Genomic DNA, 226,009 nt, shown 5'->3' with positions numbered 1-226,009 from the left:
GGAAGCACCCGTGACCACCTGGACCGACCACACCGCCGACCGTCCCATCTCGCTCACCGCCCCGAGCGGCATCGACCGCGCCGCCCACCACCGGCTCGACGAGGCCTGGCTCGCGGCGGCGTGGAGCCACCCCACGACCCGCGTCTTCGTGGTCTCCGGCGGCCAGGTCCTCATCGACGAGACGGCGGACGGCACCACCGAACTCGTCATGACCCCGTCCTTCGAGGCCCCGCTCACCGAAGCCCACCGCTACTTCCTGGGCACCGACGACGACGGCGTCAGCTACTTCGCCCTCCAGAAGGACGCGCTGCCCGGACGCATGGACCAGTCCGCGCGCCCGGCCGGCCTGCGCGAGGCGGGCCTGCTGCTGTCGCCCCGCGACGCCGGCCTCATGGTGCACGCGGTCGCCCTGGAGAACTGGCAGCGCCTGCACCGCTTCTGCTCCCGCTGCGGCGAACGCACGGTCATCGCGGCGGCCGGGCACATCCGCCGCTGCCCCGCGTGCGGCGCCGAGCACTACCCGCGCACCGATCCCGCCGTGATCATGGCGGTCACGGACGACGACGACCGCATCCTGCTGGGCCGCCAGGTGCACTGGCCCGAGGGCCGCTTCTCCACGCTCGCCGGCTTCGTCGAGCCCGGGGAGTCCATCGAGCAGTCCGTGCGCCGCGAGGTCTTCGAGGAGGCGGGCGTCCTCGTCGGGGAGGTCTCCTACGTGGCCAGCCAGCCCTGGCCCTTCCCCTCCAGCCTGATGCTCGGCTTCATGGCCCGCGCCACCTCGTCCGAGATCGACGTCGACGGCGAGGAGATCCACGAGGCGCGCTGGTTCTCCCGGGACGAGCTGAAGGCCGCCTTCGAGTCCGGCGAGGTCCTGCCCCCCAGCGGCATCTCCATCGCCGCCCGCCTGATCGAGCTCTGGTACGGCAAGCCCCTGACGAGGCCGGGCGGCACCGCGTAGGGCGGGGGCCCCGCGCTTCACGGCCGCGGGCACGGCGAAGCCCCCGTCCGGCGATCCGCGGACGGGGGCTTCGTGGGCTGCGCGTCTGTGCCTCAGACGCCGAGGGCCTGCTTCACCTGGGCGAGGCTCGGGTTCGTCAGCGTCGAACCGTCCGGGAAGAGGACGGTCGGGACCGTCTGGTTCCCGCCGTTCGCCTTCTCGACGAACGCGGCGGACTCCGGGTCCTGCTCGATGTTGATCTCGTTGTACGCGATGCCCTCGCGGTCCAGCTGGCTCTTCAGCCGACGGCAGTAGCCGCACCACGTGGTGCTGTACATCGTCACGGTGCCCGGCATGTCTCTCGCGCTCCTTCGCTGCAGGGGGTGCGTACTCGCACGCAGTGGTAGGAACGTACGCGACGGGTCGGCCATTCCCGCACGCGCGCCCCCATGCCCGTGCCCCCGACCCGGGCCGCGTGCGGGTGCGTACGGGGCTCCGGTGCCGTAGGGCCGGTGCCGCGGAGGAAGCGGGCCGGAAGCCGCGGGCGAAGGCGGTTCCTGAGCGCACGGGGCGGACCGGGAGCCGTAGGAGGGAGCGGGCCGGAAACCACTGGTGAAGGGGCGGGCCGACAGCCGCGGACGCGGGCGGAACGGGAGCCGCGGACGCGGGCGGACCGGCGGGGGACCCGTGTCCGGTGGCCCGTCCTGCCCGGTGGGAAGCGTCGCCTGCCGCATTAGTACGACTGCGAGGGGTCGCCTGTGGACAACCTGCGCACCCGTCCGCGGCGACCTGGCAGCATGGCGGGGTGACAGCAGCAACGCACTCCACCCTCTTCCCGCAGGTCCCGGACACGGCAGACGCGGTGCTCGACGGGCTCGACCCCGAGCAGCGCGCGGTCGCCACCGCCCTGCACGGTCCGGTGTGCGTGCTGGCGGGAGCCGGCACGGGCAAGACGCGGGCGATCACCCACCGCATCGCCTACGGGGTGCGGGCCGGGATACTCCAGCCCTCCAGTGTGCTCGCCGTCACGTTCACCAACCGCGCCGCCGGCGAGATGCGCGGCCGGCTGCGCCAGCTCGGCGCCTCCGGGGTGCAGGCCCGCACGTTCCACTCGGCCGCGCTGCGCCAGTTGCAGTACTTCTGGCCCCGCGCGGTCGGCGGCAGCCTCCCGCGCCTGGTCGACCGCAAGATCCAGCTCGTCGCCGAGGCCGCGGCCGGCTGCCGGGTCCGCCTCGACCGCGGGGAGCTGCGCGACGTCACCGGCGAGATCGAGTGGTCCAAGGTCACCCAGACCGTCCCCGCCGACTACACGGCCGCGGCGGCCAAGGCCGGCCGGGAGGCGCCCCGGGACCCGGCGGAGATCGCCCAGCTCTACGCCGCCTACGAGGACCTCAAGCGCGACCGCGGCGTCATCGACTTCGAGGACGTCCTGCTGCTGACCGTCGGCATCCTCCAGGACCGCCACGACATCGCCGAGGAGGTGCGCGCCCAGTACCAGCACTTCGTCGTCGACGAGTACCAGGACGTCAGCCCCCTGCAGCAGCGTCTGCTGGAGCTGTGGCTCGGCGACCGGGACAGCCTGTGCGTCGTCGGCGACGCCAGCCAGACGATCTACTCGTTCACCGGTGCAACGCCCGACCACCTCCTCGACTTCCGCACGCGCCACCCGGGCGCCACCGTCGTCAAGCTCGTCCGGGACTACCGCTCCACGCCGCAGGTGGTCCGCCTCGCCAACGGCCTGCTCGCCCAGGCCCGCGGCCGTGCCGCCGACCACCGCCTGGAGCTGGTCTCCCAGCGCGAGCCCGGCCCCGAGCCGACCTACACGGAGTACACCGACGAGCCCGCCGAGGCGGAGGGCGCCGCCCGCCGCATCCGCGACCTCATCGCCTCCGGCGTCCCGGCCGCCGAGATCGCCGTCCTGTTCCGCACGAACTCCCAGTCCGAGATCTACGAGCAGGCCCTCGCCGACGCCGGCGTGCCCTACCAGCTGCGCGGCGCCGAGCGCTTCTTCGACCGGCCCGAGGTCCGCAAGGCGGGCATCGCCCTGCGCGGAGCCGCCCGCTTCGGCGGGAACGACTCGCTCCTCGACGGCGCCGTCGACCTGCCCTCCCAGGTGCGCGCCGTGCTGTCGGGCGAGGGCTGGACGACGGAGCCCCCCGCCGGCTCCGGGGCCGTCCGCGAGCGCTGGGAGTCCCTGGCCGCGCTGGTGAACCTCGCGCAGGACTTCGCAGCCGCCAAGCCCGACGCCACCCTCTCCGACCTGGTCGCCGAACTGGACGAGCGGGCCAACGCCCAGCACGCCCCGACCGTCCAGGGCGTCACCCTCGCCTCGCTGCACTCCGCCAAGGGACTCGAGTGGGACGTCGTCTTCCTGGTCGGCGTCGCCGAGGGCATGATGCCGATCACCTACGCGAGGACCGACGAGCAGATAGAGGAGGAGCGCCGCCTGCTGTACGTCGGCGTCACCCGCGCCCGTGAACAGCTCCACGTCTCCTGGGCGCTCTCCCGTTCGCCCGGCGGGCGGCCCAACCGCCGGGCCAGCCGCTTCCTCGACGGTCTGCGGCCCGGCTCCGTCACCACCGCCGGGCGGACGGGCGCCGCCGGATCCGGCGGCGTCGAGCGCGGGTACACGTCGCACTCCGCCGTCGCCCCCAGACGCAGAAGCAGAACGCCCGCCCGGTGCCGGGTCTGCGGCCGCACGCTGACCGACGCCGGCGAGATGAAGCTGATGCGCTGCGAGGACTGCCCCTCCGACATGGACGAGGGCGTCTACGAGCGGCTGCGGGAGTGGCGCGAGACGCAGGCGCGGCGCAGCGGGCAGCCCGCCTTCTGCGTCTTCACCGACAAGACACTCATGGCGATCGCCGAGACCGTGCCGGACGACGAGGGCGAGCTCGCCCGCATCCCCGGCGTCGGAGTGCGCAAGCTTCATCGCTACGGCGCCGATGTACTGGCCATTTGCGCAGGACAGGAGCCTGAGGCGGAAGAGGATGAGGACTGAAACGAACTCGTCGAAAAAATAGTTTGCGCATGCCCCAGCAATCCCCATAGGTTCTAAGCCACGGGAACGGCGGCCTTCTCGAAGGCCCCGGTTCCGTGCTGTACTGAAGGCCCTTCGGGCCGGTTCTCGCACCGGCCCCCGAGACGCCGAGAGGAGGCGATTCCAGTGATCAGCATCAACACCCGCTCCATCAGCACCGTCAAAATGACCGATCGCTCGGTCGTCTCCACGTGCCTGCTCGGCTTCTCGAACCCGGGCACCGGTCTGTCCGGCATCGCTGCCGTCCGTCCGGCGTCCTCCCTGTCTCTCGCGGGCCTGCCCGTGCGTGAGCGGAGCGAGCGACCGACCCAGGCACTGGAAGCAGTAGAGGCACAGGCTCAGGCCTATGCCTTTGCGGCGGCCGGTGCCGGATCCCGCAAGCAGTCCAAGCACCACACGATGTGGGCCTTCCGTGGGCCTGAACCCTGGAGTGATCCAGCCTGATCGGCGATCAGGCCGGCGCCTTCAGGGCCGCGGAACCCCACCCGGGATCCGCGGCCCTTCTGTTTTCCCCGAACGGGGACGGCGGAGCGAAGGGGCCTCGGGACTAGAACGACCCCCGGTACCAGCCGACCCCCGGCCAACAGGCCGGAACGACCAGACGAGGAAGAAACACCGTGCAACTCGAAGCGCACGCCCCGTCCGTACCGCCTTCCGAAACGATCCCCCCGCCCGGCCTCACGGAGGACCCCGCCTTGACCCCGCTCACCGCGCTCACCGCGCTCGACGACGCCATCGAGAACCTCGGCGTACCCGTCCCCTGCCGCTCCTACGACCCGGAGGTCTTCTTCGCCGAGTCGCCGGCCGACGTCGAGTACGCCAAGTCCCTCTGCCGCACCTGCCCGCTGATCGAGGCCTGCCTCGCCGGCGCCAAGGAGCGGCGCGAGCCCTGGGGTGTCTGGGGCGGCGAACTGTTCGTCCAGGGTGTGGTCGTGGCCCGCAAGCGGCCGCGTGGCCGCCCGCGCAAGAACCCGGTCTCGGCATGAACATCACCGGAACCATCGATCGCCCCCTGACGCACGACCCCAAGAAGCAGGCCCCGATGAAGCCGTCCACGAGCGAGCCCGCCGGCTCCGCGATCCCAGACTTCACCATGACCGGCGCGAACGACTCGCGTCAGAACAGGACCCGAGAGATGCAACTCATCCCAGAAGCCCTGGCCCGTGCGCATATGCAGGACCAGCTGCGCCAGGCGGAGCGCGAGCGCCGGGCCGTACGCCTGGTGGCCGCCCGCCGGCTGCAGCGCCGGGCCGAGCGCGCCTCGCTGCGCGCCCGCCGTGCGCTCGCCATGGCCGTCATGCAGTAGGGCAGCAGGACGGCCCGGCAGGGTCAGGAGAACCAAGGCACAGCTCCTCGCGGGGGCCGGTCCCGACGGGCCGGCCCCCGCGGCACGTCCCGTCCCGGCCGACCGGACCCGCGAACCGCCCGGCTCCGTCCCCGACCGGCCGACCGAGCGCGGGCCGGTGGCTCCGGCGCGGGTGGCGAGGGCCAACGGCACCGTCCGGCCGGCTCGCCGGCCGTGCCCTGGGGGACGCAGGCGCCCAGGCGGGAGTCGGCGCGCCGCGTTCCTCAGCCCTCCGCGGCCCTCTCGTCCTCCACGGCCGCCCCGTCCTCGCCGAACGTCCCGTCGTCCTCGGTCGTCCCGTCGGCCCCGGACCTCTGCTGCTCCCCGTCCTCCTCGGGGACGAAGCCCGGCAGCCAGGTCTCGAGCTCGTCGCGCAGGCGCACCGTCGCGCCCAGCTGGCACAGGACGCCTATGGTGCTCAGCGTGACCCGGTGGATCAGCAGGTATGCCGGGGGCAGGTTGAGCTGCTTGCCGAGCTGGTGGGCGGGGGAGCGGGGGTCGGCTATGCGGGCGGCCTGGCCGCGCATCCAACCGCGGGTGAAGGTGAACTCGTCGACCTGGGCCGGTTCGATGATCGGCAGCAGGTAGTCCAGCACCGCGTCGGGGTCCAGGTCCAGGGACTCCTTGACGAAGCCCTCCTCGCACAGCAGGGCGTGGACCGTCTCGGCCTCGCCGTCGAGCGCCATCCGCAGCGAATGGCCGATCGTCGGCGGCAGGCCGCCCGGCAGCCGGTCCACCGTGCCGAAGTCGAGGACGCCGAGCCGCCAGTCGTCCTCGCCGCCGGGGCCGCCGGGCAGCAGACGGAAGTTGCCCGGGTGCGGGTCGGCGTGGAGCAGCCCCGTGCGCGCCGGTCCGGAGAAGAGGAACCGGGCCAGCAGCTGTCCGGCGCGGTTCCGCTGGTCCGGCGTGCCGTCGGTGATCACCTCCGACAGCGGGACCCCGTCGATCCACTCGGTCACCAGCACCTCGTCGCACTGGTGCACCACCTGCGGCACCAGGATGTCGGGGTCGTCCGCGAACTCCTCCGCGTGCGCGCGCTGCGCCCGCGCCTCCAGGCCGTAGTCGAGCTCCTCGGAGACCCGGTCGCGCAACTCCGTGATCAGCGGTTTGACGTCCATGCCGGGGATCAGGGGGCCCAGCAGCCGGGCGAAGCGGCCGAGTTGCGTGAGGTCGGAGAGCAGGGCCTCGCCGGCGCCGGGGTACTGCACCTTGACCGCGACCTCGCGGCCGTCGTGCCAGACGGCGCGGTGCACCTGGCCGATCGAGGCCGCCGCCGAGGGCTTGTCCTCGAACTCCCGGAACAGCTCCCGCCAGTCCTCGCCGAGCCGTTCGGCGAGCACGGAGTGCACCGTGCGGGTCGGCATCGGCGGTGCCGCCTCCTGCAGTCTGGTCAGGGCCGCGCGGTACGGACCGGCGATCTCCTCGGGCAGCGCCGACTCGAAGACGGACAGCGCCTGCCCGAACTTCATGGCTCCGCCCTTCAGCTCGCCGAGGACCTTGAACAGTTGCTCGGCCGTGCGCTGCTGCAGTTCCCGGCCCACGATCTCCGCCGGCCTGCCGCCGATGCGTTTGCCCAGGCCCCATGTAGCCCGTCCCGCGAACCCCAGCGGCAGCGCGGCGAGCTTGGCGGTGCGGGTGACCGCCTTCCGGGGAAGATCAGACATGCGCCCTCCAAGTACCGGACAGCCGTGCCGAGTGCGCCCTGCGGGCCCTCCTCGGCGACGGCCGGTGCCCCGTCATTGTCTCGTGCCGCTCGTCGTCCTCTGAGGTCTGCTCCCTCCTGGTTCTCTCCGCCGCCCCGCACGGGCATGCCGGATGCGCCCACACCGGCCGTGCGTGCCAGTCGAATCCGGGCACGGACGCCTCCCAGCGCGCACCCGTGCTCGACGGCGACAGCCCGTCGAGGAAGGCCAGGGCGTGCCCCGCGGCCAGCCCCGCGACGGCCGTGGCCAGCGTCAGGTCGCAGGCCTGTCCCCGGCGCGGCCGCCCCGAGCGCCACTGGGCGAGCATGCGCGTCCAGGCCGGGTCGCGGTCGGCCCGGCCCCGGTCCAGGCAGCCCGCGCAGGCGGAGTCGCCCGGCAGGACCAGCGGGCCGACGACGCCGGTGCCCTCCACGACCCCGGCGTACAGGTGCGGCGTCCCGGAGGCGACGAGCGGTTCGGCGGTCAGGGGGTCGGGCGCGTGGGCCGCGAGGCCGTCCCGCGGCGCGACGACCACCAGGGACAGGCCGGGGGCCGCGTCGTCGAAGGGCGACCGCGGGCCGTGCTCACGCGGAGGCCGGTCCGGTGCCGCGCGGCGCACCGCCCGGCGCGCGGCCTCCTCCCGGCGCTCGCCGACCGCCTCGGCGGGCAGCCCGCCCGGCGCCACGTCCTCCGGTCCGACCCGGCCGACGTCGACCACGTCGACCCGGCCGACCCCCGCGCCCGCCAGTGCCGACGCCAGCTGCGCGCCGACTCGGCCCGCCCCCCGTACCTGCACGCGCAGGGAGCGCCGGGCGGCCAGCCGGCGCACCCCGTCGCCGGGTGCGGAGGTGACCACGGAGAGCGAGGCGAGGTCGGGGCGCAGCCGGTCCAGGACGGCGGCCTTGGCGCGCAGCGCGTCGGCACCGGGACCGCCGCCCGTGGCGTCGTCCAGCAGTCCCGCTCCGGCCAGCCGCTCCACCAGCCCGTCGACGTGGCCCTCCGGCAGCCCCATGCGGCGCCCCTCCTCCCGCAGCAGGGGCAGGCCGCGCGTGCCGTCGAGCAGCTCCAGGAAGCTGCCCGTGGCCGTGTCCACCGGGCCCAGCACCATCGCGTGCGCGGGTGCCGTCCCGAACTGGACCGTGTTCAGGTCGCGCCAGCCGCGCCGCAGCGCGGGCTTCACCATCGGATGCATCGGCCGAATCCCCCGTGTCCTTCTCCGTGCCCGTCCCGTACGCGCCTTTGCGCACCGGCGGCGCCTCCCGGCCCGCCGGTGACGCCGATGCGCCTGCCGCCAGAATGCCGCGTCCGGTGACGGAGCGTGGAAAGTTGTCCACAGGCGGTGGATATTCTTCGTACTAATTAGGCGCCCGGGGTGCGGATCCGGGCCGAACCGTACCGGAGCCGGGACGTCCGCCGTGTGCAGCGGGTAACGTCGGGGCGTGCCCGCCGACCCACTGCACCGTGCCGGACATACGCCGCGCAGCACGACGAGCCAGCCGCCGAGCGGCTCGGGGCCGAGCGCGATCGAGGTCCGCAGGAGTGCCCGCCGACGCAGAACGGTCTCCGCCTACCGCGAAGGCGACCGCACCATCGTGCTGATCCCCGCCCGGATGTCCGAGGCGGAGGAGCAGCGCTGGGTCGGCGTCATGCTCGACAAGCTGGCCGCGCAGGAGAGCAAGCGGCAGCTCGGCGACGCCGAGCTGGCCGAGCGGGCGGATCGGCTCTCGGTCCAGTACCTGGGCGGCCGGGCCCGGCCCGCCTCGGTCCGCTGGGTCACCAACCAGAACACGCGCTGGGGATCGTGCACCCCCGCGGAGGGCAGCATCCGGCTCTCGCACCGGCTCCAGGGCATGCCCGAGTACGTCGTCGACTACGTCCTGCTGCACGAGCTGGCGCACCTGCTCGTCCCCGGTCACGGGCCGCGCTTCTGGCGGCTGCTGGAGTCCTACCCGCGCACCGAGCGGGCGCGCGGCTACCTCGAAGGGGTGGTGGCCGCCGACCGGCTGCCCCACCTGCCCGCGGCCCGCGACGAGTGACCGCCCGCCCCCGCCCGCACGCGCGCTCCGGCGCGCCGGCGCCCTTCCCTGTCCGCGTTCCCGCCGGTGGGGCCGCCTCCGCGACGCGGAGGCAGTGATTCTGTACCGGGTCTGTACCGACCTCATTCACGTGTTGACTTTGCCGTTAGCCTGGCGCGACGCACTCACATTCGGGATGGGGGACGGTCGGTACGCATGGCCAGGGAATTCCAACGCGGCCACAAGGCCAGAATCAGTGACGTCACCGCGGGCACGGACCTGTACGTAGGAGTGCAGATCTCCGCCCCCGGGCTGACCTTCGACATCAGCTGCTTCGGCCTGGACGCCGACGAACGGCTCTCGGACGACCGGTACTTCGTCTTCTTCAACCAGCCGAAGTCCCCGGAGGAGTCCATCCAGCTCCTCGGTCCCCAGGCGGGCGACACGGAGTCCTTCCGCGTCACGCTCGACAAGGTCCCGGCGCACATCCAGAAGCTGTCGTTCACGGCGACGATCGACGGTGCCGGGCAGATGTCGCAGATCGGCCCCGGATACCTGCGCATCGTCGCGGGCGGCGAGGAAGTGGCCCGGTACTCCTTCGACGGCAGCGAGTTCTCCACCGAGCGCGCCGTCATGCTGGGGGACTTCTACCTGAAGGACGTCTGGCGCTTCGCCGCCGTCGGCCAGGGCTTCGACGGCGGACTCGACGCGCTCCTGAGAAACTTCGGCGGCGAGGTCGCCGAGGAGGAGCCCGCCGGGCCGCCGCAGCCGCAGACCGGCGTCCCGGGCTTCGCCCCGCCCGCGCAGGCCGCGGCGCCGCCCCCGTTCGCCGCCCCCGCCGGACCGCCCGCGGGACAGCCGGCGCCGCCTGACGCGCCGCAGCCCGCCGCCCAGGGCTTCGCACCGCCCCCGGCAGCCACGCCGCCCCCCGCTCCGGAGCCCGCGCCCCCCGTGCACACCGCCCCGACCGTCGTCGCGCCGATGACGCCGCCCGGCGGGACCGTGCCGCCGCCACCCGCACCGGCGGCCCCGTACGGACAGTCGCACCAGACGCCTCCCCCCGGCCAGGCGCCGCCCCCGCCGCCCGGCTACGGCTACCCGCAGGCCCCGGCCCCGCCCCCCGGATACGGCCAGCAGCCCCCGGGCGGCCAGGTCCCGGGGCAGCCCGGCCCGCCCGGCCCCCCCGGAGCGCCGGGCGGAGCCTCGCCGTACGCGGTGCCCCAGGGCGCGCCCCGGACGGGCGCCGGTGTGACCGCGGCGCTGGAGAAGTTCCGCGAGACGCCCACCGGGCAGCGCTGGACGCAGCAGAACACGAAGCTGATGCGCGTGGACCTCGGGATCGGCGACCAGCCGGTGCTGGCCCGCCAGGGCAGCATGGTGCTCTACCAGGGCAAGGTCGACTTCGGCTACAAGGGCGCCGGCTTCACCGGCCGCATCGTCGGCAACGCGACCGGCCAGGAGATGCAGCTGATGCGCTGCACCGGCCGCGGCCAGGTGTTCCTCGCGGACGACGCCTCGATGCTGCACCCCGTGGAACTGCAGGGCGACGCGATCTGCGTGTCCGCCGAGAACGTCCTCGCGTTCGACGAGTCGCTCCAGTACGAGGTGCGCCGCATCGAGGGGCACGGCATCCCCGGCGGCGCCCTGTTCACGATGCAGTTCCAGGGGACCGGCACCATCGTCGTGAAGACGCACGGCGCGCCCGTGGTGCTGCCCGTCACGCCGACGACCTTCGCGGACTGCAACGCCGTCGTGGCCTGGTCCGCCGCGGCCCAGGTGGTCGTCTCCAGCCAGGTCCGCATGCGCCGCAACGCCTACCCCGGGGACACCGGCGAGAGCGTGAACCTGCAGTTCCGGGGAGCGCCCGGCAACTTCATCGTCGTCCAGCCGTACGAGGTCTGAGGGAGCCCGTCATGAACCAGCAGCTCGCGGGCTTCGCCCCGGCACCCGTCTCCGCTCGCATGGAGAACCACGGCGACCACATGCTCAAGGTCGCGATGCAGACCGGGAACGACCTCCTCGCGCGCGTGGGGTCGATGATCGCCTACGAAGGGTTCGTCCAGTACGAGCCGAACCCGCCGGCCGTGCGCCAGATCGCCCGCGACTGGGCCACCGGCGAGGGCGCCCCGCTCATGAAGTGCTCCGGCGACGGCCTGCTCTACCTCGCCGACTACGGGGCGGACGTCGTCGTCATCAACCTCAACGGCGACGCGATCTCCGTCAACGCCACCAACCTGCTCGCCTTCGACGCGCACCTGACCTGGGGCGTCGAGCGCGTCAAGGGACTGGCGAAGTTCGCCGGGCAGGGCCTGTGGAACACGAGGATCTCCGGGGAGGGCTGGGTCGCGCTGACCTCCCGGGGCAAGCCGATCGTCGTCGACTGCGGCGGCGGCGAGGACGAGACGTACGTCGACCCGGACGCGCTCGTGGCCTGGTCGCCGAATCTCAAGGTCAAGGGCAAGCGCAGCTTCAAGGCGCAGTCCCTGATCGGCCGCGGCAGCGGGGAGGCGTACCAGATGGCCTTCTCGGGCCAGGGCATCGTCGTCGTCCAGCCCAGCGAGGACAGCACCGACCGCCTCCGGTTCCGGGGCTGAGGGGGAGCAGCACACCATGCAGAGCCCGATTTTCGCCTACAACGACCAGCAGACCCAGGAGCGCTGGAGCCTGCAGAACCCGCAGATGCTCCGCGTCGCCCTAGAGGGCCACGACGACCTGCTCGCCCGCAAGGGCACCATGGTCGCCTACCAGGGGATGGTGGAGTTCGACGCCGAGTACCAGGGGTCCGGGCGGCAGCGTTCGCGCGCCCGCACCGGGGAGGGCCTCGACCTGATGCGCTGCCACGGGCAGGGCATCGTCTACCTGGCCAACCTCGCCCAGCACGTGCACCTGGTGGACGTCGACCCGGACGGCCTGACCGTGGACAGCGGCTACGTCCTGGCGATGGACTCGTCGCTGCACCACGAGGTCGTCGCCGTGGACAGCCTGTACGGCATCTCCGGCTCCGGGAAGTACCAGCTCAACATCACCGGCCGCGGCCGGGTCGCCCTGATGACCTCGGGCGCGCCCCTGATGATGCAGGTCACACCGGACCGGTACGTTAACTGCGACGCCGACGCGATCGTCGCCTGGTCCACCGGCCTGCGCGTCCAGATGCAGGCGCAGACGCACTCCTCCGGGGTGTGGCGGCGCCGCGGCAACACCGGAGAGGGCTGGGAGCTCAGCTTCATGGGGCAGGGCTACGCGCTCGTCCAGCCCAGCGAGCTGCTGCCGCCGCAGAACGCGGTGATCGGCCAGGGGCTGCGCGCCCAGTACGGCATGGGCCAGCACGGCGCCCACGGCCAGAACCAGGGCAACGTCTGGAGCTGAGCCCCGCGGAAGCGGAAACGGTGTGCCCCGGGAGCGACGCTCCGGGGGCGGATGCCGGGGAGACACGGGTGCGGCCCCATGGAGCCACCGGTGCAGACCCGTGGAGACACGGGCGCAGCCCCCTGGAGACATGTGTGAGGGGCGGCCGCCATAGCGGTCGCCCCTCACGGATTCGCTTACGGATCCGGCGGTCCCGGAGACCTTCAGCGCTCCCGGAGACGCCGGCGGGTCGCCTCCACCAGCCGGACGACCGACCCGTCCGCGACGTCCGCCACCGCGTCGTAGGCGAACCAGCGCAGGTCCAGGGACTCGTCGCTGATGGCCTCCACCGCTCCCGCCGGGGCGAGCGCGGCGTACTGCACGTCCAGGTGCCAGGCGCAGGGCGTGTGGTGGCGGTCCAGGCGCACCGGCCCGCCGGGCAGCAGGGTCAGGCCGGAGATGCCCGACTCCTCCGTGGCCTCGCGCAGCGCCGCCGCCTCCAGCGTGGCGTCCCCGGGCTCGCAGTGGCCGCCCATCTGCAGCCACATCCGCAGCTTCCTGTGCAGCGTCAGCAGCACCCGGCCCCGCTCCGGGTCGACCACCAGGGCGCTCGCCGTGATGTGACCGTCCGCGCAGGACTTCCACATGCCGTCGGGACGGGCCGCCAGGTGGTCCAGGTAGACCTGGCGCAGCTTCTCCTGGTCCTCGGGACTCTCCTGGCCGCTGCCCTCGTGCCGCTCGTAGCCCTTCAGCACGAGGACCGCGTCGTCGTGGAGGCTCACTCGGCGCCGTCGCCCTCGGCGTCGTCCCGGCCGTCCTTGCCGCCCTTGCCGTCCCCGGTGTCCTCCGCGGTGTCCTTCTTCAGGTCCGCCTTCCCGCCGGTGCCGCCCGCCGCCTCACCGAGGATCTTGTCCAGCTCGGAGAAGTCCAGCTGCTCGCGGTGGACGAAGCCGTCCGGGTCGTCCAGGTCGGCGGCCGTCGGCAGCATGTCCGGGTGGGCCCACAGCCCGTCGCGGCCGTCCACGCCGCGCGCGTCGGTGAGCGAGGCCCACAGGCGCGAGGCGTCCCGCAGCCGGCGCGGCCGCAGCTCCAGGCCGATCAGCGTGGCGAAGGTCTGCTCGGCGGGGCCGCCCGAGGCGCGGCGGCGGCGCAGCGTCTCGCGCAGCGCGTCCGCGGACGACAGCCGCGGCTTGGCCGCCGTGTGCACCACGGCGTCCACCCAGCCCTCGACGAGCGCCAGGGCCGTCTCCAGGCGGGCCAGCGCGGCCTTCTGGGCCGGCGTGTCCTCCGGCTGGAACATGCCCTGCTGGAGCGCGTCCTGCAACTGCTCCGGGTTGGACGGGTCGAGCTGGCCGACCACGTCCTCCAGCTTCGCCGTGTCGACCTTGATCCCGCGGGCGTACCCCTCGACCGCGCCGAACAGGTGCGAGCGCAGCCACGGGACGTGCGCGAAGAGGCGCTGGTGGGCGGCCTCGCGCAGCGCCAGGTAGAGCCGCACCTCCTCCTTCGGCACCCCGAGGTCCTTGCCGAAGGTCTCGATGTTGACCGGCAGCAGCGCGGCCCTGCCGGCCGGGCCGAGCGGCAGGCCGATGTCGGTCGAGCCGACGACCTCGCCCGCGAGCACGCCCAGGGCCTGCCCGATCTGTGTGCCGAACATGGCGCCGCCCATCGAGCGCATCATGCCGATCAGCGGGCCCGCCATGGCCTGCATCTCCTCGGGCAGCACGTCGCCCATGGCCGCGCCGACCCGCTCGGCGACCGGGTCGACGAGCTCCTTCCACACCGGCAGGGTCGCCTCGACCCACTCCGCGCGGCTCCAGGCCACCGCGGAGCCCGCGCCCGAGGGCAGGGACGTCGCGTCGTCCAGCCACAGGTCGGCGAGGCGGACGGCCTCCTGGACCGCGGAGCGCTCGGCGGGGCCGACGCTGGCGTCCTTGGTGCCGTCGGGGGTCCCCTGGGAGACCGTCTGGCGGGCGATCTGCTTGGCCATGTCCCAGTTCACCGGGCCGCCCTCGTACGAGAGCATCTGGCCCAGCTGCTGGAAGGCCGCGCCCAGGTCGCCGGGGTTCAGCGAGCCGAACATGGCGGCGAGCGGATTGTCGGCGCCGGAGCCGCCGGGCAGACCGAAGCCGAACGGGTTGGACGGCCCCTGACCAGCACCGCTGCCCTGGTCCTTCTTCTTGCCCTCGTCGCCGTTCTCCGGCTCCTCCGGCGGAAGGCCGAATCCGAATGGGGTGTCACTCACGGGAATCCTCGGCTGGTTAGGGCCGCCGGCTGGTTCCGACGGCGGTGCCCGACATCACCACCCAGCCTAGACACCACAGCCGGATCGGGCCTCAGTGCTTCGCCGAGTCCCGCGCTGCGGCAGGATGGATGTCTCCTGGTACGAACGCGCCGTGCGCGTCCTTACCGAAGACAACCGCTGGAGACACCTGGTGAGTTCCCCCGATCCGCAGGTTCGCGCAGCGCGAAACCGAGCAACCGGCGCGGCCGCGCGCGGGCCCGTCGTCGCGGTCACCGGCGCCGCGTCGGGCGTGGGCGCGCTGCTGACCGAACGGCTCGCCGCCACCGACGAGGTCAAGCAGGTCGTCGCCATCGACGAGCGGCGCGGCGAGTGCGCGGGCGTCGAGTGGCACGTCCTGGACGTGCGGGACCCGGCCATCGCCGACAAGCTGCGCGGCGCCGACGTGGTCGTCCACCTGGCGCTCGACCTCGACCTGGAGACCGACCCGGCCGCCCGCACCGCGTACAACGTGCGCGGCACCCAGACGGTGCTGACCGCCGCGGCGGCCGCCGGGGTGCACCGCGTGGTCCTGTGCACCTCGGCGATGGTCTACGGGGCGCTGCCCGACAACGAGCTGCCCCTGGCGGAGGACGCCGAGCTGCGGGCCACGGCCGAGGCCACCGGCGTCGGCGACCTGCTGGAGATCGAGCGCCTGGCCCGGCGGGCGCCCCGCGCGCACCCCGGCCTCAACGTCACCGTCGTCCGTCCCGCGATCCTCGTCGGCGGCACCGACACCGCGCTGACCAGGTACTTCGAGTCGCCGCGGCTGCTCGTCGTGGCCGGGTCCCGGCCCGCCTGGCAGTTCTGCCACGTGGAGGACCTGTGCACCGCCCTGGAGTACGCCGTGCTGGAGAAGGTCGAGGGCGAGCTGGCCGTCGGCTGCGACGGCTGGCTGGAGCAGGAGGAGGTCGAGGAGCTCACCGGGATCCGCCGCATGGAGCTGCCCTCCGCCGTGGCCCTGGGGGCCGCGGCCCGGCTCCACCGGATCGGCCTGACGCCCTCGCCCGCCGGGGACCTCGCCTACACGATGTACCCCTGGGTGGTCAGCGGCAGCCGGCTGCACGACGCGGGCTGGCGGCCGCAGTGGACCAACGAGGAGGTGCTCGCCGAGCTGCTCGGGGAGGTCGCCGGGCGGCACACCGTCGCGGGGCGCCGCCTCGGCCGCAAGGACGCCACCGCCGCCGGCGCCGCGGGCGCGACGGTCGCCCTCCTCGGCACGGCCGCGCTCGTGCGGCGCGCCCGGAAGGCCAGACGGCGCATCTGACCCGGGTGTCCGGCCGGGAGCCGGACCGGCCGGGGCCGCCGCTTCCGGTGCCAGCGCCGTACGGGGCTGCCTGCCCGGTACCCGGCAGCGGTCCTGTCCGTACCCGGCGGCCGTCCCGTCCGCCCGTCACCTTCCTCGTAGAGGCCGTCGGCGCCCTCCCGCAGGAGTCTTTGGACGGGCACGCGCGCGTGCGGGACGGTGCCGCCCTTCCGTGCCGTCCGGCGGGTGGGGCACGATGGGCGCATGGCACCCACGAACGACCATCCCGGCGAGCAGGCCGCGCACGACCCGGTCAGGCTGCTCGCGATCCGCGAGACCCCCCTCTCCGTGGACGAGGTGTTCCGGGCCGTCGGCGACGACGCCGCCGGGGGCACCGCGCTCTTCGTGGGCACCGTGCGCAACCACGACGGAGGAGCCGACGTGGACGCGCTCGGCTATTCGTGTCACCCCACCGCCGAGGCGGAGCTCCGGCGGGTCGCCGAGAAGGTGGCCGCCGACTACCCTGTGCGCGCCCTGGCCGCCGTCCACCGGATCGGCGACCTGAGGGTGGGCGACCTGGCCGTCGTCGTGGCCGTCTCCTGTCCGCACCGGGGCGAGGCCTTCGAGGCGTGCCGGCGGCTGATCGACGACCTGAAGCACGAGGTGCCCATCTGGAAGCACCAGACGTTCTCGGACGGCACGGAGGAGTGGGTGGGGGCCTGCTGACCCCGGCCGGGAGCCGCCGCCGATCCCGGGCGTGACCGGGCCCGCCGGCACCGGTCGCCGTGCCTCCGCGTACCCCCCGCCTCCGCTTCGCAGTCCCCGAATGCGCCCGGTTGCGTAACCCCGCCCCCACCGCGAGCGTTGTGGGTGCGGATGGTTAATCTGCTGATCACTCAGTTGCGGTCGCTCACGGGGTAGGGAGGTCGGCATGGCGGCACTCGCCTGGTTGCTGATTCCTCTGTTGGCTGCGATAGGCGCGGGGTTGTGGGGCAGTTGGGCCGGTCGGAACCGCAGGCAGATCGGTGACGGACCCGAGCTCGCGGGCTACGCGCGCTTCCGCGAAGCCATGGAGAAGACGCACTCCGGCACGTGACGGAACCCCCGGGACCTCGTACGGACGGCCCCGGGGGTGCACGGACAGGACGGTCCCGTACTGTCGTTCCATGCCACGCCGCACCGCGACGATGCTCGCCTCCACCCTGATGCTGATCGCGCTCCTGTGCGCGGGGGTCTTCATCAACGTGCCGTACTCGGAGATGTCCCCGGGCCCCACGGTGAACACGCTGGGGAAGCACGACGGCGAGCCGGTGCTGCAGATCTCCGGGCACAAGACGTATCCGACCAGCGGGCACCTCAACATGACCACGGTCCGGGTCACGAGCGCCGACTACAACATGAACCTCGTCGAGGCCGTCTACGGCTGGCTGGCCCACGACAACAAGGTCGTCCCGCACGAGACGCTCTACCCCGACGGCAAGACCGAGGAGCAGTCGACCCAGGAGAACGCCGAGGAGTTCAGCCAGTCCCAGGAGAGCGCGAAGGTCGCCGCCCTGAAGCAGCTGGACATCCCCGTGCAGTCCTGGGTGATCGTCTCCACGGTCCTGAAGGACTCCCCGGCCGAGGGGCGGCTGCACGCCGGGGACGTCGTCAAGGCCGTGGACGGCACCGCGGTGAAGGCGCCGGCGGACGTCGCCGAGCTGGTCACGAAGCACGAGCCGGGCGAGAAGGTCACCTTCACGATCGTGCCGGCCGCGGAGCAGGCGAAGGCCGAGAAGGAGAACAGGACGGCGACCGCCACCCGGGAGGTCACCGTCACCACCACGAAGGCCGACGACGACGCGGACCGCGCGATCGTCGGCATCCAGGCCGGCACCGACCACACGTTCCCGTTCACCATCGACATCAAGCTCGCGGACGTCGGCGGCCCCAGCGCCGGCCTGATGTTCGCGCTCGGCATAGTCGACAAACTGACCCCCGAGGACCTCACCGGGGGGAAGTTCGTGGCGGGCACCGGCACCATCGACGACGACGGCGTGGTGGGCCCGATCGGCGGCATCGAGATGAAGACCGTGGGCGCCCGCGCCAAGGGCGCCCAGTACTTCCTGACGCCCGCGGACAACTGCGCGGCGGCCGCCCGCGACGTCCCCGAGGGGCTCACGCTCGTCAAGGTGAAGACCATCGAGGACGCGCTGGGCTCCCTGGCGGACATCCGCTCCGGCCGCACGTCCGACCTGCCGAAGTGCACCAAGGGCTGACGCCCCGGACGGACGCCGGCGGCCCGCCCCGCGCGGCGCACGACACGCCCCGCGCGGCGCACGGCCCGGCCGCCGCCGGGCCCGCCGCCCCGGCTCCGCTACTCCGCGAAGGTCGCCGACAGCGCCTCGGCGAGCCCCGGAACCAGGTCCGAGCCGGTGAGCACCTCGGTCGCCGTGTCCTTCTCGCGCAGCCGCAGCGCCGACTCGCGCCGGCCGTCGCGCAGCACCGCGACGGTCATCCGGACCTCCTGGCGCTCCGGGTGCTCGGCCACCCACTTGGCCAGCCGCTCCTCGTCCAGGTCCTCCGGTACGGATGCCTCGGCGGACGGCGGCAGCATCAGCCGCTCCACGGTCAGGGCGCAGCCTACGACCGCGTCCGGCCAGGCGATGGTGCCGAGGAACTCGTCCAGCGGGGTGCCCGCGGGGAGTTCCTCCTGCTCGATGGGGGTCAGGGCGCCGTCGGCGGCGTCGTCGGACAGGCCCAGGCGCTCGGCGAGCCCGGGCTCCTGCGTGCGCAGCGCCGCGCTGTCGACCAGCGCGAAGAGCCGGGCGGGCTGGTCCCAGCCGAGTCCGGCGACGTACTCGTCGATCTCCAGGACGGCTCGGGTCAGGGGGCCGGCCGCCATGGGCGTACCGGTGGGGGTGTTGGACATGGTCACAATCCTGCCTCGTTCGCCCCCGGAACCGGGAACCGAGTAAAGCATCAGTAAGTTGCATAGGTGTGGCCCGGCATACGCGGGGTCCGACAACCAACAGCGAACTTCGAGGTGCGCACCTTGGCTTTCCAGATGCCGGACCGCGGCGGAGGCCCGACGGGGCCACGGATGAGAGTGGGCCGACCGTCCCGGCGCGTCCGGACTCTGCTCATGACCCTGGGCGTCCTCGCCGTGCTGGCGATGGCGTTCGTGATGTTTGCAGGGTTCTGGACGGACTGGCTCTGGTACCGGTCGGTCGACTACTCGTCCGTGTTCACGACCACCCTGTGGACCAAGATCGGCCTGTTCTTCGTCTTCGGACTGCTGATGGCCGCGGCCGTCGGTGTGAACATCTGGCTGGCCCACCGGCTGCGCCCGCCGCTGAGCGCCATGTCGATGGAGCAGCAGAGCCTCGACCGCTACCGCATGGGTGTGGCGCCGTACAAGAAGTGGATCCTGCTCGGGGTCACGGCCCTCGTCGGGCTGATCGCCGGCGCGTCCGCCGCCGGCCAGTGGCGCACATGGCTGATGTGGGTCAACGGCGTGCCCTTCGGGCAGAAGGACCCGCAGTTCAAGCTCGATGTCGCCTTCTACGCCTTCGACCTGCCCTGGTACCGGTTCCTGCTGGGCTTCGGCTTCGCCGCGGCGGTCCTGTCGCTGATCGCCGCCGCCCTCACGCACTACCTGTACGGCGGGCTGCGCGTCACCAGCCCCGGCGCCCGCGCCACGGCCGCGGCCACCGGGCACCTGTCGGTGCTGCTCGGCCTCTTCGTCGCACTGAAGGCGGTCGCGTACTGGCTCGACCGGTACGGTCTCGCGGTGAAGTCCAGCGACTTCAAGGCGACGGGCAACTGGACGGGCCTGCGCTACGTCGACGCCAACGCCTACCTGCCCGCGAAGACCATCCTCTTCTGCATCGCGGTCATCTGCGCGCTGCTCTTCTTCGCCACCCTGTGGCGGCGCACGTGGCAGCTGCCCGTCATCGGCTTCGGCCTGATGGTCCTCTCCGCGATCCTCATCGGCGGCCTGTACCCGGCCATCGTGCAGAAGTTCCAGGTCCAGCCGAACGAGCAGGCCAAGGAGGCGCCGTACGTCGAGAAGAACCTGGAGGCGACGCGCCAGGCCTACGGCATCGAGGACGCCGAGGTCACCGGCTACTCGGGCGAGCGCGACACGGACGACGTGACGAAGCTGCGCGACGACGTGGAGAAGACCGCGTCCCTGCGCCTGCTCGACCCGAACATCGTCTCGCCCACGTTCCAGCAGCTCCAGCAGATCAGGAACTACTACGGGCTCCCGGCCAACCTGGACGTCGACCGCTACAAGGACAAGGACGGCAACGTCCAGGACACGGTCGTCGGTCTGCGCGAGCTGAACCTCAGCGGCATCCCGAAGAACAACTGGATCAACGACCACTTCCGCTACACGCACGGCTTCGGTGTGATCGCCGCCAAGGGCACCGCCGCCGACGAGGAGGGCCGCCCGGTCTTCACCGAGTCCGACCTGCCCTCCAAGAGCTCCAACGGAGGCGACCTCGGCACGTACGAGCAGCGGGTCTACTACGGCGAGAAGACCACGCAGTACTCGATCGTCGGCGGTCCCCAGAAGGAGATCGACTACTCCGACAACAGCGGTGAGAAGACCACCAGCTACAAGGGCGACAGCGGGGTCGACCTCTCCGGCCCGGTCAACCGGGCCGCGTACGCGGCGGCGTTCGGCGAGCCGCAGATCCTCTACTCCGGAGCGATCGGCGAGGGCTCGAAGATCCTGTACAACCGCACCCCCAAGGAGCGCGTCGAGGCCGTCGCCCCCTGGCTGACGATCGACGGCGACGCCTACCCGGCGGTCGTCGACGGCAAGATCCAGTGGATCGTGGACGCCTACACGACCACGAACGGTTATCCGTACGCCTCCCGCACCACCCTCGGCGACACCACCGCCGACTCGCTGACGGCGGCGGACAACCAGCGCGCGGTGGTGGCCCAGCAGAACCAGGTCAACTACATCCGCAACTCGGTGAAGGCGACCGTCGACGCCTACACCGGCGAGGTCAGGCTCTACCAGTGGGACACCCAGGACCCGGTCCTGAAGACCTGGATGAAGGCCTTCCCCGGCACGGTGGAGCCCAAGAAGGAGATCTCGCAGAACCTCATGGACCACCTGCGGTACCCGCAGGACCTCTTCAAGGTCCAGCGTGAACTGCTCACCCGGTACCACGTGAAGGACGCGGACACGTTCCTCAGCGGCAGCGAGGTCTGGCAGGTCCCGGACGACCCGACCAACCGGTCCGGGGACGCGGTCCCGCCGTACTACCTGAGCATGAAGATGCCCGGGCAGGACACCCAGGCGTTCTCGCTGACGACGACGTTCACTCCGAACGGGCGGGACAACCTGAGCGCGTTCATGTCGGTCAACGCCGAGGCGGGCACGGGCGACTACGGCAAGATCAGCATCCTGAAGCTGCCGACCGGCAAGACCGTCGACGGCCCGAAGCGGGTGCAGAGCCAGTTCAACTCCGAACCGGACATCGCCGAGTCCATCCGGCTGCTGAGAGGAGGCGGCGACTCCGAGGTCGAGTACGGCAACCTGCTGACGGTGCCGCTGGACGGCGGACTGCTGTACGTCGAGCCCGTCTACGTGCGCGGCAGCAACCTCAAGTACCCGCTGCTGAAGAAGGTGCTGGTCACCTACGGGGGCGCCACCGCCTTCGAGAACACCCTCGACGAGGCCCTCAACAAGGTGTTCGGCGCGGAGGGCACGAGCACCGAGCCGCCGGACCCGGGCACCGACGAGGGGCAGGACGGCACGAGTCCGCCGACGTCGAGCGACCCGACGGTCCAGAACGCCCTGGACGACGCGCAGAAGGCGTTCGAGGACGGCCAGCAGGCCCTCAAGGACGGTGACTGGGAGGCGTACGGCAAGGCCCAGAAGGACCTGGAGGACGCGCTGCGGAGGGCCGAGGACGCGCAGTCCGCGGCCGGCGACGGCGGCGACAAGGCCCAGGACTCCGAGAAGGGTTCCGGGGGCGGCTGAGCCGGCCGCGTCCGGGCCACCTGCGAAGGACCCGCCCCGCGTCGTGATACGGTTTCCTTACAACGACGCGGGGTGGAGCAGCTCGGTAGCTCGCTGGGCTCATAACCCAGAGGTCGCAGGTTCAAATCCTGTCCCCGCTACTGAAGAGATCGAAGGGCCCGGATCCTGACAGGGATCCGGGCCCTTCGACGTGTGAGAACACGGGTAGGGGTTGCCTCAAGGGCGGCGAGTTCGCGGATTTGCGTTTGGTGTGTCTCTGTGTGGGCATGTCGACAAAACGCTGAAGTGACCTCACGGGCTGCGGTATACCAGGTGTACCCGGGTTGCAGGTGGTGCGACGATGGACGTTATGGGGGACAAGGCAACTCTGTTCGAGACGGGACGATTTGTACAACCCTCGGGCCGGGACGAAGCGGGCGAGGCTGCCGAAGAGGTGCGTCAGCGGCTGGCCGCCGAGGCCGGTGACGTGGAGGCGATGAGCGTCCTCGGGGCCATGCTGCTGCGCCGCGGCGACCTCGACGGAGCCGAGCCCCAGCTGCGCGCCGCCACCGCCGCCGGCGACCGCGCCGCCGCCAACAACTTGGGAGTCCTCCTCCACCAGCGCGGTTACGCCGAGGAGGCGGCCGGATGGTGGCGGGTCGCCGCCGTCGCCGGTTCCGCGGCCGCCGCGCACGCGCTCGGCCGGCACCACCGCGAGCGCGGCGACGAGCCCGCGGCCGAGTACTGGCTGCGCCAGGCCGCCGAACAGGGCCACGTCCTCGGCGCGTACGCCCTCGCCGACCTGCTGGAGCACCGGGGCGACGACGGGGCGGAGCACTGGCTGCGGTCCGCCGCCGAGCGCGGGCACCGCGAGGCCGCCTACCGGCTCGCGCGCATCCTCGACCGCCGGGCCGCCGGAGAGGGGTCCGGCACGGCGGGCCGTGCGGGCCGCAGGGGCCAGGCCGCCCGGGACGCCGCCGCGGGCGCCCCGTCCGCCGGGGACGGCGCCGACGGCGGCTCCGGCAGGTCCGCCGCCGAAGAGGCCGAGCAGTGGTACCGGCAGGCGGCCGCCCGCGGCCACCGCCGGGCCGCCCTGCACCTCGGGGCGATCCTGGAGAAGCGCGGCCGGCTGAAGGAGGCCGGCCGCTGGTACCTGACGTCCGCCAAGGACGGCGAGCCGCGGGCCGCCTGCGCGCTCGGCTTCCTGCTGCGCGACGCCGGTGACACGGAGAGCGCCGCCGTGTGGTGGCTGCGGGCCGCCCAGGAGGGCGACGGCAACGCCGCGAACGCGCTGGGCGCCCTGCACGCCGAGCGCGGCGAGCACCAGACCGCCGAGCGCTGGTACCGCGCGGCCATGGACGCCGGGGACGACAACGGCGCGTACAACCTCGGGCTGCTCTGCGCCGAGCAGGGCCGCACGACGCAGGCCGAGCAGTGGTACCGGCGGGCCGCGTACGCGGGGCACCGCGAGGCGGCGAACGCGCTGGCCGTCCTGTTGCTGCAGGTCGGCGACGCTGCGGGCGCCGAGCCGTGGTTCTCCAAGGCGGCCGAGGCGGGCAGCGTCGACGCGGCGTTCAATCTCGGGATCCTGTACGCCGGTCGCGGCGAGGACGCGAACGCCCTGCGCTGGTACGAGCGCGCGGCGGCCGCCGGGCACGCCGAGGCCGCGCTCCAGGTGGGCATGGCGCGCCTGCGCGAGGGCGACGAGCCGGCCGCCGAGCGGCACCTGCGGTGCGCGGCCGGCGGCGGCAGCGCGGAGGGCGCGTACCGGCTGGCCACGCTGCTCGACGCCAGACGCCCGCCGCAGCCCGCGCACGAGCTGGGCGAGACCGCGCACGAGAAGACGGAGTGCGAGGAGTGGTACGAGCGGGCGGCGTCCCAGGGGCACCGGCGCGCGCAGGTGCGCGTGGGCATGCTCGCGGCCACGCGCGGCGACGTGGTGGAGGCCGCGCGCTGGTACCGGCGCGCCGCCGAGGCGGGCTCCCGGAACGGCGCCTTCAATCTCGGGCTGCTGCTCGCCCGTGAGGGCAGCGAGCCGGAGGCCGCGCTGTGGTGGACGAAGGCCGCCGACGCGGGCCACGGCCGCGCGGCGCTCCGCCTCGCGCTGGTCTACGCGCGCCGCGGCGAGCTGGCGGAGGGGCAGCGCTGGGCCGACCGCGCGGTCACGCTCGGCTCCCCGGAGGTCGCCGAGCGGGCGGCCCGCCTCCGCGACGCCCTGCGCCAGGAGCTGTCGGCCTGACGGCGCCGGCCGCCGCCGCGGGACGGGCCGGCGGCTGTCGGCGCGGAACGGGCCCGCCGGTCGTCACCGGTGCGGGACGGTCCCATCGGTCGTCACCGGTGCGGAACGGGCCCGCCGGTCGTCACCGGTGCGGGACGGTCCCATCGGTCGTCACCGGTGCGGGACGGACCCGCCGGTCGTCACCGGTGCGGGACGGACCCGCCGGTCGTCACCGGTGCGGGACGGGCCCCCGGCAGTCACCGTCGCGAGGCGGGCCGACCGCCGCCGGAGTCGGTCGCGGGCATGACCTGCGTCATGCCGCGGCGTCACCGATTTGCTCTGGTCCGCACGAGTGACGTAGAGTCGGTCTCACCGACGCGGGGTGGAGCAGCTCGGTAGCTCGCTGGGCTCATAACCCAGAGGTCGCAGGTTCAAATCCTGTCCCCGCTACTGAAGGCCGGAGGCCCGGAACCGATCAGGTTCCGGGCCTCCGGCGTATGCGCGTCCGCATCCGGGGAGCGGGCCGGGAAGAGACCGGCGCCGGACAGCACGACGCCCCGGGTCCGTCGGACACCGGGGCGGGGGACGGGTGCGCCCCGGGAGGGCGCACGCGCCGATTGCGGATACGTGCTGAAGGGCCGGGAGGCGTCAGGCGGCCGAGCAGTTCGGGCAGACGCCGCGGTAGGTGACCTCGACGTCCGACACCGTGAAGCCGAAGCGCTCCGAGGCGGGGAGGTCGGCGAGCGGGTCGCCGCTCGGGTGGACGTCGCGGATCGCGCCGCACCGGGCGCACACCAGGTGGTGGTGCGGGCGGTGCGCGTTCGGGTCGTACCGCTTCGCGCGCTTGTCCGTGGCGACTTCCAGCACCTCGCCGAGCGTCACCAGCTCGCCGAGCGTGTTGTAGACGGTGGCCCGGGAGATCTCCGGCAGCTTGACGACGGCGCGGGCGTGCACCTCGTCGGCCGTCAGATGGACGTGCTCGCCGTCGAGGACCTCGGCCACAACGCGCCGCTGCGCGGTCATCCGCCATCCGCGGTCGCGCAGCCGTTCCAACAGGTCGCTCATGCTCAACAGCCTAACAGCAAGGGGGCGTGATCCCGAACAGGTGTGACTTTGGAAGCTCACTTGACTTAGACATTGTCCATTGTAGGATCTGAAACGGCTTTGGCCAAGGGACAGGATTTGAGAATGACGCAGGAGGCGCACGTGACGCAGGGACCGCTCACGACGGAGGCCGGAGCACCGGTCGCCGACAACCAGAACAGTGAGACCGCGGGTGTCGGCGGCCCGGTCCTGGTCCAGGACCAGCACCTCCTGGAGAAGCTCGCCCACTTCAACCGGGAGCGCATCCCGGAGCGCGTGGTGCACGCCCGCGGCGCCGGCGCCTACGGCACCTTCACGGTGACCGCCGACGTCACGAAGTACACGCGGGCCGCCTTCCTCTCGGAGGTCGGCAAGCAGACCGAGACCTTCCTGCGCTTCTCGACCGTGGCCGGCAACCTCGGCGCCGCCGACGCGGTGCGCGACCCCCGCGGCTTCGCGCTGAAGTTCTACACCGAGGAGGGCAACTACGACCTCGTCGGCAACAACACCCCGGTGTTCTTCATCCGGGACGCCATCAAGTTCCCCGACTTCATCCACACCCAGAAGCGCGACCCGTACACGGGCAGCACGGAGGCGGACAACGTCTGGGACTTCTGGAGCCTGTCGCCCGAGTCGACGCACCAGGTGACCTGGCTGTTCGGTGACCGCGGCATCCCGGCGTCCTACCGCCACATGGACGGCTTCGGCTCCCACACCTACCAGTGGAACAACGAGGCCGGCGAGGTCTTCTGGGTCAAGTACCACTTCAAGACCGACCAGGGCATCAAGTGCCTGACGGCCGAGGAGGCCGAGGTCCTGGCGGGCAAGGACCCCGACTCCCACCAGCGCGACCTGCGCGAGGCGATCGAGCGCGGCGAGTTCCCGTCCTGGACCGTCGGTGTGCAGATCATGCCCGCCGCCGAGGCCGCGAACTACCGCTTCAACCCGTTCGACCTGACCAAGGTGTGGCCGCACGCGGACTACCCGGTCATCGAGATCGGCAAGCTGGAGCTCAACCGCAACCCCGAGAACATCTTCGCCGAGGTCGAGCAGTCGATCTTCTCGCCGGCGCACTTCGTGCCGGGCATCGGCCCGTCCCCGGACAAGATGCTCCAGGGCCGCCTCTTCGCCTACGGCGACGCCCACCGCTACCGCGTCGGCATCAACGCCGACCACCTGCCGGTGAACCGCCCGCACGCGACCGTGGCCCACACCCACGGCCGGGACGGCCACCTGTACGACGGCCGCCACAAGGGCGCGAAGAACTACGAGCCGAACAGCTTCGGCGGCCCCTTCCAGACGGGCCGCCCGCTGTGGCAGGGCATCCCGGTCACCGGCGTCACCGGCGAGACCGTGACCCCGGTGCACGCCGAGGACAACGACTTCGTCCAGGCGGGCAACCTCTACCGGCTGATGACGGAGGAGGAGAAGGAGCGCCTGGTCGGCAACCTGGCCGGTGCCATCTCCCAGGTCTCGCGCGACGACATCGCCGAGCGCGCGATCAACAACTTCCGCCAGGCGGACGCCGACTTCGGCAAGCGGCTGGAGGCCGCGGTCCAGGCCCTGCGCGGCTGACACCAGCACTGGACCGCTTGTCGAGGAGAGCGGGCCGGGACCCCTGCGAAGGGGGCCCGGCCCGCTCTGCCGTCCGGTCCCGGTCCTCCCGGCGCTCCCGTTCCGCGGCGCCTGCCGCCGCGCCGCCCGTCCGGGCGGGGTCAGACGGGTTCGCGCTGCCGCGCCGGGGCCCAGCAGCGGATGATGTCGCGCACCGACACGACCCCGACGGGCTCCTGGCGGTCCAGCACGATCAGATGGCGGAAGCCGCCGTGCGTCATGGCCTGCGCGGCCTCCTCCAGCGTCCAGGACGGCGCGGCGAACACGACGTCGGTCGTGGTGTGGGCGTGGGCCCGTTCGGTGTCCGGGCTCTGGCCCAGGCCGACGGAGTCGAGGATGTCGCGTTCGGTGAGGATGCCGAGCCCGCTGGTGTCGGGGTCGAGCACCACGGCCGCGCCGACCCGGCGCGCGGACATCAGGGCCGCGGCCTGGCGGAGCGTGTGGGCGGGACCGATGGTGAGGACCACCGTGCTCATGGCGTCACGGACGAGCATGGACGGAGCCACCTCCTAAGAATCCGGCTTGCGCCCGGATTCACAAGTTCACAAGTGGGGGATTCTCAGAGTCGCAGCCGGGAGGCGGGTCAACAAGGGGGCGCGTACGGCGGCTTCCGGGCGTGTGAGGGGCATCCGGACGGCCGTGCGCGAAAGGGTGAGCCGTCCCTTGTACGGGACATCCGGACGGCGGTGTGGGAGGGGTGCGCCGTCCCCTGCACGGGCAGGCGCGCGTCCGGTCCGGGACGGGGCCGGACGCGTACGGCGCGGGGCCGCGCGCGGGACGGGGACGGCCGCGGCGTGCGGCGGGTGCCGTCCTTCCGCCCCGTACGGTCCGCCGGGCGGCGGTGCGCCGCCCGGCGCGCGTCAGGACTGCCGCGGCGCTCCGCCCAGGTGGCCGAGGAGTTCGTCGTGGAGGAGGCCGTTGGAGGCGGCCGCGTCGCCGCCGTGCGGGCCGGGCCGGCCGTCGAGGCCGGTGAAGGTACCGCCCGCCTCGGTGACCACGATCGCGTTCGCCGCCATGTCCCACAGCGACAGCTCCGGCTCCGCGCAGAAGTCGACCGAGCCCTCGGCCACCATCATGTACGGCCAGAAGTCGCCGTACGCGCGCGTGCGCCACACCTTCCGCGACAGGTCGAGGAAGCCGTCCAGACGCCCGCGCTCCTCCCAGCCGGTGAGCGAGGAGTACGCGAAGGAGGCGTCCGCCAGGCGCGAGACGCGCGATACCTGGAGCCGGGACGCCGAGGACAGGCTGCGGCCCGTGTAGGCCCCGTGCCCCTTCGCGGCCCACCAGCGGCGGCCGAGGGCGGGCGCGGACACCACGCCGACCACCGGCTGGAAGCCTCCCTCGGCTGCCTCCATGAGCGAGATCAGCGTCGCCCACACGGGGACGCCGCGCACGTAGTTCTTCGTGCCGTCGATCGGGTCGACCACCCAGCGGCGCGGCCCCGTGCCCTCCACGCCGTACTCCTCGCCGAGGATCGCGTCGCGCGGCCGGGCCCGCTGGAGCTGGCCGCGGATCAGCTCCTCGGCGGCCTTGTCGGCCTCGCTCACCGGCGTCATGTCCGGCTTGGTCTCGACCTCGAGGTCGAGGGCCTTGAACCGGTCCATCGTCGCCGCGTCGGCGGCGTCCGCGAGGACGTGGGCCAGGCGCAGGTCATCGAGATAGTCGGGCATGGGGGAACCGTATCCGCCCGGCTCGGTGCGGAGCCACACACCCCGGCACGACGCTCGCCGGACCGCCTCCCGACCGGCCCGTCCCGCCCTTTCACGGGCGGGGCGCGCGCAAAGGGAGGAGGACGTCGCGCGATGGCCGACGCGCGCCCCGGAGCCGCCGAGAACCCTTGACAGCACCCCGGTGCACGTCAACTCTGACCACCCGGAGCCGCTCGCCCCAGGGAGGCCATGATGCCTGCAGCGCGGGAATCCCTCTTGGACGCCGCCTACACGGCGCTCGCACGCCGTCCGTGGTCCGCCGTGCGCATGGTCGACGTGGCCGCGGTGGCGGGGGTCTCCCGGCAGACCCTCTACAACGAGTTCGGCAGCAAGGAGGGGCTCGCCCGCGCCCTCGTCCGCCGCGAGGCGGACGCCTACCTGGCGGGCGTGGAGCGGGCGCTGGCGAGCCACACGGAGCCGCGCGAGCGCCTGGCCGCCGCCGCGGAGTGGACCGTCTCGGCGGCGCGCGGCAACGTCCTGGTGCGGGCGATGCTCACCGGCTGCTGGAGCGACCGGCTGCCCGCGCCCACGCTCAAGGCCGTGCCCTCGTCCTCCGCGGTGCCCGCGCAGCGGCGCGCCGACGGCCCGCTGCCCTCGCCGGGCGACTTCGTGGCGCTGGTGCGGGACCGGGCCGTGGCCGCGCTGACCCCGCCCGGCGGCTCCAAGGCCCAGACGGCCGAGCTGGCCCGGGCGGGAGAGTTCGTGGTGCGCCTCGGCCTGTCCTGCGTGGTGGCTCCCGCGGGCGAGAACGGGACCTCCGCGCTGGTCCGCGACGCGCTGGCGACCGTACGGGCGATGAGCTGAGCGGGGTGCGGCGGGCCCGGCGCCGGCCGTGCCGCCGTGCTCAGTGCGCCGACCCCGACAGCTGGAGCCCGATCACCCCGATGATCACGAACGAGATCGACACGATCTTCAGGGTGGACACCAGGTCGCCGAGGAAGACCATGCCGTAGATCGCCGTGCCCGCCGCGCCGATGCCCGTCCACACCGCGTACGCGGGCCCCACGTCGAGCTTGCGCAGGGACAGGGTCAGCAGGCCGAAGCTGCCGAGGGCGAAGACGGCGAACGCGATCGTCGGCCACAACCGGGTGAAGCCGTGCGACAGCTTCAGGCAGACGGCGAAGCCGGTCTCGAGCAGTCCGGCCACGACCACCAGCAGCCACGCCATGTGAGGTCCCTCCGCTTCAGCACGCCCTGTGACCGCGTCGTCCGGCCCCGGTCCGGATCGGTGCGGTCATACATTCACCGGGGTACGACGGGCGCAAACAAGCCCGAGGTCATCGGGGCGGAGCCGGTCAGTCCCCCTCGCGCCGCTCCCGCGTCGCCAGCAGCCGGCGCAGCGAGTACAGCCGCGCCGGGTCGGCGTGCCCCTCCTCCACCCACGCGTCGAGCGCGCAGTCGGGCTCGTCGTGGCTGCAGGCCCGCGGGCAGTTCTCGGTGCCCGGCTCCAGGTCCGGGAAGGCGTGGATGACGCGCGCCGGGTCGACGTGGTGCAGGCCGAAGGAGCGCACGCCCGGAGTGTCGACGACCCAGCCCTCGCCCTTGCCCAGCGGCAGCGCGAGCGCGGACGTCGTGGTGTGCCGGCCGCGGCCCGTCACCGCGTTCACGTGCCCGGTCGTGCGCCGCCGCTCCTCCGGGACCAGCGCGTTGACCAGCGTCGTCTTGCCGACGCCCGAGTGTCCGACGAAGGCCGTGATCCTGCCGTCCAGGTGCTCGCGCACCCGGTCCGCCGCGTCGCCGTCCGCCAGCTCCTCGCGGCTGGTGACCACGTACGGGATGTCCAGCGCGCCGTACAGCTCCAGGATCTTCTCCGGCGGGGCCAGGTCCGACTTGGTCAGCACCAGCAGCGGCTCCAGGCCCCCGTCGAACGCCGCGACCAGGCAGCGGTCGATCAGCCGGGGCCGGGGCTCGGGGTCCGCGAGGGCGGTCACGATCGCCAGCTGGTCGGCGTTGGCGACCACCACGCGCTCGTAGGGGTCGTCGTCGTCCGCCGTGCGCCGCAGCACCGAGGTGCGCTCGGCGATGCGGACGATGCGGGCCAGGGTGTCCTTGCGGCCGGACAGGTCGCCGACGAGGGCCACCCGGTCGCCCACCACGGCGGCCTTGCGGCCCAGCTCGCGGGCCTTCATGGCCATGATCACCCGGTCGTCGACCAGGCAGGTCAGGCGGCCCCGGTCGACGGTGAGGACCATGCCCTCCGCCGCGTCCTCGTGCTTGGGCCGGATGTGCGTGCGCGGGCGGTTGCCCTTGCGGTTCGGACGGACCCGGACGTCGTCCTCGTCGGTGTGCTTGCCGTAGCGGCGCATGGCGTCGTCGTCCCTACCTACGCCCCGAGCATCCCGGTCCACAGCTCGGGGAAGTCCGGCAGGGTCTTCGCCGTCGTCGCCACGTTCTCGATCTCCACGCCCTCGGTCACGAGGCCGAGGATCGCGCCCGCGGTGGCCATCCGGTGGTCCTCGTACGTGTGGAAGATCCCGCCGTGCAGCCGGCGCGGGCGGATGTGCAGGCCGTCGGCGGTCTCGGTGACGTCGCCGCCGAGCTCGTTGATCTCCTTGGTGAGGGCGGCCAGCCGGTCCGTCTCGTGCAGCCGCAGATGGGCCACGCCGCGCAGGGTCGAGGGCGAGTCGGCCAGGGCCGCGACCGCCGCGACGCCCGGCGTCAGCTCGCCGACCTCGCCGAGGTCCACGTCGATGCCGTGGACCGCGCCCGAACCGGTGAACGACAGGCCCTGGTCGGTCAGTTCGCAGGAGCCGCCCATCTCGGTGAAGATCTCGCGCAGTCTGTCACCCGGCTGGGTGGTGCGCTCGGGCCAGTCGGGGATGACGACCTTGCCGCCGGTCACCAGGGCCGCCGCCAGGAACGGCTGGGCGTTGGACAGGTCGGGCTCCACCGTCAGGTCGCGGCCGAGCAGGGCGCCGGGCGTGACCCGCCAGACGTTCGGCTCGCCGCCCGACTCCGGGGTGTCCACCTGGGCGCCGATGACGCGCAGCATGTCGACGGTCATCCGGATGTGCGGCATCGACGGCAGCGTGGAGCCGGTGTGCCGCACCTCGACGCCCTGGTTGAAGCGCGGTCCGGACAGCAGCAGCGCCGAGACGAACTGCGACGAGGAGGAGGCGTCGATCTCCACGGCGCCGCCCTCCAGGGCGCCGCCGCCGTGCACGGTCAGCGGGAGCGTGCCGCGGCCCTCGTCCTCGATGCGGGCGCCGAGGACGCGCAGCGCGTCGATGACGCCGTGCAGCGGCCGCTCGTGCGAACGGGGGTCGCCGTCGAAGCGGACGGGGCCGTCGGCGAGGGCGGCGACCGGGGGCAGGAAGCGCATCACCGTGCCCGCGTTGCCGACGTCGACCGTGGCGGGGCCGCGCAGGCCCGCGGGGATGACCCGCCACGCCTCGCCGGAGCCGTCGGGGCCGACGCCCTCCTCGATGCCGACGCCCATGGCGCGCAGGGCGCCGGCCATCAGCAGGGTGTCGCGGGAGCGCAGCGGGCGGCGCAGCCAGCCGGGCTCGGCGGCCAGGGCGGCCAGGACCAGGGCGCGGTTGGTGACCGACTTGGACCCGGGCACGTGGACCGTCGCGTCGACGGCTCCGCTCGCGTGCGGGGCGGGCCAGAGGGCGGTGTGTGCGGGGTTCACGGTCATGCCCCTCACTTTAGTGGTTGACGAGGGGCGCGGATCTTGATCAAAAGTGGCGAAATCGCAGCGAAACACGGACCTGGTATGTGCCGTGCATATATGCACCAGGCATTCCGGACACACCGTCGCGAGCCCGGCGAGCGGGAGCGGCCGGCCGCGGGCCGTCCCGGGGCGACAAGTGGCGGACCGCACACGGCGACGGGCCGCCGGGTGGCGCGGACCGCGGCCGTCCGCCGTCGGACGGCGTACGCCGGCGCCGCCGCGTGCCGCCGGGAGGCGTACTCCACCGCCGCCGTCAGCCACCGGACGGCCTACGCCAGGGCGGTCACCCACCACTGGACGGCGCCCGGGACGGTGATCGTCCGACGCCGGAGGGCGCACGAGAGGGTGACCGCCCGGCCTCGGACGGCGTCCGGGGCCGGGGGCCGCCCGCCACCGTACGGGCCCGCCGCACCCGTCCCGGCGGGCGCCGTCCTACACCTCCAGCAGCCAGCGGCCACCGCCTATCAGCGCGCACAGGGAGACCGCGTGGAACAGGAACAGCCACAGGCCCGCCGGGACGTGCGTGAGGCGGGAGAGCTGGTCGGCGTCCGAGTCCCCGGCGCCACCGCGCCGCCGTTTGGCCTGCAGTTCGAAGGCCGGCCGCACCCCGCCCAGCAGCAGGAACCACACCACCGCGTACGCGAACGCCGCCTGCACCTGCGGTCCCGCGAGCCACGACACCAGCAGGAAGGTGCCGCCGGCGAGGAACACCGTCAGCACTCCGTACGCGTTGCGGATCATCACCAGCATCGCCAGGAGCAGGGCGGTCGCCAGCCACAGCAGGGCCGTGATGTGACCCGCGCCCAGCAGCGCCGCGCCGCCGAGCCCCAGCAGCGGGGGAGCGGTGTAGCCGGCCGCGGCGGTGAGGATCATGCCGAGACCGGTGGGCCTGCCCCGGCTGACGGTCAGCCCGCTGGTGTCGGAGTGCAGCCGTATGCCGCTGAGGCTGCGGCCGGTGAGCAGCGCGACCAGGCCGTGGCCGCCCTCGTGGGCGATGGTGATCGCGTTGCGCGACACCCGCCAGACGCCGTGCGGCAGGACCACGGCGAGCGCGGCGACCGCCGTGGCGACGACCACCCAGGTGTCCGGGTCCGGCTGGCTGCCGAAGACCTCGTCCCACAGGGTCGCCAGGGAGGTCGATGCGGTGCTGTCCATGGGGGTGGGGGCTCCTCGGGTTCGCGTTCGGGGGAGGCCCCGGCGGCGCCTCGTCGCCGGGGGGCGGTGGCCCGGGGACGGGCGGGCCTGGCAGTGTGGCACGTATGTGCGGACGGTTTGCTGCGAGTCGGGGACCCGAGGATCTCGCGGAAGTCTTCGGGATCGAAAAGCTGGAGCCGGAGGAGACCTGGGCCCCCGACTACAACGTGGCACCGACCAAAGAGGTCCACGTCGTCCTCGACCGCCCCCTGAAAGACGCGGACGACCCCCGTCCGGTTCGCCAGCTGCGGAAACTCAGGTGGGGCCTGGTGCCGGCCTGGTCCAAGACCCCCGAGGGCGCCGCCCGGATGATCAACGCGCGCGCCGAGACCGTCCACGAGAAGCCCTCCTACCGGCGGGCCTTCGCCGCCCGGCGCTGCATCGTCCCCGCCGACGGCTACTACGAGTGGGTCACCGGGGCCGCCGAGCGCGAACTGGAGGTCGAGGGGAGGCGGAAGCGGCCGCGCAAGCAGCCCTACTTCGTGCTGCCCGCCGACGGGTCGGTCTTCGCCATGGCCGGCCTGTACGAGTTCTGGCGGGACCGGACGCTGCCCGACGACCACCCGCAGGCCTGGTGGGTGACCTGCTCGGTCGTCACCACCGAGGCCGAGACCTCGCCGCTGGCGGTCGCGCCCGCCGAGGGGCCGCGCTCGCTCGCCGACATCCACCCCCGGATGCCGCTGATGCTCACCCCCGACCGCTGGGACGCCTGGCTCGACCCCCGCCGCACCGACACCGACGGGCTGCGCGCGCTGCTCGCGCCGCCGCCCGCCGGGCTGATGCGCGCCTACCCGGTCCCCACGGCGGTCAGCAACGTGCGCAACAACGGCCCGGAGCTGCTGAAGGAGCTCGACGGCCCCGAAGAGGGCACACTCTTCTGACGTGACCCACACCGATCCCGCCGAGAACGCCGCGACCGCCGAGAACGCCGCGACCGCGGCGCGCACCGAGACCGTCGAGACGGACGCGGGCACCGCCCGGATCACCTGGCACCCGGCGCACGGCGCCCCGCGCCTGGTGCTGGCCCTGGGCCACGGCGCGGGCGGCGGCGTCGAAGCCCGTGACCTGCGCGCACTGGCCGCCGCGCTGCCCGCGCACGGTGTGAGCGTCGCCCTGGTCGAACAGCCCTGGCGGGTCGCGGGGAAGAGGGTCGCGCCCGCGCCGGGGACGCTGGACACCGGCTGGCGCGGCGTGTGGCCCGCCCTCGCCGCCGCCGGCCCGCCCGTCGTCGCGGGCGGCCGCAGCGCCGGCGCCCGCGTCGCCTGCCGCACCGCGCGCGAGCTCGGCGCCCGCGCGGTCCTCGCGCTCTCCTTCCCGCTGCACCCGCCGGGCCGCCCGGAGCGGTCCCGCGCCGCCGAACTGCTCGGCACCGGCGCGCCCACGCTGGTCGTCCAGGGCGGCAACGACCCGTTCGGGCGGCCCGAGGAGTTCCCGCAGGGCCCGTACGAGCTGGCCGCGGTGGCGTACGGGGACCACGGGTTCGCGGTGCCCAAGCGCGCGGACGTCACACAGGACGAGGCCGTGACGATGATCACTGACGCGGTGGTGAAGTGGCTCGCGGCACTCGGGTGAGCCCGTAGGACGGCCGGGAATGCGAAGGCGCCGCCTCCTGTTGTGCAGGGCAGAGGTACTGGCAACCCGGTACCGACGTCGTACGGAAGGAAGTCCGCCGCATGGGTTCGACCATCTGCCCGGACCGCCGCAACGCCGCTGACCTGGAGTGGACGGTGCTGCACGCGGCGAGGACCGCCCCGGCGCGGGCGGCGGGCGGAGCACATCGGCAAGCCGCCCCGACCGGAGGTCGTCTATCCTCCGATTCGAGTGGGACCGGTCTCGGTCTCGTCACGTCGTCGGAGGAGGTGGGTCCGGTCGCTGGGACCGACGCAGGGACCGAGAACGGCCGGTCGGAGCAGCCCGAGGGGGCGGAGTCGACCGCGGAGCGCACCGCGCGCTTCGAGCGGGACGCGCTGGAGTACCTCGACCAGATGTATTCGGCCGCGCTGCGCATGACGCGCAACCCCGCCGACGCGGAGGACCTGGTGCAGGAGACGTACGCGAAGGCGTACGCGTCCTTCCACCAGTTCCGCGAGGGCACCAACCTCAAGGCGTGGCTGTACCGCATCCTCACCAACACCTTCATCAACTCGTACCGCAAGAAGCAGCGCGAACCGCAGCGCAGCGCGGCCGAGGAGATCGAGGACTGGCAGCTCGCACGGGCCGAGTCGCACATGTCGACCGGTCTGCGCTCCGCCGAGTCGCAGGCGCTCGACCACCTGCCGGACTCGGACGTGAAGGAAGCGCTCCAGGCGATCCCCGAGGAATTCCGCATCGCCGTCTACCTCGCCGACGTAGAGGGCTTTGCCTACAAGGAGATCGCGGACATCATGGGGACACCCATCGGAACGGTGATGTCCCGGTTGCACCGGGGCCGTCGTCAACTGCGCGGCATGCTCGAGGACTACGCGCGTGACCGCGGGCTGGTTCCGGCCGGCGCCGGAGAGTCGAACGGAACGAAAGGCTCGGGCTCATGAGCTGCGGAGAGCCGCACGAGACGGAGTGCAGTGAGGTCCTGGACCATCTCTACGAGTTCCTGGACCGGGAGATGCCCGACTCCGACTGCACCAAGTTCGAGACGCACTTCGAGGAGTGCTCTCCGTGCCTGGAGAAGTACGGGCTCGAGCAGGCCGTGAAGAAGCTGGTCAAGCGGTGCTGCGGGCAGGACGACGTGCCGACCGACCTGCGGGCCAAGGTCATGGGCCGCATCGAGCTGATCCGCTCCGGGCAGAGCGTGCCCGAGCACGACGTCGCCACGGCCCCCCAGGAGTCCTGACGTCCCGTGGTGCCCGGCCCTGTGCCGGGCGCCACGGCGTTCCTCCGGCCGGACGCCTCACGTCCGCTTCGGCATGACCCCGGCGTCCGCCCCGGCACCACCCCGCTCCCGCCCCGGCGCGCCCACCGGGTCCGCCCGCTCCGGTCCGCCGTCACCCGAACGTGCGAATCACCGTCGGTGCGCCCCCGGTAATCCCCGTATTGCCGCCCGCGTGCCCCGCGCCCCGCAATAGTCTCCGGAAGCCGTACGGGCCCTATCCGGCCCGTGGCGCACGGGCTCGGGGAGGGGGCGCGCATGGGGTCGGTTCCGCCGCGGGCCCTCGGCTGGGTCGCCTGCGCCGTCCTCGGCGCGCTCTGCTGCCTGGCCCCGCTGCCCGGCGCCCGCACGCCCTGGCCGACGGTCGCCCTGTTCACCGTCCTCTACGCCGGCTGTGAGCACATCAGCGTGCCCCACCACCGGCTGCGCGTGCCCCACCACCGGCCGCGGTGGGGCGGCCGCCCCCCGGGCCGCCGGACCGCCACGAGCATGGGCACCTTCTTCCCCGTCCTGCTGGCCGGGGCCTTCCTGCTGCCGCCACCGGCCGCCGCCCTCGTGGCGGTGCCGGGGGCGCTGCTCGCCCGCGTCGAGCACCGGCCGCGCGCGCTGCGCCGGGTGTGGCGGACGGCCCAGCTCGCCCTCGCCACCTGGGCGGCGTCCCGGGCGCACGGGGCCCTCGGCGGCCGGGACGCGGTCGTCGCCCCGGACTTCCCCTACGCGCTGCTGCCCGCCGGGGCCGGCGTGCTCGCCTTCTGCGCCGTGCTGGCCCTGCTGGACGGCGGCATCCTCGCGACCGCCGAGCGCGTCCCGGCGCGCGCGGCCTGGCGCGGGCTGTTCGCGCGCTCGCTCGGCCCCGTCGCCGTCCACGGCCTCGCCGGGCTGATGATGGCCGTGCTGTGGCGCAGCCCGTACGGCCCGCTCGCCGCGCTGCTCGTGCTGCTGCCGATGTGCGTCACCTACTGGATGTCCGCCCAGTACCACCGCGAGCGCGCCGCCCACCAGGCCACCATCCGCGCGCTCGTGCAGGCCGTCGACATCAAGGACGGCTACACGCGCGGGCACAGCGAGCGGGTCGGCCGGGCGTCCGTGATGATCGCCCGGGAGCTGGGCATGGCCGACGAGCGGGCCGAGGCGCTGCGCTTCGCGGGCATCCTGCACGACGTCGGCAAGCTCGGCGTGCCCACCCGGCTGCTGCGCAAGGACGGCCCGCTCACCCCCGAGGAGCGGCGGATCGTGGAGCTGCACCCCGAGTACGGGCACGAGATGGTGCGCGGCATCGGCTTCCTCGACGAGGCGCGGGCGGCGATCCTGCACCACCACGAGCGGCTCGACGGCAGCGGCTACCCGTACGGGCTGAAGGGCCGGCAGATCCCGGAGTTCGCCCGCGTGGTGGCCGTCGCCGACGCCTTCGACGCGATGACCTCCACGCGCTCCTACCGCCGCGCCCGGCCGGTCGCCGCCGCCCTGGAGGAACTGCGGCGGTGTGCGGGCACGCAGTTCGACCCGCCCGTGGTCGACGCGCTGGCGCGGGCGCTGTCCCGGCACGGCTGGCACCCCGCCGTCACCGCCGACGACCCGCGCGGAAACGTGCCGCCGCAGGCGCCCGCGGGGGACCGGCACGCGGAGGCCGGCTCATGACACGGCCGGAGCCGGCCACCGCGCTCGTGCGCGGCTGCGCCGCCGTGCTCGCCGCGGCCGCGCTGGCCCACACCCTCTGGCACGGCGTCGACGGGCGGGGCACCGCGCTCGCCTTCGGCCTGCTGGTCGCGGTCGGCGAACTCGCCCGGTGGAGCGGCGGCGGACGCGAGGCCGCGCCCCTCGGCGCGGCCGGCGCCCTCGCCTACGCGCTCCTCGGCGCGGACGCCGGGCACCCCACGCACCACGGCGCCCCCCAGGTCGTGGCGGTCGTGACCGCCGCCGCGCTCGCCGGCTGCGTCCCGCACGTCTCCTCGGGCCGCGGGCCCTGCGCCGACCATCTGGCCCGGCGCGTGCTGACCACCGCGTTCGCCGCGTTCTGCTTCCAGCCCCTGCACGCGCGCGGCGCGCTGCCGCGGGAGGACGGCCCCTGGTACGCCGTGTTCCTCGTCGCCCTGCTCGCGCTCACCGTGCTGTGCGACGCCCTGCTCGCCGCCGTCCTGGCGCGCGCCCGCACCGGCTGGCCCCTCGGCCCGCTGCTCCGCGACGAGCTGCGGGCCGTGCTCGGCATCGGGTCCGCGGTGTGCGCGACCGGAGCCGTGATGGCCCCGGCCGTCGCCGTGGCCGGGCTGTGGGCCCTGCCCCTGTTCTCCCTGCCGCTGCTCCTCACCCAGCTGGCCTTCCGGCGCTGCACGGCCGTGCGCGCCACCTACCGGCAGACCATCGCCTCCCTCGCGCGGGCCACCGAGATCGCCGGGTACACGCCCGCGGGCCACGCCCACCGCGTGGCCGCGCTCAGCCGGGCCGTCGGACGCGACCTGGGCCTGTCCGAGCCCGAGCTGACCGTCCTGGAGTACGCGGCGCTGATGCACGACATCGGGCAGCTCTCACTGGTCGATCCCGTGCCCGAGGGCGCCACCGCCGCCCTCGATCCGGCGCGGCAGCGGCGGATCGCCCTGCTCGGCGGGGCGGTGGTGCGCCAGACCGGGGTGGACGCCGAGGTCGCCGTGGTGGTGGAGCGGCAGGCCGACCCCTACCGCGAGCAGCCGGTCAGCGCCCGTGTCGTGCGGGCCGTCAACGCCTACGAGGAGAAGGCGCGGGCCGCCGGGCCCGCCGGATCGCTGCGCGCGCTGGAGGAGCTGCGCCTGGCCACCGCCCGCGACTACCAGCCGGAGGTCGTGGAGTCGCTGGCCCGCGTGGTGGCGCGGGGCGGTCTGACCCTGCCCCGGACGGGGTAACCCATGGGTAATGAGCGGCCCCGGGACCGTCCGTGGTTGGATGCGAGGGACAGGACACAAGGGGGCACAGTCCGGCCCGAGGCTGCACGCTCTCCGACGAACTGGCAGGCGGGAATCGTGAGGATCTTCGGCAAGGGACGGCACCGGCCCTCCGCCTCGTGGCGGCAGGCCACGGACCGCGCGTTCACGCTCATCGGCGACGGCCGGTACGAGGACGCGGGAGCCCTGCTCACCCGCGCCGCGGACCTGGAGCCCTGGCTGTCCGAGTCGTGGTTCAACCTCGCCCTGCTGCACAAGTTCCGGCACGACTGGGAGCAGGCGCGCGCCGCGGGCCTGCGCGCCGTCGCCCTGCTCGACCGCGAGACCGGGGCGCCGGACTGGTGGAACGTCGGCATCGCCGCCACCGCCCTGCAGGACTGGCCGCTGGCCCGCCGGGCCTGGCAGGCGTACGGACTGCGGGTGCCCGGCGGGGCGGCCGACTCCGGCGAGCCGGCCGGGATGCACCTGGGCAGCGCGGCCGTGCGGCTGTCGCCCGAGGGCGAGGCCGAGGTCGTCTGGGGCCGGCGCCTCGACCCGGCCCGGGTGGAGGTGCTGTCGATCCCGCTGCCGTCCTCCGGGCGGCGCTGGGGCGAGGTCGTGCTGCACGACGGGGTGCCGCACGGCGAGCGGACGACCGCGGCCGGGCACACCTACCCCGTCTTCGACGAGATCGAGCTGTGGGCCCCCTCGCCCGTGCCGACCTGGGTGGTGCTCCTGGAGGCGGCCACCGAGGAGGACCGGGACGCGCTGGAGAGGCTGGCGGCCGACGCGGGCTTCGCGGCCGAGGACTGGTCCTCCTCCGTACGGCTGCTGTGCCGGCTGTGCTCGGAGTCGCGGATGCCGTCCGACGAGGGCGACGGCGAGCACCTCGACCCGCACGACCACAGCGAGCCGGGACACCCCGGGCCGCTCGGCCACCGCACGGACGGGCAGCTGTGGGTGCCCGAGCGCGAGTGCGGCCTGGCCGCGCCCGCCTCGCTGGTGCGCGGGCTGCTGGACGGCTGGGTCGCGGACAGCCCGGACTCCCGTGACTGGCGGGATCTGGAAGAGGTCTGCTGACCGCTGGTCGTAGGCTGTACCCGCACGATCACCCCCGGTCCGGTTCAGGAAGGCGTACGTCGGTCATGGCGCAGCAGGACACCGATCAGCAGCACGCGGGCGTGCTCCCCGTGGACGACGACGGTTACGTCATCGACACCGAGGACACCGAGAAGCGCGAGGCGGCCTACCGCGAGCGCGGCACCTCGCGGCCCATCACGGTCGTCGGCAACCCCGTGCTGCACAAGGAGACCAGGGACGTCACCGAGTTCGACGACGAGCTGGCGAAGCTCGTCGACGACATGTTCGCCAGCCAGCGCACCGCCGAGGGCGTGGGCCTGGCCGCCAACCAGATCGGCGTCGACCTGAAGGTCTTCGTCTACGACTGCCAGGACGACGAGGGCGTCCGGCACGTGGGCGTGGTCTGCAACCCCAGGCTGGTCGAGCTGCCCGCCGACAGACGCCGGCTGGACGACAGCAACGAGGGCTGCCTGTCCGTGCCGGGCGCGTACGCGTCGCTGGCCCGCCCCGACTACGCCGAGGTCACCGGGCAGGACGAGAAGGGCAACCCGATCAAGGTGCGGGGCACGGGCTACTTCGCGCGCTGCCTCCAGCACGAGACGGACCACCTCTACGGCTCCCTCTACATCGACCGCCTCTCCAAGCGCGAGCGCAAGGACGCGCTGCGGCAGATGGCCGAGAGCGAGCCGCGCTACCCCGTCGTCCCCAACGACTGAGCGCACCCGCGCGGACGGGCCGCAGGCCCCTCACATCTCCACGACGCCCGGCCGGACTCTCCCGGCCGGGCGTCGTTCGTGTGCGCATCAGTCAGTCGATCCTTTGTGCGCATCGACCGGGTCCGAACGATCCGGAAGCAGTCGCGCAAGGGGAAGTAGTCAGCATTGGGGGGTAGTGAGCGATGCAAATCTGTTCCCCAAACAGTCAGTTGTCGTGCTGAATGGGAAGTGCGGGGATACGCACCACGGCGCACGCCCGGCACAGGGAAGGGTGTGACGCCGACAGGCGGCTGAGAGGGGTTGTTCGTGCCAGCTTTCCCATCCGGCACCACATCGACACAGGCGGCGGTCGAAGTCCCACCGGCGCTCTCCCTCCCGGTGATCGAGACCGGGTTTCCCCGTCGACTCCATCCCTACTGGCCACGGCTTCAGGAGAAAACGAGGGCGTGGCTCCTGGAAAAACAGATCATGTCGTCCGGCACCGTGGAGGCATATGCCGACGGATTGTGCTACACCGACCTGATGGCGGGCTACTACATAGGCGCGCCCGACGACGTCCTGCAGGCGATAGCGGACTACAGCGCGTGGTTCTTCGTCTGGGACGACCGCCACGACCGTGACGTGATCCACGGCCGGCCGGCCGCCTGGAGCCGGCTCAGGGACGAGCTGCACGCGGCCCTGGACGCACCGCTTTCCCATCTGCACCACGAGGACCCGCTGGTCGCGGGCTTCTCGGACAGCGTGGCGCGGCTGTACTCCTACCTCGGCGACGACTGGAACGCGCGGTTCGCCCGGCACTTCCACGCGGTGATCGAGGCCTACGACCGCGAGTTCGCGAACCGCACGACCGGCGTCGTGCCGGACGTCGAGGAATACCTCGAACTGCGGCGGCACACCTTCGCGCACTGGATCTGGCTCGACCTCCTGGAACCCAGCGCGGAATGCGAACTGCCGGACCGGGTCCTGAAGGATCCGTCCTATCGGCGGGCCGGTCTGCTCTGCCAGGATTTCGCCGCCTGGTACAACGACCTGTGCTCGCTCCCGAAGGAGATAGCGGGCGACGAATTCCACAATCTCGGCATCAGCCTCGTCCGGCACGAGGGAATGACGCTCGAAGAGGCCGTCACGGACATGCGCGGCCGGATCGGGAAATGCATCACCGAATTCCTGGCCGCCGAGAAAGAGGTGTTACGCCTCGCCGTAGCGCTCGACGACGGAAGCACGGCCGGAGGAAGACTGGGCCGCGCCGTGCGGGCCTGTCTGGGCAACATGCGGAACTGGTTCAGTTCCGTGTACTGGTTCCACCACGAATCCGGCCGGTACCGGGTCGACTCCTGGGACGACCGCTCCACACCCCCGTACGTCAGCGACCAGGCAGGTGAACGATGAGCGTCGAGTCCTCCTCCCGGCCCGTCACGGCGACCGGCACCCCCGCCCCGCGCACCCCCTCGCCGGTGACGGGCGGGCTGCCCGGGCTCGGCCACGGCTGGAAACTGGCGCGAGATCCCCTGGGCTTCCTGTCCGGACTGCGCGACCACGGCGACGTCGTCCGCCTGCGCCTCGGCCCCAAGACGGTGTACGCCGTCACCACGCCCGCTCTCACCGGGGCCCTGCTGACCAGCCCCGACTACATCGTCGGCGGCCCGCTCTGGGAGGCCCTCGAAGGACTCCTCGGCAAGCAGGGCGTCGCCACCAACAACGGGCCCACGCACCGCAGGCAGCGGCGCACCATCCAGCCCGCCTTCCGGCTCGACGCCATACCCGGCTACGCGGCGGTCATGGAGGAGGAGGCGCACGCCCTCGCCGGGCGCTGGCGGCCGGGCGACACGGTCGACTGCACGGCGGAGTCGTTCCGCGTCGCCGTGCGCATCACCGCCCGCTGCCTGCTGCGCGGCGACTTCATGGACGAGCGGGCCGAGCGGCTGAGCGTCGCCCTGGCCACCGTCTTCCGCGGGATGTACCGGCGCATGGTGCTCTCCTGCGGGCCGCTGTACCGGCTGCCGCTGCCCGCCAACCGGCGGTTCGACCGCGCGCTCGCCGATCTGCACCGGCTCGTCGACGAGATCGTCGCCGAGCGCCGGGCCTCGGGGCTGAGGCCGGACGACCTGCTGACGGCCCTGCTGGAGGCGGAGGACGACGACGGGAACCCGATCGGCGAGCAGGAGATCCACGACCAGGTGGTCGCCATCGTCACGCCGGGCAGCGAGACCGTCGCCTCCACCGTCATGTGGATCCTGCACGCGCTCGCCGAGCACCCGGAGCACGGCGAGCGGGTCAGCGAGGAGGTCGAATCGGTCGCGGGGGGCCGGCCGGTGGCATTCGACGACATCGGGAAGCTGACGCACACGAACAACGTCGTCGTCGAGGCGATGCGGGTGCGGCCCGCCGTATGGATCCTCACCCGGCGCGCCACGACCGACACGGAACTGGGCGGGTACCGCATCCCCGCCGGGGCCGACATCGTGTACAGCCCGTACGCGATCCAGCGCGATCCGCGGTCGTACGAGAGGAATCTGGAGTTCGACCCCGACCGATGGCTTCCGGAACGCGCCCAGGACGTTCCGAAATACGCCATGAGCCCCTTCAGCGTGGGAAACCGGAAGTGCCCCAGCGACCACTTCTCGATGGCCCAGTTGTCGCTCATCACCGCGGCGGTGGCGCGGAGATGGCGCTTCGAGCAGGTGCCGCGCTCCGAGGACGTCACGCGGGTCGGCATCACGCTGCGGCCGAAGCGGCTGCTGCTGAGGGCCGTGCCGCGCTAGCGGCCGTCCGGCCCGGCCCGGTGGGCCCGGCTCGACAGTCCGGCCGCCCGGCTCGGCCGTCCCGGGACGGTCCGGGGTCTCAGGCCGCCTGCGGGCCCCGGAACGTGCGGCGGTAGGCGTGCGGGGTCGTGCCCAGGGAGCGGACGAACTGATGGCGCAGCGCGGCCGCGTTGCCGAAGCCGGTGCGGCCCGCGATCGCGTCCATCGTCTCGTCCGTGGCCTCCAGCAGCTGCTGGGCCAGCAGCACCCGCTGGCGCAGGATCCAGCGGTAGGGCGTGGTGCCCGTCTCCTGCTGGAAGCGGCGGGCGAAGGTGCGCGGCGACATGTGCGCCCGCGCCGCGAGCTGCTCGACGGTGACGTCCTCGTCCAGGTGGCGCTCCATCCAGACGAGGACCTCGCCGACGGTGTCGCACTGCGAGCGCGGCAGCGGCCGCTCGATGTACTGGGCCTGGCCGCCGTCGCGGTGCGGCGGCACCACCATGCGGCGCGCGACGGCGTTGGCGACCAGCGGGCCGTGCTCCTTGCGCAGGATGTGCAGGCAGGCGTCGATGCCCGCCGCCGTGCCCGCGGAGGTGATCACCGGGTCCTCGTCCACGTACAGCACGTCCGGCTCGACGACGGCCCGCGGATGGCGGCGGGCCAGTTCGTCCGCGTGGCGCCAGTGCACCGCGCAGCGCCGCCCGTCCAGCAGCCCGGCGGCGCCCAGCACGAAGACGCCCGAGCAGACGCTGAGGATCCGGGTGCCGCGGTCGACGGCCCGGCGCAGCGCGTCGAGCAGCTCCTCGGGGTAGTCGCGGCCCACGTAGGACTCGCCGGCCGGCACGGCGATGAGGTCGGCCGACTCCAGCCGCTCCAGGCCGTGCTCGGTCCGCAGGGTGAAGCCCGCGTGGGTGTTCAGTGTCGGGCCCTCCGCCGAGGCGACCGCGAAGTCGTAGACCGGCAGGCCCTCGTCGCTGCGGTCGAGGCCGAACACCTCGCAGACGACGCCGAGTTCGAAGGGGTGCACGCCGTCCAGCAGGACGGCCGCCACGTTCTTCAGCATGCCGCCAGTGTGCCGCGGAACTGGCAGTAATTCGAGGGCGTACGGCAGTCCTGCCACTGACCTCGGCGGGCGTACGGCGCGACAGTGGACGGCATGGACGCAACCGTGACCGCACTGACCGACACCCTGACCGTTCTCGGAGTCTTCCTGGTCCTGGCCCTGCCCTCGCTGATCGGGCACGTCCACGAGCGCCGCGTCGACCGGCAGCTGCGGGAGGCGGCCCGGAAGGCCCCGGCGGAGACCGCCGCGGCCCCCAGCCCCTCCGGACGGGAGCCCCGGCGGGACCTCCGCCAGGGCCCCCGGCGGGATCAGAAGTCCTCGTCGAAGCCGACCGTCCCCTCCACCGCCACCTGGTACGCCGACACGCGCCGCTCGAAGAAGTTGGTGAGCTCCTGAACCCCCTGCAGCTCCATGAAGGAGAAGGGGTTCTCGGAGCCGTACACCGGAGCGAAGCCCAGGCGCGTCAGGCGCTGGTCGGCCACGCACTCCAGGTACTGCCGCATCGAGTCGGTGTTCATCCCCGGGAGGCCGTCGCCGCACAGGTCGCGGGCGAACTGCAGCTCGGCCTCGACGGCCTCCCGCAGCATGTCCGTGACCTGCCGCTCCAGCGTGTCGTCGAAGAGCTCCGGCTCCTCCTTGCGCACCGTGTCCACCACGTCGAAGGCGAAGGACATGTGCATCGTCTCGTCGCGGAAGACCCAGTTGGTGCCGGTGGCCAGGCCGTGCAGCAGGCCCCGGCTGCGGAACCAGTAGACGTACGCGAAGGCCCCGTAGAAGAACAGCCCCTCGATGCAGGCCGCGAAGCAGACGAGGTTGAGCAGGAAGCGGCGCCGGTCGGCCCTCGTCTCCAGCCGGTCGATCTCCTCCACCGAATCCATCCAGCGGAAGCAGAACTCCGCCTTCTCGCGGATGGACGGGATGTTCTCCACGGCGGCGAACGCGGCGGCCCGGTCGTCCGGGTCGGGCAGGTAGGTGTCCAGGAGCGTCAGGTAGAACTGGACGTGCACGGCCTCCTCGAAGAGCTGGCGGCTCAGGTACAGCCGCGCCTCGGGGGAGTTGATGTGCTTGTAGAGGGTGAGCACTAGGTTGTTCGCCACGATCGAGTCGCCCGTCGCGAAGAAGGCGACGAGGCGGCCGATGAGGTGCTGCTCCTCGGGCGTGAGCCTGGCGAGGTCGGCGACGTCCGAGTGGAGGTCGACCTCCTCCACGGTCCAGGTGTTCTTGATCGCGTCCCGGTAGCGGTCGTAGAAGTCCGGGTAGCGCATGGGGCGCAGGGTCAGCTCGAAGCCCGGGTCGAGCAGGTTCTTCGTGCCGGTCGTGGTGGTGTGCCGGGCGGCGGCGGACGGTGCGGTGGTCATCACTGGCAGGCCTCGCAGGACTCGGGGTTCTCAAGGGAGCAGGCGACGGCGCCGGGGTCGGCGGCCGGCTGCCGGACGGGGTCAGGGGTGCGGCTCTGCGCCTGCGCGGCGCGGGCGATGCGCGTCGCGGGGCGCGAGCGCAGGTAGTACGTCGTCTTCAGGCCCGACTTCCAGGCGTAGGCGTACATCGAGGAGAGCTTGCCGATGGTCGGCGTCTCCAGGAACAGGTTCAGCGACTGCGCCTGGTCCAGGTACGGGGTGCGCGCCGCCGCCAGGTCGATCAGGGCGCGCTGGGGCAGCTCCCACGCCGTGCGGTAGAGCCTGCGCAGGTCCTCGGGGATCCAGGCGAGGCCCTGCACCGAGCCGTTCGCCTCGCGCAGCGCCTCGCGGGTCCGCGCGTCCCACACGCCGAGCCGCTTGAGGTCCTCGACGAGGTAGGAGTTGACCTGGAGGAACTCCCCGGACAGGGTCTCGCGCTTGAAGAGGTTGGAGACCTGCGGCTCGATGCACTCGTAGACGCCGGCGATCGAGGCGATGGTGGCCGTGGGGGCGATGGCCAGCAGCAGCGCGTTGCGCAGGCCGACGGAGGCGACGCGCTCGCGCAGGGCCGCCCAGCGCTCGGGCCAGAACGGTTCGACGCCGTAGTGGTCGGGGTGCAGCACGCCCCGGGCGCTGCGGGTCCTCTCCCAGGCGGGCAGGGGCCCGGCGGCCTCGGCCAGGTCGGCGGAGGCCTCGTAGGCGGCGAGCATCACGCGCTCGGCGATCCGGGTCGACAGGTCCTTGGCCCCGGGGGAGTCGAAGGGCAGCCGCAGCCTGAAGAACACGTCCTGCAGGCCCATCGCGCCGAGGCCGACCGGGCGCCAGCGCGCGTTGGACCGGGCGGCCTCCTCGGTGGGGTAGTAGTTGACGTCGACGACCCGGTCCAGGAAGGTCACGGCCGTGCGGACGGCCGCGTCGAGCCGCTCCCAGTCGAGGCCGCCGGCCGCCGGGTCGACGAACGCGCCCAGGTTGACCGAGCCCAGGTTGCACACGGCCGTCTCCCCGTCGTCCGTGACCTCCAGGATCTCCGTGCAGAGGTTGGAGGAGTGCACGACGTGGCCCGGCTCGGCCGTCTGGTTGGCGGTGCGGTTGGCCGCGTCCTTGAAGGTCATCCAGCCGTTGCCGGTCTGGGCGAGGGTGCGCATCATCCGGCCGTACAGCTCGCGCGCCGGCAGGGTCTTCCTCGCCAGGCCCGCCGCCTCGGCCCGGCGGTAGGCGGCGTCGAACTCCGCGCCCCACAGGTCGGTCAGCTCCGGCACGTCCGAGGGCGAGAACAGCGACCAGGGCTCGTCCCGCTCCACCCGGCGCATGAACTCGTCCGGGATCCAGTGCGCGAGGTTCAGGTTGTGCGTGCGCCGGGCGTCCTCGCCGGTGTTGTCGCGCAGCTCCAGGAACTCCTCGACGTCGGAGTGCCAGGTCTCCAGGTAGATTGCCGCGGCGCCCTTGCGGCGCCCGCCCTGGTTCACGGCGGCGACCGAGGCGTCGAGGGTGTTCAGGAACGGGACGATGCCGTTGGAGTGCCCGTTCGTGCCGCGGATCAACGAGCCCCGGGCGCGGACGCGGCTGTAGGAGATGCCGATGCCGCCCGCGTGCTTCGACAGGCGCGCCACCTGCCGGTAGCGCTCGTAGATCGAGTCCAGCTCGTCCAGCGGGGAGTCCAGCAGGTAGCAGGACGACATCTGCGGGTGGCGGGTGCCGGAGTTGAACAGGGTGGGGGAGGAGGGCAGGTAGTCGAGCCGGCTCATCAGCCCGTACAGGGCGGCCACCTCGTCCGCGGCCACCGCGCCGTCGTCCTTCGCCAGCCCGGCGGCGACGCGCAGCAGGAAGTGCTGCGGGGTCTCCACGACCCGGCGGGTGACGGGGTGCCGCAGCAGGTAGCGGCTGTGCAGGGTGCGCAGCCCGAAGTACCCGAAGCGGTCGTCGGCGCCCTCGGCGAGCGCGGCGTCCACCAGCGCGTCGAGGCGGTCCGCGTGCCGCCGGACGAACGCGGCCGTGCGGTCGGCGATCAGGCCCTCGCGGTGCCCGGCCGCGATCGAGCCGGTGAAGGAGCGCACGCCCTGCGAGGCGGCCTCCTCGGCGATCGAGACCGTCAGCAGGCGGGCGGCCAGCCGCGCGTACGCCGGGTCCTCCGCGATCAGGCCCGCGGCGGCCTCCGTGGCCAGTTCCCGCAGCTCGGCCTCGTCCGCGTGCGCCGACCGGCCGCGCAGCGCGGCGGCGGCGACCCGGCCGGGGTCGGTGTCGGGGAGGTCGGCGGTCAGCCCGGTCAGGGTCCGCAGCAGCGCGGCCCCCGGTCCGTCGGTTCTGTCCTGCGGCGCGGCCGTGGCCGCCGGAGCCGGATCGGCTGGCGCGATGGTCACGTGGTGCTCTCCCTCGCTCGGCACGGGGCCCGGGAGCGGGGTACGGAGCACACGGGCGCGCCTGTGTGCGGGCTGCGAGCACGGCGCGCCGCGTCCACCGGCCCATTCCACGAGGCCCGGACGTCATGGCGCCCGGGCCGGACGGCCGGGCGCACCGTCGGCAGGTACTCGGACTGGACCGGTGCGCACCCGAAAGGACGGGTGCGCACAAGTACACCGTTGCGGGACAGTTCCGGATTCGCACCGGATTCCCCTGCGGCGACAGCGAGCACGAGCATACATGTTGTGGCCCCTGGCGGAAGCACCCCCAGATGTTGTGCCGCGCGTGCCCGTGACCGGCCGTCGGCCACCGGGTGTCAGAGCGTCAGCGCGTAGGTGAGCAGCCGGATGTCGTCCAGGTCCGGGAGCGGGTTCCAGTCGCGCTCCGGGGTGCGGACGAAGCCGAGCCGGGCGTATATCCGGTGGGCGGCGCGCATGGTGCGCTGCGTGGACAGCACCAGCCGCACGCAGCCGGGCGTGGCCCGGGCCCGGTCGACGCAGGCGCGCACCAGGGCCTCGCCCGCGCCGCGGCCCCGCGCGCGGGCCGCCACGGCCGGCATCCGTACCTCCGCCTCGCCGGGCCCGGCGATGTCGGCCAGGGGCCCGCCGGAGGGCACGAAGGTCACCCCGCCGAGGACGCGCCCGTCCGCCACGGCCACCAGCACCTCGGCCGCCGCGGCGCGCCCGGCCGCGTCGCGCAGCTCGTCCAGGTACGCGTCGCTCTCCCCGAAGTCGAGCAGTCCGTCGTCGAGGTACGCCCGCGCGGTGATCTCCCCGACCTCCGCGTACTCCCCGGGCTCCGCCCGCCTGATCACGATGTCCATGCCCCGCAGTGTGCCCGGGGCGACGGCGACGGGCCGCCGGTTTTCCCGGCGGCCCGCAGGACGTGCGCGGGGTCGCCCCCCCGGGGACCGATCAGTGCGACGTCCCCGCCGTCGCCGGCGGCAGCTCCACCTGGACGCCCGGGTCGCCCGCGTCCGCCGTGTAGTCCTCCGGCCGCGTCTCGTCGACGCCGTCGGGCGCCTTGACCGCCCGCAGGACGAAGGTCAGCACCACGGTGACGAGCACGTTCAGCACGAACGCCGTCAGGCCGATGTAGCCGATCTCGCCGATGCCCGGGATCTCGGCCGAGGAGCCGCCGAAGTGCTTCTGGGTGGGCGAGGCCACGCCGTACGCGGCGAGGGTGCCGTAGACCATGCCGACCGCCCAGCCCGCGATCAGCGCCCAGCGGTGGAACCAGCGCGTGAACAGGCCGCCGACCAGCGCCGGGAAGGTCTGCAGGATCCAGATGCCGCCGAGCAGCTGGAAGTTGATCGCGACCGTCTTGTCCATGGTCAGGACGAAGACGAGCGCGCCCACCTTCACCAGCAGCGAGACCAGCTTGGAGACCTTCGTCTCCTGCTCGGGCGTGGCGTCCGGCCTGAGGAAGTCCTTGTAGATGTTGCGGGTGAACAGGTTCGCCGCGGCGATGGACATGATGGCCGCGGGGACCAGCGCGCCGATGCCGATGGCGGCGAACGCCACGCCCGCGAACCAGTCCGGGAACATGTTCTCGAACAGCTGCGGGATGGCGAGCTGGCCGTTGTCCACCTTGACGCCGGCCGCGATCGCCATGAAGCCGAGCATCCCCAGGAGGCCGAGCATCAGCGAGTACAGCGGCAGGATCGTGGTGTTGCGGCGGATCACCTCGCGGCTGCGGCTGGACAGCGTCGCCGTGATCGAGTGCGGGTACATGAACAGCGCCAGCGCCGAGCCGAGGGCCAGGGTCGCGTAGGTCCACTGCCCCGGTTCGTTCGGCGCCAGGGAGCCGCGCGGCGCACCGGTCGCCGGGTTGGTCCGACCGAAGGCCTCGCCCGCCTTGGCGAAGATGTCGTCGAAGCCGCCGAGCTTGATCGGGATGTAGACGATGGCCACCGCGATCACGATGTAGATCAGGGTGTCCTTCACGAAGGCGATCAGCGCGGGGGCCCGCAGCCCGGACGAGTACGTGTACGCGGCCAGCACGCCGAAGGCGATGAGCAGCGGCAGGTCCTTGACGAACCAGTTGGTGTCCTCGCCGCCGCCGACGCCCATCACGTCGAGGACGGCCTGGATGCCGACCAGCTGGAGCGCGATGTAGGGCATGGTGGCGAGCAGGCCCGTCAGGGCGACGGCCAGGGACAGGCCCTTGGAGCCGAAGCGGCCGCGGACGAAGTCGGAGGTGGTGACGTAGCCGTGCTTGTGCGACACCGACCACAGGCGCGGCAGGAAGGTGAAGATCAGCGGGTAGACGAGGATCGTGTAGGGCACCGCGAAGAAGCCCGACGCGCCCGCCGCGTAGATCGCCGCCGGCACGGCCACGAAGGTGTACGCCGTGTAGAGGTCGCCGCCGAGCAGGAACCAGGTCACCCAGGTGCCGAACGACCGGCCGCCCAGGCCCCACTCGTCCAGGCTGTGCTCGTTCTCGGCCCTGCGCCAGCGCGCGGCCAGGAAGCCCATGACCGTGACGGCCAGGAAGAAGAGGATGAAGACGGCGAGTGCGACGCCGTTCACGCCGTCCTTCACCTGTCGGCCCCCCCGTTCTCGCCGGAGCGGGTGCGGGAGCGCCGGTCACGCTGCCACAGCTTGTACGCGACCATGGTCAGCGCGGTGGAGATGAGCACCCACAGCATCTGGTACCAGTAGAAGAACGGGATGCCGATGAGGGTCGGCTCGACCTTCGCGTACGACCCCACCCACAGCATCGCGACGAACGGTGCGACGAGGCAGAGGCCGATGACGACCCGTACGGGGGTCACCACCGCTCCGCTCGCTTCCGGTGCGTCTGACATCGTCGTCTCCGTCCCCTCGTGATCACCTGGTGTAACGCGCAGGAAATTTAGGGGACGTGCTGCACCAGCGGAACCCCCCGTCCGCATATCGGTCCCTCAGCAGCACCGGAAGCCCTGCCGGGGGTCCTTCCGCTGCCGCTCCGCGCGCAGGCGCTCGAACTCCCTGCGCGTGGGGACGGCCGCCCCGGGGTGCCGTGCGCGCAGGTGGGCGCGGTAGCGGTCGTACGCGGACTCGTCCGTGAGCTCGCGCAGGTACCAGCGCACCCAGCGCAGGGCCCTAATCACGCGGGACACTGCCGACGGCATCCCGTGCCCTCCTCTCCGCTTCCCTCTCCTCGCGGGTCGCGACCAGCCCGGCCGGGGCGACGAGCCGCGACTCGGTGTACGGCGCCTCGCTGAGCGTGGACAGGGCGGGACGGCGCACGTGCCGCACGCACACCCGGGCGGCGTCCAGGACCACGACCACGACGAGCAGGGCGAGCACCGCGGAGAGCACGCCGTCGACCGTGGAGTTGGTGACCACGGTGTGCATGTCGGCCATGCTCTTCGCGGGAGGCAGGACCCTCCCCTCCTCGATCGCCGCCCGGTAGACCCGGCGCTGCTCGAAGAAGCCCACGCGCGGATCGGTGGAGAACACCTTCTGCCAGCTCGCGGTGAGGGTCACCGTGACGTCCCAGAGCAGCGGGACCCCGGTCACCCAGGCCCACTTCAGCCGGCCGGACTTCACCAGCAGGGTGGTGCACACGGTCAGGGCCACCGCCGCGAGCAGCTGGTTGGAGATGCCGAAGACCGGGAAGAGCTGGTTGATCCCGCCGAGCGGCTCGTGCACGCCCACCCACAGGAAGTAGCCCCACAGGCCGGTGACCAGCGCGCTGGTGAGGACCAGACCCGGCCTCCAGCTCACGTCCTTGAACGGCCGGTAGGCGTTGCCCAGCATGTCCTGGAGCATGAAGCGGCCCACGCGGGTGCCTGCGTCCAGCGCGGTGAGGATGAACAGCGCCTCGAACATGATCGCGAAGTGGTACCAGAACGCGCGCAGACCGTCCCCCGTGACCTGGGAGAAGATCTCCGAGACGCCGACCGCGAGCGTGGGCGCCCCGCCGGTGCGGGACAGCAGCGAGGCCTCCTCCACGCCGCGCGCGGCGGCGGCCAGCTGCTCCGGCGTGATCGTGTAGCCCCAGCCGCCCACCACCTGGGAGGCGTTCTGCACGGTGTCCCCGATGACACCGGCCGGCGCGTTCATCGCGAAGTACAGGCCGGGGTCGATGACCGAGGCGGCGATCAGGGCCATGACCGCGACCGACGACTCCATCAGCATGGAGCCGTACCCGATCATCCGGACCTGCGTCTCCTTCTGGATCATCTTCGGCGTCGTGCCGGAGGAGATCAGCGCGTGGAAGCCGGACAGGGCCCCGCAGGCGATCGTGATGAAGACGAACGGGAAGAGCGAACCCGCGAAGACCGGCCCGTCCCCGCGGGTCGCGAAGTCCGTGACCGCAGGCATCCGCAGCGTCGGCAGCGTGACGACGACGCCGAGCGCCAGCAGCGCGATGGTGCCGATCTTCAGGAAGGTGGAGAGGTAGTCGCGGGGCGCGAGCAGCATCCACACCGGCAGGACCGAGGCGACGAACCCGTACGCCACCAGCCAGATCACCAGGGTCGAGGGCGCGAGGGTGAAGGCGTCCGCCCACGAGGACTCGGCCACCCGGCGGCCCGCCACCAGCGCGAGCAGCAGCAGCGCCATGCCGATCAGCGAGACCTCCACGACCCGGCCGGGCCGCAGCACCCGCAGCCAGAAGCCCATGAACAGGGCGATCGGGACCGTCATCGCGAGGGAGAAGGTGCCCCACGGCGACTCGGCGAGCGCGTTGACGACGACCAGCGCGAGCACCCCGAGCAGGACGATCATGATGACGAAGGCGGCGAGCAGGGCCGCCGCGCCGCCGAACGGCCCGATCTCCTCCCGCGCCATCTGCCCCAGTGAGCGCCCGTCGCGCCGCGTGGAGAAGAACAGCACCACCATGTCCTGCACGGCGCCCGCGAAGATCACGCCCGCGACGATCCAGAGGGTGCCGGGCAGGTAGCCCATCTGCGCGGCCAGCACGGGGCCGACCAGCGGCCCGGCGCCCGCGATCGCGGCGAAGTGGTGACCGAGCAGCACCCGGCGGTCGGTGGGGTGGAAGTCGATGCCGTTGTCCAGCCGCTCCGCGGGCGTGGCCCGGGTCCCGTCGACCCTGAGCACCCGGTTCGCGACGAACCGGGAGTAGAAGCGGTAGGCGATGGCGTACGAGCCCAGGGCGGCCGCGACCGTCCAGGCGGCCGAGACGTCCTCGCCCCGGGAGAGTGCGAGCACGGACCAGCCCGCGGCGCCGACCAGCGCGACGAGGGTCCAGACGACGATGGTTCGAACGTTCGCGGTGCGCACCGGGCCGTCCTCCCGTCCATGCGATGACGGGAGGACCGTAGAGCAGGAAGGGGAGGGGCGCTACACCGCGCGCGGTGCCGAACTCCCTTGTTCCGCCAAGCGACCGGGCGGGTCCGCCGCAGGGCGGCTCCTCACTCCGCCGGGTGCCGCTCCACCGGCCGCTTGAGCCGGGCCACGAACTTGTACCGGTCCCCCCGGTACACCGACCGCACCCACTCCACCGGCCGTCCCTCGCCGTCCAGCGAGTGGCGGGAGAGCATCAGCATGGGCAGGCCCACGTCGGTGCCGAGCAGGCCCGCCTCGCGCGGCGTGGCCAGCGAGGTCTCGATCGTCTCCTCGGCCTCGGCGAGGCGGACGTCGTACACCTCCGCCAGCGCGGTGTAGAGCGAGGTGTACTTCACCAGCGACCTGCGCAGCGCCGGGAAGCGCTTGGCGGACAGGTGGGTGGTCTCTATCGCCATGGGCTCGCCGTTGGCCATCCGCAGCCGCTCGATGCGCAGCACCCGGCCGCCGGCGGTGATGTCGAGCAGCCCGGCGAGGGTGTCGTCGGCGGTGATGTAGCCGATGTCCAGCAGCTGCGAGGTCGGCTCCAGGCCCTGGGCGCGCATGTCCTCGGTGTACGAGGTGAGCTGCAGCGCCTGGGAGACCTTGGGCTTGGCGACGAACGTGCCCTTGCCCTGGATGCGTTCGAGCCGCCCCTCGACCACCAGCTCCTGCAGGGCCTGGCGCACGGTCGTCCGGGAGGTGTCGAACTCGGCGGCGAGGGTGCGTTCCGGCGGCACCGGCGTCCCCGGCGGCAGCGTCTCCGTCATGTCGAGCAGGTGCTTCTTCAGGCGGTAGTACTTGGGCACGCGTGCGGTGCGGACGGTCGTCCCGCCCTCGTTCTCCGCACTGCTGACGTCGGTGCTCATGCTCCGCCTTCCCGGCTCCGGGTGCCGATGCGACCGGCGCTGGCGTCGGTCACGGCTCACATCGTGGCACGGCTCGCGGTGCGGGTGTCCTCCCGCACGCTCCGTGATCTCCCTGGTCTCCCTATATACCGTCGGGGTCCCTTCTGGTCTAGTCCACCTGGCCGTGGCGGTACCGGACGGACGTACGGCCACGGCCGCCCGTTATGCGGCGAGAGAAGTGAAAGTTCCCTGCGTATGTAGGTCCCGTAACGGACGCCTGTGGCCCACTTGTTGACCCTTGACACCCGTTTAGGTCTAGGCCAAGCTCCCCGTACTGGTCTACACCACTGAGGATCAGACCCGGCCCCACGGGCAGTACTCGGCGTCAGTCACCGCGGAGGGCAGGGGGGTCGCCGGCATCCCTTGAGGAGAATGACGTGAAGCGCAGGCTCATCGCGGCCATCGGTGTCGCTGGCATGGTGTTGACGGTCGCCGCGTGCGGCGGTGACGACGGAGAGGGTACCGGAGCGGGGGCCGACGGCTTCAAGGGGCAGACCCTGACCGTCTGGGCCATGGACGGCTCCACCCCGCCGAACTGGACCAAGGACCTGACGGCCGCCTTCGAGAAGAAGACCGGCGCCAAGCTGAAGTTCGAGACCCAGAAGTGGGAGGGCATCCAGCAGAAGATCACCACCGCCCTCTCCGAGTCCAACCCCCCGGACGTCATCGAGGTCGGCAACACCCAGACCCCCGCGTACGCGGCCACCGGCGGCCTCGCCGACCTGAGCGACCTCAGGAAGGGCGTCGGCAAGGACTGGGCCGAGAACCTCAACGAGTCCGCCGTGTACGAGGGCAAGCAGTACGCGGCCCCCTGGTACTTCGCCAACCGCGTCGTCATCTACAACAAGAAGGTCTGGGCCGACGCCGGCATCAAGGAGACCCCGAAGACCCGCGACGAGTTCTTCGACGCCCTGGAGACCATCGGGAAGAAGACCGACGCCGAGCCCCTGTACCTGCCCGGCCAGAACTGGTACTTCTTCGACGGCCTGACCATCGGCCAGGGTGCCGACCTGGTCAAGAAGGAGGGCGACAAGTACGTCTCCAACCTCGGCGACCCCAAGGTCGCGAAGGCCATGGAGATCTACAAGAAGTACCAGTCCTTCTCGAAGGCCCCCAAGGACAAGGACGAGGCCACCCCGCAGCAGGCCGAGGTCTTCGCCAAGGGGAACGTGGGCGCCTTCATCGGCATGGGCTGGGAGGCCGGCACGGCCATCGCCGCCAACAAGGACATCGAGAAGAACATCGGCTACTTCACCATCCCCGGTGAGACGGCCGGCAAGCCCGAGGGCGTCTTCCTCGGCGGCTCCAACTTCGCGGTGGCCGCGGGCAGCGAGAAGCAGGAGCTCGCCAAGGAGTTCCTGAACCTGGCCCTGTCCGACAAGTTCGAGGGCGCCCTCGCCAAGGAGAACGGCGTCATCCCGAACAAGGAGTCGCTGAACTCGAACCTGGACGGCAACGAGGTCGCCGAGGCCGCCGCCCCGGCCGCGGCGCAGGGCGGCACCACGCCGCTGATCCCGGAGTGGGCCGCCGTGGAGAACACCCCGAACCCGATCAAGACGTACATGACCGCGGTCCTCAACGGGAAGTCGCCGGCCGCCGCGGCCAAGCAGGTCGAGGCCGAGATCAACAAGCGGCTCGCGCAGCAGAACTGAGCACCGCCCGCCGGGGGACGACCGTGACCGTCCGTCCCCCGGCGGTCCGGCGGCCCCACGGCGAATCGGAAGAATAGGCGAGCATGTCAGTGCAGACCGAACGCACGGACACGGCCCCGGCGCCCGTCGTCCGCAAGACCGACCCGGCACCCCCCGGCCCCGCGGCCGGCGGCCCGGCGGGCAGACGCCGCGGCGTCCCCGCCCCCTATCTGCTCCTGCTGCCCGCCCTGCTCGCCACCGTGGTGCTGCTCGGCTGGCCGCTGGTCAAGAACGGCCTGTTGTCGTTCCAGAACCTCAACCCGCGCCAGCTCATCCTCCACCTGACCGAGTGGAACGGCGTCGACAACTACACCGAGGTCCTCGGCAGCTCCGACTTCTGGAAGGTCGTCCAGCGGTCGGTGGTCTTCACCGCCGTCAACGTCGCCCTGATCATGGTGCTCGGCACCCTCGTCGGACTGCTCCTCGCCCGGCTCGGCAAGGGCATGCGGCTGCTGCTGATGCTCGGCCTGGTGCTCGCCTGGGCGATGCCGGTCATCGCCGCGACGACCGTCTACCAGTGGCTGTTCGCCCAGCGCTTCGGCGTGGTGAACTGGATCCTGGACGCGCTCGGCTGGCACGCGATGGCCGACTACAACTGGTTCGGCTCCCAGCTGTCCACGTTCTCGGTGATCACCCTGCTGATCGTCTGGCAGTCCGTCCCGTTCGTGGCGATCAACCTGTACGCGGCCACGACCACCATCCCCAAGGAGCTGTACGAGGCGGCCTCCCTGGACGGCGCCGGCGCCTGGACGGGCTTCACCTCGGTGACCTTCCCGTTCCTGCGGCCGTTCCTGTGGGCCACGACCTTCCTGGAGGTCATCTGGGTCTTCAAGGCCTTCCCGCAGATCTTCGCGATCAACGCGGGCGGCCCCGACCGGCTCACCGAGACCCTGCCGATCTACGCCTTCGTCGAGGGTCCCGGCAACCAGCACTACGGCATGGGCTCGGCGATCTCGTTCCTGACGATCCTCATCCTGCTCGGCCTGACCGCCTACTACCTGCGCACCGTGCTCAAGCAAGAGGAGGACGAGCTGTGAAGCGCTCCCTGATCGGCCGGCTCTGGCCCAACGCGACCGCCGCCGTCCTCTTCGTCGTCTTCGCCTTCCCCGTCTACTGGATGTTCGCCACGGCCCTGAAGCCGACCGGCGACATCGTCACCGAGGACCCGGTCTTCTTCCCGACCGACGTCACCTTCGGCCACTTCGCGAAGGCCGTCGACGCCGACCACTTCTGGACGCTGGTCGGCAACTCGCTGACGGTGACGATCCTGGCGGTGCTCTTCGCCCTGGTCATCGCCCTGCTGGCGTCCTTCGCGCTGGCCCGGATGCGGTTCAGGGGACGACGCGGCTTCCTGCTCACGTTCATGATCGCGCAGATGGCCCCCTGGGAGGTCATGGTCATCGCGATCTACATGATCGTCCGGGACGCGGAGATGCTCGACAGCCTCGTCCCGCTCACCGTCTTCTACATGATCATGGTGCTCCCCTTCACGATCCTGACGCTGCGGGGCTACGTCGCCGCCGTGCCCAAGGAGCTGGAGGAGTCGGCCATGGTGGACGGCTGCACCCGCGGCCAGGCCTTCGTCCGGGTGATCTTCCCGCTGCTCGCGCCCGGCCTGATGGCCACCTCGCTCTTCGGGTTCATCACCGCCTGGAACGAGTTCCCGCTGGTCCTGATCCTCAACAAGGGCGTCGAGAAGCAGACGCTGCCGCTGTGGCTGTCCAGCTTCCAGACGACCTTCGGCGACGACTGGGGCGCCACGATGGCCGCCGCCTCCCTGTTCGCCCTCCCCATCCTGGTCCTCTTCGTCTTCCTGCAGCGCAAGGCCGTCAGCGGACTGACCACCGGCGCCGTGAAGGGATAACGCCATCCGATGACCACCACCGCCTCGCCCGCCGACACCCTGACCCGCGACGCGCTCGCCGTCCTCCAGCCCGGTTTCACCGGCACCACCGCCCCCGACTGGCTGCTGCGCCGGCTGGGCGAGGGCCTCGCCTCGGTCGGCCTGTTCGGCCGCAACATCGCCTCGCCCGAGCAGCTCGCCGCGCTCACCGCCCAGCTGCGCGTGGAGCGCGAGGACGTCCTGGTCGCCATCGACGAGGAGGGCGGCGACGTCACGCGCCTGGAGGTGCGGGCGGGCTCCTCCTACCCGGGCAACCACGCGCTCGGCGCCGTGGACGACACCGCCCTGACCCGCGAGGTGGCCCACGCCCTCGGACGCCGCCTCGCCGAGTGCGGCGTCACGTTCGACTGGGCGCCCTCCGCCGACATCAACTCCGACCCGGCCAACCCGGTCATCGGCGTGCGGTCCTTCGGCGCCGACGCGGACCTGGCCGCCCGGCACACCGCCGCCTACGTCACCGGGCTGCAGTCCGCCGGGGTCGCCGCCTGCACCAAGCACTTCCCCGGCCACGGCGACACCGCGGTCGACTCCCACCACGCGCTGCCCCGCATCGACGCGGACGCCGACGTGCTGCGCTCCCGTGAGCTGGTCCCGTTCCGCGCGGCGATCGAGGCGGGCACGCGCGCGGTCATGAGCGCCCACATCCTGGTCCCGGCCCTCGACCCGGACCGCCCCGCGACCCTGTCCCGCCGCATCCTCACCGGCCTGCTCCGCGAGGAGCTGGGCTACGACGGCCTGATCGTCACCGACGGCATGGAGATGAACGCGATCGCGGGCACCTACGGCATCGAGCGGGGCAGCGTCCTCGCGCTCGCCGCCGGTGCGGACGCGATCTGCGTCGGCGGCGGCCTCGCGGACGAGGCCACCGTCCTGCGGCTGCGGGACGCGCTCGTCGCGGCGGTCCGCTCCGGCGACCTGCCGGAGGAGCGCCTGGCGGACGCGGCGGCCCGGGTGCGGGCCCTGGCGTCCTGGACGGTCTCGGCGCGCTCCGGCGCCGCGGCCGCGCCGGTGGCGGCCTCCGGCGAGGACATCGGGCTGGTCGCCGCGCGCCGCGCGCTCACGGTGACGCGCCCGGAGCAGCCGTACGAGCCCCCGTCCGAGGCCCCGTACGTCGCCGCCCTCACCCCCGTCGCCAACATCGCGGTCGGCGAGGAGACCCCGTGGGGCGTCGGGGCGGAGCTCGGGCGCCTGCTGCCGGGCACGGAGACGGGCGGCTTCTCCGGCGAGGACGCGGGAGCCGCGGCCCTCGCGGCGGCCGGCCGGCGCCGGGTGGTCGCCGTGGTCCGCGACGAGCACCGCCACCCCTGGATGGCCCGGGCCCTGGACACCCTGCTCGCCGCCCGGCCCGACACGGTCGTGGTCGAGATGGGCGTGCCGCAGGCACCGCCCCGCGGCGCGCTGCACATCGCCACCCACGGCGCGGCCCGGGTCTGCGGCCTGGCGGCGGCGGAGGTCATCGCGGGCGGCTGACCCGCGGGACCGCCCCCTGGAACACGGAAGTGCCGGGTTCCCCGCTTCCCGGGGCCCGGCACTTCGCCACGTTCGCCGGCGGGCGCCTGGTGCCGTGACCGGAGAGGTCCACCGGCTCGCGGCGTCCGGCACGGCACTTCCCCTGGCTCCTCGAGCAGGGGACGCCCGCGCCGCGTTGTCGGAGCCATCCGAGCACGTCCCGGTACGAGGGCGGTCCTCCGCCTCGCGACGCACCGCACCGGACGCCGCGAGCCCGCGGCGGACCTTTCCGGTCACGGCACTAGATGCCCTGCCACTCCGGCTTGTTGGCGTAGGTGTGGCGGAAGTAGTCCGCGAGCTTGAGCTTCGAGGCGGCGGCCTCGTCGGCCACGATCGTGGCGTGCGGGTGCAGCTGCAGCGCGGAGGCGGGGCAGATCGCGGCGACGGGGCCCTCCACGGTCGCGGCGACGGCGTCGGCCTTGCCCTCGCCGGTGGCCAGCAGCACCAGGTGGCGTGCCTCCAGGATGGTGCCGATGCCCTGGGTGATCACGTGGTGCGGCACCTGGGAGATGTCGCCGTCGAAGAACCGTGCGTTGTCGATCCGGGTCTGCTCGGTGAGCGTCTTGATGCGGGTGCGCGAGGCCAGCGACGAGCAGGGTTCGTTGAAGCCGATGTGGCCGTCGGTGCCGATGCCCAGCAGCTGCAGGTCCACGCCGCCGGCCGCGGCCAGCGCCCGGTCGTAGGCCTCGCAGGCCGCCTGCACGTCCGTCGCCGTGCCGTCCGGTCCCATGAACGCCTCCAGGCCCAGCCCGAGCGGCTCCAGCACCTCGCGGGCGAGCACGGACCGGTAGGACTCGGGGTGCTCCGGGGGCAGGCCCACGTACTCGTCGAGCTGGGCGATCCGGGCCCGGGAGACGTCCGCCCGGCCCGCGGCCACCTGCGCCGCCAGGGCCCGGTAGACGGGCAGGGGAGTGGAGCCGGTGGCCACACCGAGCAGGGCGGCGGGCTTGCGCCCGAGCAGCTGCGCCATGGCCGTGGCGACGAGCTCGCCGCCCGCCTCGGCGTCCGGGACGATGACAACTTCCACGCTGGGCCTGCCGATCTGGAGGGCGGTCCGAGGGCCCGGACCGGGAACGGACTGGTGGGGGAGACTATGTGGTATAGACCAATCTATCAGAGTGCCTCCCGCCGGGGCAGACCGGTGCGCGCCCGCAGGCGTCCGCGCGGACGGACCGGCGCACACCCCCACGGGCCACCGCGCGCCGGTCGGTACGGACGGCGTGGGAAAAGCGTCCGGCCGCCCGCGGGGTTCATCCGGAAGGCCCCGCACGGGTACCCCCGTCATGGCTAGGCTGCGAAGGAAATGCCGGGGCGCCCGGACGGTTGACCGGCGTGTGCGGTGCCGGGGACCATGGGGGAAGCGCGGCGGGCAAAGGGACAACAACAAACATCCTCCAACGCATGGACAGCGGAGAATGGTCTAGTCCACAATCGTGAGCAGGACGTCGAAGCACAGATCCGCCGAACGACCAGACCTCCGTCTTCCCCGCACAGGAAGGCGGACCGAGGAACCGGGGCTCTCTGCCCTGACTGCGCCGGCTCCTCGTCCATCGGCCGACCGGGACCGCACACCCCACGGCCGTTGTTGCTCCGGGCTGCGGTGCCGGGAGGGTTGAGGGTCCCTCCCAGGCGCCGCGGCCCGCGGGTGCTTCCGGGGCCCTCGGCGCCGCCCCTCCACCCCCTCCGGGCACCATCGATGTCGGGTCCTGCCGGACCCCCCGGGTACGCTCGCACCCGTGCCCTCCATGAACGAACTCGTACGCCAGCACACGGCCCTCGACGCCTCCGACCTCGAATGGCTCCATCTGCTGGTCTCGGAGTGGCAGCTGCTCTCCGACCTGTCCTTCGCCGACCTCGTCCTGTGGGTCCCCACGCGCGACGGCACCCGGTACGTCTCCGTGGCCCAGATGCGCCCCAACACCGGGCCCACCTCGTACCAGGACGACATGGTCGGCCACCTGGTCCCGCGCGGCCGCCGGCCGATGCTCGACGCCGCCCTGGACGAGGGCCGCATCGTGCGCGAGGGCGACCCGGAGTGGCGCGAGGAGGTGCCCGTCCGCGTCGAGTCCATCCCGGTGCGCCGCAACGGCCGGGTCCTCGGCGTCATCGCCCGCAACACCAACCTCCTCACCGTCCGCACCCCGAGCCGCCTCGAACTCACGTACCTGCAGAGCGCCTCCGACCTCGCGCAGATGATCGCGGCGGGCGCCTTCCCCTTCCCCGACCAGCAGGTCGACATGGACGCCTCGCCCCGCGTGGGCGACGGCCTGATCCGGGTCGACGCCGACGGCATCGTCCAGTACGCCTCGCCCAACGCGCTGTCCGCCTACCACCGCCTCGGCCTCGCCGCCGACCTCGTCGGGCACAACCTCGGCGTCACGACCGCCGAACTCGCGCCCTCCCGCGGCCCGGTGGACGAGGCGCTGGCCAAGGTCGCCAGCGGCTGGGCGCCCCGCGAGTTCGAGATCGAGGGCAACGACGGCGTGATCCAGCTGCGCGCCATCCCCCTCAAGCCCAAGGGCGTGCGCATCGGTTCGCTGGTGCTCCTCCGCGACGTCACCGAACTGCGCCGCCGCGAGCGCGAGTTGATCACCAAGGACGCGACCATCCGGGAGATCCACCACCGGGTGAAGAACAACCTGCAGACGGTCGCCGCGCTGCTGCGCCTCCAGGCCCGCCGCATCGAGTCCGAGCGCGGGCGCGAGGCGCTGGAGGAGGCCGTGCGCCGGGTCGGCTCCATCGCGATCGTCCACGAGACGCTGTCCCAGAACCTGGACGAGCGCGTGGAGTTCGACGAGATCGCCGACCGTGTGCTCGCCATGGTCGCCGAGATCTCACCCGGAAAGGTGACGGGCCGTCGCTCCGGCCGCTTCGGCATTCTCGACGCCGAGGTCGCCACCCCGCTGTCCATGGTCCTGACCGAGATCCTGCAGAACGCCCTGGAGCACGGCTTCCGCACCGGCGACACCGGCACCGTCGAGGTCTCGGCGGTCCGCGGCGGCAGCCCCAAGGAGGCCCGCCTGCTGGTCACCGTCCAGGACGACGGCGTCGGCCTGCCCGAGGGCTTCGACCCGCACCGCTCGGGCAACCTGGGCCTGCAGATCGTGCGGACCCTGGTCGAGGGCGAGCTGGGCGGCGCCTTCGACATGGTGCCGGCCCCGGACCGCGGCACCCGGGTCGTCCTGGACATCCCGGTCCGCGCCGAGAAGTAGACCCCTGGGGCGGACCTCCCCGGGGTCGGCCGCCGGCCGGCCGCGCACAGTGACGGGCCCCGTACAGCAAGGAGCCCCGGACCGTCACCGGTCCGGGGCTCACCGTGCTCGTGCTAAGCGCATCGGGGGTACTGCGCGCTGCGGCTCGGGGGCGGGAGTTGCGTACGCGCTGTACGCGCCGCCAAGCTCAGGCTCGCTGTGGGGTGGGTGTCAGGCGGAGGCCTGACGGGCCCGGTTGCGGGCGGCGCGGCGCTTCATGGCGCGGCGCTCGTCCTCGCTGAGGCCACCCCAGACGCCGGAGTCCTGGCCGGACTCGAGCGCCCACTGCAGACACTGCTCGATCACCGGGCAGCGGCGGCAGACGGCCTTGGCTTCCTCGATCTGCAGCAGCGCAGGACCGGTGTTGCCGATGGGGAAGAAGAGCTCGGGGTCTTCCTCGCGGCAAACGGCGTTGTGACGCCAGTCCATGGCTGCTACCTCTCCTTGGTATTACATGCAGATTGCTTGTGAATGTGAACGCTTTCACGAATCCCTCAACAAGTGAAGGGCCGAGCGCCAGGCTTCCTGGCGTGGTCCTGAAGATTGAGGAGGGGTTCGGGCTCTCTGTGGGGCCGATGGTGCGGGCCGTCCCGAGCGCCACGTAGAGACTCGCAAACCTCAGCGACGGATACAACCCCTTCCGGAAAGTTTTTTTTGATTCCTCGGTGTCGAGTAGGTCACAGCCGTACTTCCGTGGGGTGGATCCTGGCCTAAACGTTCGAGTGGAAGGATTTTCTGCGCTTCCGCTCACACAATCACACGCAGTGCACGGCGTACGCCTGTGAACGTCACGCTCGTGCGCAGTCCGAGGTGGTCGCCGTCCATCTGAAGCGGCAGCGGCACCTTCGAATGCAAGGTGAAGTCCGTCAAGTCGTGCAGGGTGACCGCATGCTTGCCGTGGGGTCCGCGCTCGGGGGACGAAGTGAGCAACTGGGTTGCATACCGGGCAACCGCGGCGGTCGACATGCGGCTGAGACCGAGTACGTCGAGCCCGGTATCGAACGAGGCCTTAGGCGACGCGTACACCGGACGATTGCCGAGAAACGTCCAGGGCGAGGTGTTGCAGACTATCGACAGCACCAGATCGGTCACCGGATCCTCACCGGGCCGCTCCAAGGTGATCATTCCGTGTCTGCGGTGCTCCTCGCCGAGGAACTGCCGCACGACCTGGCGCACGTACAGCGCGTGCGTGGAGCGTCTGCCCCGCTCGCGCTGCTGCTCCACTCTGCCGATCACACCGGCGTCGAAGCCGAGGCCGGCGCAGAAGGTGAACCAGCGGGAGGGCACCGACTCGTCCTCGGTGCCCGGGGTGCCGGCGGCCAGGCCGAGGCCCACCGTGCGCTCCCGGCCCTCGCGCAGCGCGTCCAGCAGGGCGCCGGTCGCCTCCACGGGCTGGTTCGGCAGGCCCAGGGCGCGGGCGAAGACGTTGGTGGAACCGCCGGGGACCACGGCGAGGCGGGGCAGGCGGTCGGGGTCGGGGCCGCGGTGCAGCAGGCCGTTGGCCACCTCGTTGACCGTGCCGTCCCCGCCCAGGGCCACGACCAGGTCGATGTCGTCGCTCTCCGCGGCCTGCCGGCCGAGGTCCCGGGCGTGCCCGCGGTACTCGGTGCTGACCGCCTCGAGCTTCATCTCGCTCGCCAGCGCGTGGATCAAGACGTCACGTGTGCGTGCGCTTGTGGTGGTTGCTGCCGGATTGACCACGAGAAGTGCACGCATGCGAAGCAGCGTACCTACCGAGCGGTACCCGGCCCAGACCGCATCGGGGATCAGAGGGGAGCGCGGACGTGGCCTTCGCCACCCGGGGCGACCGCCGGGCGCGGACCGGCGCCACCCGGGGCGGCCGGAGGGCGCGGGCCGAGGGCTACCCTGCAGGGGTGAGCCCTGAGCAGAACCCCACCCCGGAAACCGACGACGAGACCGGCCCGCGCCCCGGCCGGCTGACCGCCGCGGCGGCGCTCACGGGTCTTGAGGGCCTGGTCCTGGCCGTCGCCGGGATCTGGCTGCTGGTGTCGGGACTGGCCGGAGGGTCGGAGGACCGGGAACAGGCCGTCACGGGCGGCGTCACGCTGGTCGTGCTCGCGCTGCTGCCGCTGCTCGCCGCGAGCGGCCTGCTGCGGCGGAAGAGCTGGAGCCGGGGCCCCGCGATCATCACGCAGATCATGGCGCTGCCGGTGGCCTGGACGCTGCTCCAGGCCGACAGCGTCGCCATCCCGGGCGGCATCGTGCTGGCCGTGGTCGCGGTCACCGCACTGGTGCTGCTGGTGAATCCCGCGACGACCCGCGCCCTCGGCATCCGGCGCCCCGGCGAGGAGCAGGGCCCGGAGCACCCGAAGGCCGCCGGCCGCACGTGAGGCGGCCGCGGCGGCGAGCGGGCCGCCGGCGTCTCACTCGTCGACGAGGAGCTTCTCGCGCAGCTGCGCCAGCGTGCGCGCGAGAAGTCTGGAGACGTGCATCTGCGAGATGCCGACCTCCTGGGCGATCTGTGACTGCGTCATGTTCGCGAAGAACCGCAGCAGCAGGATGCGCTTCTCGCGCGGCGCCAGCCCCTCCAGCAGGGGCTTGAGCGACTCGCGGTACTCCACGCCCTCCAGCGCCTCGTCCTCGGCGCCCAGCGTGTCCGCCACGGCCGGGGACTCGTCGTCGGTGTCGGGCACGTCCAGGGACAGCGTGGAGTAGGCGTTCGCCGACTCCAGGCCCTCCAGGACCTCCTCCTCGGAGATCGACAGCTTCTCCGCGAGCTCGTGCACGGTGGGGGAGCGGCCGTGCAGCTGCGAGAGCTCCGCCGTCGCGGTGGTGAGCGCCAGGCGCAGCTCCTGCAGCCGGCGCGGCACGCGCACCGCCCAGCCCTTGTCGCGGAAGTGCCGCTTGATCTCGCCGACCACCGTGGGCGTCGCGTACGTGGAGAACTCCACGCCCCGCTCCGGGTCGAACCGGTCGACCGACTTGATCAGGCCGATGGTGGCGACCTGTGTGAGGTCGTCCAGCGGCTCGCCGCGGTTGCGGAAGCGGCGCGCGAGGTGCTCGACGAGCGGCAGATGCATCTGGACCAGTTGGTTGCGCAGCTTCGCGTACTCGGCGCTGGTCGGCTCCAGGGTGCGCAGCCGGACGAACATCGCCCGGGCCCCGCTGCGGTTCTGGGGGTCGTGCTGTGCGCCGGAGGCGCCCTGCTCGGCATTCCGCTCGTGCTGCTCGCTCATAGTCCCGCCCGTCACCCTTCCCCGAGCTCCCGGCTCCTTCCCCGCCGACGCCGTCGTCCGCGTGGATGGCCTGCCGTGAGCGGGGGAGGCCCCGTCACCTTCCGAGGGCACCGCACCGGACGCCGTCCCGGATGACCTCGGGCGTGTGCCCCGATGGACCCGCCGTCCGTCGTGACGGACGGCGGGCGCCCCGCCGCTCCCGTCGAGCGGCTCCGTCCCGTGCGCCGCGGCCGCCGAGGAGCCCCCCTCGGGATGCGGCCGGGCCTGCTGCTCGGGAATGCCGTCGACACCTTCCGCCGGCCGCGGCGGCCCGCCGCGGCCGCTGTCTTCTCCGGCGGGAAGCTCCCGCGTGTCGCTCTCTTCGTCCCGCACCGGCCCGTCCCCGTTCCTCACGCCGGCCCGGGGCCGGCGCCACGCTGTTTGTAGAGGCTGATCGCGACGGTCCTGTCCTCGGCGACCGAGGAGGACACCTTGCCGGCCAGGGCCGACAGGACGGTCCAGGCGAAGGTGTCCCGCGAGGGGGCGTGACCGTCGGTGGTCGGGGCCGAGACCGTCACTTCGAGCGAATCGTCGACGAGCCGGAAGACGCAGCTGAGCACCGAGCCGGGCACGGCCTGCTGCAGCAGGATCGCGCAGGCCTCGTCCACGGCGATGCGCAGGTCCTCGATCTCGTCGAGGGTGAAGTCCAAACGGGCCGCGAGGCCGGCCGTGGCCGTCCGCAGCACCGACAGGTAGGCACCCGCAGCCGGCAGCCGGACTTCCACGAAGTCCTGGGTCGCGGGCTCGCCTGCGATCTGGGACACCCTCACCTCCAAGGTGGTACAAGCTATCCAGGGGGCCGACGCCCCCAAGGCACGGGTCATTGGTTCAGCGGTGACGCTATCGCGCTGCCAAGCTCCCTGTCCCCGGGACCCCAGCCCCTTGCTGTCACTCATAGTAAACACACGAACACGCACAGTGGCTAGGGGGTCCGCGGGCCCAATTGGGAAGAGCGCGCGCCGGGTTGACGTACCCAGGGGTCAGACCGTCGAACCGCGCCGCCGCGGGGTCACACGAGGACGTGGTCGACGAAGCACCAGCGCCAGTCCTCGCCCGGCTCGAAGGTGCGCATCACCGGGTGCCCCGTCTGCTTGTAGTGCTCCGTCGCGTGCTGCAGCGGCGAGGAGTCGCAGCAGCCGACATGACCGCACTCCAGGCACAGCCGCAGCTGCACCGGATGGGTTCCGGCCTCCTGGCACTCCCGGCAGGTGTCGCTGAGAGGCTCGGGATCGACGGCCGGCAGCGCGTCGGTGTGCGTGCACTGTTTCATGATTGTCAGGTTACGACGGGCGGGCACGAGGAGTCCCGCCCAGAAGGAGGCGGGACCGGACGATGCATGTGATGCCATTGCTGCTGCTGATCGCGGGCAGCGCGGCCGTCGCCGGCGCGGCCCGGCGCACCCCGGTCCCCGCGCCGCTGCTGCTGGTCACGGTGGGCCTGGTCGTCTCGTACGTCCCCGGGGTGCCCGAGTACGCCCTGGACCCCGGGGTGGTGCTGCCGCTGCTGCTCCCCCCGCTGCTGTACACGGCGGCCACCGACAGCTCCTACCTCGACCTGCGCGCCCAGCTGCGCCCCGTGGCGCTGCTGTCGGTCGGGTACGTGCTGTTCGCGACGCTGACCGTCGGGTACGTGGCCCATCTGGTCGTGCCCGGGCTGCCGCTCACCGCGGCGCTGGTGCTGGGCGCGGTGGTGGCGCCGCCCGACGCGGTGGCGGCCACGGCGGTCGCGCGCAGGGTCGGGCTGCCCTCCCGGATCACCACGATCCTCCAGGGCGAGTCCCTGGTGAACGACGCCACCGCGATCACCGCCTACAAGGTGGCCCTCGCCGCCGCGGTCGGCGAGGGCGCGACCTGGGCGGGCGGCGTCGGCGAGTTCCTGGTCGCGGCGGTCGGCGGCGTCGGCGTCGGGCTCGTCCTGATGGTCCCGATCCACTGGCTGCGCACCCGCCTGCGCGAGGCGCTGCTGCAGAACACCCTCTCCCTGCTGATCCCGTTCGTCGCCTACGCGGTGGCCGAGCAGGTGCACGCCTCCGGCGTGCTGGCCGTGGTCGTCGTCGCGCTCTACCTGGGGCACCGCGCCTACGAGGTCGACTTCGCGACCCGGCTGCAGGAGGGGGCGGTGTGGAAGATGGTCGCGTTCGTCCTGGAGTCCGCGGTCTTCGCGCTGATCGGCCTGCAGCTGCCGGTCGTCCTGAGGGGACTCGGGGAGTACGAGGGGCCCCGCGCCGCCTGGTACGCCGTCGTCGTCTTCCTGGCCGTCGTGGCGTCCCGGTTCGCCTGGGTGTATCCGGCCACCTTCCTGCCCCGGTTCTTCTCGGCGCGGATCAGGGAGCGGGAGGACAACCCCACCTGGAAGGCGCCGTTCGTGATCGGCTGGGCCGGGATGCGCGGCGTGGTCTCCCTCGCCATCGCCTTCTCGATCCCGCTGACCCTGCACGGCGGCGAGGGGGCGTTCCCCGAGCGCAACATGGTGCTCTTCCTGACCTTCACGACCGTGATCGGCACGCTCGTCGTGCAGGGGCTCTCCCTGCCCCCGCTGATCCGGCTGCTGAGGCTGCCGGGCCGGGACCCGCAGGCGGAGACGCTCGCGGAGGCCAACGCCCAGGCGCAGGCGTCCCGGGCCGCCGAGAAGCGCCTGGCCGACCTGCTCGACGACGAGCGCAACGCCCTGCCGCCGCCGCTCGCCGACCGGCTGCGCGCGGTCCTGGAGCGGCGCCGCAACGCCGTCTGGGAGCGGCTGGGCGCGGTGAACCCGGTGACCGGCGAGACCGTCGACGACACCTACCGGCGGCTGTCGCGCGAGATGATCGGCGCCGAGCGCGAGGTCTTCGTCCGGCTGCGCAACGGCCGCTACATCGACGACGAGATGCTGCGCACCCTGCTGCGGCGGCTGGACCTGGAGGAGGCGGCGGCCTACCGCGAGACGGCGGTCTGAGGGGTCCCCGCGGGGGCGTCCCCGTCGAAGGGCCGGCCGGTGACGACCGCCGCGAGCACCGTGCCGGGCGGGAACGCGCCCTCCTCGGTCATCGTCAGCAGCCCGTACAGCAGCTTGGCGACGTACAGGCGCTCGACGGGCAGCCCGTGGCGGTCCTCGAAGTCCGCGGCGAACGCCTCCAGCCCGGCGGGGACCCGGGCGTAGCCGCCGAAGTGGAAGCGGTCGTCGAGGGACCACTCGCCCCGGGGGCCGCCGAACGCCTTCCGTTGCAGCGCCCGGACCTCCCCGCCCAGGAAGCCGCCCTTGAGGACCGGGACGCCGACGGCGCGCCGGCCGGGCCCGAGCCCCGCGGCCAGGCCGGCGAGCGTGCCGCCGGTGCCGCAGGCCACCGCGGCCACGTCCGCCCGGTCCCGCAGCTCCTGACCGAGCGCCGTACAGCCGCGCACGGCGGGGGCGTTGCTGCCGCCCTCGGGGACGACGTACGCGTCCTCGGCGCCGGCCGCGCGCAGGAGCGCCGCCAGGGTGTCCGGCTCGGTCTTGCGGCGGTACGCGGCCCGGTCGGCGAAGTGCAGGCGCATGCCGTCGGCCGCGCACCGGGCGAGCGAGGGGTTGAGCGGCCGGGCGGCCAGTTCCTCGCCGCGGACCACACCGACCGTCGGGAGGCCGAGCAGGCGCCCGGCCGCGGCGGTGGCGCGCAGATGGTTGGACCAGGCGCCGCCGAAGGTCAGCAGCGTACGGCCCGCCGCCGCGTCGAGGTTGGGGGCGAGTTTGCGCCACTTGTTGCCCGTCAGCTCCGGGTGGATCAGGTCGTCCCGCTTGAGCAGCAGGCGGACGCCGTGCCGGGCGAAGCGCTCGTCAGGAGCCTCGTGCAACGGCGACGGCAGCCGCGGCCGCAGGGCGGCGGTGGCGGGCGTCTCGGGGGCGTCGGGGCCGGTCACCCGGACATTGTCGGTCATCTGTTCCCACGCCCGCCCGGTCGCCCCGGGGTCACTGCAGGCGTTTGGCGATCCGCTCGCGCAGCGACTTCATGGTGAACCCGCGCGGGTCCACCTTGCCCGGCTGCCACTCCAGGTGGCCGATGACCGAGCGCTCCGTCCAGCCGTGGTGGCGGCAGACCGCGGCCGACGCCCTCACGACGGCGTCCAGCTGCGCCGCAGGCCACGGGTCCTCGCCGTCGCCGAGGTTCTCGCACTCGAAGCCGTAGAAGTGCCGGTTGCCGTCGGTGTTCGCCTCGTTGTCCGGCGGCAGGCCCTTCTCGGCGATCACCGCGCGCAGGACGTCGTCGTCGCCGAGGCCCGCGTGGTTGGCACGGCCGTATCCGACCAGGTGGACCCGGCCGTCCTTGGTGATCACGCCGTGGCACAGCGGGCCGGGGAGCGAGTCGTACCCGTCCCGGCAGAGCGCGACGGTCCGCGCGCTCCCGGAGGTCACCGTGTGGTGGATCATCACGCCGTGGACAGGGCCCCAGGGGCCCTTGTGGTTGCGGTTGTGGGTCTCCCAGTCGCCGACCTCGACGACGGTGAGCCCCTCGGCCTTGAGTCTGGCCAGGAATCTGCTCGCGGACATGGGTGGGGCCACGCCGCCTCCTTGCGGGCCGCGCCGGCCGCCGGACGCGGCCGCCTCGTACCGCAGCCTTTTACCGGGCGCGTGGAAGCTGAAACAAGGCGTGCGCACGGTGGAGGGGAGCCGCCCGCGGACAGTGGTCAGGACCCGCGGCGCGCACCGCCCCGGCCTCGGGCCCGCCGCCGGAAAGTGCCCACAAAATGCCCAGTGCGCCGCGCGTTCATTCCCGCTCATTCGTGTAATGGCGTTGTCACCCTACGTGCTGGAAGTGTTGTCCGCGCAGTTCAATGCACGATCGGGAGGGCATTTCATGTCGGTAGGCGAAGAGATCCGTACGGACGGGGACCGGCCGCAGAAGAGTCTTGGCACATCCGCCGCGCGGAATCTGGCCACGACCACCAAGTCCGTGCCGCAGATGCAGGAGATCAGCTCGCGCTGGCTGCTGCGCATGCTGCCGTGGGTGAACGTGCAGGGCGGGACCTACCGGGTCAACAGGAGGCTCACCTACGCGGTGGGCGACGGCCGCGTCACGTTCGTGAAGACCGGCGACCGTGTCGAGGTGATCCCCGCCGAGCTGGGTGAACTCCCGGCCCTGCGCGGCTTCGAGGACGAGGAGGTGCTCCAGGAACTGGCCGCCCGTTGCGAGCAGCGCGAGTTCGCCCCGGGCGAACTGCTGGCCGCCTTCGGCAGCCAGGCCGACGAGGTGTTCCTGCTCGCGCACGGCAGGGTCGAGAAGGTCGGCACGGGGCCCTACGGCGACGACTCCGTCCTCGGGGTGCTCGCCGACGGCGCGTACTTCGGCGAGCAGGCGGTCCTCGACTCCGAGGCCATCTGGGAGTACTCGGCCCGGGCCGCCACCGCCTGTACGGTGCTGGCTCTGCCCCGGACCCACATCGAGCAGGTCGCGGAGCGCTCCGACGCCCTGCGCGAGCACTTCCAGCACCTGCGCTCGGTGCCGCAGCAGCGCACCAACAAGTACGGCGAGAAGGCGATCGACCTGTCCGCCGGCCACGCCGGCGAGCCGGACATCCCCGGCACGTTCGTCGACTACGAGTCGGCGCCCCGGCAGTACGAGCTGAGCGTCGCCCAGACCGTGCTCCGCGTCCACACCCGCGTGGCCGACCTCTACAACCAGCCCATGAACCAGACGGAACAGCAGTTGCGGCTCACCGTGGAGGCGCTGAAGGAGCGCCAGGAGCACGAGCTGATCAACAACAGCGAGTTCGGGCTGCTCCACAACTGCGAGTACGACCAGCGCATCCAGCCCCACGACGGGGTGCCGGGCCCCGACGACATGGACGAACTGCTCAGCAGGCGGCGCGGGTCCAAGCTGTTCCTCGCCCACCCGCGCGCGATCGCCGCGTTCGGGCGCGAGCTCAACAAGCGCGGACTGGTGCCCGAGACCGTCGACATCAACGGCAACCGCATCCCGACCTGGCGCGGAGTGCCGATCTTCCCGTGCAGCAAGATCCCGGTGAGCGACGCCAGGACCACCTCGATCATCTGCATGCGAACGGGAGAGGCCGACCAGGGGGTCATCGGCCTGCACCAGACGGGCATCCCCGACGAGATCGAGCCCAGCCTCTCCGTCCGCTTCATGGGCATCAGCGAGCAGGCGATCATGTCGTACCTCGTGACGACCTACTACTCGGCCGCCGTACTGGTGCCGGACGCGCTGGGAGTCCTCGAGAACGTCGAGATCGGCCGTTGGTGACGCCCCGCGGGCGCCGGCCCGCCGTGTCCCCTCCGGCCCGGACGGGTAGACCGACCGGGTATGCGCCCAGCGGCAGCGGAAGCGCCACCGTCCGCCGACTCTCCGAGGAACACCATGGGTGAGTTCACGACGACGGAGACGAAGCACGGCCCGGTCCCGGCCGCCCGGAGGCGGGGCCCGGTCGACGGCCGGGCCCCGGCCGGGCCCAGGGACCCGGGCGGGGAACCGGGAACCGACGACGGGAGGAAGCCCACGGAGCGGCCCGCACCGTTCGACGAACAGGAGGCCGAGGGTCTCCTCGAAGCGGCCCGGGCGTCGGTCGACCCCGAGCTGCGCAGGGCCGTGGCGACCCTGCCCGCCCCGCTGCGGCGGATCGCCCGGTACCACTTCGGCTGGGAGCACGCGGACGGCACCCCCGCGGAGGGCAACGCGGGGAAGGCCGTCCGGCCCGCGCTGGTGCTGGCCGCCACGCGGGCGCTCGGCGGGAGCCACGGCGCGGCCGTTCGGGCCGCGGCGGCGGTGGAGCTGATCCACAACTTCACGCTGCTGCACGACGACGTCATGGACCGGGACGCCACCCGCAGACACCGGCCCACCGTGTGGAGCGTGTTCGGCGACGCCGACGCGATCCTCGCGGGGGACGCGCTGCAGGCACTGGCGCAGCAGATGCTCGCCGAGGACCCGCACCCGGAGGCCCGGGCCGCCGCCGCCCGGATCGCCGCCTGCGTCGTCGAACTGTGCGCGGGACAGCAGGTCGACACCGCCATGGAGCGGCGCAGGCCCGACGAGGTCACCCTCGACGAGTGCCTGGACACGGCGGAGGCCAAGACGGGAGCGCTGCTCGGGTGCGCCTGCGCGGTGGGCGCGCTGTACGCGGGGGCGGGCGACGACGACGTCGAGGCGCTGGACGCGTTCGGCCGGGAGGCCGGGCTCGCCTTCCAGCTCATCGACGACGTGATCGGCATCTGGGGCGATCCGCGGCGCACCGGCAAACCGGCCGGGGCCGACCTGATGGTCCGCAAGAAGTCCCTGCCGGTCGTGGCCGCGCTCACCTCCGGCACCGCGGCCGGCGACGAACTGGCCGAGCTGTACGGCGCGCCGTACGCGGAGGGCGACCTGGAGCGGACCGTCCTCGCCGTCGAGCGGGCGGGAGGCCGCGACTGGGCGCAGGTCCAAGCGGCCGACCGCATGGCGCGGGCCCTGCACCACCTGTCCCTGGCGGTGCCGGACCCGGAGGCGGCCGGCGGCCTGCTGGCGCTGGCGGAGTTCGTCACCCGGCGCAGCGCGTAGCGCGCGGCGGTGGCGCCCGGTGGCGGCAGCCGTGCGGACGCGCGGGGCCGCCACCGGGACCGGGAGGCGGCGGCCGCCGTGCCCCGAACGCCGGAGCGTCCGGGGTCGCGTGGTGTCCGACGGCGGCGCGCGATCACGGACTCCGGTCCCGCGGGCCCCGCACACCCCTGGTGTGCGGGGCCCGTCCCCCTGACCGCCGCGCCGGCGCGGGCCGTCCGCGGGCTCGGCTGTCGGGTCCCCGTGTCCCGCCCTACTCTGGGGACATGGGCACTGACAAGCACGTCTGTCCCACCTGCGGCCGGGCCGTCCCGACGGTCGTCACCAGGCGCAAGACCCTGGGCGCGTACGTGCCCGTGTGGGGCCCCGGACCCTGTGGCGACCCCGAGTGCGCGGCCTACGAGACCGACGGCTCGGAGGCGGGCCGGTCCCGGCACGAGGCCGCGCACGGCCGGCACGGGCGCAGCCACCGGCGGATGCCCGGGCGCGGGGACGGCGCGCCGTCCGGAGGCGGGAACGACCGGGGCCGGAGCGCCGGACCGGGCCGCGAGGGCGGGCCGGAGCCCGTCGTGGAGCAGCATCCGGAGGCGCCCGGGGACGGCGGTCCGAAGAAGGCGTGAAGGAAGCTCTGGGCGCATGTCGCGTGAAGCCCCGGCTTCCCGCAGGACTTCGGCCGGGAACGGCCGTCGGAGTGGTGCGGCCCGGGCGGCGGTGCACGCCTGCGACGGCGGCGTGGCCGGGGCGGCGGAGCGCGGCGGGGGCGAGGACGACGGTGGTGCGGCCGGGACGGTGCGGCGGCACGGCCGCGGGGACCGGCCGGGAGGGCGCCCGGCCGGAGCGGACGGGCGGACCACGCACCAGGCCCCCCGGTCGCGCCGTGCGGCGGGGCCGGGGGGCCGGGTGCGGGCGGACGACGCCGCGGACGGCAGGCGCCCGCGGGTCCTCCGGAACAGGGCCGGAAGACCGGTCAGGCCTTCTTGGTCTCCCAGAAGATCTTGTCGATCTGGGCGATGTAGTCCAGGGCCTTCTGGCCCGTGGCCGGGTCCTTCGACGCCTTGGCGGCCGAGAGGGCCTTCAGGGTGTCGTTGACCAGCTGGTGCAGCTCCGGGTACTTCTCGAAGTGCGGAGCCTTGAAGTAGTCGCTCCACAGCACGGAGACGTGGTGCTTGGCCAGCTCGGCGCGCTGCTCCTTGATGATGGTGGCGCGCGTCTGGAAGTGCGGGTCGTCGTTGGCGGCCATCTTCTCCTGCACGGCCTTCACCGACTCCGCCTCGATGCGGGCCTGGGCCGGGTCGTACACGCCGCACGGCAGGTCGCAGTGGGCGCTGACCGTGACCTTGGGGGCAAACAGGCGGGAGAGCATGGGTGCTGTCCTTCCTCGTGATCGTCTTCTCAGGTGGGACATTACTCCGTGGGCGACCTGTTTTCGCGGGTGCCCCCATGGGCTTAGGACAAAAGTCCGGGGTGAGACTGGGACTGGTGGAGGAGAGGACCGGGGAGGTGCCGGTGATGCCGGAGCTGCCGCAGGAGACCGAACGGGGGAGGGCCCTCGTTCCGCTGGGCACGGCCGAGGTGACGGGTCCGTCGATGGTGCCCACGCTGCACCACGGGGACCGGCTCGTCGTGCAGTACGGGGCCCGGGTCAAACCCGGTGACGTGATCGTCCTGCGCCATCCGTTCCAGCAGGACCTGCTGGTCGTCAAGCGGGCCGCCGAGCGGCGCGAGGGCGGCTGGTGGGTGCTGGGGGACAACGCCTACGCGGGCGGCGACAGCACGGACTACGGCACCGTCCCCCAGGACCTGGTGCTGGCCAAGGTGCGGGCCCGTTTCCGCCCGCGCCGGGCCGATCAGCGCTCGCCGCTGGCCGTGCTGCGCTGGGCGCTGTCCGCCGTGCGGCCGGTCCTGTCCGACCGGTCGGCCTCCAGGCGTTTGCGGGCGCGGTAGGCCGCCACGTTGGCGCGGGTGGCGCAGCGGTCCGAGCAGTAGCGCCGGGAGCGGTTGGTGGAGGTGTCCAGGTAGGCGTTGCGGCACGGCGCCGCCTCGCACAGGCCCAGGCGGTCCACGCCGTACTCGGTGAGGTGGAAGGCCAGTCCCATGGCGGCGATGGCGGCGTAGCCCGCGGTCGCGTTGGAGGGGTGGTCCGCCAGGTGCATGTGCCACAGCGGACGGCCGTCGTCGTCGCGGAAGTCGTGCCCGGAGATCTGCGGGCTCACCGGGAACTCCAGGAGGAGGGAGTTCAGCAGGTCCACGGCGAGGGTCTCGTCGTCGGCGTCCGCCGCCTCGAAGACCGCGCGCAGCCGGGCGCGCACCGAGCGGAAGCGCGTCACGTCCGCGTCCGTGGCGCGCCGCGCCGCGGACGAGTTGCCCCCGAAGAGGTCACGGACCGCGTCGACCGAGGTGAGTGAGTCCTTGCCCCGGGCCGGCTCCTCGCTGTTGACGAGACGTACGGCGTAGTCCGAGTAATAGGCCAGTTCCACTTGTAGTCCTTACGAGGGCGCTCTATGGTCGTGCGTGCGGACACGTAACAGATGGCTGTCCATCCAGGGTATTACGCACGACAAAGGGTGAGGGGTGTCATGACGACCACGACCGGGGCCGACTGGCAGGCATGGCAGGAGAGCTGGGACCGCCAGCAGGAGTGGTACATGCCGGACCGCGAGGAGCGCTTCCGGGTGATGCTCGACATGGTGGAGGCGCTGGTGGGCCCGGCCCCGCGCGTCCTGGACCTGGCCTGCGGCACCGGCAGCATCACGGCGCGGCTGCTCGACCGCCTCCCGGGGGCCACGAGCACCGGGGTCGACCTCGACCCCGCGCTGCTGACGATCGCGGAGGGCACCTTCGCGGGCGACGACCGGGTCTCCTTCGTCACCGCGGACCTCACGGACCCCGGCTGGACGTCGGCCCTGCCGTACGACTCCTACGACGCCGTCCTCACCGCGACCGCCCTCCACTGGCTGCACAGCGAACCCCTCGCGGTCCTCTACGGTCGGGTCGCGGAGCTGGTCCGCGACGGCGGTGTGTTCATGAACGCGGACCACATGATCGACGAGTCCACGCCCCGGATCAACGCCGCCGAGCGCGCGCAGCGGCACGCGCGCATGGACGAGGCCAGGAAGGCGGGCGCGCTGGACTGGGCCGACTGGTGGGCGCTGGCCGCGCGCGACCCGCTGCTCGCCGAGCCGACGGCCCGCCGGTTCGAGATCTACGGGGAGCACGCCGACGGGGACACCCCCTCCGCCGACTGGCACGTGCGCGTGCTGCGGGAGAAGGGCTTCGGCGAGGCCCGCACGGTCTGGCGCTCGCCCGCGGACGCGCTGGTCCTCGCGCTCAAGTAGCGGCGCCCGCGAGGGCGGACGAGCAGCGGTGCCCGCGAGGGCGGACGGCGGTACGGCGAAGGGGCGGCACGGACATCCCGTACCGCCCCCTTCCGCGTCCGCACGCCCCGCCGCGCTACAGCACCTTCGACAGGAACGACTGCGTCCGCTCGTGCTGCGGGTTCGTCAGCACCTCGCGGGGGCTGCCGGACTCGACGACCACGCCGCCGTCCATGAAGACCAGGCTGTCGCCGACCTCGCGGGCGAAGCCCATCTCGTGGGTGACGACGACCATCGTCATGCCCGACTCGGCGAGGTCGCGCATGACGTCGAGGACGTCGCCGACCAGCTCCGGGTCGAGGGCCGAGGTCGGCTCGTCGAACAGCATCAGCTTGGGGTCCATCGCGAGCGCGCGGGCGATCGCCACGCGCTGCTGCTGGCCGCCGGAGAGCTGCGAGGGGTAGTTGCCCGCCTTGTCGGCCAGGCCCACGCGCTCCAGGAGCCGGCCCGCGCGCTCCCGTGCCTCGGCCTTGCTCACGCCCTTGACCTGGACCGGTGCCTCCATGACGTTCTCGATCGCCGTCATGTGCGGGAAGAGGTTGAAGCGCTGGAAGACCATGCCGATGTCCCGGCGCTTCAGGGCGACCTCGCTGTCCTTCAGCTCGTACAGCCTGTCGCCCTTCTGGCGGTAGCCGACCAGCTCGCCGTCGACGTAGAGACGTCCGGCGTTGATCTTCTCGAGGTGGTTGATGCACCTCAGGAAGGTGGACTTGCCGGAGCCGGAGGGGCCGATCAGGCAGAACACCTCGCCGGACCTCACCTCCAGGTCGATGCCCTTGAGGACCTCGACGGGACCGAAGGACTTGTGGACGCCCTCGGCCTTGACCATGGCGGTCGGGCCGGTCCCGGCGGGCTCGGTGGTCTCGGCGGTCATGCGGCGGCCCCCTTCCGGTTCGAGAAGGACGTCAGGTTGGCTCTGACCTTCTGCCACGGGGTGGGCGGCAGCTGGCGGCTGGAGCCGCGTGCGTAGTACCGCTCGACGTAGTACTGCCCGACGCTCAGGACCGAGGTGAGGATCAGGTACCAGGCGGCGGCCAGGAAGTACATCTCCACGGGCGCGCCCGAGGTCTGCCCGATGTCCTGGGCGTAGCGGAACAGCTCGTAGAACTGGACCACCGACACCAGCGAGGTCGTCTTGAGCATGTTGATGACCTCGTTGCCCGTCGGGGGCACGATGACGCGCATGGCCTGCGGGATGACGATGCGGCGCAGCGTCTTGGAGTGGCTCATGCCGAGCGCGTGGCTGGCCTCGGTCTGGCCCTCGTCGACCGAGAGCAGGCCGGCGCGGCAGATCTCGGCCATGTACGCGGCCTCGTTCAGGCCCAGGCCCAGCAGCGCCGTCAGCAGCGGCGTCATGAAGCTGGACCAGTAGTCCTTGTAGATCGGGCCGAGGTTGATGTACTCGAAGACCAGGCCCAGGTTGAACCAGACCACGAGCTGCACCAGGACCGGCGTGCCCCGGAAGAACCAGATGTAGAACCAGGCGATGGACGACGTCACCGGGTTCCTCGACAGGCGCATGACCGCCAGCAGGATGCCGCCGACGATGCCGATCAGCATCGACAGGACCGTCAGCAGGAGCGTCTGCCCGACGCCCTTGAGGATGCGGTCGTCGAAGAAGTAGTCGGGGACGGCCTGCCAGTTGATCTTGCCCTGGGCGAAGGCGTAGACGATCGAGGCGAGGACCGCGAGGGCGACGACCGCCGCGACGTACCGCCCGTAGTGCCGGACCGGAACGGCCTTGATGGCCTCCGGTCCGGCGGGCGGTGCGGCGTCCGGCCGGTCCGTCTTGTCTATGTCAACAGTCACGGATGGTGCCTTTCAGCGGCTGGGGGAGGGTCCGCGTGCGGTCACTTGCCGCCGTTGATCGTGGCCTCGTCGACCGCGCCCGCCTCGACGCCCCACTTGGCGATGACCTTGCCGTACGAGCCGTCCTCGATGACCGCGTCGAGCGCGGCCTTCAGGGCGTCCCGCAGCTGGGTGTTGGACTTGGCCACCGCGATGCCGTACGGCGCCGCCTCGACCTGCTCGCCGACCAGCTCGAAGTCCTTGCCGCCGCCCGAGGTCTTCACCGCGTACGCGGCGACCGGGAAGTCGGAGGAGCCGGCGTCGGCACCGCCCGCGCGCAGCCGCGTCTGGGCCTGCTGGTCGTTGTCGAAGGCCTCGATGGAGAGGGTCTCGCCCTTGGGACACTTCTCGGCCTGCTCCTTGGCGAGGTCGTGCGAGACGGTGCCGCGCTGCACCACGACCTTCTTGCCGCACAGGTCGTCCCAGGTCTTGATGGACTGGTCGTCGCCCTTCCTGGTGTAGATCGAGACACCCGCGGTGAAGTAGTCGACGAAGTCGACGCCCTCGCCGACCTTCTTGCCGGTGTCGGAGTCGACGCCCTCCTGGCGGTCCTTGGTGTCCGTCATGGCCGACATGGCGATGTCGTAGCGCTTGGAGCGCAGACCCGTCAGCAGCGTGTCGAAGGTGCCGTTCTCGAACTCGAACCTCACCCCGAGCTGCTTGCCCATCGCGTCCGCGAGGTCGGGGTCGATGCCGACGGTCTTGCCGGACTTGTCCTTGAACTCGACCGGCGCGTACGCGATGTCGGAGCCGACCTTGATGACGCCCGCGTCCCGGATCGCCTGCGGCAGCTTGTCGGCCAGCGGCGCGGAGTCCGCCGCGCTGCCCGAGTCCTTCTTGTCGTTCTTCGTCTGGTCGCCGCATCCGGACAGCAGCAGGGCGCCGGCGACCGCGAGCGCGCCGACCACTGCTGTCCGGGAACGGGTGGCGGTCGTGCGACGGATGAGGCGTGCGGTCATGGTGGATTCCTCCGGCGGATGAACGGAAAGCAGCCGATGGGTCGACGAGAACACACACCATCGGGTGTCGCGACCTCGTGTGTTGACGGCATCTTGCCATTCGGACGGCGCCCCTCAGGGTGCCGGTCATGTCAAAATCGGATAACGGGCGGCCCCCGATCCGCGCGGAGACCGGCCCGCGCGGCCGGATCTTGTGCGGGTACCTCCCGCTCCGGCCGGAAGATCTCCGGCGCATCTCACGATGCGGGCCACGCGTTTCCTCGCGCTCGCGGCGGCCCGGCGTTTCCCGGGGCCTTGTCCGCATATTCGACTATGAGTCATGTCACCGCCGCGCGGCCTTCGCGCCACGGACTCGTCCGGGGCGGCGTCCGTCCGGTAGAAAAGTTCCTTACACCCCTCATCCGGGGCTCAGGGCGCGTGTGCGGCGCGCCCGTCGCGCAGGGACCCGTGCGTACCAGCCAGTCAGGGTCCTGTGCGGTGCCCGCCCACCCCTCACCAGGAGTGGACACCCTCAACCTTTAAGACTTAAGGGGTAAGACAAGTGGCAGCGGAGATCGTCAATCCTCGCAGCGACAGCAGTACGGGCCACGACGGCGAAGCGGAGTCGGCCGAATCCCCCGGGAGCGACGCGCTCACCTTCGACCCGGCGTTCGCCCTGCACCGCGGCGGCAAGATGGCCGTGAAGGCCACGGTGCCGGTCCGGGACAAGGACGACCTGTCCCTGGCGTACACCCCGGGCGTCGCGAAGGTGTGCAGCGCCATCGCGGAGCAGCCCGAACTCGTCCACGACTACACCTGGAAGTCGTCGGTGGTCGCCGTCGTGACCGACGGCACCGCCGTCCTCGGACTCGGCGACATCGGCCCGGAGGCCTCGCTCCCCGTGATGGAGGGCAAGGCGATCCTGTTCAAGCAGTTCGGCGGCGTGGACGCGGTGCCGATCGCGCTGGACTGCACGGGGGTCGACGAGATCGTCGACACCGTGTCCCGGCTCGCGCCCTCCTTCGGCGGCGTCAACCTGGAGGACATCTCGGCGCCGCGCTGCTTCGAGATCGAGCGCCGGCTCCAGGAGCGCCTGGACATCCCGGTCTTCCACGACGACCAGCACGGTACGGCCGTCGTCACGCTGGCGGCCCTGCGCAACGCCGCGCGGCTCACCGGGCGCTCGCTGGGCGACCTGCGGGGCGTGATCTCGGGCGCGGGCGCGGCCGGCGTGGCCATCGCCAAGTTCCTGATCGAGGCCGGGATCGGCGACGTGGCGGTCGCGGACCGCAAGGGCATCGTCTCGGCCGACCGGGAGGACCTGACCCCGGTCAAGCGGGAGCTGGCGTCGATCACGAACAAGGCCGGGCTGACCGGTTCGCTGGAGTCCGCGCTGGCGGGCGCCGACGTCTTCATCGGCGTCTCCGGCGGCACGGTGCCGGAGGCCGCGGTGGCCTCGATGGCCGAGGGCGCGTTCGTCTTCGCCATGGCCAACCCCAACCCCGAGGTGCACCCCGAGGTCGCCCACAAGTACGCGGCCGTGGTCGCCACCGGGCGGTCCGACTTCCCGAACCAGATCAACAACGTCCTGGCCTTCCCCGGCATCTTCGCCGGGGCGCTGCAGGTCCGGGCCTCCCGGATCACGGAGACGATGAAGATCGCGGCGGCCGAGGCGCTGGCCGCGGTCGTCGGCGACGACCTCGCCGCCGACTACGTCATCCCGTCGCCGTTCGACGAGCGCGTGGCCCCCGCGGTCACCGCGGCGGTGGCCGCGGCGGCCCGGGCGGAGGGCGTGGCCCGGCGCTGAGCCGCAGGCCGACGGGTGTCCGCGAGCCGTTCGCGGGCACCCGTCGGCGCCGTGCCGGCGGACGGTGGCGCGGCGGGGCGAGGCGGTCGCACGGTGACGAGGGGTGGATCCACCGGACCGGCCGCCCGGCGCGCGGTGCCGGACGGGCGCGTGTGCGACGTGAACGGGGCTCCCCCGCCGTGTACGGAACGGCGGGGGAGCCCCGCTGTTCCGCAGGTGGCCCGCGTGGTGCGGTGGCGGCACCGCTTGCCCCGAGCCGGAGCCAGGGGTACGGGTCCGGGGGACGCGTGTCACAGCGAGGCGCGGTTCCTTCGGGCCGGACGCGGTCCTAGGGTCGGGGCATGTTCGCTGCCTACGCCGCCCGCATCGACCGTGACCAGCCGCTGAACGGACTGGAGCTGGGGGAGCGTCCCGCCCCCGTGGCCCGCCCGGGCTGGACCACGGTGAACGTCAGAGCCGCTTCCCTGAACCACCACGACCTCTGGTCGCTGCGCGGGGTCGGTCTCTCGCAGGACAGACTGCCGATGATCCTCGGCTGCGACGCCGCCGGGACCGACGAGGACGGCAACGAGGTCGTCCTGCACTCCGTCATCGGGCAGTCCGGCCACGGGGTCGGCCCCCGGGAGCCGCGCTCCATCCTCACCGAGCGGTACCAGGGCACCTTCGCCGAGCAGGTCTCCGTGCCCACCTGGAACGTCCTGCCCAAGCCCCGGGAGCTCTCCTTCGAGGAGGCCGCCTGCCTGCCCACCGCCTGGCTCACCGCGTACCGCATGCTCTTCACCAACGCGGGCGTGCGGCCCGGCGACTCGGTCCTCGTCCAGGGCGCGGGCGGCGGTGTCGCCACGGCGGCGATCGTGCTCGGGAAGGCGGCGGGGCTGCGGGTCTTCGCGACCAGCCGCGACGAGGCCAAGCGCGAGCGCGCCGTCGAACTGGGCGCGGCGGACGCCTTCGAGCCCGGCGCCCGGCTGCCGCAGCGCGTGGACGCCGTCATCGAGACGGTCGGCGCCGCCACCTGGTCGCACTCGGTGAAGTCCCTGCGGCCCGGCGGCACCCTGGTGATCTCGGGTGCCACCAGCGGCGACCGCCCCTCGCACGCCGAGCTGACCCGCATCTTCTTCCTCGAACTCAAGGTGGTCGGTTCCACCATGGGCACCAAGGACGAGCTGGAGGACCTCCTGTCCTTCTGCGCCGCGACCGGCGTACGCCCCGTCGTCGACGAGGTGCTTCCGCTGGACCGCGCCCGCGAGGGCTTCGAGCGGATGGAGTCGGGCGGCCAGTTCGGCAAGATCGTGCTGACGGCTTCGTGACCCGGGCCGGACCGGCTGCCCGATGTCCGGACCGCTGCCCGGCCCGGTGCCCGGTGGTCCGCGCCCCGGTGTGTCCGGTGGTCCGTGGCCGCCGGACACACCCTGCGCGCCGGGCGCCCGCCGTACTCAGTTCCCGGGCGTACGCGGTGTGCGCAGGGCCGCCCCTATGTGGGCCGCCGCCGTCGACAGATGGCGCCGGGCCTCGCGCAGCTGCTCCTCCGACACGCCGTGGTCGCGGGCCGTGTCCCTGATGTCGTCGCGGAAGCGGTCCAGGAGGCGGTCCAGGTCGCGCGCCGGGTCACCGGTCGACTCCTCGTGCGCCCACGAGGGTTCGTAGCCGGCGGGGAAGTCCTCGCGCGTGACCGTGTACTCCGGCTCCGGCGCCGGAGCCGTCCCCTGGCGCCCGAACCCGAAGTCCTTCCCGGCCGCCCTGCCGAAGTCCCCGAACTCCTTGGCCAGTTCGGACAGGCCCTCCCGCAGCCCCGTCGGCCAGTCGCCCCGGGCGAAGTGGTCCTGCACCTGCTCCTGCACGCGCCGGGCGACCCGCTGCAGCTCCTCCTGGGCCTGGGCCCGTGCCCTCTCCTGGGCCTCCTTGGCCTGGCGGCGGGCCCGCTGGGCCTCCTCGCGCGCCCGCCGGCTCTCGTCCTTGGCCCGCCGGGTCTGCTCCTTCCACTCCTGCCTGACCCGGCGCATCTCCTCCTTCGCGGCACGCCAGGAGTCGCTGTCCGCGTACCCCGCGAAGTCCCCGGGGAAGCGCTCGTGCTCGCCCCGCCGTCCCTTGTCGCCGCCGCCCGCCGCGCCGTCGCGCGCCTCGTCCGCCGCCGCCCGCATCTCGCGCCGCAGATCGCCCGCGGCGCCCCGGACGTCGGCCCGGATCTCCGCCGCCAGCTCCGCGACCGACTCGCGGATCTCCAGCTCCAGGTCGGCCAGCTCGCCGCTGCGGTCGGCCAGTTCGGCACGGCCCGCGTCGGTGATCGCGTACACCTTGCGGCCGCCCTCGGAGGTGTGCGTGACCAGGCCCTCCGCCTCCAGCTTGGCGAGGCGGGGGTACACGGTGCCGGCCGAGGGCGCGTACAGCCCCTGGAAGCGCTCCTCCAGGAGCCGGATCACCTCGTAGCCGTGGCGCGGGGCCTCGTCCAGCAGTTTGAGCAGGTACAGCCGCAGGCGGCCGTGGGCGAAGACGGGAGGCATGTCAGAGCCCCTTCTCGTGGGTCGTACCGGGGGGCGGGGTCGTGCTGTCGCCGGGACCGGGGGTCCCGCCGGCCGTGCCCCCCGACGGCGCGTCCCGCGGTGACGGAGCGCCGGTCCCGGTGCCGGGGACGCGCGGTGACGGGGTGTCGGGGCCGGGGACCGGTCCCGGGGCGGTGGACGGGGCCGGCTCGTCCCAGGGGGTGTCCTCGGACGGGGGCCGGCGCAGCAGGGCGATCGACCCGGACACGGTCGTCGCCTTCAGCCGGCCGCTGCCCGCGCCGAGCCTACCGGTGATCCTCTTGGCCCCCCACTGGCCGCTGACCCGCAGGTCCTCGAAGGCGTTGGAGACCGCTCCGCTCGCCGTGTTCACCTCCACCTCCGCGTCCGCCGGGTGCGGCAGCCGGATCGCGATCTCGCCCGAGACGCTGGTCAGGCTCATGTCGGTGGGCCCGTCCGAGGCGTCCAGGTCGAGGATCATCGACCCGCTCACCGAGTCGGCCCGCACGGTGGAACCGGCGCACTCGACGACGGTCAGGTCGCCGGAGACCGAGTGGAAGCGCAGGTCGCCGCCGAGGGCCTGGGCCTCCAGGTTCCCGGAGACGGTGGTGGCGCGTACGGGTCCGGAGAGGCCGACCAGCGTGGTGTCGCCGGTGACGCCCTTCACCTCCGTCCGCCCGGCCGTGCCCGAGACCATCGCCGCGGCGCCGACCACGCCCACCTCCACCGGTATGTGCGCCGGGACCGCCAGCGAGACCGTCGCGCTGCGGTGCCGGCCCTTGCGGTCGAGCCAGCCGAGGAGGTTCCTCCACGGCAGGTCCTCGTACGCCACCGTCAGTGTGCCGTCCTTCCGGGTCACGGTCAGCGGGGGCCCCTCCAGCTCCGTGACCTCCAGACGGGCGGGACCCTCGTCCACTCCGACCACGTTCACCGTGCCGTTGACGATCCGCACGTGGAGGGCCGCCACGGGGTCGTCGAACGTGAGCTTCCCGGGCTCTGCGACGGACCACTCGGACATGGTGCTGACCTCCTCGGCCGGAGCGGGCGCGACGCGCCATATCGCGTCTTGTGTCAAACACGATATATCGCGGACCCGGAAAGTCAAGGGCGGGCGGAAGCGCTGTGGACAGCCACGGGAGACGTCTGCCGGGTGCGCTGGGGAACGGCCTCCGGGTGCGCGGGAAGACGCCTCCGCGCGTACTGAGGGGTGTCCCCAGGTGTGTCCCCCAGGTGTGCTTCGGGGCGGGTCGGGGGGAGCCTGGCCGGATGTGGCGCCTGACCGGATGTGGCGGCGCGGCGGCGCGGTGGCGCACGATCGGACTCGGATACGGGCGAAGCAGGGCGAACTGCCCTAGCGTAGGACCATGCCGACGACCGATGGGAGCCCGTCCCGGGCATCCGGTGCCCTGCTGCTGTGCCGAGCGGAAGCGACGGCCGTCGGCCCCGCCGCCCGGCTCCTGCGCACCCGCGTCCTGCTGCTCCCGGCGGGCCGCGGCTGGAGCCTGCTCGTGCCCGAGGGGCGGCCCCTGCCGTACGACGACGAGCCCGTCGACCGCTTCGTCGGCGGCTGGGCCGTCGCGCTCGCGGTCGCGGTCCCCTGCCCCGTGCTGGCCCTGTGGTGGGACGAGGAGCGCAGCGGGTACACCCTGGCCTCCGGCTTCCGCCGCTCCGTCGGCTACGAGTGGCTGGCGAACGGCACGCCCGTCGGCGAGGACGAGGCCATGCGCACGTTCGCCGCGCGCCTCGGTCTGGACCCGGTCCTCGACATGCAGTCCCTGGACGGACTGACGCGGCCCGACCCCGCGGCCGACGCCCGGGCCCGGCTGCGCGGTCTGCTCGCCGTGCTCACGCGCGTGGGAGTGGCCCTCCCCGCCGGTCTCGCCCCCGGCGTCCCGGCCGACCGGCTGTACGAGTCCGCCCGCGTCCTGCCCCACGCGCTGCCCGCCGACCGGGCCGCCGGACGTGACGCCGGAGCGTCCGCCGGGCGGGGCGCGGCCGACGGGGACGCCGGCGCCGAAGAGGGCGGCACCGAAGCGGGCGGCCGCCCGGCTCCTGCGCGCGGCACCGACCGGGTGCGCGAGGCGGCGCGGGCGGTGGGCGCGGACGACCGCGCCCTGGCCGTCGCCCACCTCGCGGCCGGTGTGCCGGTCACGGTCTGGGGCGTGTGCCGCCGGAGCGCCGGCTGGACCGCCGCGGGCACGCTGCTGCTGGCGCACGGCGCGCTGGGCCTCGCCCGCGTCTCCCGCGCCTCACGGGCGCTCCCCGGCTGACGCGGCGGCCCGCCGGTCCGTTCGCGCTCCCGTCCGTACGTGCGTGCGCACCCGTGCGCGCAGTGGCCCTGCGTACGGTGGCCGTCGCGAGCGCGCCCTCACGCGCGCCCGCGCGTACGGCGGCCCTACTCGTCGTCCTCGTCGTCCAGGCGGGCCAGCCACGTCGCGAGGCGTTCCACCGGCACCTCGAAGTCCGGGTTGAGATCGACGAACGTCCGCAGCTGTTCGGCGAGCCACTCGAAGGTGACCTCCTCCTCGCCGCGCCGCTTCTCCAGTTCCTCGATGCCTCGGTCGGTGAAGTACATACGGCCAGGATATGCGGTGCGCCGGGCGGTCCGGGCCCGTACCCGGACCGCCCGGGGACGCCCCGGCACGGCGGGCCCGGGCCCGGCCGGAGAACGCCCGAGGGCCCGGCCCCCGAGCGTCTCCGCTCGGGGGCCGGGCCCTCGGTCACGCGGTGCCGGCCCGGGGGCCGGAGGCCGGATCAGGCCTCGAACACCTCACGCACCAGCTGCTCCTGCTCGGCCTGGTGCCGCTTCGCCGAGCCCACGGCCGGGGACGACGAGTGCGGGCGCGAGATGCGGCGCAGGCGCTCGCCGTGCGGGACGTCGGCGCCGACCGCCAGGTCCAGGTGGTCGATCAGGTTGAGCGCGATGAACGGCCAGGCACCCTGGTTCGCCGGCTCCTCCTGGGCCCACAGGTACTTCTCCGCGTTCGGGTACTTCGCGATCTCCGCCTGGAGCTCGGCACCCGGCAGCGGGTACAGGCGCTCGATGCGGATGATCGCGGTGTCCGTCACGCCGCGCTTCTGCCGCTCGGCGTCGAGGTCGTAGTAGACCTTGCCGGCGCAGAAGACGACCTTCCTCACCGCGGCCGGGTCCACCGACGCGTCGCCGATGACCGGCCGGAACTGGCCGCTCGTGAACTCCTCCGCCTTCGACGCCGCGGCCTTCAGGCGCAGCATCGACTTCGGGGTGAAGACGACCAGCGGCTTGTGGTGCGGGTTGTGCACCTGCCACCGCAGGAGGTGGAAGTAGTTCGCCGGGGAGGTCGGCATGGCGACGGTCATGTTGTTCTGCGCGCACAGCTGCAGGAACCGCTCCGGGCGGGCCGAGGAGTGGTCCGGGCCCTGGCCCTCGTAGCCGTGCGGGAGCAGCAGGGTCACACCGGAGGTCTGGCCCCACTTCTGCTCGGCGGAGGAGATGAACTCGTCCACCACCGTCTGCGCGCCGTTGACGAAGTCGCCGAACTGCGCCTCCCACATGACGAGCGCGTCGGGGCGGGCCAGCGAGTAGCCGTACTCGAAGCCCATCGCCGCGTACTCGGAGAGCAGCGAGTCGTAGACGTTGTAGCGCGCCTGGTCCTCGGAGAGGTACAGCAGCGGCGTGTAGTCCTCGCCGGTCTCGCGGTCGATCAGCACCGCGTGGCGCTGGCCGAAGGTGCCGCGGCGGGAGTCCTGGCCCGAGAGGCGCACCGGGGTGCCCTCCAGGAGCAGGGAGCCGATCGCGAGGGTCTCGCCCATGCCCCAGTCGATGGTGCCGTCCTCGACCATCGCCGCGCGGCGCTGCAGCTGCGGCAGCAGGCGCGGGTGCACGGTGATGTGGTCGGGGATGTTGACCTGCGACTCGGCGATCCGCTTGACGACCTCGGTGGAGACGGCCGTGCTGACCGCCACCGGGAACTCCGCCTGCGGGTCGGGCGACGCGATCGGGGCCGGGTTCGAGGTGGCCTCGCGGACCTCGGTGAAGACCTTTTCCAGCTGGCCCTGGTAGTCCTGCAGCGCCTGCTCGGCCTCTTCCAGGGTGATGTCGCCCCGGCCGATGAGGGACTCGGTGTAGAGCTTGCGCACCGAGCGCTTCTTGTCGATCAGGTCGTACATCAGCGGCTGGGTGAAGGCCGGGTTGTCCGACTCGTTGTGACCGCGGCGGCGGTAGCAGATGAGGTCGATCACCACGTCCTTGTTGAACGCCTGGCGGAACTCGAAGGCCAGCCGGGCGACGCGGACGACGGCCTCGGGGTCGTCGCCGTTCACGTGGAAGATCGGGGCCTCGATCATGCGGGCCACGTCCGTGGCGTACATGGACGAACGCGAGGACTCGGGGGCCGCGGTGAAGCCGACCTGGTTGTTGATGACGACGTGGACCGTGCCGCCGGTGCGGTAGCCGCGCAGCTGCGACATGTTCAGCGTCTCGGCCACGACGCCCTGGCCGGCGAAGGCCGCGTCGCCGTGGAGGGCGACCGGCAGGACGGTGAAGTCCGTGCCGCCCTTGTTGATGATGTCCTGCTTGGCGCGGGCGACGCCCTCCAGGACCGGGTCGACCGCCTCCAGGTGCGAGGGGTTCGCGGTCAGCGAAACCTTGATCTGCTCGCCGTCGAGGCCGGTGAAGACGCCCTCGGCGCCCAGGTGGTACTTCACGTCGCCGGAGCCGTGCATCGACTTCGGGTCGAGGTTGCCCTCGAACTCGCGGAAGATCTGGGCGTAGGACTTGCCGACGATGTTGGCCAGCACGTTCAGGCGGCCGCGGTGGGCCATGCCGATGACGACCTCGTCCAGGCGCGACTCGGCGGCCGAGTCGAGGACCGCGTCGAGCAGCGGGATGACGGACTCGCCGCCCTCCAGGGAGAAGCGCTTCTGGCCGACGTACTTCGTCTGCAGGAAGGTCTCGAAGGCCTCCGCCGCGTTCAGCCGGCGCAGGATGCGCAGCTGCTCCTCGCGCTCCGGCTTGGAGTGCGGGCGCTCCACGCGGTCCTGGATCCACTTGCGCTGCTTGGGGTCCTGGATGTGCATGTACTCGATGCCGGTGGTGCGGCAGTACGAGTCGCGCAGCACGCCGAGGATGTCGCGCAGCTTCATCATCGACTTGCCGGCGAAGCCGCCGACCGCGAACTCGCGCTCCAGGTCCCACAGGGTGAGCCCGTGCTCGTTGACGTCGAGGTCGGGGTGCTTGCGCTGGCGGTACTCCAGCGGGTCGGTGTCGGCCATGACGTGGCCGCGGACCCGGTAGGAGTGGATCAGCTCGAAGACGCGGGCGGCCTTGGTGACGTCGTCGTCGTGGCTGGCGTCGATGTCCTTGAGCCAGCGGACCGGCTCGTAGGGGATGCGCAGCGACTCGAAGATCTCGTCGAAGAAGCCGTTCTCGCCGAGCAGCAGGTTCGCCACGATGCGCAGGAACTCGCCGGAGGCGGCGCCCTGGATGACCCGGTGGTCGTAGGTCGACGTGAGCGTCATGACCTTGGAGATGCCGAGCTTGTTCAGGGTGTCCTGGGAGGTGCCCTGGAACTCCGCCGGGTAGTCCATGGAGCCGACGCCCATGATGACCGACTGGCCGGGCATCAGGCGGGGCACGGAGTGGACGGTGCCGAGGCCGCCGGGGTTGGTCAGGGAGACCGTCACGCCGGTGAAGTCGTCCATCGTGAGCTTGCCCTCGCGGGCGCGGCGGACGATGTCCTCGTAGGCCTGCCAGAACTCGAAGAAGTTCATGGTCTCGGCCTTCTTGATGGCCGCGACGACCAGCTGGCGGTCACCGTTGGGCTTCACCAGGTCGATGGCCAGGCCGAGGTTGACGTGGGCCGGCTTGACCAGGGTCGGCTTGCCGTCCTTCTCGCCGAACGACCAGTTCATCGACGGCATGGCCTTGATGGCCTGCACCATCGCGTAGCCGATGAGGTGGGTGAAGGAGATCTTCCCGCCCCGGGCCCGCTTGAGGTGGTTGTTGATGACGATGCGGTTGTCGAACAGCAGCTTCACCGGGACCGCGCGCACGGACGTGGCCGTGGGCAGCTCCAGCGAGGCGTTCATGTTCTTGGCGACGGCGGCGCCGGGGCCGCGCAGCGTGACGTACTCCGGGCCCTCGGGCGCCTCGGCGGCCGGGGCGGCCTTCGCGGCGGCCGGCTTCGGGGCGGGCGCCGCGGCGGGCTTCGCCGGAGCGGGCGCCTGGGCCGGGGCCGCGGCGGCGGGCTGGGGGGCCGGGGCGGCCTGCGCAGGCGCTGCGGGGGCGGCGGGAGCGGTCTTGGCCGGCGCGGCCGGAGCCGCGGGGGCGGGCTTCGCCGGGGCGGCGTCCGCGGCCCCCGCGGCCGCGTTGCCCGCCGGGGCCGAGGCGGACCCGCCGCCCGGCTTGTAGTCGGCGAAGAAGTCCCACCAGGCTCGGTCCACGGAGTTCGGATCCTGGAGGTACTGCTGGTAGATCTCGTCGACGAGCCACTCGTTCGGACCGAACGCGGCGGCAGGGTTCTTCCCGGCCTGCTCGTCGTTCGTGGACGCTCCGGCCTGCGCGAGGCTGGGGGAGCTCGAGTTACTGGGGGACTGTGGCGACACGGCGGCAACCGCCCTCTTCCGCTTCACAAGGTGATGGACAGCGGGAATAAAGGCTACGCCTCCGTGGCCGAGAGGTGCAGGCCGGGACGGTCTTCGTCGTGTAAGTCACATCGAAACGCGTGTTTCGCCGCTCGAAATGGCGGGAAACAAGCGAGGTTCCGCATCGGAATGGGTACGTCGATGTGGGACGCCGCCCCGTACGGAGCGGGCCCGGAGGCAATGACACGTGTCCCGCTGGGGCATCACGAGTCGATCTTGTGCTCTGGGTTCGAACCCTACGTCAACATCAGAGCGGTGACTCTCCCGGAAGAGTGATCAGAATCCGGCAACCGCGCTCCGACTCGGCCACGCCGATGCGGCCGCCGTGCAGATCCACCGCCCAGCGGGCGATCGCCAGGCCGAGGCCCGTGCCGCCGTCGCTGCCGGGGCCGTGCGGCGTGCCGACGCTGCCGCGGTTGAACCGCTCGAAGACCCGGTGCCACTCGGACCGCGGTATGCCGGGGCCCTCGTCCAGGACCTCGAGCTCCAGGGAGTCCGGCCGCTCGCCGCGGCGGGCCTTGACCGTCACGCGGCCGTGCGGCGGGCTGTGCTTGACCGCGTTGTCGATCAGGTTGGCGACGACCTGGTGGATGCGCTCGGGGTCGGCGAGGGCCGTCAGCTCCGGCGGCGTCACGTCCAGGTGCAGGTGGACGTCGGTGCGGGTGTGGCGGCCGGAGTCCGAGGCGATGCCCCCGCGCGCCGAGGCGACCATGTTGGCCTCCTTCAGTACGCCGGACAGGTACGGCCAGACCTCGAAGCGGCGCTTCTTCAGCGGGACCACGCCGTTGTCGAGGCGGGAGAGGTCCAGCAGGGTCTCCACCAGGCGGCCCAGGCGCTCGGTCTGCTTCAGGGCGGTGCGCATCGTCTCGGGGTCGGCGGCCGAGACGCCGTCCACGACGTTCTCCAGCACCGCTCTCAGCCCGGCGATGGGGGTGCGCAGCTCGTGCGAGACGTTGGCCACCAGTTCCTTGCGCTGGCGGTCCTGGGCCTCCAGGTCGTCGGCCATGCGGTTGATCGTCTGGGCCAGGTCGCCCAGCTCGTCGCGGCGGTCGGCGCCCTTGACCCGGCGCGTGTAGTCGCCGTGCGAGATCGACCGCGCCACCGTGTTCATCTCGTCCAGCGGCGCGGTCAGCGAGTGCGCCACGAACTGGGTGATCAGCAGCGTGGCGATGATCGAGAAGACCGTGATGAAGCGCAGCTCGGTCTTCGTGCGCACCGCGATCATCAGCAGGCCCGTGGTGATGAAGACCGAGACGACGACCAGGGTGCCGAGCTTGGTCTTGATCGAGAAGGGGCGGACGTCGTCCCAGAGTCCCGCGCTCCTGCGCGTGTCACCGGCACCGCTCATGCACATCAGCCCCTTCGCAGACGACCTTCCCGGGGGAGTCCCGCCGGTCCCGCTCAGGGGGTCGGGGTCTCCAGCGCGTAGCCCACGCCGTGCACCGTGCGGATGCGCTCGGCGCCGATCTTCCGGCGCAGCGCCTTGATGTGGCTGTCCACGGTGCGGGTCCCGGAGGCGTCGGCCCAGTCCCAGACCTCGGCGAGCAGCTGCTCGCGGGAGAGTACCGCGCGCGGCGTGTTCGCGAGGCAGACGAGCAGGTCGAACTCGGTGGGCGTGAGGTGGACGTCCTCGCTGCGCACCCGGACCCGGCGCTGCGCGTGGTCGATCTCCAGTTCGCCCAGGCGCAGGATGCCGCTGCGCGGGGTGGAGGCGGCCAGCGCGGCGCGCTCCACGCGGCGCAGCAGGACGTGCACGCGCGCGGCCAGCTCGCGCATGGAGAACGGCTTGGTCATGTAGTCGTCGGCGCCGACGCCCAGGCCGACCAGCATGTCCGTCTCGTCGTCGCGCGCGGTGAGCATCAGCACCGGCACCGGGCGCTGGGCCTGCACGCGGCGGCAGACCTCCAGGCCGTCGAAGCCGGGCAGCATGATGTCGAGGATCAGCAGGTCGGGCTGCCAGGCCTCGGCGGTGTCGACCGCGGCGGGGCCGTCGCCGGCCGTCTGCACGAGGAAACCCTCGGCGCGCAGCCGGGCGGCGATGGCGTCGACGATCGTCGGATCGTCCTCGACCACCAGTACCCGGCGCTGGGCGCCAGGCGTGGCCGCGGTGCCGTTCTGGGAGGTGTGTGTCTGCTCCATCGCCCGCCCCTGCTGTGTGCTTTCCGGAACCTGTGGGGGTGATTCCATGACTGCGATTGACGCTTGAATGATCCGCGCGCCGGTCAGCAGGGTACGGGCAGTGACCACCGCTCGGCTATCCAGGCACGACCGCGAGGTGGACCACGTCGGGAACGCCCCGGGCAACGGGGATCTCTTCGGTACGGACCTGCTGGAACCCGGCATTCCGCAAGGTTCCTTCGAAAACCGCCGAGGGCTGCGCCGACCACACCGCGAGCACTCCGCCGGGCCTCAACGCCCGGGCGCAGTCGGCGAGTCCGGCCGGCGCGTACAGGCCGTCGTTGCCGTCGGTGACGGTCCAGTCGGGCCCGTTGTCGATGTCCAGGCAGAGCGCGTCGTACGTGGCGGACGTCTCACGGAGGTGCGCGAGCAAATCCGCTTCGACGATCTCCGTGCGCGGGTCCGCGAGCGCCTCGGCGGACAGTGCGGACAGCGGGCCCTCCCGGTGCCAGTCGATCACGGCGCGCTCCCGCTCGACGACGGTGATCCGTCCCCAGCGCGCGTCGGCCGCCGCGTGCGCGAGGGAGAAGCCGACGCCGAGCCCGCCGATCAGGACGTCCGGGCGGTCCCGGCCGTCGAGCGGCCCGAGCGCGCCGAGCGCGGCGTCGACGAGCAGCCGCTCCGAGCGCCCGTCGGAGGTGTCCATCAGGAAGCAGCCGTTGGCGATGATCTGCAGCAGGTCCCCGTGGCGCCGCAGGACGACCTCGCCGTACGGGCCGTCGCGGCGATCGAGGACTACGGGGGTGTCGTAGGCCGATGTCATGCGGGCCATCCTGCACGACGCGCCCGGCGGAGGCGCCGCCCTTCGGTGACCGGCCGTTTCCTGTGATCGCTGTGAGCGAACAGGGCTTGGGGAACAATCAAGGGCTCACGAGCATTGAGTCGGCATAGCTCAACTTGACTGCCGAAGGGGTAATCATGGCTGCTGAGTCCACGGCGTTCACACCGCACACCCTGCCCGTGCTGCCGCTCGACGACGAGGTCGTGCTGCCCGGCATGGTCGTGCCCCTGGACCTCAACGACTCCGACGTACGCGCCGCGGTGGAGGCAGCCCAGGCCGCCGCCCGCTCCACAGGGGGCAGCAAGCCCGCGGTGCTCCTTGTTCCGCGCGTGGACGGCACCTACGGCGGCATCGGCGTGCTGGGCACCGTCGAGCAGGTGGGACGCCTGGCCGACGGCGACCCGGGCGCGCTGATCCGCGGCCGCTCCCGCGTGCGCATCGGCGCCGGCACCACCGGCCCCGGCGCCGCCCTGTGGGTGGAGACCACCCGCGTCGACGAGACCGTTCCCGACCCGCTGCCCGGCCAGGTGGCCGAGCTGGTGAAGGAGTACAAGGCGCTCGCCACCAGCTGGCTGCGCAAGCGCGGCGCCTGGCAGGTCGTGGACCGCGTCCAGGCCATCGACGGCGTCTCCGCGCTCGCCGACAACTCCGGCTACTCGCCGTTCCTGACCACCGCCCAGAAGGTGGAGCTGCTGGAGACCACCGACCCGGTGGCCCGGCTCAGGCTCGCCACCGAGCAGCTGCGCCGCCACCTGGCCGAGCAGGACGTCGCCGAGACCATCGCCAAGGACGTCCAGGAGGGCGTCGACAAGCAGCAGCGCGAGTTCCTGCTGCGGCGCCAGCTGGAGGCCGTCCGCAAGGAGCTGCGCGAGCTCAACGGCGAGTCCGACGCCGACGCCTCCGACGACTACCGCGCCCGCGTCGAGGCCGCCGACCTGCCCGAGAAGGTGCGCGAGGCCGCGCTCAAGGAGGTCGAGAAGCTGGAGCGGGCCTCCGACCAGTCGCCCGAGGGCTCCTGGATCCGCACCTGGCTCGACACCGTCCTCGAACTGCCGTGGAACGAGCGCACCGAGGACGCCTACGACATCCAGGGCGCCAAGGCCGTGCTCGACGCCGAGCACGCGGGCCTGGAGGACGTGAAGGAGCGCATCACCGAGTACCTGGCGGTGCGCAAGCGCCGCTCCGACCGGGGCCTCGGCGTCGTCGGCGGCCGCCGCGGCGGCGCCGTGCTCGCCCTCGTCGGCCCGCCCGGCGTCGGCAAGACCTCGCTCGGCGAGTCCGTCGCCCACGCGATGGGGCGCAAGTTCGTCCGCGTCGCGCTCGGCGGCGTGCGCGACGAGGCGGAGATCCGCGGCCACCGCCGTACGTACGTCGGCGCGCTGCCCGGCCGCATCGTCCGCGCGGTCAAGGAGGCCGGGTCGATGAACCCGGTCGTGCTGCTCGACGAGATCGACAAGGTGGGCTCCGACTTCCGCGGCGACCCCGCGGCGGCCCTCCTGGAGGTCCTGGACCCGGCGCAGAACCACACCTTCCGGGACCACTACCTGGAGGTCGAGCTCGACCTGAGCGACGTGGTGTTCCTGGCGACCGCCAACGTCCTGGAGGCCATCCCCGAGGCGCTCCTCGACCGCATGGAGCTGGTCCGCCTCGACGGCTACACCGAGGACGAGAAGGTCGTCATCGCCCGCGACCACCTGCTCCCGCGCCAGCTGGAGCGGGCGGGCCTGGCCGCGGACGAGGTCACCCTGGAGGAGGACGCGCTGCGCAAGCTGGCGGGCGAGTACACCCGCGAGGCGGGCGTGCGCACCCTGGAGCGCTCCATCGCCCGGCTGCTGCGCAAGGTCGCGGCCCGGCACGAGCTGGGCGAGCAGGAGCTGCCGTTCACGGTCGGCGCGGACGACCTGCGCGGGCTCATCGGGCGGCCGCACCACGTGCCCGAGTCCGCCCAGGACCCGGCCGAGCGCCGTACGGCGGTGCCCGGCGTGGCCACGGGCCTCGCGGTCACCGGCGCGGGCGGCGACGTCCTCTACGTGGAGGCGTCCCTGGCCGATCCGGAGACGGGGGCCGCGGGCCTGACCCTCACCGGCCAGCTCGGCGACGTCATGAAGGAGTCGGCGCAGATCGCGCTGAGCTTCCTGCGCAGCCACGGCGCCGAACTGGAGCTGCCGGTGGGCGACCTGAAGGACCGGGGCGTGCACATCCACTTCCCGGCGGGCGCGGTCCCCAAGGACGGCCCGAGCGCGGGCGTCACCATGACGACCGCCCTGGCGTCGCTGCTGAGCGGCCGCCTCGTCCGCACCGACGTGGCGATGACCGGAGAGGTCTCGCTGACCGGACGGGTGCTGCCGATCGGCGGGGTGAAGCAGAAGCTGCTCGCCGCGCACCGGGCCGGGATCACCACGGTGATCATCCCCAAGCGCAACGAGCCCGACCTGGACGACGTGCCGGCCGAGGTCCTGGAGAAGCTCGACGTCCACGCCGTCACGGACGTCCGCCAGGTGCTCGAACTGGCCCTCGCCCCGGCGGAGGTGCCGGTCCCGGCGGCGGCGTGACGGACGCCGGCGGGACCCGGCGGAGGCCCGGAACCCCCCGTGGGTTCCGGGCCTCCGCCCTGTGCGGACGGGTGCCGTACGCGGCCGGGCCTTCGCCGTGTGCGGGACGGCGGTGTCCGTCGTGCGGGTGGGGGGTGCCCGTCCGGGCGGGGCGTGTCAGCCGTTGGCGAGCGCGTGGACCCGGTCCAGCGGGCCGTTGAACTTGTTGTGGTCGCCGACCGTCGGGCCCGTCGAGGTGTACTGCCACATCGTGTGGGCGCTCCAGCCGGCGGGCAGCGGGCCCGGCGTGGAGGCGTAGCGGGCGATCCAGAGCGGGTTGGCGGAGCCGAAGCCCGCGTAGTTGCCGGTACAGGTGGTCCACCAGTTGGTGGCCGTGTAGACGACCGCGTCGCGGCCGGTCCGGGCCTTGTAGCGGTTCAGGAAGTCACGGATCCAGCTGACCATGGCGCTCTTCGACTTGCCGAAGCAGGTGGCCCCGTAGGGGTTCCACTCGATGTCGAGCACGCCCGGGAGCGTCCTGCCGTCGGCCGACCAGCCGCCGCCGTTGTCCACGAAGTAGTTCGCCTGGGCGGCGCCGGAGGACTTGTCCGGCGTGGCGAAGTGGTACGCGCCGCGCACCATGCCGGCCTTGTACGCGCCGCCGTACTGCTGCTTGTAGTACGGGTTCTTGTAGGAGGTCCCTTCGGTGGCCTTCACGTAGGCCCACTTCACGCCGCTCTTCCACAGCGTGGACCAGGGAACGTTGCCCTGGTGGCTGCTGACGTCCACACCCTCGGTCTGGACCGCGTCGAGGCCGGCCGGGGCGCCGCCGCGGCGGCTTTCGTGGGCCGCCACGCCCATGCCCATGTGGGCGGAGCCGCGCGCGGGGCCGTCGTCCGCGGCGGCGGCGCCGCCCGGCAGACCGAACAGCAGGGACAGCGCCGCGAGCAGGACTCCCACCGCGTACGCGCGCCTTTCCCGAAAGGGGAAGCGGGGGCGGAGGGCCGTTCCGGATCTTTGCACGGACATCTTCGTGCCTCCGAAGATCTCGGTGGTGCTCGGTGGGGGGAGAGGGCCGGCGGCAGCACGCGGCGACAGCGGGGGGACGCCGTCGGTACAACGGTGGCGTGACCATGCCAGGCAGGGCCCTGCTGAAGAAGCTACGCACGTAGAACGCATGAAGGAAGGGGTCCCACGGACCGCCGTTGGTCTAATCCTGCGAAATACTGACGGAGCTGCGGCAACGGCGCCCAGAAGCGGAAACTTTCATGCCCGGGACAGGCCCCGTGGCACCGGACCGGGAGTGCTGACGTGCACGAGGACGCAAACGACGAGGCGCACGGCGTCGCCTCCGGCACGCCGGGAGAGGACGGGCCGGACCGGGAGTTCCTGGCGCTGGAGCGCGAGCTGACGGTCTTCCTGCGCCGGGCGCGGGCCTCGTCGGGCGAGATGGTCCGCGAGGTCCACCCCGACCTGGAGTCCTCCGCCTACGGCCTGCTCGTCCGTCTGGAGGAACGCGGCGGCCAGCGGGCCACCGACCTCGCCGCCTACATCGGCGTGGGCAAGGCGACCATGTCCCGCCAGCTGCGCGCCCTGGAGGAGCTCGGCCTGGTCGCCCGCGAGCCCGACCCCAACGACGGCCGCGCCTGGCTGGTCCACCTCACCGAGGAGGGGCGGGCCCGCTTCCGCCGCGCCCGCGAGGCCCGCCGGGCGCGCTACGTGAGCCGGCTCGCGGGCTGGGACCGCGAGGAGGTCGCCGAACTGGCCCGTCTCCTGCACCAGCTCAACCGGGAGTCGGAGGGCTAGGGCGCGCGCCCGGGCAGAGACCTCACAGCTCCGCGTACACCACCGTCGCGTCGTCGTGCGGCTTGCCCCGGCGCGGGGCGGCCCCCCGCGCGTCGGCGAGTTCCAGCTCCCGCACGCGGTCCACCAGGGCGCGCGGGCCCTTCTCGCGGACCAGGGAGAAGCAGTCCGCCCAGTCGCCCTCGCCGAACCGCTCCACCCAGCGCGCGGCGCCGTCGGTGAGCGCGGTCAGGGTGCGCACCTCCGCCCGGGGCAGGGTCCCGGTCACCGCGCGGGAGGCCACCTCCGGGTCCGCCGCCGCGGTGAAGAAGCCGCCCTCCTTGTTGCGCAGCGCCGCGTCCACGGCCGCCTCCGAGGCCAGGGCGGAGCGGGGCAGCCGGGCGAGCCGGTCGTCGAGCACCGCCGTCACCGCGCCCCCGGGGGACTCGACCAGCAGCGCCGAGTCGGACAGCACCAGATACTCCACCGCCCCCGCCGACCAGCGCGCGACCACGACCGTGGCCTGCGGCGTACGGGGGTGAGAAAGGTCACAGGTGGCGCGGTGCGCGTCGGCCGTCCTGCCGATCGCCAGCGCCAGGACCTGCGCCAGTGTCAGATCTCTCCGCGAAAGGGACAGTTCGTGCAGCGCCCCGCCGAGCCGCGCGGTGAACCAGGGGACGGAATGCAGACATCCGGATGCGCTCGCCGGAGGTGTGACCCCGTCCAGCACGACGAGTGAACCGCCCAGACCGGAGGCGGGGAGTCCGACCGACGCGTAGTCCTCGTTGGGGCGGGCCGGATCGCCGGGTACCGAGATCAGCTCAGTGCGCATCCGGCCAGTCTGCACGAGTCCTCCACGGCGGCCGCGAAAGCCCCGCATCCGTTGCCGGGCGGGCGGGGCCAGCAGGTCAGCCGCCTCTTTTGAGTGAAATGATCTACTCATGCCGGGGGCGGTGGGGCATCCTGCCAAAGCCCGCCGTGAAGGTCCAACCGGCTCCCCGCACGCGGGCGTGGCACAGGCCGGAGGAACTTGCTCGCCAACTCCCGTCCGATGTTCACTCCTTCGGGTGGCGGGCCCGACGATGCGAGAACACTGCCCACCGGCACTGGAAGGGTCGGGAGCCGTACCGGGAGGACGACGCACCAGTTGACGTCACGTCACCCGGGCCCATGGGTACACGAGTCAAGAATGCGAGCACCGGTGCAGATGAAGCGGCCTCGGCGCAAGGGCAGGCAGACGGCCACGACCTCCACGGGGGCCATGGGGCGCACGCCGGACCCCGCGGCCCCGGACCCCGCGGGCACCGGCCGCCCCAAGCACGTGCGCAACCGGCTCATCGTCGCGGTGGCCGTCGCGGCCGCCGCCGTCGCGGGCGCGGGCGCCCCCGCCGTCCTCGCCGCGTCGGAGGACCTCCACGACTCCCAGAACCTGGTGACGCTGGCCGAGCGCACCCAGCAGGCGCTGACCCTCGCCCACTCGCTCGCCGACGAGCGCGACGAGGTCACCTCCTACCTCGCGGCCGGCCGCCCCGACGGCGAGGGCCCCTCCGAGCAGCGCAGCGCCCGCGTCGACCGCCAGGTCGAGGAGTTGCGCACGGACGCCCCCGCCGCGCTCCGCGCCGACCTCGACGACGTCGCGGCCGTCCGCAGGGCCGCCCTCACCGGCAAGAGCGGCGCCCTGGAGACGCACGAGGCGTACTCCGCCGCCATCACCGAGCTGCACCGGCTCGCCGAGGACCTGGCGGAGCGGATGCCGCCCCGGGCCGGCTCCGGCGCGCACGCGCTCGCCGACCTCGACACGGCGGTCCAGCAGGCCGCCGCCGCGCGCGGACTGCTCCTGGCCGCCCTCAGCGTGCCGCGCTCCACCCAGACCGCCGTCGACCCGTTCACCGGCCTGCCCGTCGCGGGCGGCACCGGCTCGGCCGCCGAGACCGAGCGGCGCGACGCGCTCAGCGCCGCCGCCCAGCAGGCCCGCGTCCGCTCCGACGCCGCCGTCGCCGACTTCCGCGACAACGCGCCGAAGACCGCCCTGGCCTCGTACGACTCCACGGTCACCGGCCCCGAGGTGACCACCGCAGAGAAGTACCTCGCCACCCTCACCGACGAGCCGGACCTGTCCGGTGACGACCTCGGCGTGAACGCGGAGAAGGTCGAGGCGGCCCTGTCCGCCCGCGTGGAGCAGATGCGCGGCGTCGAGGCATCCCTGAACGACCGGCGCACCAAGGACCTGGCCCGGCTGCGCGACGACGACGTCACCGCGCTGGAGATCCGCGTCGCCGTCCTCGGCGCGCTCGCCCTCGTGGCCGTCGGTGTGATCACGGCCATGGCGCGCTCGCTGACCCGCCCCCTGTCCGTGCTGCGCCGCGGCTCGGCCCGCCTCGCCGCCGACCCGGCCGCCGAGGAACCGGTGAAGTTCACCGGGCGCAACGACGAGTTCGCCCAGGTCGTCCGCTCCGTCAACGCGCTGCACGCGCACGCCCTCGCGCTCCACGAGCGGCTGGCCACGCTGGAGGGCGACCGCAAGCACCTCGTCGGCCAGCGGCAGACCATGGCCGACGAGCGCGAGCGGCTGCGCGCCGACCTCGCCGAGGCGACGGACCGCCTGGAGCGGCTGCGGACCAGCATCCACGGCACGTTCGTCAGCCTCGCGCTGCGCACCCTCGGCCTGGTCGAGCGGCAGCTCGGCGTCATCGAGGGCCTGGAGGAGCGCGAGCAGGACCCGGACCGGCTCTCCACCCTCTTCAAGCTCGACCACCTCGCCACCGTGATGCGCCGCCACAGCGAGAACCTGCTGGTCCTCGCGGGCGCCGAGCACGGCCAGCAGCACGCCGGGCCCGTCCCGCTCGTCGACGTCGTGCGCGCCGCGGTCAGCGAGATCGAGCGGTACGACCGGGTGCGCATCGCCTCCCTGCCGCCGCACGCGCACGTCGCGGGCTTCGCCGCCGACGACGTCAGCCACCTGGTGGCCGAACTCCTGGAGAACGCCTCCTCCTTCTCCCCGCCCGACATCCCCGTCGAGGTCTCCGGCTGGCTGCTGGAGAGCGGCGAGGTCATGCTCTCCGTACAGGACGAGGGCATCGGCATGACCGCCGAGCGCCTGGAGAAGCTCAACGCCCGGCTCGCTGAGGCCGGTCCCGACGAGCCCTTCGACGAGGAGGGCGGCGAGGGCCTCGGGCTCGGCCTGTACGTGGTGGCGCGGCTCGCGCAGCGGCACGGCGTACGGGTGCAGCTGCGCGAGCAGAAGCAGGGCGGCATCGCGGCGGTCGCCGTACTGCCCGAGTCCGTGCTCGCCGAGGCCCCCGCGGTCCCGGTGCCCACGGCCGCCACGCCCGTCCCCGGCGCCGCCCCCGCGGTGGGCCTGCCCGGCGCGGACGCCGAGGCCAACTCCAACGAGCTGCGCGGCCGCGACGGCCGCGACCCGCTGATCACCGCGGCGGAGGAGGCCGTGCGGGAGGCGTCCGCGGAGGACGCCGCGACCGCGGCCCCGACGCCGGACGCCCCGGACGGGACCCCGGCCGCCGGCGACGACGGCACGGCCGCGCCGGCCGCCGGGCAGCCCGCCACCGGGAACGCGGCCACCGAGGACGCGGCCACCGAGGACGCCGCCTCCTTCACGGAGGAGCCCGCCGACGCCGCGCACGGGGACGCCTCCGCCGAGGACGCCGCCCGTACGGGCGCGGCCGCGGACGAGCCGGGCGCGCACGCCGGCGGGCCGTCCTCCGACGAGGACGAGGACGGCGAGGACGCGGCGCCCGGTCCCGAGACCACCATGGAGCTGCTGGCGCCCGCGCCGCCCGCCGAGGACGGCGCCGCGCCCGCGCCCGCCGGTTCCGTGCCGGCCCCCCGGTCGGAGGAGGCGCCCCGCCCGGGGGAGGCCCCCGCCGCCGCGGAGCCCGCCCGTCCCGGGGAGGCCCCCGAGGTCTCCATCCCGGCGCAGGCCACCGGGGACCCGTACGCCATCGGCCCCGACGCCCACGAGCGGGTCGCCGACGAGGGCGAGGTGCTCACCGACAAGGGGCTGCCCAAGCGGACCCCCAGGATCTCGGGGCCGGCGCCCGCCCGGCGGCCGCGCGCCGGGGGCGTCGACGCCGAGGCCCTGCGCCGCCGCCTCGGCGGGTTCCACCAGGGGGCCAACCAGGGCCGTCGCGACGTCGAGGCAGAGATAGCAGACCAGACGGCGGAGCACGCCGCGCCGGCCGCACCCGGCCGGGCGCAGCCGCCCACCGCCGAATCCGTATCCGCACAGGGGGACCCGGTCGAGGAGGAACGCAGTTGACAGCGCCCAGTACCTACGGACTGAGCAACGAGGCCCGCAACCTGCACTGGCTGCTGACGAACCTCGTCGAGGAGGTGCCGGGCCTGCTGTCGGTCGCGGTGGTCTCCTCCGACGGCCTGTTGCTGCTCTCCTCCGACCCGGGGAGAGTCGCGGAGGCGGGGGCGGAGCAGGGCCGAAGAAGCGGCCCGCGCGGCTCGTCGGCCGACCTGGCCACCATCGTGTCGGGCATCGGCAGCCTCACCGTCGGCGCCGCCAAGCTGATGGACGTCGGCGGCGTCAAGCAGACCATGGTCGCGATGGAGGAGGGCAGCCTCTTCGTCATGTCGATCAGTGACGGCTCGCTGCTCGGCGTGCACGGCTCCGCCGACTGCGACATGAGCGTCGTCGCGTACCACATGGCCCTGTTCGTGGGCCGCGCCGGGCACGTGCTCACCCCCGAGCTCCGCAGCGAGCTGCGCCAGTCGATCGAGGCGAAGTCGATGGAGAGCGCCCAGTGAGCAGTGCGCCCAAGCTTCCCGTGCGCGGCGGTGACCGCAAACCCGCCCGGGTGCGCCCCTACTCCCTGACGGGCGGGCGCACCCGGTTCGGCCACGTCCTGCTCGTGGAGACGTTCGTGGCCGCGCTGGAGGCGCCCGAGGAGCGGCGCGAACTCGCGAACGGGTCGCTGTCGACCCGCGTCATGCCCGAGATGCGGGCCATCGTCGAACTCTGCCGCCGGATGAGGACGGTGGCCGAGATCGCCGCCCTGCTGAAGATGCCGCTCGGCGTGGTCCGCGTGCTCCTCAGCGACCTGGCGGACCAGGGAAAGATCCGTGTGTACGGAACCGGCCACGGCCCCGGCCAGCCGGACCGCGCTCTGCTGGAGAGGGTGCTGAGTGGACTCCGTCGTCTCTGAAGCCACCGCCGTCGCGTTCGGCGAACCGGACGAGGAACTGAAGCCGTGGCAGACGGACCGTTCGCGTGCCCCGATCGCCACGAAGATCGTCGTGGCGGGCGGCTTCGGCGTGGGCAAGACCACGCTGGTCAGCGCGGCCTCGGAGATCCAGCCGCTCCAGACGGAGGCGCTGATGACCCGGGCCAGCGAGGACCACGACGACCTGTCGGCGACGCCCGACAAGCTGACCACCACGGTCGCCATGGACTTCGGGCGCCTCACGCTCGACGACGACCTGGTGCTGTACCTGTTCGGCACGCCCGGACAGCAGCGCTTCTGGTTCATGTGGGACGACCTGGTGCGCGGGGCGATCGGCGCGATCGTGCTGGCCGACACCCGGCGCCTGAGGGACTGCTTCCCGGCACTGGACTACTTCGAGAGCACCGGCCTGCCCTACATCGTGGCGGTCAACCACTTCGAGGGCAGTGAGCGGTTCGAGGTCGAGGACGTGCGGGAGGCCCTGACGGTGCCCCCGCACATACCTGTCATGATCATGGACGCGCGCCGCCGGATCTCGGTGATCGAGACCCTCCTGGCCCTGGTGGGCCACGCGCTCGAAGTCAGCCCCGAGTAGGGAGACAGCTCTCGTATGCGGAAGATACTCGTCGTCGGAGCCGGCCAGTCCGGTCTCCAGCTCGCCCTCGGCCTCCAGTCGCACGGGTACGAGGTCACCCTGATGTCCAACCGGACCGCGGACGAGATCCGGTCCGGCCGCGTCATGTCGACGCAGTGCATGTTCCACACGGCGCTCCAGCACGAACGCGACCTCGGGCTCAACTTCTGGGAGTCCCAGGCGCCGAGGATCGAGGGGCTCGGCGTCTCCGTCGCGGCCCCCGGCTCGCACGACCCGGGCCCGACGCAGCGCGCGATCGACTGGGTGGGCAAGCTGGACGGCTTCGCCCAGTCCGTGGATCAGCGGGTGAAGATGGCCGGCTGGATGGAGACCTTCGCGCAGCGCGGCGGCCAGCTCGTCATCCACGGCGCCGCCGTCTCCGACCTGGACTACTTCTCCCGCACCTACGACCTGGTGCTGGTCTCCGCGGGCAAGGGCGAACTGGTGTCGATGTTCGGCCGCGACGCCTCCCGCTCCCCGTACAGCGAGCCGCAGCGCGCGCTGGCCGTGGCGTACGTGCACGGCCTGGGCCCGCGTCCGGAGCACCCCGACTTCGACGCGGTGCGCTGCAACCTCGTGCCCGGTGTCGGCGAGCTGTTCGTCATGCCCACCTACACCCTGTCCGGACGGGCCGACATCCTCTTCTGGGAGGGCATACCCGGCGGCCCGCTGGACGTCTTCAAGGGCGTCAAGGACCCGGCCGAGCACCTCTCCCTGACCCTCGAGCTCATGGAGCGGTTCACGCCCTGGGAGTACGCGCGCGCCACGAAGGTGGAGCTGACGGACGCGGGCGGCACCCTGGCCGGCCGCTACGCCCCCACCGTCCGCAACCCCGTCGGACGGCTGCCCGGCGGCGGCCTGGTCCTCGGCGTCGCGGACGTGGTCGTGGCCAACGACCCGATCACCGGCCAGGGCTCCAACTCCGCCTCCAAGTGCGCGGCCTCCTACCTCGCCTCGATCCTGGAGCACGGCGACGAGCCGTTCGACGAGGACTGGATGCGGCAGACCTTCGACCGCTACTGGCAGACGGCCCAGCACGTCACCAAGTGGACGAACGCCATGCTCGCCCCGCCGCCGGAGCACGTCCTGAACCTGATCGGCGCCGCCGGCGAGCTCCAGCCGGTCGCGAACCGCTTCGCGAACGGCTTCAACGACCCGGCCGACTTCGAGAACTTCTTCTACGACCCGAAGAAGGCCGAGGGCTACCTGATGGAGGTCTCGGGGGCCGCGGGCGCGTAGCCCCGGTCGGACCCCTCCGTGGCACCCTCGGGGAGCTCCGGCGGCGTGTAGCGCCGCAGGGGCTCCCCGCCCGGGTCCGGGCGCACCGCGCCGAGGACCGGGTTGGCCGCGATCGGGGAGACCTTGACCCGGGCCCCGGGGCGCGGCGCCTGCACCACCCTGCCGTCGCCCAGGTACAGCGCGACGTGCGTGGCTCCGGGGAAGTACACGACGAGGTCGCCGGGGCGCAGCTCGTCCAGGTGCACGCGCTCCAGGGTGTCCCACTGCTCCTGGCTGGTGCGCGGGATCGGCACGCCCGCGCGCTCCCACGCCCGCGAGGTCAGCCCCGAGCAGTCGTACGCCCCGGGCCCCTCGGCGCCCCATTCGTAGGGCTTGCCGATCTGTCCGACGGCGTACTCCAGGGCCTCGGCGCCGGCCCGCGTGGGCGTGCGCGCCGCCTCGCCCAGCGCGCCCGACGCCAGGAACCGCTCCTGCGCCTTCGCCGCCCCGGCCTCCTCCAGCTCGGCCAGTTCCGCGAGCCGCCCGGAGTCCAGCGAGGCGAGCGTCTCCTCCACCTCCCGCAGCCGGGCGCGGACCGTGTCGCGCTCCTTCCTGCGGCGCTCGGTGAGCTCCGCCCGCCTCTCCAGGGCGGCGTGGACGGCCCGGTCCAGGTCCTCGGCCCGCCGCTCACCGGCGGCCAGCCGCTTTACCGCCGCCGCCCGATCCCGCGCCAGCCGGCGGACCACGTGCCCCTGGTCGAGCGCGTGCTGCGGGTCGCGCGCCAGCAGCAGCCGTACGTAGGGGGAGATGCCGCCGCTGTCGCCCTGGTACTGCCGGCGGGCGAGTCGGCCCACCTCCGCGCGGCCGTCCTCCAGGGCCGCACGGGCCTGCGCCAGCCGTCCGCGCAGCCGTGCCGCCGCGACGCGCTGCTCCCGCAGCTCCTCCTCGGTCGCGTTGTACGCCTCGGTGGCCTCCTCGGTCTCCCGGTACAACCGCTGAAGGTCCGTCAGCAGCTCGGCCACGGACCGCCCGCCGGGCTCCGGCGCGGCCGTCGCCGGGGCCGGCGCCAGCAGCGTCGCGGCCGTCGCGGCCGCGCACACCCAGCGCGGCAGCCGTCCTGACATCGCGTCACCTCCCGTACGGCGGCGGCGCCTCCGCCCCGCACGGGAAGCATGGGACGGGTGCCCGGCCCCCGCGCGCCCGGTGGTCGGATCGGCCCAACGAGGTCACCCGTCGGCGGCACGCGGTTTCGACCAGGGCCACCGCGGCCCGCTCCGGCCCCGGCCGCCCTCGGGGTCGTAGGCGTACTTCCACCCGCGGTGCAGCCCGAGCCGGCCGGTGGCCGGCCGGGGCTCCCGGCGGTAGACGAGCACGGTCGGCGGCCCGCCGGCGGCGTCCGGCACCGGGACCCTGTAGGTCTTCGGCGGGTGCCCGGTGAGGCCGACCAGCACGGGCAGGACGCGCCCGTCCAGCGGGCCGCCCTCGAAGGGGGTGTCTTCGCTCTTCACGCGCCCAGTGTCACAGCAGGTGGGCGGCGTCGGCGACCACCGGCAGCACACGGCGGGCGAGCGAGGCGACCGGCCCGTCCGGCGTCTCCAGGGCGAGCGCGGAGCGCACCACGGCGGCGGTCTGCTCGTCGCGCCCGGCCGTCACCGCGAGGCCGGCCACGAAGTGGTCGACGAGCCCGTCGCGCAGCTCGTCCAGCGGCGGGCGCTTGTCCTGGTCGAGCCAGATCAGCGAGGCCGCCTCGACCGCGGTGATCCACATGCGCACGGTCATCAGCAGCCGCGGCCCCGGCTCCTCGACGTCCAGATGCCTCATGATGTGCTCGGCGGCCGCCCGCCGCACCCCGTCCACGATGGCCGTGGTCCGGGAGGTCTCCACCACGCTCCCGCCCTGCAGCAGCGCGCTGAACCCGGCGTCGTGCTCGCCGACGAAGGACAGGTAGCGGTCGAGGGCGCGGCCCAGCCGTTCGATGAGGGGTCCTTGCGGGGGCTCGGCGAAGCACCCCCGCAGCTCGTCCGCGGCGGAGCGCAGGGCCGCCTCGTACAGCTGCTGCTTGCCGCCGGGGAAGTACCGGTACACCAGCGGCCGGGACACCCCGGCGGCCTCCGCCACGTCGTCGAGCGAGACCTCCTCGGGCGCGCGGTGCGCGAAGAGGGTCAGCGCGGATTCGAGGAGCTGGCTGCGCCGCTCCTCGACGCTGAGCCGCCGGTAGGCGCGGGTGGGGGCGTCCGAGGTCATGCGGGCAGCGTAACGGGGGCCGGGAGCACGCCCCCGGCCCCGCCCCGTCCCGAAGACCTCCGGAACCCTGGTGACCAGGCGTTCTACGCCAGCAGACCCGACGAGCGCCACAGGGCGCGGCCGACCCCGCGCAGCACGCCGATGTCGTCGAGGAAGTCGGTCAGCCGCTTCGCCCCGGCCTGCATGATCTCCCGGCGGTGCCCGCTGGCCCTCACCTGCGCCACCGCCGCCCGCCGGTCCAGGCCGACGTTCGTGTAGACCTCGGGGTTGACGAACGCGACGGAGAAGACGCGGGCGAACTCGCCGGAGGTGACCCGGGTGAACTCCTGCGACCAGCGCGGGGCGGTCACCATCTGCCGCCGCAGCTCCTCGCGGGCGTAGCGCACGTGCCGCGCCTCCTCCACCACGTGGATGCGCGTGACCCCGCGGATCAGCGGCTGCACCCGCTCGTCCGGGAAGGTCAGGCGCTGCATCCAGTCCAGCACCTCCTCGCCCAGCAGCGTCGCCGTGAACGAGCCCGGCGTGGTGGAGACCGTCTTGAACACCCGGCCCAGCAGGTGGTGCGCCGGGGTCACCGGATAGTGCGGGGTGCCGCCCCGGCTGATCAGCCGGGCGAACATCTTCGAGTGGCGGCACTCGTCCTCGATCTCGGTGAGGGCGTAGCGCACGTGGGCGCTCGTCGCCGCCTTGTCGTAGATGTGCCGCACCAGCAGCTGCATCAGGATGATCTCGAACCAGATGCCGAGCGAGGCGAGCGCGGCCGCCTCGTGCGCGGAGAGCAGGACGCGCTGCTCCTCGCCCATCCGCCGCCACATCGGGGTGTCGTACAGGGAGACCAGCTCAGGGGGCCAGAACCACTTGCCCTCCTCGAAGGGCGCGTCCCAGTCCAGCTCCTCGTCCGGGTCGAAGGAGTGTCTGGCGGAGGAGGCGAGCAGCCGCTCGGCCACCTGCTCCCGGTCCTTGAGCAGGCCGAGCGCGTCGCGCAGCCCTTCCACCGCGTCGGCGTCCGTCACGGTCGTCATGGCTCTCCCCACCTCGTCGTACGGGCGTCCCGGGGCCGCCGCCCGCGGGTTACCGGCGGTCACCCTTTATGAGACTGCCTGTCAGCAAGGCCGTCAATCCCCTGGACGCGACTTGTCGCCCGGACGCCGCCGCGCAGGAACGGGGGGGCGGCGGCGCACCGCGGGACCGGAACCGGCCGCACTGGGAGGTCCGGGCGCGGTCGCGCTGCGGGTCCGACTCCGGTCACGCTGCGGGTCCGGTCCTGGTCGCACGGTGAGTGCGGACCCGCCCGCACCGCGGGTCCGGTACCGGTCGCACCGCGCGCGGTCGCGGTGCCGTGTCGCGGCCTCAGCGCCGCTCCGCCGCCTCCGAGTCGAGCACCGCCTCCATGACCGCCCTGGCGATCGGGGCCGCGTCCCCGCCGCCGCTGATGTCGCCCCGCTCCGCCGCCGCGTCCTCGACGACGACCGCGACGGCCACCGCCGGCTGCGGCGCGTCCTCGGCCTGCGCCCAGGAGACGAACCAGGCGTACGGCGTGCCGGAGTTGCCGACGCCGTGCTGGGCGGTGCCGGTCTTGCCGCCGACGACCGCCCCCTCGATCGCCGCGTTCCCGCCGGTGCCCTCCCGCACCACGCCCTCCATCAGCTCGCGCAGCCGCGCGGCCGTGGCCGGGGACATGGCCCGGCGCAGGGTCCGCCGCACGGTCGTCGACAAAGGGACGCCGTCCCGGGTGGCCACCCGCTCCACCAGGTACGGCGCGCGTACCATGCCGTCGTCGGCCACCGCCGCCGCGACCATCGCCATCTGCAGCGGCGTCGCCCGGGTGTCGAACTGGCCGATCGCGGACAGCGCGAGCTGCGCGCGGTCCGCCGGGGCGCCGAAGGTGCTCTCGGCGACGGGGAAGGGGACACGGAGCCCGGCGTCGTCGAAGCCGAAGCCGGCCGCCGTCCGCCGCAGCGCGGCCGCGCCCGTGTCGACGCCCAGCTTCGCGAAGACCGTGTTGCACGACCAGGTGAAGGCGTGGCGGAGCGAGGCGTCCGCGCACCCCTCGGTCTCGTTGGTCAGCCGCGTGGAGGTGCCGGGCAGCAGGTAGGGGTCCGGGGCCCCGGTCGGCCGGTCGAGGCCGGCCGCCGCGCCCGCGTCCAGCGCCGCCGCGGCCGTCACCACCTTGAACGTCGAGCCGGGCGGGTACGTCTGCCGCACCGCCCGGTTCAGCATCGGCCGGTCCGCGTCCGCGTTCAGCCGTGCCCAGGCCCGCTCGACGCCCGCGCCCGTGCCCGACAGCCGCGCCGGGTCGTACGACGGGGTGGACACCAGCGCCAGGATCCGCCCGGTCGACGGCTCGATCGCGGCCACCGCGCCCGTGCGGGCGCCGAGCCCCTCGTACGCCGCCCGCTGCGCGGCGGGGTCGAGGGTGGTGACGACGTCGCCGCCGGCCGGCCGGCTCCGCGTCAGGTCGCTCCACAGCGGGAGCGGGGCGAGCGCCGGGTCGGTGCCGGAGAGCACGCCGTCCTCCGCCCGCTCCAGCAGGCTCGTGCCGTACGTCTGCGAGGAGAAGCCGGTGACCGGCGCGTACAGCGGGCCGTCGGTGTACGTGCGCTCGTAGCGGTACCGCTCGCCGGTGTCCCGGGAGCCGGTGACGGGCCGGCCGCCGACGAGGATGTCGCCGCGCGGCAGGCCGTAGCGCGCGATGGCGCCGCGCCGGTCGGCGGGGTTCTCCCCGTACGCGCCGGCCCGCACCACCTGCACGCGGACGGCGTTGGCCAGCAGGGCGACCAGGAGCAGGGCGCACAGGACGCCCGCGCGGCGGATGTGACGGGTCACCGGGCCGGGACCCCGCCGTCCGGCCGTGCCGCCCCGTCCTCCAGGGGCACGGTGCCCGCCGCGGCCAGGACCGGGGCCCCGGCCCCGGTCCTGGCCCCGCTTCCGGGCTCGCGGCGCGCACGGTCGCTGAGCCGGACCAGCAGCGCCACGATGATCCAGTTGGTGACCACCGAGGAGCCGCCCTGCGCCAGGAACGGCATCGCCATGCCGGTCAGCGGGATCAGCCCCGTCACCCCGCCCGCGATCACGAACACCTGCAGGGCGACGATCGAGGACAGGCCCACCGCCAGCAGCCGCCCGAACGGGTCGCGCAGCGCGAGCCCCGTCCGGTAGCCGCAGTGCACCAGCAGCCCGTACAGCAGCAGGATCGCCGCCAGGCCCGCCAGGCCCAGCTCCTCCCCGGCCGTGGCCAGGACGAAGTCCGACTTGACGGCGAAGCCGATGAGGACGGAGTGGCCGAGCCCGAGCCCGGTGCCGAGCATCCCGCCCGCGGCGAACGAGAACAGCGACTGGGCGAGCTGGCCGGCCCCCTGGCCCGCCTCGACGGAGGCGAAGGGGTGCAGCCAGTCCTCGACGCGGCCGTGCACGTGCGGCTCCAGACGGCCCACGGCGACCGCGCCGGCCACCGCGAGCAGCAGCCCCGCAGCGATCCACCCGGTGCGGCCCGTGGCCACGTACAGCAGGACCACGAACAGCCCGAAGAACAGCAGCGACGTGCCGAGGTCGCGCTCCAGGACCAGCACGCCGACGCTCAGCAGCCAGACGGCGACGACCGGCCCGAGGACCCGCCCGGTGGGCAGCCGGAGCGGCCCGAGGCGCCGGCCGGTGCGCGCCAGGGCGTGCCGGCCGGCCGCGAGGTGCCCGGCGAAGAACAGCGCGAGCAGCACCTTGGCGAACTCGCCGGGCTGGATGGAGAACCCGGCGAACCTGATCCAGATGCGGGCGCCGTTCACCGCGGGGAAGAGCACCGGCAGCGCGAGCAGCACCAGCGCGGCCGCGCCGCAGACGTACGCGTGGCGGCGGAGCGTCCGGTGGTCGCGCAGCAGCACCACGGTCGCGACGAACAGGCCGATGCCCAGCGTCGACCAGACCAGCTGCGCGGGCGCGGCGCGGTCGCCCGGGGTCTCCAGGTCGAGCCGGTGGATCAGCACCAGGCCGAGGCCGTTGAGCAGCACGGCGATCGGCAGCAGCAGCGGGTCGGCGTGCGGGGCCCGCAGCCGCACCGCGAGGTGGGCCAGCAGCGCGAGCGCGCCGAGCCCGCCGCCGTAGCCGGCGGCGCCGGGCGGGACCGCGCCGCCGCGGGCCAGGCCCACGGCGCAGTAGCCGCACACGGACAGCAGCACGGCCAGCACGAGGAGGCTGAACTCGACGCCGCGGCGGCGGGGGAGCGGAGCGGGCGCGCCGGACGCCGCGGGCGCGCCGGACGCCGCGGGCGCGCCGGACGCCGCGGGGGCGCCGGACGCCGCGACGGCGCTGGACGTGGCGGGCGCGCCGGACACGGCGGGGACGCCGGACGCCGCGGGGGCGCTGGACGTGGCGGGCGCGGCGGGGGCGTGCGGGTCCGCGGCCGCGGCCGGACCGGGCCGTGCCGTGTCCGGGGCGCGGCAGGCGTCGTGCGTCATGAGCCGTCGCGCGGCCTCAGCACCACCGCGGCGCCCCGCCGGCGGGATCGGCGCGGCCGTCGCGGTCCCGGCCGTCGGCGGCGGTGGCGGAGACGGGGCCGGCGCTCCCGGGGGCGAGGACGAGGTCGCCGCAGGCGGCTGCTATGCCGACGCGTGCGAGAGCGGAACGCTGGGACATGGACTTTCCTCCGTGCTGGGGCAGAGCTCGACCAACCGCCACATTAGGAACGACTCGGGCCCGCCGCCCGTCACACTGCGCCATCGGGAGGGCGGCCCCCAGTGCCCCCGCGGCCCCCGCCGGACGGGTCGCGGGCAGCTCGCGGACGGGCCGCGGACGGGGTACGGACGGGTCATGGAAGGGCCGCGGAAGGGGCGCGGACGGGCCCGCCCCGGGCTACTCGGACAGCTCCTCCAGCAGCCGGGCCGTCGGCAGCCCGGTGCGCAGGTACGCCACGAACAGGGTGTTGTGCAGCGCCCACGGGGAACGGCGGGCCCGGATCAGGCGGATCGCGTCGTCGGGCGCGCGGCCCTCGTCGATCAGCGCGTGGGCGACGACCAGGCCGGAGCGGTTGTAGCCGTGGTAGCAGCGGACCAGGACCCGGCGCCCCGCCTCGCGCGCCTCCCGCGCGGTCCGCGCCAGCCGCATCACGCCCGCCAGCTGCGTCCCGTCCAGCGGCCCGTCCGGGATCGGCCACACATGGTGCTCCACCCCGTCGTCGGGCCCGTGCCCGGGCAGCCGCAGCAGGGTCAGCACGAGGTCGAACTCGTCGCGGACGACGGCGAACTCCAGGCCGCCGGCCGGCGCCGCGTACTCGTGCCCGCCCATCCATAGGCCCGGCACGATCTCGTTCCACGGATGGTCCGGAGCCGGTACGTCGGGTTGCTTCCTGCGGGTCCGCAACGGTGCCTCCCCCAACTCGTCCCAAAGGTAACCGTCTTCTTGCCCCTGGAGCACCCCTCCTGTTCCCATGGTCGTGAGGTGATGGTGCATGAGCGGACTGCGTGTCGTTCCGACCTGGCGCCACGGACGCGAGCGCCTCTACGTGTGCCGCACGGACGGCGCGAACGTCGCCTGGTACGACCGCGCCACCGCTCGTGTCAGCCTGCTCAGCGAGGACCGCCGCCAGGACGTCCTCGACGCCCTCGGCCCCTTCCTGACCGGCCCGGTCACGGTGGGACCGCCCCCCGTCCCGGGCCCCGCCGAACTGGCCCGGCTCACCCTCCACCCCGACGACGACCTCGCGCCCAACCGGCCCGGCGAGGCCCTGCACGTCGCGCTCGACCGCGACCCGGGCCCCGCGCACCGGCTGCGCCCCGACGCCCGCCGCCGCGCCCTCCAGGCGGAGCAGGCGGTGGGCGAGGCGCTGGACCGCCTGGAGGACGCGGGCTGGCACACGGTGCACTCCGTGCCGCTGCCCGGCGGCGACCGCATCCACCACCTGGCGATCGGCCCGGCGGGGCTGTTCGCGGTGCACGCGCTGTACGCCCGCAGGCAGCGCGTCCGCGTCACCGACCCCGTGGTCGCCGTCGGCCGCGGAGCCCCCCTTCCGCTGCTGCGGCGGGTCCGCGCCGACGCCGCCCGGGCCGCGTACGCGCTGACCGCCGAGGTCCGCCCGGTGCTGGCGCCGTACGGGCCCGCCGCCCTGTCGGTGACCGCCCCCCTGCGCGAGGTCCGCGTCCTGCCGGACACGGACCTCACCGGCCTGACCCGCGTGGGCGCCGTCCTCAAGCCGGCGGACGTCGAGGCCCTGCATGCGATGGCCCGCGACCGCCGCACCTGGCTGCGGGTCTGAGCCGGGCCGCGGACCCGAGGACGCCGGAGGACCGGACCGCGGACCCGAGGACGCCGGAGGACCGGCCCCGTACGGACGCCACCTCGTACGAGCGTCACCACGTACGGACGCCGTCCCGTACGGGCCTCAGGCCAGCGGCAGGAAGTACCGGCTCAGCGCCCAGGTGCCCAGCAGGCTCCCCTGCCGGTTGCCGACCACGTCCGAGGTGCGGAAGTGCAGGCCCTGCCAGACCCGGGCGTCGGTCACCTCCCGGTTGAACTCGGCGGCGGTCTCGTAGTGGCGGGTGGTGCCGGTGACGGCGGAGGACATCCGCAGATCGATCTCCCCGCCCGTCAGCCCGGTCAGCACGGCCGTGACCGCGCCGTCGAGGACGTTGTGCCCGCTCATGTACTCCGGGTACGGAGGCGTGTCGAGCATCGGCTGCCAGTCCTGGTCGGGCACGGTGGCCGGATTGCCGTCGGTGTCCGCGAGCCGGACCGCGGTGACCGGCCGCCAGAGGGCGTAGTGCAGCTTCGAGTCCGTCGCCATGACGTACACGTCGGCCCCGACGGTGTTGGCCGCGGCGAACAGCCGGGCGGAGTCCACGATGTCCAGCCCGTGGCGCTCGGCGTAGTCCCGCAGGGACCACTGGAACTGCACGGTCAGGTTGTCGGAGAAGAACCGCGCGGTCTCCGTCTGCCGGGCGTCGCGCCGGGAGCCGTGCTTCGCCCCGTACGCCTTCACCTCCTCGAAGTCCCGGGTGTACCGCTCCGAGTCCAGCGCGGGCGGCGGCCCGGGCCGGAACCGGTCGGGCGACTCCATCAGCATCGGCCGCATCCTCGCCGCCCAGGGGTTGAGGAACGGCGCGTGGTCGGGCGGCGTGGGCCGCCAGACGCCGGGTGCGGGCCGCCGGTCGTACGGCACGTCCGCGCCGCGCCCGTCGTTCTCGCGCAACGCGATGACGTGGTCCGCGGCCCGCCGCCCGAACGCCACGCCCTCGTCCTCGGCCCGCCCGTCCCGGACCTTGCCGAGCGAGGTCCTGAGCGCCGCGTCCACCCGCGCCTTCGAGCCGGGGAAGTACTCCAGCAGCACGCGGTGGGCGGCGGCCGCGGCGGCCGCCTCCGACGAGGCGCCGGCCGGCCCGCGCTCGTCCCACTTGTACGGGGCGTAGCGGCCCTCGATGCCGACGACGGCGTTGTAGACGGCCGCCGAGACGAAGCCCTGCCAGACGAACGGCTCGCCCGACGGGCGCTCGGCGTCCTTGTTGATCACGTCCACCGCCGTGGCGTTCCAGTCGGTGACCACCGCCGGGTCCGCGGTGGGCCGCACGGCGGTGGCGGCCCGGGCGGGGAGAAGGGCGGTGGTGCCGAGAGCGAGCACGGACAGACCGGCGACGACGGCCCGCCGGGCGGCGCCGTGCCGCATCGCCGGTGCTGTGCGCGGTGTCGCGTGCGGTGCTGTCTGCCCCTGTGCCATGAGGTGCCCCCCTTCGACGGGTTCGGTGCCCCTCAGCATGGCGCCGCGAGGCCCCCGGGCGCGGGGCGTGCGCCGGTCGTTCTGGGCGGCGTACCAGGGGTTCTCCCAGGAACGCCGCGCCCCGGACGGTCCTCCGCCTCCCGGCCCCCTCCGTCCGGCCCGGCACGCTCCCGCGCCCCTCCACCCTCCGTTCCGGTGATCGGCACCCTAGGATGTGAAAACGTATAAATAGGGATAATCAGGTCGAAAGGTGACGAACGTGCGATCCATCTGGAACGGCGCCCTCTCCTTCGGCCTGGTCAGCATCCCGGTCAAGGTCTTCAACGCCACCGAGAGCCACACCGTCCACTTCCGCCAGATCCACCTGGAGGACGGCGGCCCCATCCGCCACCGCAAGTTCTGCGAGCTGGAGGAGCGCGAGGTGAAGGCGGCGGAGATCGGCCGGGGCTACCAGGACGCGGACGGCACGGTCATCCCGCTCACGGACGAGGACCTGGCCGTCCTGCCGCTCTCGACCGCCCACACCATGGAGATCGTCTCGTTCGTCCCCGCCGACCGCATCGACCCGCTCCAGCTCGACGCCGCGTACTACCTGTCCGCCAACGGCGTGCTCGCCGCCAAGCCGTACACGCTGCTGCGCGAGGTGCTCAGGCGCGGCGACAAGGTCGCCGTCGCCAAGTTCGCGATGCGCGGCCGGGAGCGGCTGGCCATGCTCCGCGTCGTCGACGACGTGATCGTGCTGCACACCCTGCTGTGGCCGGACGAGATCCGCGCCCCCGAGGGCATCGCCCCCGACGCGCGCGTCACCGTCCGCGACCGTGAGCTCGACCTCGCGAACACCCTGGTCGACGCCCTCGGCGAGGTCGACCTCACCGACCTCCACGACGAGTACCGCGAGGCCGTCGAGGAACTGATCGCAGCGAAGGCCTCCGGCGAGCAGGTCCCTACGGCCCCCACCGAGGACGACTGCGCCGGCCGCCTGCTCGACCTCGTGTCGGCACTGGAGAGCAGCGTCCGGCGGGCACAGGAGGCGAGGGAGGGGGAGCGGCCGGTGCCGGAACCGTCCCGCACGCCCGCGGGGAGGACGGCGGCCTCCGGCACGAAGGCGCCCGCCGACGCCGGGGCGCCCGCCGACGTCGAGGCGCCCGCCGACGTCGGAACGCCTGCCGACGCCGAGGCGGCCTCCGATGCTGAGGCGGCCTCCGATGCTGAGGCGGCCTCTGACGCCGAGACGGCCTCCGGCGCGAAGACGAACGGACCCGCGGCGAAGAAGACGAGCCCGCGCGAGCGAGCGTCCTGAACACGGCCCGCTCCGGCCCAATCCGACCCGACCTGGCCGACCCGGCCGATCCGGCTGATTCTGTCGACGCGGCTGACCCGGCCGACCCGGTCCGCCGGGCACGCGCCCTCATCCCGGACACGCGCTCATCCGGACACGCGCTCATCCCGGATACGCGCTCATCCCAGCCGTACGGGAAGGCAGAGGTGCCCGTGGGAGATGAAGGACTCGACGGGCCGCAGCTCGTCCTCGGCCACCGCGAGCGTGAGACCGGGGAACCTCCCGAAGAGCGCGGACAGCGCCACGGCCGCCTCCAGCCGCGCCAGTGAGGCGCCGAGGCAGTAGTGCACACCGTGCCCGAAGGCGAGATGCTCCTTGTCGCCCCGGGTGACGTCGAAGACGTCGGCGTCGGGCCCGTACTTCTCCGGGTCCTGCCCCGCGGCGGCGTACGCGGCGAGGATGGCCTCGCCCTTGCCGATGGTCACCCCGGCCGGCCCGCCCAGCTCACCGAGGGGCAGGTCCTCCACGGCGTACCGCAGCGGCAGGTTGGCGACGGGCGCCCGCAGCCGCAGCGCCTCCTCGACGACGTCCTCCCACGAGGCGTGCCCGTCCCGTACGAGGGCGAGCTGCCCGGGGTGGGTCAGCAGCGCGTGGACGGCGTTGTCGATGAGGTTGACCGTGGTCTCGTGCCCGGCCCCGATCAGCACGACGAGCGTGTCGACCAGCTCCTCCTCGCTCAGCCGCGCACCGCTTCCGTCGTCGCGCGCGGCGATGAGCGCGGAGGTGAGGTCGTCGCCGGGAGCGGCCCGCTTGGCGGTGACGAGCCCGTCCATCGCGGTGTAGAGCCGGGCGTTGGCGGCGGCGGCCTCCTCGGGCGCGGCGGAGGTGCGGAAGAGCTCGTCCACGATGGCCCGGAACTCGCCCCTCCGCTCCTCGGGCACCCCCAGCAGCTCGCTGACGACCCGGACCGGCAGCGGGGAGCAGTACGCCGCCCGCAGATCGACGACGGCGCCCCCGCGCCCGGCGTCCTCGACGCCGTCGAGCAGTTCCTGGGCGATCCCCTCGATGTGGGGCCGCAGAGCCGCCATACGCCGTGCGGTGAAGGCCTTGGCGACGGGACTCCGCAGCCGCTTGTGCTCACTCCCGTACGCCGTGAGCATGCTGCGCAACGCCACGAAGACGTACAGCGGCCACTCCGGGGTGATCTCCCCGTTGATCCACCGCGTCCAGTGCTGCCGCGGATCCTTGGACACACGCGGATCGACGAGCAGCCGTTTCAGCAGGTCGTGACCGGTGACGGCCCAAGCGGGCACGCCACCGGGAAGCTCGACGCGGGCGAGGGGCCCGCGCGCCCGTATCCGCGCGGCCTCACCGAGGATGTCGCGCCCGGACGGATCGATGACGATGACGTCGTCGACGTCGCCGGTACCGGCGTGGTGACCGTCACCGGCAGAATGGCCGCCGCCGTCATGGTGACCACTGCCGGCAAGGTGACCATCACCGTCATGGTGGCTGTCACCGTCGTGGTGACCGCCGCCGGACCGGCCGTGGCCGGCGTCCCACGTCCCCCGCCGCTCGCACATGATGAGAGCCTTCCGGTTCCGGTGGACGAACCCCGGTACCCCTGCCACGCTACGCCCGGGCCCCCACCCCCGGAAGACGCACCGGCACGCGTCCCGTACCAGCCTGTGAGATGGCCGAATCCCTAGGGATTTCCGGTAAGTTGAACCGTCCACTTCCCGTTAGAATTTCTGTCACCAACGAGGAAGGCGGGTGAGCGGGCATGGCGGTCGGCAGCGTTCCGAGGTGGGTCAGGACACTCGGCCCCGAGGCCCGCGCGCTACCGGCCGGCGAGTGGTGGGACGCGGTCCGCGTACCCCTGCACCACGGCAGGGCCGCCCTCGAACGCCTGGGCGCGAACACCGGAGCGGTGATCGAGGACGGCTATGGCGCGATCCTCTACTGGCTCATCCGCCCGTCCTCGGCCCCCGACTGGCACCTCCCCCCGACCCACCTCCTCGGCCCCGGCTGCCACGTGGCGCTCCCCCCGGCCTACCGCACGTCGGGCCCGGGCCTGTACTGGCGCATCCCGCCCTCAGCCCGTCACAACTGGACGTGCCCGGGAAAGCTGGGAGAGGCGCTGCGGGCGACGCTGCCGTAGCACCCGCCCCACCGCCCCGGCCGAACGGGCGGCGGGACGCACCTCAACGCGCCGCCGCCCCGTCCCCGAGCCGCATCTCGGCCCACACGGTCTTCCCGGACGGCAGGCGGGGCTCGACGCCCCACTACTCGACAAGGGCATCGACGATGAGCAGCCCCCGCCCGTGCTCGCCGCCGTCACCGGGCGATGGCGACGGCACGGGAACGGAAGGCCGTCCTGCTCGGCAGTCCGCGACCTCGATGCGCAGCAGAGCCATCCGGACCGCAGGCTGTGCCAGGTGGAGATGGAGGGTCAACAGAAAGCCGCGCCCAGGCACCCGTCCGTGGGCCACGGCGTTGGCGGCGAACTCACCGACGACGAGCGCGGCGGCGTACGCGGACTCGTCCTCGCCGTCCCACCCCCAGTCGGCGAGTTGTCGCACGGTGAGGAGCCGCGCGAGGCGGGCACCGCGCAGGGTGCCGTCGAACACCCGGCTGAACCGACGGCAGAGCACATCGAGTCGGTGGTCCGGGGCGGAACGAATCTCAGGCGTCATGCCACTCACCGTGTCGCCCCGCTCGTACGCTGACCACGAAGACGGCCGGTACACGGCGTGCTGGTACCGGTACGGCCGGCCACCCGTCAGGGGAGGCGGGCGTGACCGGACGGACGTACGGCACGGGGTGACGACCTGATGACGCACACGGACAGGGACGGGGACAGGAACACGGACGCGAACCGCGACCGACGGCCTCCTCCTCCACCTCCACCGGAGGACGCGGAAGGCTCGGCGGACCTCAACCAGACGGTCGGCAAGCAGTTGAGGGTGCTGCGCGAGCGAGCGGGCTGGACGCAGAGGGAACTGGGCGACCGCCTCGGCTACAGCGAAGACCTGATCGCGTCCCTGGAACGGGGCCGCCGCACCCCGCAGCCCGAGTTCCTCGACGCCGCGGACGAGGCCCTGGCGGCCGACGGCCTCCTGAAGGCGACGAAGGAGGCGGTGACCCGAGCGAAGGCCCGCGCCCGAGTCCGCCACCCGGCTTGGTTCAGGGACTACGCGCGCTTGGAGGCCGGCGCCGTAGAGATCAACTTCTTCAGCATGGTGACGGTGCCGGGCCTGTTGCAGACGGAGGACTACGCCCGGGTCACGTTCACCGTGCGGCAGCCGCTGTGGGCGGAGGAGACCATTGAGGAGCGGCTGGCGGCCAGGATGAGCCGCCAGGAGATCCTCACGAACTGGCCTCCTCCGATCGTCACGGCGGTGATCGACGAGGCGGTCCTCCGCCGCGAGATCGGCGGCCGAAAAGTCCAGCAGGACCAGCTGCGCCACCTGCTGGAGGTCGGCCGGCTCCGCAGCACCACGCTCCAGGTACTGCCTCTGGGATGCGACGAGAACCCCGGTGTGGACGGCCCGTTCGTCCTGCTGACCCCGAAGGGCAAGCCGCAGGTGGCGTACCTGGAGGTGCAGGGCACCAGCCAGCTGATCACTGACGCGGAGGAGGTACGTATTCTGGCGGCGCGCTACGGAGCCATCCGCGGGCAGGCCCTGACCCCACGCGAGTCTCTTGCCCTGATGACCGACCTCATGGGAGAGCGATGAGCACAGAGACAGCGACGACCTCGGGCTCCTCCGAACTCATCTGGTTCAAGAGCAGCTACAGCGGGGGAGAGGGCGGCGAGTGCGTGGAGGTCGCCACGACCCCGTCCACCACCCACGTCCGCGACTCGAAGAAGCCCGGAGCGGCACAACTCACAGTGGCACCAGAGAGCTGGACGGTATTCGTGAGCTTCGCGACCGATTGCTGACAAAGGCCTCTGGAGCACGAAAGAGCCGGGTGGCGGGCCTCAGACCTTGATGACGGTGACGCGTTCGCCGCACAAGGCGGTCAGGTCCTCCGGATCCGAGGTCAGGACGGTCACCGGACCGGGAGCGGCGAGGGCTGTGGCGCTGAGCATGGCGTCGATGGCGTACTTGTGGCCGTGGAGGCCGGCATCGGCGAGGAGGGCGGCGGAGTGGCGGGCGATGGGCTCGGTGACCGGCTCGACGACGAGGCGGGACAGGGTCCACTCCAGGGCGGGACGCTTGATACGGGGGTGCACCACTTCCACCAGGGTGGCGGCGGACGTGATGACCCGCAGGTCGTCGGCACGGGCGAGAGCGAGCCAGGCCGTGACCGCACGATCGCGGAGCACGGCCTTGGCCAGCCCTTCGCTGTCGAGGACGAGGGTGCCGCCGGGCAGGGCAGGAGAGGGGCTCACGCGGCCTCGACCCCGCCCTGGGCCTGCTGACGACGGGCGTCCTGAAGCTGATCACGCAGGGACTGGATCTCCTCATCGGTGACAGGACCGTGTTCGGCCTCGGCGACTTGGATGAGTTCGTTGAGGTTGTCGCGCTCGATCTGCCGTGCCACAGCAGCGGCGACGTAGGCGGACAGGCCCGAGGGGCCACTACGGGCACGAGCGGCTTCAGCGATGTCACGAGGCATCGTGATCGAGTACTTCTGGGTAGGCTCGCTCATGCTCTCCATGCTACCGCTCATGCCACCGTTATCAATGCGGATAGCAGCAAGCTGGACTCTCGCCTACGCGCACGGCTCCGGAGGAGGCTTGCATCTTACCTGTTTGTCCAGTTCAGGGCGCTTCAGGCGGCCTGGTATCGCCATCCGTCCACGAATAGTCCATGAGACTGACATGAGATTGCCCCTGTAGACGCCGCATTGCTTATCGCCCTTCCTCTGGTAGCCACAGGTCGGGGCCGAGACGGCGAAGCCGTTCCCGTCGGTCCTGGTAGCCGGGCATAGTCCGTTCGACTAGCCGCCAAAATTCCGAGCCGTGGTCTCCCCGGCGCAAATGGGCCAGTTCGTGCACAAGTACATAGTCGATCAACGTGGGCGGCAACTGCATCGTGGCCCAGTGCATGTTGAGCCGTCCGTTAAGGGAGCAGGACCCCCACCGATAGCCCAGCGGCCGTACCCGCAGGCCGGTCCACTCCGCCGCGCCCATGCGCGACGCCCAGGGCTGGATACGGCGTTTCAGCCAGGGTTCGCCCACCCCGCAGTACCAGCGAACCAGCTCCCCGGCACCGCCGTCCTCCCCCAGCTCCAGGCGGCCACGGACGAGCCGTACCCGGCTACCCGGCTCGACGATTCGCAGCCGGTAGGATCTGCCGAGGTAGGGAAAACCCTCCCCGGACACATACTCCCGGGCAGGCCTGGTCTCGCCGAGCTCCCGGCGCTCGGCGAGCTTGCCGTACAGCCACGAGCGCTTCGCCTCGATCACTCTGATCAGTTCGCCACGGGAAACCTGTGACGGAGCGACCGCGGTGACCGAGGCGTCGCGCTCGACGGTGAGTCGCACGCTCTTGCGGCGGTCGCTGACGGACACGATGACTTCGAGATCACCGACTCGCAACATCCCGGGCAGACCGTTCACCACACCAGCATGCCAGGATCAGCCTCGGGGTATGCGCCCACGGTTGTGCCTGATTACATCCAGGAGCTTTCCGGCAAGCTGGTCAAGCTGCTCGTAACCACCCAGTGCGCCCTGGTGGAGAAGGCTGAAGATTCCAAGCCGGAAATCTTCCTGATCCATTCGTTTCATCCAGAAATCGCGGCGGTGAATGGTTTGCGTCGCCATCTCGTGGATCTCTCGGGCGGCCTCGGCATAGCGCAGCTCGTGCACATCTTCGACGGAGGTGGCCAGCTCGCTCAGAATCAGTCCGTACAACCTGGTCTCCACCTCGCTGAGGCCGTGCGGGTTCTCCTGTGGATCCTCCGTCATCTCGGTGATCAGGTCCCGAAGGGCAAGTACCTGCTGGTCCCACTCGTCCTTCATCTCGGTGATGATCTGCTCGAGCCGCTCGCTCAGCAGTTGATAGCGCGCCGGGTCCTCACCACGATGCACGGTGATGTGGTGCCGGATGGCGTGTTCCATCTCGCTGGCTTTCGCCCGGGATCCGCCGGTCATCGCCTCGACCCGCTCAGCGAAATTTGATGCGGTCAGCGCGATCGGCGGAAGCTGCTGCTCGATGCCGAGCGAGGTGATGTGCTCATCGATCAACACCCGGATCTTCGCCCCGTACGCGCCTGGGTCGAACTCGCCCGCATCGACTCTGTAGCGTCGTGTCGAGGTCACCTTGATAACCATGAACCGCTTCAGATCCGGCAGGAAGGGCTTCGCCGCCGGATCAGGCAGCACGGTATTGACGGTTCTGGCAAACACGGTCAGCTCGGCGTTGAACCGGTCCCGCTTCTCAGGTTCGACGAGCTCCTGCACACAGCGTTCGATGTCCTCCGGGTCGTGGAACATCAGCCGCAACCGTCGACACTGGGGCTCCAGTTTGTTGATCTCGGTCCGGGCATCCCGCAACGCCTCTGCCACGTCGACGCTGTCGTCGGCGTCGAAATCCTCCGAAGCGAAAATCCGCAGCGCTTCCACCAGGTTCTGTGCCACGCCGCGGTAGTCGACGACCCAACCGCATTCCTTGTGGTCAGCGATGCGGTTGACCCGGGCCACCGCCTGCAGCAGGTCGTGCTCGGCCAGCTTCCGATCCATGTACATCACCTGCTCGATCGGCGCGTCGAACCCGGTGAGCAGCATCGACTTCACGATGATGAAGCCGATGTCGTTGTCTCCGAAGGGCCGGGTGAAACCTTCGATCCGGGCTTTCTGCCCGGCCTCGTTGGTCCACTCGGCATACCGGTGCTCGTCCTCGGCGTCCCCCTTCGAGATCACCGGAACGAAATCCATCCGCTTGAGCAGATCCAGATAAGTGTGTGCCCTCGCCAGCCGAGCCTGAGCGGGGCGCAGTTCCTCGGCTGGCCTGTGCAGCAGATTTTCGGGAAGTTTTTCCACGGCGGCCACGAGCTCATCCCGGGCGGTCATCAGCGCCTCACGGTAACGCAGGGTGGCGTCCCGGTCGTATGCCACCAACTGCGCCTTGAACCCTTCAGCCAGTACCTTGTCCACGTAGTGCCGCAGCATGTGCTTGGCCTTGACGTCGATGAGCTGCTGCGCAGCAGAGACCTGTCCCTTGGTCGCCCAGCGCCGCTGGAGCTGCTCACGCTCCTCCTGACTGAGGTCCTCGAACTCGTCCTCGAAGATCTCGTCTAGGTCCTGCCCGTCCCGGACCGCCGCCTTGATCCTGATCCCCTCGTACAGGATCGGCACGGTGACCCCGTCCCGTTCGGCCTCCCTGAGCCGGTACTTGTCGATGAACGGACCGAACAGCTCGATGCTGGTCTTGCGTTGACCCTTACGCGTCATGATCGGCGTTCCCGTAAAGCCGACCCTGGCCGCGTTCGGCAGCGCCTCACGTAGGTTGGCGCCCAGGGCGGCTGTGTGCGAACGGTGCGCCTCGTCGATCAGCACCAGGATCGACTCGTCGGGGTTGACCTCACTTAGCGCCGTGCGAACGGTCAGGCCCTGCCCCGTGGGTCCGCCGTCCTGGTTCTTCTGAATCATTACGAAGACCACGCCAGGACCGTGCCGACCAAGGAGCGTTCGAGCACGGGCCGCCGACTTCGCCGTGTCCACCTTCTCACCGCTGAGCTGCATGGTGGCGCTGAGCTGGTCCTGCAACTGAGTACGGTCGGTGACGACCACGACCTTGATGTCGGCCAGGTCGTCGAACGAGCGAAGCCGGCGGACCAGGAACGCCATGGTGAGGCTCTTGCCGGAACCCTGGGTGTGCCAGACGATCCCGCCCCGTCGGTCGGCATGCCCGTCCTGGCTGCGGGTCTTGCCGGTCCGCAGCCGGTGGACGGTCTTCTCCACGGCGCGGAACTGCTGGTAGCGCGGCGCCACCTTAACGGTCCTGCCCTCGTCGGTGGTCATGAACGTCACGTAGTCGTGTACGAGCGTCAGCAGCGTAGCCGGGCCGAACACCCCTGCTACCAGGATCTCCTGTCGGCTAAGCTGGTCGGGCGATTTGCCCAACCGGGCACCGAGTTCCTCCTCACGCAACGGGTACGGGTCACGCCACGGCACATAGTGTTCGTAGTCTGCGGTGAACGTGCCGAGCCGGGCGTCCTCGCCGCTGGTTACGACGGTCAGTTGCACCGTGTGGAAGAGCTTCTGGTTTCCCGTACGGATCTCACCCGACACCTGCTCGGCGTACCGGCGAATCTGACCGACCGCTTTGGCCAGGGTGCTGGTCCTGGGCTCCTTGCACTCGACAACGACCAGCGGGATGCCGTTCACGAACAGGACCACATCGGGCACGATCTGTTGGTGCCCGCCGGGAACGTCCACCCGGAACTGATTGACCAGGGTGAACTCGTTGTTCGACGGGTTCCGCCAGTCAATGAAGTGCGCCACCTGGCTCTTGCCGCCGTCCCAGTCGGACCGCCCCTCGACGGGGACCCCGTCGATCAGCAGCTTGGTGGCCAGCTTGTTGGCCTCAAGCAGACCTGGGGCGGAGATCCTGGAGAGGGCGCTGACCAACGAATCGACCTGTGTGTCATCCAGCCACTCCGCCCCATGCGGGTCACAGTTGATCCGGCGCAGCGCGGCCCGCAGCCGGTTCGCGAGCAGCACCTCGTGAAAGTCGCTCCTCCCGGAATCGTGTGGATTCCTCGGGATCACCGCGTCCTGCGGAGCACCCGCCAGATGTTCCCAGCCCATCCCCCGAAGCTGCTCCACAAGAGGACGTTCCACCAACGAATATTCCAACCGGTCCACTTACGCGCCCACCCCCACTCTGTACCCCTGAGGAAAACCGCCTGACACGGCCAGAACCCGCCTCACGCGGATGCCGCTCACGAAACGCGCCTTCGCCCCGTCAACAGGTCCTCCATGACACCTCGCTTGAGCAGTGAAGCCTTGTGCCTCTCCTCCTCGTGATGCCTGATCTCCTGCCTCAGGGCGTCGACGACCGCGACGATCCGGTCCTGTTCACGTGGCTCCGGAATCCGCACGAGCAATCCCTGCACCGACGCCCCGTTGATCTTCACCATGCTCTCGGAAGTCCCCTGAGAAATGGCCTGGATCTGCCGCCTGACGTTCGCACTCCGCAGTGCCAGCTCCAGGAACTTCGCCCGGCAGTCGGGCTTGGGTGTCAGACGCATGATCAAGTCAGGGTAGATGCAGGGTGTACCGACGTCTCGGTAGATACCCGCAAGGCCGACGAGATCCCGCGTGTTCGCGCGGCTCATCAACAGGTCACCTTCGGAGAGCAGCGCGGCCGCGTTCCGTCCGGCCTGCCTGGGAACGTGCTTGAGTTGACGCGGCGAGAATCCCGTAGTGGTGAGACAGCCGAGCCCCAGTGCCTGGACCCCGGTCCACTCGTCGGTCTCCTTCGGGGAGTATCCATTCCTGGGAGAGTGGGCGAGATGACTCCCCAGCCGGCTTTCCACGGCGATCACTTCGGCGAGCAGTTTCTCAACCAGGCCTGCCTGTCGCAGCTTGAGCTTCTCCACGACCCGGCTCTGCCAGAGGATCCGCTCGTCGAGGGTGTCGAGCATCTCTGCGATCCGCTGCTGCTCCCGCAACGCTGGAACGGCGAGCGGACAGCTCAACAGGGCGCCATTGGCAAAGTTGACCTGCGACTCGGCCATACCGGTCGTCCGCTCGTCGAGGTAGCGCTGCGGAGCGGGCAGGGAGAGCAGACCGGCGAGGACCTTCGGGACCACGCGCTTCGGATCCGGACGCAGAAGCACCATCTTGCCGGAGACGATGAGCCGGGCCGGGGACCGGTCGACATGAGCCACCACGCCGACTCGGTGACGCGGTCCGGCCTTGGTCACGACAACGTCCTGGGTCCTGACCTCGAGACCGTGGTTCCCCCAGTACTCGCGGGGTAGCAGCTTGTGCGCTCGTGGTTCCCAGCCGTCCCAGGTCACGGCTGTCGTCTTCAACAGCCCCCACTCGCGATCCCCGTGGATGTTCCGCTCTTCGCAGGTCGGGCTGGGGCCCGAAGCCACATAGCTGACAAGGTCCCGAACCGGACGAACCGCCCAGTCGGACGGAACGCTATGCGTCATAGCCGAGCTCCTTCAGATAGGAGTCCAGGCGGCCGGCGGCGGCCTCACGCCGGGCTTCCAGCCCTCGCAGGGGCATCCCGTACTTGTGGGCCCAGGTGCGGAAGGCCGACGTCATCAGACGGTGGGCGGCGTTGGTGCGGGAGCTGAGGCGGGTCGCGAGCTGGATGCGGAAGACGGTGAGGGTGAGGTCACGGCACTCGTCCGCATTCATGCCCATGGCCGCCATGCGCAGGCGAGGCATGAAGTCGCTCTCCAACGCCTTCGCTGCCCTCCGCGCGGCGGCGACATCGGCCTTGAGCTTCCTCAGCTCGGCGGCTGGCAACTGCGCCTCCGTCGGCTCCTCCTCGTCTTCCTCTTCGCCGTCGCCGGGCTTGGCGGTGGCTGCCCTGTACTGGGCGTTCAGCTCGGCATACCGGGCCTCGGCCTCCTCCAGCTCCGCCAGATAGTCAGGAATGAGCGCCGGGACGACGCGGTGATCGCGGGCCTTGCGTTTCTCGGTGGCGATCTTTTGCTTGTCCCAGTACGAGGCCTCCTCCTCGTCCATCGCGAACACCGACTCGATCGTGGTGATCCAGCCCTCTACGACGCCCTCGAAACCGCGCTGGGCGAGTGTCTTAATGTCGTACTGCGTTTCACCCCACCAGGCCGCCACCACCCCAGCCAGCTCGAACCGGTCCAGGACTCCCAGGGGGAGCAAATCGGTCACGAACGAATCGAGCAGCTCGGCCCTGATTTCCATCACCTTGCGGGAATCGGGCAACTCGACGAGGTGCTTGCTGTGCCGTGCCCACCAGTCGGCGAACGCCTCGTGCAGCCGGGCCTCCGCGGGCTCGGCGAGCGCCGGAAGCCGCTCGGCGGTCCTTTCGGGACCTTCGGGCAGGAAGTCGTAATAGTCGATGTCCCGCTCCGTGAACAGCGCCGCAGGGTCGATGCCGAACACCTGGAAGAGGTCTGTCTTGGCGCTCACTTCGGCCTTGGGGATGCCACCGTGCAGATGCGCGCGGACGTCCTGGGGCTCGGGCGGCGGGCTGTTGTCGACGTAACGCCGGATATTCAGGTTGAAATCGTTCTCCCGCAGTTCGGCGATGTCCACGACGCGGGCGAACCCTGGGATGTTCCGGTACTCGCGATAGGCCGACACGATCTTCTCGGCGTGCTGCGGATCGAGGTTGTTCTGTGCCTTGCCGACGGTGAACTCCCTGTCGGCGTTGATAAACAGCACCTTGCCGTGCCGATCTTCGGGCCGGGGCTCCGTGCCATGCAGGATCAGGATGCAGGCGGGAATTCCAGTACCGTAGAAAAGATTCGGAGCCAGACCGATCACGGCATCCAGTCGGTTGGCCTTGATGATGCCCTGGCGGATCTCCTTCTCTTTGCCGCCGCGGAACAGCACGCCGTGCGGCATGACCGTGGCGCCGATGCCGTCGGGGGCCAGCACGGCGAGGACATGCTGGGCGAACATCAGATCCGCCTTCTTCCCGGTCTCGGGTGCAAAGCCGTAGGCGAACCGCTCGGAATGCTCCATCCCCTCGAGGGAGTAATTCTGCGAGAAAGGGGGATTGGTGAGCACCCGATGGAAGCGCATCAACTCGCCGTCCTCCTTGTGGAGAGGGTTGGCGAGAGTGTCGTCATTCTCCAGGTTCGCGTTAAGCACACCGTGGAGGATCATATTCATCTTGGAGATGGCCCAGGTGCCACCGTTGTACTCCTGACCGGCCAGGGTCAGATCCCGGTGGTCCTGGCCGCGCTCCTCGATGTACTCCTTAGCGTGGATGAGCATGCCGCCCGAGCCCGAGCAGGGGTCGTAGATCCGCATGCCCGGTTCCGGCCTGACCAGCCGGACCATCATTCGGACCACTTCACGCGGAGTGTAGAACTCTCCGCCCTTCTTGCCAGCCGAGTCAGCGAACTCGCCGATCAGGTACTCGTACGCGGCGCCGAGCAGGTCAGGGAACTCGAAGTCGTCATTGCGTAGCCGGTAGCGGTCGAAGTGGTCGATGAGCTGTTGCAGACGCCTGTCGGGGATGGTCGACTGTCCGACCTTCCGCGTGAAGTCAATGTGCTCGAGAACTCCCTCGAGTGCCGCTGAGTTGGCCAGTTCCAGCTCGTTCAACGCCTTGTTGAGCAGGCTGCCCGCACCACCCTTGCGGGAGTTGTCCTTGATATACTGCCAACGCGCCTTCCCGGGCACATAGAAACTCTCACCACGGTAGAAGTTGGGCGCCTCGGCCATCCGGTCGGCTTCTTGTAGAGGCTTCCCCTGCCCCACCCACTTGTCGATCAGCTGTCCGCGCACCACATCAAACTGATCGGAGGCCCGCTTCAGGAATAGCATCCCGAAGATGTACTCCTTGAACTCAGAGGCATCCATCTTGCCGCGAAGGATGTCCGCAGCCCCAAAAAGATGCCGTTCAAGCTGCGGCAACGTGAGCTTTCCCACTCGTGGCCTCTCCCCTTGCTTGATCTTTCACTGCCCACGAAGAGTGTCGCAGGTCAGGCGCGCTGCCCGCAGGCGTGAGGGGGAACCAGTGTTACAGCAGTAGCCGTGGGGGTCAGAAGCGCTCCTACGGACCACGGCCGTGCAGTCGTACCCCTGGACGGGACCGTGGTGGATGGGCACACACGGGGATCTTCGGCGCGCCAGTCGGCGGAGCGGCTTTGGGCTGGAGTTTCAATGACCGAGTCAAGGACGCAGGGCTCTGCGGGGCTTCGTCGAGGGGGTTGTCTGTGCCCCAGCTGACGAAAGCCAGCCACGGCGGTGGGCGCGCCGACCGATTCAGGCGCGCGTGTCTCGCTGCGCCCCCGTCGGCCTCAGCCACGCTGTCAATGCCGTGACGTCGAGTTGAGTCGGGCCGGCTGAGCGGGCGGGGCGGGGGTGAAGACTCGGTTGTCTCGCAGGAGAGCCCACAGTACGTTGGCGCGGCGTCGTGCAAGAGCGACGACGGCTTGGACGTGCTTGCAGCCCTCACCCCGTTTCTTGAGGTAGTACTCCCGATTGGGGCCGTCGTGGATGATGCTGGTCTGCGCGGAGAGGTAGAAGACTCTGCGCAGGCGGCGGCTGTAGCGCTTGGGGCGGTGCAGGTTGCCGGTGCGGTGGCCGGAATCGCGTGGCACGGGGACCAGACCCGCGGCCGAGGCCAGGTGGCCTGCGCCGGGGTAGGCGGGAGGTCAGGTCGCTGGCGGCGACGACGAACTCGGCTCCGATGAAGGGGCCCATGCCGGGCTCGGCCCGAGCTGCTTCGGCGGTACGGCCGTGTCCTTTCAGGTCAACGAGGCTTGGGAGCGGTGAGATCGGTCCTTCCGCGGTAAGCCTCGTACCGCCGGAGTCCGGTGATCGGGAAGTCCTGGACGACGCACGAAACATTCGCCGCTGGTTCCTCAGGTCGTGCCCTATGGTCTTGTGGCCACATCTCTTTGCTGGTGCTATGCGGACATCTTCACTGCAGGGGCACAAGGGGTCTTGTGGAGCTGAAGGTCACGCGCTGGAAGCGGTACGGGCACGATCGTCTGTACGCGAACCTGCCCGACGGAACCGCGGTCGGCTGGGCGGACGTCAGGACGGGGGAGATCACGGTCCTGCGTGCCGAGCACCGTGACGACGTGATCGCCGTGCTGACCCGGCATCTGCAGAACAACCTCGGCCCGGTCCCGTCGGACAGAGCACCCGAGGCCGAGGCGTGTCCGACGCTGCCGCCCCTGACGCCGACCGAGGACCTGGCGGACAATCCCCCAGGGAAGTCCCTGAGCGATCGCCTCGCCGAATCCGGCCCGGGGCTGGTGAAGCGACTCGTCGCACGGCTGCTGCGACGGCCGACGCAGTGGGACTCGTGGCGAAAGGGGTTGGAGGGGGAGCGGCGCGTGGGAGCCGAGCTGAACCGCCTGACACACCAGGGTTGGCGGGTCCTGCACTCCATCCCCCTGGCCAACAACGTGGACATCGATCACCTGCTGATCGGGCCCGGCGGGGTGTTCAGCATCAACACGAAGTACCACGACAGGAGGGCCGTATGGGTCGGCGACGATGCCGTGAGAGTCGACCACGGGAAACCGGCCCCCTACGCACGCAAGAGCCGGGCGGAGGCCAAGCGAGTGGGCAAGGTGCTTGAGCACTACTGCGCCTTCCCCGTGCCGGTGGAACCGGTGCTCGTCTTCGTCGGCGTCACCGAGCTGAAGGTGGTCGCCACACAGCTCAGTGTGCGGGTGTACAAGGAACGCGAAGTCGCGGCACTGGCGCCGCTCTCAGGGGTGCTGACGCCCGAGCAGGTCGAAGAGGTGTACGGCGTCGCCCGCCATGAGCAGGCTTGGCGCCAGGCCTGAGGCTGATGAGTGCTCCTGCCGCAACGTCTCAGAACCCGGCCATGGACTTGTCGAGCACCCCGCTGTAGACGAAGTGCACGAAGCACGTGATGCCGGCCCAGACCAGGAGCGGCAGTAGGGAGCCGCGCAGCACCGACCAGACCGTGATCCATGTCGGCCCCGGAGGCAGCACGTGCGTGAATGGCCGGTGGGCAGGCGGGCCGAGACGGAACAGGGCGCCGGGAGAGCGCAGTCCGCATGTCCGCCTCGGCCCTACTCGCATTGGCGTCATACGCGTATTACGGTGTCCTTATGGCGAAGACTCGGATCAGTATCAGCCTGGAGCAGGACCAGGCCGAACGCATCAAGCGGCACGCGGAGCGGGCGGGCATGGACGTCTCGGCGTACCTGGTGCACGCCGCGACGCGGCAGATGGCCGAGAGCGATGCCATAGAGGAGCAGTTCGCAGAGGTGGATGCGCTCATTGCCCGGGCGGAGCGGGCTGCGGATGCGCTGCCCGCCGAATCCGCTCCGGAACCGGCCACGGAATTGACGGAGCAGGAGCGTCGGGAGGTCGAGGAGGCCCTGGGCCTCGTCCATGGACGGGACCGGCAGGGCCGCCGTCCGGGGCACGCCGCGTGAGCGCACGGGTGCCGGTCTACGACACCGGCATGCTCATCGCGCTCGCCGATCGCAAGGCGAAGGCGGTGGCCCTCCACGAGGGACTGCGCACGGCCCCGCACCGGGCGCTGGTGCTCGGACCGGTCCTCGCCCAGGTGTGGCGTCCCCGGCCGGCGCTCGTGCACGCCCTGTCCGGCGTCCTGAAGGACTGCACGGTTCCCCAGGCCCGTATGTCCGAGCCGCCCGTGCGTGAGACGAAGGCGGGGCGTCCGGAGTGCCTGGCCTGTGCGGCAGGCCCGGATCTGACGGACTGGCGGCGCATCGGCACCGCTTTGGGACAGGCAGTCCTGCCGGCGAAGAAGCGGCCGGACGCCGTGGACGCCTGGGTGGCGCTGGCGGCGGTCCGGCACGGCAGCGCGGTGATCTTCACCACCGACCCGGGGGACATCCACGCCTACCTGACGGTCCTCGCGCCCACGGACGTGCACGTGGTCGCCGTCTGAACAGCTGGCTGCCGCGTGGGTCCGTCCGTTGCGTGCGTGCGGGTCCAGGTCTCGTAGGCGTACCCGGTCTGGACCGTCTTGCCGCTGGCTTGGCACGGCTCGGCGCCTCAGTGGTCGACGAGGCGGTGAAGCAGAGCGGTCGGGTCACTTGCAGGGGGTTCTGGATCTCAGCCATCGAGCGTTCGAAGCTCAGGCTGAGCGCTATTGCCGATCTTGCGAACCAGCCGAATAGGCGACGCCGGGCAGCAGGGCTCAGATAGGAGGGGCGGACCCGTGACCGAAGCGGCGGGTCTCGGGAGCCATCCAGGTGTTGCCTCGGTCCTTAAACCACGCTGACCTGGGGCAACGCTTCAAGATCCCGTCCACGCCTCGTCCACGGGCCCCGGCATACGGCCGCTCCGGGCCGCACATGCCTGCACATACGCGAAGACCCCGTCCTCAGCGTTCTCGCTGATGGCGGGGTCTTTGGGCACCTTCTTCGAGGTGCCCCCGGCAGGATTCGAACCTGCGCACACGGCTCCGGAGGCCGTTGCTCTATCCCCTGAGCTACGGGGGCGTGTCTGCCGTGGTTGCGGCGACGGGTAGAACCCTACCAGCTCTCCGGGGGTGATCATGAACAGGTTTCGGTGGCCGGGGCGACCGCCGTCGCGAGGAACCTGGAGGCGAGTGCGCGGCGACGGGGGAGAGGGGGTTCGAGTCGGCATCGAACCAGCCCGATGCCGGCTTTCGGCGCGGGCTGTCCGTCCCCCGTGACCCTTCCCTCGGCCACCCCGCCCCGGCACCCGAACACCGCTACTCCCACCTGCCCCCTCCCGTACCCCACTCGGGGCGGAAGTGGGGAAAAGCCGGACGCGGTGGCCAACGCGGACCTACTCTCGAGTTGTGTCAGGCACTTCGGGTCGGGTGCTTGTTGTGGACGACAACAAGGTCATCCGGCAGCTGATCAGGGTCAACCTCGAGCTGGAGGGCTTCGAGGTCGTGACCGCCGCCGACGGTGCCGAGTGTCTGGATGTCGTCCATCACGTCCGGCCGGATGTCATCACTCTGGACGTCGTGATGCCTCGGCTCGACGGGCTGCGCACCGCCGCCCGGCTCCGCGCCGACTCCCGTACGCGGCATCTTCCGCTCGCCATCGTCAGCGCGTGCACGCAGAACGAGGTCGAGAACGGTGTCGACGTCGGCGTCGACGCCTTCCTCGCCAAGCCCTTCGAGCCCAACGATCTCGTCCGGCTCGTACGACGATTGATCGAGCGGCGCGATCACGGCGACAGCAACGACAACGGCAGCCACAGAAACAACGGCAGGCACAGCAACGGCAGCCACAGCGGCGCCAGCGGTGGCGGCACCGGCCACGCCAGTCTCGGCGATCACGTCTGAGCCGTCATGACCTGAGTGATCACGGCCGGAGCGATCTCGACCGAACAGGCACAGCCAGGCGGTCGCTGTCAGGGCGTACTCCCGGTTCGATCTTCCCGATCTCCCTGATCTCCTCGGTCTCCTTGATCTCATCGGGCTCCCCAGCCCTTCCAGCCCCCTCGGTCCCCCTTCTCGATCTCCGTCGCTGCTCAGCCGCCCCGACGCGTCCCGGCCCCCCGCCCCGGTGATCTGTGACGAACCCCCCACTCCCTCCCCGTCCACATCCCGGACCGGCGCCCCGACCGGCTCGCCTTCCCACCCCCCTCCTCCCCTACGCTTGGTCCGTGACCCCCGGACAGCTCTCGCGCACCGTCATCGGTGCCGTGCGTCGCGCCGTCGACGTGGGGGAACTGCGCGTGGCCGTGCCCGAGCGCGCCGTCGTCACGCCGCCCGGGGCCGGCGGCCGCGGTGACTACGCCACCACCATCGCGCTGCAGCTCGCCAAGCCCGCCGGGCGGCCGCCGCGGCAGGTCGCCGAGATCCTGCGGCCGTACCTGACCGCCGCCGACGAGGTCGTCGACGTCGAGATCACCGGGCCCGGGTTCCTCAACATCCACCTCGCCCCCGAGGCCGTGGCCGCCGGTCCCGCCGCCCTCGTCGCGGACATCCTCGACCGCCGTCAGGGAGACGTCCCCTACGGCCACGGCGACGCCCTCTCCGGCGAGATCGTCCAGCTCCGCGTCTCCTACGAGGTGCGCGCCGAGGTCGTCGCCGACGCCGTGGCGCGGCTCGTGGCCGCCCAGGGCGGCCGTGCCGAGGTCACCCACAGCAGGCCCGGCGAGCCCGTCACCGTCCGGCCCGTGCCCGCGCCCGAGGACCCCGCCCCGCTCGGGCCCGACGCCGCCCGCTGGGCCCTGCTGTACCCGGCCGCGCACGACCGGCCGCGCATCACCGCCGAGCACCTCGCGCAGCGCGAGAGCAACCCCCTCTTCCGCGTGCGGTACGCCCACGCCCGGGTCCGGGCCCTCCTCCGCAACGCCGCCCACCTCGGCTTCACCGCCGACGCCCACGCCGAGGCCCCTCACCCGACACAGCCCGGCCGCCCGGACCGTGCCGAGGGACCGGCAGGACCCGCCTACCCCCCCGAAGCCGCCCCCCTCCTGGCCGCCCTCGCCGATCACCCCCGCGTCCTCGCCTCCGCCGCCGTCGCCCAGGCCCCCGACCGCGTCGCCCGGCAGCTCGTCGGAATCGCCGACGGGCTGCTCGCGTTCCAGCACACGGTGCTGCCGCGCGGCGGGGAGAAACCCTCGGCCGCCCACCGTGCCCGGCTCGCGCTCGCCGAAGCCGCCGGGGCGGTGCTGGCCGGCGGCCTGTCCCTGCTCGGCATCGACGCCCCCGAACACCTCTGAGGAAGTCCACGCAGACATGAGCCGTTCCGCACACCCCGCCGGGCCCCGTCACGGAGACGTACTGCCGGAGGGGCACTACAGCGCGCCGCCCGCCGACCTCAACGCCCTCGACCCCAAGGTCTGGGCGCAGACGGTCACCCGTACCGAGGACGGCGCCGTCAGCGTCGGCGGGATCGGCGTGCAGAGGCTGGCCGAGGAGTTCGGCACCCCGGCCTACTTCATCGACGAGACCGACTTCCGGGCCCGGGCCCGCGCCTGGCGCGAGGCCTTCGGCGACGACGCCGACGTGTTCTACGCCGGCAAGGCCTTCCTCTCCCGCGCCGTCGTGCGGTGGCTGACGGAGGAGGGGCTCAACCTCGACGTCTGCTCCGGTGGCGAGCTGACCACCGCGCTGTCCGCCGGGATGCCCGCCGAGCGCATCGCCTTCCACGGCAACAACAAGTCCTCCGCCGAGATCACCCAGGCCGTCGAGGCCGGCGTCGGGCGGATCGTGCTCGACTCCTTCCAGGAGATCGTGCGGGTCGCGCACATCGCGCAGGCGCTCGGCAGGCGGCAGCGGGTGCAGATCCGGGTGACGGTCGGCGTCGAGGCGCACACGCACGAGTTCATCGCCACCGCGCACGAGGACCAGAAGTTCGGCATCGCGCTCGCCGACGGGCAGGCCGCCGAGGCCGTGCGCCGGGCCCTGACCCTCGACGGCCTGGAGCTCATCGGCATCCACAGCCACATCGGGTCGCAGATCTTCGACATGGCCGGGTTCGAGGTCGCGGCCCGGCGCGTGGTGAAGCTGCTCGCCGAGATCCGCGACGAGCACGGCGTCGAGCTGCCCGAGATCGACCTCGGCGGCGGCCTCGGCATCGCGTACACCTCGGAGGACGACCCGCGCGAGCCGCACGAGATCGCCAAGGCGCTCGGCGAGATCGTCACGCGCGAGTGCGAGGCGGCCGGGCTGCGCACGCCGCGGCTGTCGGTCGAGCCGGGGCGCGCCATCGTCGGGCCGACGGCCTTCACCCTGTACGAGGTGGGGACCATCAAGCCGCTCGAGGGGCTGCGGACGTACGTCTCCGTCGACGGGGGCATGTCCGACAACATCCGCACCGCGCTCTACGACGCCGAGTACAGCGTCGCGCTGGCCTCGCGCACCTCGGACGCGGAGCCCATGCTGGTGCGGGTCGTGGGCAAGCACTGCGAGAGCGGCGACATCGTCGTGCGCGACGCCTTCCTGCCCTCCGACCTGGCACCGGGCGACCTCATCGCGGTGCCGGCGACCGGTGCGTACTGCCGCTCGATGGCGAGCAACTACAACCACGCCCTGCGTCCACCGGTCGTCGCCGTCCGCGACGGCGAGGCCCGGGTGATCGTCCGCCGGGAGACCGAGGACGACCTGCTGCGCCTCGACGTCGGCTGACGGCCGGGGACGCAGGGGAGGGGCGGCGGAAGATCTTTCGGCTTCCGCCGCCCCGTAAATGAAATAGATGTCTCACGATCCGGACGAAGGGAAGAAACCCCCGTCCGGTGAGTGAGACTGGTCCAACCGTGACTGGTAGAGGGAATCGAGGTCGGATGATGCGTACGCGTCCGCTGAAGGTGGCGCTGCTGGGCTGTGGGGTCGTCGGCTCAGAGGTGGCGCGCATCATGACGACGCACGCCGACGACCTCGCGGCCAGGATCGGGGCGCCCGTCGAGCTGGCGGGCGTCGCGGTGCGGCGGCCCTCCAGGGTGCGCGAGGGCATCGACCCCGAGCTGGTCACCACCGACGCGACCGCGCTGGTCAAACGCGGGGACATCGACGTCGTCGTCGAGGTCATCGGCGGCATCGAGCCCGCCAGGACCCTGATCACCACCGCCTTCGAGCACGGCGCCTCCGTCGTCTCCGCCAACAAGGCGCTGCTCGCCCAGGACGGCGCCGCGCTGCACGCCGTCGCCGAGGAGCAGGGCCGGGACCTGTACTACGAGGCCGCCGTCGCCGGCGCCATCCCGCTGATCCGGCCGCTGCGCGAGTCCCTCGCCGGCGACAAGGTCAACCGCGTCCTGGGCATCGTCAACGGCACGACGAACTTCATCCTCGACAAGATGGACTCCACGGGGGCCGGGTACCAGGAAGCCCTCGACGAGGCCACCGCCCTCGGGTACGCGGAGGCCGACCCGACCGCCGACGTCGAGGGCTTCGACGCCGCCGCCAAGGCCGCGATCCTCGCCGGCATCGCCTTCCACACCCGCGTACGCCTCGACGACGTGTACCGCGAGGGCATGACCGAGGTCACCGCCGCCGACTTCGTCTCGGCGCGCCGGATGGGCTGCACCATCAAGCTGCTCGCGATCTGCGAGCGGGCCGCGGACGGCGCCTCCGTCACCGCGCGCGTGCACCCCGCGATGATCCCGCTCGACCATCCGCTGGCCTCGGTGCGCGGCGCGTACAACGCGGTGTTCGTGGAGGCGGAGGCCGCCGGGCAGCTGATGTTCTACGGGCCCGGCGCCGGCGGCTCCCCGACCGCCTCGGCCGTCCTCGGCGACCTCGTGGCCGTCTGCCGCAACCTCGTCGGCGGCGCCACGGGCCCCGGCGACTCGGCGTACGCGCAGCTGCCCGTGAGCCCCATGGGCGAGGTCGTCACGCGGTACCACATCAGTCTCGACGTGGCCGACAAGCCCGGCGTACTGGCCCAGGTGGCCACCGTCTTCGCCGAGCACGGCGTCTCCATCGACACCGTGCGCCAGCAAGGACGACAAGACGGCAACGGCGAGGCCAGTCTCGTCGTCGTCACCCATCGCGCGTCCGACGCCTCGCTGAGCGGGGTCGTCGAGGCGCTGCGCGGCCTCGACACCGTGCGGGGCGTCGCCAGCATCATGCGGGTTGAAGGAGAGTAGCCAGCAATGACCCACCAGTGGCGCGGAATCATCGAGGAGTACCGGGACCGGCTGCCGGTCTCCGACACCACCCAGGTCGTGACGCTCCGCGAGGGCGGCACGCCGCTCGTGCCCGCGCAGGTCCTCTCCGAGCGCACGGGCTGCGAGGTCCACCTCAAGGTCGAGGGCGCGAACCCGACGGGCTCCTTCAAGGACCGCGGGATGACCATGGCCATCACCCGGGCCAAGGAGGAGGGCGCGAAGGCCGTCATCTGCGCCTCCACCGGCAACACCTCCGCCAGCGCGGCCGCGTACGCGGTGCGCGCGGGGATGGTCTCCGCCGTGCTCGTGCCGCAGGGCAAGATCGCGCTGGGCAAGATGGGCCAGGCGCTGGTGCACGGCGCGAAGATCCTCCAGGTCGACGGCAACTTCGACGACTGCCTCACGCTCGCCCGCGAGCTGTCGGACAACTACCCGGTGGCGCTGGTCAATTCGGTCAACCCGGTCCGCATCGAGGGCCAGAAGACCGCCGCGTTCGAGATCGTGGACATGCTCGGCGACGCGCCCGACATCCACGTCCTGCCGGTGGGCAACGCGGGCAACATCACCGCGTACTGGAAGGGGTACGAGGAGTACGCCGCCGACGGCATCGCCGCGCGGACGCCGCGCATGTGGGGCTTCCAGGCGTCCGGTTCGGCGCCGATCGTGCGCGGCGAGGTCGTCAAGGACCCGTCGACGATCGCGACCGCGATCCGCATCGGCAACCCCGCGTCCTGGCAGTTCGCGCTGGCCGCTCGGGACGGGTCCGGCGGTCTCATCGACGAGGTGACGGACCGTGAGATCCTGCGCGCCTACCGGCTGTTGGCCGCCCAGGAGGGCGTCTTCGTCGAGCCCGCGTCGGCCGCGTCGGTCGCGGGTCTGCTGAAGGCCGCCGAGAACGGCAAGGTCGACCCGGGCCAGAAGATCGTCTGCACGGTCACCGGCAACGGCCTGAAGGACCCCGACTGGGCCGTCGCGGGCGCCCCGCAGCCGGTCACGGTGCCGGTCGACGCCGCCACCGCGGCCGAGCGCCTCGGCCTCGCCTGACGGGGAGGCCGGGAAGCCGCGGAGGGAAACCGACGTCATAGGGGGTGCACAGGGGGCTCCCGACACGCAACGTGCGCCTCCTGTGCGCCCTATGTCGCCACAGAACCTTCCTTCGATAGGCTGTACCGAACCCCCGCGGCGCATATGCCCTGCGGTGCCGCCGTCCGTGCGGCCGCCGGGCGGTCCCGCAGGTGTCGCAAGTCCTCACGTTCCGCAGTTCAAGGAGAGTCATCGAGCGATGGCCGGTCCAGCGTTCCGCGCCGCCGCCGTCCGGGTGCGCGTCCCCGCCACCAGCGCCAACCTCGGCCCGGGCTTCGACGCCCTCGGCCTGTCGCTGGGTCTCTACGACGACGTCGTCGTCCGGGTCGCCGACGCCGGACTGCACATCGACATCGCGGGTGAGGGCAGCGAGACGCTCCCGCGGGACGAGAGCCACCTGCTCGTACGGTCCCTGCGCACCGCCTTCGACCTGCTGGGCGGCCAGCCGCGCGGCCTGGAGATCGTCTGCGCCAACCGCATCCCGCACGGCCGCGGCCTCGGCTCCTCCTCCGCCGCCATCTGCGCCGGCATCGTCGCCGCCCGCGCCGTGACCATAGGCGGCGACAGCCGCCTCGACGACGCGGCCCTGCTGGAGCTCGCCACCGAGATCGAGGGCCACCCCGACAACGTCGCCGCCTGTCTGCTCGGCGGCTTCACGCTGTCCTGGATGGAGGGCGGCGCCGCCCGCGCGATCAGGATGGACCCCGCCGACTCCGTCGTCCCGGTGGTCTTCGTCCCCTCCCGCCCCGTCCTCACCGAGACCGCCCGCGGCCTGCTGCCGCGCACCGTCCCGCACGTCGACGCCGCCGCCAACGCCGGCCGTGCCGCCCTGCTCGTCGAGGCCCTGACCAGGCGCCCCGAGCTGCTGCTTCCGGCCACCGAGGACCGTCTGCACCAGGAGTACCGCGCGCCCGCCATGCCGGAGAGCGCCGCCCTGGTGGAGCGGCTGCGGGCCGACGGGGTGCCCGCGGTGATCTCCGGCGCGGGCCCGACGGTGCTCGCCCTGGCGGAGGAGTCCTCCGCCGACAAGGTCGCCCACCTCGCAGGAGAGGGCTGGGCGGCGAACACGCTGAGTCTCGACGACCGCGGAGCGAGCGTGCTGCCGCTCGCGGCCTGACACGCGGTTGCCGGATTTGGAGAGGGGGAATGTTTGTTGGATCCGGTAGTGTTAATCTCAAGTCCGCACCCGACCTCACCATGGCGCGGTGCTTCGTGTCCCCGTCCGGGACGAACATTCTTCCGGGAGCCTCCCAAGCCGCACTGTGTTTCGCTCTGAGCGGTCTGCCGAGCACGCTCCGGAACCGGCGCGACCGGACCGTCTGACACAGAACACCCAGTGCCACGGTCTCGGGAAGCGCTTCACCAGTTATCTCTCCGCCGCTGTGGCGGACCACCGCCCCGGCAGGGTCCAACACCACAAGGACCACAGCCGGACAGCACAACCGGTCGCCGAGCCAGACAGGCCGACGTCCGCTCCAGGGAAGGACCCTTCGTGAGCGACACCACCGATCTGATGGGCGCACGTGTCGAGGAGACCGCTGCCGCGCCCGCCACGGACGCCTCCGCGCCTGCCACCGGTGCCGGCTCCCGGCGGCGCCGCGGTACCGGCCTCGAGGGCATGGTGCTGGCCGAGCTGCAGCAGGTCGCATCCGGCCTCGGGATCAGGGGCACCGCGCGCATGCGCAAGAGCCAGCTGATCGAGGTCATCAAGGAGGCGCAGGCCGGGGGCGGGGCCCCCGCGAAGAGCGCCGAGACCCCCGCCGAGTCCCGCCCGAAGCGCCGGGCCACCTCGAAGGCCCGTACGGGCGAGGACGCCGCTCCCGCCGCCAGGAAGGCCGACAAGGCCGAGCAGCCCGCGGAGCAGGCCCCGGCCCAGCAGCAGATCGACATCCCCGGTCAGCCCGCCCCCAAGGCCGCCGCGCAGGAGCAGCCGGCCGCCCCCGCCGACGAGGTCCCCGCGGGCGAGCGCCGCCGGCGCCGCGCCACCGCCGAGGCCGGCAGCCCCGAGACGGTCGCCGCCGAGGCCCGTACGGACTCCAGGGCCGAGACCCCGGTGGAGAGCCGGGGCGACTCCGGCGACGGCGGCAACGCCGAGGGCCGTCAGGGCCGCCGCGACCGCCGCGACCGGGGCGACCGGGGTGACCGGGGCGACCGCGAGCGCGGTGGCCGCGACCGCGACCGCCGCGGCAAGGGCGACGACCAGCAGAACCAGGGCGGCAGCCAGCAGCGCGGCCAGCAGAGCGGCGGCCGCCAGGACCGCCAGCAGGACGACTTCGACGAGGACGGCGGCGGGCGCCGCGGGCGTCGCGGGCGCTACCGCGACCGCCGCGGGCGCCGCGGGCGCGACGACATCGCCGAGCCGCAGCTCGCCGAGGACGACGTCCTGATCCCCGTCGCGGGCATCCTCGACATCCTCGACAACTACGCGTTCATCCGGACCTCCGGCTACCTGCCGGGCCCGAACGACGTGTACGTCTCGCTGGCCCAGGTCCGCAAGAACGGCCTGCGCAAGGGCGACCACGTCACCGGCGCGGTCCGCCAGCCCAAGGAGGGCGAGCGCCGCGAGAAGTTCAACGCGCTGGTCCGTCTCGACTCCGTCAACGGCATGGCGCCCGAACACGGCCGCGGCCGCCCGGAGTTCAACAAGCTGACCCCGCTCTACCCGCAGGACCGCCTCCGCCTGGAGACCGACCCGGGCGTGCTGACCACGCGGATCATCGACCTCGTGTCGCCGATCGGCAAGGGCCAGCGCGGTCTGATCGTGGCCCCGCCGAAGACCGGCAAGACCATGATCATGCAGGCGGTCGCCAACGCGATCACGCACAACAACCCCGAGTGCCACCTGATGGTCGTCCTCGTCGACGAGCGTCCGGAAGAGGTCACCGACATGCAGCGGTCGGTCAAGGGCGAGGTCATCTCCTCGACCTTCGACCGCCCGGCCGAGGACCACACCACCGTCGCCGAGCTGGCCATCGAGCGCGCCAAGCGCCTGGTGGAGCTGGGTCACGACGTGGTCGTGCTGCTCGACTCGATCACGCGTCTGGGCCGTGCGTACAACCTCGCGGCCCCGGCCTCCGGCCGCATCCTGTCCGGTGGTGTCGACTCCACGGCCCTGTACCCGCCGAAGCGCTTCTTCGGTGCCGCGCGCAACATCGAGGACGGCGGCTCGCTGACCATCCTCGCCACCGCGCTCGTCGACACCGGGTCCCGCATGGACGAGGTGATCTTCGAGGAGTTCAAGGGCACCGGCAACATGGAGCTCAAGCTCGACCGGAAGCTCGCCGACAAGCGCATCTTCCCGGCCGTCGACGTCGACGCCTCGGGCACGCGCAAGGAGGAGATCCTGCTCAGCGGCGAGGAGCTGGGCATCGTCTGGAAGCTGCGCCGGGTGCTGCACGCGCTCGACCAGCAGCAGGCGATCGAGCTGCTCCTGGACAAGATGAAGCAGACGAAGTCGAACGCCGAGTTCCTGCTGCAGATCCAGAAGACGACGCCGGCGCCGGGCAACGGCGACTGACGTCCGCTCTTCCGCGGTCTTTCGGGCCGCCCCCGTCGCCTGGAGCGACGGGGGCGGCCCTCGTCGTACCGGCGCCCGGCCCACCTGCACAGGGTCGGCCCGGGGCCGGCGCCCGGCCCGGCCGCGCGGGGCGGTCCGGGTACCGGCCCCCGCCCGCCCGCACGGGGCGGCCCGGCGCGCCCGCCCCGCCCGCGTGTACACCGTCCGGGTCACCCGGCCGCGCGAGACCTTTGCCCCACGGGAAGGGGCCGCCCCCTGGTCACGGCGTTACCGTGGAGGAAACGGAAAGCGCAGGTGGACGGCCGAATGGCGGTACACGCCCGGATCATGCGCGCATGCCGGGCCACAGGGCGGACACAAGGTGTTGTGCAACCCTTTTTTCGTTTTCAACGTCTGACGGGACAAGTCCCGACAAGGGGGTCGTACCGGCCCCGCCCCGGAAGCATGGGGGTCCCCCGACCGACCGCGAGCCGAGAACCGAGGAGCACATGCCCGCCGAGACCACGCCGGACACCGGCGGCACGAGCCCCCGCGAGAGCGCCGGGGGGCGCCGTCGCAAGTCCCGGAGCAAGCGCCGCAAGGCCCTCCTCGTCGCCGCGTGGACCGCGGCCGGGGTGGTCGCCCTGGGCGGGACCGGACTCGGCTACCTGTACTTCCACCTCAACGGCAACATCAGGAGCATCGACATCGACCAGGCCCTGGGCGCGGACCGGCCCACCGACGTCGACAACGGCTCGCAGGACGTCCTCGTCCTCGGCTCCGACTCGCGCTCGGGCGGCAACGGCGAGCTCGGCGGCGGCAGCGACGACGGCACCGCCCGCTCGGACACCGCGATGATCGTGCACCTCTACGAGGGCCACAAGAAGGCCAGCGTGGTCTCCATACCCCGCGACACCCTCGTCGACCGGCCCTCCTGCACCGACGCCGACGGCACCACGCACGAGGCGGCGTCGCAGGTCATGTTCAACTCGGCGTACTCCACCGGAGGCGCCGTCTGCGCGGTCAAGACCGTCGAGTCGATGACCGGCATCCGCATGGACCACTACATGGAGATCGACTTCAGCGGCTTCCGGCAGCTCATCGACGACCTCGGGGGCGTGAGGATCACCACCACCGAGGACATCGACGACCCGGACAGCCATCTGGACCTGGAGGCGGGCACCCACACACTCGACGGCGAGCAGGCCCTGGGCCTGGTGCGCACCCGGCACGGCGTGGGCGACGGCAGCGACCTCGGCCGCATCCAGCTCCAGCAGGCGTTCGTGCGGGCCCTCGTCGACCGGGTCGAGCAGCTCGGCGTCCTGACCAGCCCGAAGAAGCTGTACGACCTCGCGGACACCGCGACGAGGACCGTCACCACCGACTCCGGCCTGGCCTCCGTCAAGGACCTGGCGTCGTTCGCGGGCGGCCTGAAGGGCCTCAGCTCCTCGCACATGGACATGGTCACGATGCCGGTCCAGTACGACAGCGCGGACGGCAACCGCGTGCTCGTCGACGAGGACCGCTCCGCCCGGGTGTGGAGCGCGCTCAGGGCGGACAGGTCCATACCGGCGAGCGCCACGGAGGGCACGGCCTCGGGCGACGCCAAGAACGTCGTCAACGAGGGCTGACGCCCCTTCGCGCATGCCGGCGGGCCCCCGGCGCCGCGCACCGGCCGGTCCGCCGCCGCGGGGCCGCTCCGGAACGGCCCGCGCGGGCGTGTGCCGGCCGTCCGCCGGCCGCCCGGGAATATCCGGCTCCGCCCCCCGGTTTTGGGGGATGCGGCCGGTCCTGGCAGACTGGTACGCCGGTCCCGGTTCACGCTCCCGCATCCCGCGGTCTGCGACCCGGTGCCCTCCCGGAACTAGGAGAGACCCTTGAAGCGCGACATCCACCCCGAGTACGTCGAGACGCAGGTCAGCTGCACCTGTGGCGCGTCGTTCACCACCCGCAGCACGATCGAGAGCGGCACCATCCGCGCCGAGGTCTGCTCCGAGTGCCACCCGTTCTACACGGGCAAGCAGAAGATCCTCGACACCGGTGGCCGCGTGGCCCGCTTCGAGGCCCGCTTCGGCAAGGCTGCCGCTGCCAAGAAGTAGCGAGCCACGAGCGCCGGTCCACCACGGCCCCCTTCCAGCACTTCCGGGGGCCTTGGAGGACCGGCGCTTTGCGGTGCAGCCCTGTCAGTCGTACGCAACGTCCCCCGCGCCGGTGGCCGGACCGGGGACATCCCATGGGAGCCGGAGATGTTCGAGGCGGTCGAGGAACTCATCGGCGAGCACGCCGATCTGGAGAAGCAGCTCGCCGATCCCGCCGTGCACGCGGACCAGGCCAACGCGCGCAGGCTCAACAAGCGCTACGCCGAGCTGACCCCGATCGTCGCCGCGTACCGCTCCTGGAAGCAGACCGGCGACGACATCGAGACGGCCCGCGAGCTCGCCGCCGACGACCCGGACTTCGCAGCCGAGGTCAAGGAGCTGGAGAAGCAGCGCGAGGAGCTGACCGAGAAGCTGCGGCTGCTCCTGGTCCCGCGCGACCCCAGCGACGACAAGGACGTGATCCTGGAGATCAAGGCGGGCGCGGGCGGCGACGAGTCGGCCCTGTTCGCCGGCGACCTGCTGCGCATGTACCTGCGCTACGCCGAGCGCGTGGGCTGGAAGACCGAGATCATCGACGCCACCGAGTCCGAGCTGGGCGGCTACAAGGACGTCCAGGTCGCCGTGAAGACCAAGGGCGGCCAGGGCGCCACCGAGCCCGGCCAGGGCGTGTGGGCCCGGCTGAAGTACGAGGGCGGAGTGCACCGCGTGCAGCGCGTGCCCGCCACCGAGTCCCAGGGCCGCATCCACACCTCCGCCGCCGGCGTCCTCGTGACCCCCGAGGCGGAGGAGGTCGACGTCGAGATCAACCCCAACGACCTGCGGATCGACGTCTACCGCTCCTCGGGGCCCGGCGGCCAGTCCGTCAACACCACCGACTCCGCCGTGCGCATCACGCACCTGCCCACGGGCGTCGTCGCCTCCTGCCAGAACGAGAAGAGCCAGCTGCAGAACAAGGAGCAGGCCCTGCGTATCCTGCGCTCCAGGCTGCTGGCCATGGCGCAGGAGGAGGCGGAGAAGGAGGCCGCGGACGCCCGCCGCAGCCAGGTCCGCACCGTCGACCGCTCCGAGAAGATCCGTACGTACAACTTCCCGGAGAACCGCATCTCGGACCACCGCGTCGGCTTCAAGGCGTACAACCTCGACCAGGTCCTGGACGGCGACCTCGACGCCGTGATCCAGGCCTGTGTCGACGCGGACTCGGCCGCGAAGCTCGCCGCCGCCTGACCCGACCACAGCCCGGCCCCGGAGGACCAGCGTGCCGCAACACCACGGAGGGCGACCCACGGCTCCCCGCAGCCTGCTGCTGGCGGAGGTCGCCCAGGCCACCCAGCGCCTCGCGGACGCCGGCGTGCCCTCGCCGCGCAACGACGCGGAGGAGCTGGCCGCCTTCGTCCACGGCGTCAAACGGGGGCAGCTGCACACAGTCAAGGACGCGGACTTCGACGCCCGCTACTGGGAGGTGGTCGCGCGCCGCGAGGCCCGCGAGCCGCTCCAGCACATCACGGGGCGCGCCTTCTTCCGCTACCTGGAGCTCCAGGTCGGGCCCGGCGTCTTCGTGCCGCGTCCGGAGACCGAGTCGGTCGTCGGCTGGGCCATAGACGCCGTGCGCGCCATGGACGTCGTCGAGCCGCTGGTGGTGGACCTGTGCACCGGGTCCGGGGCCATCGCCCTCGCCATCGCGCAGGAGGTGCCGCGCTCGCGCGTGCACGCCGTGGAGCTCTCCGAGGACGCGCTGCGCTGGACCCGCAAGAACGTCGAGGGCTCGCGGGTGGACCTGCGCCAGGGCGACGCCCGCGACGCCTTCCCCGAGCTGGACGGCCAGGTCGACCTGGTCATCTCCAACCCGCCGTACATCCCGCTCACCGAGTGGGAGTACGTCGCCCCCGAGGCCCGTGACCACGACCCCGAGATGGCGTTGTTCTCGGGCGAGGACGGCCTGGACCTGATCCGGGGCCTGGAACGCACCGCGCACCGGCTGCTGCGCCCCGGCGGGGTCGTCGTCGTCGAGCACGCCGACACCCAGGGCGGCCAGGTGCCGTGGATCTTCACCGAGGAGCGGGGCTGGGCCGACGCCGCCGACCACCCCGACCTCAACAACCGGCCGCGGTTCGCGACCGCCCGCAGGGCGACGCCGTGACGGCCGGATCCACCGCCCGCGCCGCCCACGACGCGGATCACGACCACCGCGCGGCCCACGGGCCCCGTGCGCTTGAGGAGGCTTGCTGACATGGCACGGCGCTACGACACCAACGACGCGACCGACCGCACGACCGGTCTGCGCGAGGCCGCGTCCGCCGTCCGCCGCGGCGAGCTGGTGGTGCTGCCCACCGACACCGTGTACGGCATCGGCGCGGACGCCTTCAGCTCCGAGGCCGTCGCCGACCTGCTGGCGGCCAAGGGCCGCGGCCGCAACATGCCCACGCCCGTCCTCATCGGCTCCCCGAACACCCTGCACGGGCTCGTCACGGACTTCTCCGAGATGGCCTGGGAGCTGGTCGACGCGTTCTGGCCGGGCGCCCTCACGCTCGTCGCCCGGCACCAGCCGTCCCTGCAGTGGGACCTCGGCGACACCCGCGGCACCGTCGCCGTGCGCATGCCGCTGCACCCGGTCGCCATCGAGCTGCTCACCGAGTTCGGCCCCATGGCCGTCTCCTCCGCGAACCTGACCGGCCACCCGGCGCCGGAGACCTGCGACGCCGCGCAGGAGATGCTCGGCGACTCCGTCTCCGTCTACCTGGACGGCGGCCCGACCCCCGGCAACGTCCCGTCGTCGATCGTCGACGTGACCGGCAAGGTGCCCGTCCTGCTGCGCGCCGGTGCCCTGTCCGCGGAGGAGCTGCGCAAGGTCGTACCCGACCTCGAGGTGGCCAATTGACAGCCCCTGACGCGGGGCGCGGCATAGGCACGGAGCACACGGAGACCTTCGGGGGACCGGGGGACACCTTCCGCATCCTCCACGTCAGCACCGGCAACGTGTGCCGCTCGCCGATCACCGAGCGGCTGACCCGGCACGCCCTGGCGGACCGGCTCGGCCACGTCGTGCCCGGGGGCTGCGCCGAGGGCGACGCCATCGGCGGGCTGATCGTGGAGAGCGCCGGCACCTGGGGCCACGAGGGCGCGCCCATGGAGGCCAACGCCGAGACCGTCCTCGCCGACTTCGGCGCCGACCCCACCGGCTTCGTGGGCCGCGAGCTGCTCGACGAGCACGTCATCCGTGCGGACCTCGTGCTGACCGCCACCCGCGACCACCGCGCCCAGGTCATCTCGATGGGGCACTCGGCGGGGCTGCGCACCTTCACCCTGAAGGAGTTCACCCGCCTGGTGCGCGCGATAGACCCCGCGACGCTGCCCCCGCTGGACGAGGGCGTCGTCGAGCGCGCCCGCGCCCTGGTGCGCGCCGCGGCGGCGCTGCGCGGCTGGCTGCTGGCCCCGACGGCCGAGGCCGACGAGGTGTACGACCCCTACGGGGCGCCGCTGCCGTTCTTCCGCTCGGTGGGCGACGAGATCAACCAGGCCCTCGACCCGGTGCTGACGGCGCTGACCGGAGTGCCGGCGCGCGCCTGAGGGCGGTACGGGAGGCCCGTGCGGACGGCGACGCCGGGCGCGCACGGGGGCGCGGTCCTACATTGGATTTCAGCGCCCCCCCGCCGAGGTCCGGAGTCCACCATGCCGGTCACACGCACACCCGACACCCTGCTGCCGGCCGACGCGCTCGGCCGGCAGGACCCGGAGCTCGCCGAGGTCCTCCTCGCGGAGCTCGGCCGGCAGTCGACGACGCTCCAGCTCGTCGCCGCCGAGAACTTCACCTCGCCGGCCGTGCTCGCCGCCCTCGGCTCGCCGCTGGTCAACAAGTACGCCGAGGGCTACCCCGGCGCCCGGTACCACGGCGGCTGCGAGATCGTCGACGTGGCCGAGCGGCTGGCCGTGGAGCGCGCCAGGGCCCTTTTCGGGGCCGAACACGCCAACGTCCAGCCCCACTCCGGGTCTTCGGCCGTTCTGGCCGCCTACGCCGCCCTGCTGCGCCCGGGTGACACGGTTCTGGCCATGGGCCTGCCCCACGGCGGTCACCTCACCCACGGATCGCCCGCCAACTTCTCCGGCCGCTGGTTCGACTTCGTCGGCTACGGCGTCGACCCGGACACCGGGCTCGTCGACTACGACGAGGTCCGCTCCCTGGCCCGCACGCACCGCCCCAAGGCCGTCGTGTGCGGCTCCATCTGCTACCCCCGCCACCTGGACTACGCGGCGTTCCGGGAGATCGCCGACGAGGCGGGCGCCTACCTCATCGCCGACGCGGCCCACCCCATCGGCCTGGTCGCCGGGGGAGCGGCGCCCAGCCCCGTCCCGTACGCGGACGTCGTGTGCGCCACCACGCACAAGGTGCTGCGCGGCCCGCGCGGCGGCATGCTGCTGTGCGGCGCCGAGCTGGCCGAGCGCGTCGACCGGGCCGTGTTCCCCTTCACCCAGAGCGGCGCCCAGATGCACACGGTCGCCGCCAAGGCCGTCGCCTTCGGCGAGGCGTCGGGCCCGGCCTTCGCCGCGTACGCCCACCAGGTGGTCGCCAACGCGCGTGTGCTGGCGAAGGCCCTGGCCGACGAGGGCCTCGACGTCGTCACGGGCGGCACGGACACCCATCTGCTGACCGTCGACCCGGCCCCGCTCGGCGTGGACGGCCGCGCCGCCCGCGGCCGGCTGGCCGCCGCCGGGCTGGTCGTCGACGCCTGCGCGCTGCCCCGTCCGGACGAGCGCGGGCTGCGCCTCGGCACGGCGGCGGTGACCACCCAGGGCATGGGGGAGGCGGAGATGACACGGATCGCGGTGCTGCTCGCGGCGGTGCTGCGCGAGGAGCTGCCCGGCCGTGCGGCCCAGGCGGAGGTGCACGGGCTGACGGGGAGATTTCCGCCGTATCCGGGCTAGCCGTGGGGTGGACGCATGGCGTGCACAGCCGTGCGTGCAACCATCGTCGCTACCCGGAAGTCCCCAACCGTATGCGCGCATCGCTAGGGTGTGGGGCTGAGATGGCCAGCGAGACCTGTGGGGAAGCCCGTGCGTGAATACCTCCTGACGCTCTGCATCACGGCCGCGGTGACGTACCTGCTGACCGGGCCGGTACGGAAGTTCGCGATCGTGGCCGGGGCGATGCCGGAGATCCGGGCGCGTGACGTCCACCGGGAACCCACGCCGCGGCTCGGCGGCATCGCCATGTTCTTCGGCCTGTGCGCGGGCCTGCTGGTCGCCGACCACCTGACGAACCTCAACGAGGTCTTCGAGAACTCCAACGAACCGCGCGCGCTGCTCTCCGGCGCCGCGCTGATCTGGCTGATCGGCGTCCTGGACGACAAGTTCGAGATCGACGCCCTGATCAAGCTCGGCGGCCAGATGATCGCCGCGGGCGTGATGGTCATGCAGGGTCTGACGATCCTGTGGCTGCCGGTGCCCGGCATCGGCTCGGTCTCGCTCACCCAGTGGCAGGGCACGCTGCTCACGGTCGCGCTCGTGGTCATCACCATCAACGCCGTGAACTTCGTCGACGGCCTCGACGGCCTCGCCTCCGGCATGGTGTGCATCGCCGCCACGGCGTTCTTCATGTACGCGTACCGCATCTGGTACGGCTACGGGCTGGAGTCCGCCGCCCCCGCCACCCTCTTCGCCGCCATCCTCATGGGCATGTGCCTGGGCTTCCTGCCGCACAACATGCACCCCGCGCGCATCTTCATGGGCGACTCCGGCTCCATGCTCATCGGCCTGGTGCTCGCGGCGGGTGCCATCTCGATCACGGGCCAGGTCGACCCCGACGCGATGAACCTGTTCGCCGGCTCCGAGAAGGCGGCCGTGCACCAGACGGTGCCGGTCTACATCCCGCTGCTGCTGCCGCTGACGATCATCGCGGTGCCCGCGGCCGACCTGGTGCTCGCCATCGTGCGGCGCACCTGGCGGGGCCAGTCGCCGTTCGCCGCCGACCGCGGCCACCTGCACCACCGGCTGCTGGAGATCGGCCACTCGCACAGCCGCGCCGTGCTGATCATGTACTTCTGGTCGGCGCTGATCGCCTTCGGCGCGCTCGCCTACTCGGTGAACTCGGCGTCGATGTGGATCGTGCTCGGCATCATGGCGCTCAGCGCCGTCGGCCTCGTCCTGCTCCTGCTGCCGCGCTTCACCCCGCGCGCGCCGCGCTGGGCCGAGCGGTTCGTCCCGCCCCGGTACCGTCGCCGCCGCCCGCGGGCCGCGGAGGAGGAGACGCGGGAGGGCACCGCGGGCCCGGCGGCCGCGTACGCCGCCCGCGGCGGGGCACCGGCGGAAGCGGAGGACCAGGAGCGCCGTACACCCGTGGCCGCGGGCGTCTCGGGGGCCAACGGCGCCACCGCGATCGGGGCCCGCTCGCGCCTCCTCGACCGGCGGGAAACCGGTTCGTCACGTTGACGCAACGAAAGAATGCCGTGTCTTTGCCGGTCTCCGAGAGCCGCAAACGGCCTCAATACCAGACAAGTCGTCTTCTTGCACGCTCAAGCGCGCGGATTCACTCTCATGTGTGACGGCGGCCACGCTACCGGGTAAAGACTGCATCAAATAGTTTGTGATACGGTTCACGAGAACCCCCCGGACGGAGCCGAAGGGTCGCGGTGCGACGGTCCGTCGGCGTCAGACCACTCTCACCCGGGGACTACGCTCGTCCATGACGACACCCTGCCCCCATGAGTAGCAAGCGGAGTTGCCGCCATGCCGTCCAACGACGTCCGGATCCTTCTCCAGGCCGCTGTGCCCACAGTTGCCGTCGGCGCGATCGCCGCCGCGGTCAGCGGTGCGGTCGCGGGCGGCAAGGGGGCGATCGGAGCTGTCGTCGCGACGGTGGTCGTGATGCTCTTCATGGGCATCGGCCTCATCGTTCTGCAGCGCACCGCCAGGTCGCTCCCGCACCTGTTCCAGGCCATGGGCCTGATGCTCTACGCGGCGCAGATCCTGCTGCTGTTCATCTTCCTGGCCGTGTTCAAGAACACGACGCTGTTCCACCCCCGGGCCTTCGCCTTCACCCTGGTCGCCGGCACTCTCGCCTGGATCGCCGCCCAGACGTGGGCGCACATGAAGTCCAAAATGCTCTACGTCGAACCGGAATCCTCGGAGGGTGGCAAGCCCACGAAGACCGGGTCCTCGTCGTGAAGCGTAGGGGCGGGATAAGGACGTACGGCAGACCCTGCTATCGTCCGGTGCCAACTGCGGCATCGCGGGCGCGGGCATGTGAGCTGACGCCTGCTCTAGCGCGAGGCTCGATGCCCTCCTGCCGCCCCCACATCCGTAACACAAGTCCAGTGCCGAACCGCGGCTGCGCGCCGCGCCGACACAACGAGGTTGCCGTACCTATGCGCCACGCTGAAGGAGCCCGCGGTGAGTGCTGACCCGACGCAGGTGCTCGCCTTCGAGACCGACTGCCACATCTTCGACGGCTGTGGCTTCCCGGCTCCCGGCCTGCACTCGTTCCTGTTCGAGCCCCTCTGGGGCGACGGGGACAGCAACTTGTACTTCAACAAGACGATGCTGCTGGCGCTGCTCGGCTCCGTCATCGTCATCGGCTTCTTCTGGGCCGCCTTCCGCAAGCCGAAGGTCGTTCCCGGCAAGCTGCAGATGGTGGCCGAGGCGGGTTACGACTTCATCCGGCGCGGCGTCGTGTACGAGACGATCGGCAAGAAGGAGGGCGAGAAGTACGTCCCCCTCATCGTCTCGATGTTCTTCTTCATCTGGATGATGAACCTCTGGTCGATCGTCCCGGTCGCCCAGTTCCCGGTGACGTCGATCATCGCCTACCCGGCCGGCCTCGCCGCCATCGTCTACGTGCTGTGGGTCGCCCTGACCTTCAAGCGGCACGGCTTCGTCGGCGCCTTCAAGAACTTCACGGGCTACAACAAGGAGCTCGGTCCGGTCCTGCCGCTGGCCATGCTCATCGAGTTCTTCTCGAACCTGCTGGTCCGCCCCTTCACGCACGCCGTGCGACTCTTCGCGAACATGTTCGCGGGCCACACGCTGCTGCTCCTCTTCACGATCGCCAGCTGGTACCTGCTGAATGGCATCGGCATTGCCTACGCGGGTGTCTCCTTCATCATGGTCATCGTGATGACGGCCTTCGAGCTCTTCATCCAGGCGCTTCAGGCGTACGTCTTCGTGCTCCTGACCTGCACCTTCATCCAGGGCGCGCTCGCCGAGCACCACTGAGCACCCCGCACCGCAAACCCCCAGTCGTCCGGTGGCCAACCCCCACCGGTCCGTAAAGAAGAAGGAAGAACTGGCATGTCCCAGACCCTCGCCGCTGTCTCCGGCTCGCTCGGTTCCGTCGGCTACGGCCTCGCCGCCATCGGCCCCGGCGTCGGCGTCGGCATCATCTTCGGTAACGGCACCCAGGCCCTCGCCCGGCAGCCCGAGGCCGCCGGCCTGATCCGCGCCAACCAGATCCTCGGCTTCGCCTTCTGTGAGGCGCTCGCCCTGATCGGTCTGGTCATGCCGTTCGTCTACGGCGTCTGATCGCTGATCAGAGACCAGTCCACTAGACGAAAGGCAACGACATGAGCCAGCTGCTCATTCTGGCGGCCGAGGGGGAGATGGAGAACCCCCTCATCCCGCCGATCCCCGAGCTCGTCATCGGCCTGCTCGCCTTCGTCATCGTCTTCGGCTTCCTCGCCAAGAAGCTCCTTCCGAACATCAACAAGGTTCTGGACGAGCGCCGCGAGGCCATCGAGGGCGGTATCGAGAAGGCCGAGGCCGCGCAGACCGAGGCCCAGAGCGTGCTCGAGCAGTACAAGGCTCAGCTCGCCGAGGCCCGGCACGAGGCCGCGCGCCTGCGCCAGGAGGCGCAGGAGCAGGGTGCCGCCCTCATCGCCGAGATGCGTGCGGAAGGCCAGCGGCAGCGTGAGGAGATCATCGCCGCCGGTCACGCCCAGATCGAGGCCGACCGCAAGGCCGCCGCGTCCGCGCTGCGCCAGGACGTCGGCAAGCTCGCCACCGACCTGGCCGGCAAGCTCGTCGGCGAGTCCCTCGACGACTACGCCCGGCAGAGCCGGACCATCGACCGGTTCCTCGACGAGCTCGAGGAGAAGGCCGAGGCCGCGCGATGAACGGAGCGAGCCGCGAGGCCCTGGCAGCCGCACGTGAGCGTCTCGACGCGCTGACGGACTCGACGTCCGTGGACGCGGCGCAGCTCGCCGACGAGCTGGCCGCCGTCACCGCGCTGCTCGACCGCGAGGCGTCGCTGCGCCGGGTCCTGACCGATCCGGCGCAGGCCGGCGAGGTCAAGGCCCAGCTGGTGCAGCGCCTCATCGGCGGCCAGGTCAGCGGTTCCACCGCCGACCTGGTGTCCGGACTGGTGCGCTCCCGCTGGTCGCAGCCGCGCGACCTGGTGGACGCCGTCGAGGAGCTGGCGAACGGCGCCGACCTCATCGCCGCGGAGCGCGCGGGCACGCTCGACGACGTCGAGGACGAGCTGTTCCGGTTCGGCCGGATCGTCTCCTCGAACCCCGAGCTGCGCGCCGCGCTGACCAACACCGCCCTCGGCGGCGAGGCCAAGGCCCAGCTGCTGCGCCGGCTGCTCGGCGGCCGCGCGCAGGTCACGACGGAGCGTCTGGTGACGCGCCTCGTCACCGCGCCGCGTGGACGTAGCCTGGAGGCGGGACTGGAGTCCCTGTCCAGGCTGGCGGCCGAGCGTCGCAACCGCCTGGTGGCCGTGGTCACCTCCGCGGTCCCGCTGAGCGACGGGCAGAAGCGGCGTCTGGGCGGTGCCCTGACGAAGCTCTACGGCCGTCCGATGCACCTCAACCTGGACGTGGACCCCGAGGTCCTCGGCGGGATCCGGGTGCAGGTGGGCGACGAGGTCATCAACGGCAGCATCGCGGACCGTCTCGAAGACGCGCGCCGCCGGCTGGCCGGCTGAACCGGTCACCAACTCAAGAAGCAGTACCTACGGCCCGGGTTGGGCCGTGCAGAGGATTCCTGGGGGTCGCCCCCAGACCCCCAATGAAACTTCGGGCCCAACAAGGAGAGCAGGGAACCCTAATGGCGGAGCTCACGATCCGGCCGGAGGAGATCCGGGACGCGCTGGCGGATGTCGTCCAGTCGTACACGCCGGACGCGGCCTCGCGCGAGGAGGTCGGTACGGTCACCCTTGCCGGCGACGGCATCGCGAAGGTCGAGGGCCTGCCCTCGGCCATGGCCAACGAACTGCTGAAGTTCGAGGACGGCACCCTCGGCCTCGCGCTCAACCTGGAAGAGCGCGAGATCGGTGCCATCGTCCTCGGCGAGTTCAGCGGCATCGAGGAGGGCCAGCCGGTGCACCGCACCGGTGAGGTCCTGTCGGTCGCCGTGGGCGAGGGCTACCTCGGTCGCGTCGTCGACCCGCTCGGCAACCCGATCGACGGCCTCGGCGAGATCGAGACCACCGGCCGCCGCGCCCTGGAGCTGCAGGCCCCCACGGTCATGCAGCGCAAGTCGGTGCACGAGCCGATGGAGACCGGCTACAAGGCCGTCGACGCGATGACCCCGGTCGGCCGCGGTCAGCGCCAGCTGATCATCGGCGACCGCCAGACCGGCAAGACCGCGCTGGCCGTCGACACGATCATCAACCAGCGTGACAACTGGCGCTCCGGTGACCCGAAGAAGCAGGTCCGCTGCGTCTACGTCGCCATCGGCCAGAAGGGTTCGACCATCGCCTCCGTGCGTGGCGCCCTCGAGGAGGCCGGCGCGCTGGAGTACACGACCATCGTCGCCGCCCCGGCGTCCGACCCGGCCGGCTTCAAGTACCTGGCGCCGTACACCGGCTCGGCCATCGGCCAGCACTGGATGTACGAGGGCAAGCACGTCCTCATCATCTTCGACGACCTCTCGAAGCAGGCCGACGCCTACCGCGCCGTGTCCCTGCTGCTGCGCCGCCCGCCGGGCCGCGAGGCCTACCCGGGCGACGTCTTCTACCTGCACTCCCGCCTGCTGGAGCGCTGCGCGAAGCTCTCCGACGACATGGGCGCGGGCTCGATGACCGGTCTGCCGATCGTCGAGACGAAGGCCAACGACGTCTCGGCGTTCATCCCGACCAACGTCATCTCCATCACCGACGGCCAGTGCTTCCTGGAGTCGGACCTGTTCAACGCCGGTCAGCGCCCCGCGCTGAACGTCGGTATCTCCGTCTCCCGAGTCGGTGGTTCCGCGCAGCACAAGGCGATGAAGCAGGTCTCCGGCCGCCTCCGCCTCGACCTCGCCCAGTACCGTGAGCTGGAGGCGTTCGCCGCCTTCGGTTCCGACCTGGACGCCGCGTCGAAGGCGCAGCTGGAGCGCGGTCAGCGCCTGGTCGAGCTGCTCAAGCAGCCCCAGTACCAGCCGATGCCGACCGAGGACCAGGTCGTCTCCGTGTGGGCCGGTACCACCGGCAAGATGGACGACGTGCCGGTCGCCGACATCCGCCGCTTCGAGAAGGAGCTCCTGGAGTACCTGCACCGCAAGGAGCAGGGCCTCATGACCTCCATCAAGGAGGGCGGCAAGATGTCGGACGACACCCTGCAGGCCGTCGGCGACGCCATCGCGGAGTTCAAGAAGCAGTTCGAGACCTCGGACGGGAAGCTTCTCGGCGAGGACGCTCCGGCCGCCGCCAAGTGACGTAAGGAAGGGACCTGACTCATGGGAGCCCAGCTCCGGGTCTACAAGCGTCGCATCCGATCCGTCACCGCGACCAAGAAGATCACCAAGGCGATGGAGATGATCGCCGCCTCGCGCGTCGTCAAGGCGCAGCGCAAGGTGGCGGCCTCCACGCCGTACGCGACCGAGCTCACCCGCGCGGTCACGGCGGTCGGGACCGGTTCTAACACCAAGCACCCCCTGACCACGGAGTCGGAGAACCCGACCCGGGCCGCGGTCCTGCTCCTCACGAGCGACCGCGGTCTGGCCGGCGCCTTCAACTCCAACGCCATCAAGGCGGCGGAGCAGCTCACCGAGCGTCTGCGGGCCGAGGGCAAGGAGGTCGACACGTACATCGTCGGCCGCCGCGGTGCCTCCCACTACAACTTCCGTGAGCGCAAGATCGCGGAGCAGTGGACCGGCTTCACCGACGAGCCCTCCTACGGGGACGCGAAGAAGGTGGCGGCCCCGCTGATCGAGGCCATCGAGAAGGAGACGGCGGACGGCGGCGTGGACGAGCTCCACATCGTCTACACCGAGTTCGTCTCGATGATGACGCAGACGGCCGTCGACAGCCGGCTGCTTCCGCTCCGCCTCGAGGAGGTCGCGGAGGAGACGTCCGCCAAGGGCGAGATCCTCCCGCTCTTCGACTTCGAGCCGTCGGCGGAGGACGTCCTCGACGCCCTGCTGCCGCGCTACGTCGAGAGCCGTATCTACAACGCGCTGCTGCAGTCGGCCGCCTCCAAGCACGCCGCCACACGCCGCGCGATGAAGTCGGCCACCGACAACGCGGGCGAGCTGATCAACACGCTCTCCCGCCTTGCCAACGCGGCCCGCCAGGCCGAAATCACCCAGGAAATCAGCGAGATCGTCGGTGGCTCCGCAGCCCTGGCCGACGCGAACGCGGGGAGTGACAGGTAATGACGACGACAGTTGAGACGGCCGTTGCCACGGGCCGCGTCGCCCGGGTCATCGGCCCGGTCGTCGACGTGGAGTTCCCCGTCGACGCGATGCCCGACATCTACAACGCCCTGCACGTCGAGGTCGCCGACCCGGCCCTCGAGGGTGCCAAGAAGACGCTGACCCTGGAGGTCGCCCAGCACCTGGGTGACGGCCTGGTCCGCGCCATCTCCATGCAGCCCACCGACGGCCTGGTCCGCCAGGCCCCGGTGACCGACACGGGCGCCGCCATCTCGGTGCCGGTCGGCGACTTCACCAAGGGCAAGGTGTTCAACACCCTCGGCGAGGTGCTGAACGTCGACGAGACCTACACCGGTGAGCGCTGGCCGATCCACCGCAAGGCCCCGAACTTCGACGAGCTCGAGTCGAAGACCGAGATGTTCGAGACCGGCATCAAGGTCATCGACCTGCTGACCCCGTACGTCAAGGGCGGCAAGATCGGTCTGTTCGGCGGCGCCGGTGTCGGCAAGACGGTGCTCATCCAGGAGATGATCTACCGCGTCGCCAACAACCACGACGGTGTGTCGGTGTTCGCCGGTGTCGGCGAGCGCACCCGTGAGGGCAACGACCTCATCGACGAGATGAGCGACTCGGGCGTCATCGACAAGACCGCCCTGGTCTTCGGCCAGATGGACGAGCCCCCGGGCACCCGTCTGCGCGTGGCCCTGGCCGGTCTGACCATGGCGGAGTACTTCCGCGATGTGCAGAAGCAGGACGTGCTGTTCTTCATCGACAACATCTTCCGCTTCACCCAGGCCGGCTCCGAGGTGTCGACCCTGCTCGGCCGCATGCCCTCCGCGGTGGGCTACCAGCCGAACCTGGCCGACGAGATGGGCCTCCTCCAGGAGCGCATCACCTCGACCCGCGGTCACTCGATCACCTCGATGCAGGCGATCTACGTCCCCGCGGACGACCTGACCGACCCGGCCCCGGCCACCACCTTCGCCCACCTCGACGCGACGACGGTGCTCTCCCGTCCGATCTCGGAGAAGGGCATCTACCCGGCCGTGGACCCGCTGGACTCCACGTCCCGCATCCTCGACCCCCGGTACATCGCGGCGGACCACTACAACACCGCGATGCGCGTCAAGAACGTCCTGCAGAAGTACAAGGACCTCCAGGACATCATCGCGATCCTCGGTATCGACGAGCTGGGCGAGGAGGACAAGCTCACCGTCCACCGCGCCCGTCGCGTGGAGCGCTTCCTGTCCCAGAACACCCACGTCGCCAAGCAGTTCACCGGCGTCGACGGGTCGGACGTCCCGCTGGACGAGTCGATCGCGGCCTTCAACGCGATCATCGACGGCGAGTACGACCACTTCCCCGAGCAGGCCTTCTTCCTGTGCGGTGGCCTCGAGGACCTGAAGAAGAACGCCAAGGAGCTCGGCGTCTCCTGAAGCCGCGCTCTCCCGTAGAGCACAGCCAGACGGAGGGGGACGGGGCCCGCACCTCGCGGGGTGCGTCCCGTCCCCCTCCGTACGCCTACTAGACTTTGACCCAACACCCGGCAGCAACGCCGGGTGGAGACCCGAGGAGCCCACCTTGGCTGCTGAGCTGCACGTCGAGCTCGTCGCCGCGGACCGCAGTGTCTGGTCCGGCGAGGCCACCCTGGTCGTCGCGCGCACCACGTCCGGCGACATCGGCGTCATGCCCGGTCACCAGCCGCTGCTCGGTGTGCTGGAGTCGGGCCCGGTGACCATCCGTACGACGGACGGGGGGACGGTCGTCGCCGCGGTGCACGGCGGTTTCATCTCGTTCGCGGACAACAAGCTGTCGCTGCTGGCGGAGATCGCCGAGCTCTCGGACGAGATCGACGTCCAGCGTGCGGAGCGGGCGCTCGAACGCGCGAAGTCGGACGCCGACGCGTCCGCCGAGCGCCGTGCGGACGTCCGACTGCGAGCGGCGGCAGCACGCTGACGCCGGAGCGACACAGGACATGACTCAGCCGCGGCCAGGACCGGAGACCCCTCCGGACCTGGTCGCGGCTGAGGCGATGAAGCAGCTTTTTTCCGTTCCGTTACCTAGGAGACGAGGAGGTCGGTGTCGATGGTCCTCGCTCTGACTGTGTGCGGGCTGGTCGTCGTGCTGGTGGCGCTGGGACTCTTCGTCTTCGGTCTGCGCCGCAGACTCATCCAGCGCTCCGGCGGCACCTTCGACTGCAGCCTCCGCTGGAACGTGCCGGAGCACCCGGACCCGAGCGGCAAGGGCTGGGGCTACGGCATCGCCCGCTACAACGGCGACCGCATCGAGTGGTTCCGGGTCTTCTCCTACGCGCTGCGCCCGCGCCGCGTCCTGGAGCGCTCGGCGATCGAGGTGGTGGGCCGCCGCGCCCCCGAGGGCGAGGAGGAGCTCGCGCTGCTCTCGGACGCCGTCGTCCTCACGTGCCTGCACCGCGGTACGCGGCTGGAGCTGGCGATGAGCGAGGACGCGCTGACAGGCTTCCTGGCCTGGCTGGAGGCGGCACCCCCCGGACAGAGGGTGAACGTGGCGTAGCCGGGGCCGGCCGCGCGATGGGGGTCCCCCCGGACGGAGTCCGGGGGAGGGTGGACGTGGCGTGGAGCCGGTGGGCCCATGGTGAAGCCGGGGAGACGGACCTCGCCCGTCTCCCCGGCTCCCTCCGTTCTCGCCGGCGGTTACTTCAGACCGCTGTCGATGGCGCTCACGAGCTCGCCGTTCGCGGTGTCACCGCTGAACTCCCAGAAGAAGGCGCCGCCCAGCCCCTGGTCCTTGGCCCAGGCCATCTTGGTGCCGATGGTGGCGGGAGTGTCGTAGGACCACCAGTTGCTGCCGCACTTGGCGTAGGCCGTGCCGGCGATCGTCCCGGTGACCGGGCAGGAGGTCTTGAGGACCTTGTAGTCCTCGATGCCCGCCTCGTACGTGCCGGGGGCCGCGCCGGTCGCCGTGCCGCCGGGGGCGGACTGGGTGACGCCGGTCCAGCCGCGGCCGTAGAAGCCGATGCCGAGCAGCAGCTTGCTGCCGGGGACGCCCTTGGCCTTCAGCTTGGCGATGGCGTCGGCGGAGTTGAACCCGGCGGTCGGGATGCCGGGGTACGACGTCAGCGGCGAGTGCGGGGCCGTCGGGCCCTGCGCGTTGAAGGCGCCGAAGTAGTCGTACGTCATCACGTTGTACCAGTCGAGGTACTGCGCGGCGCCGCCGTAGTCGGCCGCGTCGATCTTGCCGCCGGAGGAGCCGTCGGCGGTGATGGCCGCGGTGACCAGGTAGTCCTTGCCGAACTCGGCGCGCAGGGCCTGCATCAGGGTGCGGAAGGCGGCCGGGCCCGAGGTGTCGCAGGTCAGACCGCAGGCGTTCGGGTACTCCCAGTCGATGTCGATGCCGTCGAAGACGTCGGCCCAGCGCGGGTCCTCCACCAGGGCCTTGCAGGACTTGGCGAACGCGGCGGCGTTCTGCGCGGCCTGGGCGAAGCCGCCGGAGTAGGTCCAGCCGCCGAAGGAGTACAGCACCTTGATGTGCGGGTACTTGGCCTTGAGCTGGCGCAGCTGGTTGAAGTTGCCGCGCAGCGGCTGGTCCCAGGTGTCGGCGGTGCCGCTGACGGACTGGTCGGCGGTGTAGGCCTTCTCGATGGCGGCGAAGGAGTCGTCCATCGTGCACTGGCCGTTCTTCACGTTGCCGAACGAGTAGTTGATGTGCGTGATCTTCGACGCCGAGCCCGAGCTCACCAGGTTCTTGACGTGGTAGTTGCGGCCGTAGACGCCCCACTCGGTGAAGTAGCCCAGCTTGACCTTGTCGCCGGTGGGCGGGGGAGTGGTGGTGTCGCCGGTGGTGCGCACCTTGACGGCGCCGCTGACCGGGCCGGTCTGGTCGGCGGTGTCGCGGGCCTGCACGGTGTACGAGTAGTCGGTGCCGGCGCTCAGGCCGGTGTCCGTGTACGAGGTGGACGTGACGGTGGCGACCTTGGCGCCGTCGCGCAGCACGTCGTAGTCCTTGACGCCCTTGTCGTCGGTGGCCGCGCTCCAGGAGAGCTTCACCGAGGTGTCGGTGACGGAGGAGGCGGTGGGGGTGCCGGGCGCCGAGGGGGCGTTGTCGCCGGGGACGCTCCCGCCGTCACAGCTGCCGCCGTTGAGCTTGCAGGCGCTGGGGGAGCCGGAGCCGGAGCCGTTGAACCCGAAGGAGATCGAGGCGCCGGGGGCGAGGGTGCCGTTCCAGGACTTGTTCTTGGCGGTCCAGTGGGTGCCGGAGCCCGTGACGTCCGCGTCCCAGGCGGAGGTGACGGAGGTGCCGGAGGGGAAGTCCCACTCGACGGTCCAGGAGCTGAGGGCGGTCGTGCCGGTGTTCTTGACGGTCCACTTGCCCTCGAAGCCGGAGCCCCAGTCCTGGGTCTTGGCGTACGTGGCGGTGGCGGAGGTGGCGGCGGAGGCGGGGCTCGCGAGCCCGACCAGCGCGCCGAGCGGCAGCAGCAGGGTGGTGAGACCCGCCGTGACTCGGTGTCTGAATCTGTGACCGGCTCTCGGGCCGGCTCCGTGTCCGGAACGCATCCTGCGTCTCCTCGCGGGAGTGTGATGGGGTGCGGTGGACAATAGAAAGGTCTGGACCATCGGTCAATAGGTCCAGACCACTTGTGCGGTTACTTTTTACACGCCCAACTCCTGGGCCAGGACCGCCGCTTGCACCCGGCTGCGCAGCTCCAGCTTCCCCAGCAGGCGGCTGACGTGCGTCTTCACCGTCGCCTCCGCCATCTCCAGACGCACCGCGACCTCCGCGTTCGACAGTCCCTCGCCGAGGCAGGACAGCACCTCGCGCTCCCGCCGGGTGAGCGCGTCCAGGACGGAGCGGTCGGCCGCCGGCTCCCGGACCGGGGCGGAGGCGAACTCCGCGATCAGCCGCCGGGTCACCGCCGGGTGGATCAGCCCCTCGCCGCGCCCCACCGTGCGCACCGCCGCGAGCAGCTCCGCGGCGTCGGTGTTCTTCAGCAGGAACCCGGAGGCGCCCGCGCGCAGCGCCCCGAAGACGTACTCGTCCAGGTCGAAGGTGGTCAGCACCAGCACGTCGGCCAGGCCCTCGGCGACGACCTGCCGGGTGGCGGCGACGCCGTCCATGCGGGGCATCTGCACGTCCATCAGCACCAGGTCGGGGCGGAGCTCGCGGGCGAGCGCGACCGCCTGCTCGCCGTCCGCGGCCTCACCGGCCACCTCGATGTCGGGGGCGCTGCCCAGGATCAGGACGAGTCCGGCGCGCACGGCGGACTGGTCCTCGGCGACGAGCACGCGGATCACGCGGTCGCCCCCTTCACCCGGCTCACCCGGTCACTGCCCTTCACCCGGTCCCTCCTTCACCGGTCGGCAGGGTGGCGTACACGCGCCACACCTTCCCCCCGTCCTCGGGGGAGTCCACGGGGCCCGCCTCGAACGTCCCGCCCAGCAGCGCCACGCGCTCGCGCATCCCGATCAGGCCCGCGCCCGAGCCGGGCGCCCGCGGGCCGCCGTCGCGGCCACCGTACGGGCTGCTCACCCGCACCTCCAGGGCGTCCGCGCGCCGTGCGAGCACGACGGTGACCCGGCCGGGCGCGGCGTGCTTGAGGGCGTTGGTCAGGGACTCCTGCACGAGGCGGTAGGCGGCCAGCTCGACCGGCGCGGACAGCGCGCCGCCGGGGGAGGCGTCCAGCGCGACGTCGAGGCCGTTGGCGCGGGCGCCCTCGACCAGCGCGCCCAGGCCGTCCAGGGCCGGCGCGACGGCCGGCTCCAGGTCGCCGCTGTCGTCGCGCAGGATGCCGATGAGGCGGCGCATCTCGGCGAGCCCCTCGACGCTGTTCTCGCGGATGACGGTCAGGGCCTGCCGGGTGGTCGCCGGGTCGTCGAGGGAGAGCGCCGCCGTGGAGTGGATGGCGATGGCGGACAGGTGGTTGGCCACCATGTCGTGCAGCTCGCGGGCCATCCGGGCGCGCTCGGCGGCCACGGCCTGGGCGCGGTCCGTCTCGGCGCGCAGCGCGGTCTGCTCGGCGCGCAGCCGGGCGGCCTCGGCGGCGTCGCGGTGGTTGCGCACGATCAGGCCGGTGGACGCGGGCGCGAACGCGACGATCCCGACCGCCACGCCGATCAGCAGCGCCTCGGGCGTCCGCCACGCCGCGAACGACGCCAGCGACGCGACCACCGTGAACAGGCCGCTGACCCACGGGATGCGGCGGGCCGAGGCGGCCGTCCCGTACAGGACGGCCGCGTACACGACGTCGGTGAACATCACGAGCGTGGCCAGGCTGCCCTGCGTGACCGTGTCCGCGGTCAGCGCGGCGACGCCCGCCAGCAGCGCCGTGCGCGGGGCGGCCCGGCGCAGCAGCTCGCAGAGCGCCATCACGGCGAGCGGCACCAGGACCGGCCGGCGCCCGTCCCAGAGCACGATCGGCTCGCCCGCCGGCCGGGTGCTCAGGCCGGCGGCCCACAGCAGGAACCCGCCGAGCAGCCCGCCGGCGGCGATGTACGCGTCCAGGGGGTGCGGGCGGGGGAGCGGGAGGGCCATGACTTCATCCAACACGGCCCCCGGGGCGTCCGCCTGATCCCCGGGGAGGGTCCTGGACTGCATCCTTCGATGCACCGCGGGTTCGTCACCGGCGACGACGCCCCCGGCCGCCCGGCGCGCAAGCCTTGAGGGGTGACCGAGAGGAGCGAGCCGTGATCGTCACGCTGATCGTCGTCTGCGAGGTCGGCTTCTGGGTGCTGCTGGCGGCCGGCCTGGCCACCCGCTACCTGCTGGGCATGCCCCGCACCGGCCTCGCCCTGCTGCTGTGCGAGCCGCTGCTGGAGGTCGTCCTGCTGGCCGCCACCGCGGTCGACCTGGGGAACGGTGCCGAGCCGAGCTGGGAGCACGGCCTGGCCGCGCTCTACATCGGGTACACCGTCGGCCACGGCCACCGCACGGTGAAGTGGCTCGACGGCCACGCCGCGCACCGCCTGGCCGGCGGGCCCCCGCCGCCGAGGCCGCCGCGGTACGGAACGGCCAGGGCCGCCCACGAGGGCCGCGTCTGGCTGGGCACGCTCGTGGCGGCGGCCGTCGCGACGGCCCTGCTGCAGCTCGCCGCCCGGTACGTCGGCGACCCGGACCGCACCGGGCCCCTGTACAGCTGGATGTACGGCGCCTGGCGCGCGGCCGGCATCCACGGCCTGATCGCGCTCAGCTACCTGGTCCTCCCCAAGAAGGCGCCGAAGGCGGAGAAGCCCCGGGACCGGGGCCAGGACCGGGGTCAGGACCAGAACCGGGAGCCGACGGGGACGCGCTGACGCGCGGCTCCCCGCCCGACGCCCTCCTCGCGCCCTCCTCGTCGCCGGACGTTCCCCGCCCGCCGCCCGGGCCCGTCGTCCGGCGGCAGGGCCTAGCGCTCGCCGCCCGGCACCCACAGCACGTCCCCGACCTCCTTGTTGGCCGTGCGGGCCAGGATGAACAGCAGGTCCGACAGGCGGTTGAGGTAGGTCGCGGTGAGCGGGTTCATGACCTCGCCGTGCACCTCCAGGGCGGCCCAGGTCGAGCGCTCGGCACGGCGGACCACCGTGCACGCGTGGTGCAGCAGGGCCGCGCCGGGCGTGCCGCCGGGCAGGATGAAGCTGCGCAGCTTCTCCAGCCCCTCCAGGAAGCGGTCGCAGTCCGCCTCCAGCTTGTCGACGTAGGCCTGCTCGACGCGCAGCGGCGGGAACTCGGGGTTCTCCACCACCGGCGTGGACAGGTCCGCGCCCACGTCGAACAGGTCGTTCTGCACGCGGGTGAGGACCGCGACGACCTCCTCGCCGAGGCCGCCGAGCGCGATCGCGGTGCCGATCACGGCGTTCGCCTCGTTGACGTCGGCGTACGCCGCGATCCGCAGATCGGTCTTGGCGACCCGGCTCATGTCGCCGAGGGCGGTGGTGCCCTGGTCGCCGGTCCTGGTGTAGATGCGCGTCAGATTGACCATGCGGCCAGCGTAGTTACGCCCCGGCCGTCGGGAAGACCCGCGTGCCGACCGCCACGGCGAGCCCCGCGAGCGCGAGGGCCACCAGGGTGCCGTACAGCATGGCGTACGTGCCGTACGCGCCCACGTACGCGTCCCGCATCGCGTCCACCAGGTAGCGCAGCGGCGTGACGCGGGAGAGCGGGTCGAGCCAGCCGGGCGCCGGCGTCATCGGCAGCATCAGGCCCGAAAGGAGCATGGCCGGCATCGTCGTCGCGTTGACGGTGGGCCCGAACTCCCGCGGCGCGCGGACCTTCACGGCCAGCGCGTACGACAGGGAGGCCGGCGCGACGGTCGGCAGCGCCACGAAGGCGAAGCCGATCGGGCCGCCGGCGAGCGGAGCGCGCAGCCCCATCGCCACGGCCGCCAGCACCAGCAGCACCGCCTGGAAGACGAACAGCGCGGTGCCGCGCAGCACCCGGCCGAGCAGCAGCGCGAGCCGGCTGGCCGGGGTCACCCGCATCCGCTCCACCACGCCGTGGTTCTGCTCGATGATGATCGCGAAGCCGGCGAACGAGGCGCCGAACAGCCCGAGCTGCAGCAGCAGGCCGGGCTCCAGCACCTGCCACGGGCTGCCGCGCGAGCCCGGCGGCGGGTCCGTCAGCAGCGGGCCGAAGAAGAGCAGGTAGAGCAGCGGCATGAGGATGCCGGAGAGGATCTGGAACTTCGCGCGCAGGGTCTGGCGGGCGTAGCGCCCGAAGACCAGCGCGGTGTCCTGCAGCAGCACGGTGATCACGTCCTGGTGCCGTGACCGGAAAGGTCTGCCGTGGGCTCGCGGCGTCCGGTGCGGTGCGTCGCGAGACGGAGGACCGTCCTCGTACCGGGCGTACCCGGGTGGCTCCGGCAACGCGGCGTGGGGGTCCCCCTGCTCGAAGAGCCAGGGGGAGTGCCGTGCCGGGCGTCGTGAGCCGGTGGACCTCTCCGGTCACGGCACTAGACGGCCACGGGGGCGGAGTCGGCCGGCACGGGACCGCGGCCGGTGATGGCGAGGAAGGTGTCCTGGAGCGTGGCGCCGGCGGAGCCGCCGTAGCGCCGTTTGCACGCGTCCGGGGTGCCCTCGGCGGCGACGACGCCCCGGTCCACGACGACGGTCCGGTCGGCGAGCGCGTCGGCCTCGTCGAGGTGGCGCGCCGCACTGCGCTTCCGGCTGTGGGCCCTGCGGCAGGAGGTCACGGAGAACCTGGAGGCGGCCCTGCGCGAGGTGACGGGCGCGGACCCCGCCGACCCGCTGCCCGCCCTGGTGGCCGGCCAGATCGGCTGGACGCCACAGCACCGTGATGGGGCTCATCGGCCGCGAGACGGTCGCCGGGCGCGACCCGTCGGAGGTCTCCCGCGAGATCCTGGACGTCCTCGACGAGATGGAGGACCTGCCCGGGGAGAAGGTCCTCAACTACGCGGTGCGACAGGCCGCGTGAGCCATCCGGTGTGATGTCCGTCAGATGAGACGTGACGCGCATTACTTAGCGGTCACATACCGTCTCCAGAGCGCTATCGTCCGCCGGGAGAGCATACGTAAACAGCGTGTAAGGGGTCGGACAGTGGCAGGGAAGCTCGCCGTGATCGGAGCCGGACTCATGGGGTCCGGTATCGCCCAGGTCTCCGCCCAGGCGGGCTGGGACGTCGTCCTGCGCGACGTCACCGACGAGGCCCTGACCCGCGGTACCGACGCCGTCAAGGCGTCGTACGACAAGTTCGTCGCCAAGGGGAGGCTGGACGCCGCCGACGCCGAGGCCGCGCTCGGCCGCATCACCGCGACCACGGACCTGGACGCGGCCGCGGACGCCGACGTCGTGGTCGAGGCCGTCTTCGAGAAGCTCGAGATCAAGCACGAGATCTTCCGCGACCTCGACAAGATCGTGCGCCCGGAGGCGGTCCTGGCCTCCAACACCTCCGCCATCCCGATCACCAAGATCGCGGCGGTGACGTCCCGGCCGGAACGCGTCGTCGGCGTGCACTTCTTCTCGCCCGTCCCGATGATGCAGTTGTGCGAGCTCGTCCGCGGGTACAAGACCAGCGACGAGACCCTCGCCACCGCGCGGGGGTTCGCGGAGTCGGTGGGCAAGACCTGCATCGTCGTCAACCGCGACGTGGCCGGCTTCGTGACGACCCGGCTGATCTCGGCGCTCGTCGTCGAGGCGGCCAAGCTGTACGAGTCGGGCGTGGCCACCGCCGAGGACATCGACCTCGCCTGCAAGCTGGGCTTCGGCCACGCGATGGGGCCGCTGGCCACGGCCGACCTGACGGGCGTCGACATCCTGCTGCACGCCGCGGGCAACATCTACACCGAGTCCCAGGACGAGAAGTTCGCGCCGCCGGAGCTGATGCGCCGGATGGTGGACGCCGGTGACATCGGGCGCAAGAGCGGGCAGGGCTTCTACTCGTACTGAGTCGGATCACCCCTCGGGGTGAAGGGCGGTATCGGTTCGCTCACAAGGGGCAACCTCTGCCGGTCGACCGCAGTCAGTCCTTGAAACACCCGTCCTTGGTCCACACAGTCGGAGAAAGAAGCACTCTCGGGGAGCGCATATGCACATCAGGGGCGACCACGCCGGGCTGGCCGTCGGGGGCCGCCTCGACGTCCACAGCGCGGCGGACGCCCGTACGGTCCTGCACTCGGCCGTCGACGACGGAGTCGGCGACCTGGTGCTCGACCTGTCAGAACTGGACTCCTGGGACGCCACCGGGCTCGGCGTGATCATGGGGGTCCACCGCAGGGCGGGGCGGTGCGGCCGGAGGCTTGTGCTGCGCGGCGTACCGCCGCAGATGCAGCGCCTGCTGGTGGCCACCCGGCTGCACCGCATCCTGGCGATCGAGGGCGGCATCGGAGTGGAGTCGCTGCCCCGGGTCTGAGGCGCCCTTGGCCGCCGGGACCCGGTGCGGGCCCCTCCCGCACAGGCCGGAACCGATCGTGCCGCCGTGCGCCGGGACGGGCCCCCGGGGGAGACTCGGGTGACCCCGGGGAAACCCGCACGGCCCGTGCAATCGGCACGAAGCCGTGACGTCTCGGACGGCGCGGTACCCCGTGTGTTCGGAGATACTGTGCCAAGGTTTAGGGTTCGGCTGCCCGCCGCTCGACGAACCCGCGAGCGGACACCGGACCAGAAGCGACAGCGCAGTGTGCGGCAAGGCCGGGGAGGGCTCGGCACACGACGCTTTTGGGGGCTTTCACCTATGGACCCGACGAACCGGGGAGCCGAAGAGCACGGCCAGGACGTCGGCCGCGCGCCCGTCCGGCGCCCGCCGCGCGATCCCCTGACGCCCGACTTCGGCCAGCACGGTCTCGCCCGTACCGTCCAGCTGGTCACGGGCGACTTCCTGCTCACCGTCAACCCCGTCGACGGCAGCGAGATCGAGCGCTGCCCGCCGGGCCGCCGGCCGGCGCGGCCCGTCAAGCGCGCCGCCGCCGAGCGCACCGACCTCGCGCGCGCCGCCCAGCCGCCCGTCCCGCCCGGGCCCGCGCTGCCGCGGCTGCCGCTCCTGGAGCGCCAGGAGGAGCGCGAGCGGCTCGTACGGCTCCTCGCGCGCGGGCGCTCCGTACGGCTCACCGGCCCCGCCGGCTCCGGCCGCACCGCGCTGCTCGACGCCGTGGCGGAGGACTGCGCCGACCTCGCCCCCGACGGCGTGGTCCGCCTCAGCGGCTACCACCGCACGGCGGCCGAGCTGCTGCACGACCTGTTCGCCGCCGTGTACGACGCGCCGCTGTACCGGCCCGACCGGGACGAGCTGCTCGGGCTCGTCCACGAGATCGGCGCCGTCGTCGTCCTGGACGACCTGGAGTTCGGCGGCGCCGCGCTCGACGAGCTGCTCGACGCCACACCCGAGTGCGCCTACCTCGTCTCCGCGACGCCCGACGTCGCCGCGCCCTCGTCCGACTCGCTCCTGGAGGAGATCTTCCTCGGCGGCCTGGGCCGCGCCGGCGGCCTCGAACTCCTGGAGCGGGCCACCGGGCGCCCGCTGACCGAGGAGGAGGCCAACTGGGCGGGCGACCTCTGGTTCGAGTCCGAGGGACTGCCGCTGCGGTTCGTGCAGGCCGGCGCGTTGCTGCGGCAGCGGGACCGGCTGCGCGCCGAGGCGCGGGACACCCCCGGGGACGCGCCCGCCGACGCGCCGTTCGACGCGCCCTTCGGCACCGGCGACGACGCGGAGGGCGAGCGCGACGTACCGCTGCCGTCGCTCGCCGAGGGCGCCGCGCCCGCCGCGCTGCTCGCCTCCCGGCTCGGCGAGTCGGCGCGCGCCACCCTGCGCTTCGCCGTCGCGCTCGGCGGCGAGGTGCCGCACCAGGCGCACCTGCCCGCGCTGATCGGCGACACCCACGCCGACGCCGCCCTCGCGGAGCTGCTCGGCTGCTCCCTCGTCGCGCCGGTCGGCTCCCACTACCGGCTGTCCGCCGGCGTGCTGACCCAGCTGGAGGCGGCCGGCTACGCGGACGACGCCGAGACCGAGGCGCTCCACGCCGCCGAGCACTACGCATGGTGGGCGGGGCACCCCTCGGTCACGCCGGAGCGGGTCTCCGCCGAGGCGGACGCCGTCCTCGCGGCCCTGACCCTGCTGGCCCCGCTCGCCACCGCCCCCGAGGAGGAGGACGCGGAGAGCACCGCGGTGCGGCTGGCCCGCGCGGCCGCGCCCGCCTTCGCCGCCGGGCTGCACTGGGGCGCCTGGGAGCGCGCGCTGCGCGCGGGGGCGGAGGCGTCCCGGCTCGCCGGCGCGGTCGCCGACCAGGCCTACTTCCACCACGAACTGGGCGTCCTCGCGCTCTGCGGCGGACAGCTCGACCGCGCCCGCGCCGAGCTGGAGGCGTCCATCGGGCTGCGCGGCGCCCTGGCCGACAAGCGCGGCACGGTCGCCGGGCGGCGCGCCCTGGCCCTGGTCGAGGACCGCTCCGGCGTGGACCTGGCCGGCCTCGCGGCGGCCGCGGCGGGACCGGCGGCGCTCGGACCCGCGGGCGGCTCGGCGGCCGGCGAGGAGGTGTCCGGCGCGCGGTACGAGGAGTCGGCGTCGCCGGGCACCGGCGTGCCGGCCCCGTTCCCGGCGCTCGACCGGCCGCCCACCGTCGTCACGCGCCAGGCGCCGGCCGCGCGCCCGAAGGGCGTCAGGGGGCTCGTCCACGGCACCCGGCGCAACCTGGCGGCCGCGGGCGCCGGCGCCCTGCTCGTCGCCGTGCTCGGTACGGTCGTGACGCTCGGGGCGACGTCGAACAACGACGACGGCGCACCGTCCGAGAAGGTTGGCGTGAATCCGTCGGCCAGTACGGACGAGGGCGACGCCGGACTCGGCGCGGACTCGCCGAAGAACGACGACTCCAGCGCCACGAGCCGGCCCGCCGACCCGGGCGAGGACGGGGTGCTCGGCACCGCCGACGACCCGGCTCCGAGCGGCAGCGCCGAGGCGGAGCCCTCGGACCGGCCGAGCGGGTCGAAGGAGCCGGAGGACGACGAGGAGACGTCGAAGTCGCCGTCGCACCCGACGACGAAGCCCCCGGCCGGATCGCCGTCCCCCAAGCCGCCGACGAGCAAGCCGTCGCCGTCCGAGCCGCCCTCGGAGACGCCGACCTCCGAGCCGTCGCCGTCCGAGCCGTCCACGGAGGAGCCCCCGCCGGAGGAGACGCCGTCCACGTCGGACTCGGCCGGCGCCCCGGCCTCCAGCCCGGCGCAGAGCAGCGGTTCGGCGAGCGCCCCGTCGCAGTCGTCCGCGGACCCGGGGGCGGACGAGTCCGAGGTGATCTGACGACGGCACCGCCGGCCGGTCCGGTGCCGGTGACCGGCCCGCGTCCCTGGGCACGGGAGCGCCGAGCCGAGGGAGCGCGGACCCCCGTACGGCCGCCCGGAGCGACGGAGAGGGCCGGATTCCGCGGGGAATCCGGCCCTCTCGGTGTCGGGGAGGGTGCCCGGCCGTCGCCGGGCGCCCGTCAGAACAGCCGCAGCTTGTCGTCCTCGATGCCGCGCAGCGCGTCGTAGTCCAGGACGGTGCAGCCGATGCCGCGGTCCGTGGCCAGCACCCGGGCCTGCGGCTTGATCTCCTGGGCCGCGAAGATCCCGCGCACCGGTGCGAGGTGCGGGTCGCGGTTCAGCAGCTCCAGGTAGCGGGTGAGCTGCTCCACGCCGTCGATCTCGCCGCGCCGCTTGATCTCCACGGCGACCGTCTGGCCGCTGCCGTCCCGGCACAGGATGTCCACCGGTCCGATGGCCGTCATGTACTCGCGGCGGATCAGCGTGTAGCCCTCGCCGAGCGTCTCTATGCGGTCGGCCAGCAGCTCCTGCAGGTGCGCCTCCACGCCGTCCTTGATCAGGCCCGGGTCGACGCCCAGTTCGTGCGAGGAGTCGTGCAGGACCTCCTCCATCGTGATGATGAGCTTCTCGCCCGCCTTGTTCACGACGGTCCAGACGCCTTCGTCGTCGCCCGAACCCTCCTTCAGGGTGCAGGGCGGCGACATCCAGTTGAGGGGCTTGTAGGCCCGGTCGTCCGCGTGGATCGAGACGCTGCCGTCCGCCTTCACCAGGATCAGGCGGGGTGCCGACGGGAGGTGGGCGGTGAGCCGGCCCGCGTAGTCAACGGAGCATCGGGCAATGACGAGACGCATGGTCGGCAACGCTACTCGACTGTCCCGGGTGCACGCGATCCGCCCGTGCGTCCCGGCTGTTTCCGGCCCCGCTGCGCGCCGTCGCGCCCCCGGCCGCGCGGTGCGCGGAGGGCCGCCGCACCCGCGGCGCCGCCCCGTGCCCGCCGGGCGGAAGGGGCCCCGGCGGTGCGGGCGCCGGCCCGCGGCCACCGTACGAAAGTGGCCAATTGTGCGCCCATGGGAGCGGAACCGTCGCCCCCGCGTCCTGGTGCGGCCCCCGCCACCGTGCTTACGGTATGAGCGGGAGGTCGCGGTCCGTGCACACAGCGTGTCCGGAGTCGCTGTCTCCTGCCCTGTCCGCCAACCCCCGCAGCATCCGGGGGTGCGAGAGGAGAACCCATGTCGCTGGACGTCTCACCGGCCCTACTCGAACAGGCCGAGCGAGGCGAGGTCGACGAGGCAGCATTCGTCGACTGCGTCCGGACCTCCCTGCCCTACGCATGGGAGATGATCAGCTCTCTGGTGGCCCAGCTGAAGGTCGACGGCGGAGCGTTCGCCGACAACCAGACGCCGCCGCCGGACGAGCAGGCACGCGGCCAGCTGCTGCGTGCGCTCGCGAGTGACGCGATCCGCGGTGCGCTGCAGCGGCACTTCGGAGTACGGCTGGCCTTCCAGAACTGCCACCGGGTGGCGGTCTTCCCGCTGGACGCCTCGGTCGACGAGACCCTGGCCCGCTTCACCTCGGTACGCAGCCAGCTGCTGAACCAGTCCCCGGAGCTCCGGGACTGCTGAGGCGGGAGCGCCGCACGGCCTGCCGCTCCCTGCGCGGGAGGTGCCACTGCAGCGCAGCGGCAGGCCGTGCGTCGTGCGCGCCGCCGTGCGCGGGCCCGGTGCGACGGACCCGGCCGGCGGGCGGCTCAGACCAGCCGCGGCAGCACGTCCGCGCCCAGCCGCCGCACGTTCTCCTCCGTGGCCGCCAGGTCGCCCGAGCCCTCCACGAGCAGGGCGAAGCGCGAGATGCCCGTGCGCTCGGCGGTCGCCGCGAGCCGGTCCGCGCACAGCCGGGGGGTCCCCACCGGGTGCAGCCCGCACAGCAGCTCCGTGTACGCCAGTGGGTCGCGCCTGGCGCGGGCGCGGCCGTCCACCGTCACATGGGCGTCCAGCCCCTGTTTCAGCCATCCCGGCATCGCCTTCAGCAGGGTCTCGACCGCGTCCGTGCGGCGGTCGGCGATCTGCGCGACCCCCGCCGAGACATGCGCGGCGCCGTCGATCTCCTCCGGGCTCCGGCCCGCCTCGCGCGCGCACTGCCGCCACAGGGCGACCATCTCCGCCTTCTCCTCGTCCCCGACGTGCATGCCGAGCAGCATCGGCAGGCCCCGCGCGGCGGCCAGCCGGACGCTCGCCGGCGAGGTGCACGCGACGACGACCTCCGGTCCGGGGCCGCCCGCGAGCGCCTCCGAGGGGCGGGGGACCACCGGCACCTCGCGGAAGGCGAAGCGCTCCCCCGCCGCCCCGACGTGGGGCTCGCGCAGCCAGCGCAGCAGCAGGTCGAGTGATTCCGGGAACCCCTCCTCGTACGCCCTGAGACCCGCGCCGAAGACCTCCAGGTCCACCCACGGGCCGCCGCGCCCCACGCCCAGCGAGAAACGGGCGCCGGACGCGGCGTGCAGCAGCGCGGCCTGCTCGCCGAGCGCCACGGGGTGCGCCGTCGGCAGCACGCTGACGGCCGTGCCGACCCGGATGCGGCGGGTGCCGCCGAGCAGGAACGCGGCGAGCGTGACGGCCGACGGGCAGGTGCCGTACGGCACGAAGTGGTGCTCGGCCAGCCAGACCGAGTCGAGCCCGGCCTCCTCCGCGACCTGCGCCGAGCGCACCGCGCGGTGCAGGGCCTCTCCCTGGCCCTGCCCAGGGAACTGGGCCGCCAGGACAAAACTTCCGATGCGCATCAGACTCCTTGCCTCCCTCGGGGCCGACGCGGCTTCCCCGAACGGAATAACCGTCTGGCACGTGCCAAGGACACGGCCGCTCGGTGAGATTGACGGATTGTCCGGAGAACGAGGCGATCGCCGGGGGAGATGTGGGGGAACCGGTGTGATACACGTCGCCCTGGTGACGCCGCGTACGCTGGACGCGTCCCTGCGTTCCCGACGAATCCGTGAGGTGTCCCGTGTCCCCGCGCCGCAACCGACCCAAGGGCGCCGGCCTGTCAGGACCGAGCGCGGACGAGGACAGGTCCGGTCGTTACGGCGGCTGGCACGTCACCGAGACGTGGCAGGGCGAGGACTGGTGCGTACGCCATGTGGCGGGCGCGAGCACGCAGGGCAAGACGTACCGCTGCCCCGGCTGCGACCAGTCGATCCCCTCCGGCGTCCCGCACGTGGTCGCCTGGCCGCAGTACGCGGGCGTGGACGACCGGCGGCACTGGCACAAGGCGTGCTGGAACGCGAAGGACCGCCGCACCACGCGGGCGCAGCGGTCCCGGAACGCCCCCAGGTACTGAAGGGGCGGCTTCAGACGTCGCGCCGCTCCAGGAGCGCGAAGGCGCCCGCGATCGCCGCGGCCGTCACGACCGCCAGCAGGACCAGTTGCGCGGTGCCGGTCTCGTTCGCCTCGCCCATGTGGAAGATCTTGGCCAGCGCGTTCGGGGCGTTGTAGTCCAGCATCTTCTCGCCGACCGGCCGCAGGCTCTGCGACAGCAGCAGGAACGCGGGCATGATCGCGGGCACCAGGACGAGGCCCAGCATCGCGGTGATCGCGCCCGCCGAGTGGCGCAGCATCGAGCCCACCGCGAGGGCGAGCACGCCGAGGAGCGAGACGTACAGCGCGCCCTTGACGACCGTGCCGCCCCAGGCGACGCCTCCCGCCCCGCTGTGCGTCGCCTCGGTGAACAGCCCGACCAGGGCGATGGCGAGGGCCGAGACGACGAACGCGACCGCGAAGAACACCAGCAGCTTGGCGGTCAGCACCCGGTGGCGCTGCGGCGAGGCCGTGAACGTCGTGCGGATCATGCCGGTGCCGTACTCCGAGGAGACCACCAGCACGCCGAGCGTGATCAGGCAGATCTGCCCGAGGATCAGGCCGAAGAAGGCCGGCAGGGTGTACGGGACGTCGCCGTACTCCTGGTCGCCCGTCTGGGCGGCGACCAGGAACCCGATGCCGATCACCAGCCCCAGGAAGACGCCGAGCGTCCACATCGTCGAGCGCACCGACTTGATCTTCGTCCACTCCGAGGCGAGGGCGTGGCCGAGGTGGGTGCGGACGACCGGGATGGGCGAGGTGTACGTGTACGGCGTGCCGGACGCCGCCTGCGGACCGGGCGCGGCGTACGGCTGCTGCGGCGGGGAGGGAGGCGTGGTCATCGGGCGTCCTTCTGCTGGGTCGGCTCCGGGGCGGGCGCGGCGGCGGGCGGCCGCGCGGGCGCCTGTGGCGGCTGGGCGTAGGGGTTGGGCCGTCCCGCGGCGGGCGGTCCGGCCGGGGCGGCCCCGTACGGGCCCGCGGGCGGCTGCGCCTGCGGCATGGCGAAGGGCTGCCCGCCCTGCTGGGGCGGCGGCGGGGCGTACCAGCCCGGCTGGCCCTGTCCCGGCACCGGCATCTCCGGCGGCGGCAGGGCGCCCGGCGGCGGCTCCTGCTGCAGCCCCGAGCGCGGGTCGGTGGTGGAGCGGTAGTCGACCGCGCCCTGGGTCAGGCGCATGTACGCCTCCTCCAGGGAGGCCTGGTGCGGTGACAGCTCCCACAGGCGCACGTCCGCCTCGTGCGCGAGGTCGCTGATGCGCGGCAGCGCCAGCCCGGTGACGCGCAGCGCGCCGTCGGGCTCGGGCAGCACCTGGCCGCCGGCCTCGGTCAGCGCGGAGGTCAGCTTCTCGCGCAGGCGCGGCTCGGTGTCGGGGGTGCGCACCCGGGCGAAGCCGGCGGAGTTGTGCGCGATGAAGTCCTTGACGCTCATGTCGGCCATCAGCTGGCCGCGGCCGATCACGACGAGGTGGTCGGCGGTCAGCGCCATCTCGCTCATCAGGTGGGAGGAGACGAAGACCGTGCGACCCTCCGCGGCCAGGGACTTCATCAGGTTGCGCACCCACAGGATGCCCTCGGGGTCGAGGCCGTTGACCGGCTCGTCGAAGAGCAGCACCTGCGGGTCGCCGAGCAGCGCCGCCGCGATGCCGAGCCGCTGGCCCATGCCGAGCGAGAAGCCCTTGGAGCGCTTCCGCGCCACGTCCTGCAGGCCGACCACGCCCAGCACCTCGTCCACCCGGCGGGCCGGGATGCCCGACAGCTGGGCGAGGCTGAGCAGGTGGTTGCGGGCGTGCCGGCCGCCGTGCACCGCCTTGGCGTCGAGCAGGGCGCCGACGTGCCGGGCCGCGTTGGGCAGCTTGCGGAACGGGTGGCCGCCGATCGTCACGTGGCCCGCGGTGGGGTTGTCCAGGCCGAGGATCATCCGCATCGTCGTGGACTTGCCCGAGCCGTTGGGCCCGAGGAAGCCGGTGACGTGGCCCGGCCGTACCTGGAAGGAAAGGTTGTACACGGCCGTCTTGGCGCCGTAGCGCTTCGTCAGGCCGACTGCCTCGATCATGCTGCGCACCCATCGAAAGGTTCCGGACGTCGGGGCGCACGCCCCCGTAAGGGTTAGGAGCTTATCGAGGCGCTGACGGTTCCGGAGAAAGAGAAGTAAATCGCCGCAGGTCACACGTCCCATACCGGGTATTCCACCCGTGGTTGCTTGTCAGGTACGCGTCCTGCCTGGTCAGGGGCGCGACCGGGAAACGATCATGGCTTGCGGGCAGGGGGAGCCGGGGGCGCGGGGCCGTGGGGGCTACGCGTCCCGCTTCCTCAGGAGCGCGTACCCGCACGCCAGGGCCGCCACGGCCCACAGGGCCATGATGCCGAGCCCGCCCCAGGGGCCGTACGGGGTGTCGTCGCCGGGCGCGGTGACCACCCGCATGATCCTGCCGCCGGCCTGGTCGGGCAGGTAGCGGCCGATCCTCTCGGTGGCGGAGACGTTGCCGAGGACGTTGGAGATCAGGAAGAAGAACGGCATCAGGATGCCCAGCGACAGCATCGGGCCGCGCAGCATCACCGCGACGCCCATCGAGAACACCGCGATGAGGGTCATGTAGAGGCCGCCGCCGACCACCGCGCGCAGCACGCCGGGCCCGCCGAGCGAGGTGCTGTGCCCGCCCAGGGCCGCCTGCCCGGCGAAGAACGCGGCGAAGCTGGTGACCATGCCGACGACGAGGGCGAGCGCGGTGGCCACCGCCACCTTGGCGGCCAGGAACACACCGCGCCGCGGAACCGCCGCCAGCGAGGTGCGGATCATGCCGGTGCTGTACTCGCTCGACACCACGAGGACCCCGAACACGATCATCGCCAGCTGGCCCAGGCTCGTCCCGGCGAAGCTGACGTACGTCGCGTCGAAGGCGACCCGCTCCCGCGCCGGCATGTCGTCCCACTCGCTGCGCACGAGCGCCGAGATGAGCACGCCGAGGCCGACGGTGACGACCACGGCGAGGCCCAGCGTCCACGCCGTGGACGCCACCGACCTGACCTTGGTCCACTCCGACCGGAGCACCCGGACCGCGCCCACCGTCACGTCACCTTCCCGCCGCCCCGGCCGCCGCCGGCGTCTCCCCAGCCGCCGGAAGAGGTCTCCGCGCGCGCGTGGTACTCCACCGACTCCGCCGTCAGCCGCATGAACGCCTCCTCCAGCGAGGCCTGCCGCGGGCTCAGCTCGTGCAGCACGATCCCGTGCCGCGCGGCCAGCTCGCCGATCCGCTCCGCGGCCGCGCCGTCCACCTCCAGGACGCCGCCGCCCGCCTCGACGGGGACGGTCCCGGCCGCGCGCAGCACGTCGAGCAGCTGCTCGCGCTGCGGGGAGCGGACCCGGACGTAGGAGCGCGCGTTGTGCCGGATGAAGTCGGCCATGGAGGTGTCGGCGAGCAGCCGGCCCTGGCCGATGACGACGAGGTGGTCGGCGGTCAGCGCCATCTCGCTCATCAGGTGGGAGGAGACGAAGACCGTGCGGCCCTGCGCGGCCAGCGATTTCATCAGGGTGCGGATCCAGTGGATGCCCTCGGGGTCGAGGCCGTTGACCGGCTCGTCGAACATGAGGATCCGCGGGTCGCCGAGCAGCGCGCCCGCGATGCCGAGCCGCTGGCCCATGCCGAGGGAGAAGCCCCTGGCCTTCTTGCGGGCGACCGCCGTCAGGCCGACGGTGTCGAGGACCTCGTCCACCCGGGAGCGGGGGATGCCGTTGCTCTGCGCGAGCGCCAGCAGGTGGTGGAAGGCGCTGCGGCCGCCGTGCAGGGCTTTGGCGTCCAGCAGCGCGCCCACGTGCCGCAGCGGGTCCTGGAGCCGGCCGTAGGGGAGTCCGTCGATCCTGACGGCGCCGGCGGAGGGCCGGTCGAGGCCGAGCACCATCCGCATCGTCGTGGACTTGCCGGAGCCGTTCGGGCCCAGGAAGCCGGTGACGACGCCCGGGCGCACGGTGAACGTCAGCCCGTTCACCGCGACCTTCTCGCCGTAGCGCTTGGTCAGCCCCTCGACCTCGATCATGCGGCCACGCTAGAACGGGACGAAGCCCCCTGCCACCGGGAAGCGGCAGGGGGCTTCGCGCACGCGCGAGGCGGTGTTACCGGGAGGACTGCTGGGCCGGGACACCGCGCGAGACCGGCTCGTCGTCGGTGGACGGCGTGCCGGCGGCGGCCACGGCCGCACCGGTCAGCGTCGCCAGCATCTCGCGGACGTTCGTCAGCTGCGCGTTGATCGAGTCGCGGCGGTTGGTGAGGGCCGCCAGCTCGCGCTCGGACTCCGAACGGATCCGGTCCGCCTTGGCGTTCGCGTCGGCCACGATGTCCTCGGCCTGGCGCTGGGCGGTCTCGACCGTCTGGCGGGCGCGGCGCTCGGCGTCCGTGCGCAGCTTCTCGGCCTCCAGGCGCAGCTGCTCGGCGCGGTGCTCGATCTCGGCGAGCCGCTTCTCGGCCTTGGCCTGGCGGGAGGCGAGGTCGCGCTCGGACTGCTCGCGGCGCTTGGCGAGGTTCGTCTCGAAGTCCGCGGCGGCCTGGGCGGCCTTGGCGCGCGTCTCCTCGAAGAGGGCGTCGGCCTCCTCGCGCTTGGACTGCGCGTCCTTCTGAGCCTCGGCCCGCAGCGCGGAGGCGTCGCTCTTCGCCTTGTCGACGATCCGGACGCCCTCGTCCTCGGCCTTGGCCTTGCGCTCGGCGGCGAACGACTCGGCGTCGTTGCGCACCTGCTGGGCGGCCGACTCGGCCAGCTCGCGGTGCTGCTCGGCCGCGCGGCGGGCCTCCTCTCGCAGGTCCTTGGCCTCTTCCTCGGCGAGACGCAGGATCTTCTCGACGCGGGCGCCGAGGCCGGCGTACGACGGCTCCGCGTCGGTCACCTGGGCCTGGGCGTTCTGCGTCTCGAGGTGCAGCTCCTCGATGCGCTTCTCGAGAGCGGTGATCCGGGCCAGAGCGCTGTCACGGTCGGAGACGAGCTTCGAGATGCGTTCGTCCACCTGCGCGCGGTCGTACCCACGCCGCACAAGCTCGAAGCCGTAGGGGGAAGTGTCGCTCATGGGGTTCCTGTCAACTGAGACCGGTGTGAGGTGATAGATGGAATCCTAGGGGTCAAAGCGGCGTGTCATCGAGCGGAAGCCATATCGATCTGGAGAATGACACCCTTTTTGGTGGCTAACTGTCGGAGTGCTTGCCAGAGCCTGTGCGGATGATTCGTCCAAAGCACGAGACTGACCGTTTTGGCTAGCCATCCGACGACTTCCCACCCGAACGGGGCGCCCCGACCGTCGCCCCCGCCTTGACGCCGCCGTCCTTTCCGCTTGACGGCGCCTCGAAGGACTCCAGTGCCTCCAGGACGTCCTGGACGCGGGAGATCTCCGCGTTGATGTCCTCGCGGCGGCGGACCAGCACGTCGAGTTCGCGCTTGCCCTCCTCGACCGTACGCCTGGCCTCCGCCTCGGCGTCGGCCTTGATCCGCTCGGCCTCGCCCACCAGCGCGGACTTCTTCTGCTCGGCCTCCTTCAGCAGCCCCTCGGCCTTCTTCACGGCGGCGATGCGCACCTTGCTCGCCTCGGAGTTGGCCTCGGCGAGCATGTCCTTCGCCTTCGCCTCGGCCTCCGCCAGCTGGTCCTCGGCGGCCTTCACCAGCGCGTCGCAGCGCTCGCCCGCCGACTTCATCGCCTCGGCCGACTCGCGGCGGGCCCGCTCGTGCAGCTCCTCGATCTCGGAGGTGATCCGGTCGCGCAGCTCCTCCGCCCGCTCCCTTATGGCGGTGGCGTCCCGGCGCGCGCCGACCAGCAGTTCGTCGGCGTCCGTACGGGCCCGCTCCACCAGGCCGTTGCCCTCGATCGTCGCCTCGGTGACCAGGCGCTCGGCCTCGTTGCGCGCCGCGCCGACCATCGTGTCGGCCTGCGCCTCGGCGTCCGCCGTCGTCTTGAGCGCGCTCTGGCGCGCCTCCGCGACCAGCTTGTCGGCCTCGACGGCGGTCTCCGAGATCAGCTTGTCGACCTGCTCGGCAGCCTCCGAACGCCGCTTGTTGGCGTCCTTGCGGGCCTCGTCCAGCGTCCGCTCGGCCTCCTCGCGGGCGGCCGCCGTGACGCGCTCGGCCTCCGCCTCGGCCTCGGCCCTGGCCCGCTCCGCCTCCGTGCGCAGCCGCTCGGCGTGCTGCTGCGCGGAACCGACCGTCTCGGCCGCCTCGGCGCGCAGCCGCTCGGCGTCCCCGGTCGCGTCCGCGATCAGCCGCTCGGCCTTCGCCACCGCGTCGGCGCGCACCCGCTCGGCCTCCTCGGCCGTCTCCGAGGTGAGCCGCTCGGCCTCGGCGGTCGCCTCGGTGATCAGGGTGTCGGCCTGCGTGGCCGCGTCCGAGCGGATGCGGTTGGCGTCCTCGCGGGCCTCCGCCCGGGTGCGGGAGGCGTCCTGCTCGGCGCCCGCCCGGGTGTCGGCGGCCTCCGTGCGCGCCCGCTGGGCGTACTCGGTGGCCTCCGTGCGCAGCCGGTCGGACTCGGCGATCGCGTCCGCGACCGTGCGCTCGGCCAGCGCCTTGGCGGCCTCGGCCTCCTCCTGCGCCTCGCGCCGCACGCGGGTGCCGTCCTCGGCGGCGCGCTCCCGCTCCGCGTAGGCGTCGGCACGGACCCGGTCCGCCTCCTCCTGCGCCTCGGTGCGCGTGCGCTCCGCCGCGTGCTCGGCGGCCGAGCGCAGCCCGGCGATCTCCTCCTGGGCCTGCTCGTGCAGCCCGGCGACCGAGTCGCGCACCTGCTGGGCGGTCTGCTCGGCGGCCGACACCAGCTCCGCGGCCCGCCGGTCCGCCTCCTCGACCAGCCGCGCGGCCTCGGCCTGCGCCTCCTCCACGCGCTTGCGCGCCGAGGCCAGCAGCTCCTCGCTCTGCTCGCGCGCCCGCTCGCGCTCCTGGTCGGCCTCCTGCCGGGCGGAGCCGAGCAGCTCCTCGGCCTCGCGGCGGCGTCTCGCGGCCTCCTCCCGGGCGGCGGACAGCGCCTCGGCGGCCTCGGCGTCCAGCCGCTCGGCGGCGGCCTGCGCCTCCGCGCGCACGCGGTCGGCGCTCTCCTGGGCCTCGGTCCGCAGCCGCTCGGCCTCGGCGGCGGCCTCCGAGCGCAGCCGTACGGCGACGGCCTCGCCCTCGGCGCGCGAGGCGGACGCGTCCGCGGCGGCCTCCGTGCGCAGCCGCTCGGCCTCCGTCTCCGCCTGCGCCTGCAGGGTGCGGATGCGCTCGGCGGACTCCGCCCGCAGCCGGTCGGTCTCCTCGGCGGCCTCGCGGCGGATGCGCTCCGCCTCCGTACGGGCGTCGGTCAGCGCCTGCTCGGCCGCGGCCAGCCGCTCCTCCACCTCGGTGCGCAGCCGGGTGAGCTCCTGCTCGGCCTCCTCGCGGCGGGCGGTGACGGCGCGCTCGGTCTCCTCGCGCAGCTCGGCCGCGGCCTGCTCGGCCTCCGCCTTGAGCGACTCCGCCTGCTCGACGACCTCGGCGCGGTGCCGCTCGGCCTCCGTGCGCGTGCGCTCCAGGGTCTCCTCGGCCTGCCGGCGCAGCGTCGTGGCGCGCTCGATGGCCTCCGTGCGCACCCGCTCGCTGTCGGCGGTGGCGGTGGAGCGCAGCTCGTCCGCGTCGGCCTTGGCCTTGGCGAGCAGCTCCTCGGCGGTCCTGGCGGCCTCCTCGATCTGCTGGACGGCCTCGCGCCGCGCCTCGGAGCGGATCCGCTCGCCCTCTTCGACGGCGTCCGCACGCAGCTGCTCGGCCTCGCCGCGCAGCCGGCGCGCCTCCTCCTGCAGCTCGACGGTCCTGGCGCGGTACTCCTTGGTGTCGTCCTTCGCGGCGCCCTTGAGCTCCTCCGCGATGTCGTGCGCCTCGGAGCGCAGCCGGTCCGCCTCGGCCTCCGCCTCCTTGCGGATGCGCTCGGCCTCCTCGGCGGCGGCCTTCGTGGTCTTCTTGGCGTCCTCCGAGGCCTTGTTCAGGACCTCCTCGGCGGTGCGGGCCGCCTGGGACAGCTGGGAGGCGGTCTCCTCGGCGGTGATCGTGCGGGCCTTCTCGGCGGCCTCGGCGACGATCTTCTCCGCCTCGGCCCGGGCGTCGGCGACGATCTGCTCGGCGTCCGCCCTGGTGGCCTCCGCCTCCTTGGTGGCCTCGCCGACCAGGCGGGCGACCTGCTCCTTGGCCGTGCGCGTGCGCTGCTCGTTCGTGGACTCGGCGCTCGCCAGGGCCTTGGCCGCGGCCTCCTTGGCCTCGGCGACCACCTTGTCCGCCTCGGCCCTGGCCTTGCGCAGCGCCGCCTCGGCCTCGGACATCCGCTCCTCGGCGGCCCGGCTGACCTCGGCGGCCTGGCGGCGCGCGGCGTCCGACTCGGCGGCGCCGGCGCTGCGCAGCCGCTCGGCGTGGTCGGTGGCCTCCTGCGCCTGGGTGGAGGCGGCGTTCAGCATCCGCTCGGCGTCCGCGCGGGCGCGGCGCAGCAGCGCGTCGGCCTCCGCGCGCGCCGCCTCGGCGTCCGCCTGCATGCGCTGCCGGGCCTCGGCGGCGATCCGCTCGGCCTCGGCGCGGGCGGCGGCGAGCGCCTGCTCGGCCTCGGCGCGCGACTCGTCCAGCAGGCGGCGGGCCTGCTGCTCGCTGCGGGCGCGCAGCTGCTCGGCCCACGACACGTTCTCGTTGACGTGGGACTCGACGGTCTGCCGGCGCTCGGCCAGCTCCTGGTCGAGCTGCTGGCGGCGGGTGACCGCCTCCTGGTGCAGCTCCGCCTGCAGCCGTGCGGCCTGCTCGGCGTGCTCCTGGAGGATGCGCTGCGTCTGGGCGCGCGCCTCGCGCAGCTCGCGCTCGGCGTCCTGGCGCAGCTGGTCGGCCTGGATCTGGGCGTTGCGGAGCAACTGCTCGGCCTGGTAGCCGAGATCGGCGCCGTCGTAGGCAGGACGGGACGCGAGGGCGCGCCGTGCCTCGTGCAGCTTGGCGCGCAGCACCTCGACCTGATAGCCGAGGTCCTCGGCGTGCTGGACGGCCTTCTCCCGCTCGGTCTTCAGCCGCTCCATCTCGGCCTCGAACCGAGAGAGGTGGTCGACGTCAGCCGCCGGCTCTCGCTCCTGGCGTTCGTAGCCCCGCACTGCGCGGTCCCATCCGTCCCCTGGTCGCACGTCTGTCCATACGAGCTCCGTCCATCCGCCGAACGGTGCCCCCGGGGAATGGTGTCAGATCAGCGGCGGAGCATGGGCTGATGCCCCGACGCTCGCCCGCCCGTCCCCCGAAACCCGGACCCCGGCCCGCGGTCGCCCCGATGTGGCGACGACCGACCCCAACCCTACCGGGCCCGATGCACCGCGGGGCCTGGCCAACCGCCTTTTCCGGCTGGGGCTCGCGCAGACGGTGCGGGACCGTGGCCGCCACGGCCCCGCACCGTGCAGTACGGACGTCAGTGCCCTTCCGACTCGACGGGAGCCGAAGTGACCAGTTCGGTCAGGACGCCGTGGCAGTCCTTGGGGTGCAGGAACGTGATGCGCGAGCCCATCGAGCCGCGGCGCGGCTCGTCGTACAGGACCCGTACGCCCTTGTCCTTGATGTCCGCCGCGTCGGTGTCGACGTCGGCGGTGCCGAAGGCGATGTGGTGGACGCCCTCGCCGTTCTTGGCCAGCCATTTCGCGACGGTGGAGTCCTCGCGGACGGGTTCCAGGAGCTGGAGGTAGGAGGCGCCGCCGTCGGAGGTCTCGTTGATCTTCAACATGGCCTCGCGGACGCCCTGCTCCTCGTTCACCTCCGTGTGGAAGACCTCGAACCCGTACGTCGAGCGGTAGAACTCGACGGTCCTGTCGAGGTCGAAGCAGGCGATCCCGATGTGGTCGATGCGCGTCAGCATGCCCACAGTGCAGCGCTCCCGGGGCGGTTACGCAACGTGCGCGCGATCACACTTCCGCCCGGATGACGGCGTGCGTACCGCTCAGTACATTCGAGTAAACCCTCGTTCACTCCTCGGCTGCACAAGCTGGAAGGGGACCGCTCCTCATGTCCGGAACGAACAGCACCACCTCCGTGATCGTCGCGGGTGCCCGCACCCCGATGGGACGGCTGCTCGGCTCCCTGAAGTCCTTCTCCGGAGCCGACCTCGGCGGCTTCGCGATCAAGGCCGCCCTCGACCGTGCGGGGATCGGCGGCGACCAGGTGCAGTACGTGATCATGGGCCAGGTGCTCCAGGCCGGTGCGGGGCAGATCCCGGCCCGCCAGGCCGCCGTCAAGGCGGGCATCCCCATGAACGTGCCCGCGCTGACGATCAACAAGGTCTGCCTGTCGGGGCTCGACGCCATCGCCCTCGCCGACCAGCTCATCCGCGCCGGCGAGTTCGACGTCGTCGTCGCCGGCGGCCAGGAGTCCATGACCAACGCGCCGCACCTGCTGCCCGGGTCCCGCGAGGGGCACAAGTACGGGGCGATCGAGATGCTCGACGCCATGGCGCACGACGGCCTGACGGACTCCTTCGAGGGCATCGCCATGGGCGAGTCCACGGAGAAGCACAACACGCGCCTGGGCATCCTCCGCCCCGAGCAGGACGAGATCGCCGCCCTCTCCCACCAGCGCGCCGCCGCCGCCCAGAAGAACGGGATCTTCGAGGCCGAGATCACCCCGGTCGAGATCCCGCAGCGCAGGAGCGAGCCCGTCCTGTTCAGCAAGGACGAGGGCATCCGCGCCGAGACCACCGCGGAGTCGCTGGCCAAACTGCGCCCGGCGTTCGCGAAGGACGGCACGATCACCGCCGGTTCGTCCTCGCAGATCTCCGACGGCGCCGCGGCGGTCGTCGTGATGAGCAGGGCCAGGGCCGAGGAGCTGGGCCTGGAGTGGATCGCCGAGATCGGCGCCCACGGCAACGTCGCGGGACCGGACAACTCGCTGCAGTCGCAGCCCTCCAACGCCATCCGGCACGCCCTCTCCAAGGAGGGCCTGGACGTCGCCGACCTCGACCTCATCGAGATCAACGAGGCGTTCGCGGCCGTCGCCGTGCAGTCCATGAAGGACCTCGGCGTGACCTCCGAGAAGGTGAACGTCAACGGCGGCGCCATCGCGCTCGGCCACCCCATCGGCATGTCCGGCGCCCGGCTCGTGCTGCACCTCGCGCTGGAGCTGAGGCGGCGCGGCGGAGGGGTGGGCGCGGCCGCGCTGTGCGGCGGCGGCGGGCAGGGCGACGCGCTGATCCTGCGCGTGCCCCGGGCCTGACCTCCGGGCACGAACGGTACGCCTCGTACGTCCACTGGTACGTGTGGCAGTGGTCCGACTGCCCGTCTGTACGTCTTCTCGGCACGACCCGGAACGGAGCTGTGATGCAGGACGTCCCCACGCTGGTGGCCCAGGCCAGGGAGGGCAGGCCGCGGGCCGTGGCCCGGCTCATCTCCCTGGTGGAGGGAGCGTCCCCGCAGCTGCGCGAGGTGATGGCGGCGCTGGCGCCGCTGACCGGAGGGGCGTACGTCGTCGGGCTCACCGGCTCGCCGGGCGTCGGCAAGTCGACCTCCACGTCGGCGCTGGTGACCGCGTACCGCAAGCAGGGCAGGCGGGTCGGCGTGCTCGCCGTCGACCCGTCCTCGCCGTTCTCCGGCGGCGCGCTGCTGGGCGACCGGGTGCGGATGTCCGAGCACGCCTCCGACCCCGGCGTCTACATCCGCTCCATGGCGACGCGCGGCCACCTCGGCGGCCTCGCGTGGGCCGCGCCGCAGGCGATCCGGGTGCTGGACGCCGCGGGCTGCGACGTGATCCTGGTCGAGACGGTCGGCGTGGGCCAGTCCGAGGTGGAGATCGCCTCCCAGGCCGACACCTCCGTGGTGCTCCTGGCCCCCGGCATGGGGGACGGCATCCAGGCGGCCAAGGCCGGGATCCTGGAGATCGGCGACGTGTACGTCGTCAACAAGGCGGACCGCGACGGGGCCGACGCCACCGCCCGCGAGCTCAACCACATGCTCGGCCTCGGGGAGTCCCGGGCACCCGGCGACTGGCGGCCGCCGATCGTGAAGACGGTCGCCGCGCGCGGGGAGGGCGTCGACGAGGTCGTCGAGGCGCTGGAGAAGCACCGCGCGTGGATGGACGAACGCGGCGTCCTCGACGGGCGGCGGCGGGCCCGCGCGGCCCGCGAGGTCGAGACGATCGCCGTCACGGCGCTGCGCGAGCGCATCGGCGACCTGCGCGGCGACCGCCGCCTGAGCGCCCTCGCCGAGCGCATCGTCAGCGGTGAGACGGATCCGTACCGCGCGGCGGACGAGCTGGTGGCGGGCCTGACGGAGAACTGAGGGGCCCGTACGGACGGGCCTTGAGGCACCACGCCGGGCGGCCCGGCGCCCCGGCGGCCGCGGTGCGCGGCCTTCGGGGCACCGGGCCGTCGTGGCGCCGGGGGCGCGGCGCCGTGGGGACGCGCGGGGCGCGGGCCGGGGTGCGGCGGCCGGGACGTGGGTCCGGGGGAGTGCGCCGGGCGGCCGGTGCGTCAGTCGTCGTCGCCGTCGTCCGCGGCGTCGTCGCGGTCCGCCCGCTCCTGCGTCACGCGGTCGCCGTCGAGGGCCACGCGCCAGTCGCGCTCCGTGCCGTCCTTCGCGCGGGTCTCGGCCTCCCAGGCCGGCGTGCCGTCGTCGTCCAGGTCGACCGAGGTGACCGTGCCCTTCGCGGCGGCCGCCCTCGCCGCCTCGGCGGCGGTGGTCGACGAGCCCTTCAGCGCGGCCCGCACCTCGGCGGTGTCGTCGTCCTCGCCGGTCTCCTTCCGCGAGTCCAGGACCTTCGCGGAGTCCGGGTCGATCCGGACGCTGTGCCAGGTGCCGTCGCCGCCCAGAACGTCGACGTCCCACGCGGTGCGGCCGCCGTCGTCGTCCAGGTCGGCGGAGACGGCCGTGCCGGAGGTGTCCCGCAGCGCCGCCTCGATGGCCTCGGCCGCCGTCACCCCGCCCGGAGCGGCGGACGCGGCGGTGTCGTCGTCCGTGCCGTCCCGTCCGTCGCGGTCGTCGTCCGCGTCGTCCCGGCCGTCGTCGCGGTCGTCGCGGTCGTCGTCCCGGTCCGCGGTCGTCCCGGCCCGCGCGCCGCCGTCCGTCCGCTCCTCCGACGGCCGGGCGGACGCCGTGCCGTCGTCCGTCACCGCGAGGGCGGTGGCCGTACCGCCGCCGATCAGGGCCGCGGCGGCGACGGTGGCGATCACGATGTTGCGCTTCATGAGTGTTCCTCCCGTAGGCGTCGGATGCACCGGACGTGCCGGATGCATCGGTGTGCGACGTCATCCACCGTGCCGAAGGGTCGCTGAAGCGCGCCTGAAGGAGCCTGAAGGGTTCTTCAGCTTCGTTTTGCGAGGCTGTACGCATGTCCATGTCCCGTCACCGCCCCGCCCCCGCCGACACCGGGCGCCGCCCCCACCGCCTGCTGATCGTCGAGGACGAGCGGCGTCTCGCCCTGTCGCTGGCCAAGGGCCTGACGGCCGAGGGGTACGCCGTCGACGTCGTCCACGACGGCCTGGAGGGCCTGCAGCGGGCCGGCGAGGGCGCGTACGACCTCGTCGTCCTCGACATCATGCTGCCGGGCCTGAACGGCTACCGGGTGTGCGCCGCCCTGCGCGCCGCCGGCAACGACGTGCCGATCCTGATGCTCACGGCCAAGGACGGCGAGTACGACGAGGCCGAGGGCCTGGACACCGGCGCCGACGACTACCTCACCAAGCCGTTCTCGTACGTCGTGCTGGTCGCGCGGGTGAAGGCGCTGCTGCGCCGGCGCGGGACCACCGGGGGCTCGCCGCTGCACGTGCTCGGCGACCTGCGGGTCGACACCGCCGCCCGGCGCGTCTTCCGCGCGCAGGAGGAGGTCGTGCTCACCACCAAGGAGTTCGCCGTCCTGGAGCAGCTCGTGGTGCGGGCCGGCGAGGTGGTCTCCAAGGCCGAGATCCTGGAGCACGTCTGGGACTTCGCCTACGAGGGCGACCCCAACATCGTCGAGGTGTACATCAGCACGCTGCGCCGCAAGCTCGGCGCGGACCTCATCCGCACCGTGCGCGGCGCGGGCTACCGGCTGGAGGAGCGGTGAGGCGCCTGATCGGCTCCGTACGGGCCCGGGCCACCCTCGCCGCGAGCGCGGTGGTCGCCGTCGCGCTGACCGCCGCGGGCATCGCCGTGCTGCTGTCCCTGGGGGCCAACCTGACCGACCAGGCCAACGCGGAGGCGGAGCGCGCCGCGCGGGAGGTCGCCTCCGACATCGCCCTCGGCACCCCTTACGGCGACCTGTCGCTGGACGACGACGACACCCCGGTCCAGGTCGTCGACGCCTCCGGGCGGGTGGTCGCCGTCAGCGAGGACCTGCGGCGGATCAGCGGCACCGGCACCGACCGGGTGGTGCCGCGGACCGCGGCCACGGCCGGCCGCGACGCGGACGGCGACGAGGACGCGGCGGACGACGACGGGACCGGCGGTGGCCTGGAGCCCGGTGAGATCGCCGACGAGGCGGACCACACGGGCGGTTCGGCGACCATCGGCGACGACACGGCCGACTACCAATTCGCCGCCGTCCAGGTGGAGACGGACGACCGCGGCACGCTCACCGTGTACGCCGGGGCGCCGCTCGCCGCGGAGCAGAGCGCGGTGCGCACGGCCCAGACGGTCATGCTGATCGGCTTCCCGCTGCTGCTGGCCGTCGTCGCCGCCGTCACCTGGCTGGTGACCCGGCGCGCGCTGCGGCCCGTGGAGGGCATCCGCGCCGAGATGGCCGCGATCACCGCCTCCGAGGACCTGGCGCGGCGCGTGCCGGTGCCGGACACGCACGACGAGGTCGCGCGGCTGGCCCGGACCACCAACGAGACGCTGGCCGCGCTGGAGCGCTCGGTGGAGCGGCAGCGGCGGTTCGTCGCCGACGCCTCGCACGAGCTGCGCAGCCCCATCGCCTCGCTGCGCACCCAGCTGGAGGTGGGCGCCGCGCACCCCGGCCTCCTCGACGTGGCGGGCGCCGTCGAGGACACCGTACGGCTGGAGCGGCTGGCCGCCGACCTGCTGCTGCTGGCCCGGCTCGACGCGGGGGAGCGGCCCCAGGACGGGCGGGTGGACCTGGCGGCGCTGGCCCGCGAGGAGCTGGCGCAGCGCACGACGGACCGCGTGCCGGTGGACCTCGACCTCGCGGACGGCGTGTCCGCCGAGGTCACCGGCTCGCGCGGGCAGCTGGCGCGGGTGCTGGGCAACCTGCTGGACAACGCGCAGCGGCACGCCCGGTCCCGGATCACCGTCTCCGTGCGGACCGGGGACGGCCGGGCGGTGCTCGGCGTCGCCGACGACGGGGCGGGGGTGCCGCCCGCCGAGCGGGAGCGGGTCTTCGAGCGCTTCGTGCGCCTGGACGACGCCCGCGCGCGCGACGACGGCGGGGCGGGCCTGGGGCTCGCCATCGCCCGGGACGTCGCCGAGCGGCACGGCGGCTCGCTCACGGTGCGCGAAGCGCCCGCGGGCGGAGCCCTGTTCGAGCTCCGCCTGCCCTCGGCCCGGTCACGGCACTAGGCCGTCCGTCCGGCCCCGGCCCGGTCCTTCGGGCGTCGCGGCCGGCCGGGCGGCCGCTCAGGGGCGGCCCCGGTGCCCCCGCAGGTGCTCGGCGATGGGTGCCAGCGCCTTGTGCAGCTCCTCCAGCGAGTCGGGCGGCAGCAGGTCGATGAAGTGCCGCCGCACCGACGCGACATGATGTGGCGAGACCTTCCTCATGGTCTCCAGGCCGTGCTCGGTGAGGACGGCGTACAGGCCGCGGCGGTCGGACTCGCAGTTCTCGCGGCGCACGAGGTCCGCGCTCTCCATACGGGTGATCTGGTGCGAGAGGCGGCTCTTGGACTGGAGGGTGGCGGCCGCGAGGTCGCTCATCCGCATCCGTACGTCCTCCGACTCGGAGAGGTTCACCAGGATCTCGTAGTCGTTCATGGTCAGGCCGAACGGCTGGAGGTCCTTCTCGAGCTGGTACGTCAACAGCCTGTTGACCTCCAGGTGGGTGCGCCAGGCGCCCTGCTCCGCGTCGTTCAGCCAGCGCGTGGCCGTCTCGGTCTCCATGGATGCAGTCTACCTAAAATGTTGAAAGGCGAACTAGTGAGAGTGGTGTGACAGTGCGCACGCGTTCGATGTCACACTCCGCAGACTACCGCTCACAGCCCGAAGCGACGCTGGAGGTCACCCAGCTGTCCGGGAAGGCGCGGTGCGCCGGACTGCTGTCCGTGCTGCCCGGCCACCCCGCCGGGTACGCCGTCCCCGGGGGGCACCACGCCGGTGTTCTGTTCCGCCATCAGCTCCTCGGAGGACTGCAGCAGGACGGTGCCCGCGCCCACGAACTCGAACTGGTGCTCCTCGCCGGAGGCCCCGCCGATGCCCGTCAGTGCACGTAGACCGCCCATGACGCCCGTCATGTAGCCGTGATCGTAGTGGTGGCAGGGCGAGGGGCAGTCCGCCCAGCCGACCAGCGCCTGCGGGTCGACGCGGATCGGCGGCTCCATGAAGACCACCGGGCCGTTGGACGCCGCCACGAACTTTCCCGTCCCGATCAGCGTCAGGAACCCCGGCACGATGGATTGCTTCAACGCGAGACTTGGCTGAAAAGCGAGGAGATTGCCGGAGCGAATGGTCAGATTGCCGTCGTCGAGGTCGTAGGAGTTGACGTCGAAGGCCCGGTCGGCCAGGAGCATCTTGCCCGAGCCCTCCGCGACGACCCAGTCGCTCGCGTGCAACGGCGAATGAAAACTCGTGCGCACGAGACGGTCGAGACGGCCGTGCCCGACGCCGTTGAAGTCGATCGTGCCGTAGTAGGCGATCATCTTGCCCTTCTGCAGGAACCACTGGCTCCCCTTGAGCTCCACGCAGAAGGTGTAGGCGTCGACGTTGTCGTCCGCCGGCAGGGTCGTGGGGTCGTGGACGACCGGCCCCGGGGCTCCGTACGCGTTCACAGCTTCTCCTCCGAGGCCTGGACGAACACCGCGCCGCTGCCGCTGAGCTCCAGCTGGAACGCCTCGCCCGAGCCGCGCCCCACCATGTCGCGCCAGCCGAGCGCCGCCGACAGCTTGTTGCGCACGTCGCCGTGGTGCGCCACGTACGCCTGCGGGTCGACGTGGACCGGGCGCTGCGGGGTGATCGGCACCTCGATGACGCCGCCGTGCGCCATGACGGCGACCGAGCCGTGCCCCCTCAGGGTCGTGGTGAACAGGCCCTGGCCTGTGACCTGCCCGCGCACCATGCCCATGACGCCGCCCTGCGAGCCCATGAACATCGTGCCCTGCTCCAGGGCGCCGTCGAAGGCGAGCAGCCGGTCCGCCTCCACGTAGAGGGTGTCGCCCGCGAGTTCGATCACCTGGACGTGGTGGCCGCCGTGCCCGAACAGCACGGTCCCGCTGCCCTCGACGGTCATGAGCGGGGTGGCCTCGTTCGCCACGCGGCGGCCGATCATCGACATGATCCCGCCCTGGCCGCCCTGCATGTTCGGGGTGAAGGACACCTCGCCCCTGTAGGCGAGCATCGCGCCGCGCTGGCTGAACAGGCGCTGCCCCGGTACGACCGTGGCCTCGACCATCTTGGAGTTGATCTCCCTGAAGGGCATCAGACGTCCCCCGCGATCGTGTTGCGCTCGGAGGGCTGGACGTAGACGAGCCCGTCGCCCTCGAAGCGGATCTGGAATGCCTCGCCGCCGCCCTCGCCCATGAAGGTGCGGAACGTCACGCCGGACTGGAAGGACTGCCGCACGTTCCCCTGGTGCGCGATGTACGCCCCGGGGTCGACCGTGAGCGGGTACTGCGCGCTCACCCGCAGCACCACCGCCGGGCCGTCCGACAGGAGCGCCGCCTGCCCGTGGCCCTCGACGGTCGTCGTGAACAGCCCGTTGCCCTGGGAGGCGCCGCGCAGGCCCGTGAACGACGTGCCGGTGCGCAGCCCCGCGTCCGTCGCGAGCAGGTTGCTCGACTCGACGAAGAGCCTGTCCCCCCGCAGGTCCACCAGGTTGATCTCGCTGGCCCGGTCCGCGAACCAGCAGGTCCCGTGCCCCTTCACCTCCATCACGGTCATCTGCTCGCCGGTGATGCGGCGCGTGACCATGCCGCGCAGGCCCTCACCGCCGCCGCTCAGCTTCTTGAAGGCCATCTGCCCGTCGTAGGCGACCATCGAGCCGTTCTTCGCCTTCACGGCGTCGCCGGTCATGTCGACGGCCAGCACCTTGCTGCCTTGGAGTCGGAACGTTGCCACGCGGACGAAGGTAACCGCCGCCCGCGGCCCGCGGACAGATACGCGCGGACGATCCCGGCCCGCGGCCGCCCCCGAGACCCCACCGGGTACGTCTCCGCCTGCGGTACGACGCCCGCCCGTGCCCTGCCCGCGCCCCGCCCGCCCGGGTGACCTCGGCCTCCGCCCCCGCCCGCACCCCCGCCACGGAGGCCCCCCGCGCAATGCCACAATGGACCGGACGCTTGTGCCTGCGTTCACAAGAGTGCCGACCCCACTTTCTGAAGGTGATCCGTGGACATCAAGACCGCCTCCGCCCTCCGCCGCCTCCGCCTGGTCTCCGCCCCCGAGGCCATCTCCTTCCTGCTGCTGCTCGTCTGCTCCGTACTGAAGCGGACGACGGACTTCAACGCGGTGCCCGTGATGGGCGCGGTCCACGGCGTGCTGTTCATCCTGTACGTGCTCTTCTGGGCCGACGCCTGGAACCGCGCCAAGTGGCCGGTGGGCACCGCCGCCCTGTACTTCGTCCTCTCCGTGCTGCCGACCGGCGGCTTCTTCGCCGAGCGCCGCCTCAAGCGCGAGGCCGAGGACGCGGTGATCGCCTCCCGCGCCCGCCGCGAGGGGGTCGTGAACGCGTGATCGTCGCCTTCTCCGTGACGCCGCTGGGCGTCGGCGAGGACGTGGGCGAGTACGTCGCCGACGCCGTCCGGGTGGTCCGCGAGTCCGGGCTGCCGAACCGCACCGACGCCATGTTCACCTCGATCGAGGGGGAGTGGGACGAGGTCATGGACGTCGTCCGGCGCGCCGTCGCCGCCGTCGAGGCCCGCGCGCCCCGGGTCTCCCTGGTGCTGAAGGCGGACATCCGCCCCGGCGTGACCGACGGCCTCACCGCCAAGGTGGAGACCGTGGAGCGCCACCTCGCCGGCTGACCGGCACCGCTTTCGACCCCGGCCCCGGGGGCCGGGGTCCTTTCGTGCCCCCTGACCGGCGCCCTGCTCCTGCGCCCGGTCCGGCCGCGGCGACGGGAACGCGCCGTTCCCGCCGCACGGCCCGAGATGACGCGACCGAAAAGCGAGACGGGGCTGATCACCATGTGACCGGCCGGTAAGGTCTGATGCCGTGCCGAAGCCGCTCAGTCTCCCCTTCGATCCCATCGCCCGCGCCGACGAGCTCTGGAAGCGGCGCTGGGGGTCGGTGCCCTCCATGGCCGCGATCACCTCGATCATGCGGGCGCACCAGATCCTCCTCGCCGAGGTCGACGCCGTGGTCAAGCCGTACGGGCTGACCTTCGCGCGCTACGAGGCGCTGGTCCTGCTCACCTTCTCCAAGGAGGGCGAGCTGCCGATGTCCAAGATCGGCGAGCGGCTCATGGTGCACCCCACGTCCGTGACGAACACCGTGGACCGCCTGGTGCGCTCGGGCCTGGTCGACAAGCGGCCCAACCCCAACGACGGCCGCGGCACGCTGGCCTGCATCACGCAGAAGGGCCGCGAGGTCTGCGACGCGGCGACCCGCGACCTGATGGCGATGGACTTCGGGCTCGGGGTGTACGACGCCGAGGAGTGCGCGGAGATCTTCGCGATGTTCCGGCCGCTGCGGGTGGCGGCGCGCGACTTCGAGGAGGAGTGACGCGCCCGCGCCCCCGCGCGGGGGCGCGGGAAGATCGTCCCGCCGGACGGTTACGCTCGTAGCCATGAAGAAGAGCGTGCTGACCCGCTACCGCGTCATGGCCTACGTCACCGGTGTGCTGCTGGTGCTGCTGACTCTCGGCATGATCGGCAAGTACCTGCTGGACCTGGACGGGGCCACGGACTTCACCCGCGTCGTCAGCGTCGCGCACGGCTGGCTGTACGTCGTCTACCTGATCTTCGCCTTCGACCTGGGCTCCAAGGCGAAGTGGCCGGTCGGCAAGCTCCTGTGGGTGCTGCTCGCGGGCACCATCCCCACCGCCGCGTTCTTCGTGGAGCGCAAGGTCAGCCGTGAGCTGGAGCCGAAGGTCGCGGACGACGCGCCCGTGACCGCCAAGGCCTGACGCACCGGGCGCCCCCGGGGGCGCCCGCTCCCCACCGGCACCGCTCTCGATCTCCCGCCGCCGCGGGCGCCGCAGCCCGTGGCGGTGAACCATCGACATTTACTAGGACGTCCTAGTAAATTCGAGGGTATGGACGCTGACGCCATCGAGGAGGGCCGCCGACGCTGGCAGGCCCGCTACGACGCCGCACGCAAGCGTGAGGCCGACTTCACCACGCTCTCCGGCGATCCCGTGGAGCCCGTGTACGGTCCGCGCCCCGGTGACACGTACGAGGGATTCGAGCGGATCGGCTGGCCGGGGGAGTACCCCTTCACCCGAGGGCTGTACCCGACCGGCTACCGGGGCCGGACCTGGACCATCCGGCAGTTCGCCGGGTTCGGCAACGCCGAGCAGACCAACGAGCGCTACAAGATGATCCTCGCCGCGGGCGGCGGCGGCCTCTCGGTCGCGTTCGACATGCCCACGCTGATGGGGCGCGACTCCGACGACCCGCGCTCGCTCGGCGAGGTCGGCCACTGCGGGGTCGCGATCGACTCGGCGGCCGACATGGAGGTCCTGTTCAAGGACATCCCGCTGGGCGACGTCACGACGTCCATGACGATCTCCGGGCCCGCCGTGCCGGTCTTCTGCATGTACCTCGTCGCCGCCGAGCGGCAGGGCGTCGACCCGTCCGTCCTCAACGGCACGCTCCAGACGGACATCTTCAAGGAGTACATCGCGCAGAAGGAGTGGCTCTTCCAGCCCGAGCCGCACCTGCGGCTCATCGGCGACCTGATGGAGCACTGCGCGCGGCACATCCCCGCCTACAAGCCGCTGTCCGTCTCCGGCTACCACATCCGCGAGGCCGGGGCGACGGCCGCGCAGGAGCTGGCGTACACCCTCGCCGACGGCTTCGGCTACGTGGAGCTGGGGCTCAGCCGCGGCCTCGACGTGGACGTCTTCGCCCCCGGCCTGTCCTTCTTCTTCGACGCCCACGTGGACTTCTTCGAGGAGATCGCCAAGTTCCGCGCGGCCCGACGGATCTGGGCGCGCTGGATGAAGGAGGTGTACGGCGCGCGCGCCGAGAAGGCCCAGTGGCTGCGCTTCCACACGCAGACCGCCGGCGTCTCGCTGACCGCCCAGCAGCCGTACAACAACGTCGTCCGCACGGCCGTGGAGGCGCTCGCGGCCGTCCTCGGCGGCACCAACTCGCTGCACACCAACGCCCTGGACGAGACCCTCGCCCTGCCCTCCGAGCAGGCCGCCGAGATCGCCCTGCGCACCCAGCAGGTGCTGATGGAGGAGACCGGCGTCGCCAACGTGGCCGACCCGCTGGGCGGCTCCTGGTACGTCGAGCAGCTGACCGACCGGATCGAGGCCGACGCCGAGAAGATCTTCGAGCAGATCAAGGAGCGGGGGCTGCGGGCGCACCCCGACGGGCGGCACCCGATCGGGCCCATCACCTCGGGCATCCTGCGCGGCATCGAGGACGGCTGGTTCACCGGGGAGATCGCCGAGTCGGCCTTCCGCTACCAGCAGGCGCTGGAGAAGGGCGACAAGAAGGTCGTCGGCGTCAACGTCGCCACCGGCTCGGTCACCGGCGACCTGGAGATCCTGCGCGTCAGCCACGAGGTGGAGCGCGAGCAGGTGCGCGTCCTGGCCGGCCGCAGGGCGGGCCGGGACGACGCGGCCGTGCGCGCCGCCCTGGACGCGATGCTGGCCGCCGCCCGTGACGGCTCCAACATGATCGCCCCCATGCTGGACGCGGTCCGCGCCGAGGCCACCCTCGGCGAGATCTGCGACGCGCTGCGGGACGAGTGGGGGGTGTACACGGAGCCGGCGGGGTTCTAGCCGCACCGTCCCGGCCGGGACGGGCCCGTGCGGCGGGGAGGCGACCACGGCGACGTGCCCGCCGCCCCGCCGCGCAGGAGCCGCCCGCGACCGCGCGTCCGTGGCCGTACGCCCGTGGCCGTGCGTCCATGGAGCCGGGGCTCGGGCGGCCGTACGTCCGCGGCCGGTGCGCGTGGCCGTACAACCGTGGCCGGTGCGCGCGGGCCCGCGTCCGCCGCGGGCGCGCATCCGCGCGAGCCCCGGCTCAGTCCTGGGCGGCCGCCTCCGCCGCCCCCGCGAGGCCCAGCAGCAGGACGCGGGTGAAGGAGCGGGCCCACCGGGGGTCCACCGGCTCGCCGCTGACCAGGGTGCGGTGCACCACCGCGCCCGCCACCATGTCGAAGATCAGGTCCGCCGTGCGGGCCGCGGCCTCGGGGTCCTCCTCGGCGGGCAGCTCCCCGCGGGCCTGAGCCCGGGCGCGGCCCTCCAGGACGAGCTGCTTCTGGCAGTCGACGATGGAGGCGCGGATGCGCCGGCGCAGCGGCTCGTCCCGGGTGGCCTCGGCCACCACCGCCATCAGCGCCGTCCTGGTCTCCGGCCGGTCCAGGACCGTCGCGAACTGCAGCACCGCGCCCTCGACGTCCGCAGGCAGGCTGCCCCGGTCGGGCAGCTCCAGTTCGTCGAAGAGTTCCGCCACCGCGTCCACGACCAGCTCGTTCTTGCCCGCCCAGCGGCGGTAGAGCGTCGTCTTGGCGACGCCCGCGCGCAGCGCCACGTCCCCCAACGTAAGCTTCGACCAGCCCAGTTCGATCAGCGCGGCCCGGGTCGCCTCCAGGATCGCGGCGTCCGCGGCGGCGCTGCGCGGGCGCCCCGTCCGGTGGCCGGCCGAGGTGCGGTTCTGCATGTTCGCGACCATACCGGCCGGTAGGCATCATGCGGAGATCCCGCGCGCAGTGAGCGAGATCACGGACACGCGCCTTGAGCGGCCCTCTTCCGCAGTTACGCTACGAGCCGTAGCGTAAGCTCGCGCCGACCCGCGTGGGCGGCAACCACGACACCGGGTGGGGACCCGGTGCGCCGGTGCCGGGTGGGGACCCGGCACCGCATCGGTACGACGGCCGGCCGACGGCCCTGCTTTTCACGGCGCCTGTCACGGGCACGCTCGCGAAGGGGGAGGATGTACTCATGCAGCCACGCAACATGTCCATGAGCGGAGTCGTCGACCTCGCCGCGGTGAAGGCGGCCCAGGAGGCCAAGGCGAAGGCGGAGCAGGCGCGCGCCGAGGCGGCCCGGCACGGCGGGGGCGGCGCGGTGTCGCCCGCGAGCCTCGTCGTCGACGTCGACGAGGCCGGCTTCGAGCGCGACGTCCTGCAGCGCTCCACCGAGGTGCCCGTCGTCCTCGACTTCTGGGCCGAGTGGTGCGAGCCGTGCAAGCAGCTGAGCCCGCTCCTCGAGCGTCTCGCCGTCGAGTACAACGGCCGCTTCGTACTCGCCAAGGTCGACGTCGACGCCAACCAGATGCTGATGCAGCAGTTCGGGATCCAGGGCATCCCGGCGGTCTTCGCGGTGGTGGCCGGCCAGGCCCTGCCGCTGTTCCAGGGCGTCGCCCCCGAGGCGCAGATCCGCGGCACGCTGGACCAGCTCGTCCAGGTGGCGGAGCAGCGCTTCGGCCTGACGGGCCTGACGGTGGACCCGGACGCCGAGCCGGGCGGGGCGCCGGCCGCCGAGGTCCCGGCCGGCCCGTACGACGCGCTCCTGGAGGCGGCCGTGCAGGCGCTCGACGCGGGCGATCTGGGCGGCGCGGTGCAGGCGTACCGCAACGTGCTGAGCGAGGACCCGGGCAACACGGAGGCCAAGCTGGGCCTCGCCCAGGCCGAGCTGCTGCAGCGGGTGCAGGGCGTGGACCCGCAGCAGGTGCGCAAGGACGCGGCCGAGAAGCCGGGCGACGTGCAGGCGCAGATCGCCGCGGCCGACCTGGACCTCGTGGGCGGTCACGTCGAGGACGCCCTCGGGCGGCTCGTCGAGACCGTGGCGCGCACGGCGGGCGACGACCGGGAGGCGGCCCGGCTGCGGCTGCTGGAGCTGTTCGAGGTGGTGGGCGGCGACGACCCGCGTGTGACGGCCGCGCGCAGGGCACTGGCGCGCGCCCTGTTCTGACCAGTCGCTAAACGCCGCGGCCCGTGAGGCCGAGGTGCGGAAAATGTGCCGACAGGTCGACACGGCGGCCGCGCTTTACCAAATCTTGGTAATCGCGGCCGCTGTTACTCGCAGTAAGTCGAGCTGGCCCTTCTGTCGGTTTTCGTCCGGTAATCAAGCATTTCACCTGCCGATAAAGGGACACCCTGTGTGGCCGGGCGGGGCCGTTCGGGCCGTGGTCGGTCATTCGCCCGTTACCAGTCAGTAACGAACCCCCTTGTGCGGGCGCCGAGAATGCACCACGATCGGCCACGCTCGGTCCATTGCCGCACCCCGCCCGCCAGACGGGTGCGCGGATACCTCTGGGTCCCCACCGGGCAGGTCCCGCGGCAGTGGCGCGGGACCTCGGACAGGGGGGTCTCCGCCGTCGCGGCGGTGCCTGTCCGGCAGGTTGTGCGTGATGTGTGTCAGGCGCGACCAGTGGTTGTCGCTCGGGGGTGATCGCCGGTGATTCGGGCGCGCTGCGCGCCTTCCGAGTACGGGCGCTCTCCTTCCCGAGGACGTAGCACTTCTCCCATCCCTGCCCGGCTGAGCCGCCGACTGGGGGCAGTCAGGGCCGGAGATGTACGTCCGAGAAGGAGGAAATATGGAGTCCCAGGTGCGTGGCGGGACCAGATGGAAGCGGTTCGCCGTGGTCATGGTGCCCAGCGTGGCCGCCACGGCGGCGATAGGCGTGGCCCTGGCGCAGGGCGCGCTCGCCGCGTCGTTCAGCGTGTCGGGCCAGTCGTTCAAGGTGACGGCCGACGAACTGCACGGCAACGGCTTCGCCCAGTACGGGGCGATCGACTCCGGCTATACGCTCTCCGGTGAGAAGACGCTTCACCCGGTGGCCGTCTCGTCCTTCAGGGACGCGACGATCAAGAGCCTGTGCCAGTCGGTCGTCACGCCGAACATCCCGGTCCTCGGATCGGTCACCCTGACGCTGAGGGCGGGCAACAGCTCCGACGAGAGCAAGCAGGTCTCGGCGAAGAACCTCTACATCGACGTCGCGGACCTGACCACCAAGGACCGTGCCGTGTTCCATGGCATCGACATCGGTGTGGCCGCGGGCGAGACGGGTCCCGACAAGGGCGGCAAGGGCCCGGGGATGCAGTCCGCCGGAAAGAACGGCCAGGGACAGGCCAACCCGTACGGCTTCGCCCAGCAGGCCGAGTCGGCGGACCTGTACGGCGTGGAGCAGACGGCGTGGGCGACCACGGCCGGCACCTTCACGCTTCCCGGCCTGAGCATGAAGCTGTCGACGGGCAGCAAGGAGTGCTACTAAGCACCCGGTGAGGGGCGGGGGTGCCCGGACACCCCCGCCCGTTCACGCAGCACTCGCCCCCGCGGACCCCACACTTTCCGCGGTACCACTCTCACCACAGCAGATGCCGCACCAGGGAGCTGTTTTCCATGAGCGCCGAAACTCCTGCCGTACCTGGCCAGCTCGCCCGCCGGAGGCAGCAGTTCCGCGCCTGGCGGGGAACCCGCCCGTTCTGGGCCGGTCTGTTCGTCCTGCTCGGCGGTTTTCCGATCATGTACTTCCCGTACGCGCACCTGCAGATCGGTCACCTGACACTGGCCATGGCCACCACCGCGGGCGCCGGATCGCTGATCATCGGGGTGCTGCTGGTCGTTCTGGGGCTCAGCCTGTGGTTCCAGAAGCACATCCGCACCTTCGCGGGCGTCGCGGCGATCCTGCTGGGGCTGGTGTCACTCCCCGTCTCCAACTTCGGCGGCTTCCTCGTGGGCTTCCTGCTCGCGCTCTTCGGCGGTGCGATGGCCGTGGCGTGGGCGCCTGGCGTGGCGCCCGAGGACGAGAAGCAGCCGGTGGCCGAGTCCGGTGCGGCGGCCGGGAGCACGACCGAGGACATGGCGACGTCGGGCGCCCCGGCCCCTTCGGACGGCTCCGGGGCCGGTGAGGCGAACGACCTGTCAGGAACGATCCCGGCCAACGGGACGAACGGGAGGCACAGTGCCGGCTGACGAGGCGACCCGTGCGGGCTCTGCGGGAGAGCCCCGCGCGAGAACCGGGCCGCGGCATGCCGCGCCCAGGAAGGCGCTGTTCACCAGATTCCACATGCCCGCGGGCAAGGCGATAGCCCTCGCGGCGATGCCGACGGCGGTGCTCATGGGGATGGGCCTCACGCCGACACTCGCCCTCGCGGACGACCCCGCGGCGTCCTCCAGGAGTCTGACGGCCGACGAGTACCAGCAATGCGTGGAGGCGCTGGAGGGAGCGGAGGAGGACGAGGACGCCTCGCCCTCGCCCTCGGCCAGTGCGGACGCGTCGGACGCGCCGTCGCCCTCCGCCTCCTCCGGTGACGCGTCCTCCGCGGACGGGACGGAGCCGAAGCCGTCGGCGTCCGCGGGCGGTCCGGGCGGCTCCTCTTCGTCGGATTCAGGTTCCGACGACGAGGACGCGCCCGCCCCGGCCCCGACCGGCGGCGCGTCCGGCGAGGGCGGAGGCGGCGGCGGTGCCACCGCCGAGCCCGAGCCCACCCCCTCGGCGTCCCAGAGCAGCAAGAACCCGCTGGACCCGCTGGGCCTCGGCGATCTCGTCAAGGACATCCTCACGCCGGGGAAGAGGACGAGCGCCACCCCGACGCCGTCCGCGTCCGCCTCGGCGGACGGGACCGGCGAGGACGAGGGGACGTCCGCCGCCGGGGACACGGCCGACAAGGCCACCGGCGCGGCGAAGGACTCCGGCGCGGCGAAAGGCCCCGGCACGGCCGAGGAGTCCACCGACAAGGCGGGCGAGGACGGCGGGGCGGGTGAGGCGGGCGACGCGGCGGACGGGGCCGACGGCGCCGCGGAGCCCGGGGAGACGGCCACCGCCGAACCGTCCCCGAGCGCCAGCGCCAGTGCCAGTGCCGACGCGGACGCGGAGGACTGCCCGGTCGCCACGGACGAGGAGGGCGGCGTCGAACGGATCGTGGCCCTGCCGGACGACCCCTGGTACCTGGACGCCAGCTCGCTGCTGCTCAAGGGCGCCGACTACAAGGGCGTCGTCCAGGTGAGGACCGCCAACGGCACGGTCAAGAAGGTCCTGAAGTACGTGATCTCCGACGGCACCGACATCGGCGACCTGCACCAGACCGTGAAGGACGCCCGGGCCGGCAAGACGTACCACGTGCAGGCGGCCAAGGGCTCGACGTCCACCATCCGGGACGGCGAGACGATCATGTACACGGAGAGCATCTCGGGGAAGCTGCTCGGCCTGATCCCGGTCACGTTCAGTCCGGACAGCCCGCCGCCGCTGAACATCCCGCTCATCTACTTCACCGACGTGAAGGTGGTGCAGGCCGGCCAGTTCGGCGGGACGCTGACCATTCCGGGGCTGCACCAGTACATCGACTGAGCCCGCCCCCGCGCAGACCCGTCCGGGAGCCGCACAGAGCCGAGGGCGCCCCCCTTCCGGGGGGCGCCCTCGGTCACGTCCGGAGCCGGTCGGCTCAGTGGCTCAGGTGGTGCACCCGGACCATGTTGGTGGTGCCGGCGACACCGGGGGGCGAACCGGCGGTGATGACGATGGTGTCGCCCTTGTCGTACTGCTTCAGGCCGGACAGCTCGGCGTCGACCAGCTCGACCATCTCGTCGGTGCTGTTCACGAACGGCACGACGTGCGACTCCACGCCCCAGCTCAGGGTGAGCTGGTTGCGGGTGGACTCGTCGGTGGTGAAGGCCTGGATGGGCTGGCGGGCCCGGTAGCGCGACAGGCGGCGGGCGGTGTCGCCGGACTTGGTGAACGCGACCAGCACCTTGCCGTTCAGGAAGTCCGCGATCTCGGCGGCCGCGCGGGCCACGGAGCCGCCCTGGGTGCGCGGCTTCTTTCCGGGCACCAGCGGCTGCAGGCCCTTGGAGAGCAGCTCCTCCTCGGCCGCGGCGACGATCTTCGACATCGTCTTCACGGTCTCGACCGGGTAGGCGCCCACGCTCGACTCGGCCGACAGCATGACCGCGTCCGCGCCGTCCAGGATCGCGTTGGCCACGTCGGAGGCCTCGGCGCGGGTCGGGCGGGAGTTGGTGATCATCGACTCCATCATCTGGGTCGCGACGATCACCGGCTTGGCGTTGCGCCGGCAGAGCTCCACCAGGCGCTTCTGCACCATGGGGACCTTCTCCAGGGGGTACTCCACGGCCAGGTCGCCGCGGGCCACCATCACGCCGTCGAAGGCCGCCACGACGGCCTCCATGTTCGCCACCGCCTGCGGCTTCTCCACCTTGGCGATGACCGGGACGCGGCGGCCCACCTCGTCCATCACCTTGTGGACGTCCTTGACGTCGTCGGCGTCCCGGACGAAGGAGAGCGCGACCAGGTCGCAGCCCATGCGCAGCGCGAAGCGCAGGTCCTCGACGTCCTTCTCGGACAGCGCCGGCACGTTCACGGCCGCGCCGGGCAGGTTGATGCCCTTGTGGTCCGAGATCACGCCGCCCTCGATGACGACCGTCTTGACCCGGGGCCCGTCGACCTCGACGACGCGCAGTTCCACATTGCCGTCGTTGATCAGGACCTGGTCGCCCTTGGAGACGTCGCCCGGCAGGCCCTTGTAGGTCGTGCCGCAGATCGTCTTGTCGCCCGGGACGTCCTCGGTGGTGATGGTGAACTCGTCGCCGCGCTCCAGCTCGACCGGGCCCTCGGCGAAGGTCTCCAGGCGGATCTTGGGGCCCTGCAGGTCGGCGAGGACGCCGATCGCGCGGCCGGTCTCGGCGGAGGCGGCCCGGACGCGCTCGTAGCGCCCCTGGTGCTCGGCGTGCGAGCCGTGGCTGAAGTTGAACCGGGCCACGTTCATACCGGCCTCGATCAGCGCGACGAGCTGTTCGTGCGAGTCGACGGCGGGGCCCAGGGTGCAGACGATTTTGGAACGGCGCATGGGGCTGATCCTATCGGTTTGTTTCGCTACGGAATATTCCGTCTGGCGGAAGATACAAATGGGCGGGTGCGCGCTCAGGCGTGGTTTCCGACAGGGGTACGGGCACCGCTCTCAGGCGCTCCCGCCCCCGACGAGTGCGTAGGTCTGCGTGGCGATCTCCAGTTCCTCGTCGGTCGGGACGACGGCGACCACGACCCGGGCGCCCTCGGGAGAGATCACCCGCGGCCCGTCCGCGCGCGCGGTGTTCAGGGCGGGGTCCACCTCCAGGCCCAGACCCTCCAGGCCGGCGAGCGCCGCCTCGCGCACGGGGGCCGCGTTCTCGCCGACCCCCGCCGTGAAGACCACGGCGTCCACCCGGCCGAGCACCGCGTAGTAGGCGCCGATGTACTTCTTCAGCCGGTGGATGTAGACGTCGAAGGCGAGCTGCGCCCGCTCGTCGCCCTCGTCGATCCGGCGGCGGATCTCCCGCATGTCGTTGTCACCGCAGAGCCCGACCAGGCCGCTCCTGGTGTTCAGCAGGACGTCGATCTCGTCGGCGGACATGCCGCCCACCCGCTTGAGGTGGAAGACCACCGCCGGATCCACGTCACCGGAGCGGGTACCCATCACGAGCCCCTCCAAAGGCGTCAGGCCCATGGAGGTGTCCACGCACCGTCCGCCCCGCACGGCCGAGGCGGACGCACCGTTGCCCAGGTGCAGCACGATGACGTTCACCTCCTGCGGCGCCCGGCCCAGCAGCTTCGCCGTCTCGCGGGAGACGTACGCGTGCGAGGTGCCGTGGAAGCCGTAGCGGCGCACCCGGTGCGCGTCGGCGGTCTCCACGTCGATCGCGTAGCGCGCCGCGGCCTCCGGCATCGTCGTGTGGAACGCCGTGTCGAAGACGGCGACCTGCGGCAGGTCCGGGCGCAGGGCGAGCGCCGTGCGGATACCGGTGAGGTTCGCCGGGTTGTGCAGCGGCGCCACGGGGATCAGCCGCTCGATCTCCTTCAGGACGGGCTCGTCGATCACGGTCGGCTCGGTGAACCGCTTGCCGCCGTGCACCACCCGGTGCCCGATCGCGGCCAGCTCCGGGGAGTCGAGACCGAGGCCGTCCGCGGCCAGCTCCTCGGCGACCGACTTCAGCGCGGAGGCGTGGTCGGCGATCGGCCCGGTCCGCTCGCGGACCTCGCCGCCCCGGCCGGGCGTGTGCCGCAGCCGCGACGAGCGCTCGCCGATGCGCTCCACCAGGCCCACGGCGAGCCTGCTGTGGTCGCGCATGTCGAGCAGCTGGTACTTCACCGACGACGAGCCGGAGTTGATCACGAGGACGCGGGTGGCGGTCACGGAGGGGGTGCCTTCTCGGTCGGGGACGGTGGTCATGCGGTGCGGGGGCCCTGGGCCTGGACGGCGGTGATGGCGACGGTGTTCACGATGTCGCCGACCAGCGCGCCGCGGGACAGGTCGTTCACCGGCTTGCGCAGGCCCTGCAGGACCGGGCCGACGGCGATCGCGCCGGCCGAGCGCTGCACGGCCTTGTAGGTGTTGTTGCCGGTGTTCAGGTCCGGGAAGACCAGCACGCTGGCCTGGCCCGCGACCTCCGAGCCGGGCAGCTTGGTGGCCGCGACGGTCGGCTCCACGGCCGCGTCGTACTGGATCGGGCCCTCGATCTTCAGGTCGTCGCGCCGCTGCCTGACCAGCTCGGTCGCGCGGCGCACCTTGTCGACGTCCGCGCCGGAGCCCGAGGTGCCCGTCGAGTACGACAGCATCGCGATCCGCGGCTCGACGCCGAACTGCCGGGCGGTGTCCGCCGACTGCACGGCGATGTCGGCGAGCTGCTCGGCGTCCGGGTCGGGGTTGACCGCGCAGTCGCCGTAGACCAGCACCTTGTCGGCCAGGCACATGAAGAAGACCGAGGAGACGATCTCCGCGTCCGGGCGGGTCTTGATGATCTCGAAGGCCGGCCGGATGGTGGCCGCCGTGGAGTGCACCGAGCCCGACACCATGCCGTCGGCCAGCCCCTTCTCGACCATCAGGGTGCCGAAGTAGTTCACGTCGGAGACCACGTCGTGGGCCAGCTCCACGGTCACGCCCTTGTGGGCGCGCAGCCGCGCGTACTCGGCGGCGAAGGAGTCCCGCAGCTCGGAGGTCTGCGGATCGACGAGCTGCGCGTCGCCCAGGGAGACGCCCAGGTCGGCGGCCTTCTTGCGGATCTGCTCGACCGGGCCGAGCAGCGTCAGGTCGCACACGCCGCGGCGCAGCAGCACGTCGGCGGCGCGCAGGATGCGCTCCTCGGTGCCCTCCGGCAGCACGATGCGGCGCCGGTCGGAGCGGGCCCGCTCCAGCAGCTTGTGCTCGAACATCATCGGGGTGACCCGGTCGGTGCTCGGCGCGGAGACCCGCCTCATCAGGTCGGCGGTGTCGACGTGGCGCTCGAAGAGGCCGAGGGCCGTCTCCGCCTTGCGGGGCGTCGCCGCGTTCAGCTTGCCCTCCAGGGAGAACAGCTCGGCCGCGGTCGGGAAGCTGTTGCCGGGCACCGAGACGACCGGGGTGCCCGGGGCGAGCCGGGCGGCGAGGGTCAGGACGTCGTCGGAGGGGCGCTCGTCCAGGGTCAGCAGCACCCCGGCTATCGGGGGAGTGCCGGCGCTGTGCGCGGCCAGCGAGCCCACCACCAGGTCGGCCCGGTCGCCGGGCGTCACCACCAGGCAGCCCGGGGTCAGCGCGTTCAGGAAGGTCGGCAGCGTGGCGCCGCCGAAGACGAAGTCGAGCGCGTCGCGCGACAGGCCCGCGTCGTCGCCGAGCAGGACCGTGCCGCCGAGCGTCTGGGTGATCTGCGCGACCGTCGGCGCGGACAGCGCGGGCTCGTCGGGCAGCACGTAGCAGGGCACCGGCAGCCGGGAGTCCATGCGCTCGTGGATGCGGGCGCGGTCGGCCGGGGCGACCCGGTTCACGACCATCGTGAGCACGTCGCAGCCCAGCCCGGCGTACGCCTGGTGGGCGTTGCGGGTCTCGGCGAGCACCGACTCGGCGCTCTGCCCCCGCCCGCCGACGACCGGGATCACCGAGGCGCCGAACTCGTTGGCGAGGCGCGCGTTGAGCGCCAGCTCGTCGGGGAACTGCGTGTCGGCGTAGTCGGTGCCCAGCACGAGGACGACCTCGTAGTCGCGCGCGACGCGGTGGAAGCGGTCGACGAGCTGGGAGACCAGCTCGTCCGTGCCCTGCTCGGCCCGGAGCCGGGACGCCTCGTCGTAGCCCATGCCGTACACGCTCGCCGGGTCCTGGGCGAGCCGGTAGCGGGCGCGCAGCAGCTCGAAGAGCCGGTCGGGGCCGTCGTGGACGAGGGGCCGGAAGACCCCCACCCGGTCGACCTGCCGGGTCAGCAGCTCCATGACCCCCAGCTCGACGACCTGGCGGCCGTCGCCCCGGTCGATCCCGGTCACGTACACGGTGCGCGTCACGCCGTGGTCTCCGTTCCGTCGCTCGGCGCCGGGCTCCGCCGCGCGAACCGGCAGGGAGCGGCGAGAGCACCGGCTGTCGTGGGTTGTGCCCTCTTGACACTACCTCCGCGGGTGAACAGCACGCCCGCGGGACAAACCCCCCGCCGGTCACGGAACGGCCGCCCTCCGTTCCGGCCGCGTGTTCGGCGCGCCACAGGGGCGCGTGAAACAATCGGCACCGGCTCACACGTACCAACAGCGAGCAGGAGACTCAGCACGATGCGCATCGGGGTTCTCACCGCAGGCGGCGACTGTCCGGGGCTGAACGCAGTGATCCGGTCGGTCGTGCACCGAGCGGTCACGCAGTACGACGACGAGGTCATCGGTTTCGAGGACGGGTACGCGGGCCTCCTGGACGGCCGCTACCGCGCCCTCGACCTGAACGCGGTCAGCGGCATCCTCGCGCGCGGCGGCACCATCCTCGGCTCCTCCCGGCTCCAGCGCGACCGGCTGCGCGAGGCCTGCGAGAACGCGCAGGACATGGCGCGCGAGTTCGGCATCGACGCGCTGATCCCGATCGGCGGCGAGGGCACGCTGACCGCCGCCCGGATGCTGTCGGACGCGGGCCTGCCGGTGGTCGGCGTGCCCAAGACCATCGACAACGACATCTCCTCCACCGACCGCACCTTCGGCTTCGACACGGCCGTCGGCGTCGCCACGGAGGCCATGGACCGCCTCAAGACCACCGCCGAGTCGCACCAGCGCGTCATGGTCGTGGAGGTCATGGGCCGGCACGCGGGCTGGATCGCGCTGGAGTCCGGCATGGCCGCCGGCGCCCACGGCATCTGCCTGCCCGAGCGGCCCTTCGACCCGGCCGACCTGGTCAAGATGGTCGAGGAGCGGTTCTCGCGCGGCAAGAAGTTCGCCGTCATCTGCGTCGCCGAGGGCGCCCACCCGACCGAGGGCAGCATGGACTACGGCACCGGTGAGATCGACCAGTTCGGGCACGAGCGCTTCCAGGGCATCGGCGCGGCGCTGGCGTACGAGCTGGAGCGGCGCCTGGGCAAGGAGGCCAAGCCGGTCATCCTCGGCCACGTGCAGCGCGGCGGCACGCCGACCGCGTACGACCGGGTGCTCGCCACCCGCTTCGGCTGGCACGCCGTCGAGGCCGCGCACCGCGGCGACTTCGGCCGCATGACGGCCCTGCGCGGCACCACCATCGAGATGGTCCCGCTGGCCGAGGCGGTCACGGAGCTGAAGACGGTCCCGAAGGACCGGATGGACGAGGCGGAGTCCGTCTTCTAGGAACCCGTCCTCCGTTTCCGGGAACCTGCCCTCGGCTTCCGGGGCTGTCCTCCGGCTTCCGGGGTCGTCCTCCGGAATGCCCGTCCGGCTCCCGGGAGCTCTCCCGCCCCGGGAGCCGCCCTTCAGCGGTACCGCCCAGGGAGCCGCCCCTCCGGCGGTACCCGCACGTCACGGCGGTGCGGTCCCGTGCGGGACCGCACCGTCCGCGCGGCCGCGGCCGGCCCGTCCCCGGGCCGTCAATAGGAGCACCGCCGCACCCCCGACCAGAAGGCGTCGACGATGCCCTCCAGGAAGGCGCGGGCCGGGTCCCCGGAGGCCGGGCCGTCGTGCTCCAGGGGCACGGCCGGGTCGAGGCGGCCGGCCGCGGGGGCGCGCGTCGACCGCCTCCGGGACTCCTTGTACTGCCGGTGCAGCCGGCGCAGCACGGCGGTCAGCAGGCCGCGGTCGAGCGGCAGCAGGCGGCCCAGCGGGCGGACGTAGGCGCGGGGGCGGCCGGTGACCGCGTCGCGCAGCAGCTCCGCCAGCATCTCGGTGCGGCCGGTCACCCGGACCAGGTCGGGCAGCGACAGGTCGAGCACCCCGGCCAGGGCGGCGGTCTGCGGCTCGGTGCCACGCCACACGTCCGCCTGCTCCAGGCGCAGGTACTCCAGCGGGTCGACGCCGATGCCGTGGGCGACCTCCTCGGCCGTCAGGCAGCGCGCGCCGCGGTACTCCCGCACGGTGCGCGGCGCGTCGACCAGTTCCCCGGTCGGGCACCACAGCACGCGCGCCAGGGCGGTGAGTTCGTGCAGGCCGGGCGCGGTGATCCCGCGCTCCCAGGCGTCGACCAGACCGGGCGTGACGTGCGGCAGTCCGTAGGCGGAGCGCAGGTCGTACGCCACCTGGTCGAGCGTCAGGCCGAGCGCGTCCCGCAGCCGGCGTGCGACCGGGGCCGCGAAGGGCGGCACAGGCTGATGGGTCGGGGGTCTGAGCACGCGCACACGGTATTGACCGTTCCGTGACGATGACCACGTAGTGTTCGGAAACAGTCACCTAGCGTACGGAAATGGCGGGTTCCGGGAGGGTGTCCGTCGGACGGGGCGGTTGCGGGCGGGACCGGGCCGGCCGCCCGGCGGCTACCCCTTCACCGCCCCTCCCAGCGCGAACCCGCCGCCCAGCCGCCGGGCGATCAGCACGTAGAGCAGGATCACCGGCGTGGAGTACAGCACCGAGAACGCGGCGAGCTGGCCGTAGACCACGCTGCCGCGGTTGCCGAAGAAGTCGTTGATGCTGACCGACGCGGGCATCCGGTCCGGGCTGAGCAGCAGCATGAAGGGCACGAAGAAGTTGCCCCACATCATCACGAACGAGAAGACCGTGACGACGGCGACGCCCGGCCCCATCAGCGGGAGCACGATCCGCAGCAGGGACTGCAGGGACGAGGCGCCGTCGGTCCAGGCGGCCTCCTCCAGCTCCTTGGGCACGCCGTCCATGAAGTTCTTCATCAGCCAGACGGCGAACGGGAGCTGGGAGGCGGCGAAGAAGAAGACCGTGCCGTGCACGGTGTCGATCAGGTCGACCCGCACGAACAGCGCGTACACCGGCACCATGACCGCGGTGATCGGCAGGCAGGTCGCGAAGAGGATCGTCAGCAGGAACGGGCGGTTCAGGCGCGAGCGGTAGCGGGACAGCGGATAGGCGGCGAGGGCCGCGCAGACGACGGTCAGCAGGGTCGCGCCGCCGCACAGCACGAGGCTGTTCAGCAGGGGCGTGAAGGTGATGTCGGGTTCGAGGACGGCGTCGTAGTTGTCCAGGGTGAGGCCGTCGGGCAGCTTCACGCGCAGGTCGGCGCGGGCGTCGAGGGAGGAGAGCGCCACCCAGGCCAGCGGCAGGACGAACGCGGCGGCGACGGCCAGCAGACCGGCGTCCGCCGCCAGCCGGCGGGCCGCGCGCCGGGCGGCGGGCGTCCGGCGGGAGGCGGGGGAGCGGCGGACGGGAGCGGGGGCGCGGCGGACGGCGGGGGAAGGGGCGGCCGGCATGTCAGACCTCCGTCCGCAGCAGGCGCATGTAGACGAGCGAGAACAGCGAGCCGACCACCAGGAGCAGCAGGGCCACGGCCGTGCCGTACCCGATCATGCTCTTCTGGAAGGCCTGCTCGTACATGAACAGCGGCAGTGTCTGGCTGCGGTTGCCCGGGCCGCCGCGGGTCATCACCCAGACCAGGCCGAACACCGACAGCGTCTGCAGGGTGTTGAGCATCAGGTTCGTGCCGATGGAGCGCCGGATCATGGGCAGCGTGATGTGCCACGTCCGCCGCCATCCGCCCGCCCCGTCCACCTCGGCCGCCTCGGTGATCTCCTCGGGGATCTCGTCCAGGGCCGCCGAGTAGACGAGCATCGAGAAGGCCGTGCCCCGCCAGACGTTGGCGAAGGAGACGGCGAGGATCGGCAGGGTGTAGAGCCAGTTCTGGGCCGGCAGGTGCAGGAGGTCCAGGACCGCGTTGAGGGTGCCGTCGCGGCGGAAGAACGCGTACAGCAGGAAGCCGGCGACGACCTCGGGCAGCACCCAGGCGGTGACGACGACGCCGCCGGTCAGCGTGCGCACCGGCTTCGACGCGCGCCGCATCAGGGAGGCGAGCGCGAGACCGAGCGTGTTCTGCCCGATCAGCGAGCTGAGCACGGTGAACACCAGCGTCAGCCACACGGCGTTGAGGAACGCCTCGTCCCGGAACGCCGCCTCGAAGTTGTCGAGGCCGACGAAGGACGCGCTCGCCTGCCCGGTGAGCTGGAGGTCGGTGAAGGCGATCCAGGCGCAGTACGCGATCGGGCCCGCGAGGAAGAGGAGCAGCAGGACCAGGGCGGGGGAGACCGGCAGGGCGCGGACCAGGGCGCGGCGCAGACCGCGCCGGGCGCGGGGCGCGGGCGGCGGCGCGGCCGGTCCGGGGACCTCCCGCACGGCCCCGGAACCGGCCGGGGGCGCGGAGGTCATCGGAAGCCGCCCGCGGCGGGCCGCCGGCGTCCGCCCGCTCCCGGGGGCCGGCGGTCGTCCGCCCCCGGGGCCCGACGTCCGCGCGCTGCGGGGTGCCGGCGCCCGTCGGCCTCCGGAGGCCGGTGTCCGCCCGTCCCCGGGGTCCGGTGTCCGTGTGCTTCGGGGCACGGGGGGCCGACCGTTCCCGGGGGCGGGCGGTCGCCCGTCTCCGGGGCCCGGTCTCCGCGCGCTGCGGGGCGCCTGTGACCGTCCGCCTTCGGGGGCCGGGGGCCGCTCACCGCCGGGTCACCCGGCCGTCCGTGGCGGACCCCAGCTCCTCGTCGTAGCCCTTCGCCGCCTCCTCGACCGACCGGTCGCCCGTCGTGACGCCCTCCATGGCCTCCTGGACGGCGGTGGAGACCTTCGGGTACGCCGGATAGGCGGGCCGGTAGTGGGTGTCGGCCACCAGGTCGGTGAAGAACGCGATCCCGGGCCGGTCCTTCGCGTACGCCGGGTCGGCGGCGACGTCCTCGCGCACGGCGATGCCGGAGTTGGCGATGCACCACTTCAGGGCGTTCGCTTTCGTCTGCATCGTCTTGACGAACTCGAAGGCGAGGTCGGGGTTGCCGGCCTTGGCGGGGATCGCCCAGGTCCAGCCGCCGGACATGCTCACCCGGCCGGGGGCCTGGCCGTGCTGGGTGGGCATGGCGGCGAGCCCCAGCTTCTCGGACCACTCGGGCCACTCGTGCCCGGAGCCCTCCTGCCAGTCCTGCGGCAGCCAGGAGCCGTCCAGGTCGATGGCCAGCTTGCCCTCGGGCAGGAGCTCGCCGCGCACGCGGGTGGCGAAGTTCGGGTCGAGCGCGTCGGAGACGTCGGGCCCGAGCTTCTCCTTGTACACGGTCTCGACGAAGGCCAGCGCGTCCTTGAAGGCCCGGCTGCCCACGACCCACTTCTCGGCGGAGGCGTCGTAGAGCGGGTCCCGGCTGCCGTCGCCCGTGCCGTACAGCAGCATCTGGAAGCCCTGCATGGTGGCGGCCTCGCCCGCGGGCTTGCCCGTGTAGACGTTGAGCGGGACGACGCCGGGGACCTTCTCCTTCACGGTCCGGGCCGCGTCGAGCACGTCGTCCCAGGTCCTGGGCTGCCAGTCGGCGGGGAGCCCGGCCCTGGCGAAGATCCCCCTGTCGAACCACAGCCCCCGGGTGTCCGTGCCGTCCGGCACGCCGTACGTCCTGCCGTCCTCGGCCTTCGCGGCGGCCTTCGCCGTGTCGACGAACCGGTCCCAGTCGTCCCACTCGGCCAGATACGGGTCGAGCGGCTTCAGATAGCCGCTGGTGATGTCGGAGTTGATCAGGAAGGTGTCCTCGTAGACGAGGTCGGGGGCCGTCTTCGGGGAGCGCAGCATCTGCTGGAGCTTGGTGTAGTACTCCGAGTCCGGGGCCTTGATCGGGACGAGCTCGACCTTCTTGCCCGGGTGGGCCTTCTCGAACTGCTCCTTCACGCCGGCCAGGTGGTCGTCCATGACTCTGACCTTGTTGTCGGTCGACTGCTTGAAGGAGACCCGCACGGTGTCCGGGTCGCTGCCCGGCCCGCCGCCGCAGGCGGTGAGCGTACCGGCGGCACCGACGGTGAGCAGGGCGGCGAGGAGAAGGGGAAGGGCGGTGGCAGTGGTGCGGGGGCGGGCGGCGGTGGGGCGCACGGGCACGACCTCCTACTGGCCGACGTCTTTGTGGCCGGGTACTGCTGCCTCGTGAACGTAGGAGCAGTGGTCTAGTCAGGTCAATGACCTTGCAGCGGTCCGCTGCCCGGCCGGGCAGCGGACCGCCCGACGTCCCGGAGGGATCGACGTCCCGGAGGGATTGATGTCCCGCTGAGACAGATGTCCCATTGAGACACGACTGGAGGTATCGTCGACATCATGAAGGCGAAGGAGCCCACCGTCCCGGCCGCGGGAGCCGGGGAGGACCGCAGGCGGCGCAAGGCGCGGCAGACGCGGGACGCGATGGCGTCCGCCGCCCTCGACCTGGTCCTGGAGCACGGCCTCGCCGCCGTGACCGTCGCCGCCGTGGCGGAGCGCGCCGACGTCACCCGCCGCACCTTCAGCCGCCACTTCGCGGGCAAGGAGGACGCGGTCCTTGACTTCGTCCGCGGCGACGGGGCCCGCATCAACGCGGCGCTGCGGGACCGGCCCCGCGACGAGCCCCCGCTGGTCGCGTACCGCAGGGCCGTGGGCCAGTGGCTGGCCGACCCGGAGCACCCCGCCCTGCACCTGCGCCCGCGCATGCGCGAACTGCTGGCCCTGGTCGACAGCGAGCCCGCCCTCTTCGCCGCCTACCAGCGCATAAGGATCGACGCCCAGGAGGAGTCGGTCCGCATCGTCGCCGGCAGGCTCGGCACCGACCCCGTACGGGACGTGCGCCCGGCCGTCGTCGTGGAGACCGCGGCCGGCGTCCTCGTGGCCGCCCAGCGCCTGTGGGCGCGCGGCCTGCGGGACCACGACCCGGCGGACCCGGCCGCCGCGGACCTGCCCGCCCTGGTGGAGCAGGCCTACGACGCCCTGACGGGAGAGGCGGCCGCGGCCGCCCGTACGACCACCGGCGGCGACGCCGCCGGAAGAACCGCATAGAGAGTGAGCACCACCATGAGCACCACCTCCGTTCCCGACTACGCCACGGAGTTCGCCGGGAAGACCGCCCTCGTCACCGGCGGCGCCTCCGGCATCGGCCTGGCCACCGTCCGCCGCCTCGCCGCCGGCGGCGCGAGCGTCGTCGTCGCCGACCACAACGCCGAGGGCGCGGCGAAGGCGGCCGCCGAGCTGACGGCGGAGGGCCACAAGGCGGCCGCCGTCGCCCTGGACGTGACCAGCGCGGAGTCCGTCGAGGCCGCCGTGCGCTTCGCCGTCGACACCTTCGGCGCGCTGCACCTGGCCGTGAACAACGCGGGCATCCGCGGCCCCATCGCCGCCACGGGCGAGTACGACATCGAGGGGTACGAGCGGGTCATCGCCACGAACCTCAACGGCGTCTTCTACTCCATGCGCCACGAGCTGCCCGCCATCGAGGCGGCCGGCGAGGGCGGCGCGATCGTGAACGTCTCCTCCGTCATGGGCACCGTCTCCTCGCGGGGCTCGATCGCCTACGTGGCCGCCAAGCACGGCGTGGTGGGCCTCACCAAGACAGCCGCCGCCGAGTACGCGTCGAAGAACATCCGCGTCAACGCCGTGGGCCCCGGCTTCATCGAGACGCCGCTGCTCGCCGTTGACGCGATGGAGCGGGCCGCGCACGACGCCCTGGTCGCGGCGCACCCGGTCGGCCGCCTCGGCCGCTCCGAGGAGGTCGCCGAGCTGATCGTCTTCCTCCTCACCGAGCGCGCCTCCTTCGTCCACGGCAGCTACCACCTGGTGGACGGCGCGTACACGGCCGTCTGACGGCCGACGGCACGGCACGGGGCGGCACCTCCCCGGACCGGGGGTGCCCTCAGTGCCGTTGCCGCTCCGGCACCCACTGGTACTGGAACTCGGGCCGGCCCACCTGCCCGTACTGCGGGCTGCGGGCCGCCCGGCCCGCCTCGACGAGGTGCTCCAGGTAGCGGCGGGCCGTGATGCGGGAGATGCCGACCGCCTCGCCGACCCCGGCCGCCGTCAGGCCCCCGCCGGCGTTCCGCAGGGTGCGGGTGACCCGCTCCAGGGTCGGGCCGCTCAGCCCCTTCGGCAGGGCGGCCGGCCCCGGCGCGCGCAGGGTCGCCAGCGCCCGGTCCACCTCGTCCTGGCCGCTCGCCTCGCCCGCCGCCGCGTGGTACTCCGCGTACCGCACGAGCCGGTCCCGCAGCGTGGCGAACGTGAACGGCTTCAGCACGTACTGCACGACCCCCAGCGACACGCCCTCCCGCACCACCGCCAGATCCCGCGCCGACGTCACCGCGATCACGTCCGCGTGATGGCCGGCCGCGCGCAGCGAGCGGGCCAGGCGCAGCCCGTGCACGTCCGGCAGGTGCAGATCGAGCAGCAGCAGGTCCACCCGCACCCGGTCCAGGAGCCGCCGGGCCTCCGCGCCCGTGTGCGCCTTGCCGACCGCCGTGAAGCCGGGGACCCGGTCCACGTACAGGACGTGCGCGTCGGCGGCCACGGGGTCGTCCTCGACCACCAGGACCCGGATGTCGGGGGAGGGCGTGCTCATGTCCTGCCTTTCATGCCGGTCCCGCGGCCCGGGCCGGTCTCCCGCCGGCCGCGGCGCCGGCGTCGCCGTCCGTCTGATCCCCGGGGACCTCGTCGTCCCCGCGGCCCGTGTGCTCCCCGTGCTCCCCGAGTCCTTCGGACTCTGCGTACTTCCCGAGCCCTTCGTGCTCTCCGTACTCCCCGAGCCCTTCGTGCTTCCGGCGCGCTTCGGGCTCCTCGTACTCCCCGTACTCCCCGTACTCCATGTGCTCCCCGCGGCCCGTGTGCTCCTCGCGGGCCATGGGGAGCACACGGGCCGCGCGGTCGCCGTACCCGGTGCCGTCCCCGCACCGCAGCGGCAGCCGCACCTCGAACTCCGCCCCGCCGCCCGCGGCCTCCGACACCGTCAGCGTCCCCTCGTGGCGGCGCACCGCCTGCCGGACCAGCGCGAGGCCGATGCCCCGCCCGCCGGGCCCGGCCGGCTTGGTCGTCCAGCCGCGCTCGAAGACCTCCTCAGCGTGGGCCGGGTCCACGCCGTCCCCCGTGTCGGAGACCCGGAACAGCAGCCCGTCGCCGTCCGCCAGCGCCGTGACCGTCACCCGGGCCCGCGCCGAGCCCTGCGCCGCGTCCACCGCGTTGTCGATCAGGTTGCCGAGGACCGTCACCAGGTCCCGCGAGGGCAGTGCCCGCGGCAGCAGCCCGTCGTCGATCCGGCTCTCGGCCGACACGACCAGCTCCACGCCCCGCTCGTTGGCCTGGGCGGTCTTGCCCAGCAACAGCGCGGCCAGCACCGGTTCGCCCACCGCGTCCACCACCTGGTCGGTCAGTGCCTGCGCCAGCTCCAGCTCCGCCGTGGCGAAGCCGACGGCCTCCTCGGCGCGCCCCAGCTCGATCAGCGAGACCACGGTGTGCAGCCGGTTGGCCGCTTCGTGCGCCTGCGAGCGCAGGGCCTGCGTGAAGCCGCGTTCGGAGTCCAGCTCGCCCATCAGGGACTGCAGCTCCGTGTGGTCGCGCAGGGTCACCACCGTGCCCCGGCGCTCGCCGCCCGACACCGGTGAGGTGTTCACCACCAGCACCCGGTCCGCCGTCAGGTGCACCTCGTCCACCCGCGGCCGCCCGGACAGCAGGGCGCCGGTCAGCGGCGCGGGCAGCCCCAGCTCCGCGACCGAGCGGCCCACCACGTCGGCGTCCGCGCCGAGCAGCTCCCGTGCCCCGTCGTTGATCAGCGCCACCCGGTACTGCCCGTCGAGCATCAGCAGGCCCTCGCGCACGGCGTGCAGCGCGGCCTGGTGGTAGTCGTGCATGCGGCTGAGCTCGGCCGCGTTCATGTTGTGCGTGTGGCGGCGCAGCCGGGCGTTCACCACGTACGTGCCGACGCCGCCCAGCGCCAGCGCGCCCGCCGCGACCCCGAGCAGCATCGTGACCTGCTCCTGCACCCGGGCGGTGATCGCCTCCACCTTGATGCCCGCGCTGACCAGGCCGACGATCCGCCCGTCGTCGGTGACCGGCGTGACGGCGCGCACGGACGGGCCGAGCGTGCCGGTGTAGGTCTCGGTGAAGGTCTCGCCCCGCAGCGCCCGGGCGGTGTGGCCGAGGAAGCGCTCCCCTATGCGCTCCTCGTGGGGGTGCGTCCAGCGGATGCCCCGCGGGTCCATGATCGTGACGAAGTCGACCCCGGTGTGCCGCTGGACCTGCAGCGCGTACGGCTGGAGCTCGCGCGTCGGGTCGCCGGTGCGGACCGCCTCCCGCACGGACGGGGCGTCCGCGACCGCGCGGGCGACCGCCGTCGCCTGCCGCCCCGCGTCCGCCACGGCCTGGCTGCGGTCGCTCAGGTACGTGAAGAGGGCGCACCCGGCCACCACGGCGGCGACCAGCACGGCCTGCATCGCGAAGAGCTGACCCGCCAGGCTGCGGGGTCGGGGGAAGCGCATGGGGACAGTCTGCCTGTCCCGTCGGCGTGAACTAAATGAACGGAAGCGTGACCGGTCCCACGGGGCGGGAGATAGTCGCCGAAACCCCGGACGTGAGCCGCACGCCGGTGTCCGACCGACGAAGACGTCAAGGAGGCAGCGTCGTGACGAGCGCGCCCGAGGCGGCCCAGGCCGCCCCCGCCAAGAAGCGGGACCGCACCCACTATCTCTACATCGCGGTGATCGTCGCGGTCGTCCTCGGTATCGCCGTCGGCTTCGCCGTGCCCGACTTCGCCAAGGAACTGAAGCCGATCGGGACCGGCTTCGTGAACCTGATCAAGATGATGATCTCGCCGATCATCTTCTGCACGATCGTCCTCGGCGTCGGCTCGGTGCGCAAGGCGGCCCGCGTCGGCCGCGTCGGCGGTCTCGCCCTCGGCTACTTCATCGCGATGTCGTTCGTCGCGCTCGCCATCGGCCTGGTCGTCGGCAACATCATCCACCCCGGTGACGGCGTCCACCTGACCGAGGCGGTCAAGGGCGTCGGCGCCGAGCAGGCGGAGGCCGGCAGCGAGTCCACCACCGACTTCCTCCTCGGCATCATCCCGACCACCCTGGTCTCGGCCTTCACCGAGGGCCAGGTCCTGCAGACCCTGCTGGTCGCGCTGCTCGTGGGCTTCGCGCTGCAGGCCATGGGACGCTCGGGCGAGCCGGTCCTGCGCGGCATCGAGCACATCCAGAAGCTGGTCTTCCGCGTCCTCGCCATGATCATGTGGGCGGCCCCGATCGGCGCCTTCGGCGCCATGGCCGCCGTCATCGGCGAGACCGGCGTCGACGCGCTCAAGGCGCTCGCCACGATCATGCTGGGCTTCTACGTGACCTGCCTGCTGTTCGTCGTCGTCGTGCTCGGCACGATGGTGCGCCTGGTCACCGGGGTGAACCTCTTCCACCTGCTGAAGTACCTCGGCCGCGAGTTCCTGCTGATCCTGTCGACCTCGTCGTCGGAGTCCGCGCTGCCGCGGCTCATCGCGAAGATGGAGCACCTGGGCGTCAGCCGCCCCGTCGTCGGCATCACCGTCCCGACCGGCTACTCCTTCAACCTCGACGGCACGATGATCTACCTGACCATGTCGTCGCTGTTCATCGCCGAGGCCATGGGCGAGCCGCTGAGCATCGGCCAGCAGATCACCCTGCTGCTGTTCATGATGATCGCCTCCAAGGGCGCCGCCGGCGTCACCGGCGCGGGCATCGCCACGCTCGCCGGTGCCCTGCAGTCCCACAAGCCCGCCCTGGTGGACGGCGTCGGCCTGATCGTCGGCATCGACCGATTCATGAGCGAGGCGCGCGCCCTGACCAACTTCGCGGGCAACGCCGTGGCCACGCTGCTGATCGGCACCTGGACCGGCGAGGTCGACAAGGAGCGCGTGACCAGGGTCCTGGCGGGCGAGCTGCCCTTCGACGAGCGCACGCTCCTCGACAACGACCACGACGCTCCGGCCGCCCCCGAGGGCGACGAGGCCCCGGCGGCCGCGGCGGACAAGAAGCTGGCCAAGGCCTGACAGGAGCCGGGGCCCCGCGCCCCGGCCGCCGTCCGAGAGCCCCGGACGGCCGGGCGCATCCCCCGTCGCCCGGCCGTCCGGCCCAGGCCACCGGCTTCCCCATCGCACTCCCGGTGGCCCGGAGGGCCCGCCCTTCCCCCGGGGCGGCCCTCCTCGCGAACGGCCCCGGCGTCCCGACGGACGCCGGGGCCGTTCGCCGTACCCGCCGTCCGTACCCGCCGTCCCTGCCCCGCCGCCCGCGCCGACCGCCCCCGTACCGGCCGGCCGCCCCTTGCCCTGACGCCGACGTCAAGGCATACGGTCGCGCCATGCGCATCGGCGAGCTGGCGGCGCGGGCCGGGACGACCACCCGGACCCTGCGCTACTACGAGGCGCGGGGGCTGCTGCCCGCGCGGCGTGACGACAACGGTCACCGGGCTTACGACGAGGACGACTTGCGGCTGCTGCGGCAGATCAGGACGCTGCAGGACTTCGGGTTCGGCCTGGAGGAGACGCGGCCCTTCGTGGAGTGCCTGCGGGCCGGCCATCCGGAGGGCGACTCCTGCCCGGCCTCGCTCGCGGTGTACCGGCGCAAGCTCGCGGAGATCGACGCGCTGATGGAGGAGCTGCGGTCGGTGCGCGCCCGGGTGGGCGCGCAGCTGGCCCGTGCCGAGCGGGCGCGCGACGCGCTGGCGGCCGAGGCGGAGGCTCCGGGGGGTCCGGAGCCCGTGTGCGGACTGGGAGGGGAGACGCGGTGATCAAGGCGGAGGGCCTGACCGAGGTGACGGACGCGGACTTCGCGGCGGAGGTGCTGGAATCCGGACTTCCGGTGCTGGTGGAGTTCACGGCCGACTGGTGTCCGCCGTGCCGGCAGATCGCGCCGGTACTCAGCGCGGTCGCCGCGGAGACGGCGGGCCGGTTGAAAATGGTCCAGCTGGACGTGGACACGAATCCGGCGACGACGAACGCGTACGGCGTGCTGTCCATGCCGACGCTCCTGGTGTTCCGGGACGGCGAGCCGGTGCGGTCGATGGTGGGCGCCCGTTCCGCCAGGAAGCTGAACGAGGAGCTGGCCGACCTGCTGTGACCTGCGGGTTCAACGGTTCGGCAGGTCCTGGGTGGCGCCCGGTCCGTGCTCGCGCCACGGGTGCGGGCACGGACCGGAAAGCGAAATGCCCCGGACGCAATTGCGTCCGGGGCATTTCGCCGCGTATATTCAATGGTTCGCGACTTTCGTGATCCGATGTCGCGGAGAAGTCCACTGAAGACAGTATATGCGGGCGGGAGCCGAATTGTCAAACGCGAACTCGAACGCGGAATTCCACGACAAGGAATTGTCGCGTGAGCAGGAATTCATCGACGGGCTGTACGCGCGCGTCGACGAGCTGCGCGGGGGCACCGAGACCGCCGTGGCGGACGCGCTCGCCCAGGGCAGCACGCCGATGCAGGCCAGGCTGGAGCGGGACGTCCTGGTCGCCGAGCGTTCGGGCCTGCTCGCCGCGCTGAACGCGGTGGACGGCTCGCTGTGCTTCGGCCGCCTCGACCTCTCCTCCGGCACCACCCACCACATCGGGCGCATCGGCATCCGCGCGGACGACGCCGAGCGCACCCCCGTGCTGATCGACTGGCGGGCACCGGTCGCCCGCCCCTTCTACCTCGCCACCGGCCACACCCCGATGGGGCTGCGCCGCCGCCGGCACATCACCACCGAGGGCCGCACGGTCACGGCGCTGCACGACGAGATCCTCGACCTCGGCGACCAGGAGCGCACCGGCCACGAGGACCCCACCGGGGACGCCGTGCTGCTGGCCGCGCTCGACGCCGCCCGCACCGGCCGGATGCACGACATCGTGCAGACCATCCAGGCCGAGCAGGACCGCGTCATCCGCGCCCCGCACCGTGGCGTGATGGTGGTCGAGGGCGGTCCCGGCACCGGCAAGACCGCCGTCGCGCTGCACCGCGCGGCCTACCTCCTCTACGAGCACCGCGAGCTGCTGGCCCGGCGCGCCGTCCTGATCGTCGGCCCCAACCCGGCCTTCCTCGGCTACATCGGCGAGGTCCTGCCCTCCCTCGGCGAGACGGGCGTCCTGCTCGCGACCGTGGGCGAGCTGTACCCGGGCGTGCGGGCCACCGCGGCGGACACCCCCGAGGCCGCGGAGGTGAAGGGCCGCATCGCCATGGCGGACGTGCTGGCCGAGGTCGTCCGCGACCGGCAGGCGCTGCCCGACCCGGTCGTCGCGATCGAGCACGACCGGGACGTCCTGATGCTCGACGCCGACCTGGTGCGGGTGGCCCGGGACCGCACGCGGGAGGCGGGGCTGCCGCACAACGTGGCCCGCGAGCACTTCGAGGGGTACGTCCTCAACATCCTCACCGACATGGTCGCCGAGCGCATCGGCACCGACCCCTACGACGGCTCGAACCTGCTCGACCCCAGCGACATCACGCAGATCCGCGACGAACTGGCCGAGAACCCCGAGGTCTGGGACGCCATCGACCAGCTGTGGCCGCGGCTGACCCCGCAGCGCCTGGTCGCGGACTTCCTCGCCGGACCCGACGGGTACCTGTCCGCCGAGGACGCGGACGCCGTCCGGCGCCCGGTGACGCGCGCCTGGACCACGGCCGACGTGCCGCTGCTCGACGAGGCCGCCGAACTCCTCGGCCAGGACGACCGCGTGGCCCGCGCCCGCGCCGAGCGCGAGCGCGCCGAGCAGGTCGCCTACGCGCAAGGGGTCCTGGAGGTCTCGTACGCCTCGCGCACCTACGAGTTCGAGGACAAGGAGGAGAACGACCCCGACGGCTCCGAGGTGCTGTCCGCGCACGACGTCATCGACGCCGAGCGGTTCGCCGAGCGGCACGAGGAGGAGGACCGGCGCAGCGCCGCCGAGCGCGCGGCGGCCGACCGCACCTGGGCCTTCGGGCACATCATCGTGGACGAGGCGCAGGAGCTGTCCGCGATGGCGTGGCGGATGCTGATGCGCCGCAGCCCGACCCGCTCCATGACGCTGGTCGGCGACCCCGCGCAGACCGGCGAGGCGGGCGGCGTCGGCTCCTGGGCGGAGATCCTCCAGCCGTACGTGGAGGACCGCTGGGAGCACACCCGGCTCGCGGTCAACTACCGCACGCCCGCCGAGATCATGGACCTCGCGGTGGCCGTGCTGCGCGCCGAGCACCCGGACTTCGAGCCGCCCGGCTCGGTGCGGTCCACGGGCGTGCGCCCCTGGGTGCGGGCCGCCGACGACCTGCCGGCGGCCGTCGCGGAGGCCGTGGCCGAACTGGCGCCCGCCGAGGGCCGGCTCGCCGTGATCGCACCGCGCGACCTGCACGGGGCGCTGGCCGCGCGCCTCGACGGCGTGACGGCGGGCGCGGAGCCGGACCTGACCCGGCCGGTGGTGCTCCTCGACGCCCGGCAGTCCAAGGGCCTGGAGTTCGACGCGGTCCTGGTGGTGGAGCCCGCCCGGTACGGCACGAGCGACCTCTACGTGGCCCTGACCCGGGCCACGCAGCGGCTGGGCGTGCTGCACACCGGCGAACTCCCGGCGGGACTGGCGCAGGCCGCGGCCGGAGCCGTCTGACGACGCCGGGTCCGCCTCACGCCGACGGGTCCGGCGTACGACGGCGAGCCGCGGCCGGATCCGGGACCGCGGCCGGGACCGTCCGGCGGCGGACCCGACCGGTCGCGGCGGGCCGGGGCGTCAGCCGGTCCGCCGCCCGCGACCGGAGCCGCCGCCGTCACCCGGTCGCGGCCCGCGGCCGGAACCGCGGCCGCCGGTGCGTCACGCCGGCCGCAGCCACACCGTCGCCAGCGGCGGCAGCGTCAGCCGGATGCTCGCCGGGCGCCCGTGCGCGCCCCGCGGCTCCGGCTTGACCGGGTCCGGGTTGCCCACGTCGCTGCCCCCGTAGCACAGGCCGTCGGTGTTCAGCACCTCGTGCCAGGCGGGCACCTCCTCGGGCACGCCGATCCGGTACTCGTGCCGCACCACCGGCGAGAAGTGGGACACGGCGAGCAGCGGCCGGCCCTCCCTGTCGTAGCGCAGGAACGCGAACACGTTGTCCTCCGCCGCGTCCCCGGCGATCCACGAGAACCCGGCCGGGTCGGTGTCCAGCTCCCACAGCGCGGGCGTGGCCCGGTAGACGCCGTTGAGGTCGCGGACCAGGTCGCGCACGCCCCGGTGGTCCGGCTCGGCCCCGTAGGCGGGATCGAGCAGCCACCAGTCCGGGCCGTGGGCCTCCGACCACTCGGCGCCCTGGGCGAACTCCTGGCCCATGAACAGCAGCTGCTTGCCCGGGTGGGCCCACATGAAGCCGAGGTAGGCCCGGTGGTTGGCGCGCTTCTGCCACCAGTCGCCGGGCATCTTCGACACCAGCGAGCCCTTGCCGTGCACGACCTCGTCGTGGGAGATCGGCAGCACGTAGTTCTCGCTGTAGGCGTACACCATCGAGAACGTCATCTCGTGGTGGTGGTACTTGCGGTGCACCGGCTCGTGGCTGACGTAGCCGAGCGAGTCGTGCATCCAGCCCATGTTCCACTTCAGGCCGAAGCCCAGACCGCCGAAGCCGCCCGGGCCGGTGTGGTGGGTGGCGCGCGTGACGCCGTCCCAGGCCGTGGACTCCTCGGCGATGGTCACCACGCCCGGCTCGCGCCGGTACACCGTGGCGTTCATCTCCTGCAGGAAGGCGACCGCGTCCAGGTTCTCCCGGCCGCCGTGCGCGTTGGGCGTCCACTGGCCGGGCTCGCGCGAGTAGTCGAGGTAGAGCATGGAGGCGACGGCGTCCACGCGCAGGCCGTCGACGTGGAACTCCTCGCACCAGTACACGGCGTTGGCGACCAGGAAGTTGCGCACCTCGCGACGGCCGTAGTCGAACTCCAGCGTCCCCCAGTCCGGGTGCGCGGCCCGCTGCGGGTCCTCGTGCTCGTACAGCGGGCGGCCGTCGAACTCGGCGAGCGCCCACTCGTCGCGCGGGAAGTGCGCCGGCACCCAGTCCATGATCACGCCGATCCCGGCCCGGTGCAGCGCGTCGACCAGGTACTTGAAGTCGTCGGGCGTGCCCAGCCGGGCCGTGGGGGCGTAGAAGCCGGTGACCTGGTAGCCCCAGGAGCCGCCGAAGGGGTGCTCGGCCACCGGCAGCAGCTCCACGTGCGTGAAGCCCAGGTCCGCCACGTAGGCCGGCAGCTGCTCGGCGAGCTGGCGGTAGGTGAGGCCCGGCCGCCAGGACGGCAGGTGCACCTCGTAGACGGAGAACGGCGCCTCGTGCGCGGGCCGCGCGGCGCGCCGCTCCATCCACTCCGCGTCGTGCCACGTGTGGTGCGAGGCGTGCACGACCGACGAGGTCGCGGGCGGCACCTCGGTCCGGCGGGCCATCGGGTCCGCCCGATGCGTCGTGCTCCCGTCGGGCCGGGTGATCTCGAACTTGTACAGCTCGCCCTCGCCGACCGCCGGGACGAACAGCTCCCACACGCCCGTCGAGCCCAGCGAGCGCATCGGGTACGCGGTGCCGTCCCAGAAGTTGAAGCTCCCCACCACGCGCACGCCGCGGGCGTTGGGCGCCCACACCGTGAAGCGGGTGCCCGTCACCCCCTGGTGCACCATCGGCTCCGCGCCGAGGGCCTTCCACAGCTGCTCGTGCCGGCCCTCGGCGATCAGGTGCAGGTCGAAGTCGCCGAGCGTCGGCAGGAAGCGGTAGGCGTCCTCGGTGTCGTGCACCGAGCCCTCGTACGCCACCAGCAGCCGGTACGCCGGGACCTCGCGCAGCGGCAGCGCCCCCGAGAAGAAGCCGTCCCCGTCGTCGTGCAGCTCGGCGCGCAGGCCGCCGTCGGTGACGACGGTGACCGACAGCGCGTACGGCCGGAGCGCTCTGAAGGCGACCCCGCCGGGCACCGGATGGGCCCCGAGCACCCCGTGCGGGTCGTGGTGGGTGCCCGAGAGCAGCCGCTCGCGGTCCGCCGGGTCGAGCGCCGGGACGGCCGGGGGCTCCCCGGCCGGGGCGGGCACGGACGCCCGCTCGCCGCCGGGCGCCGGGGCCTCCCCGGCCGGGGCCTTCGGGGGCGCCGCCTCCTCGGGCCGGTCCTCCCCGGGCTCCGGCCCGCGCGCCGCGGGCTCCGGGACGTTCTGCGAGGCCCTGGACTTCGCGCTCTTGGGGTGATGGGCGGGCGGGGTCACGAGGGGTGGCCTCCTCGACGGGACGAAGGGTGGAGTGGCGGGTCAGGGTGAGGCGGGGTGGGCCAGGCGGCGGACGGCGGCCATCGGCACGGGCAGCCAGTCGGGGCGGTGCCGGGCCTCGTACACGACCTCGTACACCGCCTTGTCGGTCTCGTACGCCCGCAGCAGCACCGGGTCGGTGCGCGGGTCGCGCCCGGAGACCTCGGCGTACCCCGTGCAGTAGGCGGCGCGGCAGGCGTCGGCCCAGCCGTCCGGCGCCGCGGGCTGCGCGTGCGCCGCGTAGTCGAAGGAGCGGAGCATCCCCGCGACGTCCCGCGCCGTAGGCTGCGGCAGCCGGCGCTCGGCCAGCGGCTTGGCCGGCTCGCCCTCGAAGTCGATCAGCGACCAGGCGCCGGAGGGCGCGCGCAGGCACTGCCCGAGGTGCAGGTCGCCGTGGATCCGCTGGGCGGTCCAGGTCTGGCCCTCGGCGGCCAGGTCGGCGAGCGCCTCGAACGCGGTGTGCAGCCCGGGGGCGTACGGCCGCAGCGCCGGCACCGCCCGCGCGGCCTCGTCCAGCCGCTGGGTCATGCCGTCGACCAGCGACTGCAGCGGCCCGCGGCCCAGCGTCACCGTGGGCAGCGCCCGGGCCAGCGCGGTGTGCACCTCGGCCGTGGCGCGCCCGAGCTCCCGGGCCGCGCCGCGGAAGTCCTCGCCCTTGGCCAGGCCGCGCAGGGCCAGCTCCCAGCCGTCCGCCGCGCCCTTGACGAAGGGCTGGAGCACGCCGAGGACGTGGGTGTCGTCGGCCAGGTCGGCGAGCATCCACGCCGTCGGCGCGGGCACCCGCGGGCAGCCCTCGCGGGCCAGTGCCAGCGGCAGCTCCAGGTCGGGGTTGATCCCGGGGACGACCCGCCGCAGCAGCTTGAGGATGAACGTATCTCCGTAGACGATCGACGAATTCGACTGCTCGGCGGTGACCAGCCGCGGTACGAGGTCGCCGCGGATGTCCTGGCGCATGTCGCGCTCGAAGCGCAGCTCGCCGACGCGGGCCCGCGAGCGCAGCGCCTCCAGGAGCAGCCCGGCGGGCCGCGGGTCCTGCAGTGCCTCGTACACGGTGCGCCCGGCGAGCGGGCCGGACCGGGGGCGGCCGATGAGGGCGGGCGCGAGCCGGGGCGGCAGGGTGGCGCGTACGCCGATCAGCAGCTGGTAGCAGTCGCCGGGCTGCGCGGTGTCCTGGGCCAGAGCGTGCGGCTGACGGGCGCGCACGAGCAGGTGGATCAGCCCCAGCTGTGCCGTCGAGGGCAGCAGTTCCGTCGCGGCCACCAGCGAGAACCCCGTGATGGGGCGGCCCTTGCCGGCGAACCAGCGCTGCCGCGGCAACCACTCGCGCAACAGGGGGTCCAGCGACGCGAGGAGGTCGGTGCTGGTCGGGGCGGAATGGGTGACGGCTTCCGACATGGCGTCGCGTCCTTTCCCAGGACGGGTCGGGGTGTTACTGATGCGTACTCGGAGCGGGACGGCGGAGACCGCCCCGCTTCCGGGTCCGGATGCCCCGCCATCCGGTCTTCATGCACTCGTCATGAGGCAATTCGAGGACGCGGTGACGGGGCCCGAGGTGCCTAGAGGGCGTCCTTGCGGAGGCGGAACCAGTAGAAGCCGTGGCCGGCGAGGGTGAGCAGGTAGGGGAGTTCGCCGATGGCGGGGAAGCGGACGCCGCCGATGAGTTCGAC

The 226,009-nt window shown here is 72.5% G+C and carries 204 protein-coding genes, 3 tRNA genes, 3 pseudogenes and 1 riboswitch; of the genes and pseudogenes, 113 read left to right on the top strand and 97 right to left on the bottom strand.

Features of this window, described 5'->3' with window-relative positions:
- The first annotated feature begins 10 nt into the window (after window positions 1-10).
- Window positions 11-958: an NAD(+) diphosphatase gene (gene nudC, locus IE271_RS04155; RefSeq protein WP_190188766.1), complete on the top strand. Its 948-nt coding sequence runs from the start codon at window positions 11-13 to the stop codon at window positions 956-958.
- A gap of 92 nt (window positions 959-1,050) precedes the next feature.
- On the opposite strand, the gene IE271_RS04150 is transcribed toward nudC, so the two are convergent.
- Window positions 1,051-1,293 carry a mycoredoxin gene (locus IE271_RS04150; RefSeq protein ID WP_190188765.1) on the bottom strand — a complete coding sequence of 81 codons (243 nt, stop codon included), beginning with the start codon at window positions 1,291-1,293 and terminating at the stop codon, window positions 1,051-1,053.
- A 449-nt stretch (window positions 1,294-1,742) separates the two neighbouring features.
- On the opposite strand from IE271_RS04150, the gene IE271_RS04145 reads away from it, so the two are divergent.
- From IE271_RS04145 to IE271_RS04130, 4 genes are all read left to right on the top strand, one after another.
- Window positions 1,743-3,938, top strand: coding sequence for an ATP-dependent DNA helicase UvrD2 (locus IE271_RS04145; protein WP_190188764.1), 2,196 nt, complete (start codon window positions 1,743-1,745; stop codon window positions 3,936-3,938).
- Between the two features lie 165 nt (window positions 3,939-4,103).
- Complete coding sequence (locus tag IE271_RS04140) at window positions 4,104-4,421, top strand: hypothetical protein (protein ID WP_190188763.1); 318 nt, start codon at window positions 4,104-4,106, stop codon at window positions 4,419-4,421.
- Window positions 4,422-4,594: 173 nt separating this feature from the next.
- Window positions 4,595-4,963, top strand: a complete 369-nt coding sequence (locus tag IE271_RS04135) for a WhiB family transcriptional regulator (protein WP_190188762.1) — start codon at window positions 4,595-4,597, stop codon at window positions 4,961-4,963.
- On the top strand, window positions 4,960-5,283 hold the full coding sequence (locus tag IE271_RS04130; RefSeq protein ID WP_190188761.1) for a putative WhiB-interacting protein: 324 nt from the start codon (window positions 4,960-4,962) through the stop codon (window positions 5,281-5,283). Before IE271_RS04135 ends, IE271_RS04130 begins: the two co-directional genes overlap by 4 nt.
- Before the next feature lie 263 nt (window positions 5,284-5,546).
- On the opposite strand, the gene IE271_RS04125 is transcribed toward IE271_RS04130, so the two are convergent.
- Together IE271_RS04125 and IE271_RS04120 are read right to left on the bottom strand one after the other, a co-directional pair.
- Window positions 5,547-6,986, bottom strand: coding sequence for an ABC1 kinase family protein (locus IE271_RS04125; RefSeq protein ID WP_190188760.1), 1,440 nt, complete (start codon window positions 6,984-6,986; stop codon window positions 5,547-5,549).
- Window positions 6,979-8,196 carry a TOMM precursor leader peptide-binding protein gene (locus IE271_RS04120; protein WP_190188759.1) on the bottom strand — a complete coding sequence of 406 codons (1,218 nt, stop codon included), beginning with the start codon at window positions 8,194-8,196 and terminating at the stop codon, window positions 6,979-6,981. The genes IE271_RS04125 and IE271_RS04120 overlap by 8 nt, the downstream gene beginning before the upstream one ends.
- Before the next feature lie 247 nt (window positions 8,197-8,443).
- On the opposite strand from IE271_RS04120, the gene IE271_RS04115 reads away from it, so the two are divergent.
- The 4 genes from IE271_RS04115 (at window position 8,444) to IE271_RS04100 (ending at window position 12,385) form a co-directional block, all read left to right on the top strand.
- Window positions 8,444-9,040, top strand: coding sequence for a M48 metallopeptidase family protein (locus IE271_RS04115; protein WP_190188758.1), 597 nt, complete (start codon window positions 8,444-8,446; stop codon window positions 9,038-9,040).
- A 195-nt stretch (window positions 9,041-9,235) separates the two neighbouring features.
- On the top strand, window positions 9,236-10,921 hold the full coding sequence (locus IE271_RS04110; protein ID WP_190188757.1) for a TerD family protein: 1,686 nt from the start codon (window positions 9,236-9,238) through the stop codon (window positions 10,919-10,921).
- Between the two features lie 11 nt (window positions 10,922-10,932).
- The gene (locus IE271_RS04105) at window positions 10,933-11,613 is read left to right on the top strand and encodes an AIM24 family protein (RefSeq protein ID WP_190188756.1); all 681 of its coding nucleotides are present in this window, start codon (window positions 10,933-10,935) and stop codon (window positions 11,611-11,613) included.
- Window positions 11,614-11,629: 16 nt separating this feature from the next.
- Window positions 11,630-12,385 carry an AIM24 family protein gene (locus IE271_RS04100; RefSeq protein WP_190188755.1) on the top strand — a complete coding sequence of 252 codons (756 nt, stop codon included), beginning with the start codon at window positions 11,630-11,632 and terminating at the stop codon, window positions 12,383-12,385.
- Window positions 12,386-12,588: 203 nt separating this feature from the next.
- Here IE271_RS04100 and IE271_RS04095 read toward each other — a convergent pair whose 3' ends face one another.
- Together IE271_RS04095 and IE271_RS04090 are read right to left on the bottom strand one after the other, a co-directional pair.
- Entirely contained in the window at window positions 12,589-13,146 is a 558-nt protein-coding gene (locus IE271_RS04095) for an NUDIX hydrolase (RefSeq protein ID WP_190188754.1), read from the bottom strand.
- Window positions 13,143-14,609, bottom strand: coding sequence for a zinc-dependent metalloprotease (locus tag IE271_RS04090; RefSeq protein ID WP_190188753.1), 1,467 nt, complete (start codon window positions 14,607-14,609; stop codon window positions 13,143-13,145). The genes IE271_RS04095 and IE271_RS04090 overlap by 4 nt, the downstream gene beginning before the upstream one ends.
- Before the next feature lie 190 nt (window positions 14,610-14,799).
- Here IE271_RS04090 and IE271_RS04085 point away from each other — a divergent pair, with 190 nt between their 5' ends.
- The 4 genes from IE271_RS04085 (at window position 14,800) to IE271_RS04070 (ending at window position 18,149) form a co-directional block, all read left to right on the top strand.
- Complete coding sequence (locus tag IE271_RS04085) at window positions 14,800-15,912, top strand: SDR family oxidoreductase (protein WP_190188752.1); 1,113 nt, start codon at window positions 14,800-14,802, stop codon at window positions 15,910-15,912.
- A gap of 243 nt (window positions 15,913-16,155) precedes the next feature.
- The gene (locus IE271_RS04080; RefSeq protein ID WP_190188751.1) at window positions 16,156-16,617 is read left to right on the top strand and encodes a molybdenum cofactor biosynthesis protein MoaE; all 462 of its coding nucleotides are present in this window, start codon (window positions 16,156-16,158) and stop codon (window positions 16,615-16,617) included.
- Between the two features lie 205 nt (window positions 16,618-16,822).
- Window positions 16,823-16,987 (top strand): hypothetical protein, encoded by a 165-nt coding sequence (locus tag IE271_RS04075; RefSeq protein WP_190188750.1) that lies wholly within the window; start codon window positions 16,823-16,825, stop codon window positions 16,985-16,987.
- A 70-nt stretch (window positions 16,988-17,057) separates the two neighbouring features.
- Entirely contained in the window at window positions 17,058-18,149 is a 1,092-nt protein-coding gene (locus IE271_RS04070; RefSeq protein WP_190188749.1) for a YlbL family protein, read from the top strand.
- A gap of 98 nt (window positions 18,150-18,247) precedes the next feature.
- Here the strand turns inward: IE271_RS04070 and IE271_RS04065 are convergent, their stop codons facing one another.
- Complete coding sequence (locus IE271_RS04065; protein WP_190188748.1) at window positions 18,248-18,802, bottom strand: PPA1309 family protein; 555 nt, start codon at window positions 18,800-18,802, stop codon at window positions 18,248-18,250.
- 114 nt (window positions 18,803-18,916) lie between these two features.
- Between IE271_RS04065 and IE271_RS04060 the strand changes: the two genes are divergently transcribed.
- The 4 genes from IE271_RS04060 to IE271_RS04045 all read left to right on the top strand — a co-directional run bounded on the left by IE271_RS04060 (window position 18,917) and on the right by IE271_RS04045 (window position 24,524).
- Window positions 18,917-21,877 (top strand): UPF0182 family membrane protein, encoded by a 2,961-nt coding sequence (locus tag IE271_RS04060; RefSeq protein ID WP_190188747.1) that lies wholly within the window; start codon window positions 18,917-18,919, stop codon window positions 21,875-21,877.
- A 66-nt stretch (window positions 21,878-21,943) separates the two neighbouring features.
- Window positions 21,944-22,017 (top strand) — tRNA-Met (locus tag IE271_RS04055).
- Between the two features lie 200 nt (window positions 22,018-22,217).
- Window positions 22,218-24,095 carry a tetratricopeptide repeat protein gene (locus IE271_RS04050; RefSeq protein ID WP_190188746.1) on the top strand — a complete coding sequence of 626 codons (1,878 nt, stop codon included), beginning with the start codon at window positions 22,218-22,220 and terminating at the stop codon, window positions 24,093-24,095.
- Between the two features lie 355 nt (window positions 24,096-24,450).
- Window positions 24,451-24,524, top strand: a tRNA-Met gene (locus IE271_RS04045).
- Window positions 24,525-24,722: 198 nt separating this feature from the next.
- On the opposite strand, the gene IE271_RS04040 is transcribed toward IE271_RS04045, so the two are convergent.
- Window positions 24,723-25,139 carry a Fur family transcriptional regulator gene (locus IE271_RS04040; RefSeq protein WP_190188745.1) on the bottom strand — a complete coding sequence of 139 codons (417 nt, stop codon included), beginning with the start codon at window positions 25,137-25,139 and terminating at the stop codon, window positions 24,723-24,725.
- A 141-nt stretch (window positions 25,140-25,280) separates the two neighbouring features.
- Between IE271_RS04040 and IE271_RS04035 the strand changes: the two genes are divergently transcribed.
- Window positions 25,281-26,732: a catalase gene (locus IE271_RS04035; protein ID WP_229919125.1), complete on the top strand. Its 1,452-nt coding sequence runs from the start codon at window positions 25,281-25,283 to the stop codon at window positions 26,730-26,732.
- Window positions 26,733-26,872: 140 nt separating this feature from the next.
- On the opposite strand, the gene IE271_RS04030 is transcribed toward IE271_RS04035, so the two are convergent.
- Together IE271_RS04030 and hisN are read right to left on the bottom strand one after the other, a co-directional pair.
- Window positions 26,873-27,265 (bottom strand): CBS domain-containing protein, encoded by a 393-nt coding sequence (locus tag IE271_RS04030; RefSeq protein ID WP_190188743.1) that lies wholly within the window; start codon window positions 27,263-27,265, stop codon window positions 26,873-26,875.
- Between the two features lie 366 nt (window positions 27,266-27,631).
- Window positions 27,632-28,441, bottom strand: a complete 810-nt coding sequence (gene hisN, locus IE271_RS04025) for a histidinol-phosphatase (RefSeq protein ID WP_190188742.1) — start codon at window positions 28,439-28,441, stop codon at window positions 27,632-27,634.
- A gap of 228 nt (window positions 28,442-28,669) precedes the next feature.
- Here hisN and IE271_RS04020 point away from each other — a divergent pair, with 228 nt between their 5' ends.
- Window positions 28,670-29,284 carry a TetR/AcrR family transcriptional regulator gene (locus IE271_RS04020; RefSeq protein ID WP_190188741.1) on the top strand — a complete coding sequence of 205 codons (615 nt, stop codon included), beginning with the start codon at window positions 28,670-28,672 and terminating at the stop codon, window positions 29,282-29,284.
- A gap of 40 nt (window positions 29,285-29,324) precedes the next feature.
- Here the strand turns inward: IE271_RS04020 and IE271_RS04015 are convergent, their stop codons facing one another.
- The 4 genes from IE271_RS04015 to IE271_RS04000 all read right to left on the bottom strand — a co-directional run bounded on the left by IE271_RS04015 (window position 29,325) and on the right by IE271_RS04000 (window position 33,311).
- A complete protein-coding gene (locus IE271_RS04015; protein WP_190188740.1) occupies window positions 29,325-29,648 on the bottom strand; it encodes a DMT family transporter in 324 nt (107 codons plus the stop codon).
- A 127-nt stretch (window positions 29,649-29,775) separates the two neighbouring features.
- Window positions 29,776-30,786 carry a ribosome small subunit-dependent GTPase A gene (gene rsgA, locus IE271_RS04010; protein ID WP_190188739.1) on the bottom strand — a complete coding sequence of 337 codons (1,011 nt, stop codon included), beginning with the start codon at window positions 30,784-30,786 and terminating at the stop codon, window positions 29,776-29,778.
- Between the two features lie 17 nt (window positions 30,787-30,803).
- Window positions 30,804-32,120, bottom strand: a complete 1,317-nt coding sequence (gene aroA, locus IE271_RS04005; protein ID WP_190188738.1) for a 3-phosphoshikimate 1-carboxyvinyltransferase — start codon at window positions 32,118-32,120, stop codon at window positions 30,804-30,806.
- Window positions 32,121-32,588: 468 nt separating this feature from the next.
- Entirely contained in the window at window positions 32,589-33,311 is a 723-nt protein-coding gene (locus IE271_RS04000) for a M50 family metallopeptidase (protein ID WP_190188737.1), read from the bottom strand.
- A 104-nt stretch (window positions 33,312-33,415) separates the two neighbouring features.
- Here IE271_RS04000 and IE271_RS03995 point away from each other — a divergent pair, with 104 nt between their 5' ends.
- The 10 genes from IE271_RS03995 to IE271_RS03950 all read left to right on the top strand — a co-directional run bounded on the left by IE271_RS03995 (window position 33,416) and on the right by IE271_RS03950 (window position 43,665).
- Window positions 33,416-34,231: an SOS response-associated peptidase gene (locus tag IE271_RS03995; protein ID WP_190188736.1), complete on the top strand. Its 816-nt coding sequence runs from the start codon at window positions 33,416-33,418 to the stop codon at window positions 34,229-34,231.
- Window position 34,232: 1 nt separating this feature from the next.
- Window positions 34,233-34,922 (top strand): alpha/beta hydrolase family protein, encoded by a 690-nt coding sequence (locus IE271_RS03990; RefSeq protein ID WP_373308701.1) that lies wholly within the window; start codon window positions 34,233-34,235, stop codon window positions 34,920-34,922.
- 287 nt (window positions 34,923-35,209) lie between these two features.
- Window positions 35,210-35,881 carry an RNA polymerase sigma factor SigR gene (gene sigR, locus IE271_RS03985; protein ID WP_190188735.1) on the top strand — a complete coding sequence of 224 codons (672 nt, stop codon included), beginning with the start codon at window positions 35,210-35,212 and terminating at the stop codon, window positions 35,879-35,881.
- Entirely contained in the window at window positions 35,878-36,180 is a 303-nt protein-coding gene (gene rsrA / locus IE271_RS03980) for a mycothiol system anti-sigma-R factor (protein ID WP_190188734.1), read from the top strand. Before sigR ends, rsrA begins: the two co-directional genes overlap by 4 nt.
- Window positions 36,181-36,474: 294 nt before the next feature.
- Complete coding sequence (locus IE271_RS03975) at window positions 36,475-37,854, top strand: HD-GYP domain-containing protein (protein ID WP_190188733.1); 1,380 nt, start codon at window positions 36,475-36,477, stop codon at window positions 37,852-37,854.
- Window positions 37,851-39,089, top strand: a complete 1,239-nt coding sequence (locus tag IE271_RS03970; protein WP_190188732.1) for an HD domain-containing protein — start codon at window positions 37,851-37,853, stop codon at window positions 39,087-39,089. Before IE271_RS03975 ends, IE271_RS03970 begins: the two co-directional genes overlap by 4 nt.
- A gap of 117 nt (window positions 39,090-39,206) precedes the next feature.
- Window positions 39,207-40,187, top strand: coding sequence for a tetratricopeptide repeat protein (locus tag IE271_RS03965; RefSeq protein ID WP_190188731.1), 981 nt, complete (start codon window positions 39,207-39,209; stop codon window positions 40,185-40,187).
- Window positions 40,188-40,252: 65 nt separating this feature from the next.
- Window positions 40,253-40,903, top strand: a complete 651-nt coding sequence (gene def, locus IE271_RS03960; protein ID WP_190188730.1) for a peptide deformylase — start codon at window positions 40,253-40,255, stop codon at window positions 40,901-40,903.
- A 306-nt stretch (window positions 40,904-41,209) separates the two neighbouring features.
- The gene (gene cyc1 / locus IE271_RS03955; RefSeq protein WP_190188976.1) at window positions 41,210-42,292 is read left to right on the top strand and encodes an epi-isozizaene synthase; all 1,083 of its coding nucleotides are present in this window, start codon (window positions 41,210-41,212) and stop codon (window positions 42,290-42,292) included.
- Window positions 42,289-43,665: a bifunctional albaflavenone monooxygenase/terpene synthase gene (locus IE271_RS03950; RefSeq protein WP_190188729.1), complete on the top strand. Its 1,377-nt coding sequence runs from the start codon at window positions 42,289-42,291 to the stop codon at window positions 43,663-43,665. Before cyc1 ends, IE271_RS03950 begins: the two co-directional genes overlap by 4 nt.
- Before the next feature lie 79 nt (window positions 43,666-43,744).
- Here the strand turns inward: IE271_RS03950 and IE271_RS03945 are convergent, their stop codons facing one another.
- The gene (locus IE271_RS03945) at window positions 43,745-44,707 is read right to left on the bottom strand and encodes a GlxA family transcriptional regulator (RefSeq protein ID WP_190188728.1); all 963 of its coding nucleotides are present in this window, start codon (window positions 44,705-44,707) and stop codon (window positions 43,745-43,747) included.
- A 93-nt stretch (window positions 44,708-44,800) separates the two neighbouring features.
- On the opposite strand from IE271_RS03945, the gene IE271_RS03940 reads away from it, so the two are divergent.
- A complete protein-coding gene (locus IE271_RS03940; RefSeq protein WP_190188727.1) occupies window positions 44,801-45,103 on the top strand; it encodes a hypothetical protein in 303 nt (100 codons plus the stop codon).
- On the opposite strand, the gene IE271_RS03935 is transcribed toward IE271_RS03940, so the two are convergent.
- The 8 genes from IE271_RS03935 to IE271_RS03900 form a co-directional block, all read right to left on the bottom strand.
- Window positions 45,016-46,065: a ribonucleotide-diphosphate reductase subunit beta gene (locus IE271_RS03935; protein ID WP_190188726.1), complete on the bottom strand. Its 1,050-nt coding sequence runs from the start codon at window positions 46,063-46,065 to the stop codon at window positions 45,016-45,018. The genes IE271_RS03940 and IE271_RS03935 overlap by 88 nt on opposite strands.
- Entirely contained in the window at window positions 46,065-48,461 is a 2,397-nt protein-coding gene (locus IE271_RS03930) for a ribonucleoside-diphosphate reductase subunit alpha (protein WP_190188725.1), read from the bottom strand. Before IE271_RS03930 ends, IE271_RS03935 begins: the two co-directional genes overlap by 1 nt.
- 142 nt (window positions 48,462-48,603) lie before the next feature.
- Window positions 48,604-48,739, bottom strand: a riboswitch (cobalamin riboswitch).
- 78 nt (window positions 48,740-48,817) lie between these two features.
- A complete protein-coding gene (locus tag IE271_RS03925; protein WP_190188724.1) occupies window positions 48,818-49,324 on the bottom strand; it encodes a GNAT family N-acetyltransferase in 507 nt (168 codons plus the stop codon).
- A gap of 91 nt (window positions 49,325-49,415) precedes the next feature.
- Complete coding sequence (gene mctP, locus IE271_RS03920; RefSeq protein ID WP_190188723.1) at window positions 49,416-51,044, bottom strand: monocarboxylate uptake permease MctP; 1,629 nt, start codon at window positions 51,042-51,044, stop codon at window positions 49,416-49,418.
- Window positions 51,041-51,310, bottom strand: a complete 270-nt coding sequence (locus tag IE271_RS03915; protein WP_190188722.1) for a DUF3311 domain-containing protein — start codon at window positions 51,308-51,310, stop codon at window positions 51,041-51,043. The genes mctP and IE271_RS03915 overlap by 4 nt, the downstream gene beginning before the upstream one ends.
- Window positions 51,311-51,406: 96 nt before the next feature.
- On the bottom strand, window positions 51,407-51,616 hold the full coding sequence (locus IE271_RS03910) for a YbdD/YjiX family protein (protein ID WP_190188721.1): 210 nt from the start codon (window positions 51,614-51,616) through the stop codon (window positions 51,407-51,409).
- The gene (locus tag IE271_RS03905; protein WP_190188720.1) at window positions 51,588-53,735 is read right to left on the bottom strand and encodes a carbon starvation CstA family protein; all 2,148 of its coding nucleotides are present in this window, start codon (window positions 53,733-53,735) and stop codon (window positions 51,588-51,590) included. The genes IE271_RS03910 and IE271_RS03905 overlap by 29 nt, the downstream gene beginning before the upstream one ends.
- Before the next feature lie 131 nt (window positions 53,736-53,866).
- A complete protein-coding gene (locus IE271_RS03900; protein ID WP_190188719.1) occupies window positions 53,867-54,646 on the bottom strand; it encodes a GntR family transcriptional regulator in 780 nt (259 codons plus the stop codon).
- A 416-nt stretch (window positions 54,647-55,062) separates the two neighbouring features.
- Here IE271_RS03900 and IE271_RS03895 point away from each other — a divergent pair, with 416 nt between their 5' ends.
- The 4 genes from IE271_RS03895 (at window position 55,063) to IE271_RS03880 (ending at window position 59,749) form a co-directional block, all read left to right on the top strand.
- Complete coding sequence (locus tag IE271_RS03895; RefSeq protein WP_190188718.1) at window positions 55,063-56,337, top strand: extracellular solute-binding protein; 1,275 nt, start codon at window positions 55,063-55,065, stop codon at window positions 56,335-56,337.
- A gap of 83 nt (window positions 56,338-56,420) precedes the next feature.
- A complete protein-coding gene (locus IE271_RS03890; RefSeq protein ID WP_190188717.1) occupies window positions 56,421-57,413 on the top strand; it encodes a carbohydrate ABC transporter permease in 993 nt (330 codons plus the stop codon).
- A complete protein-coding gene (locus tag IE271_RS03885; RefSeq protein ID WP_190188716.1) occupies window positions 57,410-58,240 on the top strand; it encodes a carbohydrate ABC transporter permease in 831 nt (276 codons plus the stop codon). The genes IE271_RS03890 and IE271_RS03885 overlap by 4 nt, the downstream gene beginning before the upstream one ends.
- A 9-nt stretch (window positions 58,241-58,249) precedes the next feature.
- Window positions 58,250-59,749: a glycoside hydrolase family 3 protein gene (locus tag IE271_RS03880; RefSeq protein ID WP_190188715.1), complete on the top strand. Its 1,500-nt coding sequence runs from the start codon at window positions 58,250-58,252 to the stop codon at window positions 59,747-59,749.
- Window positions 59,750-60,029: 280 nt separating this feature from the next.
- On the opposite strand, the gene nagB is transcribed toward IE271_RS03880, so the two are convergent.
- Entirely contained in the window at window positions 60,030-60,815 is a 786-nt protein-coding gene (gene nagB, locus IE271_RS03875; RefSeq protein WP_190188714.1) for a glucosamine-6-phosphate deaminase, read from the bottom strand.
- Between the two features lie 718 nt (window positions 60,816-61,533).
- On the opposite strand from nagB, the gene IE271_RS03870 reads away from it, so the two are divergent.
- Window positions 61,534-63,000, top strand: a complete 1,467-nt coding sequence (locus IE271_RS03870) for a sensor histidine kinase (RefSeq protein WP_190188975.1) — start codon at window positions 61,534-61,536, stop codon at window positions 62,998-63,000.
- A gap of 210 nt (window positions 63,001-63,210) precedes the next feature.
- Here the strand turns inward: IE271_RS03870 and IE271_RS03865 are convergent, their stop codons facing one another.
- Together IE271_RS03865 and IE271_RS03860 are read right to left on the bottom strand one after the other, a co-directional pair.
- Entirely contained in the window at window positions 63,211-63,468 is a 258-nt protein-coding gene (locus IE271_RS03865) for a WhiB family transcriptional regulator (protein ID WP_003992873.1), read from the bottom strand.
- Window positions 63,469-63,786: 318 nt separating this feature from the next.
- On the bottom strand, window positions 63,787-64,755 hold the full coding sequence (locus IE271_RS03860; protein WP_190188713.1) for a diacylglycerol/lipid kinase family protein: 969 nt from the start codon (window positions 64,753-64,755) through the stop codon (window positions 63,787-63,789).
- A gap of 158 nt (window positions 64,756-64,913) precedes the next feature.
- Here IE271_RS03860 and IE271_RS03855 point away from each other — a divergent pair, with 158 nt between their 5' ends.
- The gene (locus tag IE271_RS03855; protein WP_190188712.1) at window positions 64,914-65,390 is read left to right on the top strand and encodes a hypothetical protein; all 477 of its coding nucleotides are present in this window, start codon (window positions 64,914-64,916) and stop codon (window positions 65,388-65,390) included.
- Between the two features lie 33 nt (window positions 65,391-65,423).
- On the opposite strand, the gene IE271_RS03850 is transcribed toward IE271_RS03855, so the two are convergent.
- The 3 genes from IE271_RS03850 to IE271_RS03840 all read right to left on the bottom strand — a co-directional run bounded on the left by IE271_RS03850 (window position 65,424) and on the right by IE271_RS03840 (window position 67,545).
- Window positions 65,424-66,629, bottom strand: a complete 1,206-nt coding sequence (locus tag IE271_RS03850; RefSeq protein WP_190188711.1) for an RNA polymerase sigma factor SigF — start codon at window positions 66,627-66,629, stop codon at window positions 65,424-65,426.
- On the bottom strand, window positions 66,626-67,039 hold the full coding sequence (locus IE271_RS03845) for an ATP-binding protein (protein ID WP_190188710.1): 414 nt from the start codon (window positions 67,037-67,039) through the stop codon (window positions 66,626-66,628). Before IE271_RS03845 ends, IE271_RS03850 begins: the two co-directional genes overlap by 4 nt.
- A gap of 245 nt (window positions 67,040-67,284) precedes the next feature.
- The gene (locus IE271_RS03840) at window positions 67,285-67,545 is read right to left on the bottom strand and encodes a UBP-type zinc finger domain-containing protein (RefSeq protein ID WP_190188709.1); all 261 of its coding nucleotides are present in this window, start codon (window positions 67,543-67,545) and stop codon (window positions 67,285-67,287) included.
- A gap of 62 nt (window positions 67,546-67,607) precedes the next feature.
- On the opposite strand from IE271_RS03840, the gene IE271_RS03835 reads away from it, so the two are divergent.
- A complete protein-coding gene (locus tag IE271_RS03835; RefSeq protein WP_190188708.1) occupies window positions 67,608-69,209 on the top strand; it encodes a Na+/H+ antiporter in 1,602 nt (533 codons plus the stop codon).
- Here IE271_RS03835 and IE271_RS03830 read toward each other — a convergent pair.
- Both IE271_RS03830 and IE271_RS03825 read right to left on the bottom strand, forming a co-directional pair.
- A complete protein-coding gene (locus IE271_RS03830; RefSeq protein WP_190188707.1) occupies window positions 69,188-70,165 on the bottom strand; it encodes a 1-aminocyclopropane-1-carboxylate deaminase/D-cysteine desulfhydrase in 978 nt (325 codons plus the stop codon). The genes IE271_RS03835 and IE271_RS03830 overlap by 22 nt on opposite strands.
- Before the next feature lie 31 nt (window positions 70,166-70,196).
- Window positions 70,197-70,787 carry an N-acetylmuramoyl-L-alanine amidase gene (locus IE271_RS03825; RefSeq protein WP_190188706.1) on the bottom strand — a complete coding sequence of 197 codons (591 nt, stop codon included), beginning with the start codon at window positions 70,785-70,787 and terminating at the stop codon, window positions 70,197-70,199.
- Window positions 70,788-71,082: 295 nt separating this feature from the next.
- Between IE271_RS03825 and IE271_RS03820 the strand changes: the two genes are divergently transcribed.
- From IE271_RS03820 to IE271_RS03810, 3 genes are all read left to right on the top strand, one after another.
- Window positions 71,083-72,486, top strand: coding sequence for a family 2B encapsulin nanocompartment shell protein (locus IE271_RS03820; protein ID WP_190188705.1), 1,404 nt, complete (start codon window positions 71,083-71,085; stop codon window positions 72,484-72,486).
- A gap of 114 nt (window positions 72,487-72,600) precedes the next feature.
- Window positions 72,601-73,776, top strand: a complete 1,176-nt coding sequence (locus tag IE271_RS03815) for a family 2 encapsulin nanocompartment cargo protein polyprenyl transferase (RefSeq protein WP_190188704.1) — start codon at window positions 72,601-72,603, stop codon at window positions 73,774-73,776.
- Between the two features lie 263 nt (window positions 73,777-74,039).
- Window positions 74,040-74,393 (top strand): hypothetical protein, encoded by a 354-nt coding sequence (locus IE271_RS03810; RefSeq protein WP_190188703.1) that lies wholly within the window; start codon window positions 74,040-74,042, stop codon window positions 74,391-74,393.
- Window positions 74,394-74,740: 347 nt separating this feature from the next.
- On the opposite strand, the gene sodN is transcribed toward IE271_RS03810, so the two are convergent.
- A complete protein-coding gene (sodN, locus tag IE271_RS03805) occupies window positions 74,741-75,136 on the bottom strand; it encodes a superoxide dismutase, Ni (protein WP_190188702.1) in 396 nt (131 codons plus the stop codon).
- Between the two features lie 146 nt (window positions 75,137-75,282).
- Between sodN and sodX the strand changes: the two genes are divergently transcribed.
- On the top strand, window positions 75,283-75,717 hold the full coding sequence (gene sodX, locus IE271_RS03800; protein WP_190188974.1) for a nickel-type superoxide dismutase maturation protease: 435 nt from the start codon (window positions 75,283-75,285) through the stop codon (window positions 75,715-75,717).
- Here the strand turns inward: sodX and IE271_RS03795 are convergent.
- Entirely contained in the window at window positions 75,621-76,250 is a 630-nt protein-coding gene (locus tag IE271_RS03795; RefSeq protein WP_190188701.1) for a CGNR zinc finger domain-containing protein, read from the bottom strand. The two genes, sodX and IE271_RS03795, sit on opposite strands and share 97 nt — an antisense overlap.
- Before the next feature lie 99 nt (window positions 76,251-76,349).
- On the opposite strand from IE271_RS03795, the gene IE271_RS03790 reads away from it, so the two are divergent.
- Complete coding sequence (locus tag IE271_RS03790) at window positions 76,350-77,108, top strand: class I SAM-dependent methyltransferase (protein WP_190188700.1); 759 nt, start codon at window positions 76,350-76,352, stop codon at window positions 77,106-77,108.
- Window positions 77,109-77,223: 115 nt separating this feature from the next.
- On the opposite strand, the gene IE271_RS03785 is transcribed toward IE271_RS03790, so the two are convergent.
- The 3 genes from IE271_RS03785 to IE271_RS03775 are packed head-to-tail and all read right to left on the bottom strand — an operon-like array spanning window position 77,224 to window position 79,954.
- A complete protein-coding gene (locus tag IE271_RS03785; protein WP_190188973.1) occupies window positions 77,224-77,976 on the bottom strand; it encodes an amino acid ABC transporter ATP-binding protein in 753 nt (250 codons plus the stop codon).
- Between the two features lie 41 nt (window positions 77,977-78,017).
- Window positions 78,018-78,956, bottom strand: a complete 939-nt coding sequence (locus tag IE271_RS03780; protein ID WP_190188699.1) for an amino acid ABC transporter permease — start codon at window positions 78,954-78,956, stop codon at window positions 78,018-78,020.
- Between the two features lie 41 nt (window positions 78,957-78,997).
- Window positions 78,998-79,954: an ABC transporter substrate-binding protein gene (locus IE271_RS03775; protein WP_190188698.1), complete on the bottom strand. Its 957-nt coding sequence runs from the start codon at window positions 79,952-79,954 to the stop codon at window positions 78,998-79,000.
- A gap of 541 nt (window positions 79,955-80,495) precedes the next feature.
- Between IE271_RS03775 and IE271_RS03770 the strand changes: the two genes are divergently transcribed.
- On the top strand, window positions 80,496-81,740 hold the full coding sequence (locus tag IE271_RS03770) for an NAD(P)-dependent malic enzyme (RefSeq protein WP_190188697.1): 1,245 nt from the start codon (window positions 80,496-80,498) through the stop codon (window positions 81,738-81,740).
- 341 nt (window positions 81,741-82,081) lie between these two features.
- Window positions 82,082-83,047: a zinc-binding dehydrogenase gene (locus tag IE271_RS03765; protein WP_190188696.1), complete on the top strand. Its 966-nt coding sequence runs from the start codon at window positions 82,082-82,084 to the stop codon at window positions 83,045-83,047.
- Between the two features lie 126 nt (window positions 83,048-83,173).
- On the opposite strand, the gene IE271_RS03760 is transcribed toward IE271_RS03765, so the two are convergent.
- Complete coding sequence (locus IE271_RS03760) at window positions 83,174-84,238, bottom strand: PadR family transcriptional regulator (protein WP_190188695.1); 1,065 nt, start codon at window positions 84,236-84,238, stop codon at window positions 83,174-83,176.
- A 1-nt stretch (window position 84,239) separates the two neighbouring features.
- Window positions 84,240-85,253 (bottom strand): DUF4097 family beta strand repeat-containing protein, encoded by a 1,014-nt coding sequence (locus tag IE271_RS03755; protein ID WP_190188694.1) that lies wholly within the window; start codon window positions 85,251-85,253, stop codon window positions 84,240-84,242.
- A 346-nt stretch (window positions 85,254-85,599) separates the two neighbouring features.
- On the opposite strand from IE271_RS03755, the gene IE271_RS03750 reads away from it, so the two are divergent.
- Window positions 85,600-86,505: a hypothetical protein gene (locus IE271_RS03750; RefSeq protein ID WP_190188693.1), complete on the top strand. Its 906-nt coding sequence runs from the start codon at window positions 85,600-85,602 to the stop codon at window positions 86,503-86,505.
- Between the two features lie 125 nt (window positions 86,506-86,630).
- Here the strand turns inward: IE271_RS03750 and IE271_RS03745 are convergent, their stop codons facing one another.
- The 5 genes from IE271_RS03745 to IE271_RS03725 form a co-directional block, all read right to left on the bottom strand.
- A complete protein-coding gene (locus IE271_RS03745; RefSeq protein WP_003992906.1) occupies window positions 86,631-86,810 on the bottom strand; it encodes a DUF6104 family protein in 180 nt (59 codons plus the stop codon).
- A gap of 179 nt (window positions 86,811-86,989) precedes the next feature.
- Entirely contained in the window at window positions 86,990-90,820 is a 3,831-nt protein-coding gene (locus IE271_RS03740; protein WP_190188692.1) for a multifunctional oxoglutarate decarboxylase/oxoglutarate dehydrogenase thiamine pyrophosphate-binding subunit/dihydrolipoyllysine-residue succinyltransferase subunit, read from the bottom strand.
- A 286-nt stretch (window positions 90,821-91,106) separates the two neighbouring features.
- Window positions 91,107-92,207, bottom strand: coding sequence for a HAMP domain-containing sensor histidine kinase (locus tag IE271_RS03735; protein ID WP_190188691.1), 1,101 nt, complete (start codon window positions 92,205-92,207; stop codon window positions 91,107-91,109).
- A 53-nt stretch (window positions 92,208-92,260) separates the two neighbouring features.
- A complete protein-coding gene (locus IE271_RS03730; protein ID WP_190188690.1) occupies window positions 92,261-92,998 on the bottom strand; it encodes a response regulator transcription factor in 738 nt (245 codons plus the stop codon).
- A gap of 115 nt (window positions 92,999-93,113) precedes the next feature.
- Entirely contained in the window at window positions 93,114-93,800 is a 687-nt protein-coding gene (locus IE271_RS03725) for a spermidine synthase family protein (protein ID WP_190188689.1), read from the bottom strand.
- Window positions 93,801-93,955: 155 nt separating this feature from the next.
- On the opposite strand from IE271_RS03725, the gene lon reads away from it, so the two are divergent.
- Window positions 93,956-96,370, top strand: coding sequence for an endopeptidase La (gene lon, locus IE271_RS03720; protein WP_190188688.1), 2,415 nt, complete (start codon window positions 93,956-93,958; stop codon window positions 96,368-96,370).
- Window positions 96,371-96,526: 156 nt separating this feature from the next.
- Here lon and IE271_RS03715 read toward each other — a convergent pair whose 3' ends face one another.
- On the bottom strand, window positions 96,527-97,378 hold the full coding sequence (locus tag IE271_RS03715) for a lysozyme (protein WP_190188687.1): 852 nt from the start codon (window positions 97,376-97,378) through the stop codon (window positions 96,527-96,529).
- 282 nt (window positions 97,379-97,660) lie between these two features.
- Here IE271_RS03715 and IE271_RS03710 point away from each other — a divergent pair, with 282 nt between their 5' ends.
- A complete protein-coding gene (locus IE271_RS03710; protein WP_190188686.1) occupies window positions 97,661-98,155 on the top strand; it encodes a MarR family winged helix-turn-helix transcriptional regulator in 495 nt (164 codons plus the stop codon).
- A 22-nt stretch (window positions 98,156-98,177) separates the two neighbouring features.
- On the opposite strand, the gene IE271_RS03705 is transcribed toward IE271_RS03710, so the two are convergent.
- Window positions 98,178-98,963 carry a protein phosphatase 2C domain-containing protein gene (locus tag IE271_RS03705; RefSeq protein WP_190188685.1) on the bottom strand — a complete coding sequence of 262 codons (786 nt, stop codon included), beginning with the start codon at window positions 98,961-98,963 and terminating at the stop codon, window positions 98,178-98,180.
- A gap of 357 nt (window positions 98,964-99,320) precedes the next feature.
- Between IE271_RS03705 and IE271_RS03700 the strand changes: the two genes are divergently transcribed.
- From IE271_RS03700 to IE271_RS03680, 5 genes are read left to right on the top strand one after another with little or no spacing between them, the layout of a single operon-like run.
- Complete coding sequence (locus tag IE271_RS03700) at window positions 99,321-102,407, top strand: nitrate- and nitrite sensing domain-containing protein (RefSeq protein WP_190188684.1); 3,087 nt, start codon at window positions 99,321-99,323, stop codon at window positions 102,405-102,407.
- On the top strand, window positions 102,404-102,904 hold the full coding sequence (locus tag IE271_RS03695; RefSeq protein WP_190188683.1) for a roadblock/LC7 domain-containing protein: 501 nt from the start codon (window positions 102,404-102,406) through the stop codon (window positions 102,902-102,904). The genes IE271_RS03700 and IE271_RS03695 overlap by 4 nt, the downstream gene beginning before the upstream one ends.
- Window positions 102,901-103,302, top strand: a complete 402-nt coding sequence (locus IE271_RS03690; RefSeq protein WP_190188682.1) for a DUF742 domain-containing protein — start codon at window positions 102,901-102,903, stop codon at window positions 103,300-103,302. The genes IE271_RS03695 and IE271_RS03690 overlap by 4 nt, the downstream gene beginning before the upstream one ends.
- Window positions 103,283-103,915, top strand: coding sequence for a GTP-binding protein (locus tag IE271_RS03685; protein ID WP_190188681.1), 633 nt, complete (start codon window positions 103,283-103,285; stop codon window positions 103,913-103,915). The genes IE271_RS03690 and IE271_RS03685 overlap by 20 nt, the downstream gene beginning before the upstream one ends.
- Window positions 103,916-103,930: 15 nt before the next feature.
- Window positions 103,931-105,193 carry a styrene monooxygenase/indole monooxygenase family protein gene (locus IE271_RS03680; protein ID WP_190188680.1) on the top strand — a complete coding sequence of 421 codons (1,263 nt, stop codon included), beginning with the start codon at window positions 103,931-103,933 and terminating at the stop codon, window positions 105,191-105,193.
- On the opposite strand, the gene IE271_RS03675 is transcribed toward IE271_RS03680, so the two are convergent.
- The 8 genes from IE271_RS03675 to IE271_RS03640 form a co-directional block, all read right to left on the bottom strand.
- On the bottom strand, window positions 105,157-106,296 hold the full coding sequence (locus IE271_RS03675) for a C40 family peptidase (protein ID WP_190188679.1): 1,140 nt from the start codon (window positions 106,294-106,296) through the stop codon (window positions 105,157-105,159). The two genes, IE271_RS03680 and IE271_RS03675, sit on opposite strands and share 37 nt — an antisense overlap.
- 102 nt (window positions 106,297-106,398) lie before the next feature.
- A complete protein-coding gene (locus tag IE271_RS03670; RefSeq protein ID WP_190188678.1) occupies window positions 106,399-106,680 on the bottom strand; it encodes a DUF8847 domain-containing protein in 282 nt (93 codons plus the stop codon).
- A gap of 10 nt (window positions 106,681-106,690) precedes the next feature.
- Window positions 106,691-107,416: a TetR/AcrR family transcriptional regulator gene (locus IE271_RS03665; protein WP_190188677.1), complete on the bottom strand. Its 726-nt coding sequence runs from the start codon at window positions 107,414-107,416 to the stop codon at window positions 106,691-106,693.
- An 83-nt stretch (window positions 107,417-107,499) separates the two neighbouring features.
- Window positions 107,500-108,438: an AurF N-oxygenase family protein gene (locus IE271_RS03660; RefSeq protein ID WP_190188676.1), complete on the bottom strand. Its 939-nt coding sequence runs from the start codon at window positions 108,436-108,438 to the stop codon at window positions 107,500-107,502.
- 328 nt (window positions 108,439-108,766) lie between these two features.
- The gene (locus tag IE271_RS03655) at window positions 108,767-110,242 is read right to left on the bottom strand and encodes a penicillin-binding transpeptidase domain-containing protein (protein WP_190188675.1); all 1,476 of its coding nucleotides are present in this window, start codon (window positions 110,240-110,242) and stop codon (window positions 108,767-108,769) included.
- On the bottom strand, window positions 110,239-111,864 hold the full coding sequence (locus IE271_RS03650; protein WP_229919110.1) for an FtsW/RodA/SpoVE family cell cycle protein: 1,626 nt from the start codon (window positions 111,862-111,864) through the stop codon (window positions 110,239-110,241). The genes IE271_RS03655 and IE271_RS03650 overlap by 4 nt, the downstream gene beginning before the upstream one ends.
- A gap of 16 nt (window positions 111,865-111,880) precedes the next feature.
- Window positions 111,881-112,042, bottom strand: coding sequence for a hypothetical protein (locus tag IE271_RS03645; RefSeq protein ID WP_190188674.1), 162 nt, complete (start codon window positions 112,040-112,042; stop codon window positions 111,881-111,883).
- Window positions 112,043-112,258: 216 nt separating this feature from the next.
- Window positions 112,259-112,765 (bottom strand): protein-tyrosine phosphatase family protein, encoded by a 507-nt coding sequence (locus IE271_RS03640; RefSeq protein WP_190188673.1) that lies wholly within the window; start codon window positions 112,763-112,765, stop codon window positions 112,259-112,261.
- Window positions 112,766-112,853: 88 nt separating this feature from the next.
- Between IE271_RS03640 and IE271_RS03635 the strand changes: the two genes are divergently transcribed.
- On the top strand, window positions 112,854-113,657 hold the full coding sequence (locus IE271_RS03635) for a nuclease-related domain-containing protein (RefSeq protein ID WP_190188672.1): 804 nt from the start codon (window positions 112,854-112,856) through the stop codon (window positions 113,655-113,657).
- A 126-nt stretch (window positions 113,658-113,783) separates the two neighbouring features.
- Here the strand turns inward: IE271_RS03635 and IE271_RS03630 are convergent, their stop codons facing one another.
- On the bottom strand, window positions 113,784-115,112 hold the full coding sequence (locus tag IE271_RS03630; RefSeq protein WP_229919109.1) for a vanadium-dependent haloperoxidase: 1,329 nt from the start codon (window positions 115,110-115,112) through the stop codon (window positions 113,784-113,786).
- A gap of 259 nt (window positions 115,113-115,371) precedes the next feature.
- Between IE271_RS03630 and ku the strand changes: the two genes are divergently transcribed.
- Complete coding sequence (gene ku, locus IE271_RS03625; protein WP_190188671.1) at window positions 115,372-116,412, top strand: non-homologous end joining protein Ku; 1,041 nt, start codon at window positions 115,372-115,374, stop codon at window positions 116,410-116,412.
- A gap of 158 nt (window positions 116,413-116,570) precedes the next feature.
- Here the strand turns inward: ku and IE271_RS03620 are convergent, their stop codons facing one another.
- Entirely contained in the window at window positions 116,571-117,644 is a 1,074-nt protein-coding gene (locus IE271_RS03620) for a cytochrome P450 family protein (protein WP_229919108.1), read from the bottom strand.
- On the opposite strand from IE271_RS03620, the gene IE271_RS41640 reads away from it, so the two are divergent.
- Together IE271_RS41640 and IE271_RS03615 are read left to right on the top strand one after the other, a co-directional pair.
- Window positions 117,621-118,100, top strand: a complete 480-nt coding sequence (locus tag IE271_RS41640; RefSeq protein WP_229919107.1) for a hypothetical protein — start codon at window positions 117,621-117,623, stop codon at window positions 118,098-118,100. The two genes, IE271_RS03620 and IE271_RS41640, sit on opposite strands and share 24 nt — an antisense overlap.
- 74 nt (window positions 118,101-118,174) lie before the next feature.
- A complete protein-coding gene (locus IE271_RS03615) occupies window positions 118,175-118,552 on the top strand; it encodes a hypothetical protein (RefSeq protein WP_190188669.1) in 378 nt (125 codons plus the stop codon).
- Window positions 118,553-118,676: 124 nt separating this feature from the next.
- On the opposite strand, the gene IE271_RS03610 is transcribed toward IE271_RS03615, so the two are convergent.
- On the bottom strand, window positions 118,677-119,087 hold the full coding sequence (locus IE271_RS03610) for an ATP-binding protein (RefSeq protein WP_190188668.1): 411 nt from the start codon (window positions 119,085-119,087) through the stop codon (window positions 118,677-118,679).
- A 138-nt stretch (window positions 119,088-119,225) separates the two neighbouring features.
- Here IE271_RS03610 and IE271_RS03605 point away from each other — a divergent pair, with 138 nt between their 5' ends.
- Both IE271_RS03605 and IE271_RS03600 read left to right on the top strand, forming a co-directional pair.
- The gene (locus tag IE271_RS03605; RefSeq protein WP_190188667.1) at window positions 119,226-120,131 is read left to right on the top strand and encodes a helix-turn-helix domain-containing protein; all 906 of its coding nucleotides are present in this window, start codon (window positions 119,226-119,228) and stop codon (window positions 120,129-120,131) included.
- Window positions 120,128-120,337: a DUF397 domain-containing protein gene (locus IE271_RS03600; RefSeq protein WP_190188666.1), complete on the top strand. Its 210-nt coding sequence runs from the start codon at window positions 120,128-120,130 to the stop codon at window positions 120,335-120,337. The genes IE271_RS03605 and IE271_RS03600 overlap by 4 nt, the downstream gene beginning before the upstream one ends.
- Window positions 120,338-120,376: 39 nt before the next feature.
- On the opposite strand, the gene IE271_RS03595 is transcribed toward IE271_RS03600, so the two are convergent.
- The 7 genes and pseudogenes from IE271_RS03595 to IE271_RS03565 all read right to left on the bottom strand — a co-directional run.
- Window positions 120,377-120,790 carry a type II toxin-antitoxin system VapC family toxin gene (locus IE271_RS03595; RefSeq protein ID WP_190188665.1) on the bottom strand — a complete coding sequence of 138 codons (414 nt, stop codon included), beginning with the start codon at window positions 120,788-120,790 and terminating at the stop codon, window positions 120,377-120,379.
- A complete protein-coding gene (locus IE271_RS03590) occupies window positions 120,787-121,050 on the bottom strand; it encodes a CopG family transcriptional regulator (RefSeq protein WP_190188664.1) in 264 nt (87 codons plus the stop codon). Before IE271_RS03590 ends, IE271_RS03595 begins: the two co-directional genes overlap by 4 nt.
- A 202-nt stretch (window positions 121,051-121,252) precedes the next feature.
- Window positions 121,253-121,963 (bottom strand): M48 family metallopeptidase, encoded by a 711-nt coding sequence (locus IE271_RS03585; protein ID WP_190188663.1) that lies wholly within the window; start codon window positions 121,961-121,963, stop codon window positions 121,253-121,255.
- Window positions 121,964-121,981: 18 nt separating this feature from the next.
- Complete coding sequence (locus IE271_RS03580) at window positions 121,982-125,188, bottom strand: type I restriction endonuclease subunit R (protein WP_268256170.1); 3,207 nt, start codon at window positions 125,186-125,188, stop codon at window positions 121,982-121,984.
- A gap of 101 nt (window positions 125,189-125,289) precedes the next feature.
- The gene (locus IE271_RS03575; protein ID WP_190188661.1) at window positions 125,290-126,513 is read right to left on the bottom strand and encodes a restriction endonuclease subunit S domain-containing protein; all 1,224 of its coding nucleotides are present in this window, start codon (window positions 126,511-126,513) and stop codon (window positions 125,290-125,292) included.
- Window positions 126,503-128,953, bottom strand: coding sequence for a type I restriction-modification system subunit M (locus IE271_RS03570; RefSeq protein ID WP_190188660.1), 2,451 nt, complete (start codon window positions 128,951-128,953; stop codon window positions 126,503-126,505). Before IE271_RS03570 ends, IE271_RS03575 begins: the two co-directional genes overlap by 11 nt.
- A gap of 383 nt (window positions 128,954-129,336) precedes the next feature.
- A pseudogene (locus tag IE271_RS03565) lies at window positions 129,337-129,736 on the bottom strand (transposase); the annotation flags it as partial.
- A gap of 239 nt (window positions 129,737-129,975) precedes the next feature.
- On the opposite strand from IE271_RS03565, the gene IE271_RS03560 reads away from it, so the two are divergent.
- Entirely contained in the window at window positions 129,976-130,830 is an 855-nt protein-coding gene (locus IE271_RS03560; RefSeq protein WP_190188659.1) for a nuclease-related domain-containing protein, read from the top strand.
- Between the two features lie 28 nt (window positions 130,831-130,858).
- On the opposite strand, the gene IE271_RS03555 is transcribed toward IE271_RS03560, so the two are convergent.
- Window positions 130,859-131,002 carry a hypothetical protein gene (locus IE271_RS03555; protein ID WP_190188658.1) on the bottom strand — a complete coding sequence of 48 codons (144 nt, stop codon included), beginning with the start codon at window positions 131,000-131,002 and terminating at the stop codon, window positions 130,859-130,861.
- Between the two features lie 119 nt (window positions 131,003-131,121).
- Between IE271_RS03555 and IE271_RS03550 the strand changes: the two genes are divergently transcribed.
- Both IE271_RS03550 and IE271_RS03545 read left to right on the top strand, forming a co-directional pair.
- Window positions 131,122-131,451 (top strand): plasmid mobilization protein, encoded by a 330-nt coding sequence (locus IE271_RS03550; protein WP_190188657.1) that lies wholly within the window; start codon window positions 131,122-131,124, stop codon window positions 131,449-131,451.
- Window positions 131,448-131,933, top strand: coding sequence for a PIN domain-containing protein (locus IE271_RS03545; RefSeq protein WP_190188656.1), 486 nt, complete (start codon window positions 131,448-131,450; stop codon window positions 131,931-131,933). Before IE271_RS03550 ends, IE271_RS03545 begins: the two co-directional genes overlap by 4 nt.
- Before the next feature lie 484 nt (window positions 131,934-132,417).
- Here IE271_RS03545 and IE271_RS03540 read toward each other — a convergent pair.
- Window positions 132,418-132,489: transfer RNA gene (locus IE271_RS03540), tRNA-Arg, on the bottom strand.
- Window positions 132,490-132,767: 278 nt separating this feature from the next.
- Here IE271_RS03540 and IE271_RS03535 point away from each other — a divergent pair.
- The 25 genes from IE271_RS03535 to IE271_RS03415 all read left to right on the top strand — a co-directional run bounded on the left by IE271_RS03535 (window position 132,768) and on the right by IE271_RS03415 (window position 159,355).
- Window positions 132,768-133,310 carry a response regulator gene (locus tag IE271_RS03535; protein ID WP_190188655.1) on the top strand — a complete coding sequence of 181 codons (543 nt, stop codon included), beginning with the start codon at window positions 132,768-132,770 and terminating at the stop codon, window positions 133,308-133,310.
- A gap of 323 nt (window positions 133,311-133,633) precedes the next feature.
- Window positions 133,634-134,698: an ArgS-related anticodon-binding protein NrtL gene (gene nrtL / locus IE271_RS03530; RefSeq protein WP_190188654.1), complete on the top strand. Its 1,065-nt coding sequence runs from the start codon at window positions 133,634-133,636 to the stop codon at window positions 134,696-134,698.
- 16 nt (window positions 134,699-134,714) lie between these two features.
- Window positions 134,715-136,106, top strand: a complete 1,392-nt coding sequence (gene lysA, locus IE271_RS03525) for a diaminopimelate decarboxylase (RefSeq protein ID WP_190188653.1) — start codon at window positions 134,715-134,717, stop codon at window positions 136,104-136,106.
- A gap of 155 nt (window positions 136,107-136,261) precedes the next feature.
- Complete coding sequence (locus tag IE271_RS03520; protein WP_190188652.1) at window positions 136,262-137,563, top strand: homoserine dehydrogenase; 1,302 nt, start codon at window positions 136,262-136,264, stop codon at window positions 137,561-137,563.
- A gap of 6 nt (window positions 137,564-137,569) precedes the next feature.
- Window positions 137,570-138,628 (top strand): threonine synthase, encoded by a 1,059-nt coding sequence (gene thrC / locus IE271_RS03515; protein WP_190188651.1) that lies wholly within the window; start codon window positions 137,570-137,572, stop codon window positions 138,626-138,628.
- A gap of 238 nt (window positions 138,629-138,866) precedes the next feature.
- Window positions 138,867-139,784: a homoserine kinase gene (gene thrB / locus IE271_RS03510; RefSeq protein WP_190188650.1), complete on the top strand. Its 918-nt coding sequence runs from the start codon at window positions 138,867-138,869 to the stop codon at window positions 139,782-139,784.
- Between the two features lie 375 nt (window positions 139,785-140,159).
- Entirely contained in the window at window positions 140,160-142,184 is a 2,025-nt protein-coding gene (gene rho / locus IE271_RS03505; protein WP_190188649.1) for a transcription termination factor Rho, read from the top strand.
- A 488-nt stretch (window positions 142,185-142,672) separates the two neighbouring features.
- Entirely contained in the window at window positions 142,673-143,794 is a 1,122-nt protein-coding gene (locus IE271_RS03500) for an LCP family protein (RefSeq protein ID WP_190188648.1), read from the top strand.
- Window positions 143,795-144,040: 246 nt separating this feature from the next.
- Entirely contained in the window at window positions 144,041-144,262 is a 222-nt protein-coding gene (gene rpmE / locus IE271_RS03495; RefSeq protein WP_028804216.1) for a 50S ribosomal protein L31, read from the top strand.
- Between the two features lie 147 nt (window positions 144,263-144,409).
- Window positions 144,410-145,486 (top strand): peptide chain release factor 1, encoded by a 1,077-nt coding sequence (gene prfA, locus IE271_RS03490; protein WP_190188647.1) that lies wholly within the window; start codon window positions 144,410-144,412, stop codon window positions 145,484-145,486.
- A gap of 73 nt (window positions 145,487-145,559) precedes the next feature.
- On the top strand, window positions 145,560-146,399 hold the full coding sequence (gene prmC / locus IE271_RS03485) for a peptide chain release factor N(5)-glutamine methyltransferase (protein WP_190188970.1): 840 nt from the start codon (window positions 145,560-145,562) through the stop codon (window positions 146,397-146,399).
- Between the two features lie 90 nt (window positions 146,400-146,489).
- Window positions 146,490-147,137, top strand: coding sequence for an L-threonylcarbamoyladenylate synthase (locus IE271_RS03480; RefSeq protein WP_190188646.1), 648 nt, complete (start codon window positions 146,490-146,492; stop codon window positions 147,135-147,137).
- Entirely contained in the window at window positions 147,134-147,826 is a 693-nt protein-coding gene (locus tag IE271_RS03475; RefSeq protein ID WP_190188645.1) for an arsenate reductase/protein-tyrosine-phosphatase family protein, read from the top strand. The genes IE271_RS03480 and IE271_RS03475 overlap by 4 nt, the downstream gene beginning before the upstream one ends.
- 102 nt (window positions 147,827-147,928) lie before the next feature.
- On the top strand, window positions 147,929-149,179 hold the full coding sequence (gene glyA / locus IE271_RS03470; protein ID WP_190188644.1) for a serine hydroxymethyltransferase: 1,251 nt from the start codon (window positions 147,929-147,931) through the stop codon (window positions 149,177-149,179).
- Between the two features lie 129 nt (window positions 149,180-149,308).
- Window positions 149,309-150,682, top strand: a complete 1,374-nt coding sequence (locus IE271_RS03465) for an MraY family glycosyltransferase (protein ID WP_190188643.1) — start codon at window positions 149,309-149,311, stop codon at window positions 150,680-150,682.
- 297 nt (window positions 150,683-150,979) lie between these two features.
- Entirely contained in the window at window positions 150,980-151,417 is a 438-nt protein-coding gene (locus IE271_RS03460) for a Cg1360 family ATP-synthase-associated protein (RefSeq protein ID WP_190188642.1), read from the top strand.
- Window positions 151,418-151,642: 225 nt separating this feature from the next.
- Complete coding sequence (atpB, locus tag IE271_RS03455) at window positions 151,643-152,464, top strand: F0F1 ATP synthase subunit A (RefSeq protein WP_229919106.1); 822 nt, start codon at window positions 151,643-151,645, stop codon at window positions 152,462-152,464.
- 75 nt (window positions 152,465-152,539) lie between these two features.
- On the top strand, window positions 152,540-152,770 hold the full coding sequence (gene atpE / locus IE271_RS03450; protein ID WP_190188641.1) for an ATP synthase F0 subunit C: 231 nt from the start codon (window positions 152,540-152,542) through the stop codon (window positions 152,768-152,770).
- A gap of 41 nt (window positions 152,771-152,811) precedes the next feature.
- Window positions 152,812-153,360 carry a F0F1 ATP synthase subunit B gene (locus tag IE271_RS03445; RefSeq protein WP_190188640.1) on the top strand — a complete coding sequence of 183 codons (549 nt, stop codon included), beginning with the start codon at window positions 152,812-152,814 and terminating at the stop codon, window positions 153,358-153,360.
- Entirely contained in the window at window positions 153,357-154,172 is an 816-nt protein-coding gene (locus IE271_RS03440) for a F0F1 ATP synthase subunit delta (protein WP_190188639.1), read from the top strand. The genes IE271_RS03445 and IE271_RS03440 overlap by 4 nt, the downstream gene beginning before the upstream one ends.
- A gap of 122 nt (window positions 154,173-154,294) precedes the next feature.
- Window positions 154,295-155,884, top strand: a complete 1,590-nt coding sequence (atpA, locus tag IE271_RS03435; protein WP_190188638.1) for a F0F1 ATP synthase subunit alpha — start codon at window positions 154,295-154,297, stop codon at window positions 155,882-155,884.
- Window positions 155,885-155,905: 21 nt separating this feature from the next.
- Entirely contained in the window at window positions 155,906-156,823 is a 918-nt protein-coding gene (locus IE271_RS03430) for a F0F1 ATP synthase subunit gamma (protein ID WP_190188637.1), read from the top strand.
- The gene (gene atpD, locus IE271_RS03425; RefSeq protein WP_190188636.1) at window positions 156,823-158,259 is read left to right on the top strand and encodes a F0F1 ATP synthase subunit beta; all 1,437 of its coding nucleotides are present in this window, start codon (window positions 156,823-156,825) and stop codon (window positions 158,257-158,259) included. Before IE271_RS03430 ends, atpD begins: the two co-directional genes overlap by 1 nt.
- A 145-nt stretch (window positions 158,260-158,404) precedes the next feature.
- Window positions 158,405-158,779, top strand: coding sequence for a F0F1 ATP synthase subunit epsilon (locus IE271_RS03420; RefSeq protein WP_190188635.1), 375 nt, complete (start codon window positions 158,405-158,407; stop codon window positions 158,777-158,779).
- 129 nt (window positions 158,780-158,908) lie between these two features.
- Window positions 158,909-159,355 carry a DUF2550 domain-containing protein gene (locus IE271_RS03415; RefSeq protein WP_190188634.1) on the top strand — a complete coding sequence of 149 codons (447 nt, stop codon included), beginning with the start codon at window positions 158,909-158,911 and terminating at the stop codon, window positions 159,353-159,355.
- A 140-nt stretch (window positions 159,356-159,495) separates the two neighbouring features.
- On the opposite strand, the gene IE271_RS03410 is transcribed toward IE271_RS03415, so the two are convergent.
- From IE271_RS03410 to IE271_RS03400, 3 genes are all read right to left on the bottom strand, one after another.
- On the bottom strand, window positions 159,496-161,355 hold the full coding sequence (locus IE271_RS03410; protein WP_229919105.1) for a glycoside hydrolase family 18 chitinase: 1,860 nt from the start codon (window positions 161,353-161,355) through the stop codon (window positions 159,496-159,498).
- Window positions 161,356-161,451: 96 nt separating this feature from the next.
- The gene (locus IE271_RS03405; protein ID WP_190188632.1) at window positions 161,452-162,093 is read right to left on the bottom strand and encodes a response regulator; all 642 of its coding nucleotides are present in this window, start codon (window positions 162,091-162,093) and stop codon (window positions 161,452-161,454) included.
- A gap of 40 nt (window positions 162,094-162,133) precedes the next feature.
- Window positions 162,134-163,330, bottom strand: a complete 1,197-nt coding sequence (locus tag IE271_RS03400; protein ID WP_190188631.1) for a sensor histidine kinase — start codon at window positions 163,328-163,330, stop codon at window positions 162,134-162,136.
- A gap of 152 nt (window positions 163,331-163,482) precedes the next feature.
- Here IE271_RS03400 and IE271_RS03395 point away from each other — a divergent pair, with 152 nt between their 5' ends.
- The gene (locus tag IE271_RS03395; protein WP_190188630.1) at window positions 163,483-164,088 is read left to right on the top strand and encodes a hypothetical protein; all 606 of its coding nucleotides are present in this window, start codon (window positions 163,483-163,485) and stop codon (window positions 164,086-164,088) included.
- 92 nt (window positions 164,089-164,180) lie between these two features.
- Here IE271_RS03395 and IE271_RS03390 read toward each other — a convergent pair whose 3' ends face one another.
- The 3 genes and pseudogenes from IE271_RS03390 to IE271_RS03380 form a co-directional block, all read right to left on the bottom strand.
- On the bottom strand, window positions 164,181-164,753 hold the full coding sequence (locus IE271_RS03390; protein ID WP_190188629.1) for a cob(I)yrinic acid a,c-diamide adenosyltransferase: 573 nt from the start codon (window positions 164,751-164,753) through the stop codon (window positions 164,181-164,183).
- 13 nt (window positions 164,754-164,766) lie between these two features.
- A complete protein-coding gene (locus IE271_RS03385) occupies window positions 164,767-165,516 on the bottom strand; it encodes an ABC transporter permease (protein ID WP_190188968.1) in 750 nt (249 codons plus the stop codon).
- Between the two features lie 206 nt (window positions 165,517-165,722).
- A pseudogene (locus tag IE271_RS03380) lies at window positions 165,723-165,914 on the bottom strand (ABC transporter ATP-binding protein); the annotation flags it as partial.
- A gap of 10 nt (window positions 165,915-165,924) precedes the next feature.
- On the opposite strand from IE271_RS03380, the pseudogene IE271_RS41635 reads away from it, so the two are divergent.
- From IE271_RS41635 to IE271_RS03360, 4 genes and pseudogenes are all read left to right on the top strand, one after another.
- Window positions 165,925-166,204: pseudogene (locus IE271_RS41635) on the top strand (TetR/AcrR family transcriptional regulator); the annotation flags it as partial.
- Between the two features lie 123 nt (window positions 166,205-166,327).
- Window positions 166,328-167,176 carry a 3-hydroxyacyl-CoA dehydrogenase family protein gene (locus tag IE271_RS03370; protein WP_190188627.1) on the top strand — a complete coding sequence of 283 codons (849 nt, stop codon included), beginning with the start codon at window positions 166,328-166,330 and terminating at the stop codon, window positions 167,174-167,176.
- Between the two features lie 139 nt (window positions 167,177-167,315).
- Window positions 167,316-167,639, top strand: a complete 324-nt coding sequence (locus IE271_RS03365) for an STAS domain-containing protein (RefSeq protein ID WP_190188626.1) — start codon at window positions 167,316-167,318, stop codon at window positions 167,637-167,639.
- A 321-nt stretch (window positions 167,640-167,960) separates the two neighbouring features.
- Window positions 167,961-170,513: an ATP-binding protein gene (locus IE271_RS03360; protein WP_190188625.1), complete on the top strand. Its 2,553-nt coding sequence runs from the start codon at window positions 167,961-167,963 to the stop codon at window positions 170,511-170,513.
- Window positions 170,514-170,694: 181 nt separating this feature from the next.
- On the opposite strand, the gene nucS is transcribed toward IE271_RS03360, so the two are convergent.
- Window positions 170,695-171,366, bottom strand: coding sequence for an endonuclease NucS (nucS, locus tag IE271_RS03355; RefSeq protein WP_190188624.1), 672 nt, complete (start codon window positions 171,364-171,366; stop codon window positions 170,695-170,697).
- Between the two features lie 378 nt (window positions 171,367-171,744).
- On the opposite strand from nucS, the gene IE271_RS03350 reads away from it, so the two are divergent.
- Window positions 171,745-172,137 (top strand): SCO5389 family protein, encoded by a 393-nt coding sequence (locus IE271_RS03350; RefSeq protein WP_190188623.1) that lies wholly within the window; start codon window positions 171,745-171,747, stop codon window positions 172,135-172,137.
- A 125-nt stretch (window positions 172,138-172,262) separates the two neighbouring features.
- Here IE271_RS03350 and IE271_RS03345 read toward each other — a convergent pair whose 3' ends face one another.
- A complete protein-coding gene (locus tag IE271_RS03345) occupies window positions 172,263-173,291 on the bottom strand; it encodes an LLM class flavin-dependent oxidoreductase (RefSeq protein ID WP_190188622.1) in 1,029 nt (342 codons plus the stop codon).
- Window positions 173,292-173,512: 221 nt separating this feature from the next.
- Here IE271_RS03345 and IE271_RS03340 point away from each other — a divergent pair, with 221 nt between their 5' ends.
- Window positions 173,513-173,845, top strand: coding sequence for an Rv1322 family protein (locus IE271_RS03340; RefSeq protein ID WP_190188621.1), 333 nt, complete (start codon window positions 173,513-173,515; stop codon window positions 173,843-173,845).
- A 10-nt stretch (window positions 173,846-173,855) separates the two neighbouring features.
- Here the strand turns inward: IE271_RS03340 and IE271_RS03335 are convergent, their stop codons facing one another.
- The 7 genes from IE271_RS03335 to mce form a co-directional block, all read right to left on the bottom strand.
- Window positions 173,856-174,704 carry an ABC transporter permease gene (locus tag IE271_RS03335; protein ID WP_190188620.1) on the bottom strand — a complete coding sequence of 283 codons (849 nt, stop codon included), beginning with the start codon at window positions 174,702-174,704 and terminating at the stop codon, window positions 173,856-173,858.
- Entirely contained in the window at window positions 174,701-175,912 is a 1,212-nt protein-coding gene (locus tag IE271_RS03330) for an ABC transporter ATP-binding protein (protein WP_190188619.1), read from the bottom strand. The genes IE271_RS03335 and IE271_RS03330 overlap by 4 nt, the downstream gene beginning before the upstream one ends.
- Before the next feature lie 240 nt (window positions 175,913-176,152).
- Window positions 176,153-176,923: an ABC transporter permease gene (locus tag IE271_RS03325; RefSeq protein WP_190188967.1), complete on the bottom strand. Its 771-nt coding sequence runs from the start codon at window positions 176,921-176,923 to the stop codon at window positions 176,153-176,155.
- A gap of 2 nt (window positions 176,924-176,925) precedes the next feature.
- Window positions 176,926-177,891, bottom strand: coding sequence for an ABC transporter ATP-binding protein (locus IE271_RS03320; RefSeq protein ID WP_190188618.1), 966 nt, complete (start codon window positions 177,889-177,891; stop codon window positions 176,926-176,928).
- 76 nt (window positions 177,892-177,967) lie between these two features.
- On the bottom strand, window positions 177,968-178,909 hold the full coding sequence (locus IE271_RS03315; RefSeq protein ID WP_190188617.1) for a coiled-coil domain-containing protein: 942 nt from the start codon (window positions 178,907-178,909) through the stop codon (window positions 177,968-177,970).
- A 184-nt stretch (window positions 178,910-179,093) separates the two neighbouring features.
- Complete coding sequence (scy, locus tag IE271_RS03310) at window positions 179,094-182,942, bottom strand: polarized growth protein Scy (RefSeq protein ID WP_190188616.1); 3,849 nt, start codon at window positions 182,940-182,942, stop codon at window positions 179,094-179,096.
- Between the two features lie 305 nt (window positions 182,943-183,247).
- Window positions 183,248-183,688 carry a methylmalonyl-CoA epimerase gene (gene mce / locus IE271_RS03305; RefSeq protein ID WP_190188615.1) on the bottom strand — a complete coding sequence of 147 codons (441 nt, stop codon included), beginning with the start codon at window positions 183,686-183,688 and terminating at the stop codon, window positions 183,248-183,250.
- Window positions 183,689-183,834: 146 nt separating this feature from the next.
- Here mce and IE271_RS03300 point away from each other — a divergent pair, with 146 nt between their 5' ends.
- Together IE271_RS03300 and meaB are read left to right on the top strand one after the other, a co-directional pair.
- Window positions 183,835-185,037, top strand: a complete 1,203-nt coding sequence (locus IE271_RS03300; protein WP_190188614.1) for an acetyl-CoA C-acetyltransferase — start codon at window positions 183,835-183,837, stop codon at window positions 185,035-185,037.
- A gap of 104 nt (window positions 185,038-185,141) precedes the next feature.
- On the top strand, window positions 185,142-186,098 hold the full coding sequence (gene meaB / locus IE271_RS03295) for a methylmalonyl Co-A mutase-associated GTPase MeaB (RefSeq protein ID WP_190188613.1): 957 nt from the start codon (window positions 185,142-185,144) through the stop codon (window positions 186,096-186,098).
- 191 nt (window positions 186,099-186,289) lie between these two features.
- Here the strand turns inward: meaB and IE271_RS03290 are convergent, their stop codons facing one another.
- Window positions 186,290-187,003: a PepSY domain-containing protein gene (locus IE271_RS03290; protein WP_190188612.1), complete on the bottom strand. Its 714-nt coding sequence runs from the start codon at window positions 187,001-187,003 to the stop codon at window positions 186,290-186,292.
- Between the two features lie 149 nt (window positions 187,004-187,152).
- Here IE271_RS03290 and IE271_RS03285 point away from each other — a divergent pair, with 149 nt between their 5' ends.
- Window positions 187,153-187,860, top strand: coding sequence for a response regulator transcription factor (locus IE271_RS03285; RefSeq protein ID WP_190188966.1), 708 nt, complete (start codon window positions 187,153-187,155; stop codon window positions 187,858-187,860).
- On the top strand, window positions 187,857-189,311 hold the full coding sequence (locus IE271_RS03280; RefSeq protein WP_190188611.1) for a sensor histidine kinase: 1,455 nt from the start codon (window positions 187,857-187,859) through the stop codon (window positions 189,309-189,311). The genes IE271_RS03285 and IE271_RS03280 overlap by 4 nt, the downstream gene beginning before the upstream one ends.
- A 57-nt stretch (window positions 189,312-189,368) precedes the next feature.
- Here the strand turns inward: IE271_RS03280 and IE271_RS03275 are convergent, their stop codons facing one another.
- The 4 genes from IE271_RS03275 to IE271_RS03260 all read right to left on the bottom strand — a co-directional run bounded on the left by IE271_RS03275 (window position 189,369) and on the right by IE271_RS03260 (window position 191,969).
- Window positions 189,369-189,845 carry a MarR family winged helix-turn-helix transcriptional regulator gene (locus IE271_RS03275; protein ID WP_190188610.1) on the bottom strand — a complete coding sequence of 159 codons (477 nt, stop codon included), beginning with the start codon at window positions 189,843-189,845 and terminating at the stop codon, window positions 189,369-189,371.
- Between the two features lie 92 nt (window positions 189,846-189,937).
- Window positions 189,938-190,729, bottom strand: coding sequence for an AIM24 family protein (locus IE271_RS03270; RefSeq protein WP_190188609.1), 792 nt, complete (start codon window positions 190,727-190,729; stop codon window positions 189,938-189,940).
- On the bottom strand, window positions 190,726-191,376 hold the full coding sequence (locus tag IE271_RS03265; RefSeq protein WP_190188608.1) for an AIM24 family protein: 651 nt from the start codon (window positions 191,374-191,376) through the stop codon (window positions 190,726-190,728). The genes IE271_RS03270 and IE271_RS03265 overlap by 4 nt, the downstream gene beginning before the upstream one ends.
- A complete protein-coding gene (locus IE271_RS03260; RefSeq protein WP_229919124.1) occupies window positions 191,376-191,969 on the bottom strand; it encodes an AIM24 family protein in 594 nt (197 codons plus the stop codon). Before IE271_RS03260 ends, IE271_RS03265 begins: the two co-directional genes overlap by 1 nt.
- 315 nt (window positions 191,970-192,284) lie before the next feature.
- Here IE271_RS03260 and IE271_RS03255 point away from each other — a divergent pair, with 315 nt between their 5' ends.
- The 5 genes from IE271_RS03255 (at window position 192,285) to icmA (ending at window position 195,852) form a co-directional block, all read left to right on the top strand.
- The gene (locus IE271_RS03255) at window positions 192,285-192,629 is read left to right on the top strand and encodes a DUF3817 domain-containing protein (protein WP_190188606.1); all 345 of its coding nucleotides are present in this window, start codon (window positions 192,285-192,287) and stop codon (window positions 192,627-192,629) included.
- Entirely contained in the window at window positions 192,626-192,919 is a 294-nt protein-coding gene (locus IE271_RS03250) for an MTH1187 family thiamine-binding protein (protein ID WP_190188605.1), read from the top strand. The genes IE271_RS03255 and IE271_RS03250 overlap by 4 nt, the downstream gene beginning before the upstream one ends.
- Window positions 192,920-193,109: 190 nt before the next feature.
- Window positions 193,110-193,619, top strand: a complete 510-nt coding sequence (locus IE271_RS03245; protein WP_190188604.1) for a MarR family winged helix-turn-helix transcriptional regulator — start codon at window positions 193,110-193,112, stop codon at window positions 193,617-193,619.
- A gap of 64 nt (window positions 193,620-193,683) precedes the next feature.
- Window positions 193,684-194,022 carry a DUF3817 domain-containing protein gene (locus IE271_RS03240; protein ID WP_190188603.1) on the top strand — a complete coding sequence of 113 codons (339 nt, stop codon included), beginning with the start codon at window positions 193,684-193,686 and terminating at the stop codon, window positions 194,020-194,022.
- Between the two features lie 129 nt (window positions 194,023-194,151).
- Window positions 194,152-195,852: a coenzyme B12-dependent isobutyryl-CoA mutase large subunit gene (icmA, locus tag IE271_RS03235; RefSeq protein ID WP_190188602.1), complete on the top strand. Its 1,701-nt coding sequence runs from the start codon at window positions 194,152-194,154 to the stop codon at window positions 195,850-195,852.
- Window positions 195,853-196,096: 244 nt separating this feature from the next.
- On the opposite strand, the gene IE271_RS03230 is transcribed toward icmA, so the two are convergent.
- Complete coding sequence (locus IE271_RS03230) at window positions 196,097-196,735, bottom strand: TetR/AcrR family transcriptional regulator (protein ID WP_190188601.1); 639 nt, start codon at window positions 196,733-196,735, stop codon at window positions 196,097-196,099.
- A gap of 281 nt (window positions 196,736-197,016) precedes the next feature.
- Here IE271_RS03230 and IE271_RS03225 point away from each other — a divergent pair, with 281 nt between their 5' ends.
- The 4 genes from IE271_RS03225 to IE271_RS03210 all read left to right on the top strand — a co-directional run bounded on the left by IE271_RS03225 (window position 197,017) and on the right by IE271_RS03210 (window position 201,367).
- Complete coding sequence (locus tag IE271_RS03225; RefSeq protein WP_190188600.1) at window positions 197,017-197,988, top strand: tetratricopeptide repeat protein; 972 nt, start codon at window positions 197,017-197,019, stop codon at window positions 197,986-197,988.
- A gap of 625 nt (window positions 197,989-198,613) precedes the next feature.
- A complete protein-coding gene (locus IE271_RS03220) occupies window positions 198,614-199,291 on the top strand; it encodes a DUF6230 family protein (protein ID WP_190188599.1) in 678 nt (225 codons plus the stop codon).
- Window positions 199,292-199,419: 128 nt separating this feature from the next.
- Window positions 199,420-199,992 carry a DUF6114 domain-containing protein gene (locus tag IE271_RS03215; RefSeq protein WP_190188598.1) on the top strand — a complete coding sequence of 191 codons (573 nt, stop codon included), beginning with the start codon at window positions 199,420-199,422 and terminating at the stop codon, window positions 199,990-199,992.
- Window positions 199,982-201,367: a hypothetical protein gene (locus IE271_RS03210; RefSeq protein ID WP_190188597.1), complete on the top strand. Its 1,386-nt coding sequence runs from the start codon at window positions 199,982-199,984 to the stop codon at window positions 201,365-201,367. The genes IE271_RS03215 and IE271_RS03210 overlap by 11 nt, the downstream gene beginning before the upstream one ends.
- Before the next feature lie 94 nt (window positions 201,368-201,461).
- Here IE271_RS03210 and pyk read toward each other — a convergent pair whose 3' ends face one another.
- The 3 genes from pyk to pta all read right to left on the bottom strand — a co-directional run bounded on the left by pyk (window position 201,462) and on the right by pta (window position 206,314).
- Window positions 201,462-202,880 carry a pyruvate kinase gene (pyk, locus tag IE271_RS03205; RefSeq protein ID WP_190188596.1) on the bottom strand — a complete coding sequence of 473 codons (1,419 nt, stop codon included), beginning with the start codon at window positions 202,878-202,880 and terminating at the stop codon, window positions 201,462-201,464.
- 111 nt (window positions 202,881-202,991) lie between these two features.
- Window positions 202,992-204,203, bottom strand: a complete 1,212-nt coding sequence (locus IE271_RS03200) for an acetate kinase (protein ID WP_190188595.1) — start codon at window positions 204,201-204,203, stop codon at window positions 202,992-202,994.
- Between the two features lie 32 nt (window positions 204,204-204,235).
- Window positions 204,236-206,314: a phosphate acetyltransferase gene (gene pta, locus IE271_RS03195; RefSeq protein WP_190188594.1), complete on the bottom strand. Its 2,079-nt coding sequence runs from the start codon at window positions 206,312-206,314 to the stop codon at window positions 204,236-204,238.
- Window positions 206,315-206,572: 258 nt separating this feature from the next.
- Between pta and IE271_RS03190 the strand changes: the two genes are divergently transcribed.
- Window positions 206,573-207,598, top strand: a complete 1,026-nt coding sequence (locus IE271_RS03190) for an ATP-dependent 6-phosphofructokinase (RefSeq protein ID WP_190188593.1) — start codon at window positions 206,573-206,575, stop codon at window positions 207,596-207,598.
- A 236-nt stretch (window positions 207,599-207,834) separates the two neighbouring features.
- Here IE271_RS03190 and IE271_RS03185 read toward each other — a convergent pair whose 3' ends face one another.
- The 4 genes from IE271_RS03185 to IE271_RS03170 all read right to left on the bottom strand — a co-directional run bounded on the left by IE271_RS03185 (window position 207,835) and on the right by IE271_RS03170 (window position 212,246).
- A complete protein-coding gene (locus IE271_RS03185) occupies window positions 207,835-208,572 on the bottom strand; it encodes a helix-turn-helix domain-containing protein (RefSeq protein WP_229919103.1) in 738 nt (245 codons plus the stop codon).
- A gap of 141 nt (window positions 208,573-208,713) precedes the next feature.
- Window positions 208,714-209,616, bottom strand: coding sequence for a carbohydrate ABC transporter permease (locus IE271_RS03180; RefSeq protein ID WP_190188591.1), 903 nt, complete (start codon window positions 209,614-209,616; stop codon window positions 208,714-208,716).
- A gap of 1 nt (window position 209,617) precedes the next feature.
- Window positions 209,618-210,565, bottom strand: a complete 948-nt coding sequence (locus IE271_RS03175; protein WP_190188590.1) for a carbohydrate ABC transporter permease — start codon at window positions 210,563-210,565, stop codon at window positions 209,618-209,620.
- Between the two features lie 274 nt (window positions 210,566-210,839).
- Window positions 210,840-212,246: an ABC transporter substrate-binding protein gene (locus IE271_RS03170; RefSeq protein WP_190188589.1), complete on the bottom strand. Its 1,407-nt coding sequence runs from the start codon at window positions 212,244-212,246 to the stop codon at window positions 210,840-210,842.
- Window positions 212,247-212,459: 213 nt separating this feature from the next.
- On the opposite strand from IE271_RS03170, the gene IE271_RS03165 reads away from it, so the two are divergent.
- Together IE271_RS03165 and IE271_RS03160 are read left to right on the top strand one after the other, a co-directional pair.
- Entirely contained in the window at window positions 212,460-213,167 is a 708-nt protein-coding gene (locus tag IE271_RS03165) for a TetR/AcrR family transcriptional regulator (protein WP_190188588.1), read from the top strand.
- Between the two features lie 15 nt (window positions 213,168-213,182).
- Window positions 213,183-213,968: an SDR family NAD(P)-dependent oxidoreductase gene (locus IE271_RS03160; RefSeq protein WP_190188587.1), complete on the top strand. Its 786-nt coding sequence runs from the start codon at window positions 213,183-213,185 to the stop codon at window positions 213,966-213,968.
- 49 nt (window positions 213,969-214,017) lie between these two features.
- Here IE271_RS03160 and IE271_RS03155 read toward each other — a convergent pair whose 3' ends face one another.
- A complete protein-coding gene (locus IE271_RS03155; RefSeq protein ID WP_190188586.1) occupies window positions 214,018-214,716 on the bottom strand; it encodes a response regulator in 699 nt (232 codons plus the stop codon).
- A gap of 10 nt (window positions 214,717-214,726) precedes the next feature.
- Complete coding sequence (locus IE271_RS03150; protein WP_229919102.1) at window positions 214,727-216,625, bottom strand: sensor histidine kinase; 1,899 nt, start codon at window positions 216,623-216,625, stop codon at window positions 214,727-214,729.
- 143 nt (window positions 216,626-216,768) lie between these two features.
- On the opposite strand from IE271_RS03150, the gene IE271_RS03145 reads away from it, so the two are divergent.
- The 4 genes from IE271_RS03145 (at window position 216,769) to IE271_RS03130 (ending at window position 221,717) form a co-directional block, all read left to right on the top strand.
- On the top strand, window positions 216,769-218,163 hold the full coding sequence (locus IE271_RS03145; protein ID WP_229919101.1) for a cation:dicarboxylate symporter family transporter: 1,395 nt from the start codon (window positions 216,769-216,771) through the stop codon (window positions 218,161-218,163).
- A 308-nt stretch (window positions 218,164-218,471) separates the two neighbouring features.
- Window positions 218,472-218,900 carry a MerR family transcriptional regulator gene (locus IE271_RS03140; protein ID WP_190188584.1) on the top strand — a complete coding sequence of 143 codons (429 nt, stop codon included), beginning with the start codon at window positions 218,472-218,474 and terminating at the stop codon, window positions 218,898-218,900.
- Complete coding sequence (locus IE271_RS03135; RefSeq protein WP_308435152.1) at window positions 218,897-219,229, top strand: thioredoxin family protein; 333 nt, start codon at window positions 218,897-218,899, stop codon at window positions 219,227-219,229. The genes IE271_RS03140 and IE271_RS03135 overlap by 4 nt, the downstream gene beginning before the upstream one ends.
- A 187-nt stretch (window positions 219,230-219,416) precedes the next feature.
- On the top strand, window positions 219,417-221,717 hold the full coding sequence (locus IE271_RS03130; protein ID WP_190188583.1) for a HelD family protein: 2,301 nt from the start codon (window positions 219,417-219,419) through the stop codon (window positions 221,715-221,717).
- Window positions 221,718-221,918: 201 nt separating this feature from the next.
- Here the strand turns inward: IE271_RS03130 and glgB are convergent, their stop codons facing one another.
- The 3 genes from glgB to IE271_RS03115 form a co-directional block, all read right to left on the bottom strand.
- Complete coding sequence (glgB, locus tag IE271_RS03125) at window positions 221,919-224,135, bottom strand: 1,4-alpha-glucan branching enzyme (RefSeq protein WP_190188964.1); 2,217 nt, start codon at window positions 224,133-224,135, stop codon at window positions 221,919-221,921.
- Window positions 224,136-224,345: 210 nt separating this feature from the next.
- On the bottom strand, window positions 224,346-225,737 hold the full coding sequence (locus IE271_RS03120; RefSeq protein WP_190188582.1) for a maltokinase N-terminal cap-like domain-containing protein: 1,392 nt from the start codon (window positions 225,735-225,737) through the stop codon (window positions 224,346-224,348).
- A 161-nt stretch (window positions 225,738-225,898) separates the two neighbouring features.
- The coding region (locus IE271_RS03115; RefSeq protein ID WP_190188581.1) for an alpha-glucosidase C-terminal domain-containing protein at window positions 225,899-226,009 on the bottom strand (111 nt) is incomplete at its 5' end.

Source organism: Streptomyces minutiscleroticus, from assembly GCF_014650875.1.
GTDB classification, from domain to species: domain Bacteria; phylum Actinomycetota; class Actinomycetes; order Streptomycetales; family Streptomycetaceae; genus Streptomyces; species Streptomyces minutiscleroticus.
The sequence above is the reverse complement of the archived record's forward strand: the minus strand, read 5'-3'. Positions and strand labels throughout refer to the sequence as shown.

What these genes read in the sequence shown, in the direction of transcription:
- IE271_RS03815 (WP_190188704.1), top strand. Translation starts at nt 72,601, where the DNA reads ATGGGTGAGTTCACGACGACGGAGACGAAGCACGGCCCGGTCCCGGCC.
- IE271_RS03860 (WP_190188713.1), bottom strand. Translation starts at nt 64,755, where the DNA reads ATGCGTGCACTTCTCGTGGTCAATCCGGCAGCAACCACCACAAGCGCA.
- IE271_RS03330 (WP_190188619.1), bottom strand. Translation starts at nt 175,912, where the DNA reads ATGATCGAGGCAGTCGGCCTGACGAAGCGCTACGGCGCCAAGACGGCC.
- IE271_RS04110 (WP_190188757.1), top strand. Translation starts at nt 9,236, where the DNA reads ATGGCCAGGGAATTCCAACGCGGCCACAAGGCCAGAATCAGTGACGTC.
- IE271_RS04100 (WP_190188755.1), top strand. Translation starts at nt 11,630, where the DNA reads ATGCAGAGCCCGATTTTCGCCTACAACGACCAGCAGACCCAGGAGCGC.
- IE271_RS03675 (WP_190188679.1), bottom strand. Translation starts at nt 106,296, where the DNA reads ATGTCAGGACGGCTGCCGCGCTGGGTGTGCGCGGCCGCGACGGCCGCG.
- IE271_RS03725 (WP_190188689.1), bottom strand. Translation starts at nt 93,800, where the DNA reads ATGACATCGGCCTACGACACCCCCGTAGTCCTCGATCGCCGCGACGGC.
- prfA (WP_190188647.1), top strand. Translation starts at nt 144,410, where the DNA reads ATGTTCGAGGCGGTCGAGGAACTCATCGGCGAGCACGCCGATCTGGAG.
- IE271_RS03300 (WP_190188614.1), top strand. Translation starts at nt 183,835, where the DNA reads ATGTCCGGAACGAACAGCACCACCTCCGTGATCGTCGCGGGTGCCCGC.
- IE271_RS03820 (WP_190188705.1), top strand. Translation starts at nt 71,083, where the DNA reads ATGTCGGTAGGCGAAGAGATCCGTACGGACGGGGACCGGCCGCAGAAG.
- IE271_RS04150 (WP_190188765.1), bottom strand. Translation starts at nt 1,293, where the DNA reads ATGCCGGGCACCGTGACGATGTACAGCACCACGTGGTGCGGCTACTGC.
- IE271_RS03760 (WP_190188695.1), bottom strand. Translation starts at nt 84,238, where the DNA reads ATGCCTCCCGTCTTCGCCCACGGCCGCCTGCGGCTGTACCTGCTCAAA.
- IE271_RS03345 (WP_190188622.1), bottom strand. Translation starts at nt 173,291, where the DNA reads ATGCGCATCGGAAGTTTTGTCCTGGCGGCCCAGTTCCCTGGGCAGGGC.
- IE271_RS03945 (WP_190188728.1), bottom strand. Translation starts at nt 44,707, where the DNA reads ATGCTGAAGAACGTGGCGGCCGTCCTGCTGGACGGCGTGCACCCCTTC.
- glyA (WP_190188644.1), top strand. Translation starts at nt 147,929, where the DNA reads ATGCCGGTCACACGCACACCCGACACCCTGCTGCCGGCCGACGCGCTC.
- IE271_RS03140 (WP_190188584.1), top strand. Translation starts at nt 218,472, where the DNA reads ATGCGCATCGGCGAGCTGGCGGCGCGGGCCGGGACGACCACCCGGACC.
- IE271_RS03810 (WP_190188703.1), top strand. Translation starts at nt 74,040, where the DNA reads ATGGGCACTGACAAGCACGTCTGTCCCACCTGCGGCCGGGCCGTCCCG.
- IE271_RS04070 (WP_190188749.1), top strand. Translation starts at nt 17,058, where the DNA reads ATGCCACGCCGCACCGCGACGATGCTCGCCTCCACCCTGATGCTGATC.
- IE271_RS03415 (WP_190188634.1), top strand. Translation starts at nt 158,909, where the DNA reads ATGGTCCTCGCTCTGACTGTGTGCGGGCTGGTCGTCGTGCTGGTGGCG.
- atpA (WP_190188638.1), top strand. Translation starts at nt 154,295, where the DNA reads ATGGCGGAGCTCACGATCCGGCCGGAGGAGATCCGGGACGCGCTGGCG.
- IE271_RS03360 (WP_190188625.1), top strand. Translation starts at nt 167,961, where the DNA reads ATGGACCCGACGAACCGGGGAGCCGAAGAGCACGGCCAGGACGTCGGC.
- aroA (WP_190188738.1), bottom strand. Translation starts at nt 32,120, where the DNA reads ATGACCGTGAACCCCGCACACACCGCCCTCTGGCCCGCCCCGCACGCG.
- IE271_RS03610 (WP_190188668.1), bottom strand. Translation starts at nt 119,087, where the DNA reads ATGACGCCTGAGATTCGTTCCGCCCCGGACCACCGACTCGATGTGCTC.
- IE271_RS03320 (WP_190188618.1), bottom strand. Translation starts at nt 177,891, where the DNA reads ATGATCGAGGTCGAGGGGCTGACCAAGCGCTACGGCGAGAAGGTCGCG.
- IE271_RS04125 (WP_190188760.1), bottom strand. Translation starts at nt 6,986, where the DNA reads ATGTCTGATCTTCCCCGGAAGGCGGTCACCCGCACCGCCAAGCTCGCC.
- IE271_RS03910 (WP_190188721.1), bottom strand. Translation starts at nt 51,616, where the DNA reads ATGCCGTCGGCAGTGTCCCGCGTGATTAGGGCCCTGCGCTGGGTGCGC.
- IE271_RS03520 (WP_190188652.1), top strand. Translation starts at nt 136,262, where the DNA reads ATGATGCGTACGCGTCCGCTGAAGGTGGCGCTGCTGGGCTGTGGGGTC.
- IE271_RS03220 (WP_190188599.1), top strand. Translation starts at nt 198,614, where the DNA reads ATGGAGTCCCAGGTGCGTGGCGGGACCAGATGGAAGCGGTTCGCCGTG.
- IE271_RS03870 (WP_190188975.1), top strand. Translation starts at nt 61,534, where the DNA reads ATGAACGAACTCGTACGCCAGCACACGGCCCTCGACGCCTCCGACCTC.
- IE271_RS03915 (WP_190188722.1), bottom strand. Translation starts at nt 51,310, where the DNA reads ATGTCAGACGCACCGGAAGCGAGCGGAGCGGTGGTGACCCCCGTACGG.
- IE271_RS03645 (WP_190188674.1), bottom strand. Translation starts at nt 112,042, where the DNA reads ATGTCCCAGCGTTCCGCTCTCGCACGCGTCGGCATAGCAGCCGCCTGC.
- IE271_RS03400 (WP_190188631.1), bottom strand. Translation starts at nt 163,330, where the DNA reads ATGGCCCTCCCGCTCCCCCGCCCGCACCCCCTGGACGCGTACATCGCC.
- IE271_RS03165 (WP_190188588.1), top strand. Translation starts at nt 212,460, where the DNA reads ATGAAGGCGAAGGAGCCCACCGTCCCGGCCGCGGGAGCCGGGGAGGAC.
- IE271_RS03970 (WP_190188732.1), top strand. Translation starts at nt 37,851, where the DNA reads ATGACACGGCCGGAGCCGGCCACCGCGCTCGTGCGCGGCTGCGCCGCC.
- IE271_RS03615 (WP_190188669.1), top strand. Translation starts at nt 118,175, where the DNA reads ATGGCGGTCGGCAGCGTTCCGAGGTGGGTCAGGACACTCGGCCCCGAG.
- IE271_RS03865 (WP_003992873.1), bottom strand. Translation starts at nt 63,468, where the DNA reads ATGGACTGGCGTCACAACGCCGTTTGCCGCGAGGAAGACCCCGAGCTC.
- thrB (WP_190188650.1), top strand. Translation starts at nt 138,867, where the DNA reads ATGGCCGGTCCAGCGTTCCGCGCCGCCGCCGTCCGGGTGCGCGTCCCC.
- IE271_RS03190 (WP_190188593.1), top strand. Translation starts at nt 206,573, where the DNA reads ATGCGCATCGGGGTTCTCACCGCAGGCGGCGACTGTCCGGGGCTGAAC.
- icmA (WP_190188602.1), top strand. Translation starts at nt 194,152, where the DNA reads ATGGACGCTGACGCCATCGAGGAGGGCCGCCGACGCTGGCAGGCCCGC.
- IE271_RS04130 (WP_190188761.1), top strand. Translation starts at nt 4,960, where the DNA reads ATGAACATCACCGGAACCATCGATCGCCCCCTGACGCACGACCCCAAG.
- IE271_RS03660 (WP_190188676.1), bottom strand. Translation starts at nt 108,438, where the DNA reads ATGACGACCGTGACGGACGCCGACGCGGTGGAAGGGCTGCGCGACGCG.
- IE271_RS04075 (WP_190188750.1), top strand. Translation starts at nt 16,823, where the DNA reads ATGGCGGCACTCGCCTGGTTGCTGATTCCTCTGTTGGCTGCGATAGGC.
- IE271_RS03925 (WP_190188724.1), bottom strand. Translation starts at nt 49,324, where the DNA reads ATGGACATCGTGATCAGGCGGGCGGAGCCCGGGGAGTACGCGGAGGTC.
- IE271_RS03390 (WP_190188629.1), bottom strand. Translation starts at nt 164,753, where the DNA reads ATGGTCAATCTGACGCGCATCTACACCAGGACCGGCGACCAGGGCACC.
- IE271_RS03160 (WP_190188587.1), top strand. Translation starts at nt 213,183, where the DNA reads ATGAGCACCACCTCCGTTCCCGACTACGCCACGGAGTTCGCCGGGAAG.
- IE271_RS03275 (WP_190188610.1), bottom strand. Translation starts at nt 189,845, where the DNA reads ATGGAGACCGAGACGGCCACGCGCTGGCTGAACGACGCGGAGCAGGGC.
- IE271_RS03765 (WP_190188696.1), top strand. Translation starts at nt 82,082, where the DNA reads ATGTTCGCTGCCTACGCCGCCCGCATCGACCGTGACCAGCCGCTGAAC.
- sodN (WP_190188702.1), bottom strand. Translation starts at nt 75,136, where the DNA reads ATGCTCTCCCGCCTGTTTGCCCCCAAGGTCACGGTCAGCGCCCACTGC.
- IE271_RS03890 (WP_190188717.1), top strand. Translation starts at nt 56,421, where the DNA reads ATGTCAGTGCAGACCGAACGCACGGACACGGCCCCGGCGCCCGTCGTC.
- IE271_RS03900 (WP_190188719.1), bottom strand. Translation starts at nt 54,646, where the DNA reads ATGAGCACCGACGTCAGCAGTGCGGAGAACGAGGGCGGGACGACCGTC.
- def (WP_190188730.1), top strand. Translation starts at nt 40,253, where the DNA reads ATGGCGCAGCAGGACACCGATCAGCAGCACGCGGGCGTGCTCCCCGTG.
- IE271_RS03445 (WP_190188640.1), top strand. Translation starts at nt 152,812, where the DNA reads ATGAGCCAGCTGCTCATTCTGGCGGCCGAGGGGGAGATGGAGAACCCC.
- atpE (WP_190188641.1), top strand. Translation starts at nt 152,540, where the DNA reads ATGTCCCAGACCCTCGCCGCTGTCTCCGGCTCGCTCGGTTCCGTCGGC.
- IE271_RS03840 (WP_190188709.1), bottom strand. Translation starts at nt 67,545, where the DNA reads ATGAAACAGTGCACGCACACCGACGCGCTGCCGGCCGTCGATCCCGAG.
- IE271_RS03730 (WP_190188690.1), bottom strand. Translation starts at nt 92,998, where the DNA reads ATGGAGCAGACACACACCTCCCAGAACGGCACCGCGGCCACGCCTGGC.
- IE271_RS03430 (WP_190188637.1), top strand. Translation starts at nt 155,906, where the DNA reads ATGGGAGCCCAGCTCCGGGTCTACAAGCGTCGCATCCGATCCGTCACC.
- IE271_RS03120 (WP_190188582.1), bottom strand. Translation starts at nt 225,737, where the DNA reads ATGTCGGAAGCCGTCACCCATTCCGCCCCGACCAGCACCGACCTCCTC.
- IE271_RS03700 (WP_190188684.1), top strand. Translation starts at nt 99,321, where the DNA reads ATGCGAGCACCGGTGCAGATGAAGCGGCCTCGGCGCAAGGGCAGGCAG.
- IE271_RS03240 (WP_190188603.1), top strand. Translation starts at nt 193,684, where the DNA reads ATGAAGAAGAGCGTGCTGACCCGCTACCGCGTCATGGCCTACGTCACC.
- IE271_RS03460 (WP_190188642.1), top strand. Translation starts at nt 150,980, where the DNA reads ATGCCGTCCAACGACGTCCGGATCCTTCTCCAGGCCGCTGTGCCCACA.
- IE271_RS03335 (WP_190188620.1), bottom strand. Translation starts at nt 174,704, where the DNA reads ATGACCACGCCTCCCTCCCCGCCGCAGCAGCCGTACGCCGCGCCCGGT.
- IE271_RS03835 (WP_190188708.1), top strand. Translation starts at nt 67,608, where the DNA reads ATGCATGTGATGCCATTGCTGCTGCTGATCGCGGGCAGCGCGGCCGTC.
- IE271_RS03935 (WP_190188726.1), bottom strand. Translation starts at nt 46,065, where the DNA reads ATGACCACCGCACCGTCCGCCGCCGCCCGGCACACCACCACGACCGGC.
- atpD (WP_190188636.1), top strand. Translation starts at nt 156,823, where the DNA reads ATGACGACGACAGTTGAGACGGCCGTTGCCACGGGCCGCGTCGCCCGG.
- rsrA (WP_190188734.1), top strand. Translation starts at nt 35,878, where the DNA reads ATGAGCTGCGGAGAGCCGCACGAGACGGAGTGCAGTGAGGTCCTGGAC.
- IE271_RS03130 (WP_190188583.1), top strand. Translation starts at nt 219,417, where the DNA reads ATGCGGGCGGGAGCCGAATTGTCAAACGCGAACTCGAACGCGGAATTC.
- IE271_RS03500 (WP_190188648.1), top strand. Translation starts at nt 142,673, where the DNA reads ATGCCCGCCGAGACCACGCCGGACACCGGCGGCACGAGCCCCCGCGAG.
- IE271_RS03590 (WP_190188664.1), bottom strand. Translation starts at nt 121,050, where the DNA reads ATGAGCGAGCCTACCCAGAAGTACTCGATCACGATGCCTCGTGACATC.
- IE271_RS03755 (WP_190188694.1), bottom strand. Translation starts at nt 85,253, where the DNA reads ATGTCCGAGTGGTCCGTCGCAGAGCCCGGGAAGCTCACGTTCGACGAC.
- IE271_RS03480 (WP_190188646.1), top strand. Translation starts at nt 146,490, where the DNA reads ATGGCACGGCGCTACGACACCAACGACGCGACCGACCGCACGACCGGT.
- IE271_RS03630 (WP_229919109.1), bottom strand. Translation starts at nt 115,112, where the DNA reads ATGGCACAGGGGCAGACAGCACCGCACGCGACACCGCGCACAGCACCG.
- IE271_RS03285 (WP_190188966.1), top strand. Translation starts at nt 187,153, where the DNA reads ATGTCCCGTCACCGCCCCGCCCCCGCCGACACCGGGCGCCGCCCCCAC.
- IE271_RS04000 (WP_190188737.1), bottom strand. Translation starts at nt 33,311, where the DNA reads ATGGACAGCACCGCATCGACCTCCCTGGCGACCCTGTGGGACGAGGTC.
- IE271_RS03550 (WP_190188657.1), top strand. Translation starts at nt 131,122, where the DNA reads ATGGCGAAGACTCGGATCAGTATCAGCCTGGAGCAGGACCAGGCCGAA.
- IE271_RS03150 (WP_229919102.1), bottom strand. Translation starts at nt 216,625, where the DNA reads ATGCGCTTCCCCCGACCCCGCAGCCTGGCGGGTCAGCTCTTCGCGATG.
- IE271_RS03180 (WP_190188591.1), bottom strand. Translation starts at nt 209,616, where the DNA reads ATGCCGGCCGCCCCTTCCCCCGCCGTCCGCCGCGCCCCCGCTCCCGTC.
- IE271_RS03575 (WP_190188661.1), bottom strand. Translation starts at nt 126,513, where the DNA reads ATGACGCATAGCGTTCCGTCCGACTGGGCGGTTCGTCCGGTTCGGGAC.
- IE271_RS03705 (WP_190188685.1), bottom strand. Translation starts at nt 98,963, where the DNA reads ATGCGCACTGAGCTGATCTCGGTACCCGGCGATCCGGCCCGCCCCAAC.
- pyk (WP_190188596.1), bottom strand. Translation starts at nt 202,880, where the DNA reads ATGCGCCGTTCCAAAATCGTCTGCACCCTGGGCCCCGCCGTCGACTCG.
- IE271_RS03665 (WP_190188677.1), bottom strand. Translation starts at nt 107,416, where the DNA reads ATGACCTCGGACGCCCCCACCCGCGCCTACCGGCGGCTCAGCGTCGAG.
- IE271_RS03940 (WP_190188727.1), top strand. Translation starts at nt 44,801, where the DNA reads ATGGACGCAACCGTGACCGCACTGACCGACACCCTGACCGTTCTCGGA.
- mce (WP_190188615.1), bottom strand. Translation starts at nt 183,688, where the DNA reads ATGCTGACGCGCATCGACCACATCGGGATCGCCTGCTTCGACCTCGAC.
- IE271_RS04050 (WP_190188746.1), top strand. Translation starts at nt 22,218, where the DNA reads ATGGACGTTATGGGGGACAAGGCAACTCTGTTCGAGACGGGACGATTT.
- IE271_RS03315 (WP_190188617.1), bottom strand. Translation starts at nt 178,909, where the DNA reads ATGAGCGACACTTCCCCCTACGGCTTCGAGCTTGTGCGGCGTGGGTAC.
- IE271_RS03290 (WP_190188612.1), bottom strand. Translation starts at nt 187,003, where the DNA reads ATGAAGCGCAACATCGTGATCGCCACCGTCGCCGCCGCGGCCCTGATC.
- IE271_RS04020 (WP_190188741.1), top strand. Translation starts at nt 28,670, where the DNA reads ATGATGCCTGCAGCGCGGGAATCCCTCTTGGACGCCGCCTACACGGCG.
- IE271_RS04065 (WP_190188748.1), bottom strand. Translation starts at nt 18,802, where the DNA reads ATGTCCAACACCCCCACCGGTACGCCCATGGCGGCCGGCCCCCTGACC.
- IE271_RS04105 (WP_190188756.1), top strand. Translation starts at nt 10,933, where the DNA reads ATGAACCAGCAGCTCGCGGGCTTCGCCCCGGCACCCGTCTCCGCTCGC.
- IE271_RS03605 (WP_190188667.1), top strand. Translation starts at nt 119,226, where the DNA reads ATGACGCACACGGACAGGGACGGGGACAGGAACACGGACGCGAACCGC.
- IE271_RS03350 (WP_190188623.1), top strand. Translation starts at nt 171,745, where the DNA reads ATGTCGCTGGACGTCTCACCGGCCCTACTCGAACAGGCCGAGCGAGGC.
- IE271_RS03735 (WP_190188691.1), bottom strand. Translation starts at nt 92,207, where the DNA reads ATGAGCGGTGCCGGTGACACGCGCAGGAGCGCGGGACTCTGGGACGAC.
- IE271_RS04080 (WP_190188751.1), top strand. Translation starts at nt 16,156, where the DNA reads ATGGCACCCACGAACGACCATCCCGGCGAGCAGGCCGCGCACGACCCG.
- IE271_RS03230 (WP_190188601.1), bottom strand. Translation starts at nt 196,735, where the DNA reads ATGCAGAACCGCACCTCGGCCGGCCACCGGACGGGGCGCCCGCGCAGC.
- IE271_RS03790 (WP_190188700.1), top strand. Translation starts at nt 76,350, where the DNA reads ATGACGACCACGACCGGGGCCGACTGGCAGGCATGGCAGGAGAGCTGG.
- IE271_RS03155 (WP_190188586.1), bottom strand. Translation starts at nt 214,716, where the DNA reads ATGAGCACGCCCTCCCCCGACATCCGGGTCCTGGTGGTCGAGGACGAC.
- IE271_RS04040 (WP_190188745.1), bottom strand. Translation starts at nt 25,139, where the DNA reads ATGAGCGACCTGTTGGAACGGCTGCGCGACCGCGGATGGCGGATGACC.
- IE271_RS03995 (WP_190188736.1), top strand. Translation starts at nt 33,416, where the DNA reads ATGTGCGGACGGTTTGCTGCGAGTCGGGGACCCGAGGATCTCGCGGAA.
- IE271_RS03635 (WP_190188672.1), top strand. Translation starts at nt 112,854, where the DNA reads ATGAGCGGACTGCGTGTCGTTCCGACCTGGCGCCACGGACGCGAGCGC.
- nucS (WP_190188624.1), bottom strand. Translation starts at nt 171,366, where the DNA reads ATGCGTCTCGTCATTGCCCGATGCTCCGTTGACTACGCGGGCCGGCTC.
- IE271_RS03440 (WP_190188639.1), top strand. Translation starts at nt 153,357, where the DNA reads ATGAACGGAGCGAGCCGCGAGGCCCTGGCAGCCGCACGTGAGCGTCTC.
- IE271_RS03830 (WP_190188707.1), bottom strand. Translation starts at nt 70,165, where the DNA reads ATGACCGACAATGTCCGGGTGACCGGCCCCGACGCCCCCGAGACGCCC.
- IE271_RS04030 (WP_190188743.1), bottom strand. Translation starts at nt 27,265, where the DNA reads ATGCTCGTCCGTGACGCCATGAGCACGGTGGTCCTCACCATCGGTCCC.
- lon (WP_190188688.1), top strand. Translation starts at nt 93,956, where the DNA reads ATGGCTGCTGAGTCCACGGCGTTCACACCGCACACCCTGCCCGTGCTG.
- rsgA (WP_190188739.1), bottom strand. Translation starts at nt 30,786, where the DNA reads ATGCGCCGCTACGGCAAGCACACCGACGAGGACGACGTCCGGGTCCGT.
- lysA (WP_190188653.1), top strand. Translation starts at nt 134,715, where the DNA reads ATGAGCCGTTCCGCACACCCCGCCGGGCCCCGTCACGGAGACGTACTG.
- IE271_RS03745 (WP_003992906.1), bottom strand. Translation starts at nt 86,810, where the DNA reads ATGTACTTCACCGACCGAGGCATCGAGGAACTGGAGAAGCGGCGCGGC.
- IE271_RS03215 (WP_190188598.1), top strand. Translation starts at nt 199,420, where the DNA reads ATGAGCGCCGAAACTCCTGCCGTACCTGGCCAGCTCGCCCGCCGGAGG.
- IE271_RS04015 (WP_190188740.1), bottom strand. Translation starts at nt 29,648, where the DNA reads ATGGCGTGGCTGCTGGTGGTCGTGGCCGGACTGCTCGAGACCGGCTTC.
- sodX (WP_190188974.1), top strand. Translation starts at nt 75,283, where the DNA reads ATGCCGGAGCTGCCGCAGGAGACCGAACGGGGGAGGGCCCTCGTTCCG.
- IE271_RS03775 (WP_190188698.1), bottom strand. Translation starts at nt 79,954, where the DNA reads ATGACCGCACGCCTCATCCGTCGCACGACCGCCACCCGTTCCCGGACA.
- IE271_RS03880 (WP_190188715.1), top strand. Translation starts at nt 58,250, where the DNA reads ATGACCACCACCGCCTCGCCCGCCGACACCCTGACCCGCGACGCGCTC.
- IE271_RS03680 (WP_190188680.1), top strand. Translation starts at nt 103,931, where the DNA reads ATGCGGAAGATACTCGTCGTCGGAGCCGGCCAGTCCGGTCTCCAGCTC.
- IE271_RS03650 (WP_229919110.1), bottom strand. Translation starts at nt 111,864, where the DNA reads ATGACGCACGACGCCTGCCGCGCCCCGGACACGGCACGGCCCGGTCCG.
- IE271_RS03365 (WP_190188626.1), top strand. Translation starts at nt 167,316, where the DNA reads ATGCACATCAGGGGCGACCACGCCGGGCTGGCCGTCGGGGGCCGCCTC.
- IE271_RS03750 (WP_190188693.1), top strand. Translation starts at nt 85,600, where the DNA reads ATGCCGACGACCGATGGGAGCCCGTCCCGGGCATCCGGTGCCCTGCTG.
- IE271_RS03260 (WP_229919124.1), bottom strand. Translation starts at nt 191,969, where the DNA reads ATGACCGGCGACGCCGTGAAGGCGAAGAACGGCTCGATGGTCGCCTAC.
- IE271_RS03785 (WP_190188973.1), bottom strand. Translation starts at nt 77,976, where the DNA reads ATGGTCAAGGCCGAGGGCGTCCACAAGTCCTTCGGTCCCGTCGAGGTC.
- IE271_RS04120 (WP_190188759.1), bottom strand. Translation starts at nt 8,196, where the DNA reads ATGCATCCGATGGTGAAGCCCGCGCTGCGGCGCGGCTGGCGCGACCTG.
- meaB (WP_190188613.1), top strand. Translation starts at nt 185,142, where the DNA reads ATGCAGGACGTCCCCACGCTGGTGGCCCAGGCCAGGGAGGGCAGGCCG.
- IE271_RS03265 (WP_190188608.1), bottom strand. Translation starts at nt 191,376, where the DNA reads ATGCCCTTCAGGGAGATCAACTCCAAGATGGTCGAGGCCACGGTCGTA.
- IE271_RS03225 (WP_190188600.1), top strand. Translation starts at nt 197,017, where the DNA reads ATGCAGCCACGCAACATGTCCATGAGCGGAGTCGTCGACCTCGCCGCG.
- hisN (WP_190188742.1), bottom strand. Translation starts at nt 28,441, where the DNA reads ATGCCCGACTATCTCGATGACCTGCGCCTGGCCCACGTCCTCGCGGAC.
- IE271_RS03715 (WP_190188687.1), bottom strand. Translation starts at nt 97,378, where the DNA reads ATGTCCGTGCAAAGATCCGGAACGGCCCTCCGCCCCCGCTTCCCCTTT.
- IE271_RS03175 (WP_190188590.1), bottom strand. Translation starts at nt 210,565, where the DNA reads ATGACCTCCGCGCCCCCGGCCGGTTCCGGGGCCGTGCGGGAGGTCCCC.
- IE271_RS03950 (WP_190188729.1), top strand. Translation starts at nt 42,289, where the DNA reads ATGAGCGTCGAGTCCTCCTCCCGGCCCGTCACGGCGACCGGCACCCCC.
- IE271_RS03600 (WP_190188666.1), top strand. Translation starts at nt 120,128, where the DNA reads ATGAGCACAGAGACAGCGACGACCTCGGGCTCCTCCGAACTCATCTGG.
- thrC (WP_190188651.1), top strand. Translation starts at nt 137,570, where the DNA reads ATGACCCACCAGTGGCGCGGAATCATCGAGGAGTACCGGGACCGGCTG.
- IE271_RS03410 (WP_229919105.1), bottom strand. Translation starts at nt 161,355, where the DNA reads ATGCGTTCCGGACACGGAGCCGGCCCGAGAGCCGGTCACAGATTCAGA.
- IE271_RS03975 (WP_190188733.1), top strand. Translation starts at nt 36,475, where the DNA reads ATGGGGTCGGTTCCGCCGCGGGCCCTCGGCTGGGTCGCCTGCGCCGTC.